This is a genomic window from Chromatocurvus halotolerans (assembly GCF_004340525.1).
Lineage (GTDB): Bacteria > Pseudomonadota > Gammaproteobacteria > Pseudomonadales > Halieaceae > Chromatocurvus > Chromatocurvus halotolerans.
In genome coordinates, this window is record NZ_SLWX01000005.1 from 1 (window position 1) to 230,686 (window position 230,686).

A 230,686-nucleotide genomic window follows, 5' to 3' on the forward strand; every position below is an offset into this window, starting at 1 on the left:
ATTGATGACGTCATGGGTGTTCTCCTGTGGGTGACCAGGAGAACGGTATCGTGATGTCAGGCTACTGAATACGACGCCTCAGAATGAGCGGTTACCTCGGTGAGAGACGTTACGGCTGCACGGCTGCGTCCGCGCCACCCTGGAATCGGTTGACTGGTTCAACAACCGCAGGCTTCTGACTGCGATCGGCGATACCCCCCCGCGGAACACGAAGCAACGTATTATCAAACAGGAAACCGGGTCGCGGAGCCTGACTCAAACCAAAGAGCCTCCGGAATGCCCGGTGCGATTCACCAGCCATTTATTGGATGGATGAGCGCGATAAATGCTAAGCGGGTCGGGCGTGTTCAAATAAGTGAGCGGGCATTGGATGTTCCAGCTCCCAGACCATCGAAATTGGCCTATCACCTTCATAGGACAGCAAATCTCTGACAGGGCCTAAAAACACAAACGGCGACGTTTCCTGGCCTTGACGCTTTTTAAGGCGGGCGAAAAACAATATGACATAACCTCTTTCCTTAAAATGAATATAGCCCTTGCCACCCTGACTAGCTTGAGAGGTCCCCGACTGACTTTGCCAGTGGAGCTTGGTACGACTGATCGGGTAATCCTCATATCGAGTTGTTGGAGAGAAATCTTGTTCTTCCTTTTGAAACGTAACGAGGTTCACATAAAACCTATTCTCTTGAGAGTGGAAGGCTCCGACACCCGTGGGGCCCGAGGCATCTATCGTAGCCAGGTCCAGAAGCGACTTGATTTCCGCTGAGCCGTACTCGGCATGAAGCCGGAGTCGATGTCCCGAAGGCAACTGAATTTCGGGCATGATCGTACTTGCTCTTGAAAGACACCAATTCGCGATTTCGGCCGCATCATTCACGAGCGTGGGATTGGAATTCCATTTTGCAATTGACTCCGCAACAGATGAAACACCAATTGCAGAACCTTTCTTGCCCCAGAGGAGATAGTGCAGCGCTAAGCCGATCCTCGCATCATCAAAACCAGCTCCCGCCTCTCGATGAGGTATTTTTGAAACTGCTTGCAGGAGTAAAGGATCTGTTCGTAGTGCAAGTCTGGATAGCGCCTTTCTACCCTCCGATATATTTGCATCGTCTGGAGGCAATTCGTGGAAAGCTTCTGCTTTCCACTCAGACCAGGTCTTCTTTCTCAAGACATCGGTGGCTTCCAGGCCCGTCTCTTCGATAAACGATCCAAACCGCAAGGACTGTTTTGACTCGTGCTTCCAGGTACGGATCGTTTCCGGTATGAAGTTATTCAAGTCGTTTAGAACAGATTTAATTTTCTTAAGGACTTCGTCCCTTGCCACTCGCTCGAGCTGAATATTGCATCCCGCTGGCAAACTGGGAAACTCCTGCTCCACCTCTTTGTCAAGCCGCATACGGCCGTCAGAAAGCAGCGCAGCGAACTTCCTATCCAGGCGGTATCGCCTATGGGTCTGGCCGACAAAATCGAGCACTGTCAGACATTCCTTTCCCGGTGCATGGCGAAGACCCCGCCCGAGCTGTTGCAAGAAAACTGTCAGGCTCTCTGTTGGCCGAAGGAACATTACAAGATTGATTTCCGGGATATCGACACCCTCGCTCAACACATCGACCGTAAACAGGAAAACTATGGTTCCATCTCTGAAATCGCGCAACCTCTGTTGCCGAGTGTCCGATGGTGTGGTCCCAAGAAGCACTTCAGATGGAATACCGGCGGTCCGAAAACACTCTGCCATGTATTCCGCGTGTTTTACGCCAGCACAAAAACCGACGCCCTTTATCTCCGACAAGTCGGGCTGGTAATTTTTGAGAGCCTGAAGAATCAGATCAATGCGCTGTCGAGCACGAAAATCATCCCCTGTTAAGACGGCTTCAATCTCGCCGGAATCGTACCTTCCGTTGGACCAAAATCGTTCCTCGCTCAAATCTACAGTGTCGGTTACACCAAAATAGTGAAAAGGGCATAACAATCGCTCCTCCAACGCCTCAGGCAAGCGGATCTCCGCTGCGTACCGGCCACCGAAGTCTGACAATATCGAACTTCCATCCATACGCTCCGGCGTAGCCGTCAGACCCAGCAGTAACTCGGGGCGCAAGTTATTGATAATGGGGCGATAGCTACGGGCAGGTAGGTGATGAGCTTCATCGATCACTACGAATTTGAAATGGCGACTGTCGAGAGATTGCCAAGCCATTCTGGCACTTAGACTTTGTACTGACGCAAATACCTGCTGCCACTCAACAGGCACCTGGCCATCTACAAGCAGTTCGCCGAAATTGGCATCACGGAGTACTGTCCGAAAGCAGCTCTGCGCCTGCTGCAGAATCTCTTTCCTGTGCGCAACGAACAACAGAGTTGGTAGCTCCCCTTCCTCCTCAGCGAAGCGACGATAATCTAGCGCAGAGATTACCGTCTTACCTGTCCCTGTCGCCGCAACGACAAGATTTCGCTTTTGTCCATTTTCTCGTGCAGCTGAGAGAGCCTCCAATACTCGTTCCTGGAAGGGTCTGGCGGTGATATCAGCAAAAAAAACCGCCGTACCTGTATCTCGCGCCCGGGCGCGCCCGATGGCCGTTCTAAACCTCGCAAAGTCCTTATCAAGAAACAGTTCAAATTCTGGGCTGTCCCAATAAGCCGAGAACTCTGCAGAAAATCGATCCAGAACATGTTTCATGTCTTGTTCGGTGATCTTGACTGTCCACTCCAGGCCACTGGTCATCGCTGCATGAGACATATTTGCGGAACCAATATAGGCCGTGGAATACCCCGTTTTTCTGATGAACTGGTAGGCTTTCGCGTGTAGCCGCGTGCCACTCGTATCGTAGGATAGACGAACCTCAATATTGGGCTGTGAGGCAAGCCACTCAAGCGCCTCGGGGTCACTGGCACCCATGTAGCTGGTAGAAATTATTCTGATCGGAACACCCGAAGCCGCCAGCGAATCGAAGGCCGGGCGCAATAACCTCAGCCCCGACCATTTGACAAATGAAACGAGTATCTCGACGCGATCAGCGGTCGCCATCTCTGCACGTAGTTCGTGTTCCAGGGGCGGATCCCCGCGCTGGCCGGTGAGCAGCATGCTGGTGGAAAGTGGCGTAGTAGGTCGCACACTCTTCCGCTGGCCGCTCTGAACTTCTAGCAGGAGTTGCTCTTTCTTTGCGAGTATTTTTCGCTTTACCAGGTATTGCAGCCCATCTGTTTCAGATACCAGCTGAATAATCCGATTGACCAGCGCGAGTCTCCCATCGGGCTTCTCGTGCCGCAGTGCTTGCTCCAGAACGTCAAACAGAAACCGGGAATACGTATGGGGCTGTGACTCATCGTCGATCGACCTTAATATCGCTTTTACCTCTGGCTTGAAATCCAAGAGCTCTTGGAGTTCCTCGTCCAGCAAGCGCTCATAGAGGCCAATCGGTAGGTCTGTCGTCATTATCCCGCCATTTGTTGGGCTGCGAACGAATAGGCATTACCGCGAGCGACCATCCAAAAATATTGCCAGTCCTTCAGAACAAGCTGGCAGACGCGGTGTGCTCGGTGCGTCGAATCGGCGGAGCGGACCTTCTATTCAATTGAATGCGTTTTCGTAAAATTTTAGCCTCAGTCTTGTGTGCGATTTATTCTGCCATCGTATTACTATAAATCCTGATACGCGAACACCCGCACTTTCACTCCGCCATCTTCGCGAGTGTCGATAATCTGGAGCACGTCACCAGCAACGGCTTGGCGCAGTTCTGAATCATCCTCCTTCACTCGTAGGCCTTCGCCAACAAAGTTCCATCGCACAACATCATCATAGATTCTGCACCGAAACTGATGCAGTTTATTGTCGCTGGGGCGCTTGTAATAAACGAAAGTCATCCCGGCTGCATGGCCGTAAGTCTCGATGATCGCCGGATCTTTGCCCATCACCGTGGCTATCGCTGCGCGACACATCTTGTCTGTATCAAACGAGGGCTTTACTGGCGCAGATTGTATCGGAGCGACCGGATTGGGCGACTCAGCCGGCGGGCTAGAAGCTTGCTGGGTATTCGACGAGCTACCTTGGAAAAGGATATATAGAAAGCTTAACCAAAAAGGCGCGGTTAATATCCCGAGAGTTACCAATACCTTATCTACAAATCCCATCTTTAATTCCGCACCACAATTCGGGCAGGATTTTGCTGTATCGGAAACTGCTTTCCCGCATTCTTTGCACTTTTTTAAAGCCATGAAACTATCCGAAATCTCTACATGCCGAGGTCCACCCAGCGTTTGCTGGAACTTCAAAGCAGACAATGTGTTGGATTTGTAGTGATCTTCGCTAATGCACGGATGTTTTTCTACAAATATTGGAAGTGTTGACTTCGGTTTCTGAGTGACGAGGAGTAACGTTTCGAGGTTTTCCTAAGCCATGAAGGCATGGAGACCTCGGAGTCCAAGACCCTGACTTCTATGTCGCACCCATCAAGCACATGTTAGCTACCCTGGACCCAGAATTATTGCGGGAAAATCGTAACGCGTCGTCTCCGCGAGTTGAGCGATTTCCAAGGTCACCACGACATTACACGTCAGTGTCTTAATGCTGGCTCACATTAACAAGTCAAGCCAGCCGAAAATTCGGTAACCGACCTCGCTCCCACAGACCTTTCAAAAACGTCGCGACGTGGTGGCAAAATAAGGCGGCGTGCCACCGCGAGACCCTGTTTTTAATTGAAGACTTCTGACTTTATCGCAGTTAATCCAAAATTACTGATCGATGCAGCTCTCCCTCGGTAAGGACACAGGACCGACGGAGACGGCTGTGAAGTGGCGCCGCAGACGGCGTCAGTCAGACCCATTTCAGAATCGCTTCGGCAACCGCACCAGGCTTCTGATGGTGCAGCCAGTGATCCGCGCCTGCGATCTCCACGCGAGTCAGGTCGGGAGCGTATTCCTCCAGCCCCTCGGTCGTTTGCGGCAACAGAGCGGTGTCCTCTTTACCCCAGATAAGCAGGTGCGGACAGCGGATTTGCACCCGCTCGGCGTCGAACGAAAGCCCCTCTGTTGCCTCGTTGGCACCGCCAAGCCGGAGCGGCGAAGCACGGTACCAGTTGACCATACCGCGCAGTCCCGCAGCGTCGCGCCAGGCGGCCTTGTAGCCGGCCAACGTTTCACCCTCCAGCCAGCTCATATCCATATTGGCGGAGAACAGTGCCGTCAGGCGCGCAAAATCATCGGCCGCCAGCGTATCCTCCGACCCTTCGCGCCGCAGAAAGTGAATGTACTGCGAGGCGTTTGTCTGCGCTCCGCCCCTGGCAAGCTCCCTCTGGAACGTGGCCGGGTGCGCGCCATTCAGAATAATCAGCCGATTCACCAGGTCAGGACGCGCAATCGCCAGCGCGTAGGCCACCGACGCGCCCCAATCGTGGCCCAGGAGAATCAAGGGCTCATCCCCAATCAGTGCCAGAACATCGGACACCAAAAGCGCGGTCTTGTACTGCTCAACCTCCCCCGGCCGCCAGCTCTGGCCATATCCGCGCTGATCCGGCGCGATGCAGTGAAAACGCTTGGCGAGGAGTGGCGCGAGGTCGTTCCAGGCGCCGGAATATTCCGGAAAACCGTGCAACATGAGCAATCGGGGCGCGCCGCGTTCCCCCCAGTGCCGCACAAGGAAATCTTCTCCGTCCAGGGTGACCGTTTCCTTCCAATGTGCCGGCATGGTGCTCTCGCTCCTTCAATATCCCTCTGAGGCTAACAGATCAAACCAGCGGTTTTCCCAGTTTTCCGTACAAAACCGTCACTGACGCGTAGACTATGATGATGTTTAATTGGAGTTCGGGAATGATCCAGCCTGCAAGAAACAATGGACAAGGACCGGCGGGACCACCCGACCTGTCTGAGTTAATGAAGAAATTCGCCAGCGGCGGACCCTCGGGCGGTCGTGTTGGCGGCGCTATTATCGGCATCGTCATACTCCTCCTGCTGGCCTGGGGGACGGTGACGTGCTTCTACACGGTACAGCCGGAGGAACGGGCCGTGGTGAAACGGTTCGGTTCCGTGGTCGGCATTACCGACCCCGGCCTGCATTTCAGGCTTCCCTTCGGCATCGACCAGATTCAGCTGGTGGCCACCGAACGCGTGCTCAAGCAGGAGTTCGGCTTTCGCACGCGGGATACCCGTCAGGGCGAGCGCTCGACCTACAGTGCCGCCCAGTTTGAAGACGAGTCTTTGATGCTCACCGGCGATCTCAACATGATTGACGTGGAGTGGGTGGTCCAGTACCGCATTGATGACCCCATCAAGTTCCTGTACCAGATGCGCGAACCTACCCGGACACTGCGCGATATTTCCGAGTCGGTCATGCGCCGTATCGTCGGCAACATGCTGGGTTCCGAAGTGTTGACCATCGGCCGCGTGGAGATCCAGCAGAAGGCCGGTGAAGAGATCCAGGAAATCCTCAACCAGTACGATGCCGGCATTCGCATCAGTACGGTCGAAATGCAGGACGTGGTGCCACCCCCGGCCGTGCAGCCGGCATTCAACGAGGTCAACGAAGCACGCCAGGAGCGGGAACGGATGATCAACGAAGCGCAAAAGCGCGTTAACCAGGAGATTCCCAACGCCGAAGGTACTGCCCTGCGCACCGTGGCCGAAGCCGAGGGCTACGCCACGGAACGGGTGAACCGGGCCGACGGCGAGAGCATACGCTTCAGTGCCGTACTGCGCGAATACCAGCAGGCGCCCACGGTCACTCGCACACGACTCTACCTGGAAACCCTGAACGAGGTGTTGCCAAGGATTGGACAGGTACTGGTCGTTCAGGAGGGGCAGGTGGGACCGCTGCCCCTGCTCGATGTCAACAGGCAGGAAACGCGTGCCACTGGAGGTGACCGATGAAAACCACACTGCTCATGATCGTCGTTGCGCTCGTCGCTATGTTTGGCTACGTGACCCTTTACACAGTAGATGAAGCCGAGCAGGCCATTGTGGTCCAGTTCGGTGAACCGATCGGTGATGTGGTCGATGAGCCGGGCCTGAAGTTCAAGCTGCCCTGGCAGAACGTGCGCTATTTCGACAAGCGCCTGCTGGTCTGGGACGGCGACGTCACGCAGATACCCACGCTTGGCCGCGAGTTCATTCTCGTGGATACCACCGCGCGCTGGCGCATCACCGATCCGCTGCTGTTCCTGACCAGCGTCCGCGATGAAGCCGGTGCACGCACGCGCCTTGATGACATCGTCGACTCCGTAGTGCGCGACATGGTCTCGTCCACCGAGCTGGAAGAGATCGTTCGCTCCAAGGACTGGGAGGTCGATGTCGACGAACTGGAGGATCCCGCGCTGGCCGAGCGCAGTGACGTCAACCTGCAGAAGCAGCCCAAGCTGGGTCGTGAACTGCTGGAAGCCGGCATTCTGGAACGGGCCCGGGATTCCATGCCAGACCTGGGTATTGAGCTTGACGATGTGCGTATCAAGCGCGTCAATTACATTGAATCCGTACGCCGCCAGGTGGAAAGCCGCATGACCGCCGAACGGCAGTCCATCGCCGAACGTTTCCGCTCCGAAGGCCGCGGCCGCAGCCAGGAAATCCTCGGCAACATGGAACGCGATCTTCGGCGCATCCGATCCGAGGCTGCACGTGACGCCGAGAAAATCCGCGGCGAAGCCGATGCCGAAGCGACCCGGATTTACGGTGAGGCTTTCGGTGCGGATGCGGAGTTCTACGCGTTCTTCCGCACACTGGAAAGCTACCGGGCTCTGGGGGAGAACAGCACCCTTATGCTGAAGGCCGACTCCGACTTCTTCCGCTATCTGGAAAAGGCACAGGTTCAGTAGAGGTAGGGGCGACCACTGTGTGCTTTCCAGTCATCCCCGATTTCCCATCACCCGTTTGATACAGGAAGCTCTGATGTCACGATTTTCACTCGCGCTTGTCTCAAGCCTCATCACCCTGACGTCGCTACTGCCCGCGTCGGCAGGCGCCGAACGCGCGGCGCGCGACGTTTCCGAGACCGAAGCCCTGGCGCTGCATGCACGCGTCCTGACCCTCGATACGCATGTGGACATCGGAAATGGCTATGCGACCCATGTGCTTGACCCAGGTGGCTTCACACGGGCACAGGTGGATCTTCCAAAGATGCGGGCGGGCGGTCTCGATGCCGCATTCTTCATCGTTTACGTGGGACAGGGCCCCCTTGACACGGCGGGCCTGACGGCGGCGCGGGCGGCGGCGGAAGAGAAATACCGGGCGATCAGTCGCATGCTTCGCGCTTACCCGGAACAGATCGGCCTTGCGCGCACGGCAGACGAGGTGGAGGCAATCCACGCGGACGGTCGACGGGTCGCACTCATCGGCATGGAAAACGCCTATCCGCTTGGCGAGAGCGTCGCCGAGGTGCCGCTCTGGGCTGAGCGTGGTGTGCGCTACATGAGCCTTACCCATATTGGCCACAATCAGTTCGGGGGCAGCTCCAATCCCCGCGCTGACCTCGGTGATGATCAACGCAATGAGGCGATCACCGGCCCTGGGCGTCAGCTGGTCGCCGCCCTGAACGATCACGGCATCCTGGTCGACGTTTCGCACGTTGGCAAGTCGACTATGCTGGAGGCCATAGCGCTGTCGCGCGCGCCGGTTATCGCCTCGCACTCGGGCGCCAAGGGCGTTTTCGACAATCCACGCAACCTGGATGACGAACAGCTTGAAGCAATTCGCGCGAATGGCGGCGTCGCTCAGATGGTGGCGTTCCGTGGCTACGTGGCTGAAACCGACAGGAGGATTGCTGAAGGTCAGGCAGCGCTGCTTGAGCGCCTTCTTCCGGATGGCTGGACGGACGCAACAGATGAGCAGCGCGAGGCCTACCGCCGTGAACTGGCGGCGTTGCGCCAGACCTACACCGACGTGACGCTGGCGCAGTTCGTCGATCACATTGACTACGCGGTCGATCTCATCGGCGTTGAGCACGTCGGCATCGTTTCAGATTTTGACGGCGGTGGCGGCGTTGAAGGCTGGGACGATGCCAGCGAAACCGCAAACGTCACCCTCGAGCTGATGCGGCGCGGCTACACTGAGGATGAAATTCGCGCGCTCTGGGGCGGGAATGTGCTGCGTATCCTGCGCGCCGCCGAATCCGCTCGCGCATCAGAACAGGACAATGATCCGGAAGCACGACTGGCGGAGCTTGGGATCACACTGCCACCTGCCCCCCAGCCCGTTGCCAACTACGTGAACGGTGTGCAGACCGGCAATCTCATTTTTCTTGCCGGAAAAGGCCCAAAACGCGCCGATGGCAGTGAGGTCACGGGCAAGCTGGGCGCAGGCGTGAGCATCGAGCAGGGCTATGAGGCCGCGCGGCTGACGGCGATCAACCAGCTGGCCGTCCTCAAAGCAATGCTCGGCGATCTCACTCGCGTCAAACGGGTCGTCAAGGTCCTGGGAATGGTGAATTCCGATCCGGATTTCCTGCAACAGCCGGCAGTGATCAACGGCTTTTCGGATCTTATGGTCGAGGTTTTCGGTGAACGCGGTCGTCACGCCCGGGCAGCGGTGGGCATGGCCTCCCTGCCCCGAGGCCAGGCTGTGGAAATCGAGATGATTGTCGAAATCGAGCCCTGGCGGACCACACGGTAAAGAGAGGTTAACGAACGGGCCTCGTCAAGTGCTTTGCCAGCTCACCGCCAAAAACAGGATGGTCTGAGTTAATCGTCCACCAGAAAACTGTCAGCCGTTTGCCCCCGCCTTGACATCTCTTCCGCGATATCGCGCATGATCGCAAACACCTTGAAAATCTCGGCTTTATCCGCATCGGTAATTGATGTCATGTCACAGTTGAAGCCAAACTCGTGATACAGGTAAGGATCACTCGTGCGTAAAGGCCCCATATCCACGCATGCCTGTATCGCGGCGCGCAGTACGGCGCTATCCAGATTTACGGTGTCTTTCATGCTGCTGAGCTCCAGATCTCGTTGCGGTGTCGGGCGCCATTGCCGCATACACCGATAGCAAGCGCAAGTGTGGAGGCGCAATCAATGTTACGGTGAAAGCGTGCCACGAAGTTCAGCTCGTGTATCCTGCGGCAACTTTTCTTCTGAAAATCCGTGATGACCTTCGTCCTTGCACTCCTGCCCGTTATTGCCATCGTCTCCATCGGCCACTTCCTTGCCTACCGGAACACCCTGACGCCCGAGGGCTGGCGCGGCATAGAGCGGCTTTGTTACGTGCTGCTGTTTCCCTGCCTGATCATCCGGGTACTGGCGACCGCCCCGTTCGATGGATCGCCGTGGCGAATCGCCCTGGCGCTGATCACAGCGCAACTGGTGATGGCAGGTATGGGTCACGCAGCACGCTTCTCGCCAGGCATAGCGAGACCCGCGATCGGCTGTATCATCCAGTCGAATGTCCGCTGGAATACCTTTGTGGCGCTGTCTCTTGCGGGGACGCTCTATGGCGACGCCGGTCTGGCACTCACCGCCATCGCAGCAGCAGCCATGATCCCGACTGCGAACGTTATCTCGGTCCTGGGCTTCAGCCGGTACAGCGACAGGACGACCACACCTAATCCTCTGCTTGAGCTGTTCCAGAATCCCCTGGTGATTGCCTGCATTATTGGCGCACTCTTCAACGTCAGCGGCTTCACCATCCCGGCTGTTGCTGACAGGGTCATCGAAACGCTCGCCTCCGCCGCGCTGGCACTTGGGCTACTGGTCGCCGGCGCAGGCCTTGACCTCGACGCACTCAAGCACACCGGTACCAGAACGGTTTTCTGGTCGCTGGTGCGGCTTCTCATGCTGCCGCTCATGGCTGTCAGCCTCGCGCTATGGCTCGGCGTACAGGGCACGGGTCTTGCGGTGGTGGCTATCGCCGCCGCCACACCAACCGCCACAAACGGCTACATACTCGCCCGCCAACTGGGTGGCGATGCGCCTTTCATGGCCAATCTGATTGCTACGCAGACCGTGCTTGCCATCCTGACAATGCCGCTGGTGATGTGGTTGTTTGATCTGGTCTAGTGGGCTATTTGATCAGGAAGAACGCTTCCTGACGGGGACGGAAAAACCGGTAACCCTCCTCTGTCAGGTAGGCCACATCCTCCATCATGATAAAAACTTCCTGACCGTCCCACTCCGGCACCGGCGTCAGGGTGTTCAACTCGATTGAAATCCACGAGTTCGGGCGCAGGGTCCTGACGGCTGCCGCCTCATCGCCACGCTGCGCCGAGCGAAAATCGATACCCGGGCCAAGACCGTGACCGTGATTGCCTACCGGGTGCGAGTAGATCTGCGCCTGGATACCCTGTTCCTCCATTGCCGCCATCGTGCGGGTGTAAACCTCACCTGCTTCCATACCCGGCCGCGCGATCCCCATCATCGTATCCTGCAGCGTGTTGGTGTTGCGCATCGCCGCCTTGAGTCCGGGAGGTGCGTCGGTCTCCCCCTCGCGCAGTATGTAGCCCTTTTTCTGCCAGTCCGTATCAAAGCCCATATAGCTGATGCCGAAGTCGATCACGATAACGTCGCCGCGCTCGAGCAGCACCGACTCATCGGCTACGTGCAGAAAGCCGCGGGACATCCTGTTCGGAACACCGCGTTTCTGCACCCGCAGATCAGGCTGGAACCAGGTGCGCACACCCCATTTCCAGATCTGGTCGTAGAGGAAATTGCGCACATCACCCACGGTGGTCACGCCCGGCGTGATGGCTTCATTGGAGAGCGCCCGACGGACGATATCCTCGGTAACGTGGGTAGCGTGGGTGTAGTGCTCGTGCTCCTGCGGAATACGGGTATCGAGATACTCCTCTATGAGATCGGCAGCGCTGACAAAGCGGGCGGTTGCCTCCTCACCCATGATCTCGCTGATCTCGTTGTAGGTGTCCCAGGTCAGCCCGCGCTGCTGGCCATGCTTGCCGCCAATGTTCAGCGCAATGCGCTGCGGCTGATGCTCTGCATACAGCTCGGGCAGTACCTCTTTCGATGGTCTCGGCTCGATAGGCGATTCGAAATACTGGCGCAGGCGCTCTTCAGCAAAGCCCGTGATTGCCACGGCGCGCAGGCCCGCGTCGCCAGCGTCGATAAAGACAAAGTGATCCCGCCCGCCGGTGTAGGGACGTGGCGGTGCAATGAACTGGGTGACCGGGTCATCATGAAACTCCTCGTTGACCACGATCCACATATCAACCTCATGCTGGCGCATCATGTCCAGCAGCATCTCGTGCCGCTGGAACAGCCATTGCTCACGAATCTGCATCTGCTCGCTGAAGGGCAGCAACGGTGCCGGCAGCTCCGCAAACGTCGCGCGCGCGGGTAACAGACAGATGGCCAGCAACGTCATAACTCGGGAAGACAGCAAGATAAAGCTCCTTTTTCAGCGCGGACGAGTATTAAGGCCTGCATCGACAGAGCATGCCGGTACGTGAATACTATCACCGCGGATGCCCATGCGCTCTTACCGCTACGCTGCGAGGGCCGGACCTGACTGACGGGTTTTGACCCGTCAACAGACGCACGGTAATCTCAAGTCACTTGTCCCGGGGCGCGTCGCCCCTCAGTCGGCCTGCGGAGATTGTCATGTCGTTATGCAGATTGCGCAAAGTTACGTTCATGGTATTTCTTGCTGCATCCCTCATATCTATTGCCTCATTTCGAACAGCGGCACAGACCGAGAGGCAGGCAGACTCCATCCCCTCCCCCGAGGAACACTTCGGCCATGTCATGGGCGCCGACGGCCAACTGGCTGACTGGAACAGGCTGGCAGCGTATTACCGTCTCATTGAAGAGCGCAGTGACCGGGTCGTTGTGCGGGAAATGGGACAGAGCACCCTCGGCAAACCGTTCTACGTTCTTTTTATTTCCAGCCCGGAGAACCTTGCGCGACTGGACGAACTGCAGCGCTATAACGCTATCCTCACCGACCCGAGAGGCTACAGCGATGCCGAAATTGAAGACGCCCTGGAACAGGGGCGCGCCGTAGTCGCCCAGAGCTATGGACTGCATGCTTCTGAGGTAGCCGCCACGCAGGCCAGCGCAGAGCTGGTGTGGTCCATGGCCACGCGCAATGATGAGGACATGCAACAGATTCTCGATGAAACCGTCGCCATCGTGTTTCCCTCAATGAACCCGGATGGCACCACCATGCTGGCGGACTGGGTGGACGAGACCCGGGGCAGCGAACACCAGGGCGCGGGGCAGCCTTCGCTCTATCATCCGTACATCGGGCATGACAACAATCGCGATGCCTATATGCAGAATACGGCGGAGAGCGTCTGGGTCAGCCAGATTCTGTTCCGGGAATGGACGCCTCAGGGCTACATTGATCACCACCAGATGGGAGCGTATGGACCGCGCATCTACGTACCGCCCTACGCCGAGCCGATCCGGCCTGACGCGGACCCGCTGGTCTGGCGCGAGATGGCCTGGTGGGGCAGTCACATGGCCTATGACCTGGAGTCCTCGGGTCGCGACGGCGTCGCCGGCGCCAGCATCTACAGCGGCTGGGGTCATTTCGGGTTCCACTGGATCACCCCATTCCACAACATCGCCGGCATGCTCACCGAGTCCGCCAGTGCAAACCTCGCCTGGCCTCTCTACGTTCATCCGGACCAGCTCGAGGGCCGGCCGGGACGCGGTCTTCCCGAGTACAAAGCCCAGGTGACGTTTCCGAACCCGTGGCCCGGCGGCTGGTGGAGGGTTCGCGACATCGTTGAGCAACAGCTCACCGCATCCATCTCGGCTCTGGATAACGCTGCCAGGAACCGTCGCACGGTGCTGCGCAACCATTACCTGAAGGCAACGCGGCAGATACAGCGCGGAGAGCGGGCGGAACCGGTACACAATGGACCGACCGGAGACCTTGCCGCCTTCGTGATTCCCGCCGAACAGCACGACGCATCGGCCGCTCACGAAATGATCGAGAAGCTGCTCCTTCAGGGAATTGACGTACAGCAGGCCACAGAGGATTTTGTGCATGAAGGCCGGGCTTACGGGGCGGGGTCATGGATTGTCTCGATGGCGCAGCCCAAGCGGGGATTGATTCGCTGGCTGCTTGGACAGACGTATTACCCGGACAACAGCTATACCCGTTACCGCGACGGTTCGCCGATCCGTCCCTATGACCTGTCCAGCCACGTTCTGGCCGAGTTCATGGGCGTGACGGCCTATCCGGTGGCAACGCACGTCACCGCCGCCGCAGGCAGACTGGAGCCTGACTTCAGCGTAGCCGTGAGGGGCGGGTTGCCCTATGTCACCTCTGGCATTGAGCCGACGGGCAGCGTGAAGGCCGGGGACTTTGGCTATCGGCTCGACGGGCGTCAGAATGCCGCGTTCGCAGCGGTGAACCGTCTCTGGGACGATGGGGTGAGCACAATCCGTCGCATCTCGGCGCCAGCACCATCGGAGAACCTCGACCGTGATGCGCCTGGGGCGCGCTCCAGTAACGGCCAGCGAACCGGTGATTTTGTCCTTCCTGCGGTGGTAGATGTCGACCGCTTGCGTCGTGTGGCCAGCGCCACGGGGGTCTCGTTTGAGCCACTGAACGAGGAACCAACGACGACGGTCCCCGTCACGCGTAAGCGGGTCGGCATGTACCAACGCTACTACGGCGGCAACATGGATGAAGGATGGACTCGCCTGGTGCTGGAGCGCTTTGGCTTTCCTTACGAGACGCTGCTGGATGCGCGTATTCGCAGCGGCAGGCTGATTGACGATTACGACGTTATTATTCTGCCCGAAGACAACCCCATCATCATGAAGGGACCCGGAGACGGAGAGCAGCTTGACGGCTACCTGGCCCGCGCAGTCGCGGCCGCACCGCCGGCGTATCAGAGCGGCTTCGGCAAGGAGGGTGTGAAGGCACTGGAGCAGTTCGTGCTTGATGGCGGCACACTGATGACCTTCGGCGAATCCGGCACCCTGGCCATCGACGAATTTGACCTTCCGGTGCGCAACGTTGTCGCTGGCCTGGATTCCATGGAGTACTGGTCGCCGGGTTCCACGTTGAAGGTGCATGTCGACGTCGAGCACCCGCTTGCATGGGGCATGTCCTCAATGGCCTATGCGTTGCTCTGGGGTGGGCAGGCTTACACGGTGGTTCCCACGGCCCGAAATGAAGATGCCGCCCGGGTGATAACATTCCCCGACGCCGGCGAAGACAGGGGAAATCTCCTTCGCAGTGGATGGCTGATCGGCGAAAGCGTGCTGTCGCAACGCGCCGCAATGCTCGATGTTAGCCACGGTGAAGGGCGAGTGGTTCTGATCGGCTTCAGACCCCAGCATCGAGGTCAGACCTGGGGGACTTTCAAGGTTGTGTTCAATGGAATTATGGGTGAGTAGACCTGGGGAGGCCGAGGACGCGCGCCAGCGCCGCGCTTCCTCGGCCCTGGATAGTGGCCGCATTCTTGTAGCTCATTCCCACTATCTGGTATAGACTACGTCCGCGAATTTCTGATGGTCGCCTTATGAAGCCCACCGACCCAGCAGATCAACCCACACCCAGAGACACAAGGATCCTATGCTCACAGCCAATAGACTAGAAGCCATCATGGAACTCGAGAGCCAACTTCGCGCCGAGTACCAGCAAGAACTCGACGCCAAGACCGCCGAGATCGACCGCCTCACAAAGCGCGAGTCAGAACTCCAGGCCACCATCGACAAGCAGCTGGAATCCCTTAGCGAGCTGACCGGCAAGGCGACTGACACCGCCAAGGTCGAACAGCGAAACCGCGAGCTGCACAACCGTTGCGAGAAGCTGCTGGCGGAGATGGCCGAGGTCAAGCAGCGCACCAAGACTCTGCAGAAGGATCTGGCAGCAGTGCGCGAGGAGAACAGGACACTGACGCAGTTCGACCCGGTACGCATGAAGAAGAACCTGGACGCGGGCAAGAAGAAGCTGGCGGAAAAGACCAGGATTGCGGACGACCTGCAGAAGTCGCTCAAAGAAACCAAAAAAGAGAATACCGAACTGCAGCGGAAGGTGGCGGAGTTGGAGGCCAAGGTGGCTGAGACTGCCCCGGCGGATGCGGAGACTGTCGAGGTCAAGGAAGAATCGGCGGCGGCGTGAGGAGTTGCTGCGACCCTATGACGCGAAGTCAAAGGGGCATTGTCTCGTAGTGATTTCGTAACTAACCGTCGGCCCGTCCAGCCGGCATACAACTGGAAACCGTCGCAGTTGCTGCAATAATCTCCGACTGTATCTCCGGTCTGCCTGTCAACATCCCGAGACTCTGAAACGCCAGAGCGGCACCCGCGTGCAAGGGGCCGAAGTGCTCGTGCAGTCCGTGGTGCAAAGGCTCTAGGGCCTCGCCGCGCCAGCCGAGAATTTACAGTTCACCGAGCAATGCACGGATCTGCACACCCCTGGCGAACACACGTCAGACCCATTCCCGTGGTCGATGGAAAGATCTCCGCGGAGACGCGATCAACTGCCAAAAGACTAAAGCGCGTAGCAAGCGTGGGCAACGCTGCTTGGAGCAGACCCCGATGACCACTCTGGTCTACACACTGAAAACCTGTAGCATTCCAGCCTCAAATCCTTCAAGGCCACACATCATATAAAGGAAAAACCCATGTCAGAATCCCGAATCGCTAACGCGTTGTTCGCGCTCAGGCTCAGCGTGTTTGTCGTTATGCTGATGTGGTCTCTGGACAAATTCGTCAATCCGCAGCACAGCGCGCGAGTCTTCGAAAATTTTTACGGGCTGGACGGCCTCGGGGCGGGCGTCTTCATGGGACTCGGCACGCTTCAGCTGATACTCGTATTTGCTTTCATGGCCGGATTCAAGAAGCGTTTTTCTTACGGCGCCGTGTTACTGCTGCACGCAGGATCGACGCTCTCCTCCTGGCAGCAGTACCTCGACGGCTTCAACAACCTGTTGTTCTTCGCCGCCTGGCCGATGCTGGCCGCCTGCTTCGCGCTTTACAGCTTGCGCGATCTGGATACACGTTGGACGGTCGACAAATAGCGGATGTTACTGGCGCTCGTGTTGAGCCTGCCGGGGTGCAGCGCGTCTTCACAGTCGAATAGGTACCGCGCTCTACCCCTCTTCTACGGAAACTTTCAGGGTCACCAGAAATGAGAAAGACCGACAGAAAACTGGAAAATGCGATCAGATTGGCCCTGACGGAGGCTTGCGAGACAGCCCGAGAGCACTACCCGGGATTCGAATGGCTCACGCACTTCGCAGACTACGACAATTTCCCGGGTTCCCTCTCAGTCGTGTGCATCTATGATACGAATGCAAATCTCGCCAATACGGACAGAGACGGCGTGCGTGCGCTCATCAGGGAAACGCTGTCGTCAATCGATATCAAGATAAAGCATGCCCAGCGGCAGGTAAGCTTCGATACGGAAGAAAATTGCCAGAACCACAACGGCGGTCGCTGGCAGCAGCGTTTTAATGGGCCACACTGAAGGAGGCGCTGCCCGTGCTTGTTGTGCCTCGATGCATCTGGTGGCATACCACTCTGCGCGGTTCACTCCTTGTAGTACACCACCTGATGCGTGCTGGCCAGAAGAACCCCTTGGGGTGCCCAGACCTCCGCGCTCTGGTCGAAATAGCCACGACCGAAGTGATTGGCCTGAGCGACGCCCAGAACGTGTTCACTGCCGACCGCGCCCAGGTCTTCGCCGGTGGCGTGAAAATAGGTAGTCATGGACACCGTGCCGATCGGCACGAGCCTGGGACGGCGCACGAATATGCGCGGCAGAAAGACATCACAGAGCGCGGTGAGTGAGAGAAAGTCCAATGGGCGCGGTGGCTCGTCACGCATCCACAGCCGACTGCGGGAGGGATGACCGCCGCTGCCCTCTCCCCAGGGCCCGCCCGTCCCCTCTCCCCAGGGATCGCCGTCCACGAAGCGCATGTCGTAATGGCGTGTCCACGGCGGCCTTTTCGCGGGGCGAGGGGGCGAAAGCTCCCCGGGCGGGGGCACCTGGGGAAAGTCAGCGTCTGTCTCGCCCCACGTTTCTCTGCGCAGTGCCGTGACCGCCGTCGCCGAGGCAACAGTGGCCTCCTCCTGGATCATTTCCACAAACCAGTGCTGCGTGCTGCGGTTCGTGCGCAGGGCACGCGTAACAACACTGAACGGGCCGTCGGCGACCGGCGCCGCAAAATTCACGGTGACGGCGACCGGTTCGCCAAGGACGTCCGCTTCGCCAAGCACGGCGGCCAATAGCGTGGCTGCCGTCGTACCGCCAAAAGGGCCGACCATATTGGCGTAGGCCGCACTGGTCTGGCCCTGCCAATGCCGCAAGTCTACGGGCGAGAGCGCGAGGGCGCCATCCAGCGGATGAACGCCGTTATCGTTTTCCTGCATATCTGGATCTCTGGTGGAATTGCGTGCTGAGAATATCGCCTGCCGCCATCGGGGACAAACGCGGGGAACGCGCCAGGTCCTAAGGATTGAGTGCCGACTGAACCGCTGCGAGCAGCAGGTCCCGGCTGACAGGCTTGGTGAGCGTCATGTCGGATGGTCGGATTCCGTTGCCATGGACATTCGCCTCGTGCGGGTAGCCGGAGGTGTAAACCACAGGAATCAGCGGTGTCTGCTCACGGATGCGTGCGACCATTTCGGGACCCTGCAGACTTCCCGGCATCACAACATCGCTGATGATCAGGTCTATGTCTTCGCCCTCTTTCAGGAAAAGTGCCAGACCGGCATCGCCCGAGTCTGCTACCAAAACCTGATGGCCACCACTCTTGAGACAGGCCTGAGCCACGCGCCGTACCGCCTCATCGTCCTCGACAAGCAGAATTCTTGCCGGTCGTTCGCGGTCTTTTCCGTCCAGACGGGGCACAGCTTCGGTAGCATCAGCCAAGGTACCGGCGGCGGGCAACAGGATCTTGAAAGACGTGCCGTGTCCGGGCTCGGAATACACACGCACCGTACCTCCCGACTGCTTGACAAACCCCTGGACAACCGCAAGGCCCAGCCCCGTGCCTTTGTCTCTCGTTTTCGTGGTGACAAAAGGCTCGAAAATCTTGTCCTGCAGTGCAGATTCGATGCCCTCGCCATCATCTGTCACCGAGAACATCACGTAATTCCCTGGAGGAATATCCTCGAAACGCCCGGCGAGATAGTTCTCTGATACTACCTGCTTCTGCGTTTCCAGGGTGATGTGCCCACGTTCCTTGATTGCATCCCGCGCGTTGATAATCAGGTTGAAGACCGTGCTCTCGAACATGGATCTATCGATGCTGCAGTCCCACAGGTCCCGAGCAAGCACCGTGCGCAGCGAAATGCTCTCTGGCACAGCACTGCGAATGAGGCCTTCCATATCCCTTATTTGCGCGTTGAGATTACACGCTTCGGGGTGCAGGTCCGCCTTACGTACAAAGCTGAGGAGACGCCTGGTAAGACTGGCTCCCATTTCAGCGGCGGCAATGATTTCCCCGACAAGATGGTCCGGTTCTTCCTGTGAGATCTCCTGCTGCAGTTGAAGAAGTTCGGCGTTACCCAGAATGATCGCGAGCAGGTTATTGAAGTCATGCGCCACGCCCCCGGCGATGCGTCCGACGCTCTCGCGCTTCTGGCTCTCGCTGAGGATGCGTTGGCTGGCCTGCAGCTGCTGCTGGGCTTTTGCCTCCACGCTGACATCGAGAATGAGCGAGTTCCACAGCACCCCGCCTCCGGGCATTGCACGTGGCCTGCCGTAGCCCTGCACCCATTTGGTAACGCCCGACTCCGGCTTGATGCGCCAACGGTGTGTCCAGTGACAAAGCAGCTTCGCTGACCGCTCCACGGAAAGTCGCATCTGCTCCAGATCCTCAGGAACAATCATGGACCACAGCTTCGAGGGGTCACCTTTCAGCTCCAATGCGGGAAGTTCCCAGATATCCAGACAGCCATCGGACATGTAAACAATCTCGTCGTGACCGTCCGGGTGTCGAATGTAGCGAAAGATGGCCCCGGGCACATTACTCGCGAGATCCCGGAAGACGCGTGCGGACTCATCCAGTGAATCGGCCAGAGCCTCCGCTGCCAGACGAGACTCCTCCGCTTCGAGGGCAGCCAGACGCGCTCGTGCGATAGCAGACGCCGCGTCGGCAAGAATCTCGAGCATCCGTTGCTCACCGGCTGTCCACTCCCGGGGTTCGCTGTCTATCGCGCAGAGCGCGCCGATAGGCTCTCCATCAGCCAGGGTAATCGGTGCGCCGAGATAAGCGGCGACATCCAGTTCCGTAATCGCGGGATTCTCGCGCACACGAGGATCATTCCGTGCATTGCCAATCACGAGTGGAGCACGTTCCTCGACGACATGCCGGCAGAACGAGTGGCTTAGAGGGGTTTGACGCAGAGCTCTCCAGGGTTCGCCCAACCCGATAGCGCCCTTGAAAAACTGCCGATCGCCCGCTTTGTCCAGGATGGAAACCAGGGCCACCGGTGCCCGGAGCTCGGACGCAACATGATTCAGAAGACGCTCGAAATCGGGCTCCTCCACGCCGTCCAGCAAGCCTGAACGCCTCAGCCTTTCCCTGTTCATGCCACTCCTCGCCCGCATGCCGCTGTCTCAGCAAGGACATAATAGAACCGCGCGGTGTTCATGTCGAAGCCCTACCTGCAGAATCGCCGCCGCGGAATCACGCTCACCGAAGCAGCACGTAAGCCACTCCCACAATCTGCAGCACGCCGAGGACGACAGAAAGACCGTGCAGCCGATTGAACCGAGAACGGTCGCCAGCATCCGAGGCTCTGTTGATGGCAGGCATCAACAGCTGTCGGGCAGGTAGTGTGCTGAGAGCTACGCCAGCAAGAAACATGGCGCTGACCGTGTCCAGGCGGACGTGCAGCAGCGCCGCCGCTGCGGCGACAACGATCACGCCCAGATAGAAGTGGGGAAAAGCCTGGCGCAACAATGTGCCCGCCTGCGCTGCGGGAAGGTGCGTGAACAGAAACGCGGCAAAGGCGAAAGAGAACAGCGCCATACCGCCAAACAGAAACGCCGTTACCAGCAACGCAAGACTTGTCTCGAGGGTCATGACTGCAACTCCGTCCCTAAAACAGTGAATACGCTCCGGTCTCCACAGGGATCAACCCGGACTGCGACGTCATCGCGACAAAGCCATTAAAATAAGCCGATGCTGATGATTCTTTTCATACTGTTATTGCTCGCGGGTATCGCCGTACCCGGCATATGGGTGAAATACATATTGCGCAAATACAGCGAGCCCGCGGATCGCTACCGGGTCAAAGGCAGCGGCGCCGAGCTTGCCCGGCACCTGCTGGACCGCTTCAACCTGCAGGATGTGGGCGTTGAACTGACATCAGCAGGTGACCACTACGATCCCCAGGCAAGGGCCGTACGCCTTGCTGAGGACAGGTATCACGGGCACTCACTTACCGCGATTACCGTGGCTGCCCACGAAGTGGGCCACGCCATTCAGCATGCCCGCGGGGAACGGCTGTTCCGCAACCGCCAGGCGCTCGCCGGGATCGCCGCGCGGGCGCAGCGATTCGGTGGCTTTGTGCTTCTGGCAGCACCGGTGGTCATGCTGACGACGCGAGCCCCGGGTCTGGGCCTGGGGTTTATCGCGATCGCGGTCGGGTCGATGTTACTGGGCACGCTGGTGCAGCTGATCACCCTACCGGTCGAGCTGGATGCCAGCTTCGGCAAGGCCCTGCCGGTGCTGCAGGAGGGGCAATATCTTCACGATGGCGACCTGCCACACGCCCGGCGCATTCTCAAGGCCGCTGCGCTCACCTATGTTGCGGCATCGCTCCTGAGCCTGCTCAATATCGGGCGCTGGCTGGCCGTACTGCGTCGCTAACGGGACTGGTGGGCCCTGCGCCAGTGATCGGGCGCTAGCCCCGTGTGCTTCTTGAATGCCCGGGAAAATCCACTGGCGTTGCGGTAACCCAGCATCCCTGCAAGATCGCTTGCCGCGATCCCCGTTCGTTTCAGATAATGCTCTGCCGCCGACAGCCGCGCCTTGCCCACCAGATCCCGGAAACTGTAGCCGCGCCTGCGCAGCTCCCGCTGAAGACTGCGCGGGCTATGGCCAAACCGCTGCGCGGTTGCTTCGAGGTTGCAGTCGCCTGTGCCGAGGCTCTGCTTAATGTGGACATAGATCCGGTGACTCAGGGAATCGTCCAGCGCCTGCACATCGGAGAGCGTGTCCAGGTAGCTGGAAGCCGCGGCCAGAATCGTCGCATCCGCCGAGGGGAGCGGCAGATCCAGCGCCTGCATCGGGTAAATCAGGGCATTCGCGCTCTGTTCAAATCGCACAGGGCAGCCAAAAAATCCCTGCATCTGCTTCGCATGCGCTGGCTTGCCATGCACGAAATGCACCTCGCGCAGCGGCAGGTGATCGCCGGCAATCGTGCGCGTCAGGGCGTAAACCGTTGTCAGCGCCAGCTCGTGCAGCTGCCGCTGATCCCCGGGGTACTGCACGCGCTCGATGCGCTCAAGAGTGGCGTAATGCGTGTCCTGCGCCAGTGTCCAGAGGGAGACTTCACTGACCAGCAGGTGATGTCGAAAGGCGAGTTCAACAGCTTCACGGGCCGTGGCACACAGCTTCAGCACCTGTAGCGCGGGTCCGTAGCTTTCCGGCGGCTGGTGTCTGCCAACGTGAAAACCAAAGCCCGAAAAGCCATTCCTGGCTGCCACGTCGTTCAGGAATTCAACCACGGTGTGGTAGGCAATGTAGCCCTTCGGTGCCCAGAGCCAGCGCTCTGACCAGCCGAATCGCGCCAGAGATGACTGCAGGTCAAGATTCGATTCACGGGCCGCCTCCAGACTTCCGCGGAGGGTTGCCGCCGCAGTCAGCAGTGGGTTCCTGATGTCGTACTGCATCGCCCTCGCCCGCGATCATTTGTCGCAAAATGATATGCCTGCTGTCGCAAAGTGGCAAGCAGGGCTTCCGGTGCCTGACCTACCCTGATTCCTTCGCTTTACGGAGATCGATCCATGGGACAGCTGCGACAACCACTTTACGCCCTGTGTCTGCTCGGTCTGAGCGCCGGCTGTCTTGCGGCCTCCGACAACATCGACCGTGTTTTACCCGGCGAGGAGTCCATCGCCATGGTCAGGGCTCTGGGGTTCGAGACACCCGACGCCATTCCCGACCGGGGGAACGAATCTGAAGGACCTTACGATCGGCTGGTCATCACCGGCGCGATACTCATTGACGGCACCGGCGCCCCGCCCCGCGGCCCGGTGAATATCGTCATTGAGGACGACCGCATCGTGTCGATTGCCGGGGCGGGTACCGGCTCGGGTCTGCCCGACGCGGTTTCCACCGCGGGAGATACCCGGGTGATCGACGCCGCCGGCCAGTACGTGCTGCCGGGTTTTATCGACGCTCACGTGCATTTCGGGACACCAACGCACGCGGTGGGCGGCGCTCTGACAAACCCCGAGTACGTCAGCAAACTGTTGCTTGGCCACGGCGTCACCACGGTCCGGGATGCAGGCGCGCTGATGGGGCTGCGCTGGACGCTCGCGCAGAAAGCCAGAAGTGACGCGGGGGAGATTGCAGCACCGCGGATGCAGGTGTACGCCATGCTGCCGGAAACCACCGCCTCACCCGAGGCGGCACGCCACTGGATCAGCAGTGTGCACAAGGCCGGTGCTGACGGCATCAAACTGATCGGCGCAGCGCCCGAGGTGATTGAGGCGGCCATAGACCAGGCCGGGGAACTCGGCATGCGAACGGCCTACCACCATTCGCAGATCTCCGTGGCACGTGCCGACGCCCTGGACAGCGCGCGCCTGGGGCTGACCAGCATTGAACACTGGTATGGGCTGCCCGAGGCGATGTTCACCGACCGGACCACGCAGGACTTCCCTGCCGACTACAACTACGGCGACGAGCAGTCGCGCTTTCGCGCTGCCGGCGATCTGTGGCAGCAGACGGCGGCGCCGGGTTCAGCGCGGTGGCTAGACACGATTGACGCCCTGATAGCGCACGACACCAGCCTGGTACCGACCTTCAGCGTGTATGAGGCCAACCGTGACCTGATGCGCGCCCGCAACAAGGACTGGCACGCCGATTACACGATGCCCTACATGCAGCGCGCCTTCAGTCCCAACACCCTCGCCCACGGTTCGTACCACTTTGACTGGGGCACCGAGGACGAGACGGCCTGGAAGCACAACTTTGCCCTGTGGATGCGATTTGTCCGCGACTTCAAGAATGCCGGTGGGCGTGTCGCCGCCGGAGCGGATTCGGGCTTTATCTACTCGGTCTACGGCTTTGGGTATATCCGGGAGCTGGAAATGCTGCGAGAGGCGGGCTTCCTGCCTCTCGAGGTGATTTCCGCCGCCACGCTGAACGGCGCGGAACTGCTGGGTCTTGCCGATGACACGGGCAGCGTCGAGGTCGGCAAGAAGGCCGACCTGATCATCACCCGCGGCAATCCCCTGAAGAACCTCAAGACTCTGTACGGCACGGGGCACTACCGTCTGAACGCGGACACGGCGCGTCCCGAATACGCCACCAGCCTTCGCTACACGGTAAAGGACGGCATCGTATTCGACAGCCAGTCACTGCTGCGCGACGTGCGCGCGCTCGTGGCAGCCGCCAAAGACCGCGAGTCCTGAGGGGCTAGTGGGCCACTAGACGGCTGTCTGTCAAATCGCGCCGGAACACGCCCGGCATCAACCGACTCAATAAGAAAAGGACCTACCATGACTCTGCCAACACGCACCGGAATTGCCGTTGCCCTTCTCTCCACCGCCTCTGTCAGCCTGGCGACACAGGCGCAGCCCATGCTGGAGGAGGTCATTGTCTCAGCGCAAAAGCGCGACCAGAGCGCACAGGATGTGCCGATCGCGCTGTCGGCCTTTACCGCTGACGCGATTGAGCAGATCGGCTCGCCGGATTTCGAGGGCCTGCAGTTCTTTACCCCGGGACTGAGCGTCTCCGGCGCATCGGGCGCCTTCGTTTCCCCCTATATCCGCGGCATCGGGACCAACCAGACCAGCGTCGGTACGGACCCGAGCATCGGCGTGTATCAGGACGGCATCTATCTGGCGCGCAAGAGCGGAGCGCTGAGTGATCTGCTGGATGTCCAGCGGGTCGAGATTCTCAAAGGACCCCAGGGCACCCTGTTCGGCCGCAATGCCGTCGGTGGTGCAATCAGCATCACCACGGCCAGGCCGGTAGACGCCGTTGAAGCCGAGGTAGGCCTCGGGCTGGGTAACTACGGTGCGCAGATGGCGCGGGGCATGCTGAATGCGCCCATCACGGACAACGTCTATGTGCGGGCGACGCTGCAGACGCGCCAGCGCGACGGCTGGCAGGAAAACGTGATCAACGGTATTGATGGCGACAACCGCGACAGGACAACAGGACGAGTCAAGCTGCTCTGGGACGCGTCAGAGACGGTCGCCGTGGAAGTTGGCGGGCAGTGGAACGAGACCGATGAAATCGCGCGCTTTGGTGAAAGCATCGACGCAGGGCTGCCGGTCAGTGAACTGACCCGGGACCGCAGCGACAGGAAAGCGGTGAACGGTAACATCAATGTTCTGGGTGATCCTGCCGGGTCTGCGGAGCCCACTCTCCCCCTGTTTGACCGGAGCATGGAGCTGTACTGGCTGTCCGCAACCTGGGACCTGACCCCATCGCTGACCCTGACCTCGCTCAGTTCCTACCTGGAGTACGAGACCTCTGCCGCACGCGACTACGACGGCACCGAGTTCTATATCGGCAATAATCTCTACAACACCGCCATGAACAAAACCCTCAGCCAGGAATTTCGTCTGAGCGGCACGCACGAAACACTCGACTGGTTTATCGGCGCGAGCTACCTGCAGGAAAGCTACGACATGGACTTTGCCATTGGCTTTGCTGATTTTCTCGGCCTGAACGGCGGACTGCCGTTCGAGGAGGACAGTGCGGTGGCGAGCGACACCGACAGCTACGCCGTCTACGGCGATGCGACCTGGCGCTTCACCGAACGCTGGAGCCTCACCTTCGGCGCGCGCTACTCCTACGACGACAAGACAATTGGCTACAACACGCCGCTGCACGACAACGGCGCGGCAGGACTCAACGGCCTGGGCCTCGTGCTGGCCTCCTCGGCCCAGTTCGTGAACGCGCAAGGCGTGCCCGACCCGGCAGCCGCAGAACGCTCAGAGAGCTGGTCGGACTTTTCACCCCGGGTGGTTGTGGACTACCGCGTCAACGACGATGTCATGCTGTATGCCGGCGTTACCCGGGGCTACAAGTCCGGTGGCTTCAACACCTACCCCACCGCCGACCAGACACCCGGACCCACCTTCCTGCAGGTCGTGCCGGAGGCCACCCGTCCGGTCGACCCCGAAACCACGCTGAACTACGAGGCGGGTATCAAGTCGCAGTTTCTCAACGACCGCCTGCTGCTCAACGCCTCAGTGTATGCGGTGGACTACGAGGACCTTCAGGTACAGGTGATAGAGAATCAGGTGGTGGCCCTGGCCAACGCGGGCGAGGCCTCATCCAACGGCCTTGAGTTCGAAATGAAATTCCGCCTTTCCCAGTACCTGACGCTGTTCGCCAATGGTGCCTGGATGGACACCGAGTACGACAGATTTTTCCGCTCAGGCGTCGATTACTCCGGGACACCGCTGCGCTTCTCGCCGGACTTCTCCGGCACCCTGGGTGCCGATGGAGCCGTGCAGTTCGCCGACGGCAGCGAGCTGCGCGGATTCATAAGCATCGGCTACAAGGATGAACACAACCTGGATGAGAACTTTGCCATCGACAGCTACACCGTCGTCAACGCCCGGCTGACCTACCGGTCCGCCAGCGACGCCTGGCAGGTTGCCCTGTTCGGCACCAATCTCGGCGATGAGGATTTCCTCGTCGACTACACCGAGCAGACCAGCGCCTTCGGCTTCACCAGCGCAATACGCAATGAACCAAGAATGTACGGCGCTGAGCTTACCTACCGTTTCTAAGGGATCACGCGGCGCAGGAGATGCATGGCATGCCGGTCACTTTTCGAATGCGGGCGACACCAATCCTGGGCATAGGGGCTTTCCTGCTGCTGTGGACAGTGAGTCTCTTTTCAGGACTGCCTGCCAATGCAGACGCTGAAGATCCGGTGATCGTCGTTCTGGAGACGGCGCTGGGAACTATCCACATCGAAGTCCTGGTCGACAAGGCCCCGGAGACCGCGACCTATTTCCTGCGACTGGTGGATGGGGGGCACTACGCGGGCGCAACGTTTTATCGCTCCGGAGCGCTGGACGGCAAGGAAACACCGCAGGTTATTCAGGGCGGACTGCTGCATTCCTGGCTTCAGGGGGACGCAGGCCGCGAACCACCTACGGGTGTCCCGACGCTCCCGTTCACTGAAAATACCGCGCTGACGGGCATTCCACACCACACCGGCACTGTCTCGATGGCCAGGGACCTGCTGCAGACTGGCGATGTGATTCCCGAGTTTTTCATCTGCCTGCGAGACGCGCCCAACCTTGACCATGGACAGAGCCAGCGACCGGATGCCAATGGTTTCCCTGCCTTTGGCCGGGTTGTGCACGGCATGGAGACGCTAAGGGATATTGCCGCCGGGGAAACGCGCGGCAGGACGCACATCAGCCTGCTGCAGAACCAGATACTGAGCGCGCCGGTTGGAATCATTCGCGCGTATCGCGCAGACCACCTCCCGTGATGTAATCGCTGGGTCGACTCCCTCCCTCGTCTTACTGGGACAGACACTGTCGGAAGACCGGTGCCCGCTCAGGTAACCGGACCTGAGTCCGATTCAGGCTCACAGACATCCCCGATCGGCGCCACTGGCGCAGAGCAATGCTCTGCGCGGCCCCTTCCATTGCTTTGGGCTTGTCGACTCGGGTTTTGCGGATAAAATCGCTGGCGCGTATGCTGTCAAGATTGCGGCGTGTTGCGGCGACAATATCCAGAAGCGGACAAGAAGAATGCCAGTCTCCGGTAACGCTGACCCTGACAATGTCTTCGCCCTGGCGCTTGATCTTGCGCCGACACCCATTCTCGTGGTGAATCAGGCAGGCCGCATCGTCATCGTGAACCAGCAAAGCGAGACGCTCTTCGGCTACGCCCGCGAGGAACTCCTCGAGCAACCCATAGAAATGCTCGTACCTGAGAGATTTCGTGACTCTCACCCGCAACACCGAAGCCATTTTCTGGGGTCCCCGGAAACCAGACCCATGGGCAGCGGGCGCGATCTGTTTGTCCTTCGCAAGGATGGCAGGGAGGTGCCCGTGGAGATCGGACTCAATCCCGTCCCCACTGCCGATGGCATGCTGATCATCACCTCAATACTGGATCTCAGTGAACGGCGCCACGCCGAGGCTCGCTTCCGGGCGGCAGTGGACTCGTCGCCAAGCGGCATGCTGATGGTAGACACCGAGGGCATGATCGTGATGGCCAACCGGGAGGCCGAAAGGACCTTCGCTTACGCCGACGGTGAAATTGTGGGAAGGTCCATCGATGAGTTTGTCCCTCGGCGGTTTTCGGAGAACCATCACGAACACCGGCAGGATTATCTGCACAGGCCAGAAGCCCGCCCCATGGGCACCGGGCGGGAACTCTACGGCGTGCGCAGCGATGGTGTGGAAATCCCGGTGGAGGTGGGACTCACGCCCATTACCACCGATGAGGGAACTTTCGTCCTTGCATCGGTGGTGGATATTTCCCTGCGCCGCAGGATGGAGGAACAGCTTCGCGAAGCCCAGCGACTGGAAACCGTTGGCGCCGTTGCCAGCGGCGTCGCCCATGACTTCAACAATCTGCTTCTTGCTATTCTGGGGTATTCCGAAATAATCCTGGAGGATACGTCTCTCAGGTCCGAGCATCGCGATGACATCCGCCACATCATCCGAGCGGCAGAGCGAGGCCGTCAGGTAGTGGGCCGGATGCTGACTGTCGCCCGTCAACAACAATTGGAGGCAAGTGCCACCAACCTTCAGGGACCGGTTGGTGAAGCCCTGGAACTCCTGCAGGCCTCCGTGTTGAAATCTGTAGACGTCAGAATTCACCTCGATGACGCCACCCCCGCCGTTTTCTGCGACAGCACGCAGATCCATCAGATCATGATGAACCTCGGTTCCAACGCGGCTCATGCCATGCCTGGCGCGGAGGGTGTGATGGATATCAGTCTTGTTCCCTTTCGCGCCGACGACGACGCTGTCGTCGCACATCCGGGACTGAAGCCCGGGCTATATGCCCGGCTGACGGTTACCGATAACGGTGTCGGCATACCCGCGGACATGCGGGAAGCTGTATTCGATCCCTTCGTCACCACGCGGGCCGTGGGAGGAGGCACCGGCCTGGGGTTGTGGATGATTCGGGCAACGGTCCAGAGTGCCCGCGGCATTATCGAACTCAGGAGTCATGAAGGACATGGCACGACGTTTGACATCTTTCTGCCAGCCGCGGACGTGGCCTGCACAGACAGTGTCGAGCCGCGGGTCGAGGTCAATACGGATAACCGGGGGAAAATCGTCCTGGTGGACGACGAGCCAACGCTGGTTGAACTCGGTAGAAGGCGACTGGAGTCGGCGGGTTTCCAGGTAACGAGCTTCACGTCGAGCGTGAGGGCGCTCGAAGAAATAAAATCAGATCCGGGAAGCATCGACCTGCTGGTGACGGATAACACGATGCCCCGACTTTCCGGTATCGACCTCGCTCAGGAGGTCACACGTTTCCGACCCGACATACCGGTGCTGATGGTTTCCGGACTTGCCAATGTCCGCAAAGACGAGCTGCCACAATGCATTACCCGCGTGCTGCAGAAGCCCCATACCTCGATGGAACTGATTGTCGCCGTCCGTGAGCTGCTGGAGCCTCCTGAACTGCCGGATGGCGAGATGGATGTGTCCTGATGGTGATCGGCCATCACTCCTGATCGGATCTGACGACCAACGGCCCGACCTCCCCGTCCCGCATTGCCTGACGTAGTGACGCGACGTCTTCGCGTTTTACCGTTTCCCAGGTCTGCTGCACCTCACGCCATTCCTGATGCAGCTTGTCGAAGACCTCGACGTACTGATCCGCCGGCCTGAAGTCCGCAATGGCAACGGTCGATGCCAGGTAATCGAGTTTTTCCAGAAGCATGCCGGGAAGGCGAATTGCGTCCTGACCCTTGCCCGTGTGCTTGAGCTGCAGCATCCGGTTCTCGATCTCAGTCACGGCGTCATCCACTGTCTTCACGTCCTCGAGCATGTCATCGCCCACCAGCGGCATCAGGTCGCGCAGCTGCCGGCGCAGGCTTTCCGCTTCGTTGACCGCAACAGAGATCTCTTCAAAGTCAGCCCGGATCCGGTCCAGCAGGGCCTTCTGTTGCTGAATATCCTCAAGGCTGCCTTCTGTATTGGGATCTTTCAGCAGTTCGAACGTTTGCGTCTGCTCGACATCGCCGGCCTTCAGGGTCACGGAATACACCCCGGGGCTCGCCATCAATGACAGGGGCTTCACCAGCGACTCACGCGTGCCATCTTCCTTCATGGGGTACCAGTCGGCGTAGATCGGTTTGGTCCGAAGAATCATTTCCGAAGTCGGATCTTCCTTGAAATCCCACCACACGCGATTCATGCCCGCTTCACCCTTGTGCTCGATAGTGCGCACGGTCTCACCCTGCTCGTTGGTGATGACCAGAGACACACCCTCCTCCCTGTCCTCTGACTGCCAGTAATGCAGCGAGGTGCCCTTTGGCGGGTCATCGCCGAACGACGCCTCCTTGAAGAACTGCATCACCATCGATACCGGCTGCAGACGATAGGCGTCCTTGGGATCGAACAGGTGCAGCGGGGATGAGGCGACGTCGTCGCTGAACTGCTGCAGGGGCGTCAGGTCATCGAGAATCCAGATCCCGCGGCCGTAGGTGCCGACCACCAGGTCGTTGAAGTGCTCCGGAATGTCCATCCAGTACATGGGGCTTGAGGGGAGGTTGGTCATGAGTGACTGCCAGCTTCCGCCCGCATCCAGGGAAAAGTACAGCGCGTTTTCCGTGCCCAGGTAAAGGAGTTCCGGGTTGATCGGGTCTTCCTTGATCATCCGGGCGTAGCTCAGGGGACTGTCCTCGATTCCCGCCGTGATCTTCTGCCACGACTTGCCGTAATTGCGGGTCCGGTAAACGTAGGGAGCGAAGTCGCCCATCTCATGCGCGTCTACGGTGATATAGGCGGTTCCCTCGTCATGCCCGGAGGCCTCGATGTTGCGCACAGCACCGTAGGAAGGCATATCAGGAATATTGTCCGTGAGATTGATCCAGCTGGACCCGTTGTCCTGGCTTATATGGACCAGGCCGTCATTGGTGCCCGCCCACAGCAGGCCCTGTTTCAGTGGCGACTCATCCAGCGCATAGACCACGTTGGCATATTCGACACCAATGTTGTCGCCGGTGAGCCCCCCGGAAAACTGTTGCTTGCTGTCGTCGTCGAGACTCAGGTCAGGGCTGACAATCTCCCAGGACTGACCGCCGTTGGTCGTGCGATGCACATACTGGCTGGCCACATACACCGTGTCGCTGTCGTGCGGGGAAATCAGCAGCGGAAAGGTCCACTGAAAGCGATACTTCACGTCCGCGGCCGGTGTTCCCGCCGTCAGCTCAGGCCAGACCTCGACCTGGCGGAACTGCCCGGTGCGCTCGTCATAGCGCACGACCACGCCGCCCAGCGCGCCATAACCCGAGGCGCTGGACCAGACGATATTGGGGTCCGTCGGGTCCGGTGTGGCAAACCCGCTCTCGCCCCCTCCCACATCATGCCAGAGACCGGTGCCGATAAACGCACCGAAGAAGCTGCTCGAGCGGCTCCTGCTGGGCCCCTTCATCGACGGTCCGTCCTGTCGGTTGGTCAGGACGTTGTACGGCACTTCCGTGTCTGTCGTGACATGATAGAGCTGCGCCACCGGCAGCTGCACGCGATGCCACGACTTTCCCCGATTCTGGCTGATGGCGAGCCCACCGTCACCGACCACGATCTGCCGGTCGCCGTTCGTGGGGTCGATCCACATTTCATGGTGATCCCAGTTTGGCGCCTCGCCAGGTGCGGCATTGGTCGTCGTCCTGCCGCCGTCGATGCTGGTGGTATAGGCCGCAGAAAAGAAGTAGGTCTCGTTGGCGTTGTCCGGAGAGGCCGCGAGGCGCGTGTAGTATGCCCCGCGCCCGGTCAGGTCCCGGTCCGAATTGATCAGGTCGAAGGTGGCGCCACGATCCTCCGAGCGCCACAGTTCACCCGTGTTCGTGGGTTCGCCATTGAGCGGTATGCCGTCGCCCGTCTCTATCAGGGCGTAGAGCCGGCCGCGCTGCGCCGGGGTCATGGCCAGCGCAATCTTTCCGACCTCGCCCTCGGGCAGCCCCTTGCCTTCGAGCTTTGTCCAGGTAGCACCGGCATCCAGCGATTTGTAGATGCCCCCACCCGGACCACCGCTGGTTCTCGTCCAGGGTCGCAGTTCCAGCGACCACATACCGGCGAACAGGATACGGGGATTGAAGGGATCCATGACGAGATCCGAGGCACCGGTCTCCTCGTCGACGTGCAGCACCTGCGTCCAGGTGCTCCCGCCGTCAGTGGTTTTGTAGATACCGCGCTCCTGCTGCGGCGTGTACCCGTGACCCAGAGCCGCCACGTAGGCCGTATCGGGATCGTCTGGATGCACCACAATCCGGCTTATGCGGCCGGTTTTCTCAAGACCGACGTGGGTCCAGTGCGCTCCGCCATCCGTGGATCGCCAGACGCCGTTGCCGATGGACACGTTGGAGCGGATGAAGGACTCACCGGTCCCCGCGTAAACGACCTCAGGATCACTGGGCGCCAGCGCCAGGGCCCCGATGGAATGCACACGCTGTTCATCGAACACCGGTTGCCAGTTCAAACCGCCGTCGGTGGTCTTCCAGACTCCTCCGGACGCGGCACCCACGTAATAGATCATGGGGTCGCCGGGGATGCCGGTCGCGGCGATAAGCCGGTTACCGACCGGGCCGATGTGGCGGAATGTCAGCTGCTCCATCTGTTCGGTGGTCAGCGGCTGGGCGCTCGCGGCACAACAGAAAAACAACGCGAGGACTGAGAAAATACGGGCCAGGGAAGTGCGCATGGGTCGTCCTTGATTGGCGTTAGGCGAGCTACCAAAAAAACATAGCACAGGATGTGCAGGTTCGCCTACATTCAGAACGCAGTGCAACGTCCGGCCATGAGTACGCGGGGATGACACGAACGTCATGATGCGAACCATGTGTGCAGGGCCAGGGTTTCGTGAGACAAGCCAGCAGAGCTGGCGTGTTGTTCACTTCACTTCGACGTGAAAGTAGGCAGGGTCGCGTTCGCGGATCAGCTCAATCTGACTGAAGTAGGAGCGGGATTCTCCCGCACTCAATCCATCATCCGTCCTTTCCAGGGTTATATCGGTACTGGCAAGTCTGGCCATTCCCAGCTGAATGCCCAGAGCGTCAAACAGATAGATGACAACATCCGGCGTGATCCTGCGCTCACCATCATTTTTCAGAACCGCAAGGTACTCGAACTTCTTATCCGTCTCGGTACCTGTCTGCGTGAACCTGATGTTCTTCAGGTAACCCTGGCCAATGGGCATCGTAGCGTCGAATGTCATGGGATTGAGATCGGGAATCCGATTCTTTACCAGGCTCGCCTTTTCTTCCCGCAGGGTCAGCACTTCCTGTTCCAACGCAGCGACCCGGGAACGCAGATGTTCCGCGCTTGCGACCTCGCGCCGATCCGGAATTTGGCGGCTGAAAAACTCTTCCCTGGTTGAGGAGAGTTTGAAGGCGGTCACCATCCATCCTATAGCGGTCACTATCAGCAGAAAGCCGAGCACCAGGGAAACGAGCATATACTTCATCGCCCGCTGATGATTGCGGCTGTAGCGTCGACGCGATTGGTTTTCCACTACGAGCTCCCGGATCAGCTTGCTGCCATTCTTCGAGTAATGGGTTTTGCGAACCTGCGCTCAGTGGGTCGAGCGTTTGTGATTCTGCACCTCAGCCGTTGGCCGGCCATCATAGTTAAATCACCGTCGTTGGTGCAAACCACGTAGCGGCGATACTCAACATCGCCTCGTTTACCCGGTGCTCGACGAGGAACGTCTGGTTAACGTTCTCCGTCTCTGGAGCCATTACGGGTAGCGGGCCATCCCCTAGTGGGCCAGCAGACTCTGCAACGGATCTACAGGTCTACGATCACGCCAATGGCAAAGCCGCTGAATTCGAGCTTTCCGTCAACCCGGTCAAAGTCATCGAGGTCGTTCGTCACGTGCCGATAGCCTGCGCGAAACAGCACGTCCAGCAGTGGCGCGTCGATCTTGAAATCCACGCCTCCCTCGATATCCAGGGTCCTGCTGCCCTCCCAATGAGTGCCGGTGCCCTCTGCGTACAGGCCGAAGCCGGTTCCGCTGCCAGTCACGGGCATGCGGAGCGTGCCGTACGCCTGCGGCAGCCAGCCTGAGAACGTGTCGTCAAATCCGATGCGCCCGTTGCGAAAGTGCGTGGCGGCCACCCCCAGATCCAGATCGATGGCGTCGTTGTCGAAGATCTCGTAGTACAGGATGGCGTCAACCGTGGTGAGGTCGATCCCACCTTCCCGCTCCCCGGAATAGTCCCAGACACGCAGCCTGGCGTTCGGAACGAACGGTACTGGATGTTCAAGAGCGGCAAAGGCACTGAAAACCTGCTCGGAGTCACCGCTGTTGCGCGGACCCTCGGCGCCCGGCCACCAGCTGCTGATGCCTCCTTTCACGGCCAGGGCGTCGGCACTGGTGTTCAGCGATAGCAATAGCATGATGGCTGAGATAGCGAGGCGGCAGTACATACTGTGAAATCCTGATTATCGAGACGGCAGCTTAACTCGCTCAACAGATCGACACCACGCTTCGACTGACCGCTCGCAGTATCGGTCGTGCCTCTGCGCAGGCATCAGGGTATCCTGCGCCATTGACGGTACCGGCTTTACGCGGCTCCTGGATAACTCAGTCAATCCATCTATCGGGCAACCTTATGTGTGGCCGCTTCAACATGACAGACATGCCCGGTCTCCAGAACTTGCTGGACGAACTCGCTATCGATCTTCAGCTGCCGGGACCACGGTACAACATCGCCCCGACGGAAGACGTCCTGCTGCTGCGCGATGGACAGGGAAACCCCGCCCGCTGGTGGCTCGTTCCCTCCTGGGCCAAAGAGGTCAGCACCCGATACAGCATGTTCAACGCGCGGGCGGAGTCACTGACCCGCAGTCCGGCATTCCGCGAACCGTTCCGCACGCAAAGAGGCGTTGTGCCGATGTCCAGCTTCATCGAATGGCGGAAGGAGCGGGGTCAAAAACAACCCTGGCTCATCACCAACGAAGATCGCACACTTACCGTCGCGGCGCTCTGGGATGTCTGGGAGGGCGGCAGTTCGCCGCTGCTGTCCTGCACCCTGGTAACAACGGAGGCGGCGGAGTCCTTCAAGCCCTGGCACAACCGAATGCCGCTCATGCTGACCAGGGAAGAATGCCGTCTCTGGCTGGATAATCGCGAGACCATCGATCCGGAAGACCGCATGCTGGCACCGGTACTCAAAGAAAACTTGCGGCTATACCCAATCAGCCGTGGCGTAGGAAACGCCTCCAATAAGGACCCGGAGCTTTTCGAACCCAGTGGAGAGAGCGTCGTTCTGCCGGCGGGCCGCTAGTACCGGCTGCCAAAGCGTCGTTATCCGATCAGGAGTCGCGACGCCGGGCCGAGAACATAACACGCTCCGGCGCCGCGTCACTATCCACCTCGCGCCAGATAACGCCGGACAGCACCTCGCCCTGCCGGCGCGCGGTGCCACGCAGGTCTCGCCCCTCGACGTCCTTGCCCGTCCAGGTGAACTGGCGGCCGCGAAGCTTACCAAGACCACTCGCCATAACCTTACCATCGCTGCGCAGCGTGACCTCAATCTCCTGAAAACGCTGCTTGATATGCAGCACGTCACCCGACGACTCAAGCTGCCAATGCCCCTCGATCCGGTCCGGAACAATCCACAGCAGGAGGCCACCGCTGCTGCGCCCCGACACGTGCGCATCCGGCGCCCACTCGCCCATGGTGAAGGTGTTGGAGACAATCCGGGTGCCCGGCTCCAGTTCGGACAGAAGACGTGGCCGCAGCTGCAGGTTCACGTCGGGCATCAGGTACAGCGTGACAACGCTCGCTTCCGCAATCGGGGTGGTGAAGACATCATCGACCCGGAAATGCACCCGATCGCCCAGGCCTGCCCCCGAAGCATTGTCCCTTGCCATGCTCACGAGATCAGGATCGATATCAATACCCACGGAAAGCGCGCCCTGCTCAGCGGCGGCAATCGGAATACGGCCATCGCCCGACCCCAGGTCGATGAGAAGGTCGCCCGGCCCGACAGACGCGAGATCAAGCATGCGCTGCACGTCCTCACGGGTGGTGACGACGTAGGGGGCAACGGCCTCTGTTGCAACAGCCGGTTCGACTGGCATCGTCGCCAGCAGCGCGGTGAGTGCGATCAACCGCAGCGTGTTCCGGGGCATTTCCATTATCGAGCATCTCCTGCGTTTTCTCGGTGCATAGCCCGGCAAAGCCTACCTTTTCATAAATACGGCGCTGGAAGCGCACAGCATAACGACCTTGATAAGGTCTGTCCCGCAAACCGGGCATCGATGAAGCAACAGTCTCCGCGCCGCTTCGAATACCGTGTAAGCTATTCGTCCCGCGACAGGTCGCGTGTTCCCCGGTTAACCGCTTAATGAGGTACGGCAATGGATGTAACCGCAGACTCCGGTGACTTTCTGCGTTCCGCTGGAGAAGGCGTAGGCAGTTTTCTCGCCGGGATACCTCCGGCAATAGGCAATTTCTTCGGCGGCGTCGGCACCAGCGCTGGCGTTGACGGTACTCTGGATTGGACGGCGCTGCTGTTTGGAATCGCCCTGCTATTGTCAGCAATCCAGGGACTTACGCGCGGACGCATCGTTGGCAGCGTATTGCGTGGCGTGATTGGTGTTGCCCTGATGGGCTGGGCAATGACGTGAGGTGTACGGAGGCAGGCTCATCAGCGCGTGTGTCCGGTACAACTTTCAATTAGCGGACGTGTCGCGGACAATAGTGATCAGACACCCACACACGTGCTCGCGCGCTATGGCAAGAAACGTCAAAAACCGGGTGCTGTTTCACTCACGACGTCTCAGCATCTACCTCGTCCATTACTCGGAAGGCCACCAGATAGCCCCGCATCTGGACATGGTCTCAGAGGGACGCCTCTACAAGCTCAACGTCGTCCTGGTAAAACCCAGGGCCGGCGGCGAGTTTCTCTGCGAGCGCAGTATTCTCAACGTCCTCGGGCGCGTCATTGTTTTCCGGCCGGACCTGTACAGGCATGAGGTGTCGAGGATCCGGTCCGGCAACCGCTGGCTACTGAGTTTTGCCCTGACACACTATCGCTGAACCCCCACCGCCGACGCGCAAAACGCGATGGGGCCAACGTTGCCCGCCCGCGCTTCAGTCCATCCCTGCCTGAGACCGCACATAGCGGGCGGCCGCCTCGTGGGTGCCGAACCACACATCACCTTTCGCCTGGATATGCGCTATGAGGCCTTCCAGTGCGACGATGCGAGACCGGTGACCGATGACATGCGGGTGCATGGTCAGCAGAAACATCGTTCCCTCCTCCCAGGCCTTGTCGAATTCGTCAATCCACACCTGCATGACATCCCGCGGATTCATGTAGCGGTTGCCGAGGGGATTGAGAAGCGGCGCATCGTCGAGAATCCACTCCACCGGGAGCTCCACCATGCCCGTCGGCTCACCGTCCTGCAGCAGTTCATAGGGACGGTCGTCGTGCATCAGTGAGCTCTCGTACAGGAATCCCATCCTGCGCACGATATCGAGGGTATCAGGGCTGTGATTCCAGGACGGTGCCCGGTAGCCCACCGGCCGACGGCCGCTGATCGCCTCTATCTCATCCATGGCCTGGCGCAGGAGTCTTTCTTCTGTCTCCGCGTCGAGTGCCGTGTTCCGCTCATGAATCCAGCCGTGAACGGCAATTTCATGCTGTCCGGAGGCATTGATCAGATCCGCCTGCTCAGGCGCAATCTTCAGGCTCCAGGCCGGAAAGAAGAACGTTGCGGGAATGTCATTTTCGTCCATCAGCTTGACCACTCGCGGTAGCGCCACGCGGTGGCCGTACTGTCCCTGCGATAGCGCTCCGATGCTGATCTCGCCAGTGCGCAAACCCATCACGGTTTCATTATCCACGTCATAGGAAAGCAGCACCGCCACCTTCGCACCGCCTGGCCAGCTGTCGGGATTGAGGTTTCTACCGGCGCGGACCTGATTCACCTGGCTTTTCACGTACTCGTCAGACCAGTTCCAGGGGGTTTCCGGGTTTTCGGTCTCTGCGATGGTGGCCTGACTCTGCAGAACAGCAGCAAGCAAGGCAGCGGAAAAACACAGGGCCCTGCTGAGGCCGCACTGGCGGAGGAAGGTGATAAAACCGTGAAGTAGAGCTTGCTGCATGACGTCATCCTTACAGGGTCTAAAGCACGGCGCCGGCACCGATAGCATTGTCGCTGTGCATGAGTGGTTGCTGTCCGCAACAGTAAGAATCAGGTGCCGGACAGATGCAAGCCGTTTTCGGCTGTGACCGCCGGGTCAGCCGGTATGATTCGACTCTCTTCGAATACACGGATAGACATCACGCACACGCCGCAGAGGTTCCAGGCGCACCACGGCCAGCACCAGCACCAGCCAGAAGAGACTGGCGGTCCAGGAGGAGTACCAGGCGCCCTGGGTATTCAGGGGATGCGCCAGCGCCAGCGCTGACAGAAGCCAGGGAAGTGCCTGCTCACGCTGCAACCGGGAACAGCGCCGCCAGGCGCCGCCGAGCAGGATCAGCAGCGCCGCGTGCCCGGTCAGCCCGAAGATACCGGTGTCCGCCAGCAATTCGAACAGGAGAAGGTGGGCGTGGGAGGCAAGCGCGGCGCCGTGGGCATCGGTACTGGCGAAGGGATCGCCGTCGACGGCGTAATCGGCATAAGCGTAGCGAAAACCACGCACACCGACACCGTTGACCGGGTGATCCGCCAGCATCGCCAGGGCCCCCTGCCAGATTGGCAGACGCAGACCCGTCGCGACATTGACATGCGCGTAGTCCGGCGCCTGCACCGCCGCAATCAGTGTGCCGCTGCGTTCGATGACCCGGCTGCTGTTCAGCGCCAGAGACAGCACAAGCAGCACGCACAGTCCGCCGATGACGACAACGCCAGTCAGTCGCCTCCGCAATGCCTGTCGATAAAACAGGACAAACAACGCGCACTGCAGGGCAAACGTTACCCAGGCACTGCGCTTGCCGGTCAACAGCAGCACCAGCACGGCAAGCAGGAACAGCAGCAGCGTCAGGCCGGGACTTTTTCGCCGCATGCGTCCGAGCAGGGCCGGCGGACCCAGCACCAGCAGGGCGAGTGACAGCTTCAGATTCTCACCGGCCCCGAACAGGCCGTTGAGATAGCCCCTTTCCGCGGCGTAGCCGAGCAGATTGCTGCCGCTGGCTGCCTGCAGCAGCGCGTCACCCACCCAGAGTGCGAGCACCGCAAACAGCGTCTTTTCCAGCGCATCGAACAGGCGCTGGTGATGGGGATCAGATGGCAGCACGCAAAGCAGACAGAGCACGCCGATACCTGCCAGCAGATATCGCAGACTGCCAAGCGTCGTGGTCAGTGATCGCGCCGGATTGACCGCATCCGGCAGCGACAGCCACATGGGCAGCTGATAACAGACACAGCACAGCAGGAACAGCCGGATCGCTGCGGCTTCGCGCCCGGCGGGCAGGCGGCGCTCGCGCCACACTGCCCAGAGGCCCACCAGCGCCAGCAGTGCCAGCGGTATTTCCATGGTGCGACCAAAGGGCAGCAGAAACAGCGCCGACGCGATCAGCAGCAGGCCCATGGCCTGCGCCGCATGCAGGGCACTTGCTCGCACGGCGGATGACGAGTGCAGCGATACCACGACTGACGCTCCCGGCGTAAAAGCGCGCATGATACGTGCTCTGGCAGCGCGTCCGCGCGGAAAAAATGCGTCTTGACAGCCGCGTGATGCAGCAAGCCCACCCGGGAATCTGTCGACAGACGCCTTTTTTCAAATCACTGACCTGGATCAATACCATCGCTCAGCGCTTCGCATAGTCTGCGCCGTCATCGAAAAGCGACGAAGAAGGTTTCTGCAAAGGGATATGCGATGACCAACAGCATGGAACTGGTAGCACCGGCAGGCAGCTTTCCCGCGCTGCGCAAGGCCATCGACAGCGGCGCCGATGCCGTGTACTTCGGCTTTCGCGATGCCACCAATGCGCGCAACTTCCCCGGCCTGAATTTCGACAACAACGCGGCGGTTGACGCCGTCAATTATGCGCACGCCCGCGGCCGCAAGATCATGCTGGCGCTGAACACCTATCCGCAGCCCGCAACGTGGTCCGTGTGGACGCGGGCCATCGATCAGGCCGCAGAACTCGGCGTCGATGCCCTGATTGTGGCGGACTCCGGTCTGCTGCAGTACGCCCGGGAACGGTATCCCGACCTACGCCTGCACCTGTCAGTGCAGGGCTCGGCGACCACCCATGAGGCCATTGCGTTCTACCGGGAGCAATTCGCCATTGAGCGTGTCGTGCTGCCCCGCGTGCTCTCGCTCAGTCAGGTCAGACGCATTATCGAGAACACCGACGTGGAGATTGAGACCTTCGCCTTCGGCTCGCTGTGCGTCATGGCCGAGGGGCGCTGCTACCTCTCCTCCTACGTTACCGGTGAGTCACCCAATACCTGCGGCGCCTGTTCGCCGGCGAAGGCCGTGCAGTGGCAGGAAACTCCGCAAGGTCGCGAGGTGCGGCTGAATGGCGTACTGATTGATCGCTACCAGCCCGGCGAGAGCGCCGGCTATCCGGTGCTGTGCAAGGGCCGCTTCGAAGTCAACGACGCGCTGGGCTACGCCATCGAGGAACCCACCAGTCTGTCGGTTCTCGACATCCTTCCACAGCTGCTGCGCAGTGGTGTGCGCGCTATCAAGATCGAGGGGCGTCAGCGCAGCCCGGCGTATGTCGCACAGGTCGTTACCGTCCTGCGCCAGGCGCTGGATGCCGCCCAGCGGAGTGCCGCCCAGCGGGATGCCGCCCAGCTGGATGCCGCCCAGCGGGATGCCGACAGCTACCGGGTCCGGGACGACTGGGTCACGCAACTGGATAAACTGGCCGAGGGCAGCACCCATACGCTCGGCGCACTGGATCGGAAATGGCAATGAAACTCGCGCTCGGACCCCTTCTCTATTTCTGGCCCCGGGAACAGGTAGAGGCCTTCTACCAGCAGGTTGCCGGGTGGCCGGTCGACATCGTCTACCTTGGCGAAACCGTCTGCGCAAAACGGCGTGAGCTGCGCCTGGAAGACTGGCTGCGTATTGGGCATCAGCTGCGCGACGCGGGCAAGGAGGTCATCCTCTCCACGCTGGCGCTGATCGAGGCCGACTCGGAGCTGAGTGCGCTGCGACGGATCGCCCACAACGGCGAATTCAGGGTGGAGGCCAACGACATGGCCGCGGTGCAGCAGCTCAAGGGTAGCGACTACATCGCCGGTCCGCACCTGAATATCTATAACCCCGCGTCACTGGCCCTGCATCATGGACTCGGCGCACAGCGCTGGGTGATGCCCGTCGAGCTGTCGCAGGAGACCCTGCGGGACATGCTGGCAGACAGTGCCACTCCGCCGCTCGAAACGGAGGTCATTGCCTTCGGGCGGCTGCCGCTGGCTTTCTCGGCCCGCTGCTTCACGGCCCGGGCCTGCAACCTGCCAAAGGATAACTGCCAGTGGCGCTGCGCCGACTATCCCGACGGACTGGACATGAACACCCGGGAGCGGGATCCCTTCCTGGTGATCAACGGCATCCAGACCCAGTCAGCCACAACCAGCAATCTGGTTGGCGCCCTGCCGGCACTGCGGCAACTGGGGGTTGATGTGCTGCGCCTGTCGCCACAGTCGCAGCACATGCAGGAGATCGTTGCGCTATACCATCAGGCACGAAACCAGGACCTGGATCCCCGCGACGCCGAAAGCCACATCAATGCCCTCACCTGCGGAGCGCCGGCGAATGGCTACTGGCACGGCAGTCCCGGCATGCAGTGGCTGGACCCGGTCAGCGCAGACTCCGCCACAGGCTGACCGGCACCGCACCAAGACGCTCGCCGAGCACGGCCTGGAAATGGCTGTCCCAGTCGTAGTCGAGACTATCCAGCAGGTTCTTGATATAGAGGCCGGTCTCCGTCTCCCCTTCAATTTCCAGCTGGCGGTTGAAAAACAGGGTGTCGGGATCTTCCTGCCGCGATGCCAGCTGCCAGAAATGTTCCAGCCTGCCTCGAATACAGACATCCCGGCATCTCCTGCCGGCGCTGTCGCTGCGATAGAGACGGCCACCCCTGATCGTGAAATCCAGTGCGGTGGCCGTATCGACAATGTCGATAGCCAGTCGCTTGCCGTCCAGCGCATGGAGCTCACCGACAATCGCCTGCCCCCGGAGCAGATGGTTGAACAGGCGTACCAGGACTTCCGTCGACACAGCCACCGGTGCCAGTTGGAATGCCAGTGACAGGGGCTGCAATGGGACCTGCATGACGCATTTTCCTGAAAAGAGGCAAAGCGCTACTGTAGCGCCCAGGGCGCCCGGAAGGATTGATCCCGGTCAAGGAGAGATGTGCAGGCCCGGTCTGCTTAGTGGCTCCGCAGGCCCTCCGTCTCCTCGAACGCCTCGATCGACAACAACCGGCCGCCGGCCCGCTCGAAGGTCTTGGCGTGACAGGACAGCAGCAGAATCTGAACCCGCTCTGCCGCCAGATTGAGAATATCGAACATGCGCTGCAGGCGCTGGTCATCCGAGTGAACCAGTCCGTCGTCGATGATAACCATGGCGGGCCTGCCCTGCTCCGCCATCATCTCGGCGATGGCAATACGGGTCAGGATATTGATCTGCTCCCGGGTGCCCATACTGAGCGCCGCGAAATCGGGGGTTTCCCCCGCTCCTCGATACACTGATTCCACACCCAGTGAATCGGCCAGCTGGATATCGGCTTCAGGAAAAAGCGCCTGCAGGTACGGCCGGACCTTTTCCGTGATCGGTCCCAGGAAGCGGTCCCTGGCTTCCCGTTCGGCGTCTGTCAGAACCGCATTCAGCGTGCCGAGAATGCGGGCCTCCCGGTCGAGTCGATCACGCTCCGCAACGGCCAGTTCGAGTTCGCGCGCCTTCGCCGCCGTCTTCTCGCCGATGCCCGCTGCACCATCGCGCATCAGCGTGGTTTTCAGGCTCATCTTCCGGCTTTGCAGGTCGTTAATGCCGTGCCGATAGGATTCCAGGGACTGCTGCAGCCGCACGAGGCGCGCCCGGGACAGCTCAACGCTGTCTCCCCCTGCCTTTTGCCTGAGCGCCCTGATGACGGCCTTCTGTTGTTCGACCGCGTCGCTGGCTGCCGCCAAGCGTTCCTGCAGCGTGTGTTCTGCCGGCATATTGCCCAGCGCCTCCTGCCGCGCTGCCAGCTGCGCCGCGCCGGCCGAGAGCGCGCTTTCCGGGGCGCGCAGGGTGTCACGATGCTCGTCCAGCGCGGCTCGGCATTGCGTAGCCGCCTGTGTCGCCTGCCCGGCTTCGTGGGCGGCGGCTTCGGCGGCGTTGGCCGCTTCCTCTCGCGCAGCGCGCGCAGCTTCCAGCGTCGGCAATGCAGCCAGATTCAGACCCGCAGCCTCCAGCTGCTCAAGCTCCGCCCGGGCACGCTCCCGTCTTTCCCGCACGCCCGCCAGGCCGCCGTCATTCTCGGGGGCGATGCGCTCGAGGCTGGCCCTGGCCTCGGTGAGATCGCGCTCAGCCGCCTCCCGGTTGCGCAGCAGCTGGCGGGCCGCGGGAATATCCGCCGCATCGATAGCGGCCAGAGCCGCGGAGAGCGCCTGCTCTGCACGCTGCAGGTTCTCCTGCATCACGGCTGCGTCCGCCACCTGAGGGCGGATGCCGATGACGCCAATGCCCTCGATCCTGACCTCGGTGGGATCCATCAGCGCCAGTGTCTCGCCAGGCGGCGGCATGACTCCCTGCGACAGCGTCACGCGCGTCGAGGCGGCGTCCTCCAGGGCAAACTCCACCAGCGTGGCCACGGCGGTCATCGCGGCCTGCGCGGCGCGCACCTCATCCATAAGGTCATCAAGGGCCGCGACCGCCTCCGGCGTTGCCTTGCTGGCATTGACCCGGGCCTCGAGCACCACAATGGCCGCTGTCGCGGACTCTGCGTCTGCGACGGCCCTGCTCAATGTCGCCAGCTCCCCGCTGCGCTGGGCACCAGTCAGCCTATTCGTCGCCTGCCTGAGCGCGCTGTCAGCCTCAGCCCTTGCCCTGTCTGCGCGGCGCTGCGCCGCGCGCGCGTCCTGCCAGAGCGATTCCAGCCGAGCCTCCTCCTCCCGGGCGTTGGCCACAGTCTTCTCGGCCGCTTCAACATCCTTTACCAGCGCATCAATGGCGGCTGCCAGCTGCTCGCGCGCAAGTTTTGCCTGCAGCGCATCCCGGCGTTGTTGTTCAAGACGCTCGGCGTCGGATTCGGCGGCACCGATTTCGGCTTCCAGCGTAAGCAGTTCCTCCACACGATCATTCGCGGCCTGAATGTCGCGCTTGAGCTCCGCCTCGGTGCTGGACCCCTCCTTCTCGTTGAGCGCGGCGCAGACGTCCTCATAGGCCTGCAGATCGCTTTCCGTGCGCGCGAACGCCGCCTTCAGCTCCCCCAGCTCACCGTCAAGCTTACCCACGCGTTCGATGGCTTTTTTGTAGCGATCCTTCGGCTGCCCCTTGGACTCTGTGACCAATTGCTGCAGGTCACCCCGGATCTTGAGGGGCAGTCGCCGTCCCTGCTCACCGCCCAGCAGATTGCCCACGGTGTCCTCAAGCGCCCCCATCACCGTTCGCTGCGCCCCATCCGGCGCCGAGATCGGGTCTGCACCGTCACCCTGGTTGAGCCAGAGCAGTGACCAGAGCCCCATGGTATCTGCAGTGCCCGTGCCGCGGCCCGGAAAGGTAAATCCCAGCAGTTCCGCGACGAAAGCCTCGGCGCCCTCTCCCTGAAGCTCGGCACCGTCGGGCTTTACCAGCTTCACCTGACTGCCCCGCTTGAAGCGCTTGCGCAGTGTGTAGGGCTGCCCGTCGATCTCAAACTCCACCTCGACCACGGGGGAGTTCGGGGCGGCGTGGTTCAACAGGGCATCGACATCCCTGCCGGTGGTGCTGTGCCGGGTGAACAGCGCCAGCTGCAGCGCGCCGACCAGGGTGCTTTTCCCCGCCTCATTCGGCGCCGACAGCACGTTGAGTCCGTCACCCAGCCCCTCGATGCCGGCAGGCTTGGTGAATTTGCGCCACTGGTTGACGCGTATCGCGCGAATCTTCATGCGTCGGTTCCACCCAGGGCGCGATACTCGACATAGAGACGCTGCAGCGCCAGCGCCGCCAGCTCCCGCTCGTCATTCTCCGCATCCCGGGCCATCGCCATCAGCCGGTCCGCGGCGAGCCGTATATAGCCGCCGGGACCGAACTGGGCCAGATCCTCCTCGCTGGGCATGGGAAGAATGCGGTTGTCGATCCGCAGCTGCGCGAGCGCCGCATCCACCGAGCCATGGACCAGCGAGTCGAAGTACTGCGAATCCTCCAGGGACAGCGTCCCCGAAACCCCCAGGCGTACCAGGTGGTTGGACAGTGGCGCGGGGGCCAGCGCGCGCAATCGCTGCGCGAGTGCATCTATGTCGCTGCGGCCGCTCAGCGTGACCTCTTCCCGGTGCCAGTGATAGCTGCCGGTGGGCACCTTTTCCACGGTGGGGATGGCGTCCGGTCGATCAAGGGTGACAATCAGCGCATTGCCGCCGTCGAGGACATCGTAAGCGTCGGTCTCGTGGGTGCCGCTGTACCAGACGCGCTCACTGATCTTCTGCGTGCCGTGCCAGTCTCCCAGCGCCAGATAACCCAGCGCCGCGAGCTGCGGCCGTCCGGGATCAATGAAGTTGGCCGCCTGGCTCTCATCGGAACCGAAACTGCGGATGGAGCCATGCGCCAGCCCGATCCGGTAATAGCCTTCCGGCGTTGCGGCGTCATTCATCCAGGCCGTGAGATCCTCGAGACTGCGGAAGTGCTTGAGGGGCGCCGGCAGGATGGCGAGTCTGTCTGCCTCGTGGAGGTAGGGCCCGGCGTCGGCATGGATCACGATATTGCCGGGAAGCCCGGTGCGCGCCAGACGGTCCCAGATGCCAAAGGGCTGGTCAGGGTCGTGATTGCCCGGCAGTAAGTGCCATATGACGTCGCCAAACGCGCGCATCCGCTCAATGGGCTGCAGCAGCAGGCGCTGGGTGACATCCTGGGTGTCGTAGACATCGCCCGCGACCAGAACATGCCGGACGCCGCGCTCTCCGGCCAGGCTGCCGATGCGATCAATAGCGTCGAGCCGCGCCCGCTGCAGGAGCCCCAGGGTCTGTTCGTCGACAAAGCCGAAAACCTTGCCGATCTGCCAATCCGACGTATGGATGAATGTCAATGCCATCAGGGGTGCCTCCCCCAGGCCGATGCGGGCGACCAGGTCATGTCGAGCGAGAATACCCACTGGTCGTCGCGATCGCCGAAGAAGACCGTGGGCACCTCACCGCCGAAGGGTTTCCCCGGGCCGCTGTAATCATCGCGACGCAGCTCCGCGCGCAGGCGCAGTGAGGGAGCGGGCCACCAGGCGAGGTTTGCCGTCGCACCGCGGTAGATGCCCTCGGGCAGCAAGGCATGAGCCCCCTTTTCGTCGCGGAACCATTCAAGACGCAGCGCCGCTTCAAGCCGCGGACCCAGGCGGTGGTGGAAGTTCGCACTGGCACCGTACCAGGCGCTGTCCTCGGTGATGAGAAACCCTGGCGGATTATTGCTGTCGGCAACAATGTCTCCGCCCTCCTGGTGTCCGTAAACGGCATTCACGGTCCAGCGACGATCACCGTCCAGGCGGTGGCTGAGGGTGATTGCGTGGAAGTTGCGCAGCAGCCTGGCGCCGCTGCTGCTGGCGGCATTGAAGGGACGCGTCTGCTCCGTCACCCCGTTTTCCGACTGCTCATTGCCGATCACGTTCTCGATATCCAGCCAGGACCGGAAATCGCGGCTGCGCCAGCGCAGATCGAACAGCAGGGTCTTGTCGTCGTTGTTGTCCTCAAGATTGTTCCAGCCCTGCACGACTCCCGCCCCGGCCGACCAGAGACCAGACCCGGGGGCGAGCGGCAGCCTTGCCGAGGCATAGACGCCAACGTGCTTCACCGGCTGATAGGCGAAGGCGTAGGAGTGCGTGTAAAAGGCCGTGGGCGGATCCACCGGCGCGCCGATCTCGTGTCCCACCGGCGTAAAGAAACTGCCGGCAATAATCGCCACGCCCTCACCCCAGGGCAGGTAGGCGCTGGCAAACCACTGCGGCAACAGCCAGAGCGTATCTTCGCCATCGTTGATGGGGAGGTCGTCGTCCAGTCCAAAGGTGATGGCGGCATCGGTGCCGTAGCGCAGGTTGACCTCAAAGCCCCAGTCCGCGCTTTCGGGTTTCGGGCCGGGAAAAGGGCCGATCCGCGGCTTCAGGTTAGCACGCGGCACTTTCTCCAGCAGCAGCTCCGCGCGATTCAGGTTGAAGCCTTCGTCAAAGGTGAGAAAGCCGCTGGGAAACACGTTTTGCGAGGCGCTGTCATTGGCGATGAGCCCCGCCTGCACCCGCGGCCGCAGGGTCACCGTGCCCTCACTGACGGCGTCGACCGTGAACAGACTGAGCCCTGCAAGGACCACCCATAACCGCCTTTTCTTCCGTGTGACGCCGCCACCTGCGGTCGAACTCACTGCTTCCCCCCGGATGCATCCTGCCGCGGCTGCGGCGAAGACGCGAGACTATCCGCGAAGCGCCTTGCGGATGCAACCGTCAATGCCGTTCGATTTGCCGCAATGTCGACGGCAAACGGCAGCGGCCGGTTGGCGCGAGGCTTTGCATTGAGGTGGGTTAACGTTGACGTGGGTTGGCGGGGCTGGCGGGACAGGCCGCCGGATGCCAGCAGCCCGAAGTCAGTCTGATCGGGGTCGCCGCGCGGATGCGCCGGGAGGCACACACACGCGGACAGCCCATTTGCCGGCCGTCAGCCCCCGCTGCCCTCGACATACGGGGCACCTGCCGAAACAAGCTCGCCACCGAGTTCATCCAGGGATTTCACGGCTTTTTCCAGTCGAGGCTTGATGGCACTCATTGCCTTCCTGGCAAGTTCGAGCGACGTTCTGCTCGTTTCCGTGGGACCGTACAGGGAACGGGAAATCCCCCTTTCCACCGCGAACAGCCGCTGCCCGATTGTAGTGTGGGTTTTCTCGCCCACCTCAACGCGCGCCGGGTTGCCGTTCACCTCGGCGTTCAGGGCGTGTATCTCGTCCCTGAGCGTGTGCAGCTCAAGATCCAGCCTGCCGGCATCCGCTCTCGACCGCGACAGCGCATGCTCCATGGCCTTGACCCTGGACACGGCCTTGCTCAGCTGCATGTTGATCGCGGAGGCTTCCCTCACGGCATCTTCATAGGATCGCCAGAACGCCACCACGTCCGCCTCGGACGCCCCGGGAAGTGCTCCGTCGTAAAGACGCTCGACCTCGAACTCGATCTCACCGTCCAGAAGGGTTGTCTGCCCGTCAACGCGCTTGTACAGGGACGCCGTGTATTTCCCGGGCGCCGCCATCATGGCCTTCGGGCCGTCGTCGTCGTAGCTGTCGCTCAGGCCGATAGCCTGGGGCGCCGGGTATCTCAGATCCCAGGCAATACGATGGAAGCCCTTCTCTGTCGGACCCTCAACCCGTCGAACCACGTTTCCGTCGGCATCCTTCACCAGCACGAACACACTGGGCTCTGCCTGCACGGCCTCTGCGCCAACCACGTCCCAACCGGGGAAGCCCACATCCTCGCCCGCGTCAATCAGCGGGCGCTCGGCTTCCTGCCGCGCTTCCGCATCGGTCAGCAGATCCTGCTTCAGGTGGTAGGTAAAGGTCGCCCCGAAATCCGGGTTGGGCGCCACGTAGTACGAATCGCCCTGCGAGCCTTTCATCGTGTCGAAGTTGAGGTGCGATCTGGGGATGTACCACAGCGCCTTTCGCGTGGAGTACAGCGAACCCTCTTTTTCCAGGGTCGACTCGGAGACTTCTCTCAGCACGCTGTAGTCATCGAAGATGAAGAAACCGCGACCGAAGGAAGCGCCGACCAGGTCGTTCTCACGGCGTTGAATGGCCAGGTCCCGGAAGCTGATCGTCGGAACGCCACCCTCGAGTTCGGTCCATTTACCGCCGCCATTGATCGAGAAAAAGAGTCCGAACTCGGTGGCTGCAAACAGCAGCTCCGGCTTGACATGGTCCTGCGCAAGCCGCCAGACGAGATGGTTTTCCGGCAGGTCGCCGCTGATGGATTTCCAGCTGCGGCCCCGGTCGGTGCTCTTGACGATGAAGGGCTTGTAGTCACCATACTTGTGGTTGTCCAGCGAGACATACACCGTGTCGGGATCATGCAGGTCGGCCTTGATGTCGTTGATAAAGGCCCTGGCCGGCACACCCATGCGGCTGACTTCGATCCTGCGCCAGTTCTCGCCACCATCCTCGGTAACCTGCAGAAGACCATCATCCGTGCCGGCATAGATGAGTCCCTCGACCAGGGGCGACTCGGACAGTGAGGTGATGGTGTTGTAGTTCGACATGGCCCAGACGTCCCACGGCGAATCCCAGCTCTGCCTGTTGCCCATGATGGCGATATCGAAGCGCTCTTCATCCCGGGTCAGGTCCCCCGAGATGGCCTGCCAGCTGTCACCGCGGTTATCCGACCGCCAGACACGCTGGCTCGCAAAGTACAGCCGTGATGGCTCATGGGGACTCACATGGATCGGCGCGTCCCAGTTGAAGCGTTCGTAATCCTCGCCCTCGCCCGCCTGGGGCTGTATGTCGACCACTTCACCCGTGGTCATGTCGAGCCGGGACAGATTGCCTTCCTGTCGCTCGGCGTAGACGATATCGGGATTGCCCGGCTCTGTCGCCGTGGCGTGACCATCCCAGTTCAGAACCAGTTTCCAGTCGGAATTCTGGATGCCCTGAACATTGTCCGTCCGCGACGGTCCGCCCTGGGTGCCGTTGTCCTGTGTCCCGCTGTAGATGTTGTAGAAGGGCTCGGCGTCATCGACAGAAAGCTTGTAATACTGCGTGACCGGCAGGTTGGCCATGTAGCGCCAGGTTTCCGTCAGGTCAAAGGTTTCGTAGACGCCGCCGTCCGTGCCCAGCAGGATGTAGTTGGGGTCGCTGGGCTTGAAAGCCATCGCATGGTTGTCCCCGTGGCGATACTCGCGATTCACCAGATTCCAGGTCTTGCCCCCGTCCGTGGAGTGCTTCATGGAAGCATCCATCAGGTAGAGATGGTCGAAATGGTGCGGCGAGGCATAAAGCTCCACGTAATAGTGCGGGCCGGTGCCTCCCGAAATCACCTCGGACTGCTGCTCCCAGGACTCACCGCGGTCCAGTGATTTCCACGTCCCCCCGCTTCGACGGTTGAGTTCGATAGCCGCGTAGAGAATGTCGGGATTGTGATGCGACACGGCGAGGCCGATCTTGCCCATTTTGCCTTCCGGCAGGCCATTGGTGAGCTTCGTCCAGCTGTCCCCGCCATCCTCGCTCTTGTAGATGGCGGATTTCGGACCGCCATCCATCAGTGCTGCCACCGTGCGCTGGCGCTGCCAGGTCGCGGCGTAGACTCGCTCAGGGTTTCGCGGATCAATCACGATATCGGTGACCCCGGTGAACTCCTCGTCACCCAGCGTCTTGACCCAGGTCTCGCCGCCATCGGTGGACTTGAAGAAGCCACGCTCGCCGCCGGCACTCCACAGTGGACCCTGGGCTGCCACGTACACCACGTCCGGATTCTCGGGGTGAACAATGATCTTGCCGATATGCTCGGAGCCTTTCAGCCCCATGTTTTTCCAGTTCTTGCCACCATCACTGGACTTGTAGACGCCGTCGCCAAAGCCGAAGTGACGACCGCCGCCGTGCTCTCCGGTGCCGACCCAGACGGTATTCATGTCTTCCGGATCCAGCGCGACAGCCCCGATGGAGTAGGAACCCTCGTCGTCGAAAACGGGCTCGAAGGTGGTGCCGGCATTGACGGTTTTCCAGACACCGCCTGAGCCGACCGCCACATACCACAGGCTCTCGTTCTCGGGGTGAATGGCGAGATCGGCAATGCGCCCGGACATGAACGCCGGTCCGATATTGCGCAGCTCCAGACCCTTGAAGGTCTCCTCGGACATCAGGTCCGTCGAGCCGCCCCTGCTGTTCTGCGCTGCCCCTGTCTGGACAACGCCAATCGCCAGGATCACTGCAAAAATCGTATGTAAGGTTTTTCTCATAACCATGAACCCCAAAGATCCGTTAGGTGAAAGATGGTATCTGTTATTGTAAAAATCCGGCGCCAGCCGGTCACGCAGGCTCCGAAACTCCGGCGCGACCGCAGCGATCCGGAATCTCAGTTATCGCTGATGGCCTCCAGTCCGTTTTCCGTAAGCGCGGTGTTCACCGCCGACAGGTCGCTGCTGATAACCTGCTCCAGCGTGGTCAGCTGCGCGTCCAGTTCCCCCTTGAGCAGGTCATAGACATCCAGCTGCCCCTGGGTGGGCAGGCCATCGCCGCTCTCCGCACTCTTCTGCAGGTAGGCGAGCCGGTTGTTGAGCCTGATCGGGAAATTCAGAGGATCCTGTCCGCTCACGTTCTTCACCTGATAGATGGCCTCTTCCACCGAACTCAGCTTCGCCTTGAAGTCTTCCGTGGCTTCGACCACGGGCTGCGCCGGTGAATCGCCGAGCTGTTCATCGATCTGCCCCTTCAGGTCGCGGATGCGGATGACGGCCCGGTTGGCGGCATCCACGGCATCCCTGACTTTCATTGTGAAGGCGAACTGCTGCTCGATGTGCGCATCCGGGATATCGAAGCGCGGATCGGACTTGAGCATGAAGGTCCGGGTCTGGGTATCGCCATCCACTGTCATTCTGACGGTGTATTCCCCCGGTGGTGCTATCGGACCCAGCTGTGGCCTGCCCGACCAGATGATCATGCCGTCGAAATCCGCGGCACCGGCATAGCGGTTGTTCCAGGACCACACGTTAAGCCCCTGCGCAGTCGTCGGATTGATCGGCAGGGCCCCGTACCACTGTGCGTAGGGATCGTCGATCTCTTCCGGCTCGGGCTCGGTGCCGGTCTTTTCCACGATAATGTTGCCGTCGCTATCCATAATGGCAATGCTGACTTCGTCGGCTTCTTCTGCCAGGTAATACTGAATGGAGGCTTCCTGCACCCTGCGCACGGCATACAGCGGCTCGAAAAGGTGGAACGTCTTCCCGGCCACCTCCGAGGAATACTCGCGCAGCGGCGCGATGTCGTCCAGGACATAAATGGACCGCCCGTGCGTCCCGGCCACCACGTCCTTGTCGGTTACCTGCAGGTCGGCAATCTGTGTGTCGGGCATGTTGAGCTGCAGTGAATGCCAGTTGGCCCCGTCATCGAACGACACATATACCGAGTGCTCACCGCCGGCAAACAACAGCCCCGGCTTGACGGGATCTTCCCGCACCGTGTGGATAAAGTCATCTTCACGGATACCGTCGGTAATTTTCGTCCACGACTGACCGTAGTCCGCAGTTTTCCAGATGTAGGGTTTGCGATCATCCATCTGGTAGCGCTTCACGGCGATGTATGCCGTACCGGGGTTGTGCCGCGACTCGTCGATAATGCTGACCCGCGAATGCTTCGGCAGGTCGGGCGGCGTGATGTTGTCCCAGGATTCGCCGTGATTGCGCGTGATATGCACCATGCCGTCGTCCGAGCCCGCCCAGAGCGTATTCACGTCGTGGTGCGACGGCTGCAGGGCAAAGACGGTGGCGTAGATCTCCGGCCCATTCATGTCCATGGTGATAACCCCGCCGGTCTTGCCCAGGGTTTCGGGCTCGGCGTAGGTCAGATCCGGGCTGATCTTCGACCAGCTCTGGCCCTCGTCCTCACTGACCCAGACGTGCTGCGAACTGGTGTACAGCCGGCTGGAATCCACGGGTGAGAACACGATGGGGAAAGTCCACTGCCATCTTTCCGGCAGCGCGCTCGCGGGTTCACCGGAGAAAAACCGCGGATACACCTGCACGTCGCGCAGATAGCCGGTGGAGCGGTTGAACTTCGTGAGCAGCGCGCCCTGGCTTCCCGCGTAAAACCAGTCGGGCTTGTCGGGATGCTGGGCGATATAGCCGCTCTCGCCGCCACCCACGGGATAATAGTATTCCGAGGAAGGACCCCGCGCCTGCCTGAAATCCCAGCCCTCGCTGGGAATACACATCGTGGAGTTATCCTGCTGCGCCCCGCAGACGTGATAGGGAAAATCGCTGGTGACCATGATGTGATAGAGCTGTGACGTCGGGAAATCCTGGTCCGTCCATGACTCGCCACCGTTGATGGACACGTTGCCACCGCCATCGTTGGCATTGACCATTCTCTGGGGGTTGTTCGGGTCAATCCACAGATCGTGATTGTCGCCGTGGGGAACGGTGATGGTGGTATCGAAGGTCTCACCGCCGTCAGTGGATTTGTAGAACCCGGTGTTCAGGGCGTAGACCGTGTTTTCATCTTTCGGGTCGGCGTAGATCCGCGTGTAGTAGAACGCACGTTGCCGCAGCTTTCTGTCGCTGTTGACGTGGGTCCAGGTAGCGCCGGCGTCATCGGAGCGGAAAACACCGCCGTCGGCGGATTCCACGATGGCCCACAGGCGGTCGGAATTGACCGGGGAGACGGTAATGCCGATCTTGCCCACCGGCTTTTCCGCCAGCCCCGGATTGTCGGTCAGCTCTTCCCAGGTGTCGCCGCCGTCAGTTGACTTCCAGAGGCCACTGTCGCCACCGCCACCCCACATTTTCCAGGGAGTGCGGTAGACCTCCCAGATAGTGGCGTACACCGTATCCGGATTCCTGCGGTCAATGATCAGGTCGGCACCGCCGGCCTTTTCGCTGGCAAAGAGCACCTTGTCCCAGGTTGCTCCCCCGTCCTTGCTGCGGAAAATGCCGCGTTGGTCATTCGGGCCGTAGGGATGGCCAAGCGCCGCCACGAAAACGGTATCGGGATCGGTAGGGTGAACACGGACCCGGGCAATCGCCTGTGTGTCCCGCAGACCCACGTTCTCCCAGGTCTCTCCGGCGTCCGTGGACTTGTAGACCCCGTCGCCCTGCATGATATTGCCGCGCAGCTGGGTTTCGCCGGTACCGATGTAGACGATGTCCGGGTTGGTCTCGGCCACCGCCACCGCGCCTACCGAGGAGCTGGTTATCTGGCCATCGGTTACCGGCTTCCAGTTCAGGCCACCGTCTACCGTCTTCCAGAGACCACCGCCCACGGCACCGAAGTAATACTCATTTTTCCGTCCCGGGCTGCCTGCCACGCCAAGGGAGCGGCCTCCGCGGTCTGGACCGATGTTTCGCCACTCCATGCCCTTGATGACACTCTGATCGAAACTCGCCTCCTGCGCACGGAGGCCCTCAGGCGCCGACGCAAGACAGGCACCCATCAACAGGAACGGAAGTATCTTTTTCATAAGGCGTATTCATTATCATTTTCCGGGATAGGGAACTTAGCATACAGATACGACATTTCGCCACCGGGTAGCGGCGGCGGCAAATGGGATGACCAGAAATGATTGATGGCCCGGAATCCCGGCATCTGGCAAGCTCATTCCGAGACGACCAAAGCGCCAGCTGGCAGTGAAGCGCGACGGCGCCCCGGAAACGCAGGGAGTCCCCATGAATCTCAGACGCAGACACCTCATCGCGGCGCTTGCCGCCGGCGTCGCGGCCGCACCCACACGCGGACGGCTCGCCGCAGAGCGCGTGTCGCTGCCATCCCCGCCCGAGGGCCAGAGCCCTTCCGTACTGGCCAGGAACGAGAACTACTGGCGCGAGGTGGCCAGCCATTACGACCGTAGCGACGGTATCGTGAATCTAGAGCACGGTTACTGGGGCAAGATGGCCAGACCCGTTCAGGAGGCCTATCTGGATGCCACGCGCCGGGTGAATGCCGGCAACTCGGTTTACGGTCGCAGGCACTACCCCAGCGACGTCGGGCGCTCAGTCCGCCATATCGCGCAGGCCCTCGGTGCCCATGACGACGAGATCGTCCTCACCCGCAATGCCTCCGAGGCCATACAGAATCTGATCCGCCAGTACCGGGGACTCGGCGCGGGAGATGCCGTGCTCTACGCGGATGTCGACTACCCCCAGTTCAAGACCACCATGCACTGGCTGGAGTCATCGCGCGGCGTACGCGCCGTGATGCTGGCGCTGCCGGCCCGCGCAACACAGCAGGCGATTCTCGACCGCTATCGACAGGCCTTCGACGCCCACCCGGATCTCCGGCTCATGCTTCTCACCCACGTCAGCAACCAGCACGGACTGGTGATCCCGGTCGCGGCAATTGCGGCAGAAGCAAGGCAGAGAGGCATCGATGTTATCTGCGACAGCGCGCAATCCTGGGGTCTTCTGGATTACCGCATCAGCGATCTCGGCGTGGACTGGGCGGGCTTCAACCTGCACAAGTGGATCGGCAGTCCGGTGGGCGTCGGCGCACTCTACATGCGCCGTGGAACCCTCGAAAAAATCGCCCCCTTCCCGGGCGAGGCGGATCCGGACAACACGCGTGCAGCGACGCGCATCCATATGGGAACCGCGAACTTTGCCGCCATGCTGAGCATTCCCGACGCGCTGGATTTTCATACGCTGATCGGCGGCGCCAACAAGGAGGCCCGACTACGCTACCTGCGCGGATTGTGGACCGATGAGGCAGAGCGCATGCCGCATGTCGAGGTCCTCGGTGGCGCCGACGAGGCGTCGTGGACCGGGATGGGCGCCTTTCGCCTGGCAGGCAAGTCCAGCGCCCATGACGCACAGCAGCTGCAGCAGCGCCTTGAACGGGACTTCGGCATTTTCACCGTGGTCCGCAAAGGCCTCGCCAGCGGACACTGCGTTCGGATAACGCCGCAGGTATTCACCAGCCCCCGGGAAATCATGGCGCTGACAGACGCCATGCAGCGAATTCGCGCCTAGTGCCTTGCGGCTAGGTGCGGATAAACACCTTGTTGATGATCCGCCAGTGTCCGTCCAGCTTCACGAGGGTCAGGAAATCCACGTAGTCACCATCGAAGTTGAACACCACCCGCGCAACCTGCCCCCCGGCCATGTCAATCGACAGAATATCGCCGCGTCGCTCGGTGGCCTGTCCCTGCATCCAGCGCGCCATGGCATCCGCTATCGGCTCCACCACCAGCGCGCCGGACGCATCCACGCTCTTCAGCGTCGCACTGGGGTCGAACGCCCGCTCGAGTCGATCCCGATCTACCTGGTTGATGCCCTCAAAATAATCAAACACCGTGTCGCGGATTGCCGCAAGCTCATCAGCGGCAGAGGCGGAAACGGCGGCGGTCAGACACGCGGCCAGCAGCAGCAAGCGGAGCGAACCGGTAAACGACCGACGCACCGGCCAGCGAGTCGCGGTGTATTGCATGGTAAATCTCTCCCTGCGCTCGATATTCCTGTGTCGTGACTATAGCATCGGATCCCGCCCGCGGGCGTTGACCTCAGACGCCGGCAACGCGAGACTTCATCAGATGCATTTCACCCTGCTGACAAGAGGCCTCCCATGTCCCTGCCGCCCACTGCACGCCGCATGATGCTTTTCTCTCTGGGGGCCATTGCCCTGTGGGCCACTGCCCCGGCCAAGACGGTCGCCGACGAAGACGCACGGCAGGCGAACGCAATGCTCACCAATGAAGCAATTTTCAGCACGGAAGACTACGCGGCAAAGGAGCCCGGGGCCACGCAGTGGTTGACCGCGGATAACGCCTATACCGCGCTCGAGCCCGCCCCCGGTCACGAAGAGCGTGAGGCCGGTGTCGATGAAAACGGCGAGGAGACACCGCCGCCCCAGGAGATCGTGGCCTACGATCTCGCCACCCTGGAGCGTCGCGTGCTGGTCACGACGAAGCAGCTCACGCCGGAAGGCCGGGATAGCCCGCTGGCCGTTGACGACTACGCCTGGTCCGACGACCGGCGCCGCCTGCTGATCTACACCAACAGCGAGCAGGTGTGGCGGGTGAAAAGCCGCGGCGACTACTGGGTGCTGAACCTGGACACCGGTCATCTCAGACAGCTCGGCGGTACGGATGCCGCGCCCTCCTCACTGCAGTTCGCCAAATTCTCCCCCGACGGGCGGGCCGTGGCCTATGTCCGTGACGCCGATATCTTCCTGGAGAGCGACAGCGGCGACATCCACAAACTCACGGAACGTGGCTCCGAGGCCATCATCAACGGCATCATGAGCTGGGCCTACGAGGAGGAATTCAGCATTCGCGACGGCTTCCGCTTCAGCCCCGATGGCGCACGCATCGCCTTCTGGCAGTTTGATACCTCGGGCGTTCGCGACTTTCTCATCATCGACAACACATCGGAGCTCTACCCCACCGTCACGCGCATTCCCTACCCGAAGGTGGGTGAGACGGTTTCCGCCGCGCGCATCGGCATGGTGTCGATCGAGGGTGGCGACCCTGTCTGGGTGGAACCGCCCGGCGACCCCCGGCAACATTACATTCCCCGGATGCAGTGGGCCGGCTCGAGCGATGCGGTGCTGCTGCAGCAGGTCAACCGGCGTCAGAACCGCAACCAGTTCTATTACGCCGATGCCTCAGACGGCTCGCTGACGCCGGTGCTGGTGGACGAGGAAGCCACCCACCTTGACGACTTCCACGACGTCAAGTGGCTGCAGGACGGCAAGTTCTTCACGCTCATCAGCGAGCGCAGCGGCTGGCGTCACATCTACCGGGTATCCCGCGATGGCAGTTCGCTGGTCGATCTCACTCCCGGTGACTACGACGTTGACGAACTGGTCGCCGTCAACGAGGCGGACAACGCGCTGTACTTCACGGCGTCGCCCGATGACAGCGCATCGCGCTATCTGTTCCGGACGACGCTTGATGGCAGCAATGAGGCCGCGCGCATCACGCCGGGGTCGTTCAGCGGTGATAACGTCTACGACATCGCCGACGATGGCCAGCACGCAATTCACCGGCACTCGCGCCTGCTGCAGCCGCCGCAGTACCGTCTCGTGACTCTGCCCGGCCACGCTGAACGCCGGATGCTGGAGGACAACAGCGCGCTGCGCGAACGGCTCTCGACGCTGGCGGGCGGCGATCCGGAATTCTTCAGCGTCAAGGCGCGGGACGGCCTGGTCATGGATGGCTTCATGCTTCGCCCTGCCAACGTTGACCGCAGGCAATCGTATCCCCTGCTGATGTACGTTTACGGAGAGGTTGCCGGCCAGACCGTTCGCGACCGCTGGGTCGGGGATCGCAACCTCTGGCACTGGCTCATGACCCAGCGCGGCTATGCGGTCGCCTCGATCGACAACCGGGGCACGCCCGCACTCAAGGGGCGGGACTGGCGCAAGTCGCTGTATGGCGGCATCGGCATCCTGTCTTCGCGGGATCAATACGACGGCCTGCAGGCCCTGCTTGCCAGACACGACTACCTCGACCCCGAGCGCGTGGGTATCTGGGGGCATTCCGGCGGCGGATCGATGACCCTCAACATGCTGTTCCGCCACCCCGAGGCCTACAGTGTGGGCATTTCCCGGGCGCCAGTGAGTGACCAGCGTCTGTATGACGCAATTTATCAGGAGCGCTATTCCGGGCTGCCCGACGAGCACGCCGAGGGCTATGTTCAGGGTTCACCCATTACCCACGCGGCCGGCCTCGAGGGCAAGCTGCTGCTGATTCACGGCACTGGCGACGACAATGTGCATTACCAGAGCGCCGAGCGACTGATCGACGAACTGGTGCGACTGAACAAGCCCTTTGATTTCCTTCCCTACCCGAACCGCCGGCACGCACTCACGCTGGGTGATGGCACCGAGCTGCACCTCTACTCAACAATGACGCGGTATCTCGAGGAGCACCTGAAATAGCCGTCAATCGCCCTCGCTCACGACGGCAAATGCCGTCGTCCTGCTCAGTGGGGTCGCCGCGGTCGGCGCGCCCCACTGGCAGTTCGCCCGCAGCAGATCGTTGATGATGGCGCCCAGGTCACCGTAGGCAAGCTGTTGCCGCGCTTCCTGCATGGCATCAACCCGGCTGAGGGGTTCGCCGGAATCCCAGGTGACCGACCCGGTGAGCAGAACAAAGGCCTTCTGCGTGAGCACCGCGCCCTCGATACCGATATTGCGTGGCTCTATGCTGCGAAATGTCAGCAGATCATGCGCGGAAAGCCAGATCAGCGTTTCGAAGCAGGCCTGCGACTTGCGATCCGGCAGGCCGGTCATGTCCCACTGTATCGGACCGATCAGGTCCTCCACGAGCAGCAGATGACGAACCGGAAAGACGCTGTAGAGCAGGCACAGCACCTCGGAGGTGACGTAGTGGAATTCATCGATGTTGACGGGTGACATGGATAGATTCTAGCCGTTGCAGCAGGCGATCAGAACGGGCGTGAGCCACTGCAATGAAAAAATCTGATAATTTTCTGCAGATTGCCTGTTTGACCTCACCGCCAGCTCTGCTCATCATTCAGCATTTCAGACAGATCTGCATCTGCCAGATTCGGTGTGCGGCCCATGGGCGCTTACGAAGCCAAACGACTTGCCACATTGCGACAGCTCAATCTCCTGGACACCACGCCCAGTGAGAGCTTTGATCGAATTACGAGAATGGCCAGCCGTATCTTCAATCTGCCGATTGCGGCTATTTCACTGTCTGATGAGGATCGGCAGTGGTTCAAATCCCGGGTCGGGGTAGAACATCAGGAAATACCCAGGTTCCGGGCCTGCTGTGGCGAAGTCGCGGATACCTCGGGAATGGTTGTGGTGGAGGATCTGCTGGCCTCGACCACCTATCAGAACAGCGTTCTGGCTGAATCCGGCATGCGTTTTTACGCCGGTGCACCGTTGACGACACGCGATGGCTACACCCTCGGAGCCATGTGTGTCCTGGGCACCGAGCCCCGCGTGGCAACCGAGGAGGAGCTCGACGCCCTGCGGGATCTTGCGGCAATGGTCATGGCCCAGATTGACCTCCAGCATGCGGTAGGCAGAATTGATCCGACCACCACACTCCCCAATTACCTGCAGTTTGTGGAGGACCTGGAGGATCTGGCCCGGGACCGGGCTGGAAGTACCTACTACACCCTGAGCACTGAGCTGGTGGATCTCAGTGAGGCCAGCACGCTGCAGCGGGTCATGGGGCCCTCCTATCTTGAGGAACTGTCACGCCAGGCCGGTGCACGGCTGCGGGAAAACCTGGGACAGGCGACCCGGCTCTATCACATTGGCCCGTGCCAGTTCGCGCACCTGGAAACCGGAGACGAAACCCGGGTGCTTGAGCGTGCTGAAGCACTGCGCGATGCGCTGCTCGGGCTCAGTATTGGCGAATCGTCGCCGTTCATGCTGCAGCCGGTGATCGGTATCGCCCCCTTCCGGGCCGGGGAGACCACTCCCGGCAGCGTGCTGCGGACCGCTCACAGTGCCTCCAGGGACGCCCGGGACGCAGAAATGCCGGCAGGCATCTATTCCGAGGCATCCGATGCCAGCCACCAGCGTCGTTTTGGCCTCATCACCAACTTTGGCCAGGCGCTGGAGAACGACGATCAGCTCCATATGGTCTATCAACCGCGGATAGCACTGGCCTCCGGCCGCTGCCTGGGTGCGGAGGCCCTGATCCGCTGGCGCCACAGTTCCCTGGGCAATGTTTCCCCCGGCGAATTCATTCCGCTGGTGGAGAAAACCCCCATGGCGCGAGCTCTGACCGACTGGGTACTGCGCAGCGCGATACGCCAGGCCGCCATCTGGCATGAACAGAATCGCGGGTTGCGGATCTCGATCAACATTGCCGCATCAAATCTGGAAGAAAGCGATTTTACGGCACGTGTTATTGACTACCTTGACGCCGAGCAGCTTCCCTGCACGGCGATCGAGCTAGAGCTGACGGAAAGCGGGTTGATAGGCAATGGGCGCGCCGCCAGAGAGCAGCTCAAAGCGCTGATGGAAACCGGCATCAGGATCGCCATCGACGATTTCGGCACTGGCTACAGCAGTCTGGCCTACCTGCAGAAGATTCCGGCACACATCGTCAAGATTGACCGATCCTTCATCGATGGGCTTGAGCACAGGGAGCGCAGCCAGACCCTCGTTCGATCGCTCATTTCCATGGCCCACGATCTCGGCTACGGCGTGGTTGCCGAGGGCGTCGAAACCCGGAAATGTCACGACTTCCTGGCGTCTCTTGGCTGCGACGAAGTGCAGGGATACCTGTTCGCCGCCCCACTCACGCCCGGGGATTTCGAGCGCTGGCTGAAAGATCGTGACGCCCCGGGGTGACCCTGGAATTGGCAGATTCCAGCGCCGCCCCTACCCCGAGGTCCCGGAAGCACGCTTTTTCGTATGCGCCGTGGCGACCGCCTGCAGCGGGTCGTCGGGCCAGGGATGTTTCGGGTAACGGCCCCTCATCTCCTTCCTGACCGCGTCATAGCCGTCGTTCCAGAAGCTGACCAGGTCCTGGGTCACCTGCAGCGGCCTCCCCGCCGGGGAGAGCAGGTGCACCACAAGCGCCAGCCGCCCCTCGGCAAGCGTCGGTGTCTCGCGGGCGCCGAACATTTCCTGCAGCTTCACCGGCAGCACCGGCGGCTGCTGTGAATAGTCGATCTTCACGCGGGATCCCGATGGCACCTCGCAGCGTTCTGGCAACCAGCGATCGAGCTGCTGCTGTTGCGCAAAGCTTAGCCGGGCCTTCAACGCACCGATGAGGTCAATCTTCTTCAGATCGGACAGCTTTTTTACCGGCGCGAGATAGAGCGCCAGCCAGTCGCTTACGGTGTCACACAGCGCTTGCCGGTCAAAGGCAGGCCAGTCGGTAACCAGCGATGCCATCAGCGCGGCGCGGGCGCGGTAATTCTCCGCCTCGCTTGTCCAGGGAAGATTGTCCAGGTCCGCTTCGGCAATCAGCGCCAGCAGGCCGTCGACGCGCTGATCAGCCGTGACCTCGCTCAGCGTTTCGCTCGCCAGCAGCAGTGCGCCAATGCGCCGCTGGCGTTCGGCGACAAACAGGCCACTCTGACGATCCCAGCCCACCCGTGTCTGTTCCCGCAGCAGCGGCGCCAGCTGCGATGAGAACAGCTGAACATCCAGTGGCGCTGCCGCGCGAATCGTGTCGCTGCGTCCACCCGACATACCGCTGACTTCCGCTACCGCGAGCCACTTTTCCCGCTGCAGCGGTGATGCCGACTCAAAACGGGCGCTACGACCATTGCTGAGCTGATATGCCCCGCTATGCCGCCGCCGCGCAATGCGGTCCGGGTAGGCGCAGGCCAGCAGATAGCCGGTGACCTGCGCATCGTCGGGTCGCGCAGGCAGCGCCGGCAGAGAGACCTCGCCGTCCGGCAGCTGCCGGCGCAATTGCGCGGCAACCTCGCGCGTACGTGCCACCCAGGGCTTCAGCCGCCCCGGTGAGGAAGCGTCACCGTCCAGCAGGTCCAGCCAGCCCCGCAGATCCGCTGACTCTCCCTGCCGTGGCAGGCCCTCGGAGAGCGCTGCAGCGATCAGACTGGCGTGTCGCGCCGCCGCAATATCGCGACCTGCGAGCAGCAGGTGCGCCAGGCGCGGATGCACGGCGAGCCCCGCCATGGCGTTACCGTAGGGCGTCATTCGCCGCTTTCCGGGTTCGCCTGCTATCGCCCCCAAAGCTGCCAGAAGATCCACCGCCTGGGCAAAGGCTCCGGCCGGGGGTGGCGTCAGCCAGTCAAGTTCATCCGCACTGTAGATTCCGAAGGCGAACAGCTGCAGCACCAGCGGCGCCAGATCGGCTACCTCAATGCCGGCACTGCGCTCCCGACTCAACTGTGCCTGGCGGGACTCACTCCACAGCCGGTAGCAGAAGCCCGGACGCAGGCGTCCGGCGCGGCCGGCACGCTGCACCGCAGATGCCTGGGAAATGGCCTGCGTGTGCAGGCGGCTCATGCCGCTGCCCGGGTCGAAGCGCGCCTGGCGCTCGAGTCCGGCATCCACCACCACATCCACGCCGTCAATGGTCAGGCTGGTTTCTGCCACATTGGTTGCCAGCACCACCTTTCGGATGCCCGCGGGACAGGGCGCGATAGCGCGACGCTGCGCCGACATGTCCAGATCGCCGTACAGCGGGTGCACCTGGGTACCCGCCGGCAGTGACAGGCCCGCCGCGACACGGTGAATCTCTCCACGCCCGGGAAGAAAGGCCAGCACACTGCTCTGCGGGTGGTCGCGGCAGACCGTCTCCAGCGCTGCGACCATGCTGTCGACCACGGATTCGCGCGGCCTGAGCGCTGCCCCATAGCGCAGCGTGACCGGATACTGGCGACCCTCGCAGCGTATCCTCGGCGCGTCGAGATAGTGCTCCAGCGAGGCATCTCCCAGCGTTGCGGACATGACGATAATGCGAGCTGCGTTGGCGGCCTCGAACGTGGCGCGACCGTGCAGCGCCAGGGCCAGACCGAGATCGGCATCGACCGAGCGCTCATGGAACTCATCGAAGATCAGCAGCCCCACGCTCTCCAGTGCCGGATCCTCCCGCAACATGCGCAGCAGGATGCCCTCGGTAATCACCTCGATACGGGTGCGCGCGCTGACCCTGCTGTCGAGGCGGATACGGTAACCTACGGTTTCGCCAGGCGCTTCGCCGAGGAGCTCCGCCATGCGCGCGGCCGCAGTGCGCGCTGCGAGACGCCGCGGCTGCAGGATGACAATGCGCCGGCCCGCCAGCCAGGGCTCATCCAGCAGCGCCAGCGGTACCACGGTGGTCTTGCCGGCACCCGGCGGCGCCTCGAGCAGCAGGGTATCGTGTCCGATCAGCGCCGCACGGATGTCGCCAATGACGGCCTGAATCGGCAGTGCGTTGTCGACGGCGGAAAGCGTCATGGTCTGGGCATCAGGATCGTGGCACCTGCGATAATGTGCTGTGCGAATCCTCGCCAGCATAGCAAGCGCCTGCCGCCGCGGCATCCCGGTTTTCAGTATCGGGTGCCACGTCGCCAGGGGACCACGCACCGAGCGCTTGTTCGCGCCGGTCATGACCTGGATCAATGTGCAGCATAGGCGCTGATCCCCGCGTTTTGTATGATGAAGAGAGTCTTCGAGACAGCTGCGGCACTGATTGCCGACATTCCAGGAGAACACGCATGGCCACTGATATCGCCAGCAACATCGACCTGTCACCCCACGGCATCCGCAACGTGCAGGAGATCGTGCACAACCCTTCCTATGAGCAGCTGTTTGCGGAAGAAACCCGTGCGGATCTGGAGGGCTACGAAAAAGGGGTCGTCACGCGGTCGGGCGCCGTCGCGGTGCGCACCGGCGTCTTCACCGGACGCTCGCCGAAGGACAAGTTTATCGTCTACGACGACGTGAGCAAAGAGCATCTGTGGTGGACATCCGAGGGAACGCCGAACGACAACAAGCCCTTGACGCCGGAAGTCTGGAAAGCCCTGAAAGCCCGCGTTGCCGAGCAGCTCTCGGGGAAACGGCTGTTCGTCGTCGATACCTTTTGCGGCGCCAATCCGCAGGTACGCATGAAAGTGCGCTTTGTCGTCGAAGTGGCCTGGCAGGCGCATTTTGTGAAGAACATGTTCATCCGCCCAACCGGGGAGGAGCTGGCAAACTACGGGGAACCCGATTTCGTCGTGCTCAACGGCTCCAAGACGAGCAACCCCGACTGGCGGGAGCACGGCATGAATTCCGAGGTCTTCACCGTGTTCAATATGACCGAGAGAATGCAGGTGATCGGCGGCACCTGGTACGGCGGCGAAATGAAGAAAGGCATGTTCGCGATGATGAACTACTACCTGCCGCTGGATCACATGCCTGCCATGCACTGCAGTGCCAACATGGGGGAGTCCGGGGATGTCGCCATTTTCTTCGGACTCTCGGGCACCGGCAAGACGACCCTCTCGACAGACCCCAAGCGCCGCCTCATCGGCGATGACGAGCACGGCTGGGACGACGAGGGCATCTTCAACTTCGAAGGCGGCTGCTACGCGAAGACCATCGACCTGGATCCGGACAGCGAACCCGACATCTACCGCGCCATCCGGCGCGACGCACTGCTTGAGAACGTGGTGATCGATGACCAGGGAAACGTCAATTACTTCGATCACTCGATCACCGAGAACGGTCGCGTCTCCTACCCGATCTACCACATCGAGAATATCGTCAAGCCCGTGTCCCGAGGCGGCCATGCGAAAAAAGTGATCTTCCTGACGGCCGATGCCTTTGGCGTCCTGCCACCTGTATCAAAGCTCACCCGGGATCAGGCCAAGTACCATTTCCTGTCGGGTTTTACGGCAAAACTCGCCGGTACCGAGCGCGGTATCACCGAGCCCGTGCCAACCTTTTCCGCCTGCTTCGGCAAGGCTTTTCTCACACTGCACCCAGTGCGCTACGCCGAGGAACTGGCGTCGAAGATGGATGCCGTCGGGGCCGAGGCCTATCTGGTGAATACCGGCTGGAACGGCTCGGGCAAGCGCATCTCGATCAAGGATACCCGTCGCATTATCGATGTGATCCTGGACGGTTCGATCGAGGACGCCAAAACCACGACAATACCGGTATTCAATCTGGCGGTGCCGACCGCGCTGCCCGGTGTCGACACGGGTATTCTCGATCCCCGTGACACCTACGCCGACGCGGCCCTGTGGGAGAAGAAGGCGCGGGATCTCGCGTCGCGGTTCATCGACAACTTCGCACAGTACACGGATACCGAGGGTGGCGCGGCACTGGTGCCTTCAGGGCCGCAGCTGTAAGAACCGCGGACCCTGACTCTGGCAGGTCACTGATGACCGGCTATCGGCGCGGCGACTTGCCGTAGTCCTCCAGCTGGGCCTCCCCTTCCATGGCCGGGGCGCGGCGGATCCTGTCCAGCGGACCCACCACCGCAATCGTCATGCGGTCGGGATGAATGTATTTCCGCGCCGCGGCCTGAACCTCCTCCGCGGTAACAGCGGCGATACGCGCCGGGTAGCTCGCTGACCTATCATGGCTGCCGTTGCGCAGCCATTCCACCGCATAAGCGTTGGCGGCATCCAGGCCTGTCGCGTAGCGCTCGGCATAGATACCGTCGACCAACGCTCCCTTGGCGACAAACAGCTCGTCCTCAGTCACCCGGGTATCCCGCATCAGCGCGAGCTGCCGGAAGGTCACGTCAACCAGCAGGCGCACCGCCTCCGGACGCCCATAGGTGCGGAAGGTGTAGGACCCGGGGCCACGAACGCCAGGCTGCAGGAAGGAGCTGTTGTCGTTGGTCAGGCCCCGCAGTTCCCGTGAGCTACGGTAAAGGCGGGAATCGAGGTGGTAAGCACCGAGAATGTAGTCCATGACGTGCAGTGCCGCTTCGTCCTCCGGGGGAATCGCCGGCAGTTCGTGTCCGATCACTACCCATCCCTGATCCCGATCGACGTCGGCCAGTAACAGTGAGCGCGAGGTCATCGGGGCGAGCGGCTCGAACACGGACCCGGCGTCTTTGCGGCCGTCGGTAATCCCCGCAAACAATTCGCGGATCTGCCGGCGGGCAGCGGCCGGATCAATATCCCCGGCAACGGCCAGCGTGATATTCCCCCCGCCAGCCATCTCCTCATGGAGGGCTTTTGCCCCTGCGCTGGAACCGTCTGCGCGGCGTCCGAACGCATGCCCCTCAAACAGCCTGCTCTCAAACAGGTCGATGGCGCCCTGCAGTGAGGACGCGTAATCGATGCCGCCAGCGACGCCAGCGGACGCCTCACTGACGGATGGGCCTGCCGCCTGGGGTGCAAAGGCCGGCGCACGAATCACGCTCGCCATCAGCTCCAGCGCTGCGCTGGCATCTTCGGCGAGGACATCCAGGGATAGCTGCGTCTCCTCGTGCCCGAGCGTCACCGTATACTCGGCCTGCATGTCAGCGAGCGCGGCGCGGAACGCCGCCTGCGTCATGCCTGCCGGGCCGCGCCGCAGCGCCGCCGCCATCGCTTCGGCGCTACCGGGCGCCCCGTGGCCACTGCCCGCACCGATGTAGGCATTGATGGTGACCAGCGGCGCACGCCGGTCCTCGGCCACGTAAGCAACGAGACCGTTGTCGAGCACCAGCTGCAGGTCGGCGGCCGCGGGACGCTGGAACGCCGGCGCCGGCAGGGACATCGCCTTTGGATGCGTGTAGTCCTGGGCAGCTGCCGGCGCAGCTGCCAGCCATACAGTCATCTGTGCACAGACCAGCGTCGCGCTGAATAACCCTGCAAACCGTCTCATCGCATTGCCTCCGCGTGGGTCGGATTGCTGCGCGAGCGAGCGATGCCCACGGTCCGATTGTCGTCGATGAAATAGCGCTCACCCAGCCGTGCAATATCTGACGCTGTGGTGGTGTCGCGCGCTTCGAGATAACCCTGCAGCGTCTGCCACCGGTCCATGGTCTGGAAGTGGCCGATTTCAAAGGCCAGAGCGCTGGCATCGCGGGCCGTCCGGTACCAGTCTGCGCGCAGCGCTTTCTGCGCGCGAGCCACCTCTTCCCGCGTCGGCGCCTGCGTGAGTGAGTCGAGCGTTGATGCCAGCAGTGTCTCGGCGTCAGCCAGCTGGGCTTCGTTATCCAGGATCAGTTCAAAGTTGATGGTCGCCGGCACGCCGAATCGATCGGTATGGATCACCCGGGTATTGACGTTCACCCTCGCACCGATGCCCTCCTCGCTGGCAGCCGCAGAGAGCCGCGCAGACGCAATCCTGCCCAGGACATCAAAGGCCGGTCGATCCGGGTGGCCCACACCCGGGATCAGGTAGCGATGCTCCACACGCGGCTCGATATCGTCGTTGCGGTAAACCAGTCGCCGCTCTGCCGCAGGACGCGGTTCCACGGCCGGCGTGCGTGTCGGCTCCGGCGCTGCCTCCATCCAGCCGAAATAATGCTCGACCCGCGGAATCATCGCCTCAAGGGAGACCCCGCCAATCAGCACGATGGTTGAATTGTTGACCACGAAATACTCTTCATACAGATCGCGCTGGGATGTTCGCGTGTACTCGAAAAAGTCGGTCATGTAACCCTCGGGCCAGAACACCGGGTGAATGAGGCCGGTCATTGCGCTCATCTGTTCGTAGTAGGGGGTCGACGGGCTGTTGAGGTCACCGAGGCGCTGCTCTACCAGAATCATGCGCTCCTGCTCGAACTCGCGGAAGACGGTGTTGACCATGCGATCCGCCTCGACGCGAAAGAACAGATCAATGCGCTCCACCGGCAGATTAATGTCAAACTTCATGTACTCCTGCTCGGTGGTGGCCGTCAGGTTGGTGCCGCCGAAGGCCTGATACCAGCGATTGGGTGCGCCGCCGAGTCGGTACTTCGTGCTTTCGGCCTCCAGTGCCGCAAGCTGCGCACGCAGCTCGGCCATGCGCGGCGTCTCTGCCTGATGCTGATAGCTATCGATGGCGCCGCGCTGGCGAATGACGTTGCGCGCCCGGTTCTTCTCCTCGATAAGCGCCGCCTCCACCGCTTTCATGCGTTCACGGATGGGCTGCTCCTGTCCCCAGTCCGTGGTTCCCAGGGTGGGCGTACCCTTGAACATCAGGTGTTCCTGGAAGTGCGCGGCACCGAGACGCCCCGGGGTTTCGTGAATGGCACCCATGTCGGTGAAAATCTTTGCCGCAACACGCGGATCCCCGGGGCGCTCCAGCACCAGCAGCCGCAGGCCATTATCGAAGACATGCTCCCTGATCGGCAGGTCGTAGCGCGAATCGGCGTTTGCAACACCCACGAACAGCGCGGTGGCGCCTGCGACAAGCAGCGCCGGAAACCAGCCACTGAGAAAGCGGGGAATGACGGCGGGTTCGTCAGAGGCAGTCAAATGAGTCACGATAACAATTCACCATGCAGGGAAGAGGCTCGAGCTTATGGAGGGGACACGAGTATTGTCAAGCGAGGCACCGGGCCCCGGAAATCTGCATTGCCGATCACGCGGCAACATCAGCCGCAACGCGCATATCGTGCGTCAGGAGGGCCGATGGCCTAGACTGAGCGCTGAGTTCCCACGTCCCGACGCCAGGTAATCTGCATGGTTTTCGTGAGAGACGGCGCGCACAGCGCCAGCCTGACCCCCGATACCGACACTAGCTGGCACGGCAGGAGTCGCCGGCGTGTCTTCGCGCGCACCACGCTCGCCGTGCTGGCGGCAGGCCTGCTGTTCACCCTGCTCCAGCCGACGCGCTATGAGAGTACGGCTACCGTCCTGATGAGCGCCCCCACCGCCATCGATGAGCAGCTGCTCGAAGCAGACGTCCAGGGCGTGGCCATTCAGCGGCGGACGCTGACGGGGAGCGAGATCACCCGGCGCCTCGCCGACGTTCTCGCCGAGGATTACGGTTTCATGCTGACGCCGCTGGAAGTGCGCGCCATCCTCGACGTACGGCCCGTGCCAGAGACCAATCTGCTGGAGCTGGCGGCGGTCGGCTCAGAGCCGGAGCAACTGCCGGTAATGCTGGAACACTGGATCGAGGTCTACACCGGCATTCGCGCCCGCGAGATCGAGGCGCGCAAGGCGCAGACGCTGACAGAGGTCGACGACGAGCTGACAGGCCTCGCGGGACGACTGGAAGCCGCCCGCGACGCCCTGGAACGTTACCGGCGGGAAAACGACATCATCTCCATGGAGCGGCAGGAAAACGCGGTGCTGTCGCAGCTTGACGGGCTCAATACCGCACTCAACCGCGCCATCGAAGAGGAAGTGCGCAGCAAATCCTATCTCGATACGCTCAGGGCTTCCCTGGCTGCGGGGGAGCAGGTGGTGCCGGAGAACGAGCGCAGTGATGTCAGCGCCATGTCCCAGTCGCTGGCGGAGCTGCGGGCACGACTCGAAGAGCTGCGCGCACGCTACACGGACGACTATATCCGCAAGGCGCCTCAGCTACGGGAAATTCCGCAACAGATTGCCAAACTGGAGGCAGATCTCGCCAACGCCTATTCGCAGGGTAGCCAGGCCGAGCTCGCCAACGCCGAACGCGCCTGGCGAGCCGCGCGGGAGTCAGTGGCGAATCTCGAGAACCGTCTGTCGCAGCACAAGAGCGCCGTCGCCGAATTCAATACCATCTACGCAAAGCACCAGGCACTGGTAGAGGATCTCGCCCGGCTGGAAGAGCTCAACCGGGAAACTCAGGCCAGGCAGGTACAGATCTCCGTCAGTCAGGTAGAGAAATATCCCCAGGTGTCCGTGATCGACTGGCCGGCCCCCGAGGCGGAGAGGACAGGGCCTCCCTACGCCCTGCTCCTGGGGGGATCTGCTCTGGCATCCATCCTGGCGGGCATCTTCGGCGTATGGTTATACAGTTATCTGCATCCCAGGCCTGTGGCGAGTCAGGTGGTCACCCTCTCGGGGGTGACCCTTTACCCTGGGGACAGCGAGCGGGCGCTTGAGCAGGATGCCCGGCAACCGGAAAGACTGACGAGAGACAGAATGTGATTGCAGCAGCCGCACCGCCCCGCGCCGTGATCTTCGATCTCGATGGTACGCTCGCGGACTCCCGTCTCGACTTCGCCGCCATCCGTCGCGAGGCGGACGTGCCCGACGGCATCGGCCTGCTGGAACACATCGACGGACTGGACTGCCCCGACGCGCGTGATCGCGTGGCAGCGATTGTCGACCGGCATGAAATGGCCGGGGCGGAGGCGGCAACCTGGATCCACGGGGCGGAACAGGTACTGCATGGCCTGCACCATCGCGGCCTGCCCACCGCCATTGTGACGCGCAATTCCCGTGCCGCAGCCATGCGCACCATGCAACGCCTGCTGATGCCGCAGATGCCGCTCAAGGCCCGGGAAGACGCGCCGCCCAAGCCGGACCCCAGCGCCCTGCTGGCGCTGGCGAAAGACTGGGAACTGCCACCGGCGGAGATCGCCTTCGTGGGCGACTTTCACTACGACATCGAAGCCGCGCAGCGCGCGGGCATGATACCCATGCTGTTCACCGCAGGCGTGCAGCCCGACACGCCGGCGGTGGGGTACCTCCTGCTGCCGGTATTCGAGAGGCTTCTGGACTGGATCGATCGCGGTCGTGTCGATGCGGGGGCCTGAGGGACCCCGGACCCACAACAACCTGAAAGGAATGGAGACATGCAGATGACTGGAAACCGACACCTGGCTGGCCGTTTTTTTACCCGCGGGCTCTTCCGCAGGATGTCACGGCAAACCGTTCTCGGCCTGCTGTTCGCCGCTGTCATACCGGCGCAGGCGCAGTCTCTCGACGATGAAGCCGTGGCCTGGCTGCAGGAATTCCTGTCCATAGACACCATCAATCCGCCGGGCAATGAATCCCGCGCGGTGGATTTCTATGCCGCCATCTTTGATGCCGAGGGCATCCCCTGGAATGCGGCGGAGAGTGCGCCGGGGCGCGGCAATATCTGGGCACGTCTTGAAGGCGGCGACGAGCCGGCGCTGATTCTCCTGCAGCATACCGATGTCGTCCCGGCAGACCCCAAGTACTGGAGCACCGACCCGCTGTCCGGCGAGATTCGCGAAGGCTATATCTGGGGGCGGGGGGCGCTGGACATGAAGGGACCCGGGATCACCCAGCTGGCGACCTTTCTCAGCCTGCATCGCGCCGGCAAGCCCCTCAACCGCGATGTCGTGTTTGTCGCCACCGCCGACGAGGAAGCCGGCGGGCTGTACGGTGCGGGATGGCTGCTGGAGAACCATCCGGAGGTCTTCGCCGATGCCGGATTGCTGCTGAACGAGGGCGGCAGCGGGCGGCTGACAGACAAGGGAGAAACCCTCTTCTCGGTTGAGCTCACGCAGAAGGTGCCGGTGTGGCTGCGCCTGACCGGGGTCGACGAGCCCGGCCACGGCTCCATGCCCTACCCCACCTCGTCGGTCACGCGCGTGGTTCAGGCGCTGGAACTGGTCCGCACCAACCCGTTGCCGCCGCGCATTATAGGACCGGTCGACGCCATGTTCCGCAGCCTGTCACAAAGTGCCGACGACGAGTGGGCAGCGGCCTACGCGGATATGGCATCCGCCATCGAGGAGCCCGGTTTCATGGCACGCCTGCAGGCGGAGTCCCCCGCGCTGCACGCGCTGACCCGCGATACCTGTTCGATCACCCGCATGTCCGCTTCGAACAAGATCAACGTGGTCCCGCCGGAGTCCTGGGGCGAGATCGACTGCCGCATTCTGCCCGACAAGCCGGTCGATACCTTCGTGGAGGAAATCGAGCAGCTGGTGGCGCCGAGCGGCGTGGCAGTGGAAGTCATCATGGCCTTTTCACCGGCAATCACCGGTACCGGTACCCGGCTTTACAGCGCCATTACGGACATCACGGCAGAGCGCCACCCCGGTTCCCGGGTCATGCCGTCGGTCTCCACCGGGTTCACCGACAGCCACTTCACCCGTGACGCCGGCATTGCGAGCTATGGCTTCACGCCGGCGATCATCCCCGAGTCAGAAATGGTGCGCATCCACGGCAACGATGAGCGCATCAGCGAAGCCGCCTTCCGCCGCGGGGTGGACGATCACCTGGCAATTGTGGAGGCTGTGGTCTACGACTGAGGCTCCATGGATTCTGGCTTCGGCGTGGTATCGGTGCTCGGTGGCAGCAGAGGGTACTGGATGTCCGGCACCTCGCCCGTCAGGGTTTTCAGGAAGGCGACAATGAAGCTGACATCCTCTTCGGACAGTTCAGTACCCAGCTGGCTGGTTCCCATCACCGCCACCGCGGCTTCCAGGCTCCAGACACCACCGGAGTGGAAGTATGGCGCGGTGAGCGCGATGTTCCGCAGCGGCGCTGCGCGGAACACGTACTCGTCAGACGCGGTGCGGGTCACCTCAAAGCGTCCCTTGTCACCGACCGGAAGAATGTCCGCCCCCGGCTTCTTGACCAGGCCGAAGGGGTAGTATCCCTGACCGCCAAGGTTCGTGCCGCCATGGCAGGCGGCGCAGCCCTTGTCGATGAACAGGGCGAGACCCTTTTTCTCGCTGTCGTCGAGTGCATCCTCATCGCCCTGCAGGTACCTGTCGAAGGACGCGCCCGGCGTGATCAGCGTGGCCTCGAAGGCTTCAATGGCCGTCGCCATGTTATCGAAGGTGACGGAATCGCTCTGGCCGGGAAAGACCTCCCGGAACCTTTCAACATAGTCCGGCATGCTGTTCAGTGTGGCGACCACACGCTCGGGCGTGCTGTTCATTTCAACTCCGGCCTGCACCGGGCCCTTTGCCTGCTCTGCAAGATCCGCCGCACGACCATCCCAGAACTGCGCGGCATTGAATACCGCGTTGAACACCGTCGGCGAGTTCCGCGGTCCCTTCTGCCAGCCATGACCAATCGACGTCTGCAGATAGTCGTGGCCGCCCATGCCCACGTTGTGGCAGGTATTGCAGCTGATGAGATGGCTTGAGGAGAGCCGCGGCTCGAAGAACAGCATCTTGCCCAACGCCACTTTTTCCTCGGTGATATCGTTGCCGTCAATGACGGGAGGAGACTGGGGCACTGCCTCGAACAGGCTTCTGGCGCGTTCAGCCAGATCATCCGCCAGCGTCTGTCCGGCGGTGAGGCCAAGCGCCAGCGCCAATGCAATACACAACGTTCCGTCTTTCATACAACTCTCTCTGCGTTTTCTTCGGGCAGCGTTCTGACAGGCTGCAAGTCAGTGGATTTCAATCATCCCACTCAGGCACCATAGCAGCTACGACGACATGGCCATTGATGTTGATCAAGCCAGACCACAGCCCCATGAGCGAGCCCCGCCTGTGAAGCCAGGCATTATCGTCGCACTCCTGTGCGCTACCCTTTGCGGGTGCTCGTCAGAGAGACATCCCCAGCGGTCCACAGCGCTTGAAGTGACCATAGCGCGGCTTGCGACAACCGCGGCGCCCGTGTGGTGGATGGGCAGCGACGATTTCGATCAGGATGGCAGTCAGGACATTCTGATTGCCGGTCACCGCGGTACGCAGGGCGCCCGACTTTTTTTCGGCGATCCCGCTGGCGACGCCGTGGCAGACAGCGGAAAACCCTCTCAGGGACTGCGGGTGCTGGACGTCGGTAACGACAGGCACGGCTGTGCCGTCGCAGACATCACCGGCGACGCGCGCCCCGACGTGTTCTGCGTATCGGGCGCAGGCAGGGGCAAGGGTAGCAACGCCAACGAATTCTGGAGGAATCTCGACGGCTATCGGTTTGAGCAGATTCGGGATCATGGTGCCGAGGACAGCGCGGCGCGTGGCAGGTACGCGCGCTTCTTCAACTTCGACGGACAGCACCCGCCCGAACTGCTGACCACGGTGTGGGGCGACAGAGTCGACGCGCTACCGAATCGCTCCCGCGTGTGGCGCTGGACGGGAACGCGTTTTCAGACCATCGACACCAGGCTGGGCCACCGCCAGGGGGGGCGCTGTATCACGGTGTACGACATCAACCGCAACGGACTCGATGATATCCTGACCTGCGGCGAAACGCTGGGGTTCTCGATCTACATGAATACCGGAACGCTCGACTTCCAGGAGCATTCACTCGGAGGTCCAGCGCTGGCAAACACCTGGTGGTGGGACCTTGCGCTGGCGCCGGGGAAAGCCGGCAAGCCGTCACACATCGCCTTCATCGTCGAGCCCATCGGGCAGCAGAGAATCCATATCGGCACACTCTCTGACACACTGGGCCTGTCCGCCAACGGATACCTTCCCTGTAGCTTCGAAAGTGGCATGGCCGACAGTGATGTCTACTGCGCGCGCGTGCTCTGGCACGATGTCAACGCGGACGGTGCGCCGGACCTCTACGTGGCCCGCCGCTCGGATCGGGAAACGGTTTCACCGCTGGGTGACGTGGACGATCTGATCATTCTGGGGCCGGCATACGATACCTGGCTGCCGGTGACCCGCAGCGAACTCGGCGCGAGCACGGAAGCCGTCAGCGTCGATGGGGCCATTGTCAGGCTAACGGCGGGGGATGACTGGCCCGGGGCTATCGATACGATTCGCGTGATCAGGCGCACCGGCCTATGAAAGTCGCGTCGTCGCACAACGCCTGCAGGGGGGGCCGATGCGCAATGCCATAAGCCGAAGGCTTGCCAGCATCCAGCCGGGCCAGCTGCGTTTCAGGCGCCACCCCTGCCCGCTTTGCAGACAGACGCGCCTGTTCGTCAGGCTGGCCAACGACGAGACCGGCGTCCGCTGCCTGCACTGCCGGGCAACGCCGGTGACCCTGTCGCTGGTGAGCGTGCTGCTCGAGAGTCAGCCGGACCTCGCGCAGAAGTCGGTCTACGAGCTTTCCAGCAGGGGTGCCCTGTTTGCCTTCCTGCAGCGCAACGCCGGCTCTGTCACCGGCTCTGAATACTTCGCGGACCTGGCACCCGGCGCCTGGCAGGGGTCGATTCAATGCCAGGATGTCCAGGCCCTGACCCACCCCAGTGGCAGCTTCGATATCTGCACATCGACCGAAGTGTTTGAACACGTGCCGGACGACCATCGCGGATTTGCCGAGGTCTGTCGCGTGCTGAGGCCCGGGGGGCGCCTTGTCTTCACCGTGCCGATAGACGTGCACGGCCGCACCATCGAGCGCGCCAGACTCTCCGCGGGCGGCGATATCGAGCATCTGCTGACGCCGGAATATCACGGTGATCCCGTCGGCAACGCCGGTCGCATCCTGGCGTTCCGCAACTACGGCGCTGACATTGTCGATCGACTGCTTGCCTCGGGCTTTGACAGTGCCGACCTGCGAATGCCGGATCACCCCGCGCCCTGGAATTACGGACGCGCGGTTGTCGTTGCCTGTAAAGCCGCCCGGACGGGCAAAGCCTGAACGGAACGTCGCCGTCAAGCGCGACAGCAATCCCCTGGTTCTCTACACTCCGCAGTTTTGCCAGAAGAGGCTGAGGAGCTGTTGTCATGCTGTCCATTGCGAAGCCATGCATTGCCGGGTATCTGTTGCTGCTGCTGGCGAGCCCGGCACTGGCCACCGTCGATGAAGATGAAGTCGGCGCGTGGTACATGTACATGTGGAATCACGATCGCAGCGACAGCCGTTTTGGTCTGCAGGGCGATGTCCAGTACCGGAACTGGGATCTGCTCGGCGACATGGAGCAGCTGCTGATCCGCGGTGGACTTACCTGGCGCCCAGAAAACACCCCGGTAAAGCTGACCTTTGGCGCGGCCAACATTACCACGGGTGAGTATGGCAGCCGCAGCAGGAACACCACGGAGAACCGGCTCTATCAGGAGGCCCTGATTCCTCATCGACTCGGATCGCGGCTGCAGGTCACGCACAGGCTGCGCCTGGAGCAGCGTGATGTGGAGGGCCAGAGCACCCGCAACCGCTTCCGGTATTTTCTCGCACTCAACTACCCGCTGAACCAGGACACCCTCGGCCGCGGAGCGATCTATCTCAGTGTCTACAACGAGATTTTCCTGAACCTGGAGAAGGACATCGGCAATGGTCGTCGGGTGGATACCTATGACCGCAACCGGGTCTACGCCGCGATTGGCTATGGAGTGTCCGACAGCATCCGACTGCAGTTCGGTGTCATGCGCCAGGACACCGATCCCTGGGCGAAGAACCAGCTACAGCTGAATCTCTTTCACAACTTCTGAAGGGCTGCCCGCGGGCAGGGCACGTCCGGGGGCCAGCGCTATCGCCGGCTCCCGGGCCGGTTTATCAGTGCTTGCCGAAAGTCTGCCCGAAAAAGCTGTCCGGGAGCCATTGCGGCCGCTCGGGGTCATTGGCAATCAGCGAACCGATGCGGTAATTCACGTAGGCCAGTCGTCCGGCTGCCGGCCAGTACAGCGGCTGATCGAGATCGTCGCTCGGAAGGTGATAGCGCTTCGCGCGGAACGCCTTGACGATGGCCTCACCGTCGCCGCCGTCACGCAGCTTGACGCCACCCTTCAGATAGACCGCAGGTATCCCGGCGCGCACAAAGGGATACTGATCGCTGCGCACGAACACCACCTCTTCCGGCGCCGGATCCGGTGTCAGCACTATATCGGCCTGCGCGACGGCACGCTCCGTGACATCGCCCAGCGTGGAGTGCTCTATGCCGATCGGAATCACGTCGGTGACGTCGCCGATGATTACCGGCATGTCCATGTTCACGTTGGCGACAATGCCGTCGGCGGGAACGGTAGGCGTGTTGGCGTAGTGGTAGGCCCCCAGCAGGCCTTTTTCCTCGGCGGTCAGCGCCACAAACAGGAACGATCGGGCGAAGGATTCCGGGCTGTCGGCGAGAAGTCTCGCCGTTTCCAGCATGGTCGCGGTGCCCATGGCGTTATCCTGGACGCCGTTGTACAGGGTGTCGCCGTTCACCGGGGCGCCGAAGCCAACGTGATCCAGGTGCGCGGTCATCACGATATGCTCCTGCGACAGTGCCGGGTCGCTGCCCGGCAGCCGCGCGACCACGTTGCTGCTTTCCAGCCGGTCCAGCGTGGCACGGGTTGACAGCGTTGCCTCTCCCGCCAGATCGAATGACACGAGTTCACCCGCCTCCAGCATCGCGAACACCTCAGCCGCGGTATACGGCGAGCCGGCAAAGACGCGCTCGGCGATGCCGACACTGGCACTCACGCGCACGCGCAGCCCGGGGAAATCGTCAGCCGGCCGGCCATCGGCGTCGAGACGCCGCATGAAGGGTCGCTTCCAGTTGGGTGCATCGAGCGACCACGGCCGTTTCGCCTCCCGCTCCGGATCCCCCAGCGTGATCATGCCAACCGCGCCACGCTCCTCCAGGGCGCGCCACTTCTCGATGCGGTGTGCATAGTAGGCGCGCTCGGCGTCCGGAAACGACGCCGGGGCACTGTTCAGCACAACCGCGATCTTGCCCGCGACATCGACACCGGCAAAATCGTCGTGATCGTGATGCGGCGCCGCCACAGCCTGACCCACGAACACCATGGGCGCACTGATGGATTCCTCCCCTGTGCTGAAATTCACCGCCGGCAGGTACTCATCCTCAAAGACGAATTCCAGCGCCTCGTCGCCCCGCGTGATCGCAAAGCGGGCGCCTTCTCTGTCGCGCACGCCGCGAATCAGTGGCACGCTCTGGAAATAGCTGCCGTCATCGCCCGCGGGCTCGAGTCCGATCAGCCGGTACTGCGTGGCAACATAGAGTGCAGCGAGATCGAAACCGCGGGTGCCCGCCTCGCGACCCTCGAGCAGGTCATCGCCGAGAAAGCGCACGTCGGCCTCGATGTTGGCGGCAGAGCCGGCCAGCACGGCGTCCGGTATCTGGGCGCCCGCCGGGGGCTGCATAAACAGCGCTGCGCCGGCAAGGACGCCGGCAGTCAGGGTGGATCGAATCATACGGTTCTCCTGTGGGAAGCGGCGGCCAGACGCGCCCGGCGCCGGCCTGAATGTCAGAGTATACCTCTGCTGCCATGGCGTCAGGGCAACGGCGATATCCCCATTGCAAGTTCGGCCGGGTTTGCGCCCGGCGAGGCTAGGGGACACTGCCATTGGTGTTCCTCGCGCTGTTCGGGTAGCGTTACCTTCCACCTCCAAAGACATCAGGACCGAGATCATGAACCCGACTCTGCTACGCCTGCTGCTTCCATTACTGCTACTTGTTCCCGCCCTGTCGGGCGCTGCCGTGGACAATCCGCGCAAGGCTGCGGTCGTCGCCGCCGTGGATGCCCACCGCGATGAACTGACGGCTCTGAGCGATGAGATCTGGCGCCACGCGGAAATTGCCTTCCGCGAAACGCAATCCGCCGATGCGCTGGTTGCGCACGCCGAGGAAAACGGGTTCCGGGTAAGCCGTGGCACGGGCGAGATACCGACCGCCTTTGTCGCCGAGTACGGCAGCGGCAAACCCGTTATCGGCATCATGGGCGAGTTCGACGCCCTGCCCGGCCTGTCCCAGGACACGGTGCCCACCCGGTCGCCGCTGGCCCAGGGAGAACCCGGCCACGGCTGTGGACACAATGTCTTCGGCGCCGCTTCACTGGGTGCCGCAATCGCCATCAAGGAACAGATCGAAGCCGGTGAGCTCAGCGGCACCATCCGTTACTACGGCACACCGGCGGAAGAGAAATTCTTCGGCAAGCTGTGGATGATCCGGGCCGGGGCCTTCGATGACGTCGACGTCATGATGGACTGGCACCCGGCCGACAAGCTGGAAGCGTCGGTGCAGAGCAGCCAGGCCCTGGTGGATTTTCTCGTGGAGTTTGACGGGCAATCGGCACACGCCGCCGCCGACCCCTGGAACGGGCGCTCGGCCGGCGACGCCCTTGAACTGTATGCGCATGGCATCAATGCCTACCGCGAACACATCCGGCCCACCGTGCGGATCCACTACCACATCATGGACGCCGGCAAGGTGGTGAACGTGGTACCCGACTACGCGAAGATCTGGGTACGCGTGCGCGATCGCAGTCGCGAGGGCATGACGCCGGTCTACGAGCGGGTGCAGGCAATGGCCGAGGGCGCTGCCATCCTGGCCAACGTGGAGCACAAGGTATCGCTCATCTCGGGCGTCCACGAGCTGCTGCCGAATCGCACCGGTGGTGCGGCGCTGCAGGCGAACCTCGAGGCGCTGGGCAGCATCAGTTACTCGGAAGAGGAACTCGCCTTCGCCCGCACACTTCAGGCGTCTACCGGGAAGCCGCAGGTGGGCATGGATGCCGAGGTCAACCCGCTGCGCGAGACCGAAGAGGACCCGCCCGGCGGATCCACGGATGTTGGCGACGTCAGCTACGTGGTGCCGACCATCAGCCTGGCGGCGCCGATTGCGCCGAGTGGCGTGCCCTGGCATTCCTGGGCCGTCGTGGCCTCCGGCGGCATGTCGCTGGGACACAAGGGACTGGTGCATGCCGCAAAGGCTCTGGCCATGACCATGGTGGACCTGTTCGAGGATCCCCGGCTGGTTGAGCAGATCAAGACGGAGTTTGCCGAGCGCAAGGGCGACTATACTTACCAGGGCATTCTGCCGCCGGGGCCACCGCCACTGGACTTCGAGCAGTAATCCGGACCAAAACCATCCGTCAGGAGCAATCCCATGTCAGCAACCGATGAGTTTCTCAGCAATAACCAGCGCTATACCGAGCACTTCGACAAGGGCGACAAGCCCATGCCGCCCGGCAAGCAGATCGCCGTGGTCGCCTGCATGGACGCCCGTATCGAAACCGGTCGTCTGCTGGGGCTGGAGGAAGGGGATGCCCACGTCATCCGCAACGCCGGCGGCGTCGTGACCGACGACGTCATTCGCTCCCTGGCAATTTCCCAGCGACTGCTGGGCACGCGGGAAATCATGCTGATTCACCACACCGACTGCGGCATGCTCACCTTCAATGATGATGCCGTGAAGGCGCAGATGGAGGAAGACACCGGCCTGCGCCCTCACTTCGCGCTGGAAGCGTTCAAGGACCCGGCAGAGGATGTCCGACAGTCCATGCGACGCATACAGCACAGCCCTTTCGTGCCGCACAAGGACGCGGTGCGCGGTTTCGTGTATCACGTCGAGAGCGGTGAACTGGAGGAGATCAGAGCCGAGTAGGAAAACTCCCGGGGTCAGGCATCGCCGTGGTCAAGAGCGACCACGCGATTGCGCCCGGCATTCTTGGCCTCGTAGAGCGCCTTGTCCGCTCGCCTTAGGCCGTCGTCGATGCTCTCCCCGGCACGTATTTCCGCCAGACCGATCGATACGGTCAGGGTAATCCGGCTTGACCCCTCGACTACAGGCTCTGCACAGGCGCTCCGGCGCAGACGCTCTGCCACTTTCCCGGCCTCGACCAGCCCCGTGTCCGGAAGCATCACCAGGAATTCCTCACCGCCGTAGCGATACGCCCGGTCACGCGGGCGCAGACAGGCTTCAAATCGCTCCGCCAGCACTTCGAGCACGGTATCTCCGAAAGCGTGGCCATGGTCGTCGTTGACCCGCTTGAAGTGATCCGCGTCCACCATCGCGACGCTTAAGGACCGTCCGGTCCGTCTTGACTGGGCATGCTCTCGCTCAAGATCCCGCTCCATGGCGGAGCGGTTCAGCAATCCGGTAAGTTCGTCAACGTGGGTCAGCGATACCGTGATCGCATTGTCCAGGCGATCCAGAGCCACATCCAGACGCTGCAAGGCTGCCGTCAGGTCAAGGAAGGCCGCCTGATCCAGTCGACCTCTGGCTGCCGCCTCCAGCGCCACCCCGGCCTGCTGCAACACGTCGCCATGTCGCGTCACCATGGCCGCGTACAGGTGGTGGCGGGAAACCACAGAGGTCACTTCGGGCGCAACAACGGGCAGCATATCCAGACCGTGCAGCAGATCACCGACGCTTGCACGGCCATCGCCCTGCTCCGGGAACTGCAGGCGCAGGAACAGCTCGAGGCGACTCGCCCTGTGCTGCGCGAGTGCCTTGCGGAACGCGGAACGCAACACACGCAGAACATCGCCCTCCTCGTCTCGAATAACAGAATCGATCATGGGTGGTGTGTCTCCGGGTATCGTCTTGGCGAGACAGGGGCAGCGCGGCAAAACTCCGGGGAATCCGGAAAAGGGCAATGACACCGAAATGCCATGGCGATGGCATGGGCATCGCCTGCGGGGCTTGAATAGCAACTTGGATACAGCACACCATCATGACATCGATACCCCGGGGTAGAAAGCCACGTTCACGGGCAAAGCGTGCCCCCGTTCACAGTCCGCGGCATCGCCCACGCGCGGCGGGCTACCTGAAACCGTTGCAATGGACCTGTGGCGCGAAGGGTTATTCGCGATAGGATAGCGCCTACCCGGACATGCAAACCTGCGGGCTGACGCAACACCGGAGAGAGAGGATTCAACAACGTGGCTCGGCAGCAACCTTTGAAACCGCGCAGCTCATGCTGGACTACGCCCCGGTTGCCGTCTACTGGACGCGTGCTGACGGGGGTCTCGCCTGGATCAACCGCAGCGCCTGCGACATGCTGGGCTATACCCGGGCCGAACTGCTGGCACTGACTATCTTTACGGTCGACGCTGACATGACCCCACAGTACTGGGTCAGCTACTGGACCGAACTCAATACCCGGGAAAGCGTCTCGCTGGAGCGGCGCCATCGGCGACGCGATGGCTCGTTGTTTCCCGTGGAGGTCAGCATCCGCCATCTTGAACTGCGCGGCGAGCCATTGCACTTCTCCTTTGTCAGGGATCTCACAGAGCAGAAATCCGCGGCGCGCCTGCAAAGGAATCGTGAACAGTACATGACTGCGCTGTTCAGGGAGAGTCCAATGCCGCAGCTGATTGTCGACCCGGACACGCTGCAGATCGTCGATGCCAATCTGTCGGCCGCGGCATTTTACGGCTACGAGCCACTCACCGGTGTCAGCCTGTCGGCGATCAATGCTCTCTCCGGCGACGACACCCGGACCGAACTTGATGCGGCCGGTGACAGTCATTTTTCCCGCTTCCGCCATCGTCTCGCCTGCGGCGAAACGCGGGACGTTCACGTCCACTCGGGTTTCATCGACCACAGTGGTCAGACGCTGCTTCACCTGAGCGTCGAGGACATGACGCCACTCTATGCCTTCCAGCATGAGCTGGAGGTATATCGCGATCAGCTGGAACGTCTGCCGGTGGGCGTTTTCCGCGCAACACCCGGCGCTGACGGCGTCTTCGTCAGCGCCAATGAAGCGCTTTGCGAGATGCTGGAGCTTGCGTCGAAAGCCGCACTGGTGGGCAGGAAACTGCGTGATTTCCACCCGAGCGCGAACGGACACGGCGACCTGAATGACCTGGTCATGAAAAACGGGGATGTCCGCCGGGTCGAGCGTGAAATGCTGACGGCGACAGGACAGCGGATCTGCGTGGAATTGTCCGGGCGCCGAATCAAGACCGCATCGGGCAGTGTCTTTATTGAGGGCGCCATTCGCGACATCAGCGCAAGGAAACGCGCGGAAAGAGAGCGTGAAGCTGCCTTCGCGCGACTGCATGCCGCACTGCAGGCGGCCCCCATCCCAATCATGCTGCACCGGGAAGATGGCACCATTGAGGAGGTCAACACGGTCTGGTGCAACCTGACCGGTTACCGCCGGGAGGAGCTGCAAACCCTTGCCGACTGGACGCGACTGGCCTTCGGGGACCGCAGCGACAAGGTTCTGAACCATATCCGGCGGCTGTACGGCAGGCGCGAGCGCACCGATGAAGGCGACTATGTGGTCCGCTGCCGTGATGGTTCCCTGCGCACCTGGGCGTTTTATTCCGCAACCCTCGATGCACCGGAGCGCGCTGATGGACTGATGATATCCACGGCCATCGACATCACGGAGGAACGTGCGAAACAGCGGGAGGCCCGACAGGCCGAAGCCATTCTGCAAAGCGCCGCCGAGGGCATCACGATCACCGGGCCGGATCGCAGGATCGAGCGCGTGAATCCGTCGTTCACTCGCATAACCGGATACTCGCCGGCGGAGGTTGTCGGCCAGAACCCAAGCATATTGTCATCCGGCCAGCAGGATGCCGCCTTCTACGACGCGATGTGGGCACAGATTGATCGCAGCGGACACTGGCAGGGCGAGATCTGGAACCGGCGCAAGAACGGTGAAGTCTATCCGGAATGGCTTTCCATATCGGCCATCCTCGACCCAAAGGGCAGGCTGGTCAATTATGCGGCCGTCTTCACTGACCTCACCGAGCTCAAGCGCTTTCAGTCCACCCTGCAGCGCCTGCAGCGCTTCGATCCACTTACCGGGCTGGCGAACAAGGAAAGCCTCATCGACAGCATTGAAGACGCCATCGCGTCAGCGAGCGCGGATAACCGGGAAATGGCGCTGCTGGTCTGCGGCCTGGACCGCTTTCACCGGATCAACGAAACCTTCGGTCACCAGACCGGCGACAGTCTCCTGAAAAAAGTTGCCGAAATGATGAAACGCATCGCCGGCGACGACGCCGAAGTTGCCCGACTGGGCGGCGATCACTTCGCCCTGCTCGCCCCGAACAGCATCAACGATACGGCATTGAGCGACCTGCTGCTCAGATTGCGCAGGGTGACGGCACAGGCGTTCGAGATCGACGAGGGCAAACCCGTCAACGTCAGCTTCAGCACTGGCGTCGCGCGCTACCCCGCAGACGCCCTGTCGGCGGTGGATCTGCTGCGCAGCGCGGAAACCGCCATGTTCCAGGCAAAGCGCGAGAATCCGGGATTCCACGCGTTCTTCGATGGCACCACGACCAGGACCGCACAGAAGCGGCTGCTGCTGGAGATCGACCTGCGAAGGGCAATCGACAACGAGCAGCTTGAGGTCTATTTCCAGCCCGTGGTTTCCCTGCGCGACAATCACATCATTGGCGCCGAAGGCCTGGCGCGCTGGCAGCACCCGGAACTGGGTCCGGTGTCTCCGGAAGTCTTCATATCGATTGCCGAGGAATCCGGTCTGATCCGGCCCTTGACGGAGACGCTGCTGGACAAGGCAGCACGGGCGATGAGCGACCTTTCACGGCGCTTCGACACCCCGCTGCGCCTCGCTTTCAATATCTCGGCGACGCAGCTCAATCAGGCGCACTTCGTCGAGGAGACACTGCGGGCGCTGGACGCGGCAGGGCTTGCACCTGAGGCCTTCGAGCTCGAGCTCACAGAGAGCACGCTCATGCAGAGGGTGGGAGAGGCTCCCAGGATTCTGGAAAAACTGCGTGAACGTGGGGTATCGATCTCCATCGACGATTTCGGTACCGGCTTCTCGTCACTGGCCTACCTGCAGGAGATCAGGGCGCAGACGCTGAAGATCGACAAACGGTTCATCACCGACTGCACCAGCAACCAGGCTAGTGCGCAGCTGGTGCGCTCCATCATCGCCATGGGCCACGCGCTGGATATGCAGCTTATTGCCGAGGGTGTAGAGACTGCGGAACAGCGGGACCTGCTTGCCTCCCTCGGCTGTGAGTACTACCAGGGCTATCTTTTCAGCAAGCCACTGCCGATAGCGGCGTTCGAGGCCTTGCTCGTGCACACCCGCATGAGCGACGCTCACTCCCCGAAATAGAAATTTTCATCCAGCGTCTTCATCCACGAAGGGTAGAACACGGCGAGCGCCGACACACACATGCCGTTGACAAAGCCCTCGGAGAACATGATCAGGAACAGAACCGGAAACACCTCCAGCGCACGCGCGGTCCAGGCGCCGAGGCCCACTGCACTGAAAAGACAGAGTGCAAGAACGGCGTCAACAAGCACGACCAGGGCGCCGCCCGCAAACCCGGCACCGAGGATAAAAACAAAGGGATTGCGCAGCTCCGACCGGTACAGACAGCGACCGACGGCCCAGGTAACGGCAGCGGGCGCGCCAACGGTAAAGAACCAGGCGGGTGCAAAACCGGCGAGGGACAGGTCCGAAATAACCAGGTAGACCAGCAGGACAACGGTTCCCGCCAACGTTGCCAGACTCCAGCCCAGCATCAGCGTCAGCGTGGTCATGCCGAGGAGGTGAAACACGAGATCCTCGATACCGCGCACGTTCATCAACCAGAGGAACAGGCAGGCAACGCTGCCCCCGGCCACCAGGTGCACACGGGACGGCGCCTCTTTCAGTGCGACCCAGGGGACGTACCAGGCAGCGCAGGCCAGCCACAGCAGCATGACCAGCAGCGTGAGCAGGGGCAGCCACGAGGGAAGTAACGCAGGATCAATGTACAAGATGTGATCTTCCGGGCTTCTGAAGTCCAGAGTCTAGCGGACTGGTAGCCTGAGCGTCGGCAGCCAGCCCGCAAACCATGGCGCTAAACGTCCACAACCCGATTGACCTGGTGGGCCAGCCGCATCGCCTCGTGCTGCTCGAGCGCCAGCAGCTCCTTGATCAGGTCGCGCAGATCCGGCGTATCCGCGCGACCGAGCAGATAACGGTAGAGACCAATCAGCTGCGTATGCACCGCAAAAATGGTGGCGCTGATTTCCTCGACGTCAGACTCACCGTGTGCGTCTGCGTCGAGATTGTCGATATGCACCGGATTTTCTGTCACGTAATCGTAGACCCACGTTCCCAGTGACCCCTGGTCGGCGCGCCCCTCGTACTCGGCCACCATTTTTTCCAGCGCTGCCTCATGGTCGGCGAGATAACGCATCAACAGCTCGGACCGTGTGCGCGACTGCTGATCGGCACTCTGGCGCAGCCGGCGAGCCAGAAGCCCATGTGTGTCGCGTGTCCAGTTGACCAGATCATCGACCGTTTCCGCTTTCATGCGATAACTCCTCATTTGGCGCAGGGCCGCTCACTGTCGCGAAGACGCCGCGAAAGGTCAAATACCGCGCTGTGTTGTGTATCGCTCCACACATTGGTCGCAATACCCGCGGCCTTGTAGACACATACCGCCTTCTTTATGCTGTTGCATGGACGTTGCAGCGAACACACACCCTTCTCCACCACAGAAAAGGAGCCGTGTATGAAGCGACACTACTTCATTGGCGAAAACCTGGAAGACCTTGAGGCCGTTCAGCGCGAGCTCCAGGAACAGGGAATCACGCTGCCCCAGATACACGTTCTCAGTAACAGTGATGCAGAGCTCGAAAAGCATCATCTGCATCCGGTCGCCGAGGTCATGAAGTCCGACGTTATCAATAGCGGGCTGTGGGGGCTGGGGATCGGCATCGGTGGCGCCCTGCTGGTCATCATCGTGACGCTTGCCATGGGCTGGGCCGAAACGGTTGGCTGGACGCCATTCATGTTTCTGGCCCTTGTAGTGCTGGGCTTCTGCGCCTGGGAAGGTGGCTTTCTCGGGTTTCAGGAAAAGAACCGTCGCTTCAAGCGCTTCGATGAGACCATCCGCAATAACCGGCATGTCCTGCTGGTGGACATCAGCGACGATCAGGAAAGCGCCCTGGACGACGTCATCGGACGTCATCCCCATCTCGCGCCGGCGGGCGAGGGTGAACCGGCCCCGGGCTGGGTGATCGTCGGCGAAAACCAGCTCAGGGAGTTGATTCGCCGGGGCCCCTGACACCGGCCCGCCAGATAACCATGACCAGCAACCAGACCCTCGGCACCGCCGCTGACACCCGCCTTGCCATCGAGGGAATGCACTGTGCGTCCTGTGTCGGCCGTGTGGAAAAGGCACTCCTGTCCGTCCCCGGGACGCGAAACGCCTGGGTCAATCTGGCCACCGGGACAGCAACGGTGGAAGGCCACGCCAGCCCTGGCGATCTGATCGAGGCCCTCGGGAACGCGGGCTATCCGGCGAGTTCCCGGGATCAGGCACGCGGTCAGGACGATGAGCAGCTCAGACAGCGACTGGACAGTGAACGCCAGACTCTTGGCCGCGACACCGCACTGGCGGCCGTATTGACGCTGCCGGTTTTCCTGATCGAGATGACGTCGCACCTGTTGCCCGGGTTTCAGCAAACCGTACAACAGACCGTTGGCCAGCAGTGGAGCTGGTATCTGCAGTTTGTGCTGACCGCCCTGGTGCTCGTGTTTCCCGGCCGCAGGTTCTATCGCATCGGCATACCGGCGCTTGTGCGGCTGGCACCCGATATGAATTCACTGGTGGCGCTGGGAACGCTGGCAGCCTTCGGATACTCAGTCATTGCCACTTTCGTGCCGTCGCTGCTACCCGAAGGTACCATCAACGTGTATTACGAGGCGGCCGCGGTGATCGTGACGCTGATTCTGCTGGGCCGCTATCTCGAGGCGCGCGCGCGGGGGCGCACATCGCAGGCCATCACGCGACTGTTGTCGCTGCAGACGCGCACCGCGCGGGTCCGGCGCAACGGGTCCAGCGAGGATATTCCGATCGAGGCGGTGGCCACGGGCGACCTGATCGAGGTGCGGCCCGGCGAGCGGATTCCGGTGGATGGTGACGTCACCGAGGGCGAAAGCTACGTCGACGAATCCATGATCAGCGGCGAGCCGGTGCCGGTGAGGAAGTCGACAGGCAGCGAGGTGGTCGGCGGGACGGTAAACCAGACCGGCGCGTTCACCTTTCGCGCAACCGCCGTCGGCAGCGATACCGTTCTGGCGCGGATCATCGATATGGTGGAGCAGGCGCAGGGTGCCAAGCTGCCCATCCAGGCACTGGTTGATCGCGTCACCCTCTGGTTTGTCCCCGCCGTCATGGCCGCGGCTGGCATCACGTTTCTGGCCTGGCTGTTCATGGGTCCGGAACCCGCCCTGACCTTTGCGCTGGTAAGTGCGGTATCTGTACTCATTATCGCCTGCCCCTGTGCGATGGGCCTGGCAACACCAACTTCCATCATGGTGGCAAGCGGCAAGGGCGCGGAGCTCGGCATCCTGTTCCGCCGCGGCGATGCCCTGCAGCAACTGCGGAACTGCCGGGTCGTGGCGCTGGACAAGACCGGCACGCTCACAGAGGGCCGGCCTGTGCTGACCGACCTGGTGCTCGCCGCAGGTCATGAGAGAAGCCAGGTGCTGGGAATGGCCGCCGCCGCCGAAGCCCGCTCGGAGCATCCGCTGGCCCGCGCCATCGCAGAGGCCGCCAGTGAGGAAGCGGTGTCGATGCCCGAAAGCCGCGGGTTTTCGGCGCAGGCGGGTCTCGGCGTTGAGGCCAGCGTGGACGGGAAGACCGTGCTGGTCGGCAGCGCCGATTACATGCTGCGCAGTGGCATCGGGATTGACGGCGTCGCCGGGGACGCCCGTCGGCTCGAAAGCCGGGCGCGATCGCCGGTGTATGTGGCGATCGATGGCGTCATCGCAGCACTTCTCGCGGTGGATGACCCGATCCGGGAGACCACTCCCCGGGCAATCAGGGCACTGCGCCACCTGGGTGTGAAGGTGGCAATGATTACCGGCGACAACCGCGTCACGGCCGAGGCCATCGCCCATGAGCTGGGCATCGACGACGTCATTGCCGGCGTCATGCCGGACGGCAAGGTCGACGCCGTTCGCCAGCTCAGGCATGCCCACGGCAGCCTCGCGTTCGTCGGCGACGGTATCAACGATGCGCCCGCACTGGCAGAAGCCGATATCGGCATTGCGATCGGCACCGGCACCGACATCGCCATCGAAGCTGCTGACGTGGTGCTCATGTCCGGAGATCTGAACGGCGTCGCCACTGCGACAGCCCTGTCTCAGGCAACCCTGCGCAACATCCACCAGAACCTGTTCTGGGCCTTCGCCTACAACACCCTGCTGATACCGCTTGCTGCCGGCGCGCTCTACCCCGCCACGGGACTGCTGCTGTCGCCGGTCTTTGCCGCCGGCGCCATGGCGCTTTCCAGCGTGTTTGTTCTCGTCAATGCGCTGCGACTGCGTCGGTTCCAGCCAGTGCATGGCAGCGGATAACGGGATCTCAATACCATGCCATCAATGGCATAATGACGGACGCTCCGACAGGCAAGCCTTCCCGCATGGCCGACACACCTCTGCACCCCAGTGATGCCGCGCGCCTCATGCGACTCGCGACAAATGCGTCTGTGGCGGTCGCCATTACGCTCATTCTGGCGAAAGCGGTCGCCTATGCGCAGACCGGCTCCATGAGCATCCTGGCTTCGCTGATCGACTCGATCATGGATTCCGGCGCCTCACTGCTCAACCTGTTCGCCGTGCGCTACGCGCTGGCGCCGGCCGACCGCAAGCACCGCTTTGGTCACGGCAAGGCCGAGTCCATCTCGGCGCTCGCGCAGAGCACGCTGATCATCGCCTCGGGCATCTACCTGCTGATCGAGGCCGGCAAGCGACTGCGCGCGCCGCAGGAACTGCCGACGCTGGAAATCGGTATCGCGGTCATGCTGTTCACCATTGTTGCCACTCTGGCGCTGCTGGCGCTGCAGCACTACGTCATACGCCGCACACAGTCCGCCGCCATCCGCGCCGACGCACTGCATTACCGCACAGACCTGCTGACCAACAGCGCGGTCATTCTGGCGCTGATACTCGCGCACTGGGGCTGGTCGGGCATGGATCCGCTGTTTGCCTGCGGCATCGCCGTCTACATTCTGCTCACCGCGCGTCACATCATGAGCGATGCCCTCAACGAACTGCTCGATCGCGAGCTGCCCGAGGCCCGGCGCCAGTTGATACGCGACACGGCAAACCGCCACGCCGGTGTGCACGGTATCCACGACCTGCGCACCCGGAGCTCCGGACGGGTGGACTTTATTGAACTGCACCTCGAGCTTGACGGCGACCTGTCGCTGCGTCAGGCACACCGCATCGCCGATGAGGTGATTGCCGCCATCAAGGTCGAGATACCCGGCGCGGACGTCGTGATTCACCAGGATCCTGCCGGGCTGCGCGAGATCCGCCAGGAAGAAACCCTCGCGGACTGACCGCGCGATTCCACCAACGGCAACGAGGACGTCAACAGATGCAATACCGGAAACTGGGCAACACGGATATCGATGTCAGCGTGATCTGCCTCGGAACCATGACCTATGGCCAGCAGAACAGCGCTGAAGACGCGGCAGCGCAGCTGGATTACGCCCTGTCACGCGGCGTGAATTTCATCGACACGGCGGAAATGTATCCGGTGCCCCCGCGCGCCGACACCCAGGGTGAAACCGAGCGCTTTATCGGTCAGTGGCTGGCGCGCAGCGGCAGGCGCAACGACATTGTGCTGGCAACCAAGGTTGCCGGACGGGGTGACGGCAACGCGGGCGTGGATCATCTCCGTGGTGGACCGCGCCTCGACCGCGCGCAGATACACCAGGCCATCGACGACTCCCTCAGCCGACTGCAGACGGACCATGTCGATCTGTATCAGGTGCACTGGCCGGAGCGCGCGACCAATTTTTTCGGGCGCCTGGGCTATCTGCATCGTGACGATGACGGCATCGCTATCGAGGAAACCCTGTCGGCACTGGGCGAACTGGTACAGGCCGGTAAAGTCCGGCATGTCGGGATTTCCAATGAAACACCCTGGGGTGTTCTCGAGTACCTGCGCCTTGCCCGCGAAAAGAATCTGCCGCGCATTGTCAGTATCCAGAACCCCTACAATCTCCTCAACCGCGCGTTTGAAGTGGGTCTGGCGGAAATCGCCATACGGGAGCAGGTCGGCCTGCTGGCCTATTCGCCACTGGCCTTTGGCATGCTCAGCGGCAAGTACCTGGACGGCGCGCTGCCGGCCGACTCGCGGCTGGCGCTGTTCGAGCGCTTCTCACGCTATGGATCGCCGGAGGCAGAAGCCGCCACGGCCGCCTACGTTGCGCTTGCCCGGGAGCATGGGCTGGATCCGGCGCAGATGGCGCTGGCCTTCGTCAACTCCCGGCAGTTCACCACGGCAAACATCATCGGCGCCACCACTGCGGACCAGCTGCGTGCCAATATCGACAGTATTGACCTGACCCTGGAGAAACCGCTGCTGAAAGCGCTGGAGGCGCTGCACCGGCAATACTGCATACCCGCCCCCTGAAGCTGAAGCACCTGCGGGAAGATCGTCAGCGCCGTCAGAAGACCCAGGCGATCAGCAGCCAGAAAATGGCGAAGAACAGGAAAAAGCCGCCAAGCATGAACTGCAGTTCACCGAGCAGTCCATCACCGGCGGCGATGGCAAAGACGATAAAAAGAATCGCCGTGGTGAAAAACGCGATAACGGCGGCATCGCGCAGACCGAGCCCGGGCTCGAGCTGCGTCGCGACGATATCGCCCAGCATGGGCAGCATGAACAGCGCACCCAGACCAACGAGCGCGACCAGCGACACCAGCACCACCGCCAGTCGTCGCGACTCGGCCCTGTCCCTGTTGTCAGATTCACCGACCATGGTCAGGCTCCGTTCTGTCCCATCTTGATCAGCTCGCGGATGCGATTGGGATCCGGCATCCCCTTGGCCACGATCTCGGGATTGTCCCCCGCAGTGTAGATCGACACTGTTCCCACGCCGAAAATGCGATTGAAAAACGACTGCTTGACCCGCACCGTGCGCACAATGCTGATATTGACCTCGGAGCGCTCCTTGCTGAGCAGCCCTTTCTCGAACAGGATCTCGTTTTCGAACACCGTGAGCTTGGATGACTTGGTCTGCAGGTACCACCACAGCAGGATAAGAACGCCAACCGCAACCGGAATCAGCAGAACGGCCAGGATGAAGCCCAGGGGATTGTTCTTGAACATGGCGGGGTGTTCTGCGTACAGCTCTTTCACGCTGCGGTCCTCGTGTTGTGTGTGAAGTTCGTTGCGGTTGAACGCGGGTAGCCGGGCTCAGCCCGAACCATCGAGTACCTTGGCAGTTTCCAGCATTTGCCGCAATGTTTGCAACGCCTCATCGCTGTACACCCGCCCCGGACCGGGACGTCCCCAGACCGGATCGGGCCAGCAGAAATCATCCGGGCGCCTGCCGAGCACATGCAGATGCAACTGCGGCACCACGTTGCCCAGAGCCCCGAGGTTGACCTTGGGATAACCCAGCGGCCCCTTGAGTACCCGGGACAGGCCGGCAGCCGTCTGCAGCAGTGCGTTGCGCGCCGCGGCGGGCATGTCCAACAGATCGCTGCAGTCACTATCCGGCACCAGCAGAAACCAGTGCAGCGCCGCCTCCCGGGACAGCAACAGCCAGGCATCGCCGCTGCGCCCCAGCCTGTGGCAATCCTCGGCAAGGCGCGGATGCAGCGCCACGGCTGCCAGCTCAGGCATCGGCATCCCGGTAGAAAGCGGCGAAGGCATCGACAAAGGCGGGAAGCTGATCCGTCGCCAGATTGTTGATCCCCGCCGCTGCTGCGCGACCGCCGCCCGTTGGATAGCGACGGCAGAACACGTCGGCGCCGACGCGATGGGACAGCGGCGCGCGCACGCTGACCAACAGCCCACCGCCGGGCTTTTCCGTTACCACGGCATGGGCCCGAGCCGGATGCTCGTTCGCCAGCGCATTGCCATAGACGCCGCTGACGCGGCGCGCCCATGGCGCATCAGGCAGCACGTAGACCGCGGCGACGTCATCGGCATGCTCGGCCTGTATCGACCGCGCGGCCGCCAGATCCTCATGATAACCACCCTCAAGTTTCTCGAACGTGTCCCGGTTATCGCGCATGAAGGCCTGCGGATCCGGGTAGGGCAGCAATTCCCGGTAGAGATCGCCGGGATGGAAATGCAGCTCCGCCAGATCCGAGCCGTAGCCATTGTAATTGATGTAGATGCCGAGATTTTCCAGTCGCTTCAGATCCTCCGCCGACAGACCGAGGGGACGGGCCAGCCGCTGTGCGCTCTCGCGCAGGTTATCGCCAAAGGTGCCGACAACAGCCCAGGCGCGCCCGGCGCCCGCCAGGTGGCCATTCACCAGCAGGCTGGTGCAGACAGTGGACTCGGTATTGATGTGAGTTTCCAGGGCAGTGCTGACGGGAATGTCGCCGGCGTAGTGATGGTCGCAGTACCACACCGAGGCACCGGCCTCGAGCAGGCGGCAAAGCGCTTCGCGGTTCTTGTCCAGCGACACGTCAAGAACGCAGACGCGGTCGCCGGCGGCGGCGCTGACACGATCCAGCAGTGCGATGTCGCGCTTGACCCCGGTGACCAGTGTGGCGTCGCGCGGCTCGGCCTGGCGCAGCTGCAGAAGCGCACAGATACCATCCGCATCGCCATTGAACACATCAAAATCGGCCATAAGCCACCTCGTGGAAGATTGCCTGTCCCCACCGCAACGGATAAGCGGAGTCGGCGGGGGTTATCCGGTGAACAGGGGTTTCACATTGGAGTCGCTCAACTCGGGGATGGCAGCGGCGCGGCGGCCGGCGCGTCCCTGCTTGACCCAGAGATGATCGTGGCGGATTTCGTGACGCGCAAACCCGCTGACTGCGGCGGCCAGGATTTCGGTAATACCGCGGCAGTCGAGCCGGTCGCAGCAGGTCATCAGGGTTTTCAGGGCCGACATGACCTCGTCGTAGGTCAGACTCTCTTCCTCAGCCCGCATGATCATGGGGTGACCGGTGCCACTCACCGAGGTGCCCAGCAGCAGTTCCTCATGCAGTTTTTCCCCGGGGCGCAGGCCGATAAACTCAATATCCAGCCCACTGCGGGAGGGTGTGCGGCTGCCGACCTCATGCCCCGAGAGACGGATCATGCGTTTGGCGAGGTCGACAATCTGCACGGGCTCGCCCATATCGAGGACAAACACATCGCCACCGGTGCCCATGGCGCCAGCCTGCAGCACCAGCTGCGCGGCCTCCTGAATACTCATGAAATAGCGCGACACCTCCGGATGCGTCACGGTCACGGGACCCCCGTTCTCAATCTGCTCGCGAAACAGGGGCACCACGGATCCGGAGGAGCCGAGGACGTTGCCGAAGCGCACCATGCAGAAGCGAGTACCGACCTCCTCCTGCGCCAGCCCCTGGAGGATCAATTCCGCGAAGCGCTTGGAGGCACCCATGATGTTGGTCGGGCGTACGGCCTTGTCGGTGGAGATCAGCACAAAGGTCTCTACCCGCGCCTTGCGCGCGGCTTCGGCGGCGTGCCAGGTACCGAAGACGTTGTTGGCGACGCCCTCGGCCACGTTGTACTCCACCATGGGCACATGCTTGTAAGCGGCGGCATGGTAGACCGTCTGCACCGAAAACGTGCGGAAAATGGTTTCCAGGCGGCGCTGGTCGCGAACCGAGCCCAGCAGACAGGCCATTTCGACATAGTGCCCGCCGCGGGCCTGCAGCTCCTTGAGCTCCCGCTCAATGCTGTAGAGTGCGTACTCGGAGCTGTCGAGCAGAATCAGCTCCCGCGGACCCGCGGCAAGAATCTGCCGGCACAGCTCGGCGCCGATCGAGCCACCGGCGCCGGTGACCATGACAACCTTGTCTGTGATGCAGCGATCAATCAGCTCCGGATGTGGCGGCACCGGATCACGACCGAGCAGGTCATCCAGATCGATATCCTGGATCTGGTTGACGCTGGCGACGCCGGACACCAGCTCGCTGATCTTGGGCACGGTGCGCACGTGTACCGGCAGTCCCACCAGGGAGTTGATGATTTCCCGGCGGCGATCGTGGGTGGCGGACGGAATGGCGAGAAGCACCTGGGTAATGCTGTGCTCCTGGATCAGGCGTTCGATATCCCGTGGATTGACCACCTGCAGACCATTGATGACGGAGTGCTGGGACTGCGGGTCGTCGTCAACAAAAGCCACCACGCGGTACTGTTCGCCGTGATGCAGCGCTGTCAGCAGCTGGCGGCCGGACTCTCCCGCCCCGTAGATGAGGACATTCTTCGAGCTTGAACGCAGCTTGGACTGATAATAGGCGCGCACTACCAGTCGCGATCCACCCACGCTGAACATGACCAGCGCCCAGTAGACAAAGGGCAGGGCTCTGGGTACGTCGGCACGGGTGAAAAACACGGCCGCCCCGAGTACCAGCGTCGAATAGCTCGCTGCCGTGATGATGGCCCAGATAGCCTGCTGGCCCATGAAGCGGATGACCGCGCGGTAGAGCCCGAGGCGTAGAAAGATGATGGCGCTGGCAACAAGTGTGAGCACGGCACAGGCAAGTTCCACCACGCCGAGCTGTACGGAGGTGATACCCGAGGGGTAGACAACCGCCACCCACATGGCACCGGCCACGAAGCCCATATCAATGAGCAGGACAACCGCCTGCTTGATATTGCGTGGCAGCTCAACGAGCTTTCCAGTAGCGTCACGCACGCAGTGCCAGACACTGGCACCGGCCTGCAGCAGACGCACGCCTGCTTTTTTGACCAAGTTGTCACTCCGCGCTGGTTGGGGCGCCTGCCGGCCATTGTCTGTTTTGCGGCCGGTCTACGCGCGAATGTTACTGTATTGACCGTAATTTGACCATGGCGATCAACAGCGGCAGGTAAGCAAGACTGCACAGCAGCGCGGCATATTGCGGCTGCACGGTCGCCATCAGGGCCAGGGGCACCAGCCAGAGCCATTGCAGGACGATGAACAGCAGATCCACGCGCCGGTGGGATTGCCAGCGGCGCGCAAGACGCTGGTACAGATGCTGCCGGTGCGCCTGCCACAGTCTCTCCCGCCTGCAGGCGCGAAATACCAGCGTCGTCACCGAGTCGGCGATGAACAGCGCGAGCAGTATCAGCCCCGGGTAGGCGGAAACGCCCTCAAGGCACCAGCCCGCGACCAACAGCGATGCCAGTAGATAACCTCCGGGAATACTGCCGGCGTCGCCCATGAACAGCCGCGCCGGGGGGCCATTGAAAAACAGGAAACCGGCGAACGCACCGGCCGTCGCACTGCAGGAGGCGACATACCAGTCAGCCGCTCCCTGCAGCACGCCGAGCCAACCGAGCATCACAGCGGCTGACAGGGCCTGCAGCGCCGCCAGGCCGTCAATGCCATCCATGAAATTAAAAAGATTGATGAACACAAGAATCCAGAGCGCCGCCAGGCCGATCAGCGCCCAGTCTGACAGGGCCTGTCCGGGGGCACAGAGCCAGGCGGCCGTCAGCGCCGCCGCCAGTGCATAAATTCCGAGGCGCAACCGAACGCCCAGGGGCGCCAGATCATCGATCAGACCCACCCCCGACAGCAGCGCGCTGGTGGCAAGCACGGCCAGGCCGGCAGCGGGCAAGGGCGGGCCCACCGCGAGCAGCGCGAGCAACAGCGCCGCGACCACGGCGACACCGGCGCCGCTGACGGTTGCCACGCGGTGCGAGCTGCGCGCTTCGGGGTGCGCCAGCCAGCCAGCTGCCGTGGCCCGCCATCGATAGACCGCGCACAAGGCCGTGGCACCCGTCATGGCGACGAGGAAAACGACCAGCGTACCGCTCATGCGCGCACCGCGGCAGCGACCATCGCCGGCGCCACATCCTCGAAACGCTGCCGTGGCCGCCAGCCCGTTGCGGCACACACGGCGCTACCATCGTAGAGGTCGGAGCCCAGGAGGGCTGTCGCCGTTGCACCCGTGAATGCGCCGTGTCGCAGGTCGGCACAGGCACCGAGTATCCGCCAGCAGGCAGCGGGCAGCTCCCACTGCGGTGCCGGGCGCCGCATTGCACCGGCAAGAGCCAGCATCAGGCGTTGCGTGCTGTAAGCCTCCCCGTCTGTCACGTTCCACAGAGCGCCCTCCTCCGGCAGCCGCGCGGCATCGCCGGCAACCAGGCTGATGATCAGTCGCACCAGGTCGTCGCGCGACACCATGGAGCGCTGTCCGGCTTCCGGCGCCAGGGGCAGGCCGCGCCTCACCCAGGCTATCAGTGACGCGAGGTTACCGCCGACACCCGCCCCGTAAACGAGGGCGGGGCGCAGCGACACGAGCTGCATTCCCGACTCCCGGGCGAGCTGCGCCAGCGCGATTTCCGCGCGACGCTTGCTGCTCGCGTAGGCGACAGTGGGCCCGGTCAGCTCCTCCTCGGCTCGCGGCGTCGCGCTCGCGGCAGGCCCCATGGCCTTGACGCTGCTCAGAAAGAGGAAGCGGCCGACGCCGTCCCGGACAGCGCGCCGGGCCAGCGCAACGCTTGCTCTTTCGTTGACCGCGACATGTTGCGCGGCGGGCGCCTGCCGGTGGGCGACACCCGCGGTGTGAATAACGACGTCCACGCCCTGCAGCGACAGCGCCGGCGACAAGGGTTTGCCGAGATCCTGAACGACATGCGGCACCGAAGCCGGCAGGCTCCCGGCGCCGCGCACAAGGCAGACAACCTCGTGATCCGCTGCCAGTAGCGCCTCGCGCACCGCGCTGCCAACAAAGCCCGTTGCCCCGGTTACAAGACACTTCAAATGATTGCCGCCCCCGTACCGTAAATTCCGTGAATGACTGCCGCCGGAACGTCCGGCGGCAGCTGCCAGCGGCCATGATACGGATGCCGTGGACTCATTCCAGCGTTATCGCCTCCCGATTGCGCGCCAGAGTCGCCTCGCCCACGCCGCTGACATCCATGAGCTCCTCGATAGACTCAAACGGTCCGTACATCTCCCGGTATTGTACGATGGCCTCGGCACGCGCCCGGCCAACCCCCTGCAGCACCGACGACAGCTCCTCGACATCCGCGGTATTGATATTCACCACGGGCGGTTTGTCGACAGGTGCTTCCTGCGCGTGGACACCGGGCACCCCCGGCCCACCCACTGCCAGCGCGATCAGCAGCAGCACGCCACCGGCGATCACCCGCAGGGGATGCTGGACGGGCATGCCACGGCCATCGGGATGGCCGGGGTCTGCCACGAGACCGGCATCGGTTGGGGAGCAGAGTCCGGCTGAGGCGCCGGCATGCGGTGTAAACAGCGTCAGTGTCTTCATTGCGTCGTCTCCATGACTGTATTGCCATGCCGGCGGAATGCACGGCAGGCTGCAGCCGCCATCCCGGCAGCTGCGGTATCCTGAAGACTAGCAGGCCGCGTGAGAGGTCTGCGAAAAATGGATCGATCTGACGAAAAAGGCGCGCCGTGTCCAGTGTGCCACACGGTAAGTCCGGTAATGCTCCGCCGAGTTTACCGCGTGGCCTACCGGGCGGCGTCGCCAGAGATCTCGGCAAGGATTGCGTTCAGGGCCATGACGGGGTCCGCGGACGCTGTCACGGAGCGGCCGATTACCAGGTAGTCGGCACCCAGAGCCACGGCCTCGGCCGGCGTGACCACGCGCCGCTGGTCCGCGGCGTCATCACCCGCCGTGCGGATTCCCGGTGTGACCAGGGCGAAGGCCTCACCGCAGGCGCGCCGCAGCGCCGGTGCCTCCTGCGCAGAGCACACCACGCCGTCGAGACCGGCGCTCGCGGTCAGCGTCGCCAGTCGCAGGACACGCTCAGCCACCGTTTCCGTGTAGCCCAGTTCGGCGAGATCGGACGCGTCCATGCTGGTGAGCACGGTCACCCCGATCAGCAGCGGCGGACGGCGACAGGCCGTTAACGCCTCCACCGCCGCGTCGAGCATGCGCCTGCCGCCAGCGGCGTGCACGTTGACCATCCAGACACCGAGGTCGGCGGCGGCGCGCAGTGCCTGCGCCACGGTCGTGGGAATATCGTGGAACTTGAGATCGAGAAATACCTCGAAGCCGGCGCGCTGCAGCTGTTCGACCACGGCCGGACCCGCGCGGGTGAACAGCTCCTTGCCCACCTTCACGCGACAGAGCTGCGGGTCCAGTCGAGCGGCCAGCGAGAGCGCCGCACTGGCATCGGCGACATCCAGCGCGACGATGACCGGCGACCCGGGGACCCGCCTGCCCAGGACTTCAGTCACGGGCGACCCGTCCGCGATGGCGCAGGCGATCCGCCTCGCTCTGGGCCCGGGTCAGCTGCCGGTTGAGCAGTCGCATTCGGGTGCGCAGACGCAGGGAGACTGCACTCGCTACCAGCACGCCGCACAGCCCGCCGAGCGCAAAGGCCGCCAGTACCCAGAGCGCCAGGCTGCGGGGTGCGAAGCGGTAGACCAGCAGGTCCAGCGGCACCGCAACATCATTCTGCAGCGCGAACAGCACACCCAGGCCGGCCATGGCGAAGGCCACAATGATGCCGGTGACGCCGCGCAGAAAATTCACAGGCCGGACTGTAAGCCGAGGTTGACGCGCTCACGCAGTTCCTTGCCCGGCTTGAAGTGGGGAACGTACTTGCCGGTGAGCTGCACTGTATCGCCGGTCTTGGGGTTGCGGCCGCGCCGCGGCTCGCGATAGTGCAGTGAAAAGCTGCCGAAACCGCGTATTTCGATGCGTCCGCCAGAGGACAGCGACTGCGACATGTGCTCGAGTATGGTCTTTATCGCCAGCTCAACGTCCTTGGTGGACAGCTGTGTCTGCCGGGCGGCAATTGCCTCGATCAGCTCGCTCTTGGTCATGCGTGATTCGCCCTTGCCGTCAATTGCGGGGCTGTGCCCACCGTGACGGCGTATTTTGTACTTTCCGCAACAGTGATACAAGTGCTTATTTTTTAACAAAAAAAAGGGCCCGAAGGCCCTGTGCGTCGCGCCGCCGTGCCCCCATGGGGGCCGGCGCTGCAGATGCCGCTTACTTCTCGTTCATCTGCTGCTTGATCAGGTCGCCGATGGTGCCGGGCGAGCTCTGGTCCTCTTCCTTGAGCGACTTGACCGCGTCCTTCTCGTCGTCGAAGTCCTTGGCCTTGATGGACAGGGCCAGGCTGCGGTTCTTGCGATCCACCGAGATGATCTTGGCTTCCACGCTATCGCCGACCTTGAACTGGGAGCGCGCATCGTCAACTTTCTCGCGGCTGATGTCGGAGGCTTTCAGAACACCCTCGACTTCCTCTGCCAGCTTGACGGTGACCGACTTGGCGTCGACCTCGGTCACTTCGCCCGTCACGATCGTGCCGCGATCATTGACCGCCACGTAGTTGGAGAAGGGATCATCTTCCAGCTGCTTGATGCCCAGTGAGATGCGCTCGCGCTCCGGATCGATGGACAGGATGACCGTCTCGATCTCGTCGCCCTTCTTGTAGCTGCGCACGGCTTCTTCTCCGACCTCGTTCCAGCTGATGTCGGATAGATGCACCAGGCCGTCGATGTTGCCTTCGAGGCCGATGAAGATACCGAAATCGGTAATCGACTTGATGCTGCCGGAAATGCGGTCACCCTTGCTGTGTTCGGCGGCAAACGCGTCCCAGGGGTTTTGCTGGCATTGCTTGATGCCCAGCGAGATGCGGCGACGCTCCTCGTCGATATCGAGCACCATGACCTCGACCTCGTCACCCACCTGAACAATCTTGGAGGGGTGGACATTCTTGTTGGTCCAGTCCATTTCGGAGACGTGCACCAGACCCTCGACACCCTCTTCGATCTCGGCGAAACAGCCGTAATCGGTAAGATTGGTGACGCGCGCCAGAACGCGGCTGCCTTCCGGGTAGCGCCCGGTGATCTCGACCCACGGATCCTCGCCCAGCTGCTTGAGGCCCAGGGACACACGGTTGCGCTCGCGGTCGAACTTGAGCACCTTGACGTCCATTTCCTGGCCGACTTCCACGATTTCGGAGGGATGCTTGATGCGCTTCCACGCCATGTCGGTAATGTGCAGCAGGCCGTCGACACCGCCGAGATCGACAAAGGCGCCGTAATCGGTGAGGTTCTTGACGATCCCCTTGATGGTCATGCCTTCCTGCAGGCTTTCCAGCAGCGCTTCGCGCTCGACGCTGTTGGCCGCTTCCATGACGGCACGACGCGAGACCACAACGTTGTTGCGCTTCTGGTCAAGCTTGATGACCTTGAATTCGAGTTCCTTGTTCTCCAGATGAGCGGTATCGCGCACCGGGCGGACGTCCACCAGCGAGCCCGGCAGGAACGCCCGGATGGTGTTGATGTCGACCGTAAAGCCGCCCTTGACCTTGCCATTGATGTGGCCCTTGATGACCTCATCTGCCGCATGCGCCGCCTCAAGCTCTTTCCACGACTCGGCGCGTTTCGCCTTCTCGCGTGACAGCTTGGTTTCACCGAAACCGTCCTCGACAGTCTCCAGCGCCACCTGCACCTCGTCACCGATGCTCAGGCTGCACTCGCCCGACGCGTCGATAAACTGGGCACGGGGGATAACGCCCTCGGACTTCAGGCCCGCGTGAACGGTGACCCACTCATTATCAATATCAATGACAACCCCGGTGACAATGGCACCCGGCTGCATATCAACGGTTTTCAGGCTTTCTTCAAAAAGATCGGCGAACGATTCGCTCATTACACATTACCTGTCTGTAAAGATGTGCAGTAGCAACACTGCAACCGACCCTCCAGCCGGGCCGGGACTCATTAAAAAAACCCCCTGAACCGCCCGGACTGGATTGGCGGCGCGATCAGGCGGTACTTGTTGCGTTGTACCCAGTAGCGCGCTTGTAGCCTGTTGCGCGAACTGCCGGAGCGGGACTGACAGCGGTTCAGGCGCTGATGCCTCTCCGGGATGCCTCAAGCAGGACAGCCTCGAATACGGCGTCTGCCGGCGTCGCCGTGCTGTCGATCACTACGGCGTCACGGGCAGGCACCAGAGGTGCGATGGCGCGGCTGCTGTCGCGCGCGTCGCGTTCCTTGATGTCCTCAAGAAGGCGCGGGAGACTAACACTTTCACCCTTGCCCCGCAACTGCTCGTAGCGGCGCCGCGCGCGCTCCTCCGCACTCGCGGTGAGGAAGATTTTCAGCGGCGCGTCGGGAAAGACCACCGTCCCCATGTCGCGGCCGTCTGCGATCAGGCCGGGCGCCTGGCGGAAGTCGCGCTGGCGCTCCAGCAGCGCCTCGCGCACCGAAGGCTGGGCGGCGACTACCGACGCCCCGCGACCGCCCTCCTCCGAGCGAATCACCGCAGTGACGTCGCGTCCGGCATACAGCACGCCGACCTCGCCATCGGCTCCCATCACGAAGCGTGTATCGAGCTGCCGCGCCACCTCTGCCACTGCGGGCTCGTCCGCCCAGTCAACGCCCGCCTGCAGGCAGGCGTAGCCGGTAATCCGGTACAGGGCGCCGCTGTCGAGGAAGTGCCAGCCAAAGTGCTCTGCGAGCATGCGCGACAGCGTTCCCTTGCCCGCACCTCCGGGTCCGTCCACGGTAATCACCGGCCACGACGCCATTATGCCTGCCCCGCCTGCGTGGAAATCTGCAGGCCCAGGCCGCGCGCCATGGCATCAAAGCCGGGGAAGGACGTGGCAACAGTGTCGCAGTCCATGACGTAGATCTCGCGCTCCGCGCGCAGCGCCGCCACCGCGAAGGCCATCGCGATACGGTGATCGTGATGGGTATGAATGACTCCGCCACCGAGAGCCCCCCCTTCGATGACAATGCCATCCGGTCGCGGCTCATTGCGGACACCCAGGGTGGTCAGCCCCTCCGCCATGCTGGCTATGCGATCGCTTTCCTTGACCCGCAGCTCTTCGGCGCCGCTCAGCGTCGTCCGACCCTCGGCGCAGGCGGCGGCAATGAACAGGACCGGAAACTCGTCGATTGCCAGCGGCACCTGATCCTCGGGGATGGCAATGCCGCGCAGCGGCGCGTGGCGCACCAGGATATCGGCCACGGGCTCGCCGCCCACATCGCGCTCGTTCATGAGCGTGATATCGGCACCCATCAGGGTAAGAATGCTGATAATGCCGATGCGCGTGGGGTTGACCCCGACATGCGTCAGCAGCAGTTCGGAACCCGGCGCGATGGTCGCCGCCACGATGAAGAACGCAGCAGAGGAGATATCCGCCGGGATGTCGATATCCGTGCCAACAAGCCGGCCGCCGCCGCGCAGCTGAATGACGTCGTTATCGCGGGTGACCTCGTAGCCGAAACCTCGCAGCATGCGCTCCGTGTGATCGCGGGTCGGCGCCGGTTCGGTCACCGAGGTGCAGCCCTCCGCGTACAGCCCTGCCAGCAGCAGGCAGGATTTGACCTGGGCACTGGCGATGGGCATCGGATAATGAATGCCCTGCAGGCCGCGGCAGGCGTCGATCTGCAGCGGCGGCCGGTCACCGTCGGCGGCGGTGATGCTGGCCCCCATCCGGGCCAGTGGCTGCATGACCCGCGCCATGGGGCGGCGGCACAGGGAGGCATCGCCGGTCAACCGGCTGGCGAAGGGCTGGCCTGCCAACAGGCCACTGAGAAGCCGCATACTGGTGCCGGAGTTTCCCATGTCGAGCTCGGTGGACGGCGCGCGCAAGCCCGCGAGCCCGACGCCACTGACCCGGAGCTCACCCTTGGCGGGACCCGCAATCTCCACGCCCAGGGCACGCAGGGCCGCCAGGGTGGCCAGCGCGTCTTCGCCCTCGAGGAAACCGCGGATGCGCGAATCCCCCTCGGCAATGGACGACAGCATGACCGAACGGTGGGAGATCGACTTGTCGCCGGGCACGCGGACCTCACCGCTGATAGTGCCACCGGGAAACAGCTTGAATTCCATAGCTTTGCTCTTCCTGCGACCCGTCCTGCGATCGGTACGGGTATCGGGTTCTGCGGTCAGGATCGGCCGCGTGTGGCCTGCAGCGCCGAGAAACTGTCCCGCGCGGTCTTCGCCGCCGTGAATGTCTGCAGCAGCGCGTCGCCGTCGCCGGCGTCAATCGCTGCCCGCAGTGTGATGAGATGCTGCGCAAAATCGTCGATAGCTTCCAGCAACGCCCCGCGATTGGCAAGCGCCACATCGCGCCACATGACGGGATCGCTGGAGGCGATGCGGGTAAAGTCACGGAAACCGCCCGCGGCGAAGCGAAAGACATCATCGCCGTGGGGCGACCTCGCCAGGGTATCGACCAGGCAGTAGGCGAGCACGTGCGGCAGGTGACTGGTGGCGGCAAGCACGCGGTCATGCGTGCTGACCGCCATGCAGACTACGCTGGCACCAGCGGCGCGCCAGAGATGGCTGACGTCGGCGAGCGCGTCGGCATCGGTATTTTCCGCCGGGGTAAGAATCGTGAGATGGTCCCGGAACAGCCCGCCCCGGGCCGCACCCACGCCACTGCGCTCGGAGCCCGCGATGGGGTGCCCCAGGACCACCCGCGGCGGCACGCAGCCGTGCTGCGCCAGCATGCGCGCCTCCAGCCCGCCCTTGACGCTGGCGACATCGGTGATGATTGCCGATGAACCGGTCCGTGCCGCCTCCTGGGTGAGGTCCGCCAGCAGGTCGGCGGCCGCCATTGTCGGCACACACAGCACAATGATGTCGGCCTGCGCCAGCGCCTCCCGCGGAGATTGAAGCGCACGATCAATGACCCTGCGCGCGATGCCCTCGGCAACCGCGTCAGCTTGCTTGTCGCAGCCCAGCAGTTCACCGGCCTCACCGGCCTCGCGCAGCGCCAGCGCCAGTGAACCGCCAATCAGGCCCAGCCCGATAATCGCGACTGTCGGTGCCGGCTTCTCAGGCATGACAGCGAGGGGCATTCACAGCACGGCCCGCGGGTAGGAACCGAGGGGCTTGAGAAGAATGGACTGCTCCTCGAGCTCGTCGAGAATCTGGCGGATATTCGGATCCTGCAGATGCCCCTCGAATTCAATAAAGAAGACATACGCCCATTTTTCCGTGCGCGAGGGCCGGGTGTCGATGCGTGTCAGGCTGACACCGCCGCGCCGGAACGGGTCAAGCAGGGCGAACAGTGCTCCGGGCTTGTTGCGGCTGGAAACAATGATCGAGGTCTTGTCGCGCCCGCTGGGCGGCACTTCGGTACGCCCGATAACAATAAAGCGCGTGGTGTTGTCGTCGGAGTCCTCGATGTGTTCGGCCACGGACACGAGGCGATAGACCTCCGCTGCCATATCCCCGGCTACCGCCGCAACGCCAGGGGTGCTGGCGGCCAGGCGTGCGGCCTCACCATTGCTGCTCACCGACTGCCGCTCGACGCCGGGCCAGTGTCGGTCGAGCCAGTTGCGGCACTGTGCGAGGGCCTGCTGGTGGGCACAGATGCGGGTAATATGGGCGACATCGGTGTGCGGCGCCACCAGTAGATGGTGGGCGATGCGCAGCTCGACCTCGCCCGCGATATGCAGCGGTGAGTCGATAAAGCTGTCCAGGGTGTGGCTGACCATGCCCTCGGTGGAGTTCTCCACGGGCACCACACCGTAGTTGCAGTTGCCCGACGTGACTTCGGCAAATACCGCCTCTATCGTGGGCTGCGGGACACACACAGCCCCGTGGCCGAAGTGCTTCAGCGCGGCGGCCTGGGTAAAGGTACCCTCAGGCCCCAGGAAGGCGACCTGGAGCGGCTTTTCCAGCGCCAGGCAGGCCGACATGAGCTCTCGAAAGATGTAGGCCACCGTTGCGCCGTCCAGAGGACCTTCATTGCGCTCGATAATGCGCTGAAGAACCTGCGCCTCGCGCTCGGGACGGTAGTAGGACACCTCGGCGGCGGTATCGACCTCGCCACGCTCTCGCGCCGCCTGCAGCTCGGCCAGCTTGATCTCGGCCACGCGCTGGGCACAGCGCGCCCGCTGGTTGATCAGTGCCTGAATGTCACCATCGATCGCATCAATGGCGGCACGCACTTCCTGCAGATCGCGCTCGTCAGCCATGCTGCATCAACCCTGCCGCATCCACTCTGTCACGTTAATCCGTCCTGTGCACACTGCGTCATTCGATCAGGAACAGCGCTGTTCGAAATCGTGCATGAAGGCCACCAGCGCGTCCACGGAGGCCTGCGGCACCGCGTTGTACAGACTCGCGCGCATGCCGCCGACCGAGCGGTGCCCCTTCAGGTTGAGCAATCCCGCTGCCGAAGCCTCCTCGAGAAATCGTCCGTCGAGGCCGGCATCTGCAAGGACGAAGGGCACGTTCATCAGGGAACGGCACTCTGGCGCCACCGGATTGCTGTAGAAAGCACTGTTATCGATGGCCGTGTACAGCGTGCCGGCCTTGCGACGATTCACCGTCTCCATGGCCGCCAGGCCGCCACCGGCCTCCAGCCAGTCAAACACCAGCGCGGCAAGATACAGGGCAAAGGTCGGCGGCGTGTTGTACATCGAGCCATTATCGCTGGCGATCGTCCAGTCCAGCATTGACGGGCAGGTGTGACGGGCACGGCCCAGCAGTTCGCGGTGAGCGATGACCAGCGTCAGCCCGGCCGGGCCGATGTTCTTCTGTGCCCCCGCATAGATGACACCGAAGCGGGAGACATCCAGCGACCGCGACAGCAGCGTTGACGACATGTCTGCGACCAGCGGCACGTCAACCTCAGGCTCCGCGAAAAACTCGACGCCGCCGATGGTCTCGTTCGGGCAGTAGTGCAGATACCCGGCATTGTCGCGGCAGCGCCAGGTGCTGCGGGCGGGAATGTCCGTGTAGCGTGAAGCGGCGCTGCTCGCCACGACCTGCACATCGGCGAAACGCTGCGCCTCGGCGATTGCCTTGAGCGACCAGTGCCCGGTATCCAGGTAATCCACCGGGGCATGCGGCGGCACCAGATTCAGCGGCACGGCGGCGAACTGGGTACTGGCGCCCCCCTGGAGAAACAGAACGGCATAATCGTCGGGAATGTCGAGCAGGCGACGCAGGCAGGACTCCGCGCCCTCCACGACACCCACCACCTCGGGCGAGCGATGACTCATCTCCATGAAGGACAGGCCGCGACCGTGCCACTCGAGCATGTCGTCGCGGGCCTGCTCGAGCACCGCCGCGGGCAATGCCGCGGGGCCTGCGCAGAAATTGTGCAGGCGAGCCATCAGCCCCGACGCGTGGCGGGCCTGGCCCGACGCAGCCACGGACAATCAGGCATCGTCGTCTTCCGGCGCATCCACGATCTCATCGGGCTCGTCGATAGGCGCGACACGCACCAGCTTTTCATCGTTCTTGGTGCGGACAATGCGCACGCCCTGGGTGTTGCGGCTGAGGACAGAGACCTCATCACCGCGGGTGCGCACCAGCATGCCCAGATTGGAGATCAGCATCAGCTGGTCGCCGTCGAACACCTGGGTGGCCCCGACCATGTTGCCGTTCCTGGCCGACGTGGCCATGGCGATCACGCCCTTGTTGCCACGGCCCTTGGTCGGGAACTCGGTGACGTCGGTGCGCTTGCCGAAGCCGTTCTCACTCACGGTGAGAATGCGGCCACCCTCGCGGGGAATGACCAGCGAGATAAGCTGATGACCCTCGCCGAGGCGGATGCCGCGAACGCCGCGCGCCGTCCGGCCCATCGGGCGAACATCCTCCTCGCGGAAGCGCGCCACCTTGCCCTCGCTGCTGAACAGCATGACCTCACAGTTGCCGTCGGTGATGGCTGTGCCGAGCAACACGTCGCCCTCGTCCAGCTCCAGGGCCCGCAGGCCGACGCTGCGCTGGCGGGCAAAGTTTTCCAGCGGGGTCTTCTTTACGGTGCCGCCGGCGGTGGCCATGAAGATGAAGTGACCGGGCGTGTACTCCTCAACCGGGAGTATCGAGGTGACGCGCTCACCCGGCTCCAGCGGCAGCAGGTTGACCATGGGTCGACCGCGGGACCCGCGCCCGGCCAGGGGAATCTGGTAGACCTTCAGCCAGTAAACCTTGCCCAGGTTGGAAAAACACAGGATGGTGGCATGCGTGCTGGCAATCAGCAGGTGCTCGACAAAGTCCTCGTCCTTCACCGACAGTGCGGCACGGCCCATGCCGCCGCGCTTCTGCGCCTGGTAATCGGACAGCGGCTGCGTCTTGGCATAGCCACCGTTGGAAATGGTCACCACGCGATCTTCTTCGGTAATCAGGTCCTCGACCGTGAGATCGTGCTGGGAGGCGGTGATCTCGGTGCGGCGCTCGTCGCCGAACTCGGTGACCATCTCCGCCAGTTCCTCGCGGATGACCGTGAGCAGGCGATCAAAATCCTCGAGGATATCCAGGTAATCGGCGATCTCCGCCAGCTTTTCCTGGTACTCGTTGAGCAGCTTCTCGTGCTCCAGCCCCGTGAGGCGGTGCAGGCGCAGTTCGAGAATGGCCTGGGCCTGGGCCGGCGACAGCCGGTAGGCATCGTCGTGCAGGCCGTAGTGCGCCTCGAGCTCGTCAGGCCGGCAGGCCTCGGCGCCGGCGCGCTCGAGCATGGTCATGACATCGCCGGGGGGCCAGGTGCGCTCGAGCAGGCGCTCCTTCGCCTCCGCCGAACTCGGCGAGGCCTTGATCAGCTCAATGATCGGGTCGATATTCGCCAGCGCAATCGCCAGCCCTTCGAGGATGTGCCCTCGCTCCCGTGCCTTGCGCAGCAGATACACGGTGCGCCGGGTCACCACCTCGCGACGATGCCGGATAAAGGCCTGCAGGATTTCCTTCAGGTTCAGCAGCTTCGGCTGGCCATCCACGAGGGCCACCATATTGATGCCGAATACCGACTGCAGGTTGGTCTGGGCGTAAAGATTGTTCAGTACCACATCGCCGATTTCACCCCGGCGCAGCTCGATCACGACGCGCAGACCGTCCTTGTCGGACTCGTCGCGCAGCTCGCTGATGCCCTCGATTTTCTTTTCCTTCACCAGTTCGGCAATGCGCTCGATCAGGCGCGCCTTGTTCAGCTGGTAGGGCAGCTCGTGAATGATGATGACGTCGCGGCCGCGCTTCTCCTCGTGGATGACCTCGGCCCGCGCGCGCACGTAGACCCGCCCGCGGCCGGTGCGGTAGGCCTGGATGATGCCGGCGCGGCCGTTGATGATGGCCGCGGTGGGGAAATCCGGCCCGGGAATATGCTCCATCAGTTCGTCGATGGTGATATCGGGGTTCTTCATCAGCGCCAGGCAGCCGCTGATGACCTCGTTGAGGTTATGCGGCGGAATGTTGGTGGCCATGCCGACCGCGATGCCCGAGGAACCATTGATCAGCAGGTTGGGCACGCGCGCCGGCAGCACGGCGGGGATACGCTCGGTGCCGTCGTAATTGTCGACGAAATCCACCGTCTCCTTGTCGAGATCCGACAGCATGGAGTGGGAGATCTTCTGCATGCGGATTTCGGTGTAACGCATGGCCGCCGCGGAATCGCCGTCGATAGAGCCGAAGTTGCCCTGCCCGTCCACCAGCATGTAGCGCATGGAGAACTGCTGGGCCATGCGCACGATGGTGTCGTAGACCGCGGAATCGCCGTGGGGATGGTACTTACCGATAACATCACCGACCACGCGGGCCGACTTCTTGTAGGGCTTGTTCCAGTCGTTGTTGAGTTCGTTCATGGCGAACAGGACGCGCCGGTGCACCGGCTTGAGGCCGTCGCGCACATCGGGCAGGGCACGCCCGACGATGACGCTCATCGCGTAATCGAGGTAGGACTGCTTGAGCTCGTCCTCGATATTGACCGGCGAGATTTCCCTGGCGATATCACCCATAAATCAGACTTTCCCTGTGCACGACTGGCTGAGCAACACCGCGCTGTGACGCGGTGCAGGACACCGGCTCATAGAGCAGGTTGAGGTTGCCGTCACGGCGCGGTTGCAAGCCGCCCAGTATACGGATTGCCGGTGCTTTTCGCCATGTTTATAACCACTTACACGACGGCGACGCCGGAGGTGTGGAATTACCGGTTATACTGCGCTGCGACCGGGTGGCAATGCCGAAGCGGCCTTGGCGCCGGCAGCGCCAGTGAGCCGCCCGACCCGCCTGAAACAGGACGCAGACAGGACCCGATATGCAGGACACGCTCAACCGCGCCGACCTTGTCATCCACCCGCAGTGGGTGATCCCGGTTGAACCCGCCGGGCAGGTACTGGAAAACACGAGCGTGGTGGTGAAGGATGGCCGCATTGCCGCCGTCATGAACCGGCGGGATGCAGCCGGCATCGACGCCGGGGAGGTGCTCGACCTGCCCGGGCGGGTCCTGCTGCCAGGGCTGGTGAATGCGCACGGCCATGGCGCGATGTCGCTGCTGCGCGGCTACGCCGACGACCTGGCATTGATGCCGTGGCTGGAACAGCATATCTGGCCCGCGGAGGGGCGCCATGTGGACGCCGGCTTTGTCCGCGACGGCGTGCGCCTGGCGATGGCCGACATGCTGCGCAGCGGAACCACAACCTGCAGTGATATGTATTTTTTCCCGGAGCAGGCAGCCGCGGAGTACCGCGCCGCCGGCATGCGTGCACAGGTGGCGTTCCCGATTTTCGATTTTCCCTCCGCCTGGGGATCCGGCCCCGACGACTACCTCGCCAGGGGACTGGCGCTGATCGATGAGTATCGCCACACGGATCTACAGCGGATCGTGTTCGGGCCCCACGCCCCCTATACGGTCTCCGAGCCGACGCTGGCGCGCATCGCCACGCTGGCCGCGGAACTCGACGCCGGCATTCACATACACCTCCACGAAACCGCCGGCGAGGTGCTGCAGGCCGTGGAGACCCGTGGCGAGCGACCGATAGACAGCCTCAATCGCATCGGCCTGCTGGGGCCACGCACGCAGTGCGTGCACATGACCGACCTGGGCAGCCAGGATATCGAGCTGCTGGCAGCGACCGGCAGCCACGTCGTGCACTGCCCCCACTCCAACATGAAGCTCGCCTCCGGCGCCTGCCCCGTGGCGCGACTGCTCGACGCCGGCGTCAACGTTGCGCTGGGCACGGACAGCGCCGCCAGCAACAACAGCCTCAACCTGTTCCCCGAGATGCGCAGCGCGGCCCTGCTCAGCAAGCTGGTCAGCGGCGACCCGTCTTCCCTGCCTGCCGCCCGGGTGCTGGCGATGGCGACCCTCGGCGGCGCCCGCGCGCTGGGGCTGGACGACCGTATAGGCAGCCTCACCGCCGGCAAGGACGCTGACATGATTGCCGTAGACCTCTCCGGAAGCGCTACGCAGCCGGTCTACAATCCACTGTCGCAGCTTGTCTACGCCTGCACCGGCCGGGAAGTCACGCACAGCTGGGTCGCAGGAAAGCCGCTGCTGCGGGATAATGCGTTGACAACGCTCGACGAAAACGCCGTACTGCGCCGCGCTGCGCAGTGGCGCGACATCATTTCCGCGAAAGGACAGTAACCACCATGACAGCCCGACAGAACGTGGACGCCAGGGAAATCGCCAAGTTCGAGGCACTTGCCTCGCGCTGGTGGGACGCCGACGGCGAGTTCCGCCCCCTGCATGAGATCAACCCCCTGCGCGCCAACTTCATCGACGAACACTCACCGGTGGCCGGCAAGCGGCTGCTGGACGTCGGCTGCGGTGGCGGCATTCTTGCCGAAGCCATGGCCCAGCGCGGCGCGACGGTCACCGGCATCGACATGGGTGAGGCACCGCTGTCAGTGGCGCGCATCCACCAGCTCGAGTCCGGCGTGGAGGTGGATTACCGCCAGTCCACGGCAGAAGCCCTGGCCGCCGAACATCCCGGACAGTTCGACATCGTGTGCTGCCTCGAAATGCTGGAGCACGTGCCGGATCCCGCCGCCGTGGTCGAGGCCTGCGCGCAGCTGGTGGTGCCCGGTGGCTCGCTCTACTTTTCCACCATCAACCGCAATCCCAAGGCCTTCCTGTTCGCCATTGTCGGCGCGGAGCACATCCTGCGCCTGCTGCCCGCCGGGACCCACGAGTACAGCAAGTTCATCAAGCCCTCGGAACTTGCCGGATGGCTGCGCCGGGCGGACCTGGTGCTGCGGGAAATGACCGGGCTGACCTACAACCCCATCACGAAGCGCTATCGCCTCGACGCGGACGATGTGTCGGTCAACTACATGCTGCGGGCGACACGACCGGCATGAATCACCCCGGCGACACACTGCGCGCCGTGATCCTGGATCTCGACGGTACGCTGATCGATACCGCGGACGACTTTGTCCCCGTGGTCCAGACCCTGCGCGCCGAGAACACGCTGCCACCGCTGCCGGCGGAGGCCATTCGCAACACCGTATCCAACGGCGCCCGCGCCCTGGTCACCCTGGCGCTGGACCTGCGCGAGGGTGACGGCGATTTCCCCCACTGGCTCGATCGCCTGCTGACGCTTTACGGCGGCATTCTTGGCGCACACTCGCGACTGTTTCCCGGCGTGCAGGCATTGCTCGACGCCCTGGCCGCGGCCGGCATTCCCTGGGGCATCGCCACCAACAAGCCGTCGCGCTTCACCCTGCCGCTGCTGCAGCGGCTCGCCCTGCAGCCCGCCCCCGCCAGTATTGTCTGCGCCGACCAGGTGAGCCGCGGCAAGCCGGACCCCGAGTGCCTGCTGCGCAACAGCCGCGAACTGCAGTGCCTGCCGGCGCAGGCCATTTACATCGGCGACCATCGGCGGGACATCGAGGCCGGGCGCAACGCCGGCATGTATACCATCGCCGCCACCTACGGTTACATCGAAGACGGCGACAATCCCGACCTGTGGGGCGCCGACGCCCGCGCGGACAGCGGGCACGATCTCGCCGCACGGGTTTTCAACACACGCCCACAGCACTCTGCCACCGCCTGAACCATGGAGCCATCCGACATGGACGTCCAGACCGTTCCCGAAAACTACACAGCCGCCCCCGACCTGCTGACAGACCGCACCGTGCTGGTGACGGGCGCCGGCGACGGCATCGGCCGCGCCGCGGCGCTGGCCTACGCCGCCCATGGCGCGACGGTCATCCTCAGCGGTCGCACCGTGGAGAAACTCGAAGCCACCTATGACGCCATCGAGGCGGCCGGTGGCGCCCAGCCCGCCATTGTGCCGCTGGACCTGGCAACCGCCGGTGAAGAAGAGGCCGCGCAACTGGCGGCGGCGGTAGGCAGCACCTTCGAGCGTCTCGACGGGCTGCTGCACAACGCCGGCATGCTCGGCGAGAGACGCCCACTGGCCAGCGCCAGCTGGAAGGCCTGGCAGGATGTCATGCAGGTGAATGTGAGCAGCCAGTTCCTGCTGACCCGCGCGCTCCTGCCGCTGCTGGAAGCGTCGCCGAGAGCCAGCATCATTTTCACGTCGTCCGGCGTGGGGCGCAGGGGAAGGGCTTACTGGGGCGCCTACGCCGTGTCCAAGTTCGCCACGGAGGGCCTGATGCAGGTGCTCGCGGATGAGCTCGAGAACACGAGCGACATCCGCGTCAACAGCCTGAATCCGGGCGCGACCAACACCGCGATGCGGCGTGCCGCCTATCCGGGTGAAGTGCCCACGGACAACCCCTCGCCGGAAGCCATCATGCCCGCCTACCTGTACCTCATGGGTGACGACAGCGCGGGCATCACCGGCACGGCGTTCAACGCCCGCTAACGCTTCTTCACCCGGCCGCGGGGCTTCGGTTTCTCGGTGTCGCGCCTGCGAGCAGCGGGCTTGCGCGTCCCGGGCTCGCGCGCCCCGGGCCTGTCGCCTGCAGGTCCTGCCCTGGTCTTTTTGCGCAGCTGGCGCTCCATGCCAAGGCGCTCCCCTACCGTGGCCCGCTGCAGATTCTTGGCCTGCAGCCCGGCCATGCGGTACAGGCTCTTGACCTCCTTGCGCTCTAGCTCGACCCACTGGCCCTGCTTGACCCGGGAGGGGATGAACACGTCACCATAGCGCACGCGCTTGAGCCGCGATACGGTCAGACCCTGCGATTCCCACAGCCGCCGCACTTCGCGGTTACGCCCCTCCATAATGACCACGTAGAACCAGCGATTGACGCCCTCGCCACCGCCGTCCTGAATGTCCGTGAAGCGGGCGACGCCGTCCTCCAGCATCACGCCGTCGAGCATGCGCTGCAGCATGTCCGGGGTCACCTCACCCATTACCCGCACCATGTATTCCCGCTCGATGTTCGCGGAGGGGTGCATGAGGGCATTGGCCAGTTCGCCATCGGTGGTGAACAGCAGAAGGCCCGAGGTGTTGTAGTCGAGTCGACCGATGGAGATCCAGCGACCCGCGGCAACCTTGGGCAGGTTCTCGAACACGGTGCGCCGGCCCTCGGGATCCTTGCGCGAGCTGACCTCGCCCGTGGGCTTGTGGTAGAGAATGCAGCGCGTGTCCTCGGCGGGGGCGGCGTTCAGCGGCTTGCCGTCAACGCTGATCCGTCGGCGGCGATCCACCCGGTCCCCGAGGGTTGCCGGTTTGCCGTCGATGGTGACGCGACCTTCCTCTATCCAGCGCTCCATTTCCCGACGCGAGCCCAGCCCGCTGCGGGCGAGCACCTTCTGCAGCTTCTCGCCGGGCTTGCCGGCGGGCTTCGCTGCAGCGGGATCTGCCTTTTTTTCACCCATGATCCGGTACCTGGCGGCTCTGCTCGTCCGCATCCAGAGTCGTGTTCCCGTCGTCATCGACGGGCGTGTTTTCTGCCGCGGGTTCGGTATCGCCCTGCGCAGCAGCATCGCCCTGCGCCATGTCTGCTTCCGCGCCAGCCGCCGTTTCCTCGCCAGCCGTGGCTTCCACCGCTCCCGTCGCCTCGGCGCCCGACGCCTCCTCAGGCCCGGCCTGCGGCGCCGCGTCGGGCAGGGGCCCGAAACCGAGCTCGGCGTTGAGGGTCTCCAGATCGCGGATCTCCGCCAGCGCGGGCAGCTGATCCAGGTGGCGGAGGTTGAAGTAATCGAGGAAGCCGCGGGTGGTGGCGTACATGGCGGGCCTGCCCGGCACATCGCGGTGCCCGACAACGCGCACCCATTCGCGCTCCTGCAGTGTCTTGATGATGTTCGAGCTGACCGCCACGCCGCGGATCTCCTCGATCTCGCCGCGGGTGATGGGCTGCCGATAGGCGATCAGCGCCAGGGTCTCCAGCAGGGCCCGGGAATACTTCTGCGGGCGCTCATGCCACAGTCGACCGATCCACTGGCTGAGGGATTCGCGCACCTGGAACCGGTAACCGCTGGCCACCTGCTTCAGCTCAAACCCACGCCCCTCGCAGTTGCCGGCAACCGTATCCAGCGCCTCGCGCAGTTCATCCGCCGTCGGCTTCTCATGTTCCTCGAAAAGCTCCCCGAGCTGGGCGACAGTCAATGGCCTGCCGGCAGCCAGCAGGGCACCTTCGATAATCTGTACCAGACCCGACTGCGTCATATCACTCAACCCTTGCCTTGACATGGATGGCACCGAACTGCTCGGTCTGCACGATCTCCACCAGCGATTCCTTGATCAGCTCCATGACGGCGAGAAAGGTCACCACCACACCGAGTCGACCCTCCGAGGCCGAGAACAGCGACACGAAGGGCACGAACTGGCGACCCGCCAGTCGCTCCAGCACCTCGGACATGCGCTCACGGGTTGATAGCGCCTCGCGCTGGATGTGATGGCTCTCGAACATGTCGGCACGGCGCAGCACCTCGCCCAGGGCCAGCACCAGTTCGCGGATATCGACATCCGGATCAACCCGCTCGCGCTCGATTGCCGGCACCTCGGCACTGCCGATCCAGGTATCGCGCTCCACCCGCGGCAGCGCCTCGATATCCTCGGCGGCCTTCTTGAAACGCTCGTATTCCTGCAGACGCCGGATCAGCTGTGCGCGGGGGTCCTCCTCGTCGTCCTCGACCTCTTTCGAGCGCGGCAGCAGCATGCGCGACTTGATCTCCGCCAGCACGGCAGCCATCAGCAGATACTCCGCCGCCAGCTCGAACTGCATGGCGTCCATCAGCTCGACATAGCGCATGTACTGCTCGGTGATGGCAGAGACGTCGATATCGAGAATATCGAGATTCTGACGCCGTATGAGATAGAGAAGAAGATCCAGCGGCCCCTCGAACGCCTCGAGGAATACCTCCAGTGCCCGCGGGGGAATGTACAGGTCCTTCGGCAGCTCGGTCACCGCCTGCCCCATGACGAAGGCAAAGGGCATTTCACCCTGCTCCGGCCCGCCGTGCCGGGACATCGGCCGTGCCGGGGCGGACTCTGCCGAACCCCCGGCTGCCGCGTTATCGACTGTTGTCTCGTCCGTCGTCACACTGTCACCCTGTCGCTCGCACGCGCCCGTCCAGGGCCGTCAGTCTGAAAAAGGCGCGGTGTCACCCTTGCCCGCACGCAGGATGACCGGCACGTCGTCGTACAGATCAATCACCGTGGTTGCTTCCATGCCGCAGTAACCACCATCGATCACGAGATCGACATCGTGCTGCAGGATATCGCGGATATCATAGGGGTCGATCAGCGGCAGATCCTCATCCGGCATTATCAGCGTGACGCTCATGATGGGTTCGCCGAGATCTCCCAGCAGCGCCTGCGCGATGGCGTTCTCCGGCACCCGCAGCCCCACGGTCTTGCGCTTGGGATGCATCAGGCGCCGCGGCACCTCCGACGTGGCGCGGAGGATGAAGGTATAAGGACCCGGGGTATTGTTGCGTATCAGCCGGTACACGGTGTTGTCGACCCGCGCGAAGGTCGCCAGCTCCGACAGGTCGCGACAGACCAGCGTGAAATTGTGGCCGGCATCGAGGCGGCGTATGCGGCGGATGCGGTCGAGTGCAGCCTTGTTGCCGATCTGGCAGCCCAGGGCGTAGGCAGAGTCTGTGGGGTACACCACGACGCCGCCGTTGCGAATGATATCCGTGGCCTGCCGGACGAGCCGGGCCTGGGGATTGTCGGGGTGGATCTGGAAAAACTGGCTCACGTCTGACTCTTTCTCGATTGCCGGGGGCTTGTGCCGCCCGGGCTGCCTGCCCGGGCCTGCAGAAGATCGACGACGTTGGGGACACCCGCCATCAGGCGCGATTCTACACCGAGAGAGGGACGGTAGGGGCCGTCGTGATGAAAATCACTGCCCACCGATGCATAAAGATCGAAGTCTGCCGCCAGCCTTGCCATGGCGGCAGTCTGGGTCGCTTCCTGCCTTCCGCTGAGAATCTCGAGGCCGCGACCGCCGGCCGCCCGGAAATCGGTCAGCAGACGGCGCAGCTTCATGCGGGTGAAGCGGTACTGCAGCGGGTGGGCCAGCACGGCGATGCCTCCCGCATCTGCCAGCCAGCCGGTGACGCTGGCCAGTGAGGGCCAGCCTGCCTTCACATCGCCGATCTTGCCGCGACCGAGGTAGCGGTCAAAGGCAGCACCCATGTCCGGGACATGTCCGGCATCCACCATCCAGCGCGCGAAATGCGGCCGACCTATCTGGGAAGACCCCGCACAGGCGCGGGCGCCGGCGAGAGCGCCCGCAACACCCCGCTTCTCGAGCCGCGCGGCAATTTCCTCGGCGCGGGCCGCGCGGGCCGCCTGCAGGAAGGCAATGCCCTCGACCAGCGCCGGCGCCTCCGGATCGAAGTCGAGACCGACCACGTGCACGCCCGCCCCTGACCATTGACTGGACAGCTCCACGCCGGAGACCAGTGCCACACCGGCATCGGCGGCTGTGTCGCGGATCTGGCGATAACCCTCCAGTGTGTCATGATCGGTGACCGCCAGCATGGCAAGGCCCGCCTCGGCCGCCCTGCCGAGCAGTTCAGCAGGCGTCAGTGCGCCATCCGAGGCCAGCGTGTGGGTATGGAAGTCGACCCGGACAGTCATTACACTGCGCCCGCCCAGGTCGCACAGACCTGCGTCGCAGGCGGCGGTAAAAACGCTATACTCTTTCGCATGTCCACGAGTCTACCACGACAGGAAACCTGCACCCCATGAAGCAACTGCTGGAATTCGTGCCGATCGCCCTGTTTTTCATCGTCTACCAGCTCGACGGGGAGACGCTGGCAATCGGCGGCTGGTCGCATGTTGTCGACGGCATCTATACGGCGACCGCGGTATTGATCGCCGCTACCGCGGTACAGGTGGTGGTGGCATCGTACCTTGCCCGCCGGCTGGACAAGCGCTCGGCGTGGACGCTGCTGGCTGTCGCCGTATTTGGCGGCGCCACGCTGATTCTCCGCGACCAGACGTTTATCCAGTGGAAGCCGACCATCTTCAACTGGGCCCTGGCCCTCGCCTTCACCGCCTTTCACTTTATCGGTGATCGCAACCTGATGGAGCGCACGCTCGGCGCACAGCTGCAGCTGCCGAAGGCGGTGTGGACGCGGCTCAACGTGCTCTGGATCGCCAACTTCGCCATTGTCGGCGCACTCAACCTCTGGGTGGCCTATGGCTTCAGCGAGGCAACCTGGGTGAGCTACAAGCTGTACTCGGCCATTGGCTTCACGCTCCTGTTGACGGTGCTCACCGCCGTACTGGTCAGCCCGCATCTCAAACACGCTGAAACATCCAGCGGCGACAGCCGCTGATCCTGACGGCGCCGGAAGAGGACCGCATGTACTACGCCATTATCGCCGAGGACGGCCCCGACAGCCTGGAAAAACGCCGGCAGACGCGGCCGGCCCACCTGCAGCGCATGCAGACGCTGGTGGATGCCGGTCGTGTTCTGGTGGCGGGCCCGCACCCGGCCATCGACAACCCGGATCCCGGTTCCGCGGGGTTCACCGGGAGCCTGATTGTTGCGGAATTCGACAGCCTCGAGGAGGCAAGGGCCTGGGCGAACGCCGATCCCTACGTGGAGGCCGGAATTTTCAGCCGGGTTACCGTCAAACCCTTTGTTCCCGTTCTGCCCTGAAAGCGGCTCGCCATGCTATCCTTGCGCCGCTTTTCGACCCGCAAAGAGGATACATTACCGATGTCTGCCCTGCGTTATCTGGTGTCTGCCCTGCGTTTGCTGGCCCTGGGCAGCCTGCTGTTCGGCGCCGCCGCCCAGGCCCAGAACACCGCCTATGTGAGCGATGAGGTGTTCATCGTCCTGCACGCCGGTCCCGGCACCAACTTCCGCTGGATCGCCAAGCTGAATCCCGGCACGGCGCTCACCCCCACCGGCACCGCGGAGGATGGTGACTGGACAGAAGTCAGCACCCAGGCCGGAACCACCGGCTGGGTGCAGAGCGAATTTCTCAGTCAGGAAAAGCCGGCGCAGGTGCTGCTGCCGGAGGTGCAGCGCCGGCTGGCAACGCTGGAAGAGCGCAACGCTGAACTTCGCGTGGAGCTGGATGCCGCCTCGCAGGCGCGGGAGAACAACGCAGAGCTGGCAAGCACCACCCAGGCGGAGCTGCAGGCAACCGCCGAGGAGCTGGCGGCACTGAAGAAAACCTCAAGCCGGGCCATTCAGCTTGACACGGACAACCGTCGGCTGGTCGAGGATGTCGAGACGCTGCGCTCGGAGGTCGACATGCTCAAGGCCGACAACCAGCGGCTGTCGGAAAAGCTTCGCAGCGGTGCGTTCCTCGACGGTGCGCTGGCGGTATTGCTCGGTGTCGGCATAACGCTGGTCGTGCCCCGCCTCTGGCCACGCCGGCGCAGCAGTTCAAGCTGGGCCTGATTCACGCCGCCACGTCTCATGCCAAGGAAAAGAGTGTCCATGCGAAAAATCCCGTTTCTGATGTCAACCCTGCTTGCCCTCGCGGTGTTCTGCGCGACGACGGCAAAGGCACAGACACCACTGCCCAATCCGCAGGTGGTGATCGCCACCAACCACGGCAAGATTACCGTGCGCCTGTTTCGCGACAAGGCCCCGGTCACGGTAGAGAACTTTCTCGCCTATGTTGACGACGGCTTCTACGACGGCACGATCTTTCACCGCGTCATCGCGGACTTCATGATCCAGGGCGGGGGGTTCCTGCCGGACATGACGCAAAAGCCCACGCGCGACCCCATCGTGAATGAAAGCCGCAACCGCCTGCACAATGTGCGCGGCTCGATTGCCATGGCCCGCACCGGTGACCCGGATTCCGCCACTGCCCAGTTCTTTATTAACCAGCGCACCAACCTGCGCCTTGACTGGAGTCCCGCGGAACCCGGGTATACGGTCTTCGGCGAGGTCACGGACGGCATGTCCGTGGTCGACTACATCACCACGGCGCCGGTGACGCGGGTCAACGGCATGAGTGACGTGCCGGAAGAGCCCGTGATCATCCAGTCCATACGCCGCAAGAGCCTGCTGTGACAGCGCTCAGCGTCAATCTCAACAAGATTGCCCTGATACGCAACTCCCGGGACACGCGCTCCCCGGATATCCCGGAGCATGCAAGAATCTGCATAGAGGCGGGCGCGGACGGCATCACCGTGCATCCACGGCCGGATCAGCGGCACATCCGCGTTGGGGACTGCCACGATCTTGCCGCCATGCTGACGGTCGAATTCAATATGGAGGGCAACCCCTTCGCGGGGCCACGTCGCAGTGACCGTCCCGGCGTTGGCGATTACCCGGGGTTCATGCCGCTGGTGCGCGAGCTGCGCCCGACCCAGGCCACCCTGGTGCCGGATGGCGACAATCAGCTGACCTCGGACCACGGTTTTGATCTGCGCCGGGATGGCGAGCGGGTCGCCGGGATTGTGGCGGAACTGCGCTCACTGGGCGTGCGCAGCAGCCTGTTCATGGATCCCGATCCCGACCAGATACGCCTCGCGGCTGATACCGGAGCCGACCGCATTGAACTTTATACCGAGGGCTACGCAAAGGCCGTTGCCAGTCACACGGATGCCGCCGGCGTGCTCGAACAATATCGCAAGGCCGCGGCGCTGGCCGTGGAACTCGGTCTCGGCGTCAACGCCGGTCACGATCTCAACCTCCATAACCTGCCTGCCTTTGCCACCATACCGGGCCTGCTGGAAGTCTCCATCGGACACGCGTTCACGGTGGATGCACTGCAGCTGGGGCTGGTGGAAACGGTAAAGGCTTACCAGCGGGCGCTGGGGAAAAGCGCCTGACGGGCAGGCCGCCGACGGATTCAACGGACAGTCCCGGTGGCATGCGTCGCTGCGGACTGATCGGCGATGTACACGCTGACCTGGCGAAACGCCGCGGACTCCTCGAGGTCCGGCCAGGTCGTGGCCTCGGCCTGAAACAGGGTGGTGTAGGGTGGAAAGTCGAAGTCCCTGACCCGCGAGTCTGCAAGCAGCACCCTTGGCGAGCGCTCCAGAAACCGCTCCAGACAGCTCAGGTTGTCGCGATCGTAGAGGACGTCCGCCGCCGTGATCACATCAATGCTCCCCGGCACGTCTTCAAAAGCCGCGGCCAGCGTCAACTCGACCCCATTCAGGGCAGCGTTCTCGGCGCAGGCGCGCAGTGCATGGGCATCGCTGTCACAGGCAATCACCTCGCGCGCACCGGCCAGCGCAGCCGCGATGGCGACCACGCCACTGCCGCTGCCAAAGTCCAGCACCCGACGCCCCGCCACGTGCTGCGGGTTGCGCAGCAGCTCCGCCGCCAGCACCTGGCCGGAGGCCCAGCAGAACACCCAGTACAGGGGGTCGTGCATGAGGTGGCGCACCGCATCGGGATCCAGCAGCTGCTGCGGATAATCGGCATTCAGCAGATACAGCGACAGACGCTCACCCGTGAGCGGCAGCGCTGTGGCCTGCAGGCGGGCACCGGCGAGCACCGTCGGCAACAGCGCTGTCAGCTGGCAGTTGATGTTCCCATTCATCGCGGCATGATACCGCCTTTACCTCCACTGCTCACCGCTGGAAACCCCATGGAAATGCCGCCCTACCTGGTGCCTCACAGCAGCGAACCCATAGAGATTCTGTATGCCGATGCCGACCTGCTGCTGGTGCGCAAACCGGACCTGCTGCTGTCGGTCCCGGGCAGGCACCCGCTCAACCGGGACTGCCTGATCACGCGCCTGCAGGCAGACTACCCGTCGGCGCGCACGGTGCATCGCCTCGACCTCGACACCTCGGGCATAATGATCATCGCGCTGTCGGCACAGAGTCAGTCGGTGCTGGGCCGCCTGTTCCAGGAACGCCGCGTGTGCAAGGAATACGAGGCAGTGGTGTACGGGCAGGTGACGGCGGACAGCGGCGAAATCGACCTGCCGATTGCCCGCGACTGGGAAAACCGGCCACGACAGAAAATCTGCCGCAGGACCGGCAGACACGCGCTTACCCTCTACACGGTCACCGAGCGCCGCGACGACCGCACACGGCTGCTGCTGGAGCCGGTCACCGGACGCTCGCACCAGCTGCGTATCCATATGGCCAGCCTGGGCCACCCGATTCTCGGCTGTGACATGTACGCGCACCCGCAGGCACTGGCCATGGCGTCACGTCTGCTGCTGCATGCCTCGCGCATCGCCTTTCCCCATCCGGTCACCGAGGAGTGGATGGATGTGAGCTGCCCACCCCCGTTCTGACGCATCGGCGCATGGGCGGCCGCGCACAACTGGGCTAGACTAGTGAAAATCGCAGGGATGCTCCTCAGTGATAAGAAGCCATCGTTCCGACAATCGCGTTGTCATCATTGCCAAGCCCAACCACTCGTCCTCGTGGCGGGCCAACAAGCTGGCCCTCATGGCGCTGGCCATTCCGTCGCTCGGGGCGGCGCTGGGCTTCACGGCGCTGGGCGCCTGGCCGGTTCTGCCGTTTGCGGGACTCGAGCTCGCCGCCCTGGGGTCCGCCCTGTACTACGTCAACTGGAAGCTCGAGTACCGCCAGGTCATCACCCTGAGCGAGGACAGCGTGCGCATCGACAAAGGCTATTACGCGCCCCGGCAGACATGGCAGTTCGACCGGCGTGAGGCGTCGCTGGCGGTGACACCGGAGGCCCACCCCTGGGAAGGGCCTGGCATGGCGCTGCACGACACCATCGACGCCGTGCCCGTGGGCGAATTCCTGAACCGCGAGGAGGCCCTGTCGCTGCTCTCCATGCTGCGCAAGGAGGTGCGCGTGGGCACCCACAGTGCGCGCACGCGGCTGTCAGTGTAAGCGCACCCCTGTGCCGGCGCCGCCCTGACACCGGCGGTTGCGCGCCGGGCACCGCGCGGCGGTATAATCCGCGCTCATTTTTTCCGGACTCCCCTCATGTCTAGCAACAAGGTCGGCTTCATCAGCCTGGGCTGCCCCAAGGCGCTGGTAGACTCCGAGCGCATACTCACGCAGCTCAAGCTGGACGGCTACGATATCGTCCCCACCTACGAGGACGCCGATGTGGTGGTGGTAAATACCTGCGGCTTCATCGACAGCGCCAAGCAGGAGTCTCTCGACGCCATCCACGAAGCGGTCAGCGAGAACGGCCGCGTGGTCGTCACCGGCTGCATGGGTACCGGCAGCGATGCCGAGACCATCAGGGAACGCTATCCCGGCGTGCTCAATGTGTCCGGCCCGGCGGCCTACGAGGAGGTGGTCTCCGCGGTGCACACCCACGTTCCCACAACCCGCGAGCACAACCCCTTCACCGATCTTGTCCCCGGCACGGGGCTGCGCCTGACGCCGCGCCACTACGCCTACCTGAAGATCTCCGAGGGCTGCAACCACCGCTGCCGCTTCTGCATTATCCCCTCCATGCGTGGAGATCTCGTCAGCCGGCCCATCGGTGACGTGATGGCCGAGGCGGAGGGGCTGGTGCGCAGCGGCGTGCGCGAACTGCTGGTGATTTCCCAGGACACCAGCGCCTACGGCCTGGACCTGCGCTACCGCACCGGATTCTGGGACGGACGCCCTCTGAAAACCGATTTCCTGTCACTGTGCTCGGCGCTGGGCGAACTCGGCGTCTGGGTCCGTCTGCACTACGTGTATCCCTACCCACACGTGGACAAGGTGCTGCCGCTCATGGCGGAGGGAAAAATACTGCCCTATCTGGACATTCCCTTCCAGCACGGCAGTCCGGCGGTGCTAAGGCGCATGCGCCGTCCCGCCGCTGCGGAAAAGGTCCTCGACCGGATTCATGACTGGCGCCGGCAGTGCCCTGACCTGACCCTGCGCAGCACCTTCATTGTCGGATTCCCGGGTGAAACCGAGGCGGAGTTCCAGGAACTGCTCGACTTTCTGCAGGAGGCACAGCTGGATCGCGTGGGCTGCTTTCAGTACTCGCCGGTGGCCGGCGCCGCCGCCAACAACCTGCCGGACCCGGTGCCCGAGGCCGTCAAGCAGGAACGCTGGGAGCGCTTCATGGAAGTGCAGCAGGGAATATCGGCAACTCGCCAGGCGGCGAAGGTCGGTCGCTGGATCGAGGTATTGATTGACAGCGTTGATGACAGCGGCGCCACTGGCCGCTCCCGGGCCGATGCGCCGGAAATCGATGGCCTTGTGCATCTCGAGGGAGTGACCGGCCTGCAGCCCGGTGACATCGTCGAAGCGCAGGTAACGGCGGCGGATGAGTACGATCTGTGGGCCGGCTGAGCGGACGGTGAACATACTGCTGTTTTCGCCGGAGGAGCGCATCGCGGGCTCCGCCCGAATCCGCCTCAGCGGGACGCGTGCAAGGCACCTTCGCGACGTTTTCGGGGCCACACCGGGCAAGCAGCTGCGGGCCGGGGAAATCGGTGGTGACATCGGTGAGGCCACGCTGGAATCCCTGGACAGCGACAGCGTGACGCTGCACTTCCGCGCGCAGCACGCGCCGCCGGCCAAGCGTCCGCTGACCGTGGTTCTCGCGCTGCCGCGACCGAAAATGCTGCGCCGGATGCTGCGCACGGTCGCCGAAACCGGCGTGCGTGACCTGCATCTGGTGAATGCCCGGCGGGTCGAGAAAAGCTACTGGCAGTCGGGACTGCTCGATACCGCAACCCTCGAACAGTATCTGCTTTCCGGGCTGGAGCAGTCTATCGACAGCGTGCTGCCGGCGCTGCAGGTCCACCGCGGTTTCCGTCCCTTTGCCGAGGATCACCTGCCCGCCCTGGCGCGGGGCCGGCGTGCCCTGCTCGCTCACCCGGCGGCCACCCGTCCCTGCCCCGCTGACGGCGATACGGAGACGCTGCTGATGATCGGCCCCGAGGGCGGCTTTATTGACTACGAGGCAAGTCTCGCCCTGCGCGCCGGGCTGCTCCCGGTCAGCCTCGGAAGTCGCATTCTGCGTGCGGAGACCGCGCTGACCGCGCTGCTCGGGCGCTTCCTCGTGGCGCCCCGGTGAGGGATCAGACCGCCAGGCCCGCCGGGCAGGTAACGCCGGTTCCTCCCAGCCCGCAGTAACCACCGGGGTTTTTCTCCAGGTATTGCTGGTGATAATCCTCAGCGTAGAAAAACGGCCCCGCCGGGGCAATTTCCGTGGTGATGTCGCCATAGCCGGCGGCACTCAGGGACGCCTGGAATGCCTCCCGCGACGCTTCTGCCTCTGCCTGCTGCTGGTCGTTCATGGTGTAGATGGCAGAGCGGTACTGGGTGCCGAGGTCGTTGCCCTGGCGCATGCCCTGGGTCGGGTCATGCCCTTCCCAGAAACTGCGCAGCAGTTCGGTATAGCTGATCTTCGCCGGATCGAACACCACCAGCACCGCCTCGGTGTGTCCGGTCTTGCCGGAACATACCTCTCGGTAGGTGGGGTTGGGCGTGTAGCCGCCGGCGTAACCCGCCGCGGTGGTGTACACACCGGGCAGCTTCCAGAACAGGCGTTCTACGCCCCAGAAGCAGCCCATGCCAAACACCGCTTCCTGCAGCTCCGGTGCAAAGGGGCCGGCAAGGGGTGTGCCGAGCACCGCGTGCCGCTGTGGGACCTGCATGGCCTCGGTTCGACCGGGCAGGGCATCGTCCGGGCCCGGTATCGCGTGCTTGCGCCGGAATTCAAACAGTTTCGACATGCGGGGTAACTCCATCATTGAGCGAACGGTATCTCCTGTCATTGTAATACGGCTGGGCGCGGGAAACAGGCCTGTGGCGGTTGGTATGGCCGCCCCTTCACTATACTATTTCCAACGCATTCACGATCCGGAACCCGCCGGCAGCCGCTGACCATGGCCAGACCACCCAGCAAACATTCACAGGCCGGAGAGGTCGCCCGCTTTCTGCAGAAGCAGCGCGCCATCCGTCAGTTCGTGGATCGCAGCCCGCGCCTCATGTTCGCCGTCGATGCCACTGCCAGTCGCCAGCCCACCTGGGATATGGCCTGTCATCTGCAGAGCGAAATGTTCAGCGCCACCGCTCCGATCGCCGCCCTTTCAGTGCAGCTGTGTTTCTACCGCGGCTTTCGCGACTTTCAGGCCTCCGGCTGGGTCAACAGCACAGCAACGCTACAGGCACTCATGTCCCGGGTGCGCTGTGAAGCCGGGCAGACGCAACTGCAGCGCGTCCTGCGCCACGGCCTGGACGAACATGCCCGGGTGCCCGTGAGGGCACTGATCTTCATCGGTGACGCCATTGAAGAAACCCCCGGCAGTCTGCTTGACCTCGCGGGACAATGCGGACTGCGCAAGCTGCCGCTGTTCCTCTTTCAGGAAGGAGCGGATGCGTCGGTGCGGCAGACCCTGCAGCAGATGGCATCCCTCAGCGGCGGCGCCCACTGCAGTTTCGACCAGAACAGCGCCGGAACCTTGCAGGAACTGCTTGGCGCCGTGGCGCGCTATGCCGCCGGTGGCCGCCACGCGCTGCAGGATGATCGCTCGCGAGGTGCTAGACTGCTCCTTTCGCAAATGAAGGACTGAGGGCGCCCGGTGCCAAAACTCGTACTGCTGCTGGCGGTCATTGCCGTTTTCTATATCCTGTTGAAACGCGTGCAGGGCCTGCCGCCCCACCGGCGGCGCGCGGAGACCACCAAGATCGCCATCGGCGCCGCCGTGGTCGTGGTCGTCATTCTCACCATGATGGGCAAAATGCACTGGGTGGGCGCCGCATTGACCGGTCTGCTGGTGGTGATGCGTCAATCCCTGCCGCTGCTGATGCGCCTGTTTCCGGTGCTCAGCCAGTGGTGGCAGCAGCGGGCACAGGCGGGCAAGGGCAAGCACTCCACGGTCACCACGCGCATTCTGGCCATGTACCTGAACCATGAGAGCGGAGCGCTCTCCGGCGAGGTACTGCATGGCCCCTTCGCCCAGTGGCGGCTCGACGACATGGATCGCGGACAGCTCGACGAGCTGCGTATCTACTGCCTCAACGAGGATCCGGAATCCGTACAGCTGCTCGACCCGTATCTTGAGCAGCGTTTTCCGGGCGCCGGGACAGACAGCAATCACGCAGGGACCGACGCGGCCAGCAGCGGAGCCATGAACCAGCGCGAGGCCATGCAGATTCTCGGCGTCGGCGACGACGCGTCACGCGACGATATTGTCGCCGCCCACCGCAAACTGATGCAGAAACTGCATCCCGACCGGGGCGGCAGCGATTATCTGGCCGCGAAAATCAACCAGGCGAAGGATTTTCTGCTGGCACAACGCTGATCAGGAGGCAGCATGACCGAGGTTTTTGTTATCCGCGACCAGAACGGATGTTACTGGGGAAAGTCGAAGGAGTGGCAGGACGGGCGCGACCCGAGGCAACTGGCGCGCTACCGGCACCGCGACGAGGCGGTGAATACGCTGGTGGAGATCAGCGCCCGGGATGTCGACCTGCGCGGCGAGATCCTCGCTGTGACTCTCAGTGAGCGCGGTGAGCCACAGGTCGCACCCGGGCGCTTGAAGCTGGCGGACGAGACCCCATAACCCTTACTCCATTGCATCAGGATCAATACAGCCATGCCCATGCGCATTGTGTTATTTCTCGCCACCAACCTCGCCGTGCTGGTGCTGGTCGGCACTATTTTCAACCTGCTCGGCTTCCAGGGCCTGCTGGAGGAAAACGGCGTTGACCTGAACCTGCAGGCGCTGCTGGTCTTCTGTGCCCTGTTCGGCTTCGGCGGCTCGTTCATTTCGCTGCTGCTGTCAAAGTGGATGGCGAAACGCAGCACCGGCGCCTACGTGATCACCCAGCCGCGTAACCGCGATGAACAGTGGCTGCTGGAAACCACCCGGGAACTGGCCGGCAAAGCCGGCATCGGGATGCCGGAAGTGGCGATTTTCCCCTCGGAGTCACCCAACGCCTTCGCCACCGGCTGGAACCGCAATGCTGCACTGGTCGCTGTGAGCGCCGGCATGCTCCGACAGTTTCCCCGTGAGGAAGTCCGCGCCGTGATGGGCCACGAGATTGGCCACGTTGCCAACGGAGACATGGTCACGCTGACGCTGATCCAGGGCGTCGTGAACACCTTTGTGATGTTCTTTGCCCGCATCATCGGACACACGGTTGATCGCGTGGTATTCAAGACCGAGCGCGGTTACGGTATCGGCTACTTCGTCGTCACGATCGTTGCGGAAATCGTACTCGGCTTCCTCGCCAGCATGATTGTCTTCAAGTTCTCCCGCTGGCGGGAGTTCCGCGCCGACGCCGCCGCCGCAACCCTTACGGATCGTGCTGCCATGATCGGCGCGCTGGATCGGCTGCGCCAGAAACAGCCGCAGCAGAAGGATCTGCCGGGCGAACTGACGGCGTTCGGCATCAGCGAGCAGCTGAAGCAGGGGCTGGGCCGCCTGTTCAGTTCCCATCCGCCACTCGAAGACCGCATACGCGCACTCAAGGGGAATCCATGAACGCAATTTCGCGCGCCATCCGCTGGCCGGGCTACCTGGCCATCACGCTGCTGCTCCTGATACCGATTGCCATACTCACCGTGCGTTCGGGCAACTGGCAGCAGGGACTGATGCTGTACGCGCTGGCCTGTGCCGCGAGCGCCATCCTGCTGCTGTGGTTCGTTGTGGCACTGGTCCTGCCCTGGTTCCGCGAGCAGCGCGGTGCGGTCCTGGGTTTCGGCGCTGCCACCCTGCCCGGCGCCCTGCTGCTGGCCCTGGTGCTGACCGGCAGCGATGTCCCGCCGATCCACGACATCACCACGGACGTGACCGATCCACCCCGCTTCTCCGAGGCCGTGGTCGAGGCCCGCGGTGAGCGCTCGAATGCACTGGACATCGACAGCGACGTGATCGAGCAACAGATGGCCGCCTACCCGGACCTCGACACGCTGGTATCGGAGACCTCCATCCGCGAGACCTTCGAGCGCAGCGAACAGATCGCCCGCGAGCTCGGCTGGGAGATTGTCAATGCCGATCTTAACCGTGGCAGGATCGAGGCCGTCGACACCACCACCATCATGGGATTCAAGGACGATGTCGTGATTCGCGTGCGCAGCAACGCCGACGGCACCATGGTGGACCTGCGCTCAGTGTCCCGCGTCGGCGTCAGCGATCTCGGCGCCAATGCCGATCGCATCCGGGCATTCCGCGACGCCTTCCGTCAGGGATGAGTACCATGGGTAAAACCCTGCTGACAGCTGGCCGTCTTGCGGCAGGCCTCATGCTCTGTGTTTTTGCAGTGGCCTGCAGCGCCGAGACCGGGAGTCAGGGCACAGCAGCGACCGACGCAGACGGCCGCGCGGTACAGACCGGTTACGCCGATTTCGCCACCGACGACGAGACCAACAGCATGCAGGTGTTCAGCGCTGCCAGTCCCGCGGTGGTCAACGTCACCAGCTCGACGCTGCAGCGCAATCTGTTCAACCTCAATGTGCAGGAGATCCCGCGCGGCTCCGGTACTGGTTTCGTGTGGAACTCGAGCGGACTCGTCGTCACCAACTTCCACGTGATCGCCGGCGCACAGAAGCTGACCGTCAGCCTGCAGGACCGCAGCGAGTACAGCGCCGAAGTCATCGGCGTGGCGCCGGAGAAGGACCTCGCGGTGCTGCGCCTGCTCGACCCGCCCGAGGAGCTGGTAACCCTGCCCCTCGGCGACTCGTCCGAGCTGGCGGTGGGACGCAAGGTACTGGCGATCGGCAATCCCTTCGGACTGGACACCACACTGACCACGGGCGTCGTGAGCGCCCTCGGCCGGGAGATCCGTGCACCCAGCAACCGTCGCATCCGCGGCGTGATACAGACCGACGCAGCAATCAACCCGGGCAACTCCGGCGGCCCGCTGCTCAATTCCCTGGGGCAGCTGGTGGGCGTCAACACCGCCATTTACAGCCCCAGCGGCGCCAGTGCCGGCATCGGCTTTGCCATCCCGGTCAACACCGTCAAGGACGTGGTGCCGCAGCTGATCAGCTACGGCCGCATGCTGCGTCCCATCATGGGCCTGGAGCTCGCCAGCGATGGCTGGATACGCCGTTACGGCATCAAGGGCCTGCCGATCGTGCGCGTGTTCCCCGATCTGCCCGCCGACCGCTCCGGACTCAGTGGCGCCTTCCGCAACGCCCGGGGCGATATCGTGCTTGGCGATGTGATCACCGCCATCGACGGCCAGCCAGTTCGTAGCAATGACGACTACCTGTCGATTCTGGAAAAGCGCAAGGTCGGTCAGAGCATCACGGTGACGGTACGTCGCGGCGAGGACACCCGGGACGTGAAAGTCACGCTGAGCGAGTCGCAGTAGAGCGCCAGGCCTGTTGTGGCCCACTGGAATCCGGAGAAGACGATGCGATGGGCACTATGGAAGTGGATACTCCTGGCGATATTTCTGATCGCCATCGGTGTGGTGCAGTTTATTCCCGCCTGAGCGAACCGTTCACGCGGGGGCGTGTCGGGAGGCCGTGGGCCGCGCCGACACGCACTGAGGTAGTGGTTATTTGAAGGTGATTTCACGGGCCAGCGTGTCGCCCATGATGGTGCGCAGCTCGCCACGATCGATTGCCAGTTCGCGGCTTTTCTCCACGGAACCGACGATATCGTCTGTCAGCTCATCCCAGTAGTCCCAGGGCGTATCCAGCATGTCGGCTGCCGACGTCCATTGCACCATCAGCCACAGGTCCGGCTCATTGTCGCGGGGATGCACGTTGACCATGATGTGATAGCTGACAATCTTGCCATCGTCTTTCATTTTCTCCATCTGGCTGCGCCACAGGCCGCTGATATCGTCGATGTAGGCATCGAACTTTGCCGGCATGGTCTTGACGCCGGAGATCTGCCAGAAATTGCCTGGCTCGTAGCTTCGTTCCTGTGCCTGCGCCATGAGCGGCAGCAACAGCATCAGTACAGCAATAACTTTTTTCATGGTGGTTACCTTTGTTGTTTTCATTGTTGGCGACGGCTTGCCCGCGAGGGGCCTCTGCGAGCGCCGTCGGTCTTAAGACTAGACCCCGGTTTCTCCTTGGCAAGGTTCTTTTTGGTGCAGCGCTGATACGCCATGCGCCGGCCCGGGCGATGCTACACTGGACGCATGCCCGACCTGCCCTATACCGAGTTGATCGCCGTTGTTGTCGTGATGATCTACATCACCGCGATTTTCTCGGCGATCGAGGCCGTGATGACCGTGCGCACCGCACAGGGCGCGATCGCCTGGACCATTTCCCTGCTCACGCTGCCCTACGTCGCGCTGCCGCTCTACCTCATCTTCGGGCGCAACCGCTTCGATGGCTACATCGAACAGCGCGGCGAGATCGAGGCACAGACCGAGGCGCTGTCAGAGGAGACCCTGGAGGCGGTTGCCCGCCACACCCGCCACGGTGATCCCGCCTTTCCCATTTACGGCAGCCTGGCCAGGCTCGCGCGCCTGCCCGCCACCGGCGGCAACGATGTCGAACTGCTGATCAACGGACAGGCCACCTTTGCCAGCATCATGCAGGGACTGGAGAGCGCCGAGAACTACATCCTCGTCCAGTTCTACATTATTCGCGATGACAATCTCGGCGCGCGCATCGGCGAGGTATTGTCGCGCAAGGCCAGGGCCGGGGTGCGCGTCTTCCTGCTGTATGACGAGATCGGCTGCCCACGGTTCAGGCGCACCGCCATGTACCAGCGCATGCAGCGGGCCGGCGTTCAAAGCGCCGCTTTCAACACGACCCAGGGACGACGCAATCGCCTGCAGCTGAATTTCCGCAATCATCGCAAGATTGTGGTGGTCGACGGACGCATGGCCTGGGTGGGGGGACACAATATCGGCGACGAATACCTCGGACTCGGCCGGCGCGGCGCCTGGCGGGACACGCATCTGCGCCTGCGCGGACCTGCGGTCATGAGCACCGAGCTGGCCTTCGCCACCGACTGGCGCTGGGCGACACGGCAGCCGGTAGACGTCAACTGGGAGTTCCACGACGGTCGCGCCGGCGATTGCAACGTCCTGATCTTTCCCTCCGACCCCGCCAGCGAATTCGAGGAGGCCGGCCTGATGTACCACGAGGTCATCATCTCGGCGCGACAGCGGATCTGGATTGCCAGTCCCTACTTCGTGCCCGACCGCGGTATTGTGTCGGCACTGCAGCTGGCCGCGCTGCGCGGGGTGGATGTGCGGGTCATGATTCCCGACCGTCCCGACGGCCCGGTCGTCGGCATGGCCAACTGGGCCTTCACCCGGGAGCTTCTGCCCGCCGGCGTGAATGTCTACCGCTACCGGGAGGGCTTCATGCACCAGAAGGTATTTCTCATGGACGACCGCCTGGCAGGGGTGGGTACCGCCAATTTCGACAACCGTTCCTTCCGACTGAATTTCGAGATTACCGCGCTGGTGGAGAATGCGGATTTCTGCGCCGGGGTGGAGGCCATGCTGAAAGCCGACTTCGAGCAGTCAGACCGTGTGGTCGCACAGGATTTTCGCGACAAGCCCTTCTGGTTTCCCTTCGCCATGGGCGCCGCCCGGCTGCTGTCACCGGTGCTCTAGAACGTCCATGATTCCGGGGACCGCGCAGTAAATCCGGTCCGGTAACACGAGATTACTGCTAACGGCCGGTGTCGCTCGCGGGCCACGCGCGCCGGTCAATGTCGAGATCGGCGAACTCATCCGGATCGAACACGGGGTCATGACCGGCAGCTACCTGCCGGTCATAGTCGCGCAGCAGGCGTATCCCGAGCCGGTACATGCATACCAGCCCGAACAGGTTCACCAGTCCCAGCAGGCCCATCGTGAGGTCGGCAAAGCCGAACACCGTGCCCAGGTCCTGGGCCGAGCCCCAGAACACCAGTCCCAGGACCGCGAAGCGGTAGGGATTGATCAGCCAGGGATTGTTGTCGCTGAAGAAGCTCAGGCTGTTTTCACCCAGATAGTAGTTGTACATGATGGAGCTGAAGGCAAACAGCGCGAGCGCCACGCTGACGAAACTGCCGCCCCAGTCGCCGAAATGGCTGGCCAGCGCTCCCTGGGTCAGGGCCACACCAGACACCGAGGTATCGCCGGGCTGGTACAGGTCGGACAGCAGAATGATCAGCGCCGTGCAGGTGCACATGATGAGTGTGTCGATAAAGACGCTGAAGGCCTGCACCATGCCCTGGTTTGCCGGGTGCGGCACGTGCGCCACCGCAGCGACGTTCGGCGCACTGCCAAGGCCGGCCTCGTTGCTGAACAGGCCGCGCTTCACGCCCTGCATGAGCGCCACACCCAGACCGCCGCCAATCGCCGGCTCCAGTCCGAACGCGCTCTTGACGATCAGCAGCAGCGCGGCCGGCACCTCCGGCAGATTGAGCCCGATAACGGCAATGGCCGCGAGCAGGTAACTGCCGGCCATCACGGGAACAATAACCTCGGAAACGACGGCAATGCGGCGTATGCCGCCGAAAATCGTAAAGCCGAGGAGAACCACCATGGCGACACCGGTCACCCAGGTCGAGACGCCGAAAGACGCCTGCAGCGACGTGGCGACCACGTAGGACTGCAGGGCATTGAAGCCGAGACCGAAGGTGACCAGCAGGAGGATGGAATACACGATGGCCAGCCCGCGCTGGCGAATGCCGTGGGACAGGTAGTACGCGGGGCCACCGCGATAGCTGCCATCCGGCTCGTAGCGCTTGAACAGCTGCGCCAGGGAGCATTCGAAAAAGCTCGTGGCCATGCCCATGAGGCCGATCAGCCACATCCAGAAAATCGCGCCGGGGCCGCCAAGCGTTATCGCCACGGCGACACCGGCAATGTTGCCCGCGCCGACGCGACCGGCAACACTCACCACCAGGGCCTGAAACGAGCTGACATGGCCTTTTTCGTGGTGCATCGCACCGCCCAGCACCGAGAACATGCGCCCGAAATAGCGGAACTGCACAAAGCGGGAGCTGACGGTGAAGAGCAGGCCGACCGCGATAAGCACGATCATCAGCACCTGCCCCCAGAGAAAATCATTGACTGCCGCCAGCATCTGTCCGCCTCCCCTGCGCGTGGCCCCCTAAAGGCCCACTAGCCCCTCACGCCCATGACAAAGATCACCAGCAACACCGGCGGTACCACAAAGCGGATAAGAAAATGCCACAGGCCGAAAGTGGCGGCAGACATCGCCGAGAGCTCATCCCGCGACTCTGGCTTGATCATCACCCAGCCCGCAAACACCGCAATCATCAATCCGCCCAGCGGCAACATGATCTGGTTGGAGAAGAAATCCATGCTGTCGTTGAAGTTGCGCCCGCCAATACGGAAACCGTCGAGGACGTTGTAGGAGAGAATGCTGACGACGCTGAGCACGGCGATGCTGCCCACCACCAGCAGGGCACTGCGATGCCGCGGCACGCCGTATTTTTCCTCGATCCAGGCGTTGACGCACTCGATCAGCCCCACCATCGAGGTGATGCCCGCCACCGCCAGCATGAGGAAGAACAGGATGCTGAAGGCATAGCCACCGGGCATCTGGGCAAAGGCCACGGGCAGCGTCTGGAAGATCAGGCCGGCGCCCGCTGCGGGGTCGAGACCGTGCTTGAATACGGCGGGGAAGATCACCAGTCCGGCAAGCAGCGCGACCGCCGTATCCGCGATGACAATAATGATGACGGATTGCGCGATAGAGATGTTCTTCGGCAGGTAGGAGCCATAGGTCATCATGCCGCCCATGGCCACGCCGATGGAGAAAAATGCCTGGCCGACCGCGGCCAGCACCGTGGCAAAGCCGACCTTGCTGAAGTCCGGCGTGAACAGCCACTCCATGGCCCGGGCAAAGCCACCGGCGAAGTAATTGAAGATGGCCAGCACCACCAGCAGCAGGAACATCAACGGCATCATGAAGGTAACGGCTCGCTCGATACCGTCTTTCACGCCCGCGTAGATAATGAGCCCGGTGATCGCCAGGCCGCTGAGGGTCCAGAACAGCATGCCGTAATTGCTCGCCAGCATGGCGCTGAACTCGAGTTCGGCCACCGTGGTATCCACACCGACAAAGCCCGTGGTGATGGCCTTGTACAGGTACCAGAGCACCCAGCCAACAATCACCGAATAGACGATCTCGATGGTGAATGCTGCCGCCAGGCCCATGCCACCGACCCATTGCCACTGTCTCGAGCGACCACTGGCCTGCGCCACCCGCTCCATGGCAATGGGCGGCGCCGCATCCCCCCGGCGACCGACCATCAGCTCCGCGATGAGAATCGGCACGCCGATAACGAAGGCACAGACGAGATAGATAACGACAAATGCCGCGCCTCCATTCTCGCCGGTGATATACGGAAATCGCCAGATGTTGCCAAGGCCGACGGCAAAACCGACCGAGGCCATGAGAAACGCAAAACGGGAAGACCAGTGGGCGTGGGCGCCGCCAGCTGCCGCCATATTATTCACTCCGCAGAGGGTAATTATTAGCCGGTGAGTCTACACAAAAGGTTTCGGTACTGCAGCTGTTCTACTGCGGCCGAAAAAAATGCCGGCAGCGCTAAGGTCGGGCCGCGCGCAGACGCGGCAGCCGGAATCTCATACCTCGATCATGTCGAAGTCTTCTTTGCCGACACCGCAGTCGGGGCACAACCAGTCATCGGGAATCTCGTCCCAGCGGGTGCCCGGAGGTATGCCCTCGTCGGGCAGGCCAGCTGCCTCGTCGTAGATAAAGCCACATACGATGCACTCATACTTGCGAAAAGCGGGTTCAGACATAGTTACTCGGTTCCTGGTTCGTGGGATGTCGGGTAAAGATTTCCCTGCAGTTGCAGAAGAAAGCCATCAGTCTGCGGCGCCGCCACAAGTGACAGCGCGCGCTCAAGGGGTGGCGCGAGGGCTTCCTCACTGCTGAGGGTCAGGGCGAGGGCAAAACTGCCTTCCGCGCTCAGGGTGGCCTCGCCACCCGCGATAAGCGGCCCCTCAAGGGTAATCACCTCAGCCGTGGTGCCATCATCGCCGCTGCCATCGGGGCCGGCGCGGAATTCTACCGCGTAGCTGCCCAGAGAAAAACGGTTGTCGCCGTCGCGCCAGACGGCGTCGCGCCAGCTGACCTGGCCGCGCAGACGGGAAAGCCGACTGTTGTCGATGAGGATGTCGGACAGCAGCCCACTGAAGCGACCGCTCACAGTCACCGGCAGCAGACCACGCAGGACATCGGCATCCATGGTGAACTCGACATCAGACAGCACCAGCGACTGCCCACCCGGCCAGCGGACGTCGCCCTGCAGTTCCTGCCGGCCCCACTGACTCTGCCAGTGCGCTGTCGGCGACAGACGCAGCAGCGATCCCGGGGCAATACGCCAGCGCACGCTGCCCAGCTGCATCGGGCCCGCGGGCGTGGCGATGGCCAGACTCGCCGCGCGGCCATGCCAGAGTGTGCCGCTGTAGCCGGTGGCGCTGAGCTGGGAGGCGGGGACCAGCCATGCCAGCAGTCGTGCCGGCGCCATGGCAATGGCGAACAGCGATGCCACGAGCAGGAGACTGAGCGCCAACAGCAGCCAGAGACGCCGCATCACCCGCCCCCGGCAACGCGCACGGTCGCGTTCACCCGACCCGGCGTGCCGGACTCGCTCAGCGACAGCTCCGTAACCAGCGCGCCCTCGCCCGACTCCAGCTGATACAGCCAGCGCATCAGCGCGTCGAAGGCGGCAGCCTCGAAACGCACCTGCACCTCGCCCCGGCTGTTCGGCTGCAGGCGCGTGACCGTAAGGCCCTGCTCGAGGCTGGACTGATTGACCAGCGCGGTGATGCTGCGGCCCTGCGCGGGGCTGTCCCCGGACTCCCGGCGCTGGGCGATTTCCGAGACCATGGCGCTGACCCGCTGCAGTGATTCGGCGCTTGCCAGGTTGCGCCGGACCATCTCATCGCGCGCCGCAGCGACCGGCGACCAGATGAGGTGGTAGGCAACAAAGACCGCCAGCGCCGCGGCCAGGGCGAGAAGGCTCACCTGCTCGCGTCCGGTAAAGCGGGAAAACCACTGCCTGATCACGACGCTCCCCCCACGCGCAGCCGCGCACGCACGCCATCGCCCGCCGCGCTGCTGTTTTCCAGCACCGCCTCCAGGCCCGCCTCGGACAGCGCTTCACGGATGCGCTCTACCGTGCCGTAGTCAGGCGCCGTGATACCCAGTCGCATGTCACCGCCACGCTGGTTGTAATTGATGGAGGCGACCCGGGTGCCCGCCTGTGAGGTGATGGCTGCGCCGACGATTTCCAGCAGACGGGTGAAACCGGTCGCCTGCGCCGATCCGGTGAGTGCGTCCAGCTGGCGTCGAAGCTGGGTTTCCGGATCGACCAGCGCCCCCCGCGGATTGACTTCCCGGTAGCGCTCCTCGATCGCCGCGCGCAGCAGGCGATTGTCCTCACTGAGTCGCAGATAGTCGCTCCAGGTGGCGGCAAGCTGCAGCAGCAGCGCTGCCGCCACCGCGGCAGCCGGCCAGCGCCACTGCCGCGCCCAGCGCTCCAGGGGCAGACGCGGTGCATAGGCGCCCTGCAGCAGCGACGGCGGCAGTCTGCTGCTGTCGTAAAGCCACAGCGCTGCGGCAAAGCCACCGCTGCGCCACTGCGCGCTGCCGGCGAGATCCGTCGGCAGAAGGGCCAGCTCGGCGACGCGGTCGTGCCCGTAGACCACGATCACCTCGGGGACGCCATCACGTGCCAGCAGCGACGCCAGCAGCGCCGGCAGCAGGGCGGTTTCCGCCGCCGTACCACTCGCCTCGCCCGTGCGCAGCACGGCGCGGTCACCATCAAACGCCAGGCACCACTCGCCGCTGCGCCAGGGCAGCAGCAGCGGTTCCGGCACCCAGCTCTCAATGCGCGGGAGCCCGGCCAGTTCCTCGTGCCAGCGCTGCATGCACACGTGCGAACAGAGCATGGCGGTGACCTGCTCCGGGCCGCGCATGACGTGCGCCACGTGCACGCCCTCAATATCTTCCGCCACGTCTTCCTCGATCAGGAAGGGCAGCGCGCGATCCAGATGCTTCTTCTCCTCCGGCGACACCCGCAGCGACAGCAGCCTGACCTGCTCCCCCGGGGCGGCGAATACCACCCGCCCGCGCCGGGCAGTGAGCGCGGCACGCAGCGTCTCGCGAACCGCGGGATCCGCGAGCGATCGCGGTGTCGCGTCATCGCCGGCGCTGATCCAGCGCAGTTCTTTGCCGCTGTAGCGCAGCACATTCAGGTTTTCATTCATGCGGTGGGTGGTTTCCCGACGGGTTGTTGTTGGCTGACGCCGCGCAATGCGTGCGCGCTGTGAGCGACGCAATCACAGGCTGCCGCTGGCCCGGACAAGCGTTGTTACCTGACGGTTGTCGCGATGCAGGATACTGTACAAGCGCTGCTCGCGACCGGCAATCTCGACCCGCGCCGAGAGCAGGAACCAGCTCGATGACTCACCGAGCAGGCCCGCGAGCCCGGCGCTGTCGGCGGCTGCCAGCGCCGGCATTGCCAGCAGATCCTCGACACTGGAAAAACCGATGTCCGCCCGCTCCTGTGCCAGGCCCTGTGCCGTGCCCGGCGCGAGCGGCTGCAGGCCGTCGTCACTGCCGAGCGCCTGCAGCAGGGTCACCGGCATGGTGTGGATATTCATCAGGGCCGGTATCTGGGGCCATACCGCAACCAGGGGCCGCAGGCGCTCGAACAGGTCCGGCGTGACGTGGGCGATGGCGCGCAGCTCGCTGACGCTGGCCAGCGGCCGGTTGGCCGCACGGTAGGCCGGCGACTGCACGGCATAGTAATCATCCTCGGCGCCGTTCATGCGCGGCTCGCGGTCGGCATCCAGCCAGTCGCCAATGGCGTCGGTGATACGCATGGCTTCGGCCAGATCTACCTCCAGCGCGACCAGCAACCTGAGGAAAAATCGCTGCTCTGCGGTGTACTCCGGCTGTCCGCCGCTGGTGTCAGCAGGGCCCTGCCCCGCGAGCAGGTTCAGATTGAAACGTCCCTGCAGATCTTCCAGCTCGCCCATCAGCCAGCCGCCCTCGTCCAGGGCGTAGGGCGCTGTCGGCTGCGCCCAGATCTCGCGCAGATCGTCCCTGGGGCTCTCCCGCTGCAGGTCGGTATCGTGATCCAGCCTGAGCGCCATGGCCGCGAGCGCCTCGGCGCCGAGCAGGTAAGCATGTGCCTGCTCGCCCAGCAGCACATTGGCGCCGCGCTGGTAGAACAGATCGAACTCTCGCTGCATCGCCACCAGCAGGGTCGCACACAGGGCGAACACCAGCAGTGCGACAACCAGCGCCACGCCGCCCTGACGACGCGGTGACGGCTCAGTGCGGAGGCAGCGCATACAGTCGCGTCAGCAGCCCGACATCCGCCAGCTCCAGGCGCAGTTCCAGTGCTGCCGGGGGCGCCATCGCCAGGCCCGGCTGACTCACATCCTCTATCCAGGACGTCTCCCAGTCCCGCGTGTCGACCTGGGTTGCATTGCCCGCCCGCAGTGAGTCGATATCCCTGAGGAAGCGCAGCTCGACTCCCTCGACATTCTCGAGCAGGAGGACCCGCGCTGGCTGCACGCCGCCCGCGCGATCGAGAACCGGATAGCGCAATCGCCACAGCGAAGCGTCCTCGAAAACGTAGGCAACCCGCTCCAGCGTGCTGCGCGCCTGACCGGCGCTGTTGTGCCAGCCGGCCCGGGTCAGGGTCAGCGGAAAGCGCGCCAGTCGGCCGCCGCTCAGGCCAGGCTGTTCCTGGCCGAACTCGTCGCGCACGCCGCGGTCGATGAACTGGCGGATATCCCGCGACATCAGCGCCAGCGCGCGGTTGATGGCGGCGGTGCGCTCGGCCACCTCGCGGGTGCGCTCCACCCCGGAAATCACCGCGGAAACCCCGGCGTAGGCCGCCGCGGCCACAAAGGCCGTGACCGCCAGGGCGACCAGCACCTCGACCAGGGTGAAGCCCCTGTGGCGAGCCCTAGGCACCGGGCGCGACCATATTGTCGGAGAAATCCGCAGACAGGTAGGCAACCCGGGAAATCAGCGCGGCCTCCGGCTGTCCCTCGCGCAGGCCGACCCGGACTTCAATGCGAAAGAACTGCGGCACCTGGGTCTGTTCGCTCTCGAGCCACCAGAACCACTCCCGACCCGCCATGTCCGCTGTACCGGTCTCGCTGCCCTGAAGCAGCTGCCGACGCGAGGCGGCGAGCAGACGCACTTCGGCCAGCTTGTTACCGGCGACCAGGCTGGCCATCGATTTGTCGCGCAGATGGCCGGTGCCATCGATGTGCTGGTCGAGGGTGAACAGGAGGGCGGGCACCGACAGCGCCACAATGGCGAGGGCAACCATGACCTCGACCAGCGTGAAGCCGCACGACCGCCTACTGATCATCCAGGGGCCCCTCCGCGTTCTCGAGCGTGAAGCGCCCGAGGAGGTCCCAGCGCAGCCGCCAGAGTACGGCACCGGTCTCGCGGTCACGCAGGGTGAGCTCACCGGGCGCTGTCTCGCCGCTGGCATAGAACACCACCGGCGGTGCATCCGGTTCAGCCTGGTTACCCACAAGGGCAACGTCACGGCCCTCGAGCATCAGTTCGGGCATCACGCCCTCGCCCAGACTGCGCGCTTCCCACACATCCCGCGCGGTTTCGGGGCGCCGCCAGCCGTCGGGCCAGCGCTCCAGCCACTGTGTGCGCCAGCTGTCGGACGCCGCATCGCGCACCAGGCGCATGCCATAATCCCGGCCGCTGAACTGGGCCTCATCCAGTGCGTAACCCGCCACGCCCATGATGCCGCGAACCGCACTCTCGATGTCCCGGTCGCGGCTGCCCAAATTCAGTCCCAGCGTGGCGAGTGAGGTCATGAGCACCACCACAAAAAGCACCACGAGCAGCTCGACCAGGCTGAATGCACGGCTGTATCCCGGCACCACGTGGCCCACGGCTCACTCCTCCGTCGCCCAGTTGCCGATATCCGCATTCTGGTCTTCACCGCCGGAGAGGCCATCGGCACCCAGCGTGTAGATATCCACCTCGCCGTGCTCCCCGGGACTCAGGTACAGGTAGGGACGACCCCAGGGATCCCGCGGCACCTCCGCCAGGTAACCCCCCTGCTTGAAGTTGCGCGGCTCCGGCGCCAGCGTGCTGCGCTCCACCAGCGCCGCCAGACCCTGCTCCGTGGTCGGGTAGGTATAGTTGTCCAGACGGTAGATCTTGAGTGCGGTCTCGATGGCCTTGAAGTCTGCCTGCACTTTCTGCACCCGGGCATCGTCCGCGCGGTTGAGCACGGTGGGCGCCACAACGCTGATCAGCAGACCCATGATGACCAGCACCACCAGGATTTCGACCAGCGAGAAACCGTCGCTGCGACGCGGTGTGACAAATCGCTTTTGCATGTTGTTACCTTACCATTGTGTTGAGATCGAAAATCGGCAGCAGAATGGCCAGCACGATCACCAGCACCATCCCGCCCATGAACACGACCATGAGCGGCTCGAACAGTCCCATCGCCGTGCCCAGGGTCATTTCCAGCTCGCGCTCCTGATTGTTCGCGCTGCGCGACAGCATGCTCTCGAGGGCCCCGCTGGATTCGCCACTGGCTACCATGTGTACCATCATCGGCGGAAACATGCCGCTTTCGCCCAGCGCCCGACTCAGGCTCGCCCCCTCCTGCACACGCTCGGCCACGCGCTGGCTCTCCTCGCGCAGAATCAGGTTGACCAGCACCTGGCCGGCGATGCGCAGCGCATCCAGCAGCGGCACGCCGCTGGCCATGAGAATGCTCAGCGTGGACGCGAAGCGCGCGGTATCCATGGAGATCAGCAGTCGCGACAGTCCCGGCACGCGCAGCAGAACGCCATGCCAGCGGCGCCGGCGCGCCGGCGCCTGCAGCGCACGGCGAACGCCAATAACCAGCGCCGCTGCGCCGATCAGCAGCCAGATAATGGACTCGCGGAAAAAATCGCTGGTGGCGATCAGGCCGCGAGTGAGCAGCGGCAGCTCCCGACTGCTGTGGGCAAAGATGCCGATCAGTTCGGGCACCACGAAGACCATGAGCGCAATGACCACCGCCAGTGCAACACCCAGCAGGATGAAGGGGTAGATCATCGCCATCTTCAGCTTCTGCGCGGTATACCGGCGCTGCTCGGAGTAGTCCGCCAGCTGTTCCAGCACCGGCCCGAGAAAACCGGCGTGCTCCCCGGCGCTGACCATGGCGCGGTACATGTCGTTGAACACCTGGGGGAACTCACCCAGCGCATAGGCCAGCGTATGGCCCTCGGACACGCGGGAGCGCACCTGCAGCAGCAGGCCCTTGGTGGAGGCCTTGCGACTCTGCTCCGCCGCCGCCTGCAGACAGTCGGCCAGCGGCAGGCCCGACTCCACCAGCGTGGCGAGCTGGCGCGTGAGCAGCGCGAGATCCCCGGCGCCGACCCGTGGCCGGAACAGCCTTGTGCGCCAGCCACCGCTCAGGCTGACGCTGCGATTCGCCGTGGCAACCTCGACCGGGCGCAGCTTCTGCTGGCGCAGCTGCGCGCGCACACCGCGCTCGGAATCGCCTTCCAGTACGCCGCGGACCAGGCGACCCTCGGCGTTCAGCGCCTGATACCGGTAGGCCGTCACGGTCGACGACCCGCCGGTCTACACCAGTGACGTGACACGCAGGACCTCTTCCAGGCTGGTCTGACCGCTGAGAACCCGGGCGCGACCATCGTCCTGGATACCGGCGTGCTGCGCGCGGGCTTCCCGCAGCATGTCCTGCTCACTGGCGCCTTCGTGAATCATGGCGCGCAGGCGGTCGCGGATCTCGATAAGCTCATAGATGCCGGCGCGGCCCCGATAGCCCGTATTGTTGCAGGCGTCGCAGCCCTCCGGGTGATATAGTGTGACGTCGCCGCTGCCGTCACCGTGTCTGCCGTGGCTGTCATCGCCGAGACCCAGCAGCTCGCGCTCACCCGCCGTGGCCGGCGCCGCGCGGCGACACTGCGGGCAGAGCACCCGCACCAGCCGCTGCGCCATGACCCCGATCAGACTGGACGACAGCAGAAAGGGCTCGATACCCATGTCCTGCAGACGCGTGACAGCGCCGATGGCGGTATTGGTGTGCAGGGTGGAGAGCACCAGATGCCCGGTCAGGGAGGCCTGCACCGCAATTTCCGCCGTTTCCAGGTCGCGTATCTCGCCCACCATGACCACGTCCGGGTCCTGGCGCAGAATAGCGCGCAGTCCGCGGGCAAAGGTCATGTCGACCTTGGTATTGACCTGGGTCTGGCCGATGCCCGGCAGCATGTATTCCACCGGGTCTTCGATGGTCAGGATATTGCTGGCGCTGTCGTTGATCTCGGACAGGCCAGCATACAGGGTAGTGGTCTTGCCGGAGCCGGTCGGCCCGGTAACCAGAATGATCCCGTGGGGACTGCGCAGCGCCCGGCGGAAGCCGGCGAGCACCGCCTCGGGCATGCCCAGCTGGGCGAGCTCCAGCTGCCCCGCCTGCTTGTCCAGCAGGCGCAGAACCACGCGCTCACCGTAGGCAGAGGGAATGGTCGACATGCGGATATCCACCGCGTGACCGGCAATGCGAATGGAGATTCGCCCATCCTGGGGCACGCGCTTCTCGGCGATATCCAGCCTGGCCATCACCTTGAGCCGCGACACCAGCAGCGGCCCCAGCATGCGCTTGGGCGACAGCACCTCGGTGAGCACCCCGTCCACGCGATAACGCACGCTGAGCCGGTGCTCGAAAGTCTCGATGTGGACATCGGAAGCCTGATCACGCACGGCCTGGGACAGAATGGCATTGATCAGGCGGATGATCGGTGCATCGTCCTCGGCATCCATGAGATCGCCGCCGTCGGGAATCTCGTCCGCCAGCCGGCTCAGATCCACGTCGGCGCTGATGTCCTCGGCCATCTGCACCGCTTCGCTATTGTCCCGCTGATAGGCCTTGCTCAGGCGCCGCTGGAACGCCTCCGGGGCGAGGGACTCGAGGCGGTAACTCCGGTCCAGGACCCGCCGCAGTTCCATCAGCACATCGGCAGACAGGGGCTCGCGATGGTAGACGACCGGACTGCCGCCCGGCACCGCCTCGACCAGAACTCCGTGCTGCTTGGCGTAGGTAAAAGGCAGCCGGCCAACAGCGACGTCTGCCGCGGGCGCTGCCGGCTCGGAAAATGCCTGCAGGGCGTGGCCTGTGCTCATTGTGGCCCCCGCGTCTCTCCGGCGGCATCCTCGCGCAATTCCTCAAGCTCGCGTATCTGCGCTTCCCACTCCGGCAACACCGGTATCTTGCTGTCATCCAGCCGCAGCAGGCCGCGCTCGCGACGCTGCATCTGCTGATCGCGGATGTAGCGGTACTTCTCGCCGGTGGCATCGTTCATGCGTGCGTCGTCGCGGATAATCGTCGGGCGGATGAAAATCAGCAGGTTGGTCTTGATCACCTGGGCCGACTCATTGCGGAACAGACGTCCCAGCAGGGGGATGTCACCCAGCAAGGGCACTTTCTGCATACGGTCCTGCACATCATCCTTGATCAGGCCGCCGAGCACGACGATGCGGCCATCCCGCGCCAGTACCTTGGTCTGTATCTTGCGCTCGTTGGTGATCAGGTCGGTGGCCTCCAGACCCGTCAGGCTGGACACCTCCTGCTCGATATCCAGCACCACGGCATCGCCGTCGTTGACATGCGGCTTGACCGTCAGGGTGATGCCGACATTCTCGCGCTGGATGGTCTGGAAGGGGTTCTGGGCGCCGTCGCCGCCGGCTCCGGTATTGGTGAACGATCCGGTCACGAAGGGCACGTTCTGGCCAACCGTAATGTAGGCCTCCTGATTGTCCAGCGTCAGCAGACTCGGCGTCGACAGGATATTGGCGTTGGTCTGGCTTTCCAGGGCATTCAGGATCACCGTCATGCTCAGCTCGTCGTCGACACTGCCCCAGCCCAGGGACAGCCCCGAGGACTGCGCCAGTGCGGCGGCAAGGTTGCCGACGTTGAAGTCGCCGGTCTGCAGCCCGCCGTCATCGCCGCCGCCGGGAGGCACAATGGCACCGGCAATGCGACGCGCGCGCGGGTCGTTGGTATCGATATTGCTGCCGAAAACGCCATCGTCATTGGCGAACAGCCATTGCAGACCGAGATCGGCGCCGTCGTTGATCTCCATCTCGACGATAATGGCCTCCACCAGCACCTGGGCACGACGGATATCCAGCCGGCGGATCACCGCCTCCATGGCGGCCATCTGGTCCGGCTCGGCGGTGATGATCAGGCTGTTGGTGTCCTCGTCAGCCTCGATACTGCTGCCGCTGCGCCGGCCCGCTGCGGCGCCCCCCTCCCCCGGCGAACTTCGCGAACCCTGGGACAGGTTCTGCATGACGCGGGACAGCACCTCTGCTACCGCCGGGGCATTGGCGTATTCCAGGTAGACGACCCGCACGTTGCCCGTCTGCTCGAGCGGTGTATCGAGGTAGGCAATGAGCACGTTGATGCGCGCCCGCTGCAGTTCGTCGCCCGTGACAAGCACGCTGTTGGTGCGCGTGTCGGGCACCAGCAGCACTTCCGGCTCCGGCCCCTCTGAGCCCTGTTCGGGCCGGTTCAGCTTCTCCAGCATCGAGACCACATCCCCCGCCACCGCGTGTTTCAGCGGCACGACATCCGTCTCCTGGGTGGCCGACGTGTCCATGCGCTGGATGATTTCGGTAATGCGCCGGATATTCGCCGCCGTGTCGGACATAATGATGGCGTTGCTCGGCGCGTAGGCCGCCATGTGCGCCTGCTGCGGCACCAGCGGGCGCAGCACGGGAATCAGCTTGGATGCCGAGATGTTCTCGAGCCGGATCACCTGTGTGACATATTCGTCGGACACCCGCGATGCGTTCTCCCGGTCAACGGGCAGGGACGCCGAGCGGGCATCCTTGCTCTGTATCACTCGCACCACGTTGCCGGAGCGCACGGCGGTAAAGCCGTGGACATCGAGAATCGACAGAAACAGGTCATACAGTTCGGCGCGGGCAATGGGTTTGTTGGAGACGACTCTTACCTTGCCCTTGACGCCAGGGTCGACAACGATGGTGGTGTCGGTCACCTCGGCCACGAACTGGATCAGCTCCTGGATATCCGTGTCTTTCAGATTGACCGTGAAATCCTGCGCCGTTACCGTCCCCGCGCAGAGTGACATCGCCAGTGCCGCCAGGCAGAGGCGAAGTTTTCCTGACCACCGCGGCCGCCGCGCAATGTCACAGTCTGTCAGTTTCATTCACCCTTCCCGTTGTCGGGCAGTTGCACACTCAGCACAAGCTCGCTCCCGTTTCGCTGTAGTTCAAACACCGCTGAGCGCTCGTCGCGCATGGCCTGATAGAGCCGCAGGGTATTGGCCGGATCGCTGAGCGACAGCCCGTTGACGGACGTTACAACATCCCCCGCCTCGAATCCCAGTGCCGTGAAATCGTCGCTGGCGCGCCCCGGCGACAGTCGATACCCGACCAGGTCACCGCCGCTGCGCACCGGGGCAACCTGCACCACCTCGGCCAGCGACTGTGGATCGCTGTACAGGCGGTCGCGGTACTGCGCCGCCAGTGCCGGCCTCTCAACCTGCTGTGTCCGGGGTGACGCCGGTGGCGCAGCCGTGTCGGCGGCTCCCCGGCCCCGGCTGCGATTGTCCGCCTGCCGGGACAATGCACTCTCCTCGAACAACAGCAGCAGTTCGTAGCTGCCCGCATTATCAATCACCGCCCGGGACGGCAGCACCTTTGCCAGCCGCACCCGACCTGGCACCGGGAGGTCGTCACCGACGGCATAAACCGCCTGCTCGCCGCGGTGTTCAATCATGGCGTAGCCCAGCCCGTCGTCGCTGGAGGACACCACGCCGCGCAGCAGCAGCGGCAGACGGGATTCGCGCGCCTCGTCTTCAATGCCTGCACGATCGCCAAGCGCCGCCACGCGCCGCGCCTCCAGCTGCGCCAGCGCCTCCTCGCTGGCGCTGTCGGGGTCACCGAACAGGTGCCAGCCGGCAACGCGATCGATATCGACCGAGGCTGCGGGCGCGGCGCTGACAGACTGACGCAGGGGATTGATGATCGTGCCCAGGGGCGGCACCGACATTTGCGGCGACGGCATCCATGACCAGGCAATGCTGACCAGCGACAGTGTGCACCAGAGCGCGGCAAGCAATACTACAAGACGCTGCAGACGGTGCAGCGCCGGCGCTTGCGAGAGCCTTGCCATGGCGGACTCAAGCAGGCGCGATAGCGCCTCGCCCGACGCGCCCAGCCTGTCACGCCACCCCTGCACCATGCTGTCCTCCGCGCGTCACGTCACCACCGGGAGTCGCCTGCGGCGGTCTGCACCGGGGCGCCCATTTAATGGCAAAATTGTGACACTATTGTGAACCTGCAGCCATCTGCCCGGCCACGTGTTCCTCACCGGGCAGCGCGACAGCGCTGCGGTGATGGCCCTCAGGCTCCGCTGCGCTGCTGGGTGCGCTGATAGTAGGCCATGAGTATCTCGGCCACTTCGGGCCGCGAGAACTCCGGTGGCGGCGCGATGCCCTCACTCAGCATTTCGCGCACCCGGGTACCCGACAGGAGTACGAAATCCTCCTTGTCGTGATCGGGGGCGTCGCGCATCATCACCACGCGGTCGAGCTTGTTGCTGTAGGCCGTGTGGTCAGCGCGGTAGATGTCCAGCTTCAGAGCGCCCTTGGGAACCTCATCGTCGAAGATCTGCTGGGCGTCGAAGCCGCCGTAGTAATCGCCGACACCGGCGTGGTCCCGACCCACAATCAGGTGGGTGCAGCCACAGTTCTGGCGGAATACCGCATGCAGCACGGCTTCGCGCGGGCCGGCGTAGAGCATGTCAAAGCCATAGCCGGTAATCATGACTGTATTGGGCGGGAAATAGACGTCGACCATCTTGCGGATCGCGGCGTCGCGGACATCCGCCGGAATGTCGCCGGGCTTCAGTTTGCCCAGCAGCATGTGAATCAGGATGCCATCGGCGTCCAGATCCTCCATCGCCATGCGACACAGCTCCTCGTGGGCCCGATGCATGGGGTTGCGCGTCTGGAAGGCCACCACCCGCTGCCAGCCGCGTGACGCGATTTCCTCGCGTATCTGTCCTGCCGTGCGGAAGGTGTCGGGAAACTCCGTGACGAAGTAGGAGAAGTTGAGTACCCGGATCGGTCCCGACAGCAGGCGCCGCCCCAGCGAGGTAAAGGTTTTCAGGCCGGGATGCTCCGGGTCGCGGGTGCGGAAAATATTTTCGGCCATGTCCCAGACCTGGGCATCGCTGACCTCGTCCACACCCTCGACGTCCATCACCGCCAGCACCGGGTGTCCCGCAACGTTGGGGTCGCGCAGCGCGATGCGGTCACCGGCGCTGATGCCGGCATCGTCAGTGAAATTGACAATGGGCACCGGCCAGAACAGGCCATCGCTGGTGTGCAGCGTCTCGGCGACCGATTGCGCATCCGCCAGGGACATGTAGCCGGTCAGCGGATTGAAGTAACCGGCGCCGAGCATCACGGCATTGGCCGCGGCGGCGGAGTTCAGCAGCAGGGACGGCAGCGTGTCAGCTTCCCGTGCCAGCGCGTCGCGCTCGCCGGCGTCGTCGACATAGAGGGCATTGAGTTGTTCGGATCCGTGGGGGCTGATCATGGATATCTCCTTTCGATTCGGGGTCCGGCGCAGGCCTGGTGTTGGGCCGCTACGCTGCGGGAATGATGTGTCGCTGGCGCAGCAGCGCCAGAATCTCCGCCACTTCCTCGTCGAGACTCTGGCGTTCGGAGTGCAGATGGACTTCGGGTGCCTGCGGCGCCTCGTAGGGATCATCAATGCCGGTAAAGTTCTTGATCTCGCCCGCCCGGGCCTTTTTGTACAGTCCCTTGGGATCGCGCGCCTCGGCGTCAGCAAGCGGGCAGTCGACGTAGACCTCGATGAAATCCATGCCCGCTTCCTCGTGCAGCGCGCGCACCTGGTCGCGATCTGCCGCGTAGGGGCTGATGAAGCTGCTGAGGGCAATCACGCCGCTGTCGACAAACAGCTTGGCAACCTCGCCAACGCGACGGATGTTTTCCGTGCGATCCTCGGCGCTGAAGCCGAGATTCCTGTTGATGCCGAGACGCACATTGTCCCCATCGAGGCGGTAGGACAGCACACCGAGCTTGTGCAGAACACCCTCCAGCTCTACCGCGACGGTGCTCTTGCCGCTACCGGAAAGGCCGGTGAACCAGATGGTGGCGCCGCGATGCCCGAGCAGACCGGCACGTTCGCCGCGCCCGATATCGCCCTCGTGCCAGTGCACATTGGTTGCCTTCTGCTCCACCATGGTCTTTCCTCTCCTCGTCACAAATTGGCGGCGACAGGCACCGCTTACCGGGTTACGCCCTGACAGGGGCCAGTCTCTGGCGCGGCTAGCGCCAGTAGAAATCGACAATCGACAGCACCAGGGCCGCACCGACCAGCGGTATCAGCCAGCGCCGCAGGCGCGCCATCTGCTCGGGGCTGCCGGGTTTGGCAAAGCGCTCACCCAGAACCACCATGAGGGCGACGGCAGCGAAGATCAGCAGCAACAGCATCAGCAGATTCATAGGCGATTCTTCCTCGGCTTTCCCAACGGGCAATCGAGCGGAGAAACTGGCCCGGGAAGGTGCGAAATGGCGCGTTATACTAGCACGCAGGGGCCCGGGAATCACAGCCTCGGGCCGCCACCGGCGGTCAGATCATGAGGGCGCCCAGCCGGGAAATGCTGACACCGTTACCGCCGCGCCTCACGGTCTTGGTCAGCGCAGAGGATGCTTCGGACTCCAGCATCGCCACCAGCCGCTCGCGGCTGTCAGAAGGCAGGGTTGCGGGATCCCAGCTGACGACCCCGATGCTGAATGTGCTGTACAGTACGCCACCGCGACCGTCATCGATGGCGAAATCCCGGATGTCGCTGCACAGACGCTCGCCGATATCGTGGCCATGCGGCTCGCTGCAGGCCGGCAGAAGCACACCGAATTGATCGTCCTCCACCCGCGACAGATGGTCGGTCTCCCGCAGACAGGAGGCCACGCGCTGTGCCAGGCGCCGCATCAGGAAGCGACAGGCCGCCTCGCCGTAGTGACTGCAGAGGTCATCGAGGTTATCCACTTTGATGCGCAGCACGGACAGGGGCTGTGCCGTGCGCAGGGCGCGTGCAATCTCGCGCTCGAGCACGCGCTGGAAGGCGCGCGAATTGCCGACACCGGTCTCAGCATCCAGCAGCATCAGCCCATCCGCCTTGTCCCGGCGCAATGCGCGCTGCAGCGACAGGGATACACCGTGCATGAGGCTTTGCAGCAGCTTGAGCTCGGCACGGCCGCCACCGGGCGCCTCCTGGGCGAGGCCCAGATGGTAGCTGCCGGCCAGTCGCCCCTCATCCAGCAGGGGGATCAACACGGCCCCGTTCGCCGAGGGAGCCCAGGGAAGCACCCGGAACATGCGCTCATCCGCAAAATCGATAATCTCGATCTGCGGGGTGGAGGCATACAGCGCCTGCAGCGCCAGGGAGTCGTTGCTCAGGGTGAGACCGCGATTCTCAGCCAGGGATGCCGGCAGCGCACGACCGATGTCGCCGTCGGCATCCAGCAGGTGCAGCTCAGCCGCCGGTGCACCCAGGCTGACGGGCAGTTGCGACAGCAGGAACAGCATCAACTCGGGAAGCGCATCATCCGCCTGCAGCCTGTGATGGGCATCGAGGACGCCGGTCAGGAGATCGCTGTTCACGGCAATATCGTCGCCATGGCTCCGGCCTGCGCCGGCGGGTGACGCCGTCACCGGCTTGTCAGACATACCGCACACCCACCCTCATTGCCTGTCTCCTTTCACGCACGCGTCAGCGTGCACGTCGCCCGCCAGTAATCGCAGTATGCCCACTACCCGCGCCCGCGCCAACGCTCTGCGACTGCCGTGTGCCACAGCAAGCGTCATGGCGACAGGTAATGAGACGCTCGTCACAAAAATCGGCAATGCCACGTTATTGCGAGAGCCGCCGCGGCGCACTATACTCGCGCCGCAAACCAAGGGGAGGCCCCAGGCCTGAGACGCTCCACGAGCGGACCCTTCGAACCTGATCCGGATCATACCGGCGTAGGGATGGTGATCGCAGCTCCTGCTCTCCTCCCGCGCCATTCTCAGCTTTGACGGGAGTGAAGCGCATGACCTACCACCGAACCCACAAGACCCTGCCGCTGCTCGCCGGCAGTGCTCTGCTGTGCAGCCTCTGCGCCGCACAGTCGTCGTCCGTTCTGCCGGAGATTGTTGTCACCGCCGAACTGCGCGAGACGTCCCTGCTCGATCAGGCGGCGAGCACCAGCGTCACCGATGCCGACACCATCGCCGCCAGGGCCGCCCAGCATCTGGAGGAGATTCTGGCACTGGCCCCCAACGTCAACCTTTCCGGGGGCAGTTCCCGCGCGCGCTACTACCAGATTCGCGGTGTCGGGGAGCGCAGCCAGTTCGTTGAGCCGCTGAATCCCTCCGTCGGGCTGCTGATCAACGGTATCGACTTCAGCGGTCTCGGCGCCGCGGGCACCCTGTTCGATGCCGAACAGGTCGAGATACTGCGCGGTCCCCAGGGCACGCTGCACGGCGCCAATGCCCTGGCCGGGCTGATCAACATCCGTACGGCGGCTCCACAGGCCGAGCACGCGGCGCGCGTTCGCGCCACGCTGGGGGATTACGGCGAGCGCACCGCCGGGGCGAGTGTCACCGGACCCCTTATCGATGACACGCTGCTGTATCGCGCCTCGATCAACCAGCACCGCAGCGACGGCTACATCGAGAACGCCTTCCTGAACCGCGACGACACCAACAACCTGGATGAGCTGTCGTCACAGGTTCACCTGCGCTGGCTGCCCGGCGCACGCCACGCCGTGGATCTGAACCTGATGCACATCGATATCGACAATGGCTACGACGCCTTCTCCCTCGACAATACCCGCACCACGCTGTCGGACCAGCCGGGACACGACCGGCAGCGCAGCAACGCCCTCGGCCTGTCCTGGAATATTGAGGGTGAGACGATGCTCACCGAGCTCATGCTCACGCTGGCCGATACCGACACCGACTATGCCTTCGATGAAGACTGGAGCTTCGTCGGCATCGCACCCGGACTCGAATATTCTTCCTTCGACCGCTACCTGCGCGAGCGACGGAGCACCAGCGCCCAGCTGCGGCAGTCTTCCCTGCAGCCGCTGCGTATCGGCGAGCTGCAGGCAGACTGGGTTGCCGGGCTGTACTATCTCGACGACGATGAATCGCTGCGCCGCCGCTACACCTACCTGGCAGAGGACTTCACCAGTGACTATCGGACGCAGACCATCGCCGCCTACGCCCAGCTGGATACCGCGCTGACCGAACAGCTCACGCTGAGTACGGGACTGCGCCTCGCCCGGCGCGACATGGATTACACGGACAGCAACAGCGTGCGCGCCAACCCGGAGAATACGCTCTGGGGTGGCAAGCTCGCGCTGGAATATCGCTACGGCGACGGTGGCCTGGTGTACGCCAGCGTTTCCCGGGGGTATCGCGCCAACGGCGTGAACGCCGGCGTCCTGTCCACCGATCCGCAGGCCCTGACCGAGGCCGGCGCCTCCGCGCTTGCCGGCAACGGATTTTACGATGAGGAGCTGTTGTGGAACTATGAACTGGGGCACAAGGCACTGTTCCTCGATGGGCGCCTGTCCAGCCGTGTCGCTCTCTTCTACATGGACCGACGCGACCAGCAGGCGCGCGGTTCGCTGGCACTGCCGCGGCCCGACGGCAGCACCGCGTTTATCGACTACACCGATAACGCCGCGTCAGGACGCAATATCGGGCTGGAGTGGGAGATGGACTGGCAGGTATCGGCACAGCTGCAGGTCTATGCAAGCCTTGGCCTGCTGGACGCCGAGTTCGACGACTACGTCAATGCGGCGGGGGAAGACCTGTCCGGCCGCGAGCAGGCGCACGCGCCCAATTACCAGTTCAGCACCGGTGCCACCTATCAGTTTGCAGACCGGTGGCAGCTGCGCGCGGAGATCGAGGGCAGCGACAACTTCTATTTTTCCGATCGCCATAACGCCACGGCACGCTCGACAACGCTCGGGCACCTGCGTCTGGATTACCGCGCGCCGGCCTGGACGCTCGGTGTGTGGGTGCGCAACATCACCGACAGGGACTACTACGTGCGCGGCTTCGGCGCCTTCGGCAATGACCCGCGCAAGGGCTACGCGGTTGAACCCTATTATCAGTTTGCGGCGCCGCGGCGCGTCGGCGTGACCGGCGAATACCGCTTCTGATGACGACGGCGCCCAAGCCCGCGAGCTCGCGCAGCGCTGTCCGCCTGCAGGCTGCACTGCAGGACAGCCTGAGGCTGGTCAACAAAAGGCGCGGCGACTGGTCTCCGGCGCCGGGTGCGGGCCCGGTGACTCTGGGCGGCCCCCTGTCGCCCGGCGGCACGAGCAACCACAGTTTTCGGGTTCACGCCGGCGACGAGACCCTGGTGCTGCGGATCGACGGCGTGAACCCGGCGCGCAACGCCATTCACCGGGACACGGAATTCCGTCTGCACGCCGCAGCGGCCGCCGCCGGTCTCGCACCGGCGCCGCGCTTCCATGATGCAGATGCCGGCGTGCTGCTGGTGGATTATCTCGAACCGGATAGCCTGCCGCCGCTCAGCCAACCCGCCGACGTCGCACAGCTGCTCAGGGCCATCCATTCCCTGCAGGTTGCCGACGCCCCCCGCCTGTCGCTAACGGCACGCGTGGCGCACTACGAAGCCTTGCTGCGCCCGCGCTGCGGCGCCGCGACCGGGATCCTTATGCAAGTAATTGCACCGCCCCTCAGGCAGGCCTGCCAGGCGCTCGATGCAGACGCCGCTGCCGGCGTGATCTGTCACAACGACCTCACCCCGGCCAACCGCCTGTATCACCGTGGCCGCCTGTACGCGCTGGACTGGGAATACGCGGCCTGCGGCAGTTGCTGGTTCGATCTGGCGGTTGCCAGCGAGGGGCCGTTCGCGGCGACGGCCTTGCTCCAGGCCTATCTGCAGCGACCGGTCAGCGTTGCGGAATCGGCGCTGTTCCGCGACGCCCGGCGCGTGGCGCGCTATCTCGAGCTGCTGTGGTTTGCCTGCAATGCGGCCATTGACGAGCCACAGCTGCAGGACGGCCTGCGCGATCTCAGTGCCCGCCTTGCCGATCCGACGCCGGCGGGAACCTGTCGTGCCATCTGACGCTGCCCTGCGGGACTGGCATATTCTCGGCGCCGGTGCCATCGGCACCCTGTTCGCCCACCGACTTGCGAACGCCGGCTGCAGGGTGGTACTGCTGTCGCGGGGGGACGCTGAGGCGCGGCGAACCCTGACGCTGGACAGCGGTGGCCTCACACGGCAGCACACCTTCCCGATGTCGCCCCCGGGGGATCCCACGCCGATACCGCGACTGCTGGTGAGCACCAAGGCGGCCGCCGTCGACCCGGCCATCCACAGCATCTGTCATCGCCTGCAGGCTCACAGCACCGTGCTCGTTCTGGCCAATGGCATGGGCTTCGCCAGCGACCTTCCCCTCGGCCTCACCGCCTTTCGCGGCACCACCACTGACGGCGCCTGGCGGCATCCGGCAGGACACACAGTACAGGCCGGCAGCGGCACCACCCGCATCGGCCTGCCGGGTGTTGCCATGGCGCCTCCGGACTGGTTCCGCGACAGCTGGGGCAGGCTTCGGGATTGCCAGTGGGACAACGCTGTCGAAACCACCCTGTGGCGCAAGCTGGCCATCAACTGTGTCATCAATCCCCTCACGGCGGCCTACCGCTGCCGCAACGGCGAGCTGGCCAGCGCCACCTATCGCCCCCTGCTCACCACCCTCTGCAGCGAAGTCTCCGCTGCCTGTCGCGCCGCCGGCAGGGACAGCGTCGCATCCTCGCTGCGGGAGGATGTCCTGGCGGTGATCCACAGCACGGCGCAGAACCGCTCCTCAATGCTGCAGGACGTGCTTGGGGGGCGACCCACCGAAATCGACTTCATCAACGGCTACCTTATCGGGCATCCGGCGGTTACCGGACTGGAGCTGCCGCTGAACCGACGGTTGATCAGGGCCATCACGGCGGGGCAACAGCTTGAGGACACGTGGCCGTAATCGTTGCCCTGCGGCGCAACCCGTCACCGGGGAAGCGCAGTGACCACCAGGCTGTGAATGGCACTGCGCCAGGCCTCCAGTGACGCATCGGCATACAGCGGCACCCCGCCTCCGGCGGGAGACGCGTCTTTCTGCAGGGACAGCAGGCACAGACCCCGGCGACAGTCCAGTGCCAGGCGTAGACGGTGATCCGCCGCACAGGCCCTCTTTTGCGGCGTACGGCCGATGACGCGAGGTCCCGTGTCGCCGAGCAACCCCACCGTGCGCACCCGCGTCAGGTGTGTCTCAACGCCCTGGCGAAGCTCTGTCTGCAGCCAGTTGCGGCCGATATCGGCGCTGATGGTGGTGAGGCCATCAACGCGCAGCTGCGGTGCCTCCAGCTCCAGGCACGGTGACGGGCGCAGCCACCACGCGGCAATCCCCAGCGCCAGCGCAGATACGCCACCCAGCGCCGTCAGCAACGGTCGACGTGACGCCAGCGCCTGAATCCTGTCGGCGACGCGGCGGCCGGCGGATTCGCCGCCAAAGGCCGACAGCAGCGCCGGCGGCAGATCGTTACGGGTTTCACTGCGGTAAAACGCCCGGGTTTCCGAGCGCACCGGCGCGGAATCGCCGAGCGGTAGCGCCACCGCGACCGCGCGCAGCACCTGGCGCACAGCGTGCAGACTGTCCGGTCGGTAGCGCGGGTCCGGCGCCAGCAGAGCGCTGACCAGCGCATCCAGCTCCGCCGGAATATCGCCCTCGCCAAGGTGAGAGGACAGTGGCAGGAAGCGCCCTTCGCACATGGCCTGCTCACCGGCCTCACCCTCTGTAAAGGGTCGCACGCCGCTCACCATGTGGTAGATCAGTACGCCGAGGGCGAACATGTCCGAGGCGAAACACAGCGATTCGCCGCGGACATGCTCCGGGGTGAGCGCACCCCTGCTGAAACCGACGGCGGTCGAGCCACCGTCAACCAGAGCAACGCCAAAGTCGGCGAGCATTGCCCGACCGCTGCGGGCGATAAGCACGTTGGCCGGCTTGATGTCGCCGTGTACGGTCTGGGACAGCCGCGCGGCCGCCAGCGCCGCCGCGATATCGGAGGCAATGAACAGCGCCGCCGCCAGCGACAGGCGCGTGTTGCGCAGCACCTCGCGCAGATCACAGCCGGGGACGTATTCCATGATGACTGCGAGATCATCGCCGGCCACCAGTACATCGTACACGCGGGTGATACGGGGACTGTCCAGCCGCGCACTGCGCCGGGCCTCGCGCAGCGCCTGCCGGCGACTCTCGCGCTGGTCCGGCAGCCGATACAGCTTGATGGCCACCCGCCGCTTGAGCCGCGGGTCGTGACCGAGCAGCACGCGTCCCTGCCCGCCTTCTGCAATCTGACGCTGGATGCGGTAGCGGCCGATTTTCAAGGCCAGCTCCCTGCCCGCGGACAGCCGCCCGCGTCAGTCATCGGAGCCCGGTGAGCTGGCCCTCTCGGCCAGTGCCTGTACGTCCTTGAGCCGCGCACGCAGGCCCGTGAACGACACGCGCAAGGCCCTGGCAGCGCGGCGCGAGTCGCCACCGTGAGCGGCAAGCGCATCGCGCAGTTCCTCCAGCGACAGATCACTCGCCAGGCGGTAATCCGGAGACTCGTGCACCCGTCGGTACACCGACTGACGGGACACGCCGAGCTTGCGGGCAACGCGGGCAACCTCGTAATCACCGGCTTCCCACACGGCGGCAAAGTCTGCCTCGCTGATCTCGTTCAGGGGCCGCTCCGGTCGCCTGCCCGCCCCGATGGCCGGCGATTCCCGGGCGTCCTCCGCGCCGGCGCTATCCAGAAGCCGGTCGACCAGCTCGGCGGGTAGCTGCATGTCCCGATCCGCGGAGATCGCTACCTGACGCAGGGTATTGACCAGTTCCCTGACATTGCCCGGCCAGTCGTGGGCCAGCAGCAGGTCGAACAGCGCTGCGCAGCGACCCACCGCCAGGGGACTGTCTGCCAACAGGCACCAGAGGTCTTCGCCGCGGGATTCCTGCAGCGCCAGCGCCAGGTAATGCGCGGCGAGCAGGCCAATGTCCTCCGGGTGCTCGCACAGCGGCAGCAGGCGGATTTCCACGGCGCCCAGGCGATGGCGCAGCGCGGCGCGAAAGTCCGCCCCGTCTTCATCGATCGGGGTATCCGTCGCGGAAATGATGCGCGCATCGAAAGGGCGGATATCGCCGCCCACTACCTGCACCTCGCGCTGCTCCAGCGCGCGCAGCAGCTGCGGCTGCAGCACCAGGGGGGCATCGCCGATTTCATCCAGAAACAGGGTGCCGCCGTCGGCCTGCTCGAAGTAGCCCATCCGACGATCCGTAGCGCCGGTAAACGCGCCGCGCGCGGAGCCGAACAGTGTTGCCGCGGAAAGTTCAGCGGGTATGGCCGCCATATTCACCGCCACCATGGGCGAGGTCGCACGCCGGCTCTGCGCGTGGATGGAGCGGGCCAGCAGGTCCTTGCCGGTTCCGGTGGGTCCGAGCAGCAGCACGTCGCTGTCAATCGCGGCGGCGCGCGCCACCTGCTGCGCCAGCGATCGGGTGTAGGCGCTGCTGCCCAGCATGCCTTCCACCGTGGAGCATTCCGCCGTAACGCTCGAGACCGGCTCGAGGCGCATCAGCAGGACCACGCTGTGGGCGAGCATGAGCCTCACACCGGCGCGCAGGCGTACCGCGTCAATGACCACGTGATCAAAGACATCGCGCCCGTCCACGCACAGCCGACTGCTTCCCTGCAGGCGCGCTACCTGCCACTGCAGCCCGCCACCGGTAATCCGTATGGCGCGGCGACTGACGTGCGGATCGAGGAGCGCGCGAGCGGGGTCACTGCCTGGCAGACTGAAGGTCGGGGCGTCCCGCCCCAGCGTGATGGCGTTGTCGGATCGGCGCAGCGGACATTCAGCGCGCGTGCCGATGAGCTCGCGAACCGGGTGGAAGGCGACGGTGAACGCCAGTCGCTCGTCGCGACTGCCACCGCTCAGCGATATACGCCCCGGCCCGGTGACGGTATCGCTTCCCCCGTGATCCAGCTGTGCATTCATGCCCTGCATGCCCCCACGCAGCCCTGTCCCGGCCAGCCTAGCAGAAGGCGCCGCACCCGGTGGACAAGTGATCGCATCTGATGACGCGGCAGCAGCCGGACCGAGCCCCCGGGCGGCGAGGTCACGATGCAGCCTTGCCCAGTCGAAGGCGGGGCCGGGGTCGGTCTTGCGGCCGGGCGCGATATCGCTGTGACCGACAATGGCCTCCACAGACAGCTGTGGGTATGCCGCAAGCAGCGCCGGTATCAGGGCGGACAGCGCGTGATACTGGGCATCGCTGTAGGGCGTCGTGTCCGTGCCCTCCAGCTCAATGCCGATGCTGAAATCGTTGCAGGCCTCGCGGCCCTGAAAGCACGACACACCCGCGTGCCACGCACGCTGGTCACAGTTGACGAACTGGGTGATCGCTCCCTCGCGGTCCACGAGGAAATGGGCGGACACCTGCACGCCCGCGATATTGGCAAACCAGGGATGCGCCGAGGTCTCCAGCGCATTGCAGAAAAAGGACTCGATGCAGCCGTTGCCGAACTCGCCGGGTGGCAGCGAAATATTGTGCAGCACGAGAAGCTCCGGCACACAGCCCGGGGGCCGAGCATTGCAGTTCGGCGATGGACACCAGCGCGCCTGCGGCACAAGCCCTCCGTCTACCCTGAGCGTCATGCATGACTCCCCGGGGCTTCACATCCCCGCCGTCGCCAGGCCCGCCCTCGCTCACTGACGGCGCCCGCCACCCCTGCTATCATCGCTACCTCGTCCGCCAACCAGCAGCCACACCACACGCATGAAACCACAGTTACCGATAGCGCAACAGGTAATCGACGCCGACGTCGAACGCGCCCTCGCCGAGGACGTTGGCAGCGGCGATATCAGTGCCCGGCTCATTCCCGAAGACAGTACGGCGTCGGCGCGAGTCATTACCCGGGAAGCCGGCGTGCTGTGCGGGCGCCCCTGGGCGACCGCGGTGTTTGCCGCCGTCGATGCCCGCTGCGAGCTCGACTGGCAGGCAGAGGACGGTGACGTGCTGACACCGGGACAGACGCTGTTTACCGTGCACGGCCCGGCACGTGCGCTGCTCACCGCAGAACGCACTGCGCTGAACTTTCTGCAGACGCTGTCCGGCACCGCCACGCGCTGCGACGAGTACCGCCAGCGTATCGCCGACCAGCACACCCGGCTTCTGGATACCCGCAAAACCCTGCCCGGCCTGCGTATGGCGCAGAAGTACGCCGTCAGCTGCGGCGGCTGCGACAATCATCGCCTGGGGCTGTTTGATGCGTTTCTTATCAAGGAGAATCACATTGCGGCCAGCGGTGGCATCGCCGCCGCAGTGAAGGCGGCGCGAGGCGTCGCGCCCGAGCTGCCGGTAGAGGTGGAAGTGGAAACGCTGGCAGAGCTGCGCGAGGCAATTCACGCCGGTGCGGAACGGGTGATGCTCGATAACTTCACGCTCGACGCCATGCGTGAAGCTGTTGCACTCACCGATGGCCGCTGCGAACTGGAGGCCTCCGGCAACGTCACGCTGGACACACTGCCGGCAATCGCGGCGACCGGAGTCGACTTTATTTCCATCGGCGCCCTGACCAAGGACGTGAAGACACTGGACCTCTCGATGCGCTTTTCCTAAGGGCGTTCGGCACTCAATTCACAGGGGCGCCCGGCACTCAAAAAAACTCCGCGGAGTTTTTTTCAGCGCCGGCAAGCGCGTCATCTCGAACACAGGCCAACCGGCGCAGGTCACACGGACAGTGCCATCGCGCTACAGATCACTCCATTGTTGTCCGCATAGATAAACGCGCCCGGCTCAATCAGCACGCCGCCAACCGCAATCGCAATATCCCGCTGCCCTTCCCCGCGCTTTTCGCCGCGTCTGGGACAGCAGCCCAGCGCCTTGATGCCAATGGCCATGACCGCCAGTTCATCCACGTCGCGAACGGCCCCGACAATCACGAAACCCGACCAGCCATTGTCAAGCGCTGTCCCCGCCAGCATGTCGCCCACCACGGCCCGGCGCAGGGAGCCACCGGCGTCAACCACCAGCACCCGGCCCTCTCCTGGCTCTGCCACGGCCGCCTTCAAAAGCGTGTTGTCCTCGTGGCACTTTATCGTAACCGCCGGCCCCGAAAAGCTCGACACCGCGCCAAAGTTGCGCCACTGCAGCTCCAGGGCCTGCGCCTGCGGATACTCATCCGTGAGGTCCGGCGTGCTGATGGTCCCCACGCCAGTCACAGCCAATCCTCGCGGTAGCTCACCAGCGCATCAGCGGCGCCGGCAATGGCCCCCGCCGCAGCGCGACAGCGCGGCAGGATAAACTGCGCGTAGTAACGCGCGGTTGCCACCTTGCGCGCGTAGAACGGATTGTCCACGCCGTCATTCATGCGCGCTGCGGCCACCAGCGCCCCGCGGAACAGCTGCCAGCCGCCGAACAGGTAGCCGGTCTGCATCATATAGTCGAAGGCCAGGCCCTGTGCCGATTCCGGCGAGTCACCGTGCAGCGCCAGCAGGTTCTGCGTACTCTGCACGTGATCCGCCAGGGCCTCGGCCAGCGCCGCGGCCAGCACATCCAGTCCGGCATCGGCGAGTTCCTTCTGCGTCGCGGCAATGGCGTCGTGCACCGACTCCATCGCGCCACCGCCGTCACGCACCAGCTTGCGCCCGAGCAGATCTCCCGCCTGAATGCCGTTGGTGCCTTCATAGATGGAGGTAATGCGCACATCGCGCAGGTACTGCGCCGCACCGGTTTCCTCCACGTAACCCATGCCGCCATGCACCTGCACACCGAGGGAGGTGAGTTCCTGGCCCACCTCGGTCATCCAGCCCTTGATGACCGGGATCATGAGGTCGATCCGCGCCTGCTGCGCCGTGCGCTCCGACTCGGGTCCGTAGCGGGCGATATCCATGGTGACCGCCTCGCTATAGGCCAGCGCGCGCATGGCTTCATTCAGCGAGCGCATGGTCAGCAGCATGCGCTTGACGTCCGCGTGCTGGATGATCGCCACCCCACCCTGCACCCGCTCCCGCGCGTAGGCCACCGCCTTCTGATAGGCGCCTTCCGCCGCACCGAGCCCCTGCAGGCCGACCTTGAGCCGGGCCTCGTTCATCATGGTGAACATGCAGGCCAGCCCCTGATTCTCCTCGCCCAGCAGATAACCTACGGCACCCTCGTTGTCGCCAAAGGCCATCACGCAGGTGGGGCTGCCGTGAATCCCGAGCTTGTGCTCGCAGGACACGGGGTAGACATCGTTACGCTTGCCCGGTGCCCCGTTCTCATCCAGCAGGAACTTGGGCACGATAAACAGGGAAATGCCGCGGCTGCCTTCCGGCGCGTCCGGCAGCTTGGCAAGCACCAGGTGGATGATATTGTCGGTGGCGTCGTGATCGCCCCAGGTGATGTAGATTTTCTGTCCGCGGATGAGGTAGTGGTCGCCCTGGGGCTCGGCGCGGGTCTTCAGCACACCAAGGTCCGAGCCCGCACCGGATTCCGTGAGGTTCATGGTACCGGTCCACTCGCCGGTGTGCAGCTTCTCCAGATACTGCGCTTTCTGCGCCTCGGTACCGTGGCTCTCGATGGCCAGGGCCGCACCGCTGCTCAGGAAGGGCGCCAATGCAAAGGCCATGTCGGCGGCGTTCCACATCTCGCAGGCTGCGGTGCCGTAAAGCTCCGGCAGCCCTTGCCCGCCGTGGTCGGCAGAGGCGGCGATGCCGAACCAGCCGCCCGCGGCAAGCTGGCGCATGGCATCGGCGTAGCCCGGGGAAATGGTGACAGCGCCGTCCGCACAGGTGGCTGGCTGCTGGTCGCCGACCCGGCGCAGGGGCGCCAGCACGTCGCCGGCGAATTTTGCGCCTTCGCCCAGCACCGCGGCGGTCAGTTCCGGACCCACCCCGAGGTCGGCAAAGCGTGGCAGCTGTCCGAGGGTGTCGCCCGCGGCGAGCACCTCGTCGACCAGAAAAGCCATGTCATCCAGGGGGGCGTGGTAGTTGCTCATAGTCGGCAAACCTTCTTTGCAGGCAATCATCAAATGGCAATCCGACACATGATTATAAAGGATGCGATCCGCCGGATCAGGCGCAAACGGCCTGCCCAACGTATTCAGACCGCAATAGGACTGCTATATTTACCATTCACCTGATGAATAACGCCGCCGGAGTGCGCCGGGCATGCAACTGAACCGGATCGACCTGAATCTGCTGGTATACCTGGATGCCCTGCTGCGCGAGCGCAACGTGACCCAGGCCGCGCACACGCTGAACCTGTCGCAACCGGCCATGAGCAATGGCCTGCGCCGCCTGCGCGACCTGTTCGATGATCCGCTGCTGGTGCGCACCTCCGACGGCATGACCCCTACCGAGCGGGCGCTGGAGCTGGAGCCCCTGGTGCGCGACGTGCTCATGCACATTGAGCAGGCGGTTCAGCCGAAGTCCGCCTTCGAGCCCGACCACGCCACGCGGGTGTTCCGCATCATGGCCAGCGACTACGCCGAGTCCACCCTGCTGCCCGAGGTGCTGGGCAAGCTGCGCACCCAGGCGCCCGGCCTTACGCTGGATATCATGACGCCGTCGGACGTGAGCTTTCTCGACGTGGAGCGCGGCAAGGTGGACATGGTGATCAACCGCTTCGACGTCATGCCCCAGTCCTTCCACCAGATTCACCTGTGGAGCGATACCTTCTCCTGCCTGCTGAGTCCGAACAATCCGGTACTGGCCGACTTCACGCTGGACAGCTACCTGCAGGCCAGCCACGTCTGGGTGAGCAAGACCGGCATGGGCGTCGGCGTGGGCGTCGACCCCGATGATGTGCAGCGCCTGGGCTGGGTGGACGCGGCGCTCAACCGGCTGGGCAAAAAGCGCCAGATACGGGTTTTCACCCGCCACTACCAGGCGGCAATGACGCTGGCCGAGCAGAACGACCTGATTGTGACCCTGCCGACCCGGGCGGCGGAGCTGCAGCGCAACAACCCGCGGGTCGCGCTGCGCGCGCCGCCGCTGGAGATTCCGCCGCTGGAACTGAAGATGGCCTGGAGTCCGCTGCTGCAGCATAACCCGGCCAACCGCTGGCTGCGGCGACTGATTGCGGATACGGCGCGGGAGATGGATGGGCAGCCGCCGCTGGTGTGAGCCTGCAGTGCTGTGTACCGCCAACTCATTCACCGCTGTTATGGCCACGATACAATCAATAGCATTGGGGAATCACCCAGCATTCCGTAAGCTAACGGTTTTTTGCGTGAACGGAGTCCGATATGCCTTCGACGACATCGCCCGAGCCTCATGTCCAGCGCGCGGGCCTGCAGGTACACCCACGGCTTGTGGAATTGCTGGAAAACGACATTGCACCGGGTACCTCTATCAGCCCGGATGCATTCTGGGCCACCCTGGCTGACCTGCTGCGGGATTTCACCCCACGAAACCGGGAATTGCTCGAGGTACGGGAAACCCTTCAGCGCCAGATTGATGACTGGCACAGACAGCATCCGGGCAAGGATTACGACCGCAAGGCCTACCGTCGCTTTCTCGAGGACATCGGTTACCTGCTGCCTGCCGGAGAGCCATTTACCATCAGCACAGAGAACGTGGACCCGGAGGTTGCCCACGTAGCCGGGCCGCAGCTCGTCGTACCCGTCATGAATGCCCGCTATGCCCTGAACGCGGCAAACGCCCGCTGGGGCAGCCTCTATGACGCCCTTTATGGCACCGACGTTATCCCTGAAGAAAACGGCGCAGAGCGCGGCAGCCGCTATAACCCGGTGCGGGGTGCACAGGTTATCCGTCTCGCCCGCGAATTCCTCGACGAGCACTTCCCATTGAATGGCGTGAGTCACAAAGCGGTGACAGCCTACCGCGTCAGCGATGGCGAGCTGGTTGCCGAACGGGATAACGGGGCGACCTGCCAACTGCATTTCCCGGCGCAGTTCATCGGCTACCGCGGCAGCCAGGGCGAGCCCAGCAGCATTCTCCTGAAGCACAACGGCCTGCATGCCGACATTCTTATCGACCGCGACAGTGAGATCGGCGCGACCGATGCCGCCGGCGTCAGGGATGTGGTGCTGGAATCTGCGGTCACCACCATCCAGGATTGCGAGGACTCTGTGGCTGCGGTGGACGGGGAAGACAAAGCCGTAGTCTATCGCAATTGGCTGGGGCTGATGCGCGGCGACCTCACCGAATCCGTGGAAAAGGGTGACCGGGTGCTGCAGCGCACCCTGAACCCGGACCGGGAATACAGCGGCGCCGATGGCCAGCGGATCAGACTGCCCGGCCGTAGCCTGATGTTCGTGCGCAACGTCGGCCACCTGATGACCACCGACGCGGTGCTCGACGCCGACGGCAACGAGGTGCCCGAGGGTATTCTCGACGGCCTGTTCACCGCCTGCATCGCCCTGCACGATCTGAACAAGGATGCCGGCGCCGCACGCAATTCCCGCTGCGGCAGCGTGTACATTGTCAAGCCCAAGATGCACGGCCCCGACGAGGTCAGCTTTACCAACGACCTCTTTGACCGCATAGAGGATGCCCTTGGCATGCCCAGAAACACCCTGAAGCTGGGCATCATGGACGAAGAACGACGCACCACCGTGAATCTCATCGAGTGCATCCGCCGCGCCCGCGAGCGGGTGGTGTTCATCAATACCGGCTTCCTCGACCGCACCGGCGACGAGATTCACACCAGCATGGAAGCCGGCGCCATGACGCCCAAGGGCGACATGAAGCAGGAAGCGTGGATAAAAGCCTACGAGGACCGCAACGTGGACGTGGGCCTCGCCTGCGGCCTGCCCGGTCGCGCCCAGATCGGCAAGGGCATGTGGGCGATGCCCGACCTCATGGCGGACATGCTGAAAACCAAGATCAACCACCCCCAGGCCGGCGCCAGTACCGCCTGGGTGCCCTCCCCCACCGCAGCAACATTGCACGCCATTCACTATCATCAGGTGGACGTGCCCGCCCTGCAGGACAGCCTGCGCAAGCGGCCCATGGCCTCGCTGGACGATGTGCTCACGATTCCGCTGCGAGGCGCGGAGGGCCTGACGGACAAGGACATCGAGCGCGAGGTGGAGAACAATGTGCAGGGCATCCTCGGTTATGTAGTGCGCTGGATCGACCAGGGCGTCGGCTGCTCCAAGGTGCCCGATATCCACAACATCGGCCTGATGGAAGACCGCGCTACGCTGCGCATTGCCAGCCAGCACATCGCAAACTGGCTGCACCACGGCGTCTGCAGCGAAGCGCTGGTGCGCGAAACGCTGGAGCGCATGGCGGCGGTTGTGGATAACCAGAATGCCGGCGATCCGGCCTACCGCAACATGGCGCCGGATTTTGAGAGCAGCGTGGCGTTTCAGGCGGCCTGTGATCTGATTTTCAAGGGTCGCGAGCAGCCGAGCGGGTATACGGAGCCGGTCCTGCATGCGCGGCGGCGGGAGGCGAAGGCGCGCTGGGGCTGAGGGTGCTTTCGGTGCAAGTGCGGCACCGTTCGCATGACGTATCTGGTCAGTTATGAGCCCCGGGTGACAAAAAACGTCAGGTGAGTGCCGCGTTTTGTCCACGGGGTGCGGACTCCGGTTTGAGGTTACGCCACGTTTACGCAGGCGGCGCCTTGCCCAGATTCGACTCAAGCAGTAAGCCTCCTACCGAAACCCCTGTTTTTACAGTGTCTGCGATGTGTTAGGGGCTATCGAAAAACGATTTTTCATGAGAATGAGCCAAGTTGGCACGATGGGTGCAGTATCTACACCAACGATGACTATGCCCTGGAATGTTCCTGGTTTTGCACAGCCATCGCTGAGTTGCAGCCACGCGCCGAAACACACAATCGGCAACAGGCTGCAGGCCAACAAGACCCACGGGAGAAAACAATGAAAGCTCAAATGAAGAACGGACAAGGCGGTTTTACCCTGATCGAACTGATGATCGTCATCGCGATCATCGGCATTCTGGCGGCGATTGCGCTGCCGGCGTATCAGGATTATACGGTTAGGGCGCGAATGTCAGAGCCGTTAGCGGTTGCTGCTGAAGCGAAGACTACCATTTCGGAATTTGTGGCAACCAATGGCGCACTCCCCGGAACGGCGGCTGAGGCAGGATTAAACGAATTGACCACGGTCGTCACAGAAGCAGAACCAAACACGCTTGTTGACACAACAACGTGGAACGGTGGCACGGGAACATTTGAGATCACACTGAAGGCTGTTCCACAGGTGCCTGAGGCTCTGCAGGGAGCAGGAAACGGAATTCGGCTGGTAGGTACACCCACAGCTCGTGGCACTGTTACCTGGGCATGTGGTCCGACTAACGTTGCTAATGCCAAATACCTGCCTTCCTCTTGTCGCGACGCTGTATAGAGATTTGGACAAATAATAAGAAATAGTGATAGAACACCGCGTTTTTCGAATGAACTTAGGGCCCGCACTTCGCAGTGTGGGCTTTTTTGTTGGGACGGTAACACTGATTGACGACCCGACATATTGCAGATTAGGTCTAGTAGTCTGGCCTAGGTATACTCGTTTCCTGTCTCGTAGGACATGAGCAGTCGAGGAGTCCAACATCACGTGAACGAGCAAACCAAAACACCCCCCTCAGGCCTTGCCGGCCGGCTCGTTATCGAAGGTCTCATTGACGCCGACGACGCCCGCTTCGCCCAACAGTCAGCGGTTGATCAGCGCATACCCCTGGTCACCTATCTGGTTGAATCGGCGAATGTCGAAAGCAGCCGTATCGCGCAAATCGCCTCGCAGGAATTCGGTGCCCCCCGCTTTGACATCAGCGCTTTCGACAAGGAGCAGCTCCCGGAAGGCCTGGTGGAACCAGAGCTGATCACAAAACATCACGCCCTACCCCTGTTCCACCGCGGCAAGCGCCTGTTTATTGCCGTGTCCGACCCGACCAATCTCGCGGCGCTCGACGAGATCAAGTTCCACACCGGCATCAGTACCGAACCGATCATTGTTGATGAAACCAGTCTGAGCCGCGCCATTGCCGAATGGATTGAGGGACAGGACACGCTCAGCGGCGGGCTGGAAGATCTGGAGGCCGGCGAGCTCGACGGCATTGATGTCGGTGAGCCTGAAAATCCCAACAAGGAAGCGGACGATGCTGCAATTGATGAAACGCCCATCGTGCGCTTCGTCAACAAGGTGCTGCTGGACGCGATACGCCAGGGCGCGTCGGATATCCATTTCGAGCCCTACGAGAAGGATTACCGCGTGCGTTTCCGCACAGATGGCATGCTGCAGGAAGTCGTTCGTCCACCGCGCAATCTCGCACCCCGGCTGTCGGCACGCCTGAAAGTCATGTCGCAGATGGACATCTCCGAGCGCCGCATCCCGCAGGATGGTCGCATCCAGATGAAGCTGACCAAGAACCGCAATATCGATTTCCGGGTCAACACCCTGCCGACCCTCTTCGGTGAGAAGATTGTGCTGCGGATTCTCGATCCCACCAGCGCACAGATGGGCATCGACGCGCTGGGCTACGAGCCGGACCAGAAGAAAATGTACATGCGGGCGCTGGACCAGCCCCAGGGCATGATTCTCGTTACCGGCCCCACCGGCTCGGGCAAGACGGTATCGCTGTACACCGGGCTGAATATTCTCAACGAACCGCACCGCAACATTTCAACCGCGGAAGACCCGGTGGAGATCAACCTGTCGGGGATCAACCAGGTGCACGTGAACCCGCGGGTTGGCCTGGGCTTTGCCGAAGCGCTGCGCTCCTTTCTGCGCCAGGACCCGGACGTGATCATGGTCGGGGAGATCCGTGACCTGGAAACGGCGGAAATCGCCATCAAGGCGGCGCAGACAGGCCACCTGGTGCTGTCGACCCTGCACACCAACAGCGCCGCGGAAACCATCACCCGCCTGCTCAACATGGGCGTGCCCGCGTTCAACCTCGCCACCTCCGTCAGTCTGATTATCGCCCAGCGCCTTGCCCGTCGCCTGTGCAAGGAATGCAAGGTACCGGCGGACCATATTCCCCATGAAGTCCTGCTGGAGCAGGGATTCACGGAAGAGATGCTGCACGGCGCCACCATCATGAAGGCCGTGGGCTGTGACAAGTGCAGCGACGGCTTCAAGGGCCGGGTGGGGGTGTATGAGGTAGTGCGGATCACCCAGAGCATTGCCAACCTGGTCATGACCAATGCCAATTCCATGGAGATTGCCCGGCAGGCGCGCCAGGAAGGTTTCCACGATCTGCGCTCGGCAGCCCTGCTCAAGGCGGCCCAGGGTCTGATCACTTTGGAAGAGGTCAACCGCGTAACAATCGATTAGACTAACGGCCTGTTGATCACACAGAGGCCCTTATCCGGAAACCGCCATGGCTACCAGTGCAAGCAGTGATCTGTTCCTCTGGAACGGAACCGACAAGAACGGCCGCCAGACCAAGGGCGAAATCAATGCCTCATCACAGGCCATGGCGCGGGCACAGCTGCGCCAGCGCGGCATCACGCCGAAATCCGTCAAGCGCAAGCCCAAGCCCCTGTTCGGCGCCCGCAAGAAACCAATCAAGCCTTCGGACATCGCCATCTTCACCCGCCAGCTCGCCACCATGATGAAAGCCGGCGTGCCCCTGGTGCAGAGCTTCGATATCGTGGCGGACGGCCTGGAAAACCCGACCATGCGCAAGCTGGTCACCACCATCAAGAACGACGTCGCCGGCGGTACGGGCCTGGCCGTGTCCCTGAGCAAGTACCCACGGCACTTTGACGAACTGTTCTGCAGCCTTGTCGGTGCCGGTGAGTCGGCGGGTACCCTCGAAGTCATGCTCGATCGCGTGGCGACCTACAAGGAAAAAACCGAGGCGCTGAAGGCCAAGATCAAAAAGGCCATGACCTACCCGATCGCGGTTATCGTGGTGGCTCTGGTGGTCACCGGTATCCTGCTGGTGAAAGTGGTACCCCAGTTCGCCGAAACCTTCCAGAGCTTCGGCTCCGACCTGCCCGCCTTCACGCTCATGGTGCTGCGCCTGTCCGAGTTCGTGCAGTCCTGGTGGCTGATCATCCTCGGCGTCATCGTCGCCATGGTGTATGGCTTTCGCGAGGCCCGGCTGCGCTCGCCAGCCTTCGCCGAGAAGATCGACAAACTGGCCCTGAAGCTGCCCGTCGTCGGCGGCATCGTGCACGACGCGGTGATCGCACGTTTCTCGCGCACGCTGGCAACCACCTTCAATGCCGGTGTGCCGCTGGTGGAAGCGCTGGAATCCACGGCGGGGGCTGCCGGTAATTCGGTCTATGCCAAGGCCATTCTGATCATCCGCGACGACGTCACCACGGGTTCCACGCTGTACCAGTCGGTCAAATCGACCGGACTGTTTCCCAACATGCTGCTGCAGATGATCTCCATCGGCGAGGAATCCGGCGCCCTGGATGACATGCTCGACAAGGTAGCCACCTTCTATGAAGAAGCGGTGGATAACGCCGTCGACAGCCTGAGTTCGCTCATGGAGCCCATGATCATGTCCATTCTCGGCGTGCTTGTGGGCGGCCTGATGGTGGCGATGTACCTGCCCATCTTCATGCTCGGCTCGGTGATCTGATGCGGCCCGATTGCCTCAAGCGGCGTCCCATCCGACCTGCCCGTCGACCTTTCCGTCGTTAAGGTGTTAGCGGCCTGGCTCACAGAGCACACCCTGTGGTTCTACGGTGTGCTGGGAATCCTCGGCCTGCTCCTCGGCAGTTTTCTCAACGTGGTGATTCTGCGCCTGCCGCGGATTCTCGAGCATCGCTGGCATCAGGAATGTACCGAGTTTCTTGGCAGCGCGCCTACGCCGGAGGCTGCTGAAGACACGCCCGGCCCTGCGGCATCCACACCCACGTTTTCACTGGCCTACCCACCATCGCACTGCCCGCACTGCAAGCACCCGATCCGTCCCTGGCACAACGTTCCTGTTATCGGCTGGCTGTGGCTGCGCGGTCGCTGCCCGGACTGCGGCGCAGGCATTTCCGCGCGCTACCCGATTGTCGAGGGGCTCACGGGGATCATCACCGTATACCTCGGTCTGCAGTTCGGCGTTTCCCTCCTGCTGATAGGCGCGCTGCTGCTGAGCTGGGCCCTCATTGCCCTCACCGTTATCGACATCGATACCCAGCTGCTTCCCGACGACGTCACCCTGCCGCTGCTGTGGCTAGGACTCCTGTTCAACCTTGCCACTGACATGGTGCCGCTTGCCGATGCTGTAGTTGGCGCGGTGGCGGGCTACCTGCTGCTGTGGAGTCTGTACTGGGCGTTCAAGCTGCTGACCGGCAAGGAAGGCATGGGCTACGGCGACTTCAAGCTGCTCGCCGCCCTCGGCGCCTGGCTCGGCTGGCAGAGCCTGCCGATGATCATCCTGCTGTCCTCGCTGGTGGGCGCCGTTGTGGGCATCGCGCTGATCGTGCTCACCCGCCGCGGTCGCGATGTGCCCATTCCCTATGGCCCCTACCTCGCCGCTGCCGGATGGATCAGCCTGGTCTGGGGCGATGTCATCAACACGACCTACCTGCGCATCATCGGCGTTTAAGGGCGGTGTTCGTTGTTGGCATCACCGGCGGCATTGGCAGCGGCAAGTCAGCCGTCACATCGCGGCTCGCCGCAAAAGGCATTGATATCGTGGACGCCGATATCGCCGCACGCACTGTGGTCGAACCCGGCACCCCCGGCCTTGCAGCGATCGCCGCGCACTTCGGCGACGCCATTCTCCAGGAAGACGGCAGCCTGAACCGCGCCGCCCTGCGCGAGCGCGTCTTCAGCGACCCCGACCAACGTCACTGGCTGGAACAGCTCACCCACCCCCTGATCGGCGAGGAGATCCACCGACAGCTCAGCACCGCGCAATCCCCCTACGCCGTCCTCAGCTCCCCCCTGCTGCTGGAATCCTCACAACACACCCTAGCGGATTGCATTGTCGTCGTCGACGTCCCCGAAGCGCTACAGATCGCCCGCACCATGGCCAGAGACAACAACAGCGAAGACCTCGTACGCCGCATCATGGCCGCCCAACTCCCCCGCGACAAACGCCTTGAAGGCGCCGACATCATCATCGACAACAGCACCCCCCTCGACACCCTGGACGAACGCGTCAACGCCCTGCACGAAGACCTGCTGAACCGCGCAAGCAGTCGCTGAACGCTCAACGCTTTCAGATATTGGCTGAGTTAATCAGGCGAACGCCCAAGCGGTAAAAGGGTTCGTGGAGAGAAATCCGTCTGGAACGTGCTCAACCCAAGTCGCAGAACACCAGAAAAGCTGCAAAAAACTTTACCTTGGCGATAGCAGGCTCACCCGATTGGCACGACAGTAAAGGTCTTTCTCCCTGTCGGCGATCGTCCGAGACCGTCGGCCGCATGGATGTGACCGGCTAGGTGCGGCCGCCGAGCCCCCACGGATGGGTTCACGGCGTGTCTCGAACGATCGCCGACAGGGAGAAAGACCGCACTACGAAGTCCCACCCAAAGAATCAGCGATCAACACCTCAACAATCACCCCATTCGCCTCAGGAAACTCATATTCCCCCAGCGATGAAACCGCCACCCACCGCACCGGCTGCCCCTCACGCCCCTCGGCCTCACCACTGAAATGATGAACCCGAAAAACCTCAAGCGTCACACAGCGATCCGGATAATCAAACTGCACTTCAAGCAAGGCATCCGTCGCAAGCGCATCAATGCCAACTTCTTCCCTCAGCTCACGCACCAGTGCATCCCGCGCTGTTTCCCCGGCCTCCACCTTGCCACCGGGAAACTCCCATAAGCCGCCCTGATGCCGATGATCCGCCCGCCGCGCAATCAGCACCCGGCCATCGCCGTCCAGCACAACCCCGACCGCCACGCGAAGTCGCTGCATTCAGGTACGGTACTCGGCGTTGATGCGCACGTAATCGTAGGAGAAATCCGAGGTCCAGACCGTCTCCTCGGCATCGCCCCGGGCCAGCGCGATATCGATTGCGATGTCAGCGGCCGCCATGGCGGCAGCGCCCTGTTCCTCGGTGTACGACGCCGCACGACAACCGTTCTCGGCAATCAGCACGCCATTCAGGCGCAGACTCACTGCGTTGACATCGAGGGCGGGCAGGCCGGCACGGCCGATCGCCGCCAGCAGGCGGCCCCAGTTGGGATCGCTGGCGAACAGCGCTGTCTTCACCAGCGGGGAATGGGCGATGGTAAAGGCCACGTCCAGGCACTCAGAGCTGTAGGCGCCCTCCCTGACCGTAATGCTCACAAACTTGCTCGCGCCCTCGCCATCGCGCACCAGCCCCTGGGCCAGTGACACGCAGACGTCGCGAACCGCTTCGGCCAGGGCCTGCGCCTGGGGGCTGTCGAGGCTATCGAGCTCCGGGTTGCCCGCTGCACCGGTCGCCATCAGCACGCAGGCGTCGTTGGTGGAGGTGTCGCCATCCACGCTGATGCGATGGAACGAGGCATCCGTGGCGTTCTGCAGTATTTGCTGCAGCAGCGGCTGGGAGACGGCGGCGTCCGTGGCGATGTAGGCCAGCATGGTGGCCATGTCCGGTCGCAGCATGCCGGCCCCTTTTGCCATACCGGTAACGTGGAAGACCTGACCCTCGCAGGTGACGCTGGCCGAAAACAGCTTGGGGCGGGTGTCGGTGGTCATGATGCCCCGCGCCGCCGCTGCCCAGCCCTCTGCGGACAAGGCTGCCCTGGCCGCCGGTATCGCCCGGGTGATCACGCTTACCGGCAGGTGTTCGCCGATAACCCCGGTGGAGAAAGGCAGCACCGTGGACGCATGAACGTCACAGGCTGCAGCCACGGCCTCGCTGCAGGCCCGGGCATCGGCAAGGCCGCGCGCGCCGGTGCCGGCGTTGGCGTTGCCGGTGTTGATCAGCAGGTAGCGCGGCAGGCTGTCGCAGGCCGCCAGTGATTCCCTTGCGACGGTGACCGGCGCGGCGCAGAAGGCGTTGCGCGTGAACAATGCCGCACAGCGGGTGCCCGGCGCCAGTTCCACCAGCACCAGGTCGTCGCGGCCCGGCTTGCGCACGCCCGCGGCGACCGTGCCGAGGCGAATACCGGCAATCGGCTGCGCAGTCCCGCTGATAGTGCCGCTGAAGTCAGCCACCGCGGCGGCCCCGACCTACAGCGCGCCGTGGCACTGCTTGTATTTCTTGCCGCTGCCGCAGGGGCAGGGGTCGTTGCGGCCCACCTTGGGTGCCTCGCGGGTGAAGGTCTGGGGCGGTTCCGGCTGCACCTGCGCTGCAGACTGCCCGGCCGGGCCCGAGGGTGCCGTCTCTGTTTCCGTGGCCAACGCCGAGGCGGCCGCGTGCTGGAAGGCCAGCTTCTCGCGCTCCGCCGCTTCCCGGCGCTTCTGGTCGATCAGCGCCGACTCATCCTTGTTCTGTACCTGTACGTGGCTCAGGAATTTGATGACCTCGTACTTGAGGTTGTTCAGCAGGGTCTCGAACAGGGCAAACGATTCGCGCTTGTATTCCTGCTTCGGGTTCTTCTGGGCATAGGCGCGCAGGTGGATGCCCTGGCGCAGGTGATCCATGGTCGCCAGGTGCTCCTTCCACAGGGTGTCGAGCACCTGCAGCATGATCTGCTTCTCGATGCGGCGCATGTTCTCGCCCACCAGCTCGCACTTCTCGTCGTAAGCGGCCTGCACCGCGTCGCAGATGCGATCGCGGATCTTCTCCTCGTGCAGCTTGTCGTCTTCCTCCAGCCACTGCTGCAGCGGCAGCGTGATCGCGAACTCCGCCTCCAGCTGCCGCTCAAGGCCAGGGATATCCCACTGCTCTTCCACGCTCATCGGCGGGATATAGCTGTCGATGGCCTCGTTCACCACATCGCGGCGGATGGTGGTGATGGTCTCGGAGACATCCGCCTCGCCCAGCAGTTCGTTGCGCTGGCCGTAGATGATCTGGCGCTGGTCGTTGGCGACGTCGTCGTACTCCAGCAGCTGCTTGCGAATATCGAAGTTGCGTCCTTCCACCTTGCGCTGGGCCTTCTCGATGGCGTTGGACACCATGCGGTGCTCGATGGCCTCGCCCTTCTCCATGCCCAGGGCCTGCATGAAGTTCTTCACCCGCTCCGAGGCAAAGATGCGCATCAGGCTGTCTTCCAGCGAGAGGTAGAAACGGGACAGGCCCGGATCGCCCTGGCGCCCCGCGCGACCGCGCAGCTGGTTGTCGATACGCCGCGACTCGTGGCGCTCGGTGCCCAGAATATGCAGCCCGCCGGCCTCGATCACGCGCCTGTGACGCTCTTCCCAGTCTGCGGTCTGGGCCGCGCGCTGTTCTTCGGAAATGTCGTCGCCCATGGCCGCAAGCTCGGCATCCAGGTTGCCGCCGAGCACGATGTCGGTACCGCGACCGGCCATGTTGGTGGCGATGGTGACCACGCCGGGGCGTCCGGCCTGGGCAATGATCTCGGCTTCCTGCTCGTGGTACTTGGCGTTGAGCACCTTGTGTTCAATTTTCGACTTGCGAAAGCGCGCCGACAGCTCTTCGGAGGTCTCCACGGATGCGGTGCCCACCAGCACCGGCGCGCCCTGCTCCATGCAGGACTGCACGTCGGCCACGATGGCGTCGAACTTCTCTTCCCGGGTCATGTAGACCAGGTCGTTGAGGTCCTTGCGCTGCATGGGCTTGTTGGTGGGGATGGCGATCACCTCCAGGCCGTAGATCTGGCGGAACTCGAAGGCCTCGGTATCGGCCGTGCCGGTCATGCCGGCCAGCTTGTCGTAAAGGCGGAAATAGTTCTGGAAGGTGGTGGAGGCCAGGGTCTGGCTCTCACTCTGGATGCCGACGCCCTCCTTGGCCTCGATCGCCTGGTGCAGGCCCTCCGACAGGCGCCTTCCGGGCATCGTGCGGCCGGTGTGCTCGTCAATCAGGATGACCTGTCCATCCTGCACCATGTACTCCACGTCGCGGTTGAACAGGACGTGAGCGCGCAGGCCGGAATAGACGTGGTGCAGGAGCTGCAGGTTGGTTGCCGCGTACAGGCTCTCGCCCTCCTCGAGCAGGCCCTGGTCAACCAGCAGCTGCTCGACATGCTCGTGCCCTTCCTCGGTAAGCTCAATCTGACGCTGCTTCTCGTCAACGGTGAAGTGGCCTTCCTGACCCTCGTCCTCGCGCTTGAGGCCCGGAATCAGGGCGTTGATCTGCTTGTACAGCTGGGAGCTGTCCTCGGACGCACCGGAGATGATCAGCGGCGTGCGCGACTCGTCGATAAGAATGGAGTCCACCTCGTCGACGATGGCGAAGCTGAGATCGCGTTGCAGCTTGTCCTCCAGCGTGAACGCCATGTTGTCGCGCAGATAGTCAAAGCCGAACTCGTTATTGGTCCCGTAAATCACGTCCGAGGCGTAGGCCGCGCGCTTCTGCTCCGGCAGCTGGCCGGAGCGCACCACGCCCACCGTGAGGCCGAGAAAGGCGTACAGCGGTCCCATCCACTGGGCGTCGCGACTGGCCAGGTAATCGTTCACCGTAATCAGGTGCACACTGCCGCCGCCGAGGGTGTTCAGGTAGGTGGGCAGCGTCGCCACCAGGGTCTTGCCCTCGCCGGTTTTCATTTCGGCAATCTTGCCCTCGTGCAGGGCCATGCCGCCGATCAGCTGCACATCGAAGTGGCGCATGCCGAGCACCCGCTGGCTTGCCTCGCGCACCACCGCGAAGGCTTCCGGCAGCAGGGCATCGAGGCTTTCGCCGGCGGCGTTGCGCTCGCGCAGCGCCGCGGTGCAGGCTGCCAGCTCATCGTCGGACAGCGCCTGCATGGACGCCTCCAGCGCGTTGATGCGCCGCACCGTCTTGCGCATGCGCTTGAGCTCGCGCTCGTTGCGGGTGCCAAAAACTTTCTTCAGTGTCGTGTTGATCATCGTGAACAGGTCATCCAGTCAGTAAGCCACAGCCTTGAGGGCGGTGCCGCAGACCGGTCAGGCCGCCTGGCAAGGACCGGTCGAGCTGCGGATCAGGGAATCCACCGGGGGAAAAGCGCCCAGCATAAAAGGCGCCAAGTGTCGCATAGTGGCGGGGATTTTTCCACGCGACGGCGTGGCGTCAGGCGGCCGGTGCCTGAATCTGGCCGAGGCCGAGGGGTGCCCGGGAGGCATCGGCAAAGGTAACCGTCTCCCAGGCGTCCGTCTGCGCCATGAGTGCCCGCAGAACGCGGTTGTTCAGCGCATGGCCGGACTTGTAGGCACGGTACTCGCCGATCAGGGGACTGCCCAGTAGATAGAGGTCGCCCATGGCATCGAGCACCTTGTGCTTGACGAACTCGTCATCAAAGCGCAGACCATCGCGATTGAGAATGCGGTACTCATCGAGAATGATGGCGTTGTCCTCGCTGCCGCCGCGGGCCAGCCCGCGGGAACGCATGTATTCGAGTTCGTGCATGAAGCCGAAGGTCCGCGCGCTGCTGACCTCATCGGCAAAGGACACCCGCGAGAAGTCCAGCTCGACATGGCCGCGTCGCTGGCGGAATTCCGGGTGGTCGAAATCAATGGTGAAGGTAATCTTGAAGCCGTCAAACGGCAGGAAAGATGCCTGCTTGTCGCCATCGGTCAGCGTGACGGGGTGTTTTATACGCACAAAACGCCGCAGCGCATCCTGCTCGAGAATGCCTGCGGACTGAATAAGAAAGACAAAGGGACGGGCGCTGCCGTCCATGATGGGGACCTCGGCGGCACTGATATCCACGCGGGCGTTGTCAATACCGAGGCCGGCCAGCGCCGACATCAGGTGCTCCACGGTGGATACACGGTGGGCACCCGATATCAGCGTGGTCGACAGCAGGGTGTCGCCGACGTTCCCGGCGGTGGCGGGGATGTCCACCACCGGGTCGAGATCGACGCGCCGGAACACGATACCGCTGTTCACCGGCGCCGGATGCAGACCCAGGTGCACGGTTTCACCCGTGTGCAGGCCAATACCGGTCGCCTTGATGGCGCTGCGCAAGGTCCGCTGTCGGATCATGTCTCCTCCCTACTGCCGTCGGAAACGCCGACGGCGTCAGTCTGCCTGGCGGCGCAGGAAGGTGGGAATATCAAAATACTCACCACCCGCCGCCGTGTCCGTGGGCGCCGCCGGTGCTGCGCCCGCCGCGGCACGACGACGTGCCGGCGGCGTCTCGTAATCGGCGTAATCCGGCTGTGCCGGCACCTCTTCCGCGGCCGGCGTACGGCGCGCAGGTGCCTCGACAACCTGCAGCGGCACACGGGCAGGCTCTGCGCCGAGCCCGGTCGCCACCACGGTCACCCGCAGTTCGTCGGTGATGTTCGGGTCGATCACCGTACCGACGACCACAGTCGCCTCCTCGGAGGCAAATTCCTCGATGGTATCGCCCACCTCGGAAAACTCACCCAGCGACAGATCGAGGCCAGCCGTGATGTTGACCAGGATCCCGCGAGCACCCTGCAGATCGATATCATCCAGCAGCGGACTGTTGATGGCCCGCTCCGCGGCCTCCCGCGCCCGGTTCTCACCGCGTGCACTGCCGGTGCCCATCATGGCCATGCCCATTTCGGACATTACGGTGCGCACATCGGCAAAGTCCACGTTGATCATGCCGGGACGGATAATGAGATCGGCAATGCCCTGAACTGCTCCCAACAGTACATCATTCGCTTCCTTGAAGGCATCGAGGAGGCTGGTATTTTTCCCGAGCACCTCGAGCAGCTTCTCGTTCGGAATGGTGATTAGAGAGTCGACGTGCTGCTGAAGTTCCCTGACGCCGGCTTCGGCGATGCCAAGCCGCTTCTTGCCCTCGAAGGGGAACGGGCGCGTGACCACGGCGACCGTAAGAATACCCAGCTCACGGGCAACCTCGGCCACCACGGGCGCGCCACCGGTGCCGGTGCCGCCGCCCATGCCGGCGGTGATGAACACCATGTCCGCGCCGCGCAGGGCATCGGCAATGCGGTCGCGGTCTTCCATGGCGGCGGCGCGACCGATATCCGGGTTGGCGCCAGCGCCCAGGCCCTTGGTGATGTCACCGCCGAGCTGCAGCACCGTACGCGACTCGATATCCGAGAGCGCCTGCGCGTCGGTATTGGCGCAGATGAAATCCACGCCTTCCACATGGTTTTCGATCATGTGCTTGACGGCGTTGCCACCACCGCCACCGACACCGATCACCTTGATTACCGCGTTCTGAGGTACATTATCGATAAGTTCAAACATGGTCTTTCTCCCCGTTGCTGAAAGTCGCGCAGCGCGCGACGCTTCGACTCAAAATGTCATTCCTAGAAATTACTGCTGACCCAGGCGCGAAAGCGCGCCCACCAGCCTGCACCAGTGCCCGTGGCGGCGCTTCGCGGCGCCTCGCCCGGGTGCTGGAATCCGTAGTGCAGCAAACCCACCGACGTGGCGTAGATGGGATTGCGCACGATGTCTGCCATGCCCTGCACCGTGTGCGGATAACCAATCCGCACCGGCATGTGGAAAATCTCCTCCGCCAGCTCCACCACCCCTTCCATTTTCGAGGTGCCGCCGCAAAGAACGATGCCCGCGGGAATGAGATCCTCGTAGCCGCTGCGGCGCAGCTCCGCCTGCACCAGGGTGAACAGCTCGTCATAGCGCGGCTCGACCACCTCGGCCAGCGACTGCCGTGACAGATCCCGCGGCGGGCGATCGCCCACGCTCGGCACCTTGATGGTCTGGTCGGCACCGGCAAGCTGGGTGAGTGCGCAGGCGTACTTGATCTTGATTTCCTCGGCGTACTGCGAGGGCGTGCGCAGCGCCATCGCGATGTCGTTGGTGACCTGATCGCCGGCGATCGGAATCACCCCGGTGTGGCGGATCGAGCCTTCGGTGAATACCGCGATATCCGAGGTGCCGCCGCCGATGTCCACCAGGCAGACACCGAGCTCGCGCTCATCCTCGGTGAGCACCGCATAGCTGCTGGCGAGCTGCTCGAGGATGACCTCCTCGACTTCCAGGCCGCAGCGGCGGATGCACTTCTCGATGTTCTGCGCCGCGTTCACCGCACAGGTGACCAGGTGCACCTTCGCCTCCAGCCGTACGCCGGACATGCCCAGCGGCTCGCGAATGCCTTCCTGATTGTCGATCACGTATTCCTGCGGCAGGATGTGCAGGACCTTCTGGTCCGCGGGAATGGCGACCGCCCGCGCGGCCTCCAGCACCTGCTCCACGTCGGCCAGCACCACCTCGCGATCGCGGATGGCAACAATGCCGTGGGAATTGAGGCTGCGCACGTGGCTGCCCGCGATGCCGACAAACACCGAGTGTATCTGGCAGCCGGCCATCAGCTCGGCTTCCTCCACCGCGCGCTGTATCGACTGCACCGTGGACTCGATATTGACGACGACGCCTTTCTTCATGCCCTTGGACGGGTGCGAGCCGATGCCGACGATCTCGATACGTCCGTCCGAATCGGTCTCGCCGACGATGGCGACAACCTTGGACGTCCCGATATCCAGGCCTACGATCATTCCCTTGTCTTTCACACTAGCCATGTTGTCGTCGTGTCCTCATTGGCTTAATCCTTTTCCACGGCAGCGAGCTGCGGGGGCTCGTGAAACGTCACCGCCGCGCCCTTGGCGTAGCGTAAGTCGACACTGGCCACCTGCTCTGTGCGCTGCACCAGGTCATTGCGGTACAGATCGAGAAAGCGCTGCACCCGCAGCAGAAAACTGTCGTTGCCCAGATTGATCCGCAGCCCGGACTGCAGCTCGGCGTGCAGCTGACCCAGACTGTCCTGCTCGAGCCTGGCGACAGACAGCTCCGCGGTGGCCAGCAGATCGTGCAGGCGCTGATAGTGCTGCATCAGACGGCGCTCGGAGCCAGCGGGACCATGGATAATGGGCAGCTCCGCCCACGCATCACTGCCACTGGCAGCGAAGATCAGGCCCTCGTGATTCAGAAAGCCACTGTCACCCCAGCGGGCAATGGGCAGCTGCTCGACCACGCGGATCGCCAGGGTATCCGGCCAGCGGCGGCGCACGGAGGCGCTGTACACCCACGGCAGCGCCTCCAGCGCCTCGCGCACCTGCGACAGATCGGCGGCAATGAAACCGCCATCCAGCGCCTGCTGCACCGCGGATTGCAGTGCCTGCTGCCGCGGCGTGTCGAGGGTGCCGGCCACGGCGATGCGGCCCACCGGCATCGACTCGAGCGCTTCCCACGCACGCTGGCCGACCAGCAGGACAATGGCGAGTCCGGTGGCCAGCAGCAGGCGGTTCAGCCAGAGCGCAAGCGCAGCGCTGTCCGGTGCGCGCCGCGTCGGCTGCCGGCGGCTGGCGCTGACGCGACCCCGGCGCGATGCGCGGGCAATCCGCAGCGCGATCATCGGCGACTCCCCCGTGCCAGACTGAGCCCCATGATCTGCGTCACGAGGTCCTCGATACCGATACCGGCCGCCCGTGCCGCCATCGGCACCAGGCTATGGGAGGTCATACCGGGAATGGTGTTGGCCTCCAGCAGCATGAAGTTCCCCGCCGCATCGCGCATGACGTCAATGCGTCCCCAGATCGCGCAGTCGAGCGCGTGGAAGGCACGCAGGGCCAGCGCCCCCAGCGCCTGTTCCTCGTCTTCGGACAGGCCGCAGGGAATGTGATAGCGGGTGTCGTCCGACAGGTACTTGGCCTCGTAGTCGTAGAACTCGCCGGCGGGGACCAGGCGGATCACAGGCAGCGCACGCTCACCGAGAATCGATATCGTGTACTCGGGACCTTTGATGAAACGCTCTGCCAGCACACGCTGCCCATGCCGGGCGGCAATGCCGTAGGCGGCTGCGAGTGCGTCGGCGTCCGCGGCCGGCGTCATGCCGATGCTGGACCCCTCCGCCACCGGTTTCACGAACACTTTCCCGAGCTGGTCGATAACGCCCTGCCAGTGGCTGTCCTCGTGCAGTTCGACAAAGTCGGCGGTGGGCAGGCCCTGGCCACGCCACAGTTGCTTGCTGCGCAACTTGTCCATGGCCAGCGCCGAACCGAGTACCGCCGAACCGCTGTAGGGCACGCCCAGGTGCTCAAGCAGCCCCTGCATGCTGCCGTCTTCGCCGCCGGGACCGTGCAGAATGTTGAACACGAAGTCGGCGCCGGCGAGCTGGTCAATCCAGCCTTTCACGGCCGGATCGACCACGCGGACACGAAAACCCGCCGCGTCGAGCGCCGCCTGCACCGTGGCGCCGCTGTTCAGCGATACCTCGCGCTCCGCAGAGCAGCCGCCCTGGAGCAGCGCCACACAGCCGCCGCGAAGTTCCGCCAGGTTCATTTCTTCCTCCCGGGAATGCCGTTGCTCGCCAGCTCGCGGGCGAGACCGGCGATATCGCCGGCGCCCTGGGTTATCACCACGTCGCCGTCCCGCAGCAGGTCTGCCAGCAGCCCCGGTACCTGCGCCGCATCGGGCGCATAGACCGGCTCCAGCTGCCCGCGCTGGCGGATGCTGCGCGCCAGCGAGCGGCTGTCGGCACCGTTCACCGGCGCTTCACCCGCGGCGTAAACTTCAAGCAGCACCAGGGCATCAAAGCCCGACAGCACGCTGACAAAATCCTCATACAGGTCCCGTGTGCGCGTGTATCGATGAGGCTGGTACACCATGACCAGTCGGCGCTCGGGCCAGGCCTGGCGCGCCGATTCCAGCGTCGCGTTGACCTCGGTGGGATGATGGCCGTAGTCGTCCACCAGGGTGGCACTGCCGTCGGCCAGCGCCAGCTCGCCGAGAACGGAAAAGCGCCGGCCAACGCCGCCGAAGTGCGACAGGCTGTCGGCAATGGCGGCGGCATCCAGCCCCTGGTCCGTGGCGACCGCGACCGCAGCGGCGGCGTTCAGTGCGTTGTGACGGCCCGGCATGGCGAGATCGACCGACACCGGGCTGTCATCCGGTCGCTGCACGGTAAAGCGGGTGCGCAGACCGGCAGGCGCGAGGTCGGTGATACGGAAGTCGGCCTGCGCGGAAAAGCCGTAGGTGAGGGTTGGTCGACCGATCAGCGGCAGCAGCTCGCGGATGACCGGATCATCCACACAGACTACCGCCAGCCCGTAGAACGGCAGATTGTGCAGGAACTCCACAAATACCTGCTTCAGGCGGCTGAAATCGCCGCCGTAGGTGTCCATGTGATCCGCCTCGATATTGGTGATCACCGTGACCATGGGCTGCAGGTGCAGAAACGAGGCATCACTTTCGTCGGCTTCCGCAATCAGGAAGCGGCTGGCGCCGAGCTGGGCATGGCTGCCGGTGCTGTTGACCCGCCCGCCAATCACAAAGGTGGGATCGAGGCCGGCGGCGGCAAAGGTCGCCGCAATCAGGCTGGTGGTGGTGGTCTTGCCGTGGGTGCCCGCCACCGCGATACCGTAGCGATAGCGCATCAGCTCCGCGAGCATTTCCGCCCGCGGCACCACGGGAATGCGGGCTTCCCGCGCCGCCAGCAGTTCCGGGTTGTCGGCGGGCACCGCGCTGGAGGTAACCACGACATCGGCACTGCCGATATTGCCGGCGCGGTGTCCGAGGTGGACGGTGACGCCAAACTCGCGCAGGCGCGCGGTTGCGGCGCTGTCGCGCAGGTCCGAGCCGGAAACACGATAGCCCAGGTTGGCCAGCACCTCGGCGATACCGCTCATGCCGGTGCCACCCACACCAATCATGTGGATATCGCGCACGCGGCGCATCTCCGGCATCGGCTGCGCGCTCATGCCACTCATTTCAGGACTCCTTCACAGCGCTCGACCACCGCATCGGTCGCCATGGGCATGGCGCAGGCAGCGGCCTTGCGCGACATGTCAGCCAGCCGCTGCGGGTTGCGCAGCAGGGCAAGAATCTCGTCGGCCAGACCCTGTGCCGTCAGCGATGCCTGCGGCAGCAGCAGGGCGGCACCGCGATCGGTCAGGTAAAGCGCGTTGCGGCGCTGGTGGTCATCGATCGCGTGCGGCAACGGCACCAGCAGCGACGGGCGCGACATCACCGCCAGTTCGGCCACGGTCAGCGCACCGGCCCGACACAGCACCAGGTCGGCCCAGGCGTAGGCCTCTGCCATATCTTCGATAAACGGCGCGCAGCGCACACCCTCCAGCCCGGCCTGCGCATAGGCGCTGGCCGTGGCGTCGGCGTGGGCGTCGCCACACTGGTGCCACACCACGGGCAGTGGGTCGCAGCCCGCCGCCTGCAGGGCCAGCAGCATCTGGGGCATCAGCTGGTTGATGGGGCGCGCGCCGAGACTGCCGCCCAGTACCAGCAGATGCAGCGGCCGCGAACCATCGTAGAACCACTGCCGTGACCGCGCCGTCGCCAGCAGTTCGGCACGCACGGGATTGCCGACAAAGTCGCCGCCGTGGCGTGCCGGGAAGGCGTCGGGGAATCCGGCCAGGCGGACCGAGGCAAACGGCGCCAGCAGCCGGTTGGTGGTGCCGGCGACGGCGTTCTGTTCGTGCAGCACCAGCGGACGACGCAGCAGGCGGGCGACGAGACCCACCGGCCCCGACGCGTATCCCCCCATGCCGATGACGCAGCCGGGCGCGCTGCGCAGAACCAGCCAGAAGGCCATGACCACCGACACCAGCAGTGCGAGCACCCCGCGCAGCGTATCGACAGCGCCTTTGCCGCGCAGGCCGCGCACCGGCAGGTGATGCAGCGGGAAACCGGCGGCGGGTACCACGCGACCCTCCAGGCCGCGACGGGTGCCCACCCACTCAACCCGGTAACCGCGCGCCAGCAGCGCCTTGGCAACCGCGAGCGCCGGATAGACATGGCCGCCGGTACCGCCGGCAAGAATCAGTATCAGCGGGGCGCTCATGTCCGGCCTCCCGTGCGGCTCTCGCTCTCGATGCGCAGAACAATCGCCAGCAGGCAGAAACACATCACCAGCGCACTGCCGCCGTAGCTGACAAAGGGCAGCGTCAGCCCCTTGGTCGGCAGCAGGCCGGAGCTTGCGCCCATGTTGATAAACGCCTGGCCGGCGAACATCATCGCCACGCCGTAGCAGACGTAGCTGGCGAAGGTATCGCCGGCGCGCGCCGCGGCGCGGCCGATCGCCCCGATGCGCAGCACCAGCAGGAGAACCAGGACCAGCAGGCTGAGGGCGCCGATGAATCCGGTCTCCTCCGCCCAGATGGAAAAGACGAAATCGGTGTGTGCCTCGGGCAGGTAGAACAGCTTCTGCACGCTGTTGCCAAGGCCAACGCCAAACCATTCCCCGCGGCCAAAGGCGATCAGCGACTGCACCAGCTGAAAGCCACTGCCGTAGGGATCCGCCCAGGGATCCGTATACGCCGTCAGGCGCTGCAGACGGTAGGGCGCGGTCACAATCAGTCCGGCCAGACCCAGAATGCTGAGCGCCACGACGATAAAGAAGTGCAGCAGCTTCATTCCCGCCAGGAACAGCAGGCCGAAGGCCGTTCCCAGCACAATGACAGTGGCCCCGAAGTCGGGCTCGAACAGCAGCAGCAGTGCCACCACGCCGAGCACGAACATGGGTCTGAGAAAACCCTGCCACTGCTCGCGGACAGCCGCTTCCTGTCGCACCAGATAGCCCGACAGGAACAGAATACTGCTGGCCTTCACCACCTCGGAGGGCTGCAGCGTGAAGGGCCCCATGGGCAGCCAGCGCTGGCTGCCGTTGACGTCCTTGCCGATGCCAGGCACCAGAACCAGCGCCAGCAGCGCCAGCGACAGCACCAGCCAGAGCCAGGCCGTGTGATACCAGAAGATGGATGGCATGCGGTAAACCAGCACGGCACAGATCAGTGACACCGCGAGATAGAAGCCGTGGCGCTGCGCGTGGTGCCAGGGGTTGGCAAAGTTCTGCTCGGCGTAACCGATGGACGCCGAGGTAATCGCCACCAGCCCGAGCAGGGCCAGGCTGCCGCCAAACAGCAGCAGCAGGGGATCGACGGCGATCGTGTTGCGCCCGGTGCTCATGCGACACCTCCACGCAGGTCGCGCACCGCCGCGGCAAAGGCATCGCCGCGCTCGCCGTAGTTACGGAACATGTCGAAGCTGGCGCAGGCCGGAGACAGCAGCACGCAGTCACCGGCAACCGCCATTGACGCCGCCGCCTGCACCGCCTGCTGCAGGCTGTCGCAGTGCCGCACGGGGACCGCGTCGCCAAGGTCGCGCGCCAGCTGCCCCGCCGTCTCGCCGATCAGCAGCACCCCTTTGCAGTGCGCCGCGACGGGCTGCCTGAGATCGGTAAAATCTCCACCTTTGCCGCGCCCACCGGCGATCAGCACCAGGTTGCGCCCCTGTCCCATGCCCTCGATCGCCGCCCGCGCCGCACCGACGTTGGTTGCCTTGGAATCGTTGACCCAGCGCACGCCCCGGTGCACCGCCACCAGCTGGCAGCGATGCGGCAGGCCCTGGAAATCGCGCAGCGCACTGAGCATGGCCGCCATCGGCAGCCCCGCGCTGTGGCCGATTGCCACCGCGGCCAGGGCATTGGCCAGGTTATGGCGCCCGGCAAGCGCAATCTCCGTGACCGGCATGAGGTCGTCAAAGCCTCGCGCCAGCCACTCCACGCCGTCATCGTCGCGATGAATACCGAAACCGTGCAGGTCCGGCTCGCGCAGACGCCAGGCGCTGACCTGCATGCCGTCGCCGCCAGGAGGAATGGTCAGGGGATCGTCCGAGTTGACTACCGCATGGTGGCAGCCGCGGAATATGCGGTGCTTGGCCTGGTGATAGCGCGGCATGCTGCCGTGGCGATCGAGGTGGTCGGCACTCAGATTGAGCACACAGGCCACAGCCAGGTTGAGAGAATCGCTGCGTTCCAGCTGAAAACTGGAGAGCTCCAGCACATACAGATCACGCTCGTCTGCCAGCAGGTCCAGGGCCGGCGGGCCCAGGTTGCCACCGACACCGGCATTCATGCCCGCGGCCTGCGCCATGGCGCCGACCAGCGCCGTCACCGTGGATTTGGCATTTGAGCCTGTGATGCCGATCACCGGCGCCTGCGCGGCTTCCACAAACAGGTCGGCATCGCCGCGGATGACGGCGCCGGCAGCGACTGCCTCCTGCAGAAACGGCAGATCCGGCGCCAGCCCCGGACTGACGATCAATTCGGCGGCCGCGTTCAGCAGAGACTGGGGAATGCCCCCGGCGAACACACTGACGTCCGGGAATTCATCGCGCAGCTGCGCCAGCCCCGGCGGCTCGTCGCGGGTATCCACCACGGCGAAGCGCTCGCCGCGATGCGCCAGATAGCGCACCACGGACAGGCCGGTATCGCCAAGGCCCACGACAATACGCTGGGCGCTGCTGGCGATAATGCCGTCGCTCGTGGATTGTCCGGCGGCGCTCATCATCTCAGCTTCAACGTGGCCAGCCCGATCAGGACCAGCATGACGGTAATGATCCAGAAACGCACAATGACTCGCGGCTCTGGCCAGCCCTTGAGCTCGTAGTGGTGGTGGATGGGGGCCATGCGGAAAATACGCTTGCCCGTCAGCTTGAAAGACGCCACCTGGAGAATGACCGACACCGTCTCCAGTACGAAGATCCCGCCCATGATGAAGAACACGATTTCATGGCGGGTGATCACGGCGACCGTCCCCAGCGCGGCGCCTAGCGCCAGGGCACCTACGTCGCCCATGAAGACCTGTGCGGGATAGGTATTGAACCAGAGGAAGCCGAGGCCGGCGCCGGCGATGGCACCGCAGAACACGGCCAGCTCGCCGCTGCCGGCAACATAGGGAATATGCAGGTAATCGGCGAAATCGACGTGCCCGGTGAGATAGGCAATCAGCCCCAGTGCAGTACCCACCAGCACCGTGGGCAGAATGGCGAGGCCGTCGAGACCGTCCGTGAGATTCACCGCATTGCTGGCGCCGACAATCACGAAATAGCTCAGCAGGAGGAAGAGCAGGCCCAGCTCGATGATCACGTCCTTGAAGAACGGCACGTACAGCTGTGTGGTAACCGGCACATCCACCACGAAGTAGAGAAACAATGCCGCAGAGAGACCGATAACGGATTGCCAGAGGTATTTCCAGCGCGCCGGCAGTCCCCGGGAATCCCGCGCGACCACCTTGCGATAGTCATCCACCCAGCCGACGGCGCCAAACAGCCCCGTGACCAGCAGCGCCACCCAGACGTACAGGTTAGACAGGTCCGCCCAGAGGAGCGTGCTGACCGCGATGGCAACCAGTATCAGCGCACCGCCCATGGTCGGCGTGCCGGATTTTCCCAGATGGGTCTGCGGGCCATCGCTGCGCACGGCCTGCCCCACCTGGTAATGGTTCAGACGCCGTATCATGACCGGACCGACCATCAGGGAAATCAGCAGCGCCGTTACCGCGGCAAGAATCCCGCGCAGGGTCAGGTACTGGAAAACCGCAAAAAAGGATTCATAGCGCGTCAGGAAATCGGCGAACAGCATCAGCACGACAGTGTCTCCTCGGGCCGCAGTGCCGCGAGCACCTGTTCCATCGCGGCGCCGCGCGACCCCTTCACCAGAATCGTCGCTGCCCCCGCGCTCCAGTCTTCCGCGGCGGCAATCGCCTCGGCGTTGCCGGCAAACCAGCGTGACCCGTCACCGAACGCCGTGGTCGCCGCCTGCACTGCCGCGCCCACACCGACAAAGCGATCAATGCCGCGCTCCTTCGCGTAGCGCCCGACCGCGGCATGCTCCTGCGCGCTCTGATCACCCAGCTCCAGCATGGCGCCGAGAACCAGCACCCGCGGACCGTCACAGCCGGCGAGGACATCGATCGCCGCACGCACAGAAGCGGGGTTGGCGTTATAGGCATCATCAATCAGGCTGATGCCGCCCCGGCCCGGACACCGCTGCAGGCGACCCGCAGTCGGTTGCACGTCGCCCAGTCCGTCAGCGATATCGGCCACGCTCAAGCCACAGGCGATTGCCGCCGCCGCTGTGGCCAGCGCATTGCTGACACTGTGCTCACCGGGCACCGGCAGCAGAACCCGCGCGCTGTCACCCGCATGCTGCAGCAGGAAGCGGCAGTGGTCGGGGCCGAGCTCGATGTCCGACGCACTCACCGAAGCCATCGCCTGCAGGCCGTAGCTGATGATCCGGGCGCCGGTGGCCCGGGCGCGTGCCGTCCAGGCCTGGGCGAACGGCGAGTCGGCGTTGACAATGGCAACGCCCTGGGGCGTAAGCCGATCGTAGATTTCCCCTTTCGCCTCTACCACCGCCTGCAGACTGCCAAAGCCCTCGATGTGAGCGGCAGAGGCGTTCAGCAGCATGGCGATGTCGGGCACGGCGAGTCGACACAGGTAATCGATGTGACCCCTGCCGCGGGCGCCCATTTCCACCACCGCGATACCGTCATCGGGAGACAGTCGCAGCAGCGTCAGCGGCACGCCGATTTCGTTGTTGAGGTTACCGGTCGTGGCCAGCACCCGGTCCCGGCGCGCGAGAACCGTGGACAGCATGCCCTTCACGGATGTCTTGCCGCAGCTCCCGGTCACGGCGATCAGCGGACCGGTAAAGCGGCGGCGATTGCAGGCCGCCAGCTGGCCGAGCGCGGTCAGCGCATCGTCGACCACCAGCTGTGGCAGCGCGATGTCCTGCGCCTGTGTCACCAGCGCCGCGGCGGCGCCCCCGGCAGCGGCATCCGCCAGGAAGGCATGTCCGTCAACCCGCGCCCCCGGCAGCGCCACAAACAGATCCCCCGGCTGTACGCTGCGGCTGTCGATAGCCACGCCGTGCACCACGGCATCCGCGCCCTGGTGCCGGACGCCAGCCGCCAATGCCAGTTCCGACAGTCGGTAGCCTCGCATCATGATGTCGGGATCTCCAATGCGGCCTGCGCTTCGGCCATATCTGAAAACGGGCGCTTGTCGGCGCCAACGACCTGGTAGTTCTCGTGACCCTTGCCGGCAATCAGCACACAGTCGCCCTCTCTGGCCGAGGCAATCGCGCTGTGTATCGCCTCCGCACGGTCCTGAACCAGGCTGTAATTACCGCTGCAGCCCGCCGCCACCTCGTCCATGATTGACGCCGGCTCCTCGTGGCGCGGGTTATCGGAGGTCACATAGACGACATCGGCGAAGGCGCAGGCAATGCAGCCCATGGCAGCCCGCTTGCCGCGATCGCGATCACCGCCGCAGCCAAAGACCACGAGGAGCCGGCCACGCACGTGATCCCGCAGGGCGGACAGGGCCTTCTCCAGCGCGTCCGGCGTGTGGGCGTAGTCGATGACCACCTGCAGGCCACGCGCATTGGGCACGGTCTGCATGCGACCGGGCACTGCAGTGAGCTGCGGAAGCCGGGCAACCACCTGATCGAAATCGCAGCCGGACAGAACGGCAGCGGCAACGGCGCCGGCGACATTGGACAGATTGAAGGCGCCAATCAGTGGGCACTGGATCGGCGCCTCGCCCCAGGGCGTGGCGAGCTGCGCCTGCAGGCCGGAACGGGTGTATTGCGCGCCGGACAGCCGTAGCGTTGCCGCCGGATCGCCTTTCACCGAAACCGTGAGAATATCGCTGCGTCCGGCAATGCGCTCGATCAGGCTCCTCGCCGCCGGATCATCCAGATTGATCACCGCGCTGCGCAGCCCGGGCATGAGGAACAGCCGCAGCTTCGCCTCGGCGTACGCGGCCATGCTGCCGTGGTAGTCGAGATGGTCCCGCGACAGATTGGTGAACACGGCGGTATCGAACTGCACGCCGTTGACCCGTCCCTGCACCAGCGCATGCGAAGACGCTTCCATGACCGTGGCCACGGCGCCGGCCTCGCGCCAGACCGCCAGCTGTCGCTGCAGGCCGATCGCATCCGGCGTGGTATTCAGGGCATCCTGCGGCGTGCCGTCCAGACTGGCACCGAGGGTTCCGATGACGCCACAGGGGTAGCCGCAGGCGCGCAGCAGCTGACCCGTCAACTGGCTGACCGTGGTCTTGCCGTTGGTACCCGTCACGCCGGTCATGCGCAGATAGCGGCTGGGTTCACCGAAGAACCTGGCGGCGATCGGGCCCAGCTGCTGCTGCAGGTCGGCCCGCTCTATCACAGGCACCTCTGTCGGGAAATCCTCGGGCGCCACCGGTGGCTCCGCGACCACGGCACTGGCACCGCGCGCCACGGCCTGGCGGATGAAATGGCGGCCATCGTGCCGGTCCCCCGGCAGGGCAAAAAACAGATCCCCGGGCTGTATCTGCCGGCTGTCACTGTGGATACCGGTCACGGTGATGGCCGGCGCGACGCTGCTCTCCAGAAGATCGGACAGCCGCATGCCGTCAGGGGAACGCGGTCGCGAGGCCATCATGGCGTGACCCTCCCGATGGACGCCACATCCTGCACCGGCGGTATGGCCGGCAGCTGGGTAGGCGCCACATCCAGTAGGCGCAGAACGCCGCTGGCGACCCGCGCGAACACGGGTGCCGCCGCGGCGCCACCGCCGTAGTTGTCGCCCTTGGGTCGGTCCAGCACGACCACCGTGACAAAGCGCGGCTCGTCGATCGGCGCCACGCCGGCGAAGAGTGCGATGTACTGGTCCTGGAGATAGCCGCCGGGCCCGACCTTGTGTACCGTGCCGGTCTTGCCGCCGACCGCGTAGCCCTCGACGCGCGCCTTGCGGGCCGTGCCGTGTTCTCCGGTCACCCGGTGCAGCACGTCAAGAACCTGCCAAGCGGTGTCACTGCTGATGACGCGCTGTCCGGGGCGCTCGCCCTCGTCGACCCGCAGCAGCGACACCTGCGGCAGGATGCCGCCATTGGCAAAGGCACTGTAGGCCCGCGCCAGCTGCAGCGGGGTTGCCGTCAGTCCGTAGCCGAAAGCAAGGGTCACCTGCTCGATCGGGCTCCAGCGCTGACGCGATGGCAGCTGTCCCGCGCTTTCGCCCGGGAAGCCGGTGCCTGTGGTCTCGCCGAGACCAAAGCGGCGAAAGACTTCCCATACCGGTTCGTGCCCCAACGCCAGCGACACCTTGGTGACGCCCACCTGACTGGATTTCTCGATCACCCGCGAGAGGGTGATTTCGCCGTAATTGCTCGGGTCAGGCAGCACCTTGCGACCTACCCGGATACGACCGGGCGAGGTATCGATCAGGGTCTCTGTCGTGAATTCGCCGCTCTCGAGGGCGGCCACCAGGGTCAGCGGCTTCATGGTCGAGCCGGGCTCGAGCACGTCGGTCATGGCACGGTTGCGCGTCGCACCCGGCGTCAGCGCTTCGCGGTCATTCGGGTTGTAGGCGGGATCCGACACCATCCCCAGAACTTCGCCGGTGCGGCTGTCCAGCGTAACAATGGAGCCCGACTCCGATCCGGTGACCTGCATGGCGCGCTGCAGCTCGGTGTGCAGCAGATACTGCAGCCGCAGATCGATGCTCAGCTGCAGCGGACGCCCGGGCTGCGCCTCCTGCAGCACGCCGATATCGCGCACCGCCTCGCCGTGCAGATCCTTGATGTACTGCTTGCGACCGGCCACGCCGCGCAGCCAGTCATCGTAGGCCAGCTCCAGACCGGCAATTCCGGTGCCGTCAACGTTGGTAAAGCCAACCAGCTGGGCCGCCACTTCGCCCGCGGGATAGAAACGCCGGTACTCCCGGGTCCAGTGCACGCCCGGGGTACGAAGATCGAGTATGCGCCGCGCGGAATCCGGCTCGTGGTGACGACTGAGATACATGAAACGCTTGCCGCTGTACTGCGCCAGCCGTGTTCCCAGCTCGTCGACGCCGATATCGAGCGCACTGGCAAGGGGCGCGAGATCCGCCACCGTCGACAGCACCCGCGGATCCGCCCACAGCGATATCACGGGCGTACTGACGGCCAGCGGCTCGCCGCGACGGTCGGTAATCAGGCCGCGATAGGCCGGTATCTCGGCGGTTCGCACCGAGCGCATCGCGCCCTGGCTCTTGAGAAACTCGCGCCCGCCTTCCACTTCCAGCACCTGAAGAAAGAGAATCCGACCGGCGAGGGACACGAACAGCACCACGACCACCCCGAGGATCACGTACAGGCGCCACTCGTAGCTGTCACGCTGTGCGCGCTGGCGACTCATCGCTCGAGCACCCGAAGGTTGTCGACTGTCGGCGCCTGCATGGACATCTCGCCCTCGGCCACCTGCTCGACCCGGTAGTGGGACGCCCAGGCGCTCTGCTCCAGCAACAGCCGGCTGTACTCCTCGTCCAGGTACCAGCGTGCGGCTTCAAGATCCTGCAGCTGTGCGTAGAGCTTGCGGCATTCATGGGTGGCATAGATGGTGGCAAAACTCGACACCAGGCAAAGCGTCATGACGCCTGCGCAACGCCAGACGCTGCGCAGGTCCACGCAGCGCAGGGCCGCACCGGCAGCCGCGGCATCCCGGGTCGCCTGTGAGCGCGAGGCGGCCATCAGGCTACTTTCTCCGCGATGCGCATGATGGCGCTGCGCGCGCGCGGGTTCTGTGCGACCTCGTCTGCGCTGGCACGCACGGCCTTGCCCACCAGACGCAGCGGCCGCACGCGCTCGCTGTCCGGTACCGGCAGGCCACGCGGCAGCGGCGCGCCCCGTGACTGATCACGCATGTAGCGCTTGACGATGCGGTCCTCAAGGGAATGAAAGCTGATCACGACCAGTCGCCCGCCGCCGGCCAGCAGATCCAGCGCCGAGTCCAGTAGCAGGCGCAGGTCGTCGAGCTCGCGGTTGATCCACAGGCGTATCGCCTGAAACGAGCGGGTTGCCGGGTGCTTGTGCTTTTCCCAGCGCGGGTTGGCCTCGCTGACAATCTGCGCCAGCCGGCCGGTGTGCGTGATCGGCGCCAGGGCGCGCTCGCGGACGATAGCGGCGGCAATACGACGCGCGAAACGCTCCTCGCCCAGCTCGCGCAGGACGTGCATGATGTCGGTTTCTTCCGCCCGCGCGAGCCACGCCGCGGCGGTCTCACCGCGACTGTTGTCCATGCGCATATCCAGAGGGCCATCGTGCTGAAAGCTGAAACCACGGTCTCCCTGATCCAGCTGCGGGCTGGAGACCCCGAGATCCAGAAGAATGCCGTCAAGCGGCGGCAGCTCGTTGGCCAGCCGGTAGGCGGGCAGGTCGGCAAAGGAACCGCGATAAAACGACAGCCGGGGCTCCGACGCCATCCATTCCCGCGCCAGGGCTTCTGCCTGGGGATCCTTGTCCACGGCGAGCAGGCGCCCCTGCGGGTCCAGGCTGTCGAGAATACGGCGGGCGTGGCCGCCGCGCCCGAACGTGCCATCCACGTAGAAGCCGCCAGCGGTGGTGACCAGCGCAGTGACAGCCTCCCGCAACAACACCGTTTCATGCATGAACGACACCTACAGGGTCAACGACATGAGTTCTTCCGGCAACTCCGCATCGTTACCGGACTCCAGCAGTGCCTGATCGCGTTCCGCGAACCACAGGGCCTCAGACCACAGCTCCAGCTTGTTGCCCTGCCCCACCACCACGAGCTTCTTGTCGAGCTGCGCGTATTCACGCAGGGACTGCGGCAACAGCATGCGGCCGTTGGCGTCCAGATCGAGGTCGGTGGCATAGCCCAGGGTGAGGCGCTGGAAACGGCGAATGGCGGGCTTCATGGCGGGCAGGGCCTGCACTTCGCCTTCAAAGCGCTCCCACTCCGGCAGGGGGTAGATGACGAGACAGGTCGCCTGGGTGTCGATGGTGACAACGACCTTGCCACCACACAGCTCGGCGAGGGGCTCGCGCTGGCGCGCCGGCATCGCCAGGCGACCCTTCGCATCCATATTGATGTGCTGCACCCCTCGGAACACCCGAAATCTCCCACGTCTCTGGCTGTTTTCCCACAAAACGCCAGAATTTCCCACTTATCACCACTTATCGACACTATAGGTGCGCAGGAAAGCCCCTGTCAAGCAAAGCCGGACATGAAAAACGCTTTAATTTCAGCTAATTAGATACGACTCTGCGAGGAAGCCACCGGCAGACAGGAGCTTCATGGAGACAAATACAACAGCAAAACAGGAAGCTAAATCTGCCTCTTGAGTAATCACTTTAAGTGTCAGTCTTTTTTCTTGTTAGCAGGACGGCCAATTGACGTAAAACCGTCTAAAAACGGCGGGCTTGCCGCCTGCGAGCCCGGGTGGGGACGCAGCGCAGGCAGCCAGGCAGAAGACAGTGAGTCGGTCGATAAGCCGGGTTCTGTCGAGGACGATCATTCATCTGGGGCGGATGTCGCCATCCGCCTCTAGCGACCTACCCGAATCCACCGCGGGCCGCGGCATACGGATTCCTATTTGGTCTTGCTCCAGGTGGGGTTTACCATCGCCGCGCCTGTTACCAGCCGCGCGGTGCGCTCTTACCGCACCTTTTCACCCTTACCGCTGTTCGCCCGGGGGCGCTGCAGAGGCGGTGTCCTTTCTGTTGCACTTTCCGTAGGCTCGCGCCCCCCAGGCGTTACCTGGCACCCTGCCCTGTGGAGCCCGGACTTTCCTCCCCCGGCCCTCAAGGAGTGCCGGGAGCGATCGCCTGACCGACTCGGCGCACAGCCTAACCGTCGCACCCCGGGGGCGCAAGACAAACCCTCAGCTATCGGCGGAAGGCCCCTGGCCTGCCAGCCAGTCGCTGTAGAGACGGTTCTTGCGCACGCCGCTGTACGTGGACAGCAGGCTCGCCGCCTCCCGCGGTGGCAGTCGCGACGCCAGCGCCTGCATCAGTTCAGCCAGCGGGGCATCCACCTCCGGCTCCGGCGCCGTGCAGCCCGCCACGAGCAGTACGATCTCGCCGCGACACTGGTTACTGTCGCCCGCCACGAACGCCACCAGGTTGCCCAGCGTATCGCGGTGCAGGGTTTCAAAGGCCTTGCTCAGCTCCCGCGCAAGGGTCGCCTCGCGCGCTTCACCGAGGCACAGCACCAGATCGTCCAGCGTCTCCTGCAATCTGTGCGGCGCCTCATAGAACACCAGGGTTGCCGACTCCCTCGCCAGCGCTGTGAGCCGGGTACGGCGGGCCGCGGCACGGGCAGGCAGAAAGCCGGCAAACAGAAAACGGTCACTGGGCAGGCCGGAGGCGCTGAGTGCGGCGATGGCGGCGCAGGCACCGGGAACCGGCACGACCCTCACCCCCGCCGCCTGCGCGGCGCGCACCAGTCGATACCCGGGATCAGAGATCATCGGCGTCCCCGCATCCGACACCAGAGCCACCGCCTCGCCGGACACGATGCGCTGGCACAGCCGCGCGGCCTCGGCGTCACTGCTGTGCTCGTGGTAGGCCGTCAGCGGCGTATCAATCTCAAGATGCTGCAGCAGGCGCCGCGTGTGCCGGGTATCCTCCGCCGCAACCAGATTGACTGAGCGCAGCGTCGCAATCGCGCGCAGCGTGATATCCTCGAGATTGCCAATCGGCGTCGCAACGATGTAGAGGGCGGCTTCCACGGTAGACACGATTCCCTGTGATGACGACACTGCACGACAATGCCAGCTGAGAAGGATAGCATGAGACCACCCACGCACAGGGCGAGAGCCGGAGCACGCCTGCTGCTGTTGATCGCAGGCATTGCCCTGACCGTCAGCTGCGGCACATCACCCACACAGTCGCCGCTCCCCGCCGGCACAGTCGACGCCGCGGGCCCCACCGTCGAACGCGACGACAGTGCGCTGGAACAGGACTTTCGCCAGAGCCCCTACGCCGACCTGTTCGCGGACGCAGAGCGCGCCCTGGACGCGGGCGACTGGATGGGCGCGCAGCTCGCACTGCCGCAGGCGGCGGGAACGGCGGATGTCGAATTCACCGCTTACGAGAACTACATCGCCGCGCGAATCGCCTGGCAGCGTGGGCAGCTGGCGCTGATGAGCGACTCCCTGGATGATCGCCTGCTGCCGCTGCTGTCCGACGGACTGGCAGTGAAAATACTGACATTGCAGCGTCAGCAGGCGACGCTGGAATCCCGCCATCTGGCGGCGTTCCGGCTCTCCCTGCGCCTGCTCGAGCATCTGCCCGGGGGCAGCGCCGACGCGGACAGCGCGTCCCTCGACGCCTGGCACGCGCTGCAGCGGCTGACGGCCACGCAGCTCAGGACCGCGGCCACGGACGCCGACAATGAGCGGGAGGCGGGCTGGCTGACCGCCGCCTATCTTTCCCGCTTTGCCGACACGACCGATGACTGGCACGAGCGTTACCCGGAACACCCGGCCGGCCGCTTCCTGGCATCGGACAGCGACGTGGTCACGCCCCGCCGCGTCGCCCTGCTGCTGCCGCTCAGCGGACGGATTGCCGATGCCGCCGCCGCGGTGCGGGACGGCTTTATCAAGCACTATTTCGGCCAGCGCGCAGCGGGCGCCACGGAATGGGATCTGATCGTGCTGGACACGGCCGAGCACGCATCTCCGCGCGCGGCCTACAACGCCGCCATCGACAGTGGTGCCCAGCTGGTGGTGGGACCGCTGACCAAGGCCGCCGTTACCGACCTGCTGACCGCCGCCAAGCTGCCGGTGCCGGTCATTGCCCTGAATCGCGCTGACGGCAAAGCCGCGCCGGACGAGAGCAGCCTGCAGTTCGCGCTGGCACCGGAGGATGAAGCCGCGCAGATCGCCCGCCTGGCCTTCGCCGATGGCCACCGGCACGCCCTGATGGTCCGACCCGCCGGCGAGTGGGGCGACAAGATGGCGCAGGCGCTCACCGACAGCTGGACAGGGCTCGGCGGCACCATTGCCGCGAGGGCAACGCCCGGCAGTCGTGAAGCACATTCATCGAGCCTCGCCGAGGCGCTGGACCTCGAGGCCAGTCGCCAGCGCGGCATTGCACTGCGCCGCCAGCTGGGGCAGCCGATCGAGACCAGCGGCAGACGCCGGCAGGACCTTGACGCGGTCTTTGTTCTGGCTCCCACCGCCGCGGACGGGCGCTCGCTCAAGCCGCTGCTGGCCTACCATTACGCCGGTGACCTGCCTGCCTACGCGACATCCTCAGCCAACAGCGACGAGAGCCGCACCCGGGAAAACGACCTCAACGGCCTCATACTGGTGGAAATGCCACGGGTCCTCGGTCCTGACAGACAGGGCGCGGGCACCGCACTGCGTGGTGATGGCTACCAGCGCCTGAGTGCGCTGGGTGCGGATGCCTGTCGCCTGGCCATGCTGGGCATGCGCCCTGATGCGGGCCGCGGCCCGATACTGCAGGGAGAGACGGGCTTTCTGTCCGTGAATGAGCGGCGACAGGTTGAGCGCGATCTCGAGCCGGCCGTTTTCGACCGAGGCGTCCTCCGCCGCCGCTGACTACACTGCTGACAACACGGTCGGACAGGGCGGCCGCTAGCGGCTGGCAGCGAGGGCAAGGGGGATGAAAACCGACGGCTATCATTACGAACGGGCATCCTGTGCGTGGCTTGCGCGGCAGGGCTGTCGCGTGCTGACCCGCAACTACCGCTGTCGTGTCGGCGAAATCGATGTCATAGCAGCCAGCGCCGAAACATTGCTGTTCGTTGAGGTGCGGGTCCGCACCAATCCCCGCTTCGCCAGCGCCGCGGCCTCCGTCGACCCGCGCAAACAGCGGCGCCTGCTGCGCACGGCGTCGCACTATCTGCAGCGGCATTACCGGTCGGCGCAACCGCCCTGCCGCTTTGACGTGATAGTCTGGGAACCGGCGGCGGACTCCGGTAAGCTGCGTCCGCGCTGGATCAGGAACGCATTCTGGGCCGCCTGAGGCCCGCGCAGGTAACAACAGGACGGCGAGCGGGTGTCAGCGAGCGAGTACTTTCAGCAGGTCATCGACAGCGCGGTCATGTCCGTAGACGTGATCGCGGCCGCACTGGAGGTCGCCGCTGCGAGCGCCACACAATCGCTGCTCGGCGGCGGAACGCTGTACTGCTGCGCGGTTGGCTGCGACCGGTCGCTGGCGCAGTTTGTCGCCGATCGCCTCATGTACCCGGTCGACGTCGACCGGCCGGCACTGCCGGCACTGGCGCTCACCGGCGTTGCGTCTGTGGCACCTGAGGACGCACCGTGGCGGGATGCCCGGGCCCTGGCCCGGGCAGGCGACACGGTACTGTGTATCGACTCCAGCCCGGACGGCCACGTGCTGCAGCACGGCATCGCGGCGATGGCCGGGCGCGACGTGCAGTTTCTCGGCCTGACCCACACCGGCATCAAGGATGTCGACAGCGCGGGAAAATACACTATCATCGCCGTCCCGGGCGACGCTCGCAGCCGTCTTCTGGGCCTGCAGGCACTGACACTCAACTGTCTGTGTCACCTGATTGAACAGCAGCTGTTCGGAGAAACCTAGCTCATGATACAACCGCAATCGCCCCTACGAGCCGGCGCGCCCCTCATCGCCCTGCTTTGCACCCTGCTTCTGTGCAGCGGCTGCAGCCGCCTGCTGGTGGCGGTGGATTCCAATGCCATTAACGATCCCCCCGGAAAACGCACCATGGCGCAACAGCTCGCCGACGAGAGCATCGAGCTCAAGGCCGTAGTGAACATGCATGCGGCGGACAGCAACTTCAAGGGCTCGCATATTGTCGCCGTGAGCTACAACGGTTACGTCCTGCTGGCGGGCCAGGTGGCGAATGAAGCCCTCAAGAAGAAAGCGGCGGATGTCGTCCGCGATATCCGCCACGTGCGGCGCATTTACAATGAGCTCGAAGTCTCCGCCCCCACCGCCTCGCTGGTGCGCACCAGCGACACCTGGATTACCGCAAAAATCAAGAGCAGCCTGCTGGCAGGCAGTGATACACCGGGGCTGCGCACGAAGGTGGTCACAGAGAACGGCGTGGTCTACCTGATGGGAATGGTCACCCGGGAAGAGGGTGAGCGGCTGGCCCGGGCTGCTGCCGATATCTCGGGGGTGCAGCGGGTAGTACGCCTGTTTGAGATTATCGGCGCCTGACCCTACTTGACAACCTTCAGACTGGGTTTGCGGGTTGCTCGCGTCGGCGCCTTTTCCGGACCCGGCGGCGGATTCTCCGGCGATTCCTCGGGATCAAACACCATGCCCTGGCCGTTCTCCCGGGCATAGATACCCAGCACCGCCGACACTGGAAAGCTGACGTCCATCGGACGCCCACCGAACCGGCCATTGAAGCTCACACCGTGATTCGACAGGTGCAGATCGACCACTGCGCCCGGTGAGACGTTCAGTACGATCTGCCCGTCCTTCACGTAATCCCGGGGGACCTCGACATGCGCCTGTGTCGCATCGACAAGCACGTGGGGCGTGCAGTTGTTATCCACGATCCAGTCATACAGCGCGCGCAGCAGATAGGGACGGCTCGACTTCAAGGTGACAGTTTCCCGACAGCGGCAATCACAGCTTACAGGCGCATCTCGCGCTCTTGCTCCGACAGACTCTGCTGAAACGACTCACGGCCGAACAGCGAATCCATGTAGGCGAGCAGTGGCTTGGACTGCTTGCTCGGCCTGATATCGACACCGAGTGACGGCAGGCGCCATAGAATGGGAGCGATGCAGCAGTCGACCAGAGTGAATTCATCATTCATGAAGAAAGGCTTTTCCGCGAAAATCGGGGCAATGCCCAGAATACTTTCCCTGAGCTCCTTGGTCGCTTTCTTCACCACGTTATCACTTCGCGAATTCTGGATGGACTCCATCAGCGTGCACCAGTCGCGCTCGATACGGCGCATGAACAGGCGACTCTCCGCACGCGCAACGGGATACACCGGGAGCAGGGGCGGATGCGGGAAACGCTCGTCAAGGTACTCCATCATCACGTGACTGTCGTAAAGTACCAGTTCGCGATCGACCAGAGTCGGCAGTGAATTGTAGGGGTTGATGTCTGCCAGTTCGGCAGGAGGATGGGCTGAATCAGACTCTACCAGGTCTACGGTCACGCCTTTCTCGGCAAGCACGATGCGTACCCGGTGACTGTAGTGGCTGCTGGGATCAGAAAAAAATACCATTGAGGACCGTTTGGCGACTACGCCCATCACACTTTCCTTAGTGAAACACAGACTGGCTGCTGTTGTGGCTGGTCAGCGCCGGTTCCTTAAGGATACCAGCGCTGACCGGAATTGTCAGTGGATGTCTTTCCAGTACTCGCGATTGAGCAGCCAGGCAAACACAAAGAACACCGCAATAAAGAGGAGGGAGTAGATACCCATACGCTGTCTGTCGACCAGCATGGGTTCGCCGGTGTAGGCGAGAAAGTTGACGAGATCGTAGACGGCACCATCAAATTCTTCGTCATCCATGACGCCGGCCTCCGCGATTTCCAGCGACCCACAGGGATCGGAATCCATGCCTTCGCCGCTCAACGGATCGATGCGGTCGCCGGTGGACGTTGCGGTACACTCGGGAAGCCCCTGCAGGCTCAGCAGGGCATGGGGCATGCCCACGTTCGGGAATACCCGATTATTGACGCCGTAGGGACGCGAGTCGTCACGGTAGAACGTACGCAGGTAGGTGTACAGCCACTCTGGCTGGCGCGCACGGGCGATCAGGGTGAGGTCCGGCGGCGCCGCCCCGAACCACACCTTGGCGCGGTCCCGGGGCATGGCATTGGTCATGAGATCACCGATCTTCTTCTCGGGATCGAACACCAGGTTTTCCATCACCAGGTCCTCGGGAATACCGAGATCGGTCGCCATGCGCGTGTAGCGTGCGTATTCCAGCGAATGGCAGCCCATGCAGTAGTTCATGTACAGCTTGGCGCCATTCTGCAGCGAGGGCTTGTCACGGGGATCCGCGTCGAACTCGTCGCAGGGAATGGTACCGCAGTCATACGCCGACTCGGCCCCCACCACTTTCAGCGGCAGGAACGCGAGCGCGAGAATCAGCACCAGTCCGCCAAGACTGCCCAACGGCCCGATACCGCCATCCATGGTGACGCGCTCGGGCACCGGCTTCGTCTTGTCCATGCTCGACCAGAACGGCATGGTCAGGAAGAAGGCAAAGTAGATGATGGTGCAGATCTGTGCCAGCACATTGCGCTCAGGCGTGGCCGGCTTGACACCGAGTACGCCCAGGATGATGAAGGACGCCACAAACACGACCAGCCACACCCGGGTGATCATGCCCCGGTACCGCCAGGAGCGCACGGGCGACCGATCCAGCCACGGCAGCAGGAAGGGAATGGCCACGGAGGCGGCGAAGGCAATAAAGCCCAGGAACTTGTCCGGCACGGCGCGGAGCACCGTGTAGAACGGCGTGAAGTACCAGACCGGCGCAATGTGATCCGGTGTCTTCAGCGCGTTCGCTTCCTCGAAGTTGGCGTACTCGAGGAAGTAGCCGCCCATCTCCGGCATGAAGAACATGATGCCGCAGAACACGAACAGGAACACGCCGATCGCCTGCAGGTCGTGAACCGTGTAGTACGGGTGAAAAGCCACACCATCGAGGGGAACGCCATCCGGCCCCTTGTTCTTCTTGATGTCGACACCGTCGGGGTTGTTCGAGCCAACCTCGTGCAGTGCCAGCAGGTGGAGAACCACCAGCGCCAGCAGCACGATAGGCAGTGCCACAACGTGCAGTGCGAAGAAGCGGTTCAGCGTGATGCCTGAAATCAGGTAGTCGCCGCGAATCCAGGTCACCAGATCCTCACCGACGACCGGTATGGCCCCGAACAACGAGATGATCACCTGCGCGCCCCAGTAGGACATCTGGCCCCAGGGCAGCACGTAACCCACAAAGGCCTCTGCCATGAGTACGACAAAGATGAGCATGCCGAAAATCCAGATCAGCTCCCGGGGCTTCTTGTAGGAGCCGTAGATCAGGGCGCGGAACATGTGCAGGTAGACCACGACAAAAAACAGCGAGGCACCGGTGGAATGCATGTAGCGCAGGATCCAGCCGTAATCGACATCACGCATGATGTATTCGACGGACGCAAAGGCGCGTTCGGCGCTGGGTGTGTAGTTCATGGTCAGCCAGATACCCGTCAACAGCTGATTGACCAGCACGAGCAGGGACAGGACGCCGAAGTAGTACCAGAGATTGAAATTCTTGGGCGCATAATACTGGCCCATATGCGTGTTCCACGCGCGCATGATGGGCAGACGATCGTCCACCCAGTCGCGCAAACCGATCAACATGTTGCCCATTACGCTGCCTCCGTATCGACGCCGACTACCAGGATGTTGTCACCCTCAAAGGAGTGTGGGGGCACCACCAGGTTGGTGGGGGCCGGGACGCCGGAGAACACACGTCCGGCAAGGTCAAATCTGGAACCGTGGCAGGGGCAGAAGAAGCCCCCCACCCATTTGTCGCCACCCAGATCGGCTGCACCGACTTCCGGGCGGAACGTCGGCGCGCAACCCAGGTGAGTACACAGGCCCTCGATCACCAGCAGATCGGGGCGCAGCGAGCGGCCCTTGCTGGTAACGTACTCGGGCTGCTGGGAAACCACCTCGGAATTGGGGTCGCGCAGGAACTCATCCACTGTGTCGAGGAGCTCGAGTTGATCCTCGGTCCGGCGTACGACATAGACCGGCTTGCCGCGCCACTCCACGACGATCATCGCGCCCGGCTCGATCTTGCTGATGTCCGCCTTCACGGGCGCGCCCGCCGCCTTCGCCTTCGCTGACGGGTTCCAGGAGCCCAGAAAAGGCACGGCAATCGCAACCGCCCCTGCCACCCCGACGGCACTGGTGGCGGCTACCAGAAACCGCCGCCTTCCGTCGTTAACACCTTCAGTTGTCATGATTTTCTCCCATAGTGTCCCGCTGGAGATGGACGTATCACACAAACGAATATCGGTCTTAAAAAGCGCTGAATACTAATGACTTTGCTGTATTGATACAAGGAAAGTGCCCGCGAATCAGTGACTTTGTCACCCGGCGCCCATGGAAACAGATACACAACCCGGACACGAAAACGCCCGCCTGATAACAGAGCGGGCGCATGATGTATCCACCGTCGCGGGGCAGTGCCCCAAGACGCGCTAGCGCTTGGAAAACTGCGGACGCTTGCGCGCCTTGCGCAGGCCGACTTTCTTTCGCTCCACCGCACGCGCATCCCGGGTGACGAAACCGGCGCCGCGCAGGGTACCGCGCAGGGACTCGTCGTAATCCATCAGCGCACGGGTGATGCCGTGGCGGATGGCGCCGGCCTGACCAAAGCTGCCGCCGCCCTCCACCGTCACGTTGATGTCGAACTTGTCTGTCAGGTCAACGACCTCAAGCGGCTGACGCACGATCATGCGTGCCACCTCACGACCGAAATACTGGTCGAGCGGACGCTTGTTGACGGTAATTGCGCCGCCGCCATTGCTGATGAAGACGCGCGCTGTCGAGGTCTTGCGACGTCCGGTACCGTAATACTGGGTTGCTGCCATTGGAGGGACCTTTATAGGTTGAGCGGTTGCGGCTGCTGGGCGGCGTGAGGATGCTCTCCGCCAGCATACACTTTCAGTTTGCTGAACATGGCGCGGCCCAGAGGGTTACGCGGCAGCATGCCCTTGACGGCGCGCTGAATGACACGCTCGGGCGCCTTGTCGATCAGCTTCTCGAAAGACATGGAGCGGATACCACCCGGGTAACCGGTGTGGTGGTAATACATCTTGTCAGTCGACTTGGCACCGGTAACGCGAATCTTCTCCGCGTTCACCACCACAATATAGTCGCCGGTGTCGACGTGAGGCGTGTATTCCGCCTTGTGCTTGCCGCGCAGCCGGTGCGCGATCTCGGACGCCAGCCGTCCCAGCGTCTTGCCATCGGCGTCGACCACGAACCAGTCGTGGCTGACAGACTCGGCTTTTGCGCTAAACGTTTTCATAACTGTGCTCGCCTTTGGGGGCAGTAATTAAAGAGCGCGAATACTACTGAAAGCGCCAGGCCTTGACAAGCCCCTTTTGGTCTCGGATCGGCTCGGCGGACTTTCGCGCTCTGTAGCTGGGGGCATTGGGCTCTTTGGCCCGACAGAGGTCGAACTCTGTAGCCCGGCCGGTGCCCCGGAGCCGGGCGTTCGGGGCACGCCGTGAACTCATCCGTGAGGGCTCGGCGACGGCATCCATGCCGTCGACGGCCCCGAACGCCCGGCTCCGGGGCACCGGCCTGCATCGAGCGGGGCCCGGATCCGGAGGACAGGACGTCGGGGGCGCAGTGTAGAGGCAATCAGGCAGGCGCGGGGCGGTCGAGACCGTCGGCGGCCAGGACGGCCGCCGCCGAGCCGCCATGGATGGCGAACTGGCGTGTCTCGACCGCCCCGCGCCTGCCTGATTGCCGGCCTACGGAGCTCCTAGGCCAAAGCACAGGGGCCAGACCACGATCAGGGCAGGTGCTCCAGCGCGAGGTAGTCATGGGTCTGCATCTCGCGCAGGCGCGAGCGGGTGCGCTCGAACTCGAAACCGAGGGTACCGCCGGCGTACAGGTCCTCGATCGGGCACTCGGCCTCGATCACCAGCTTGACGTGCCGGTCATAGAATTCATCCACCAGGTTGATAAAGCGCCGCGCGGCGTCGTCGCAACCACCGCCCATCCTGCGCACACCGGACAGCAGCACCGCGTGGAACAGCCGCGCCAGCTCGATGTAATCGTTCTGAGAGCGCGGTCCCTCGCACAGCTCGTCGAAGGCGAACCAGGCGACATCGTCGGCGAGACGCAGGCTCTGCAGCTGGCGATCGTTGATCTCGACGGCAACGTTGGCCCGTCCCGCTTCAGGCGCGAGGTCATCGAAGCTGCGCCGCAGCCCCGCCTGCGCCTCCTCGCCACAGGGGTAATAGTAAAGCTGCGCCTGTTCCAGCGTGCGCAGCCGGTAATCGACCCCGCCATCCAAATTGACAATTTGCGTGTACGTTTCTATCTGCCGTATGGCGGGAAGGAAGCGATCGCGCTGCAGCCCATTCTCATACAGCCGATGCGGCGGAATATTGGAGGTCGCCACCAGCGTGATCCCGCGCTTGAACAGCGCCTGCATCAGATTCCCGAGTATCATGGCATCGGCGATATCACTGACGAAAAACTCGTCAAAGCACAGCACGCGCGCCCTCGCGGCCATGTCGTCTGCCACCCGGTCCAGCGGGTTCTTCTCGCCCGCCAGCGCCCGAAGGTCCCGGTGCACCCGCTGCATGAAGCGGTGGAAGTGAACGCGCTCCCGATCGACAAACGGGAGGCAGTCGAAAAACGTATCCATGAGATAGGTCTTGCCGCGTCCCACGCCGCCCCAGAGATACAGGCCGGTCACCGGCGTCGGCGTCACGCCTCGCAGGCGTCGCCACCGGGCCACCACACCCTGCCCCGCGGGACGCGGCCCCGATGCCACCAGCCGCGCATGAAGGTCATCCAGCAGTTCCACCACCCGCGCCTGCCCGGCGTCCGCCACAAAATCCGCCCGGGCCAGATCCTCGCGATAGCGCTGCAATGGGGTTCGGCTCATGTTTTCCACCTGGGGCTGTCTGCGACCGCGCGAACTCTAGCCGCGCCATTGGGAATTGGCAATGCGCCGCCTGTCATGCCCGAGCCGGTATCTGTATACTACGCGCCTATTCACCAGCGCACGGAGACACGCGATCATGTACAGCCTCGATATTGTCATAGGCACCGCCATTTGCGTCCTGATCATAGCGGGCGCCATAGGATTCCTCATGGGGCGCCGGACAACGGCCGGCAGCCAGCAGGCCCGCGAGTTGGAGAAGCGTCTGGATCAGGTAACCCGGGACAAGCAGCTGTTTGAGGACCGCGTTACCGATCATTTTGCCGAGACAGCCACGCGACTGAATGCGCTCACGGAGAATTACCGCGCCGTTCACGAGCACCTTGCCGAGGGCGCGAACACGCTGTGCTCCGGCAACCTCGCGGTAACGGTAGGACGACTCGGCGGCGACAGCGATCTCGATGCGAGCCTGCTCAACGCGGAGCCACCGCGGGATTACGCACCGAAGTCCTCACCAACGGAAAAAGGCATGCTGAACGAAGGTTTCGGTCTGGATAAGGATGACGTCGCACCGGCAGAGAAAACCAGTCGCGTGCGTCACGAAGAGCCCGTCAGAGCGCATGTAGGGGCGACTCAGCAAGCCGCAGCAGTCAACGACGACGCCCGACCCGACGACGAGCCGACAGAAGAGCCGACAGAAGAGCCGGAAAAGGAAGAGTCGCCCGCTGCGAGCGCGACATCGGGGGCGGAAGCGACGCAGACCGCCGGGGATGTGTCATCCGACGAGGCCGCGGAGAAGAACGCCGGGGACGCGCCGCGCAACTAGTGCAGGATACGCTGAACGTCCGGACCTGACCCGAGCAGCGTCAGCATGGGACACCTGTTGCGACTTGCGCTGTGGCCGACCATTGCCGGTATTCTTGCCGGCATTCTGATACTGGATCGCTGGATACTGTCGGACAACACGCCGGAGCCAGCGCCGCCGGCGGTTACCAGCTATGCCCGCGCGGTGCAGTCGGCCACACCCTCGGTCGTGAATATCTACACCCGGAAAGTGGTTCCGACACGCGCCGCAGCCCTTCTTAACGATCCCTTCTGGCGCCAGTTCGTCCCCAGAAACCAGCCGCGACAGCGGGTGGAACAGTCTCTTGGCTCGGGCGTCATTCTGTCTACCGAGGGACACATCGTCACCAATAACCACGTGATTGACGGTGCCGACGCCATACAGGTGCTGCTCAGTGATGGCCGTAACGCCGCGGCGCAGATCATCGGCACGGATCCTGCCACCGACCTCGCGCTGCTGCAGATCGACCTGCCGGACCTGACGCCAATCGAGATGGGCTCCTCCAGCGACGCCCGGGTCGGCGATATTGTGCTGGCCATCGGCAACCCCCTGGGATTCGGCCAGTCAGTCACCCAGGGGATTATCTCCGGCCTGGAGCGCTATGGCCTGCAGACCGGGCTGTACGAGAGCTACATCCAGACCGACGCGATCATTCACCAGGGCAACTCCGGCGGTGCGCTGATCGACACCAGCGGTCGCCTGCTGGGTATCAATGCCCTGATCTATACCTCAGACAATCAGGCAAGCAGCGGACGCATGGGGATCGGTATCGGACTGGCGATACCCGTCGACCTCGCCCGCTTTGTCATGGCCGATCTGATTGAGTACGGTCAGGTCATCCGCGGCTGGCTGGGGGTGCAGGTAGAGCCGCGACTGCTGCGGGGAGGCGACGCTCCCGACGGCCAGTCACTGGTGGTTACCGGGGTTGCGGAGGGAGGACCGGCGGACAAGGCCGGCCTGCGAACCGGCGACGTCATCACGCACTTCAACAACGAGGCCGTGGAGGACGTGCGCCGGACGATGTATGACATCGCGATGCTGAGACCCGGCGACAGACTGCAGATTACCGCCATCCGCGACGGGCAGACCCTGGATCTGCGCGCAGTGGTAGGTGCACAGACCCAGTCCCCCGGTCCCGCGCCGCAGTAGTGGCGGCCTAGTCGCCGGCCCTGCTCCTCTTTGCAAGACGCATTTCCGCACTGCGAGCGTGCGCCGTCAGGGACTCGCCCCGGGCAAGTATCGACGCCACCGCGCCAAGCTCACGCACGCCCTCGGCGCTGCACATGATCAGTGAGCTGCGCTTCTGAAAGTCATACACGCCCAGCGGCGAGAAGAATCGCGCGGTACCGGAGGTCGGCAGCACGTGATTCGGACCGGCGCAGTAATCTCCCAGCGCCTCGGCACTGTAGCGCCCCATGAAGATTGCCCCTGCCGCCTGTATGCCCTCAACCAGCGTCAGCGGATCCTCCACCGAGAGCTCCAGGTGCTCCGGCGCCAGCGCGTTGCTCAGCTGCACCGCCTCATCCAGATCGCGCGTTCTGATCAGGGCTCCCCGCGCCGCCAGCGACTTGCCGATAATGTCGCGACGCTCCATCTCCGGCAGCAGCCGGTGAATGGCGGCCTCGACACGATCCAGGTAGTCCGCATCCGGACACAGCAGCAGGGACTGCGCATTTTCGTCGTGCTCGGCCTGGGAGAACAGATCCATGGCAATCCAGTCGGGATCGGTGCCGCCGTCGCAGATGATAAGAATCTCCGAGGGTCCGGCAACCATGTCGATGCCGACGCGCCCGAACACCTGCCGCTTGGCTTCGGCAACATAGGCGTTGCCGGGGCCGACGATCTTGTCCACCGCCACAATGGTTTCGGTGCCATAGGCGAGCGCGGCCACCGCCTGGGCACCACCAATCGTCAGAACACGGCTGACGCCGGCGAGACAGGCAGCGGCAAGCACCAGCTCGTTCAGCTGACCCTCGGGCGTCGGCACCACCATGGTGATATCGGCTACCCCGGCCACGCTGGCCGGCAGCGCGTTCATCAGTACCGACGACGGATAGCTGGCCTTGCCGCCGGGAACATAGACACCCACGCGCCCCAGCGGCGTGACCCGCTGGCCGAGCAGGTTGCCCTGCGCATCGTGGTACTGCCAGCCCTCCTGACGCTGCCGCTCGTGATAGTCGCGGATGCGCTGCGCCGCGGTTTCAAGCGCCCCGCGCTGCTCCGCCGGCAGCCCGTCGAGGGCCTCCTGCAGGCGCGTCAGCGGCACCTCGATATCACTCCGCTGATGCACCGGCGCGCGATCGAGCTCCCGGGTGTAGTCGAGCAGTGCGGCATCGCCGCGCTCCCGCACATCGGCAATAATCGCGGCGACACGTGCCGCCACGGCCGAGGCAGACGATTCTCCCGCAGGCGCCAGTGCCGCCAGCTGCGTCGCGAAAGCAGGGTCCTGACTGTCGAGACGACGGATCATGCCGCTGCCTCCCTGCGCTCGACCGCAGCGGCCACCTCATCGATGATCGCCGCGATCGGCCCATGTGAGGCACGCAGGGATGCCTTGTTGACAATCAGTCGGGAGCTGACCGCGGCAACCTCCTCAAGCGGCTGCATACCGTTGGCACGCAGCGTGTTGCCGGTGTCCACAATATCCACAATGATGTCGGAAAGCCCCATCATCGGCGCAAGCTCCATGGCGCCGTAAAGCTTGATCAGATCGGCCTGGACGCCGCGACGGGCAAAGAAATCGCGTGCGATATTCACGAACTTGGTGGCCACGCGGATCCGTGCCGCCCCCGCCTGCCACCCCAGCGGGGCCGCCGTCATGAGACGGCAGCGTGCAATCCCGAGATCGAGGGGCTCATAGACACCCTCCGCGCCCTGCTCCAGCAGAATGTCCTTGCCAACCACACCGAGGTCGGCGGCCCCGTGGCGCACATAGGTCGGCACGTCGGTCCCGCGCAACACCACCAGCTGCAGGCCATCCCGGGTGGTATCGAAAACCAGTTTGCGGCTGCTCTCGATGTCCTCGCAGGGCTCGATGCCGGCGCGCGCCAGCAGCGGCAGTGTTTCCTTGAGAATACGGCCCTTGGTCAGGGCCAGGGTCAGGGGCTTGCTCACGAATGACTCCGGAAAACGGAACAGAGGGAATGTCGGATGCGAGGGACGGCTATGCCTGATCAGGCGTGAGCGTGCGGATATTCACCGCATGGATTTCACCGGCAGCGATGCGCTCGTTCAGTGCCGCATACACCATCTGCTGACGCTGCACCGGACGTTTGCCGGCGAAGACATCGCCGATCACGGTGATGTCATAGTTGCTGCCGGCACCTTCCACACTGACGTCGCAGCCGTCGAGCTGCGCCTTGATCAGGGCTTCCACTGTTTTTGCGTCCATTGCCTGTTGCCTCCCTGCGAAATGGCTGTACTGAACTGAATCAACTAGCGGCCGGGCGATCAGGCCGTGGTTTCTCCCTCGATCTCTTCCACCGGCTCGATTTCCCAGTCATCGATCACCTTGTCGAGGTCGCCGTCGAACTTTCTCGCCGCGGCCTCGAACTGGCTGCGGTAGATCTGACCCAGATTGACGTTCTCGACAATGAGGTTACGCATCAGCCACTGGCCGTCACGGTCCTTCGCCATCTGGTAAACCACCACGTAGGGCTCGCTGCCGTCGCTGTAGATCAGCTGCCTGAGCGTCGCGCGGCTGGCGTCGGGATCATCACTGCCCGAGCTGCGCTCGCGATCAAGCTCCACCCGGGAGCCGCCGAAGGCCAGCAGGCCCCGGCTGTAGGTGCGCACCAGACCGTCACGCATGGCCTCGGTGAAGCGGTCCAGCTGCTTGCGCAGCTTTTCACGGCCTGCCTCGTCCAGGGTCCGGTAGCGCTCGCTGCTGGCATAGTCGCCCATCACGCCGCGGGCAAAGCCGCGAAAGTCCACCGCGCCGTCGAGCACCTCATTGACGCGACGGTAATAGCGGTCGGGGTCCTCCTTGACATAGTCGGAGGCCTCCTCGATCACCGAGAGCACCTCATCGGTGGTCTTCTTCAGCGCCTCCTCGGCTGTCGGTGCCTGTGCCGACGCCAGAGACGTTGCCAGCAACCCGAGGACCATGGCCAGCACTGTCAGCCCGCGCCTGTGAATACGATTACGCATACTGTTTCCCTGTATTTCCTGCTTGAGACACTGAGTGCTAGCGCGCTCGCCCTGCCGCAGCCCTGCCAGAGGGCTGTCGAAATATCGCCGTCACTGTAGAATGTGAAAAAGACGACGCTGGCGACGCAATGCACGTGACGACAGTTTACTACGTTTGCCGGCACAAGTCGTATGACATCGCCCGTTACGACACCATAAGGGCGCCCGGGTTCCGGGCGCAATGACGCGACACATCCACAGGAAACGCCTCAACCATGCTGCTTGCCGCCGCCGCCGTGATCATCGGTCTGTTCATCCTCGTCTGGAGTGCCGACCTGTTTGTCGCCGGTGCGGCGTCGATTGCACGCAACCTCGGCATGTCTCCGGTGCTGATCGGTCTTACCATTGTGTCACTGGGCACGTCCGCACCGGAAATCCTGGTGTCAGTCAATGCCACCCTCTCCGGCGCCGGCGAGCTGGCGGTGGGCAATGCACTGGGCTCGAACATCGCCAATATCGGCCTGGTGCTGGGCGTCACCGTACTCGTGGTGCCGATGCTGATACGACCGGGCTGTGTGCGCATCGAGCTGCCCACACTGCTGCTGGTCACGGCGGGCACAGGGCTTCTGCTGCTGGACCGGCAGCTGTCGCGCATCGACGGGATGCTGATGATAGGCGGGCTGTGCCTGATCCTGCTGCAGATGATCCGCGCCCAGTCCACGGACGCTGGCATCCTGTCTGAAGCCGAAGAAGAGACGCTGCCGGACATGAGCAACCTCCGCGCCTGGCTGGCGTTCAGCGCTGGCCTGGCACTGCTGATCGGCAGTTCACGCCTGCTGGTCTGGGGCGCAACGGACATTGCCGCGCGGGTGGGCGTGTCCGAACTGGTCATCGGCCTCACCGTGGTTGCGGTCGGTACGAGCCTGCCTGAACTCGCCGCCACCATGGCCAGCGCCCTCAAGCGCCATACTGACATTGCCATCGGCAATATCATCGGCTCCAACCTGTTCAACCTGCTCGCGGTCATGCCGATACCCGGACTGCTTGATCCCCTGGTCATCTCGGAAAACGTGATTTATCGCGACTACCCCGTAATGACGGGGGCCACCGTGCTGCTGGCCCTTGCCATTTATACCGGCTCGCGCCGCCGCGACGCCGTCGATGGCGGCTCTTACGTCGGTCGCAGCGTGGGCATGTTGTTAACCGGTCTCTACGGCGTGTACTATTACTGGCTTTTCCAGACCGTTTAGGCGCACACCGTACATGTCGGGGCCGCACGTTTCCTTTACCGAATCCGCCCGCCGCACCGTTCGCATGGAAGCCGAGGCCGTCATGGCCCTGGAGCCGCGCATTGGTGAGGCGTTCTCGCGTGCCTGCGAGATTTTCCTGCACACGCAGGGCAGAGTCATCGTCACGGGCATGGGCAAATCGGGGCACGTTGCGACCAAGATCGCCGCCACGCTGGCCAGCACGGGCACACCCTCGTTTTTCGTGCACCCCGGGGAGGCGAGCCACGGCGACATGGGCATGATCACCGCGCAGGACAGCGTGCTCGCATTGTCGAACAGCGGCACCACGGCGGAGCTGGTCATGCTCATCCCGCTACTGAAGCGGCTCGGCGTACCCCTCGTCAGCATGACCGGCAACCCCGAATCGACGCTGGCCCGCGCGGCGGATGCACACATCGACTCCGGCGTTGCCACCGAGGCCTGTCCGCTCGATCTGGCGCCGACCTCCAGCACGACCACGTCACTGGTGCTCGGCGACGCACTGGCCATTGCCCTGCTGGAAGCGCGCGGTTTCACCGCGGAGGATTTCGCCTTTTCCCACCCCGGCGGCGCACTCGGCAGAAAGCTTCTGCTCAAGGTCGAGGACGTCATGCGCAGCGGCAGTGCTGTACCCAGGGTCAGCATTGACACCCCGCTAGCCAGCGCACTGCTGGAAATCAGCAACAAGGGGCTCGGCATGACCACGGTGCTTGACGGCGACAGGCTTGCTGGCGTATTCACCGACGGCGACCTGCGCCGCGCCCTCGATGCGCGCATCGACATCAACGCCACGGCCATCGGCAACATCATGACCCGGCATGCACTCACCGTGGACACCGGGACGCTCGCCGCAGAAGCCATGCGTATCATGGACGACAACCGCGTCAGTGCACTCGTGGTCCTCGACGACAGCGGCGAGATTGCCGGCGTCGTGCACCTGCTGGGGCTGCTGCATGCCGGAATCGCCTGAGCAGACTGCAGGCATCATCAGCCCGGCCAGTGCCGCCCGCTTGCGCCTGCTGGTGCTGGATGTCGACGGCGTCCTGACCGACGGGCGCCTTCTCTACGGCAATAACGGCGAAGAGCTCAAGGCGTTCAACATCCGGGACGGCCTTGGCATCAAGCTGCTGATGGGGGCCGGTATCGACGTTGCCATCATCACCGGGCGCCGGTCCGACATCGTGCAGCGCCGCGCGCGGGAGCTCGGTATTCAGCGTGTGGTGCAGGGTCGCGAGGACAAGCGCGAGGCGCTCGAGGAACTCTGCGCACAACTCGATCTGCCGCTGGCGGCCTGCGCCTACATGGGCGACGACCTCCCGGACGTTGCGGCCATTCGCGCCGCCGGCTGCGGATTGACCGTTGCCGACGCCTGCGCAGCCGCAGCGCGCGCCGCCGACTGGCAGAGCCGCCGACGCGGCGGCGAGGGCGCTGTCCGCGAGGCCTGCGAGGCGCTTCTGATGGCCCGCGGTGCGTGGACCGCGATCGAGGACGGTTTTCTATGACCCGGCTCTGCCGCCTTCTGATCGTGCTGACGCTGGTGCCGCATGCGGCCTGGAGCCTCGAGGGCGACCGCGACCAGCCGATCGAAGTCATTGCGGACCGGGCCCTGCGCGATGATATCCGCGGCTATACCGTCTACAACGGTGATGTCCGACTGACCCAGGGCTCGTTGATCATCGAAGCCGACAGGGTCACCATCTTTCACCAGACCCGGTCGGCGGATCGCGTTGTCGCCGAGGGGCAGCCCGCCAGAATGCAGCAGATACAGAACCCGGGAGAAGCGCCGATGAAAGCCCAGGCCCTGCGCATCATCTACATGGTGGAGGCGGAGCGCGTGCAGCTGCGCAGCGAAGCGCGGGTTGAGCAGGACGGCGCCGTGGTCAGCGGCGACACGATAGACTACCTGATTCCCGAGCAGGTTGTCCGTGCCGATACCGAGGGCGACAGCGGCAGTCGCGTGCAGGTGGTGATACCCGCCGAACGCATCAACCGGGACGATACGGAAACCGAGACCGAGACAGAGACAGAAAGCGGCACCGGGGCCATGACCCGGATCGAGGACAGGAAAGTCAGAGAGGATGCCAGTGGCAATACTGAAAGCGAGTAATCTCGCCAAGGCATTCCGCGGCCGGCCAGTGGTGCGGGATGTGTCGCTCGAGGTCCACAGCGCCCAGGTCGTGGGACTGCTCGGTCCGAACGGCGCCGGCAAGACCACCTGCTTCTACATGATCGTTGGCATCATCCGCGCCGATCAGGGCCATATCACCATTGATGGTGAGGACATCATTCACCTGCCGATGCACGAGCGCGCCCGCCGCGGTATCGGCTACCTGCCCCAGGAAGCCTCGGTGTTCCGCCGGCTCAGCGTGCGCGATAACCTCATGGCCATTCTGGAGACCCGGCGGGATCTCTCGCGCAGCGAGCGACAGCAGCGCTGCGACGAACTGCTCGCCGAATTCCACGTCTCCCATCTTCGCGACAGCCCCGGCCAGGCGCTGTCGGGGGGCGAGCGCCGCCGTGTGGAAATTGCCCGGGCGCTGGCCACGGAACCGGCGTTCATTCTCCTCGACGAACCCTTCGCCGGCGTGGATCCGATCTCTGTCTCCGACATCAAGCAGATTATCCTGCAGCTGCAGGCGCGGGGCATCGGCGTTCTCATTACCGATCACAACGTGCGCGAGACACTGGACATCTGCGAGATTGCCTACATCGTCGGCGAGGGTGAAATCATTGCCTCGGGCAGCCCCCAGGATGTGCTCGACAACCCGCATGTGCGCAAGGTCTACCTCGGCGAGACCTTCCGCCTCTGACTGCGGGGCCGGCGGGTCCTGAATCGGCAAAGCAATTTCCGCGCCAAGCGTTGCCAGCGCATCACTGGCGGGTCTACACTGGGCGCTCCGATCCAGAGACCGTGTCCGGACGCCCATGAAGCAAGCCTTGCAGTTAAAGCTCGGCCAGCAGCTGACCATGACGCCGCAGCTGCAGCAGGCCATAAAGCTGCTCCAGCTCAGCACGCTGGATCTGCAAATGGAAATCCAGCAGGTGCTGCAGAGCAATCCTCTCCTGGAGGTCGATGAGGGCGACGATGCCCCCGGGCCGGAGGGCGAGCAGGATGACCGGGAAACCGTTGCGGAGGCCAGCGACGGGCCGATGGAGCATCTCGAGCGCAGCGCCGGCGACGATAGCGGCAGCCCGCAGGATTACGAACCCTCCATGCCGGAGGATCTGCCGGTGGACACCCAGTGGGAGGACCTGCTGCCCTCGTCCGCACCGCCCACCGGCAGCGCCAACGAAGCGAACGAACTCGATTACGACAGCCGCACCGGCAGCGTCCCCGACCTGCACGAACACCTGCTCTGGCAGCTCAACCTGACGCGCCTGTCAGACCTCGACCGCGCCATCGACGTCGACGAGGTCACCGCGGTTCTGCACGCCCTGCAGCAGTTCGAGCCGACCGGTGTTTTCGCCGCCGACCTGCAGGAGTGCCTGCTGCTGCAGCTCCGTCAGCTGCCTGACGACACGCCCTACATCGAGCAGGCTCGCGTGCTGATCACCCGGCATATCGCCCAGCTCGGCAACGGCGACTACGCCCAGATCATGCGGCGCATGAAGCTGGACGAGGAAGCACTGCGGAGAGTGCTGGCCGTCGTACAGACACTGGACCCCTTTCCCGGCAAGCGCATCGGCGAGGATGACACCGAATACGTCATCCCCGATGTTTTCGTGCGCAAGCGCGAGGGTCGCTGGGTGGTGGAGCTCAATCCGGACATCGCGCCGCGACTGCGCATCAACGATGCCTACGCCGGCATGATACGGCGCGCCGACAACAGCGCGGACAATACCTATCTGCGGGACAACCTGCAGGAGGCGCGCTGGTTTCTGAAGAGCCTGCAGAGCCGCAACGAAACCCTGATGAAAGTGGCTTCGGAAATCGTCGCGCACCAGCGCAACTTCCTCGACTACGGTGAGGAGGCCATGAAGCCGCTGGTGCTGCATGACATTGCGGACGCCGTCGACATGCACGAGTCCACCATCTCCCGGGTCACCACGCGAAAGTTCATGCACACGCCGCGCGGCATTTTCGAGTTGAAGTATTTTTTCTCCAGTCACGTTGCCACCGCGGAAGGCGGTGCCTGCTCGTCCACGGCAATCCGCGCCCTGCTGAAAAAGCTGATCGCGGGCGAGAACGCGCGCAAACCGCTGAGCGACAGTCGCCTGGCGCAGCTTCTGTCGGAGCAGGGAATACAGGTCGCGCGCCGGACCATTGCCAAATACCGCGACAGTCTGGGCATTCCACCGTCGAATGAACGCAAGCGACTGATCTGAATCCAAACCTGAGGGCGTCACACGACCCACAGCCAACCCCAGTACAGCTGTACATAAGGAGCACCCTATGCAACTCAATATCAGCGGCCACCACGTAGACCTGACCGAGCCACTCAAGGAGTACGTGGAAAGCAAACTCGAGCGACTGCAGCGACACAGCAGCGAGATCACCACAACGGAAGTCACCCTGGTGGTGGAGAAGCTGGTACAGAAGGCCGAGGCCAAGATGCACGTGGCCGGCGGCGACCTTTTCGCCGCTGCGGAATCCGAGGATATGTACGCGGCGATCGACGCCATGGCAGACAAGCTTGATCGCCAGCTGATCAAGCACAAGGAAAAGCACCGGCCTCACTAGGAAGCGCAAATCATGACCGATCTCAAAGCGATTCTGACCCCGGCACGCAGCCGCAGCCAGGTGCCGGGGAACAGCAAGAAGCGCATTTTCGAGGAGGTGGCAGATCTGCTGGTGGCCGACCAGCCCGGGCTGGATGCCGCCGACATCATCACCAGCCTGCTTGCCCGGGAAAAGCTCGGCAGCACCGGGCTGGGTCGCGGCATCGCCATTCCGCACTGCCGTCTCGAGGGCTGTGAGCAGCCCCTCGGCGTGCTCATGAGCCTGGCGACTCCCACCGACTTCGACGCACCGGACGATGAGCCGGTGGATCTGCTGTGCGTGCTGGTCGTGCCCGGCGAGGCGCACCAGGAGCACCTGGAGATTCTGGCTACCCTGGCGGGCCTGTTCCGCCAGGAGGCGCTGTGCGACGCCCTGCGCGCCTGTGACAGCGGCGACGAGCTGTTCAACGTGATTGCCGACTGGGAAAGCTGACCGACCATGGAGTTGATTATCATCAGCGGCCGGTCCGGCTCCGGCAAGAGTACCGCCCTGCATCAGCTGGAGGACGAGGGCTATTACGCCATCGATAACCTGCCGGCATCCCTGCTGCCGGCACTCGTCGCCGAGACGCCCTCGCTATCGCGTCGCGACAGCGCCGGTATCGCCGTGTGCATTGATGCCCGCAACGCGGCCACGGAACTCGGCAACCTGGAACAGATTCTCGGTTCACTCCCGGCCTCGGTACGCCTGCGCGTGCTCTATCTGGACGCCGACGAGAACACCCTGATACAGCGCTTCAGCGAAACCCGTCGGCGCCATCCCCTGTCCAGCGACAGCATCCCCCTGGCCGAGGCCATACGCCTCGAGCGGGAGATCCTCGAGCCGCTTGCGGCCAGTGCAACGCTGACGCTGGACACCAGCCAGATGAGCATTCATGAACTGCGGGACGCCATTCGGCAGCGCCTCGTGGGTGCCGTCGGTGAACTGTCCACGCTGATACAGTCTTTCGGCTTCAAGCGCGGCGTCCCCGCCGACGCCGATCTGGTGTTCGACCTGCGCATGCTGCCCAACCCGCACTGGAGCAAGGAACTGCGGCTGCTTACGGGGCGCGACCCGGCGGTGTGCGAATTCCTTGAGTCCCACGCGGTAACCCATCAGCTGTTCGGCGACATCAGCGGCTTTCTCGATCGCTGGCTGCCGCACTACGCCAGCAGCAACCGCAGCTATATCACGATTGCCCTGGGCTGCACCGGCGGCCAGCATCGCTCCGTCTACATGGCGGAGCGGCTGCACCGGCACTGCGCATCCGGAGACGGCCCGGTCCATCTGCGCCACCGCGAGCTGCAGTAGCCGTCGTCTGACATGATCCGCTGCGACATCATCATCATCAACAAGCTGGGCCTGCATGCCCGGGCAGCGGCCAAGTTTGTCAGCTGTGCCTCCGCGTTCAGAAGCCGCATCCGCGCCGGGCGCGACGGTCAGATGGTGGATGGGAAAAGCATCATGTCCATCATGATGCTCGCCGCGGCCAGAGGCACCCGGCTGGAGCTCGAGATAGATGGCGACGACGAGGAAGCCGCGCTCGCGGCGCTCATTGCACTGATTGAAAACCGCTTCGACGAGGCCGAATAAGTTGCGACGTTGTTGTCGCGCCCCCTTTACCGGATAATTGCCAGCTAACCCATTCTCAGGCCAGCGCGCCCAGCCTATGTCCAGCAGCGATACACAGCAGCACAGAGCCAGGGCCCAGGACCGGCTTTCCGAGGCGCTCGCACAGGGCTCCCTGGCCGATGTGCGCCGCATTCTGCTGAAAATGGAGCCGGCGGACGTCGCGCACCTGCTGGCATCGACACCGCCGCGCCACCGCCAGGTGCTGTGGCAGATGATCGAGGGGGAACTCGAGAGCGAGGTCCTCAACGAGCTCAACCCCGAGCTGCGGCTCGAGTTTCTCAGCGGCATGGAGCCCAGCGATCTCGCCCAGCTCGCCGCCACCCTCGACGACGATGACGTCGCCGACATACTGCAGCAGCTGCCGGACCGGGTGACCTTCGAGGTCCTCGACGCCATGGACCAGCAGGACCGCTCGCGTCTCGAGCAGGTCATGTTCTACGCCGACGACACCGCCGGCGGCCTGATGAACACGGATACCATCACCATCCGTGCCGACCTGACGCTGGACGTGGTGCTGCGCTACCTGCGCCGCCATGAAGAAATTCCCGAAATGACCGACAATCTGATTGTGGTCAGTCGCGACGACCGCTACGTGGGGCTGCTGCCCCTGCGCACCCTGCTGGTGTCCGATCCCTCGCACTCGGTCCGCGAGATGATGGAGACGCGCCAGGCACCAATACCGGTGGAAATGCCCGATGACGAGGTCGCCCGCCAGTTCGAGCGCAACGACTGGGTGAGCGCGCCGGTCGTGGATGAGAACGGGCGTCTGGTCGGACGCATCACGATTGACGACGTGGTCGACGTCATCCGCGAGGATGCCGACCACTCGCTGATGTCGATGGCCGGCATGAGCGAGGAGGAAGATACCTTTGCGCCCATCCTGAAGACCGCGCGCCGCCGCACCGTCTGGCTGGCGATCAACCTGGTGACGGCGATTACCGCGGCCTCCGTGATCAACGCCTTCCAGGGCACGATCGAGAAGGTGGTCGCGCTCGCCGTGCTCATGCCCATCGTTGCCTCCATGGGCGGCATTGCCGGCACGCAGACGCTGACCGTGCTGGTGCGCGCCATTGCCCTCGGCCACATTCACCAGAAAAACCAGCTCTGGCTGGTACAGCGCGAGGCCATGGTCGGCCTGATCAACGGGGTCATCTGGGCCGCCGTGGTCGCCGTCGCGGCGTCACTGGTGTTTGATGACTGGATGCTCGGCGGGGTGCTCGCTGCCGCCATGGTCATCAACCTGATTACTGCCGGCGTCTCGGGAGCACTGCTGCCACTGGCGCTGGAGCGGCTGCGTATCGACCCCGCCCTGGCCGGCGGCGTGATCCTGACCACGGTCACCGATGTCGTCGGCTTCCTTGCATTCCTTGGCCTGGCGACGGCGGTTTATGGCACATAGGCACGATGAACAGGGTGCACTGGACGACGGCGGCGATGGCCGACCCAGCAAAAGTGCGCTGAAGCGGGAAATGACCGCGCGGCAGGCGCTGGGCGAGCGACTGTGCACGCTGACGTCCCGCGAGCTGGAACAGATTCCCCTGCAGCCCGACAGTGCGCTGCATGTGGCTGTCCTGCAGTCCCGGAGCATCAGCTCCAACAGCGCGCGACGCCGCCACATGCAGTACATCGGCAAACTCATGCGCGACGTCGACCCCGAGCCCCTGACGGCAGCGCTGGAACAGCTGCATGCGGCGCACGCTGCGGAAAGTGCGGCGCTGCATACCCTGGAGGCGCTGCGGGATGATCTGGTTCAACGCGGCGACACGGCCATCAATGAGGTGGTGGCGCGCTGGCCACAGGCGGACCGTCAGCTGCTGCGTCAGCTGCTGCGCCAGCATGGCCGGGAACAGGCCACGGGCAAGCCACCGGCAGCGGCCAGACGACTGTTCCGCTACCTGCGGGAGTTGTCCGGATCGTCCGGTGTGGAATCCGCTGACTGAGGATCCTGGGACGGCCCGGTCACGGGCGACTTTTCCGCCAGCGGGTCAGCCTCGACCGGTTCCGGCAGCGCCTCGGACCGGTTGTCGAAAATACGCTTGAGACGCACCTGGGGTGAGTCTACCGGCCCGGACACGCTGTAGACGCCGCTGGACATTCGCTCTACCTGTTTCTCGAAGACCTTGCTCACGACGAATACCCCGGCGGCAACCGGCAGGCCGGCAGCAAGGGCGGCTACCCAGGGCAGGTTGTTGGCCACCGGCAGCGTGACCACCAGCTCCCCGTCAACGGCCTCCAGATTGGTGGTGCCACTGAAGCGAAAGGCACTGGCCGACCCATCGAGGGTGAGTGAGGGAATGCGCAGCTGGCCGCGGTTGAACACCAGGTCACCGCTGGCGCGCTCGAAAGGAATACCCGATTCAAACATGGACGACAGGCTGAGTCCCTGCAGCAGCTCTGCCAGGTTGAGCAGCGTCACGACCTTCAGCGCGCCGGAGGCGCCGCCGGGTGACTGCAGCAGGCGCCCGGCGCGGGCCTGCACCTGCAGCGTGCCCTGCAGATTGTCAAATGCCGGTGCGGCAGGGACCCCGGTCCAGCGCAGGCTGCCAACCGCGGCACCGCTGCGGGATTCCAGGGCCGGCGCGAACCCCAGGCCCTCAAACACCGCGCCGAGATTGTCGAAAGTGAGATCGATATCCAGCGCCGTTGCGAAGCCACCATCACCGGCGGCGGACCAGCGCATCTCCGTGCCACCCGCACTGCCGCCTTCGCTGCGCAGCCCGAGAATGTCACCGCGAATATCGCGGGCATAGAGGGCGCTGCCATCGCTCTCGAAGCGAAAGGCCAGATGGCCACCGAGACTGCCTTCGCGGCGCAGATCCAGTATCTGCACCTCGGTGGCGGGACTGGCACTGAGAAAGCGGTAGATACCGCTGCCGGGCTCGTCCCTGGCGAACTGAGAGTCGGACTCAGAGCCGGACTCAGTGGCAGCGCCGGGCGCATCCCCGGCACTGTCGGCGCCCGCGGCAAGCGCATCGCGCATCCCGTCGAGATCGAGCCAGTCGACCAGAACCTGTGGCGAGGCGGTCGGCGAATACACCGCCTGCAGCCATTCCGACTCCAGCGCCAGATTGCCGCCCACCACCTGGCGCCCTTCCAGCTGCAGAGCCGCGGACAGCGTGTCATCCAGCGACACGTCGATGCCGGCGCTCCCGGCGCCAAGGCGCAGCTGCAGGGCCAGTTCCCGGGTGTCCGCCGGGGCTTTGCCCCAGGGCGCGGGGAGTGCGAGGGCGACACCCTCAAGACCGCTGTTCAGCGACAGGCGCGGCGGGCGACCTCGCACGATGCGCAGTTCGCCGCTCACGGCAGTCTTTCCACGAATGATGCCGACATCCTTACCGAGCCAGTCCAGCAGGGCGGGGGCCGTGACAGTCGCCTCGAGATTGATCCGCGTGTCAGTCGCGTCAGCGGTGTCCGGATGACTCGCCGTCAGGCTCTCCCCCCACAGCGTACCGGCGACCTCGCTGCCGGCAAACCCGCGACCGGTCTGAAAACGCAGCGCCCCCTGCAGGTCCCGCAGGGGAAGACGGCCCGGGCGAATATCCAGATCGACGCCATCCAGTGAGGCCTCGAGGTCAATGCGGGGTCCCGCAGCGAGGTTCGACACGGGAATCTGCAGGCGCAGGTCAGCGCGCATCTCGCCCTTCGCCTGCCAGTCTGCCAGGGCGCCGTCGGTCAGCGCATTGAGCGGCGAATTACGGACAATACCCAGCCCGGCACCGGCATCACCGGCCACGCGCGCGGCGACCGCCATCTCGCTGACACCCGGCGCCGTGCCGGCCATCTCTGCGGACAGGTGCTGCAGCGGCAGTCCCCCGATGTGGCCATCGTCCGCCCAGATACTGACGCGCCGGTCATCGATAAGCACCGGACCGGAAAAGTCGCGCAGCGCAGGCCACTGCGGATCGAAACGGATATCCGTGTCTTGCAGCTGGAAGAACAGCTGTACGGTCATGTGCTCGAAATTGCGGCGGCGCAGGCTGCCGCGCCAGACAAAACCGCCCTGCTCGACGCGCCCGCCGTCCAGGCTGTCCTGCAGCCAGCGGCTGACACCGTCCGGCAGGGTGAACGGCAGATACTTGGCGCGATGCCGTGGCTCGCTGTCGCGCAGGCCGACCAGCAGATTCATGGCAGGTCCCACCACGTCCTCCCGGCGCGGGAAATCCAGGCTGAACACGGCCTTTGCCGTTCCCTCGTCGCCGCGAGCCGTAATGAGATTGCTGCTGACGCGCACCGCTTCATCGTCCCAGGCCAGCGCCAGCTCGCCATACAGTTCCCGGTAGCTCAGAGGCTCGCGATAAAAGGCGGGGAAGCTCAGCGCCGTCTCGCGGCCGTCCAGCAGAATGCGGCCGCTACTGGGCGTCAGCTGCACCAGCGCATCCAGGCCATCGACCCCCGGGGCGCCGCGCCAGGAGTCCACCGCCGTATCATCGATGCGGGCAGAAAAACTCCAGCCACTGCCCGGTGCTCGGATATCGTCCAGCGTCAGATCCGCCGCCGACAGCAGGCCGCGGGGACGCAGTTCGGCCAGCGCACTGGCCAGTGCCTCCGGCATGGCGGGTGCGGCGGCCAGCAGCGTCTCAATGCCGTCCAGCCGCATACCGGCAACCCGCGCCGACAGCGAGTCACCCAGCAACTGGAAGCGGGCACGCGGCATGTCCCAGCGCTGGCCGTCGTGCGCCACCGACAGATCACTGGCCTGAAGGCGCCAGCCGCCGGTCACCTGCGACAGCGAGGCATTCATGGCCAGCGTCTGCAGAGGCAGCGCCCAGCCACCCCCGGACTCGGCAATCACCAGGTTCTCGGTCCGCGCGCGCAGGGCAATGTCGCTGCGACCGCCGGCACGCGACAGCCACGCCTCGACCGAGCCACCACCGCTCACGGCAATCGGCAGCGTGTCCGTCGGCGCCCAGGCGAGCAGCCGCTCGACGCTGTTGCCCTCCAGCTGCAGGTAGACGTCGCCACGCCAGCTCGCTCCCGTGAACGGGTCGCCGACGCCGTTGGCATGTATGCGAAGCTCGTTACCCGGGACAAACAGCCGTGCATCCAGCATCCGCAAGCTGCCGCTGCGACTCAGGTCAAGCTGGATTCCCGCGGTGCTGAGCAGTTCGCCCTCCGCATCGCGCAGCAGCACCTGACTCTGATCGATGTGCAGCACATCCACCCGCGAGAGAAATCCCGTCAACCAGTCGCGCAGGCGACCGACACCCGCCTCGAAGCCCACCAGACGCAGAACGCCGTCGGCAGAGCGTGCAACCTCGAGGTTCAGGCCCTCCAGACGCAGGTCGCTGATCTGCGGCGTCAGCGTCAGCAGGGAGTTGAGCGGATTCAGGCGCACCTGCCCCGATGTCAGCATCACCGGCGCCTGCCCCGGCGCATCGAAGTGAATGGCCAGGTCGCGAAGAACAATCTGCGGGCTGAAGCCCTGCAGGCTTCCCTCGAGTGCCGAGGCCTGCAGGGTAAACGGCAGCCGGGTATTGACCTCAGTCAGCAGGTCCTGTTTCCAGACGCTGACTCCCCCCAGGAACAGACGCAGAGCCAGCACATAACCCGCGAGCAGGAGCAGGGCCGCTACCAGCAGCCGCCACAGGACGCCGGCCAGGCGGTGGAACGCGGAATCCCGCGGCGGGTAGCCGGGCTCCAGGTGAATCGATGTCGGCGCGCTGTCGCCGGGGTCGCGAGGCCTCATGCACCGCCTGCGGGGTCATCAAGCGCCGAGGGAATGCCTGCCCCGCGCAGCAGGGCCAGTGTTTCGCACAGCGGCAGGCCCACCACGTTGCTGTAGCTGCCATCGATACGTTCGACAAAGGCGCCACCGAGCCCCTGTATGGCGTAGGCCCCCGCCTTGTCCCAGGGTTCGTCCGACGCCAGGTAACGCTCACACTCGGCATCCTCCAGTGCCCGGAATGCCACCCGGGTCTCCCTGCAGATAACGCGGAGGTCGCGCGGCGAGCGCAGTGCCACTGCCGTGAATACCTGGTGTACCCGCCCCGACAGACGACGCAGCATCCGTCGCCCCGCATCGAGACTCTCGGGTTTGCCGAGAATGTCACCGTCCACAACCACGGCGGTATCCGCCGCCAGCACACAGGCGTCGGCCGCCGGCTGGACTGCCGCGGCTTTCTCCCGAGCAATGCGCTCGACATAGTCCCGCGGCGTCTCTCCGGGCGCCGGGGTCTCGTCGATATCGGCGGGCACGACCGACACCTCGACACCGAGCTGCGCCAGCAGTTCGCGCCGCCGCGGACTGCGTGAGGCGAGGATCAGAGATGGGCGATTCAACAGCATCAATACACCTCGAAATGCCTGCGCGCGCGACGCAGTGTCACCAGGACCAGCGGCCAGAATACGGCGCTGGTGATGGCCGGCAGCATGAACCACAGGGAGCGCGCCCCGGCACCCTCCACCGTCTGTATCCACTGGCAGACCAGCTGATGGACCCCGGCGAGAAAAAAGACGGTCAGCGCCTGCTGGCCAATGCTGAACACCCGCAGGCGCTGGTACAGAAGCCGCGACAGCAGCACCACGAGGGCCAGCGCCAGCATGTTCTGGCCAATGACCGCGCCCTCCAGCACGTCCATGCCCAGACCGGCGAGCATCGCCGTGGCCAGCCCGACACGATACGGCAGTGCGATCGCCCAGTAGATCAGCACCAACGCCAGCCATTCCGGGCGCAGCCAGGCTGCCAGGCCCGTCAGCGGCACTATGGCGAGCACGTAGGCGAGGAGAAAACTCGACAGGATGACCCAGTAACCGCGCGCCTGCTGCTCTACCATCAGCCGCCCGCCCCCGCCTCCGCATTCACCTCGGCAACATCACCGCGGGCAAACACCAGCAGCACATGGCGGGCGCGATCCAGTGCCGCAGCCGGGCGCGCCTCGATGCGCGCAAAAGCCTGGCCCGGATCGCGCTCGACCCGGGTCACGGTTGCCACAGGATAACCAATGGGAAAGCGCTGACCCAGCCCCGAGGTCACCAGCAGATCCCCCTCCGCGATGTCAGTGGTGGCGGCGACGTGATGCACTTCGAGGAGATCCAGTGACCCCGTGCCCTCTGCGACAGCGCGCACGCCATTGCGATTCACCTGCACGGGCACGGAGTGGGTCGCATCGGTAATCAGCAGCACGCGTGAGGTGAATTCACTCACCTCGATGACCTGCCCCATGAGACCGTCGGCATCGATCAGCGGCTGACCGGCGTAAACGTCATCGCTGCCGCCCTTGTCGAGCAGGAGCTGGTGGCGCACGGGATCCGGAGCCACGCCGATCACCTCGGCCACCAGCACATCGTCGCGCAGCAGTGCGGAGGAATTGAGCAGCGCCCGCAGGCGCGCATTGTTCGCCTGCAGGGACGCCATCTGCTGCAGACGTCCCTTGAGCACGAGGTTTTCCCGGGACAGGTGATCGTTGTCTTCCATCAGTGACGACCGGGAACGCAGATGCCGCTCCTGCCAGCGTCCGATGGCCGCGGGGATATCAGCCACCGTATGGACGGGAATCAGCAGGGTATCGAGAAAGGCGCGGGCGGTCCCGAGCTGGCTGTAGCGCAGGTCGGCGACCAGCAGACCCACGACCACCAGCGCGACAAGACCCACCTTGAGTCCAAGATTCGACTCTTTGACAAATAACGGCTTGATAGAGGACCCCGGAACCGGCCGGTTGTCCGGCCATCAGTTACTCAGTGGACAGTAAGTCTATCGTATGGCGATCCATGCGTTCCATAGCCAGCCCGCCGCCGCGGGCCACGCAGGTCAGCGGGTCATCCGCGACCACCACCGGCAGCCCCGTCTCCTCGGCAATCAGCCGGTCGAGATCGCGCAGCAGCGCGCCGCCGCCGGTAAGCACTATGCCGCTCTCGGCAATGTCCGCCGCCAGCTCCGGCGGTGCCTGCTCGAGGGCGGATTTCACGGACTGCACAATAGACGCCAGGGGGTCCTGCAGCGCATCGAGAATCTCGTCGCTGTTAAGCGTGAAGCTGCGGGGAACGCCCTCGGCGAGATTGCGTCCGCGCACATCGATCTCGCGGACCTCGCTACCGGCAAAGGCAGAACCGATTTCTTCCTTGATGCGCTCTGCCGTGGCATCGCCGATCAGTGTGCCGTAGCGGCGGCGCACATAGGCGACGATGGCCTCGTCGAAGCGATCGCCCCCGAGACGCAACGAATCGCGGTAGACAACGCCGTTGAGTGAAATAATGGCGATTTCTGTCGTGCCGCCACCCACGTCGACCACCATGCAGCCGGAGGCCTCATCGACATCAAGGCCGGCGCCGATCGCCGCGGCCATGGGCTCCTCGATCAGGCGCACTTCGCGCGCGCCAGCACTGAGTGCCGACTCGCGAATGGCGCGCCGCTCGACCTGCGTCGACATGCAGGGCACACAGATCAGAACCCGCGGACTGGGCCGGATGTAGCGCGTCTCGTGCACCTTGGCGATAAAGTGCTGCAGCATTTTCTCCGTGACCTGGAAATCGGCGATCACGCCATCCTTCAGCGGCCGGATCGCGGTGATGTTGCCCGGCGTGCGACCCAGCATGCGCTTGGCCTCGGTACCCACAGCCTCGATGGTCTTCTGACCGTTGTGTATGCGTATCGCCACCACCGAGGGCTCATTCAGGATGATGCCCTGCCCGCGCACGTATATAAGGGTATTGGCTGTGCCCAGATCGATCGACAGATCGTTGGAGAACATGCCCCGCAATTTCTTCAACATGGAAATGGTTTACCTTGTAGGGTCCGCATGATGCCCCGTTGATGCCGGGAGGCATCCGGACACATGCCGCCGCAATCCGACTGGACGCCGGGCCGCGAAAATAGCCTGCAAGAGTATCAACCGCAAGGATGTTGGGCAAGACGAGAATATGCTAGATTGCTGCGCATCAGGGGTGGACAGCAGCGCGTCAACGCAACGGCGGGAGCGTGTGCCGCGCATACCCGCACCACCACGGCAGAAACAACAACGGATGCACCTGCGGCCATGAGCATTGGAAGTGACGAACTCTCGCGCATCGCGGAACTGGCCCGGCTGCGCGTCGACAGTGACGAACTACCCGCGCTGACCCGCCGCCTCGACGACATTCTGGGCATGGTGGAGACGCTGCAGACGGTGGACACAGAGGGTGTGGAGCCGCTGTCAAACCCGCTGGATGCGCATCAGCCCCTGCGCGCCGATGTCGTCACCGAGGGCAATCGCCGCAGCGAGTTCCAGTCCATTGCGCCAGCCGTGGAAAACGGCCTGTACCTCGTCCCGAAAGTCATCGAATAGCCCCGGAATCCCCGCATGATTACTATGACCGTGGCGCAGCTGATACAGGCCCTGCGTGACCGAGAATTCTCCAGCGTCGAACTCACCCGGAGCTATCTCGACAGAATCGCGCAGCGGGATGGCGAGCTCAACAGCTATATCAGCGTGGCACCAGAGACGGCTCTCGCCGAGGCCGAGGCCGCTGACAGGCTGCTGGCCGGCGACAGCGCACCGCCCCTTGCGGGCATACCGATCGCACACAAGGATATTTTCTGTACCCGCGGGCTGCGCACCAGCTGCGCCTCGCGCATGCTGGACAACTTCGTGCCGCCCTACGATGCCACCGTGGTGGAGCGGCTGCGCCACGCGGGCTGCGTTACGCTCGGCAAGACCAACATGGACGAGTTCGCCATGGGCTCGTCCTCGGAAAGCAGCTACTACGGCGCCTGTCGCAATCCCTGGGACAGCCGCTGCGTTCCCGGCGGCTCCTCCGGTGGATCCGCAGCGGCGGTGGCGGCGGACCTGGCCGCCGCTGCTACCGGCACCGATACCGGGGGCTCCATCCGCCAGCCCGCAGCCCTGTGCGGCATCACCGGCATCAAGCCCACCTACGGCCGGGTGTCGCGCCTGGGCATGATCGCGTTTGCCTCCAGCCTCGACCAGGGCGGCCCGATGGCGCGCACGGCAGAGGACTGCGCCATTCTGCTCGGCGCCATGGCCGGACACGATGCCCGGGACTCCACCAGCATGGACCGGCCGGTGCCGGACTACCGGGCAGCGCTGTCGCTGTCACTGCAGGGCCTGCGCATCGGACTGCCCCGGGAGTGGTTCGGCGAGCAGCTGCAGTCCGCGGTGGCAGACCGTATCCGCGCCGCGCTCCGCGAACTCGAGGCCCTCGGTGCCACCCTGGTCGATATCGATCTTGCCCACAGCGAGCTGAGCATCCCCGCCTACTACATCATTGCGCCGGCGGAGGCGTCCACCAACCTGGCGCGCTACGACGGCGTGCGCTACGGCCACCGCTGCGACAGCCCCCGGGACCTGCACGACCTGTACACGCGCAGTCGCGAGGAGGGCTTCGGCGACGAAGTGCAGCGGCGTATTCTCATCGGCACTTACGCGCTGTCTTCCGGCTACTACGACGCCTTCTACAAGAAGGCACAGCAGGCCCGTCGGCTGATCCGCCAGGATTATCTCGACGCCTTCGGGCAGGTGGACATCATCGCCGGGCCGACCACACCGGGCCCGGCGTTTCGCCTTGGGGAAAAGACCGACGATCCCGTTGCCATGTACCTGGAGGACATCTACACGCTGGGCGTCAACCTCGCCGGCCTGCCCGCCCTCAGCATGCCCGCCGGGCAGGTGGATGGCCTGCCCGTGGGCCTGCAGCTGGTGGGTCCGCATTTCGGCGAGGCGCAGCTGCTGGCCGCGGCCCACCAGCTGCAGCTGGCGACCGACTGGCATCAGCAGAGGCCGCCCGCAACGGCATCGACGGGAGATGCCGCATGAGCTGGGAAACAGTGATCGGCCTCGAGGTGCACCTGCAGCTGGCCACGCAGTCGAAGATATTTTCCGGCAGCAGCACGCGCTTCGGCGCCGAGCCCAACACCCAGGCCAGCGCCGTTGATCTGGCCATGCCCGGCATGCTGCCCGTGCTCAACGAACAGGCGGTGCGCTTCGCCGTCATGTTCGGCCTCGGTATCGATGCCGAGATCGGCCGCCGCTCGGTGTTCGACCGCAAGAACTACTTCTACCCGGACCTGCCCAAGGGCTACCAGATCAGCCAGTTCGCCGAGCCCATCGTCGGTCGCGGCGAGTTCGAGATAACGCTGGAGGACGGCAGCACCCGCTCTATCGGCATCACCCGCGCCCACCTCGAGGAGGACGCCGGCAAATCCCTGCACGAGGACTTCCACGGACAGACCGGCATCGACCTGAATCGCGCCGGCACACCGCTGCTGGAGATCGTCAGCGAACCCGACCTGCGCAGTGCTACAGAAGCGGTCGCCTATCTCAAGGCCCTGCACAGCCTGGTGCTGTATCTGGGGATCTCCGACGGCAATATGGCCGAGGGCTCCATGCGCTGCGATATCAACCTCTCGCTGCGGCCCGCCGGCAGCGACACACTCGGCACCCGCGCGGAGATCAAGAACGTCAACTCCTTCCGCTTTGTCGAGAAAGCCATCCAGTTCGAGACCCTGCGCCAGGCCGATATTCTGGAATCCGGCGGGCGCGTGGTGCAGGAAACGCGCCTGTACGACGCCGAGCGCGACGAGACCCGCCCCATGCGCAGCAAGGAGGTCGCCAACGATTACCGCTACTTCCCCGAACCCGACCTGCTGCCCGTGGTGCTGGAGGAAAGCTGGATAGCACAGCTGCGCAGCGAACTGCCGGAACTGCCCCCGGCCAAGCGGGCGCGCTTCGTTTCCGACTACGGCCTCAGCACCTACGACGCCGGCGTTCTGGTCGACAGTCGCGCCCTGGCGGACTACTTCGAGGCCGTGGCCCGGGACTGCGGCGATGCCAAGATCGCCGCCAACTGGGTGCAGGTGGAGCTGCTCGGGCAGCTCAACCGCGAGGATCTCGACATTACCCGCTCACCCGTCCCGCCGACGCAGCTCGCCGGGCTGATCCGGCGCATTCTCGATGACAGCATCTCCGGCAAGATCGCCAAGCAGGTGTTCGAAGCCATGTGGCAGGGTGAAGGCGATGCCGACCAGATCATCGAAAGCCGCGGCCTGAAGCAGGTCAGCGACAGCGGCAAACTCGAGGCCATGGTCGACGCGGTGATCAAAGACAGCCCGGACCAGGTCGCCCAGTACCGCGCCGCCGATGCCGGCAAACAGAAAAAACTGATCGGCTATTTTGTCGGCCAGGTCATGAAAGCCTCCCGCGGTCAGGCGAACCCGGGCATGGTCAACCAGCTGCTCGCCCGCAAACTCGGAGACAACCAGCAGGATGCGTAAGGACAAGGAGAAGGTACTCGACGAGGTCTGGGACGATGCACGCGTGCGCAGCTTTCTCGATGTGCGCTCGCACTCGGGTGATTCGGACGACTTTCACTGCCTGCTGCGGGCTTACCAGAGCATGCGTGAGGGGGATTTCCGGCGTTTTCTGGTGTTCTTTACCGCGGACGGCCGGGATGTGAATGCGACCAGTGCCGCCGGCGAGACGGTTCTTTCTATCGTAAAGGAACATCGACTTGGCGGTGGGTTCGCGGCTGCGCTTGTCGAGTTTGGTGCTTCGTAGTTCGGTTGGCCGCCGGCGGGAGGGATTTCGAGACTCGCCGTGAAGCCATCCATGGCGGCTCGGCGGCGACATCCATGTCGCCGACGGTCTCGAAATCCCTCCCGCCGGCAGCCAACCTTACGATGCTGCCAACTGCTGAGTTCGGCAGACGACCTTCGGTAGCAGGCCTCAGACGGGGTGGGCAGACGGAACGGTATCGGGTAGCCGGCGATGACTGGCTTTGCGCGTGGCAGAACAGCGACTTTCCTAGCGTCCGGAGAGAATGCCGCACCGACGCATCAAACCTCCGCGCAAATGCCAACCTGCTGGACTGACGTGCCCCCTGTATCCAGCCGGCAAGCAGCCGTTCCAGCCACCTCAACGCTAGGGCAGTGAAGTCACAGCTACGAACCGCGTCGTTAACTCCGACAGTCAGGTCGAGCGCCGGAAAGCGGCTTTTCGAGACCGTCGGCGACATGGATGTCGCCGCCGAGCCGCCACGGATGGCTTTATGGCGTGTCTCGAAAAGCCGCTTTCCGGCGCTCGACCGGGCTACGAAGTGCACCAAAAACGTCCCCGGAAACTCAGCGCTTCTCCGGCTCATAAGGCACCCGCCCCCGCATGAATCGCTCCCGGTTCTCACGCTTCTTCTCCGCACTCTTGCGCAACAGAACGTAAACCGCCCCGGTCCCACCATGCTGCGGCTGGGCGCTGTGAAAGGCCTGCACCGAATCCATTTCCCGCAGCCAGTGATCCACGCCGCCCTTGAGGATGGAGACGCGCTCCTTCTCCGGCTTGCGATCACCCTTGCCGTGCACCAGCATCACGCTGCGCAGGCCGAGGGAGTGACAGTCGCGCAT

204 protein-coding genes, 1 other RNA gene, 1 pseudogene and 1 riboswitch (1 of these 207 cut by a window edge) are annotated in these 230,686 nt (G+C 63.7%); of the genes and pseudogenes, 88 read left to right on the forward strand and 118 right to left on the reverse strand.

Annotated features, from left to right (window positions below):
* Nucleotides 1-328: 328 nt before the first annotated feature.
* The 3 genes from EV688_RS07085 to EV688_RS07095 all read right to left on the reverse strand — a co-directional run bounded on the left by EV688_RS07085 (nucleotide 329) and on the right by EV688_RS07095 (nucleotide 5,677).
* The gene (locus EV688_RS07085) at nucleotides 329-3,430 is read right to left on the reverse strand and encodes a DEAD/DEAH box helicase (RefSeq protein ID WP_117315710.1); all 3,102 of its coding nucleotides are present in this window, start codon (nucleotides 3,428-3,430) and stop codon (nucleotides 329-331) included.
* 203 nt (nucleotides 3,431-3,633) lie between these two features.
* Nucleotides 3,634-4,209, reverse strand: a complete 576-nt coding sequence (locus tag EV688_RS07090; protein ID WP_117315708.1) for a zinc ribbon domain-containing protein — start codon at nucleotides 4,207-4,209, stop codon at nucleotides 3,634-3,636.
* A gap of 598 nt (nucleotides 4,210-4,807) precedes the next feature.
* Nucleotides 4,808-5,677 (reverse strand): alpha/beta fold hydrolase, encoded by an 870-nt coding sequence (locus EV688_RS07095; RefSeq protein ID WP_117315706.1) that lies wholly within the window; start codon nucleotides 5,675-5,677, stop codon nucleotides 4,808-4,810.
* Nucleotides 5,678-5,862: 185 nt separating this feature from the next.
* Here EV688_RS07095 and hflK point away from each other — a divergent pair, with 185 nt between their 5' ends.
* The 3 genes from hflK to EV688_RS17670 all read left to right on the forward strand — a co-directional run bounded on the left by hflK (nucleotide 5,863) and on the right by EV688_RS17670 (nucleotide 9,585).
* A complete protein-coding gene (gene hflK / locus EV688_RS07100) occupies nucleotides 5,863-6,855 on the forward strand; it encodes an FtsH protease activity modulator HflK (protein WP_205686522.1) in 993 nt (330 codons plus the stop codon).
* On the forward strand, nucleotides 6,852-7,793 hold the full coding sequence (hflC, locus tag EV688_RS07105) for a protease modulator HflC (protein WP_117315702.1): 942 nt from the start codon (nucleotides 6,852-6,854) through the stop codon (nucleotides 7,791-7,793). Before hflK ends, hflC begins: the two co-directional genes overlap by 4 nt.
* A gap of 73 nt (nucleotides 7,794-7,866) precedes the next feature.
* Nucleotides 7,867-9,585, forward strand: a complete 1,719-nt coding sequence (locus EV688_RS17670; protein WP_117315700.1) for an Atu1372/SO_1960 family protein — start codon at nucleotides 7,867-7,869, stop codon at nucleotides 9,583-9,585.
* A 68-nt stretch (nucleotides 9,586-9,653) separates the two neighbouring features.
* Here the strand turns inward: EV688_RS17670 and EV688_RS07115 are convergent, their stop codons facing one another.
* On the reverse strand, nucleotides 9,654-9,899 hold the full coding sequence (locus EV688_RS07115) for a hypothetical protein (RefSeq protein WP_117315698.1): 246 nt from the start codon (nucleotides 9,897-9,899) through the stop codon (nucleotides 9,654-9,656).
* Nucleotides 9,900-10,055: 156 nt separating this feature from the next.
* On the opposite strand from EV688_RS07115, the gene EV688_RS07120 reads away from it, so the two are divergent.
* The gene (locus tag EV688_RS07120) at nucleotides 10,056-10,964 is read left to right on the forward strand and encodes an AEC family transporter (protein WP_240624260.1); all 909 of its coding nucleotides are present in this window, start codon (nucleotides 10,056-10,058) and stop codon (nucleotides 10,962-10,964) included.
* Nucleotides 10,965-10,968: 4 nt separating this feature from the next.
* On the opposite strand, the gene EV688_RS07125 is transcribed toward EV688_RS07120, so the two are convergent.
* Nucleotides 10,969-12,300, reverse strand: a complete 1,332-nt coding sequence (locus EV688_RS07125; protein WP_205686520.1) for a M24 family metallopeptidase — start codon at nucleotides 12,298-12,300, stop codon at nucleotides 10,969-10,971.
* A 251-nt stretch (nucleotides 12,301-12,551) separates the two neighbouring features.
* Between EV688_RS07125 and EV688_RS07130 the strand changes: the two genes are divergently transcribed.
* From EV688_RS07130 to EV688_RS07145, 4 genes are all read left to right on the forward strand, one after another.
* Complete coding sequence (locus EV688_RS07130; protein ID WP_162883821.1) at nucleotides 12,552-15,278, forward strand: M14 family zinc carboxypeptidase; 2,727 nt, start codon at nucleotides 12,552-12,554, stop codon at nucleotides 15,276-15,278.
* 208 nt (nucleotides 15,279-15,486) lie between these two features.
* On the forward strand, nucleotides 15,487-16,005 hold the full coding sequence (locus EV688_RS07135; protein WP_240624254.1) for a hypothetical protein: 519 nt from the start codon (nucleotides 15,487-15,489) through the stop codon (nucleotides 16,003-16,005).
* Nucleotides 16,006-16,510: 505 nt separating this feature from the next.
* The gene (locus EV688_RS07140; RefSeq protein WP_117315688.1) at nucleotides 16,511-16,906 is read left to right on the forward strand and encodes a hypothetical protein; all 396 of its coding nucleotides are present in this window, start codon (nucleotides 16,511-16,513) and stop codon (nucleotides 16,904-16,906) included.
* A 110-nt stretch (nucleotides 16,907-17,016) separates the two neighbouring features.
* Nucleotides 17,017-17,355, forward strand: a complete 339-nt coding sequence (locus EV688_RS07145) for a hypothetical protein (RefSeq protein ID WP_117315686.1) — start codon at nucleotides 17,017-17,019, stop codon at nucleotides 17,353-17,355.
* 62 nt (nucleotides 17,356-17,417) lie between these two features.
* Here the strand turns inward: EV688_RS07145 and EV688_RS07150 are convergent, their stop codons facing one another.
* From EV688_RS07150 to EV688_RS07160, 3 genes are all read right to left on the reverse strand, one after another.
* Nucleotides 17,418-18,260, reverse strand: a complete 843-nt coding sequence (locus EV688_RS07150) for an acyl-CoA thioesterase (protein ID WP_117315684.1) — start codon at nucleotides 18,258-18,260, stop codon at nucleotides 17,418-17,420.
* A gap of 79 nt (nucleotides 18,261-18,339) precedes the next feature.
* Nucleotides 18,340-20,427, reverse strand: coding sequence for an ATP-binding protein (locus tag EV688_RS07155; protein ID WP_162883820.1), 2,088 nt, complete (start codon nucleotides 20,425-20,427; stop codon nucleotides 18,340-18,342).
* 103 nt (nucleotides 20,428-20,530) lie between these two features.
* Nucleotides 20,531-20,923: a DUF4149 domain-containing protein gene (locus tag EV688_RS07160; RefSeq protein WP_117315680.1), complete on the reverse strand. Its 393-nt coding sequence runs from the start codon at nucleotides 20,921-20,923 to the stop codon at nucleotides 20,531-20,533.
* Nucleotides 20,924-21,028: 105 nt separating this feature from the next.
* Here EV688_RS07160 and EV688_RS07165 point away from each other — a divergent pair, with 105 nt between their 5' ends.
* Nucleotides 21,029-21,712, forward strand: coding sequence for a zinc metallopeptidase (locus EV688_RS07165; RefSeq protein ID WP_240624253.1), 684 nt, complete (start codon nucleotides 21,029-21,031; stop codon nucleotides 21,710-21,712).
* Here EV688_RS07165 and EV688_RS07170 read toward each other — a convergent pair.
* Nucleotides 21,709-22,737 carry an AraC family transcriptional regulator gene (locus EV688_RS07170; RefSeq protein ID WP_117315676.1) on the reverse strand — a complete coding sequence of 343 codons (1,029 nt, stop codon included), beginning with the start codon at nucleotides 22,735-22,737 and terminating at the stop codon, nucleotides 21,709-21,711. The two genes, EV688_RS07165 and EV688_RS07170, sit on opposite strands and share 4 nt — an antisense overlap.
* 114 nt (nucleotides 22,738-22,851) lie before the next feature.
* Between EV688_RS07170 and EV688_RS07175 the strand changes: the two genes are divergently transcribed.
* From EV688_RS07175 to EV688_RS07190, 4 genes are all read left to right on the forward strand, one after another.
* Nucleotides 22,852-24,486, forward strand: a complete 1,635-nt coding sequence (locus tag EV688_RS07175) for an amidohydrolase family protein (RefSeq protein WP_117315674.1) — start codon at nucleotides 22,852-22,854, stop codon at nucleotides 24,484-24,486.
* An 87-nt stretch (nucleotides 24,487-24,573) separates the two neighbouring features.
* Nucleotides 24,574-26,826 carry a TonB-dependent receptor gene (locus EV688_RS07180; protein ID WP_117315672.1) on the forward strand — a complete coding sequence of 751 codons (2,253 nt, stop codon included), beginning with the start codon at nucleotides 24,574-24,576 and terminating at the stop codon, nucleotides 26,824-26,826.
* A 29-nt stretch (nucleotides 26,827-26,855) separates the two neighbouring features.
* Nucleotides 26,856-27,542 carry a peptidylprolyl isomerase gene (locus EV688_RS07185; protein ID WP_162883819.1) on the forward strand — a complete coding sequence of 229 codons (687 nt, stop codon included), beginning with the start codon at nucleotides 26,856-26,858 and terminating at the stop codon, nucleotides 27,540-27,542.
* 265 nt (nucleotides 27,543-27,807) lie between these two features.
* Nucleotides 27,808-29,733, forward strand: a complete 1,926-nt coding sequence (locus tag EV688_RS07190; protein ID WP_117315668.1) for a hybrid sensor histidine kinase/response regulator — start codon at nucleotides 27,808-27,810, stop codon at nucleotides 29,731-29,733.
* Nucleotides 29,734-29,746: 13 nt separating this feature from the next.
* Here EV688_RS07190 and EV688_RS07195 read toward each other — a convergent pair whose 3' ends face one another.
* The 3 genes from EV688_RS07195 to EV688_RS07210 form a co-directional block, all read right to left on the reverse strand.
* Nucleotides 29,747-32,947 carry a WD40/YVTN/BNR-like repeat-containing protein gene (locus tag EV688_RS07195; protein ID WP_162883818.1) on the reverse strand — a complete coding sequence of 1,067 codons (3,201 nt, stop codon included), beginning with the start codon at nucleotides 32,945-32,947 and terminating at the stop codon, nucleotides 29,747-29,749.
* Nucleotides 32,948-33,136: 189 nt separating this feature from the next.
* Nucleotides 33,137-33,757 carry a hypothetical protein gene (locus tag EV688_RS07200; RefSeq protein WP_117315664.1) on the reverse strand — a complete coding sequence of 207 codons (621 nt, stop codon included), beginning with the start codon at nucleotides 33,755-33,757 and terminating at the stop codon, nucleotides 33,137-33,139.
* A 275-nt stretch (nucleotides 33,758-34,032) separates the two neighbouring features.
* Nucleotides 34,033-34,674, reverse strand: coding sequence for a TIGR04219 family outer membrane beta-barrel protein (locus EV688_RS07210; RefSeq protein ID WP_117315662.1), 642 nt, complete (start codon nucleotides 34,672-34,674; stop codon nucleotides 34,033-34,035).
* 185 nt (nucleotides 34,675-34,859) lie between these two features.
* Between EV688_RS07210 and EV688_RS07215 the strand changes: the two genes are divergently transcribed.
* A complete protein-coding gene (locus EV688_RS07215) occupies nucleotides 34,860-35,534 on the forward strand; it encodes an SOS response-associated peptidase (RefSeq protein WP_117315660.1) in 675 nt (224 codons plus the stop codon).
* Between the two features lie 28 nt (nucleotides 35,535-35,562).
* Here the strand turns inward: EV688_RS07215 and EV688_RS07220 are convergent, their stop codons facing one another.
* Complete coding sequence (locus tag EV688_RS07220; RefSeq protein ID WP_117315658.1) at nucleotides 35,563-36,390, reverse strand: class I SAM-dependent methyltransferase; 828 nt, start codon at nucleotides 36,388-36,390, stop codon at nucleotides 35,563-35,565.
* 222 nt (nucleotides 36,391-36,612) lie between these two features.
* Here EV688_RS07220 and EV688_RS07225 point away from each other — a divergent pair, with 222 nt between their 5' ends.
* Complete coding sequence (locus tag EV688_RS07225) at nucleotides 36,613-36,882, forward strand: hypothetical protein (RefSeq protein ID WP_117315656.1); 270 nt, start codon at nucleotides 36,613-36,615, stop codon at nucleotides 36,880-36,882.
* Nucleotides 36,883-36,988: 106 nt separating this feature from the next.
* Entirely contained in the window at nucleotides 36,989-37,294 is a 306-nt protein-coding gene (locus EV688_RS07230) for a 2OG-Fe(II) oxygenase (RefSeq protein ID WP_117315654.1), read from the forward strand.
* A 54-nt stretch (nucleotides 37,295-37,348) separates the two neighbouring features.
* Here the strand turns inward: EV688_RS07230 and EV688_RS07235 are convergent, their stop codons facing one another.
* Together EV688_RS07235 and EV688_RS07240 are read right to left on the reverse strand one after the other, a co-directional pair.
* Nucleotides 37,349-38,365, reverse strand: coding sequence for a polysaccharide deacetylase family protein (locus EV688_RS07235; protein ID WP_117315652.1), 1,017 nt, complete (start codon nucleotides 38,363-38,365; stop codon nucleotides 37,349-37,351).
* Between the two features lie 135 nt (nucleotides 38,366-38,500).
* Nucleotides 38,501-39,883, reverse strand: a complete 1,383-nt coding sequence (locus EV688_RS07240; RefSeq protein ID WP_117315650.1) for an O-antigen ligase family protein — start codon at nucleotides 39,881-39,883, stop codon at nucleotides 38,501-38,503.
* Nucleotides 39,884-40,093: 210 nt separating this feature from the next.
* Here EV688_RS07240 and ubiU point away from each other — a divergent pair, with 210 nt between their 5' ends.
* Together ubiU and ubiV are read left to right on the forward strand one after the other, a co-directional pair.
* Nucleotides 40,094-41,134 carry a ubiquinone anaerobic biosynthesis protein UbiU gene (ubiU, locus tag EV688_RS07245; RefSeq protein ID WP_205686532.1) on the forward strand — a complete coding sequence of 347 codons (1,041 nt, stop codon included), beginning with the start codon at nucleotides 40,094-40,096 and terminating at the stop codon, nucleotides 41,132-41,134.
* Nucleotides 41,131-42,045 (forward strand): ubiquinone anaerobic biosynthesis protein UbiV, encoded by a 915-nt coding sequence (gene ubiV, locus EV688_RS07250; RefSeq protein ID WP_117315646.1) that lies wholly within the window; start codon nucleotides 41,131-41,133, stop codon nucleotides 42,043-42,045. Before ubiU ends, ubiV begins: the two co-directional genes overlap by 4 nt.
* On the opposite strand, the gene ubiT is transcribed toward ubiV, so the two are convergent.
* The 6 genes from ubiT to EV688_RS07280 form a co-directional block, all read right to left on the reverse strand.
* Nucleotides 42,020-42,493 (reverse strand): ubiquinone anaerobic biosynthesis accessory factor UbiT, encoded by a 474-nt coding sequence (ubiT, locus tag EV688_RS07255; RefSeq protein ID WP_117315644.1) that lies wholly within the window; start codon nucleotides 42,491-42,493, stop codon nucleotides 42,020-42,022. The genes ubiV and ubiT overlap by 26 nt on opposite strands.
* 98 nt (nucleotides 42,494-42,591) lie before the next feature.
* Nucleotides 42,592-45,291, reverse strand: coding sequence for an AAA family ATPase (locus EV688_RS07260; protein WP_117315642.1), 2,700 nt, complete (start codon nucleotides 45,289-45,291; stop codon nucleotides 42,592-42,594).
* Nucleotides 45,288-46,430: a metallophosphoesterase family protein gene (locus EV688_RS07265; protein ID WP_205686518.1), complete on the reverse strand. Its 1,143-nt coding sequence runs from the start codon at nucleotides 46,428-46,430 to the stop codon at nucleotides 45,288-45,290. The genes EV688_RS07260 and EV688_RS07265 overlap by 4 nt, the downstream gene beginning before the upstream one ends.
* A complete protein-coding gene (locus EV688_RS07270) occupies nucleotides 46,430-47,734 on the reverse strand; it encodes an outer membrane beta-barrel protein (protein ID WP_162883817.1) in 1,305 nt (434 codons plus the stop codon). The genes EV688_RS07265 and EV688_RS07270 overlap by 1 nt, the downstream gene beginning before the upstream one ends.
* 290 nt (nucleotides 47,735-48,024) lie before the next feature.
* Nucleotides 48,025-51,300, reverse strand: a complete 3,276-nt coding sequence (locus tag EV688_RS07275) for a VPS10 domain-containing protein (protein ID WP_117315638.1) — start codon at nucleotides 51,298-51,300, stop codon at nucleotides 48,025-48,027.
* Between the two features lie 116 nt (nucleotides 51,301-51,416).
* Entirely contained in the window at nucleotides 51,417-54,515 is a 3,099-nt protein-coding gene (locus EV688_RS07280) for a WD40/YVTN/BNR-like repeat-containing protein (protein ID WP_117315636.1), read from the reverse strand.
* A gap of 205 nt (nucleotides 54,516-54,720) precedes the next feature.
* On the opposite strand from EV688_RS07280, the gene EV688_RS07285 reads away from it, so the two are divergent.
* The gene (locus EV688_RS07285) at nucleotides 54,721-56,019 is read left to right on the forward strand and encodes an aminotransferase class V-fold PLP-dependent enzyme (RefSeq protein ID WP_117315634.1); all 1,299 of its coding nucleotides are present in this window, start codon (nucleotides 54,721-54,723) and stop codon (nucleotides 56,017-56,019) included.
* Between the two features lie 10 nt (nucleotides 56,020-56,029).
* Here EV688_RS07285 and EV688_RS07290 read toward each other — a convergent pair whose 3' ends face one another.
* Nucleotides 56,030-56,476 (reverse strand): nuclear transport factor 2 family protein, encoded by a 447-nt coding sequence (locus EV688_RS07290; protein ID WP_117315632.1) that lies wholly within the window; start codon nucleotides 56,474-56,476, stop codon nucleotides 56,030-56,032.
* Nucleotides 56,477-56,611: 135 nt separating this feature from the next.
* On the opposite strand from EV688_RS07290, the gene EV688_RS07295 reads away from it, so the two are divergent.
* A complete protein-coding gene (locus EV688_RS07295) occupies nucleotides 56,612-58,930 on the forward strand; it encodes a S9 family peptidase (RefSeq protein ID WP_240624251.1) in 2,319 nt (772 codons plus the stop codon).
* A 3-nt stretch (nucleotides 58,931-58,933) separates the two neighbouring features.
* Here the strand turns inward: EV688_RS07295 and EV688_RS07300 are convergent, their stop codons facing one another.
* On the reverse strand, nucleotides 58,934-59,410 hold the full coding sequence (locus EV688_RS07300; RefSeq protein ID WP_117315630.1) for a hypothetical protein: 477 nt from the start codon (nucleotides 59,408-59,410) through the stop codon (nucleotides 58,934-58,936).
* A 165-nt stretch (nucleotides 59,411-59,575) separates the two neighbouring features.
* Here EV688_RS07300 and EV688_RS07305 point away from each other — a divergent pair, with 165 nt between their 5' ends.
* Nucleotides 59,576-61,333 (forward strand): sensor domain-containing phosphodiesterase, encoded by a 1,758-nt coding sequence (locus tag EV688_RS07305; RefSeq protein ID WP_117315628.1) that lies wholly within the window; start codon nucleotides 59,576-59,578, stop codon nucleotides 61,331-61,333.
* A gap of 30 nt (nucleotides 61,334-61,363) precedes the next feature.
* On the opposite strand, the gene hrpB is transcribed toward EV688_RS07305, so the two are convergent.
* Nucleotides 61,364-64,054, reverse strand: a complete 2,691-nt coding sequence (gene hrpB / locus EV688_RS07310; RefSeq protein ID WP_240624250.1) for an ATP-dependent helicase HrpB — start codon at nucleotides 64,052-64,054, stop codon at nucleotides 61,364-61,366.
* Between the two features lie 107 nt (nucleotides 64,055-64,161).
* Here hrpB and pckA point away from each other — a divergent pair, with 107 nt between their 5' ends.
* The gene (gene pckA, locus EV688_RS07315; RefSeq protein WP_162883816.1) at nucleotides 64,162-65,781 is read left to right on the forward strand and encodes a phosphoenolpyruvate carboxykinase (ATP); all 1,620 of its coding nucleotides are present in this window, start codon (nucleotides 64,162-64,164) and stop codon (nucleotides 65,779-65,781) included.
* A 40-nt stretch (nucleotides 65,782-65,821) separates the two neighbouring features.
* On the opposite strand, the gene EV688_RS07320 is transcribed toward pckA, so the two are convergent.
* Nucleotides 65,822-67,255 (reverse strand): M16 family metallopeptidase, encoded by a 1,434-nt coding sequence (locus tag EV688_RS07320; protein ID WP_240624249.1) that lies wholly within the window; start codon nucleotides 67,253-67,255, stop codon nucleotides 65,822-65,824.
* On the reverse strand, nucleotides 67,252-68,844 hold the full coding sequence (locus tag EV688_RS07325; protein WP_240624248.1) for a M16 family metallopeptidase: 1,593 nt from the start codon (nucleotides 68,842-68,844) through the stop codon (nucleotides 67,252-67,254). The genes EV688_RS07320 and EV688_RS07325 overlap by 4 nt, the downstream gene beginning before the upstream one ends.
* Before the next feature lie 198 nt (nucleotides 68,845-69,042).
* On the opposite strand from EV688_RS07325, the gene EV688_RS07330 reads away from it, so the two are divergent.
* From EV688_RS07330 to EV688_RS07340, 3 genes are read left to right on the forward strand one after another with little or no spacing between them, the layout of a single operon-like run.
* Nucleotides 69,043-70,443 carry a GumC family protein gene (locus EV688_RS07330; protein WP_205686517.1) on the forward strand — a complete coding sequence of 467 codons (1,401 nt, stop codon included), beginning with the start codon at nucleotides 69,043-69,045 and terminating at the stop codon, nucleotides 70,441-70,443.
* A complete protein-coding gene (locus EV688_RS07335; RefSeq protein ID WP_205686516.1) occupies nucleotides 70,440-71,054 on the forward strand; it encodes an HAD family hydrolase in 615 nt (204 codons plus the stop codon). The genes EV688_RS07330 and EV688_RS07335 overlap by 4 nt, the downstream gene beginning before the upstream one ends.
* Nucleotides 71,055-71,099: 45 nt before the next feature.
* On the forward strand, nucleotides 71,100-72,524 hold the full coding sequence (locus EV688_RS07340) for a M20/M25/M40 family metallo-hydrolase (protein WP_240624247.1): 1,425 nt from the start codon (nucleotides 71,100-71,102) through the stop codon (nucleotides 72,522-72,524).
* Here the strand turns inward: EV688_RS07340 and EV688_RS07345 are convergent.
* Nucleotides 72,515-73,570 (reverse strand): cytochrome-c peroxidase, encoded by a 1,056-nt coding sequence (locus EV688_RS07345; RefSeq protein WP_117315626.1) that lies wholly within the window; start codon nucleotides 73,568-73,570, stop codon nucleotides 72,515-72,517. The two genes, EV688_RS07340 and EV688_RS07345, sit on opposite strands and share 10 nt — an antisense overlap.
* Nucleotides 73,571-73,811: 241 nt before the next feature.
* Between EV688_RS07345 and EV688_RS07350 the strand changes: the two genes are divergently transcribed.
* The 3 genes from EV688_RS07350 to EV688_RS07360 all read left to right on the forward strand — a co-directional run bounded on the left by EV688_RS07350 (nucleotide 73,812) and on the right by EV688_RS07360 (nucleotide 76,553).
* Entirely contained in the window at nucleotides 73,812-74,969 is a 1,158-nt protein-coding gene (locus tag EV688_RS07350) for an FG-GAP repeat domain-containing protein (protein ID WP_162883815.1), read from the forward strand.
* A 37-nt stretch (nucleotides 74,970-75,006) separates the two neighbouring features.
* Nucleotides 75,007-75,765 (forward strand): class I SAM-dependent methyltransferase, encoded by a 759-nt coding sequence (locus EV688_RS07355; protein ID WP_117315623.1) that lies wholly within the window; start codon nucleotides 75,007-75,009, stop codon nucleotides 75,763-75,765.
* Nucleotides 75,766-75,851: 86 nt separating this feature from the next.
* Entirely contained in the window at nucleotides 75,852-76,553 is a 702-nt protein-coding gene (locus EV688_RS07360) for a DUF2490 domain-containing protein (protein WP_117315621.1), read from the forward strand.
* Between the two features lie 64 nt (nucleotides 76,554-76,617).
* On the opposite strand, the gene EV688_RS07365 is transcribed toward EV688_RS07360, so the two are convergent.
* Complete coding sequence (locus tag EV688_RS07365) at nucleotides 76,618-78,258, reverse strand: M28 family metallopeptidase (RefSeq protein WP_162883814.1); 1,641 nt, start codon at nucleotides 78,256-78,258, stop codon at nucleotides 76,618-76,620.
* 217 nt (nucleotides 78,259-78,475) lie between these two features.
* Here EV688_RS07365 and EV688_RS07370 point away from each other — a divergent pair, with 217 nt between their 5' ends.
* Both EV688_RS07370 and EV688_RS07375 read left to right on the forward strand, forming a co-directional pair.
* Nucleotides 78,476-79,918 carry an amidohydrolase gene (locus EV688_RS07370; protein WP_117315617.1) on the forward strand — a complete coding sequence of 481 codons (1,443 nt, stop codon included), beginning with the start codon at nucleotides 78,476-78,478 and terminating at the stop codon, nucleotides 79,916-79,918.
* 33 nt (nucleotides 79,919-79,951) lie between these two features.
* Complete coding sequence (locus EV688_RS07375) at nucleotides 79,952-80,449, forward strand: beta-class carbonic anhydrase (protein WP_117315615.1); 498 nt, start codon at nucleotides 79,952-79,954, stop codon at nucleotides 80,447-80,449.
* Between the two features lie 14 nt (nucleotides 80,450-80,463).
* On the opposite strand, the gene EV688_RS07380 is transcribed toward EV688_RS07375, so the two are convergent.
* On the reverse strand, nucleotides 80,464-81,366 hold the full coding sequence (locus EV688_RS07380) for a GGDEF domain-containing protein (RefSeq protein ID WP_117315613.1): 903 nt from the start codon (nucleotides 81,364-81,366) through the stop codon (nucleotides 80,464-80,466).
* Between the two features lie 314 nt (nucleotides 81,367-81,680).
* Here EV688_RS07380 and EV688_RS07385 point away from each other — a divergent pair, with 314 nt between their 5' ends.
* Nucleotides 81,681-84,899, forward strand: a complete 3,219-nt coding sequence (locus tag EV688_RS07385; RefSeq protein ID WP_117315611.1) for a sensor domain-containing protein — start codon at nucleotides 81,681-81,683, stop codon at nucleotides 84,897-84,899.
* Here the strand turns inward: EV688_RS07385 and EV688_RS07390 are convergent.
* Nucleotides 84,884-85,549 (reverse strand): energy-coupling factor ABC transporter permease, encoded by a 666-nt coding sequence (locus EV688_RS07390; protein WP_117315609.1) that lies wholly within the window; start codon nucleotides 85,547-85,549, stop codon nucleotides 84,884-84,886. The two genes, EV688_RS07385 and EV688_RS07390, sit on opposite strands and share 16 nt — an antisense overlap.
* 83 nt (nucleotides 85,550-85,632) lie before the next feature.
* On the reverse strand, nucleotides 85,633-86,091 hold the full coding sequence (locus EV688_RS07395) for a hypothetical protein (protein WP_117315607.1): 459 nt from the start codon (nucleotides 86,089-86,091) through the stop codon (nucleotides 85,633-85,635).
* 201 nt (nucleotides 86,092-86,292) lie between these two features.
* Between EV688_RS07395 and EV688_RS07400 the strand changes: the two genes are divergently transcribed.
* From EV688_RS07400 to EV688_RS07415, 4 genes are all read left to right on the forward strand, one after another.
* A complete protein-coding gene (locus EV688_RS07400) occupies nucleotides 86,293-86,847 on the forward strand; it encodes an NAD/FAD-utilizing enzyme (protein WP_117315605.1) in 555 nt (184 codons plus the stop codon).
* 20 nt (nucleotides 86,848-86,867) lie between these two features.
* Entirely contained in the window at nucleotides 86,868-89,147 is a 2,280-nt protein-coding gene (locus EV688_RS07405) for a heavy metal translocating P-type ATPase (protein ID WP_117315603.1), read from the forward strand.
* A gap of 65 nt (nucleotides 89,148-89,212) precedes the next feature.
* Complete coding sequence (locus EV688_RS07410; protein WP_162883813.1) at nucleotides 89,213-90,133, forward strand: cation diffusion facilitator family transporter; 921 nt, start codon at nucleotides 89,213-89,215, stop codon at nucleotides 90,131-90,133.
* Nucleotides 90,134-90,171: 38 nt separating this feature from the next.
* The gene (locus tag EV688_RS07415) at nucleotides 90,172-91,215 is read left to right on the forward strand and encodes an NADP(H)-dependent aldo-keto reductase (RefSeq protein WP_117315601.1); all 1,044 of its coding nucleotides are present in this window, start codon (nucleotides 90,172-90,174) and stop codon (nucleotides 91,213-91,215) included.
* Between the two features lie 34 nt (nucleotides 91,216-91,249).
* On the opposite strand, the gene EV688_RS07420 is transcribed toward EV688_RS07415, so the two are convergent.
* The 18 genes from EV688_RS07420 to gyrA form a co-directional block, all read right to left on the reverse strand.
* Complete coding sequence (locus EV688_RS07420; RefSeq protein ID WP_117315599.1) at nucleotides 91,250-91,564, reverse strand: hypothetical protein; 315 nt, start codon at nucleotides 91,562-91,564, stop codon at nucleotides 91,250-91,252.
* A gap of 2 nt (nucleotides 91,565-91,566) precedes the next feature.
* The gene (locus tag EV688_RS07425) at nucleotides 91,567-91,944 is read right to left on the reverse strand and encodes a PH domain-containing protein (protein WP_205686514.1); all 378 of its coding nucleotides are present in this window, start codon (nucleotides 91,942-91,944) and stop codon (nucleotides 91,567-91,569) included.
* A 57-nt stretch (nucleotides 91,945-92,001) separates the two neighbouring features.
* Nucleotides 92,002-92,433: an HIT family protein gene (locus EV688_RS07430; RefSeq protein ID WP_240624246.1), complete on the reverse strand. Its 432-nt coding sequence runs from the start codon at nucleotides 92,431-92,433 to the stop codon at nucleotides 92,002-92,004.
* Nucleotides 92,426-93,397, reverse strand: coding sequence for a DHH family phosphoesterase (locus tag EV688_RS07435; RefSeq protein ID WP_117315596.1), 972 nt, complete (start codon nucleotides 93,395-93,397; stop codon nucleotides 92,426-92,428). The genes EV688_RS07430 and EV688_RS07435 overlap by 8 nt, the downstream gene beginning before the upstream one ends.
* A 60-nt stretch (nucleotides 93,398-93,457) precedes the next feature.
* Nucleotides 93,458-95,479, reverse strand: coding sequence for a nucleoside-diphosphate sugar epimerase/dehydratase (locus tag EV688_RS07440; protein ID WP_240624245.1), 2,022 nt, complete (start codon nucleotides 95,477-95,479; stop codon nucleotides 93,458-93,460).
* Nucleotides 95,480-95,549: 70 nt separating this feature from the next.
* Nucleotides 95,550-96,530, reverse strand: coding sequence for an MraY family glycosyltransferase (locus EV688_RS07445; protein ID WP_117315594.1), 981 nt, complete (start codon nucleotides 96,528-96,530; stop codon nucleotides 95,550-95,552).
* Nucleotides 96,527-97,477, reverse strand: coding sequence for an NAD-dependent epimerase/dehydratase family protein (locus EV688_RS07450; protein ID WP_162883812.1), 951 nt, complete (start codon nucleotides 97,475-97,477; stop codon nucleotides 96,527-96,529). Before EV688_RS07450 ends, EV688_RS07445 begins: the two co-directional genes overlap by 4 nt.
* Before the next feature lie 94 nt (nucleotides 97,478-97,571).
* On the reverse strand, nucleotides 97,572-97,997 hold the full coding sequence (locus EV688_RS07455) for a ComEA family DNA-binding protein (RefSeq protein ID WP_240624244.1): 426 nt from the start codon (nucleotides 97,995-97,997) through the stop codon (nucleotides 97,572-97,574).
* 203 nt (nucleotides 97,998-98,200) lie between these two features.
* Nucleotides 98,201-98,932, reverse strand: a complete 732-nt coding sequence (gene pyrF / locus EV688_RS07460) for an orotidine-5'-phosphate decarboxylase (protein ID WP_240624243.1) — start codon at nucleotides 98,930-98,932, stop codon at nucleotides 98,201-98,203.
* Nucleotides 98,925-99,230 (reverse strand): lipopolysaccharide assembly protein LapA domain-containing protein, encoded by a 306-nt coding sequence (locus EV688_RS07465; protein WP_240624242.1) that lies wholly within the window; start codon nucleotides 99,228-99,230, stop codon nucleotides 98,925-98,927. The genes pyrF and EV688_RS07465 overlap by 8 nt, the downstream gene beginning before the upstream one ends.
* Nucleotides 99,227-99,523 (reverse strand): integration host factor subunit beta, encoded by a 297-nt coding sequence (locus EV688_RS07470; RefSeq protein ID WP_117315590.1) that lies wholly within the window; start codon nucleotides 99,521-99,523, stop codon nucleotides 99,227-99,229. The genes EV688_RS07465 and EV688_RS07470 overlap by 4 nt, the downstream gene beginning before the upstream one ends.
* A 169-nt stretch (nucleotides 99,524-99,692) precedes the next feature.
* Complete coding sequence (gene rpsA, locus EV688_RS07475; protein WP_117315588.1) at nucleotides 99,693-101,363, reverse strand: 30S ribosomal protein S1; 1,671 nt, start codon at nucleotides 101,361-101,363, stop codon at nucleotides 99,693-99,695.
* A 196-nt stretch (nucleotides 101,364-101,559) separates the two neighbouring features.
* Nucleotides 101,560-102,243, reverse strand: a complete 684-nt coding sequence (gene cmk / locus EV688_RS07480) for a (d)CMP kinase (RefSeq protein ID WP_117315586.1) — start codon at nucleotides 102,241-102,243, stop codon at nucleotides 101,560-101,562.
* On the reverse strand, nucleotides 102,243-103,553 hold the full coding sequence (gene aroA / locus EV688_RS07485; protein ID WP_117315585.1) for a 3-phosphoshikimate 1-carboxyvinyltransferase: 1,311 nt from the start codon (nucleotides 103,551-103,553) through the stop codon (nucleotides 102,243-102,245). The genes cmk and aroA overlap by 1 nt, the downstream gene beginning before the upstream one ends.
* A gap of 56 nt (nucleotides 103,554-103,609) precedes the next feature.
* A complete protein-coding gene (locus EV688_RS07490) occupies nucleotides 103,610-104,527 on the reverse strand; it encodes a prephenate dehydrogenase (RefSeq protein ID WP_243650297.1) in 918 nt (305 codons plus the stop codon).
* A complete protein-coding gene (gene pheA, locus EV688_RS07495) occupies nucleotides 104,528-105,652 on the reverse strand; it encodes a prephenate dehydratase (protein WP_117315583.1) in 1,125 nt (374 codons plus the stop codon).
* Between the two features lie 66 nt (nucleotides 105,653-105,718).
* Nucleotides 105,719-106,798 (reverse strand): 3-phosphoserine/phosphohydroxythreonine transaminase, encoded by a 1,080-nt coding sequence (gene serC, locus EV688_RS07500; protein WP_117315762.1) that lies wholly within the window; start codon nucleotides 106,796-106,798, stop codon nucleotides 105,719-105,721.
* 45 nt (nucleotides 106,799-106,843) lie between these two features.
* On the reverse strand, nucleotides 106,844-109,408 hold the full coding sequence (gene gyrA, locus EV688_RS07505; protein WP_117315581.1) for a DNA gyrase subunit A: 2,565 nt from the start codon (nucleotides 109,406-109,408) through the stop codon (nucleotides 106,844-106,846).
* Between the two features lie 299 nt (nucleotides 109,409-109,707).
* On the opposite strand from gyrA, the gene EV688_RS07510 reads away from it, so the two are divergent.
* The 4 genes from EV688_RS07510 to EV688_RS07525 are packed head-to-tail and all read left to right on the forward strand — an operon-like array spanning nucleotide 109,708 to nucleotide 113,227.
* Nucleotides 109,708-111,039 (forward strand): TRZ/ATZ family hydrolase, encoded by a 1,332-nt coding sequence (locus EV688_RS07510; RefSeq protein ID WP_117315579.1) that lies wholly within the window; start codon nucleotides 109,708-109,710, stop codon nucleotides 111,037-111,039.
* A 5-nt stretch (nucleotides 111,040-111,044) separates the two neighbouring features.
* On the forward strand, nucleotides 111,045-111,755 hold the full coding sequence (gene ubiG / locus EV688_RS07515) for a bifunctional 2-polyprenyl-6-hydroxyphenol methylase/3-demethylubiquinol 3-O-methyltransferase UbiG (RefSeq protein WP_117315577.1): 711 nt from the start codon (nucleotides 111,045-111,047) through the stop codon (nucleotides 111,753-111,755).
* A complete protein-coding gene (locus EV688_RS07520) occupies nucleotides 111,752-112,450 on the forward strand; it encodes an HAD family hydrolase (protein ID WP_117315575.1) in 699 nt (232 codons plus the stop codon). Before ubiG ends, EV688_RS07520 begins: the two co-directional genes overlap by 4 nt.
* An 18-nt stretch (nucleotides 112,451-112,468) precedes the next feature.
* Nucleotides 112,469-113,227 (forward strand): YciK family oxidoreductase, encoded by a 759-nt coding sequence (locus tag EV688_RS07525; protein ID WP_117315573.1) that lies wholly within the window; start codon nucleotides 112,469-112,471, stop codon nucleotides 113,225-113,227.
* On the opposite strand, the gene rluB is transcribed toward EV688_RS07525, so the two are convergent.
* From rluB to EV688_RS07550, 5 genes are all read right to left on the reverse strand, one after another.
* Nucleotides 113,224-114,186, reverse strand: coding sequence for a 23S rRNA pseudouridine(2605) synthase RluB (rluB, locus tag EV688_RS07530; protein WP_117315571.1), 963 nt, complete (start codon nucleotides 114,184-114,186; stop codon nucleotides 113,224-113,226). The two genes, EV688_RS07525 and rluB, sit on opposite strands and share 4 nt — an antisense overlap.
* Nucleotides 114,179-114,976 (reverse strand): SMC-Scp complex subunit ScpB, encoded by a 798-nt coding sequence (gene scpB, locus EV688_RS07535; protein ID WP_117315569.1) that lies wholly within the window; start codon nucleotides 114,974-114,976, stop codon nucleotides 114,179-114,181. The genes rluB and scpB overlap by 8 nt, the downstream gene beginning before the upstream one ends.
* Nucleotide 114,977: 1 nt before the next feature.
* Nucleotides 114,978-115,781 carry a segregation and condensation protein A gene (locus tag EV688_RS07540; RefSeq protein ID WP_117315567.1) on the reverse strand — a complete coding sequence of 268 codons (804 nt, stop codon included), beginning with the start codon at nucleotides 115,779-115,781 and terminating at the stop codon, nucleotides 114,978-114,980.
* A gap of 111 nt (nucleotides 115,782-115,892) precedes the next feature.
* Nucleotides 115,893-116,516 (reverse strand): L-threonylcarbamoyladenylate synthase, encoded by a 624-nt coding sequence (locus EV688_RS07545; protein ID WP_117315565.1) that lies wholly within the window; start codon nucleotides 116,514-116,516, stop codon nucleotides 115,893-115,895.
* A complete protein-coding gene (locus tag EV688_RS07550) occupies nucleotides 116,513-117,403 on the reverse strand; it encodes a PHP domain-containing protein (RefSeq protein ID WP_117315563.1) in 891 nt (296 codons plus the stop codon). The genes EV688_RS07545 and EV688_RS07550 overlap by 4 nt, the downstream gene beginning before the upstream one ends.
* Nucleotides 117,404-117,510: 107 nt before the next feature.
* Between EV688_RS07550 and EV688_RS07555 the strand changes: the two genes are divergently transcribed.
* The 5 genes from EV688_RS07555 to EV688_RS07575 are packed head-to-tail and all read left to right on the forward strand — an operon-like array spanning nucleotide 117,511 to nucleotide 120,574.
* Entirely contained in the window at nucleotides 117,511-118,107 is a 597-nt protein-coding gene (locus EV688_RS07555) for a septation protein A (protein ID WP_117315562.1), read from the forward strand.
* 26 nt (nucleotides 118,108-118,133) lie between these two features.
* Nucleotides 118,134-118,433, forward strand: a complete 300-nt coding sequence (locus EV688_RS07560) for a YciI family protein (RefSeq protein ID WP_117315560.1) — start codon at nucleotides 118,134-118,136, stop codon at nucleotides 118,431-118,433.
* Nucleotides 118,434-118,493: 60 nt separating this feature from the next.
* Nucleotides 118,494-119,186 carry a TIGR04211 family SH3 domain-containing protein gene (locus EV688_RS07565; protein WP_117315558.1) on the forward strand — a complete coding sequence of 231 codons (693 nt, stop codon included), beginning with the start codon at nucleotides 118,494-118,496 and terminating at the stop codon, nucleotides 119,184-119,186.
* A gap of 39 nt (nucleotides 119,187-119,225) precedes the next feature.
* Nucleotides 119,226-119,810 (forward strand): peptidylprolyl isomerase, encoded by a 585-nt coding sequence (locus tag EV688_RS07570; protein WP_117315556.1) that lies wholly within the window; start codon nucleotides 119,226-119,228, stop codon nucleotides 119,808-119,810.
* A complete protein-coding gene (locus tag EV688_RS07575; RefSeq protein ID WP_117315554.1) occupies nucleotides 119,807-120,574 on the forward strand; it encodes a pyridoxine 5'-phosphate synthase in 768 nt (255 codons plus the stop codon). The genes EV688_RS07570 and EV688_RS07575 overlap by 4 nt, the downstream gene beginning before the upstream one ends.
* A gap of 20 nt (nucleotides 120,575-120,594) precedes the next feature.
* Here EV688_RS07575 and EV688_RS07580 read toward each other — a convergent pair whose 3' ends face one another.
* A complete protein-coding gene (locus EV688_RS07580) occupies nucleotides 120,595-121,293 on the reverse strand; it encodes a class I SAM-dependent methyltransferase (protein WP_117315552.1) in 699 nt (232 codons plus the stop codon).
* 48 nt (nucleotides 121,294-121,341) lie between these two features.
* On the opposite strand from EV688_RS07580, the gene EV688_RS07585 reads away from it, so the two are divergent.
* The 4 genes from EV688_RS07585 (at nucleotide 121,342) to EV688_RS07600 (ending at nucleotide 124,715) form a co-directional block, all read left to right on the forward strand.
* The gene (locus EV688_RS07585) at nucleotides 121,342-122,001 is read left to right on the forward strand and encodes an RluA family pseudouridine synthase (protein ID WP_240624241.1); all 660 of its coding nucleotides are present in this window, start codon (nucleotides 121,342-121,344) and stop codon (nucleotides 121,999-122,001) included.
* 67 nt (nucleotides 122,002-122,068) lie between these two features.
* Nucleotides 122,069-122,572, forward strand: coding sequence for a DUF2244 domain-containing protein (locus EV688_RS07590; protein WP_117315551.1), 504 nt, complete (start codon nucleotides 122,069-122,071; stop codon nucleotides 122,570-122,572).
* A 96-nt stretch (nucleotides 122,573-122,668) separates the two neighbouring features.
* Nucleotides 122,669-123,985, forward strand: a complete 1,317-nt coding sequence (rimO, locus tag EV688_RS07595) for a 30S ribosomal protein S12 methylthiotransferase RimO (RefSeq protein WP_117315549.1) — start codon at nucleotides 122,669-122,671, stop codon at nucleotides 123,983-123,985.
* Nucleotides 123,960-124,715, forward strand: a complete 756-nt coding sequence (locus tag EV688_RS07600; protein ID WP_240624240.1) for a 16S rRNA (uracil(1498)-N(3))-methyltransferase — start codon at nucleotides 123,960-123,962, stop codon at nucleotides 124,713-124,715. The genes rimO and EV688_RS07600 overlap by 26 nt, the downstream gene beginning before the upstream one ends.
* A gap of 4 nt (nucleotides 124,716-124,719) precedes the next feature.
* On the opposite strand, the gene msrA is transcribed toward EV688_RS07600, so the two are convergent.
* Nucleotides 124,720-125,376 (reverse strand): peptide-methionine (S)-S-oxide reductase MsrA, encoded by a 657-nt coding sequence (gene msrA / locus EV688_RS07605; RefSeq protein ID WP_117315545.1) that lies wholly within the window; start codon nucleotides 125,374-125,376, stop codon nucleotides 124,720-124,722.
* A 153-nt stretch (nucleotides 125,377-125,529) separates the two neighbouring features.
* Between msrA and EV688_RS07610 the strand changes: the two genes are divergently transcribed.
* Genes EV688_RS07610 through EV688_RS07635 form a run of 6 tightly spaced genes read left to right on the forward strand, consistent with a single transcriptional unit; the run spans nucleotide 125,530 to nucleotide 129,967 of the window.
* Nucleotides 125,530-126,216: a VWA domain-containing protein gene (locus EV688_RS07610; protein WP_117315543.1), complete on the forward strand. Its 687-nt coding sequence runs from the start codon at nucleotides 125,530-125,532 to the stop codon at nucleotides 126,214-126,216.
* A gap of 9 nt (nucleotides 126,217-126,225) precedes the next feature.
* Nucleotides 126,226-126,948, forward strand: coding sequence for a DnaJ domain-containing protein (locus EV688_RS07615; protein WP_117315541.1), 723 nt, complete (start codon nucleotides 126,226-126,228; stop codon nucleotides 126,946-126,948).
* 12 nt (nucleotides 126,949-126,960) lie between these two features.
* On the forward strand, nucleotides 126,961-127,209 hold the full coding sequence (locus EV688_RS07620; protein WP_117315539.1) for a hypothetical protein: 249 nt from the start codon (nucleotides 126,961-126,963) through the stop codon (nucleotides 127,207-127,209).
* A 39-nt stretch (nucleotides 127,210-127,248) separates the two neighbouring features.
* Complete coding sequence (gene htpX, locus EV688_RS07625; protein ID WP_117315759.1) at nucleotides 127,249-128,133, forward strand: protease HtpX; 885 nt, start codon at nucleotides 127,249-127,251, stop codon at nucleotides 128,131-128,133.
* Nucleotides 128,130-128,843, forward strand: a complete 714-nt coding sequence (locus tag EV688_RS07630; RefSeq protein ID WP_117315537.1) for a DUF1499 domain-containing protein — start codon at nucleotides 128,130-128,132, stop codon at nucleotides 128,841-128,843. The genes htpX and EV688_RS07630 overlap by 4 nt, the downstream gene beginning before the upstream one ends.
* 5 nt (nucleotides 128,844-128,848) lie before the next feature.
* A complete protein-coding gene (locus EV688_RS07635; RefSeq protein ID WP_240624239.1) occupies nucleotides 128,849-129,967 on the forward strand; it encodes a S1C family serine protease in 1,119 nt (372 codons plus the stop codon).
* A gap of 189 nt (nucleotides 129,968-130,156) precedes the next feature.
* On the opposite strand, the gene EV688_RS07640 is transcribed toward EV688_RS07635, so the two are convergent.
* Nucleotides 130,157-130,585 carry a hypothetical protein gene (locus EV688_RS07640; RefSeq protein ID WP_117315535.1) on the reverse strand — a complete coding sequence of 143 codons (429 nt, stop codon included), beginning with the start codon at nucleotides 130,583-130,585 and terminating at the stop codon, nucleotides 130,157-130,159.
* Nucleotides 130,586-130,750: 165 nt separating this feature from the next.
* On the opposite strand from EV688_RS07640, the gene cls reads away from it, so the two are divergent.
* Entirely contained in the window at nucleotides 130,751-132,187 is a 1,437-nt protein-coding gene (gene cls, locus EV688_RS07645; RefSeq protein WP_117315533.1) for a cardiolipin synthase, read from the forward strand.
* A gap of 58 nt (nucleotides 132,188-132,245) precedes the next feature.
* Here cls and EV688_RS07650 read toward each other — a convergent pair whose 3' ends face one another.
* From EV688_RS07650 to EV688_RS07735, 19 genes and pseudogenes are all read right to left on the reverse strand, one after another.
* Nucleotides 132,246-133,649 (reverse strand): alanine/glycine:cation symporter family protein, encoded by a 1,404-nt coding sequence (locus EV688_RS07650; RefSeq protein WP_117315531.1) that lies wholly within the window; start codon nucleotides 133,647-133,649, stop codon nucleotides 132,246-132,248.
* Nucleotides 133,650-133,687: 38 nt separating this feature from the next.
* Nucleotides 133,688-135,043 (reverse strand): sodium-dependent transporter, encoded by a 1,356-nt coding sequence (locus EV688_RS07655; protein ID WP_117315529.1) that lies wholly within the window; start codon nucleotides 135,041-135,043, stop codon nucleotides 133,688-133,690.
* Between the two features lie 144 nt (nucleotides 135,044-135,187).
* Nucleotides 135,188-135,361, reverse strand: a pseudogene (locus EV688_RS07660) (rubredoxin); the annotation flags it as partial.
* 2 nt (nucleotides 135,362-135,363) lie between these two features.
* Entirely contained in the window at nucleotides 135,364-136,158 is a 795-nt protein-coding gene (locus EV688_RS07665; protein ID WP_117315526.1) for a type II secretion system protein N, read from the reverse strand.
* A complete protein-coding gene (gene gspM / locus EV688_RS07670) occupies nucleotides 136,158-136,634 on the reverse strand; it encodes a type II secretion system protein GspM (protein ID WP_117315524.1) in 477 nt (158 codons plus the stop codon). The genes EV688_RS07665 and gspM overlap by 1 nt, the downstream gene beginning before the upstream one ends.
* Nucleotides 136,631-137,836: a type II secretion system protein GspL gene (gspL, locus tag EV688_RS07675; protein WP_117315522.1), complete on the reverse strand. Its 1,206-nt coding sequence runs from the start codon at nucleotides 137,834-137,836 to the stop codon at nucleotides 136,631-136,633. Before gspL ends, gspM begins: the two co-directional genes overlap by 4 nt.
* 72 nt (nucleotides 137,837-137,908) lie before the next feature.
* Nucleotides 137,909-138,928, reverse strand: coding sequence for a type II secretion system minor pseudopilin GspK (gene gspK, locus EV688_RS07680; RefSeq protein WP_117315520.1), 1,020 nt, complete (start codon nucleotides 138,926-138,928; stop codon nucleotides 137,909-137,911).
* A complete protein-coding gene (gene gspJ / locus EV688_RS07685; RefSeq protein ID WP_117315518.1) occupies nucleotides 138,909-139,559 on the reverse strand; it encodes a type II secretion system minor pseudopilin GspJ in 651 nt (216 codons plus the stop codon). Before gspJ ends, gspK begins: the two co-directional genes overlap by 20 nt.
* Complete coding sequence (gene gspI / locus EV688_RS07690; RefSeq protein WP_117315516.1) at nucleotides 139,552-139,965, reverse strand: type II secretion system minor pseudopilin GspI; 414 nt, start codon at nucleotides 139,963-139,965, stop codon at nucleotides 139,552-139,554. The genes gspJ and gspI overlap by 8 nt, the downstream gene beginning before the upstream one ends.
* Nucleotides 139,955-140,512, reverse strand: coding sequence for a GspH/FimT family pseudopilin (locus EV688_RS07695; protein ID WP_117315515.1), 558 nt, complete (start codon nucleotides 140,510-140,512; stop codon nucleotides 139,955-139,957). Before EV688_RS07695 ends, gspI begins: the two co-directional genes overlap by 11 nt.
* A gap of 3 nt (nucleotides 140,513-140,515) precedes the next feature.
* Complete coding sequence (gene gspG, locus EV688_RS07700) at nucleotides 140,516-140,965, reverse strand: type II secretion system major pseudopilin GspG (protein WP_117315513.1); 450 nt, start codon at nucleotides 140,963-140,965, stop codon at nucleotides 140,516-140,518.
* Between the two features lie 4 nt (nucleotides 140,966-140,969).
* The gene (gspF, locus tag EV688_RS07705; protein WP_117315512.1) at nucleotides 140,970-142,190 is read right to left on the reverse strand and encodes a type II secretion system inner membrane protein GspF; all 1,221 of its coding nucleotides are present in this window, start codon (nucleotides 142,188-142,190) and stop codon (nucleotides 140,970-140,972) included.
* Nucleotides 142,191-142,208: 18 nt separating this feature from the next.
* Nucleotides 142,209-143,765, reverse strand: a complete 1,557-nt coding sequence (gene gspE, locus EV688_RS07710; protein ID WP_117315510.1) for a type II secretion system ATPase GspE — start codon at nucleotides 143,763-143,765, stop codon at nucleotides 142,209-142,211.
* Nucleotides 143,762-145,816 (reverse strand): type II secretion system secretin GspD, encoded by a 2,055-nt coding sequence (gene gspD / locus EV688_RS07715; protein WP_117315508.1) that lies wholly within the window; start codon nucleotides 145,814-145,816, stop codon nucleotides 143,762-143,764. The genes gspE and gspD overlap by 4 nt, the downstream gene beginning before the upstream one ends.
* On the reverse strand, nucleotides 145,813-146,853 hold the full coding sequence (gspC, locus tag EV688_RS07720; protein WP_240624238.1) for a type II secretion system protein GspC: 1,041 nt from the start codon (nucleotides 146,851-146,853) through the stop codon (nucleotides 145,813-145,815). Before gspC ends, gspD begins: the two co-directional genes overlap by 4 nt.
* A 161-nt stretch (nucleotides 146,854-147,014) precedes the next feature.
* The gene (gene sat, locus EV688_RS07725) at nucleotides 147,015-148,214 is read right to left on the reverse strand and encodes a sulfate adenylyltransferase (RefSeq protein WP_117315506.1); all 1,200 of its coding nucleotides are present in this window, start codon (nucleotides 148,212-148,214) and stop codon (nucleotides 147,015-147,017) included.
* Between the two features lie 49 nt (nucleotides 148,215-148,263).
* Nucleotides 148,264-148,884 carry an adenylyl-sulfate kinase gene (gene cysC, locus EV688_RS07730; protein WP_117315504.1) on the reverse strand — a complete coding sequence of 207 codons (621 nt, stop codon included), beginning with the start codon at nucleotides 148,882-148,884 and terminating at the stop codon, nucleotides 148,264-148,266.
* Nucleotides 148,885-148,969: 85 nt separating this feature from the next.
* The gene (locus EV688_RS17400; protein ID WP_162883811.1) at nucleotides 148,970-149,146 is read right to left on the reverse strand and encodes a hypothetical protein; all 177 of its coding nucleotides are present in this window, start codon (nucleotides 149,144-149,146) and stop codon (nucleotides 148,970-148,972) included.
* Nucleotides 149,147-149,273: 127 nt separating this feature from the next.
* Entirely contained in the window at nucleotides 149,274-150,371 is a 1,098-nt protein-coding gene (locus EV688_RS07735; protein ID WP_117315502.1) for a GGDEF domain-containing protein, read from the reverse strand.
* Nucleotides 150,372-150,591: 220 nt separating this feature from the next.
* A riboswitch (TPP riboswitch) is annotated at nucleotides 150,592-150,692 on the forward strand.
* 44 nt (nucleotides 150,693-150,736) lie between these two features.
* Here EV688_RS07735 and EV688_RS07740 point away from each other — a divergent pair.
* The 3 genes from EV688_RS07740 to EV688_RS07750 are packed head-to-tail and all read left to right on the forward strand — an operon-like array spanning nucleotide 150,737 to nucleotide 154,699.
* Nucleotides 150,737-152,860 (forward strand): TonB-dependent receptor, encoded by a 2,124-nt coding sequence (locus EV688_RS07740; RefSeq protein ID WP_117315500.1) that lies wholly within the window; start codon nucleotides 150,737-150,739, stop codon nucleotides 152,858-152,860.
* The gene (locus EV688_RS07745; RefSeq protein ID WP_117315499.1) at nucleotides 152,860-153,795 is read left to right on the forward strand and encodes a phosphotransferase; all 936 of its coding nucleotides are present in this window, start codon (nucleotides 152,860-152,862) and stop codon (nucleotides 153,793-153,795) included. The genes EV688_RS07740 and EV688_RS07745 overlap by 1 nt, the downstream gene beginning before the upstream one ends.
* Nucleotides 153,785-154,699 (forward strand): ketopantoate reductase family protein, encoded by a 915-nt coding sequence (locus tag EV688_RS07750; RefSeq protein WP_162883810.1) that lies wholly within the window; start codon nucleotides 153,785-153,787, stop codon nucleotides 154,697-154,699. The genes EV688_RS07745 and EV688_RS07750 overlap by 11 nt, the downstream gene beginning before the upstream one ends.
* 23 nt (nucleotides 154,700-154,722) lie before the next feature.
* Here the strand turns inward: EV688_RS07750 and EV688_RS07755 are convergent, their stop codons facing one another.
* Both EV688_RS07755 and ampD read right to left on the reverse strand, forming a co-directional pair.
* The gene (locus EV688_RS07755) at nucleotides 154,723-156,102 is read right to left on the reverse strand and encodes a serine/threonine-protein kinase (RefSeq protein WP_162883809.1); all 1,380 of its coding nucleotides are present in this window, start codon (nucleotides 156,100-156,102) and stop codon (nucleotides 154,723-154,725) included.
* Between the two features lie 33 nt (nucleotides 156,103-156,135).
* The gene (gene ampD / locus EV688_RS17675; protein ID WP_117315494.1) at nucleotides 156,136-158,412 is read right to left on the reverse strand and encodes a 1,6-anhydro-N-acetylmuramyl-L-alanine amidase AmpD; all 2,277 of its coding nucleotides are present in this window, start codon (nucleotides 158,410-158,412) and stop codon (nucleotides 156,136-156,138) included.
* Nucleotides 158,413-158,533: 121 nt separating this feature from the next.
* Between ampD and nadC the strand changes: the two genes are divergently transcribed.
* Entirely contained in the window at nucleotides 158,534-159,376 is an 843-nt protein-coding gene (nadC, locus tag EV688_RS07765) for a carboxylating nicotinate-nucleotide diphosphorylase (RefSeq protein WP_117315492.1), read from the forward strand.
* Between the two features lie 110 nt (nucleotides 159,377-159,486).
* Here the strand turns inward: nadC and rraA are convergent, their stop codons facing one another.
* Nucleotides 159,487-159,978, reverse strand: a complete 492-nt coding sequence (rraA, locus tag EV688_RS07770) for a ribonuclease E activity regulator RraA (RefSeq protein ID WP_240624237.1) — start codon at nucleotides 159,976-159,978, stop codon at nucleotides 159,487-159,489.
* Complete coding sequence (locus EV688_RS07775) at nucleotides 159,975-161,735, reverse strand: acyl-CoA dehydrogenase (protein ID WP_117315490.1); 1,761 nt, start codon at nucleotides 161,733-161,735, stop codon at nucleotides 159,975-159,977. Before EV688_RS07775 ends, rraA begins: the two co-directional genes overlap by 4 nt.
* A gap of 172 nt (nucleotides 161,736-161,907) precedes the next feature.
* Between EV688_RS07775 and EV688_RS07780 the strand changes: the two genes are divergently transcribed.
* The 7 genes from EV688_RS07780 to coaE all read left to right on the forward strand — a co-directional run bounded on the left by EV688_RS07780 (nucleotide 161,908) and on the right by coaE (nucleotide 170,837).
* On the forward strand, nucleotides 161,908-162,864 hold the full coding sequence (locus EV688_RS07780; RefSeq protein ID WP_117315488.1) for a LysR family transcriptional regulator: 957 nt from the start codon (nucleotides 161,908-161,910) through the stop codon (nucleotides 162,862-162,864).
* A gap of 122 nt (nucleotides 162,865-162,986) precedes the next feature.
* Entirely contained in the window at nucleotides 162,987-165,182 is a 2,196-nt protein-coding gene (locus EV688_RS07785) for a malate synthase G (RefSeq protein WP_117315487.1), read from the forward strand.
* Between the two features lie 411 nt (nucleotides 165,183-165,593).
* Nucleotides 165,594-166,079, forward strand: coding sequence for a pilin (locus tag EV688_RS07790; protein WP_338065921.1), 486 nt, complete (start codon nucleotides 165,594-165,596; stop codon nucleotides 166,077-166,079).
* Nucleotides 166,080-166,259: 180 nt separating this feature from the next.
* Entirely contained in the window at nucleotides 166,260-168,005 is a 1,746-nt protein-coding gene (gene pilB, locus EV688_RS07795) for a type IV-A pilus assembly ATPase PilB (protein WP_205686513.1), read from the forward strand.
* A 46-nt stretch (nucleotides 168,006-168,051) separates the two neighbouring features.
* Nucleotides 168,052-169,269 (forward strand): type II secretion system F family protein, encoded by a 1,218-nt coding sequence (locus EV688_RS07800; RefSeq protein WP_117315482.1) that lies wholly within the window; start codon nucleotides 168,052-168,054, stop codon nucleotides 169,267-169,269.
* Nucleotides 169,270-169,332: 63 nt separating this feature from the next.
* Nucleotides 169,333-170,232 (forward strand): prepilin peptidase, encoded by a 900-nt coding sequence (locus EV688_RS07805; RefSeq protein WP_117315480.1) that lies wholly within the window; start codon nucleotides 169,333-169,335, stop codon nucleotides 170,230-170,232.
* Between the two features lie 5 nt (nucleotides 170,233-170,237).
* On the forward strand, nucleotides 170,238-170,837 hold the full coding sequence (coaE, locus tag EV688_RS07810; protein ID WP_240624236.1) for a dephospho-CoA kinase: 600 nt from the start codon (nucleotides 170,238-170,240) through the stop codon (nucleotides 170,835-170,837).
* A gap of 309 nt (nucleotides 170,838-171,146) precedes the next feature.
* On the opposite strand, the gene mutT is transcribed toward coaE, so the two are convergent.
* The 21 genes from mutT to rsmI all read right to left on the reverse strand — a co-directional run bounded on the left by mutT (nucleotide 171,147) and on the right by rsmI (nucleotide 194,903).
* The gene (mutT, locus tag EV688_RS07815) at nucleotides 171,147-171,554 is read right to left on the reverse strand and encodes an 8-oxo-dGTP diphosphatase MutT (protein WP_117315477.1); all 408 of its coding nucleotides are present in this window, start codon (nucleotides 171,552-171,554) and stop codon (nucleotides 171,147-171,149) included.
* On the reverse strand, nucleotides 171,555-172,784 hold the full coding sequence (gene argJ / locus EV688_RS07820) for a bifunctional glutamate N-acetyltransferase/amino-acid acetyltransferase ArgJ (protein WP_117315475.1): 1,230 nt from the start codon (nucleotides 172,782-172,784) through the stop codon (nucleotides 171,555-171,557).
* A 15-nt stretch (nucleotides 172,785-172,799) separates the two neighbouring features.
* Nucleotides 172,800-175,538 carry a preprotein translocase subunit SecA gene (gene secA, locus EV688_RS07825; RefSeq protein WP_117315473.1) on the reverse strand — a complete coding sequence of 913 codons (2,739 nt, stop codon included), beginning with the start codon at nucleotides 175,536-175,538 and terminating at the stop codon, nucleotides 172,800-172,802.
* Nucleotides 175,539-175,719: 181 nt separating this feature from the next.
* On the reverse strand, nucleotides 175,720-176,634 hold the full coding sequence (lpxC, locus tag EV688_RS07830; protein ID WP_117315471.1) for a UDP-3-O-acyl-N-acetylglucosamine deacetylase: 915 nt from the start codon (nucleotides 176,632-176,634) through the stop codon (nucleotides 175,720-175,722).
* A 36-nt stretch (nucleotides 176,635-176,670) separates the two neighbouring features.
* On the reverse strand, nucleotides 176,671-177,840 hold the full coding sequence (gene ftsZ, locus EV688_RS07835; RefSeq protein ID WP_117315469.1) for a cell division protein FtsZ: 1,170 nt from the start codon (nucleotides 177,838-177,840) through the stop codon (nucleotides 176,671-176,673).
* A 62-nt stretch (nucleotides 177,841-177,902) separates the two neighbouring features.
* Nucleotides 177,903-179,135, reverse strand: coding sequence for a cell division protein FtsA (ftsA, locus tag EV688_RS07840; protein ID WP_117315467.1), 1,233 nt, complete (start codon nucleotides 179,133-179,135; stop codon nucleotides 177,903-177,905).
* 23 nt (nucleotides 179,136-179,158) lie between these two features.
* Nucleotides 179,159-179,968, reverse strand: coding sequence for a cell division protein FtsQ/DivIB (locus tag EV688_RS07845; RefSeq protein ID WP_117315465.1), 810 nt, complete (start codon nucleotides 179,966-179,968; stop codon nucleotides 179,159-179,161).
* Nucleotides 179,965-180,894, reverse strand: coding sequence for a D-alanine--D-alanine ligase (locus EV688_RS07850; RefSeq protein WP_117315463.1), 930 nt, complete (start codon nucleotides 180,892-180,894; stop codon nucleotides 179,965-179,967). Before EV688_RS07850 ends, EV688_RS07845 begins: the two co-directional genes overlap by 4 nt.
* The gene (gene murC, locus EV688_RS07855; protein WP_117315461.1) at nucleotides 180,891-182,321 is read right to left on the reverse strand and encodes a UDP-N-acetylmuramate--L-alanine ligase; all 1,431 of its coding nucleotides are present in this window, start codon (nucleotides 182,319-182,321) and stop codon (nucleotides 180,891-180,893) included. Before murC ends, EV688_RS07850 begins: the two co-directional genes overlap by 4 nt.
* Complete coding sequence (gene murG, locus EV688_RS07860) at nucleotides 182,318-183,409, reverse strand: undecaprenyldiphospho-muramoylpentapeptide beta-N-acetylglucosaminyltransferase (RefSeq protein WP_117315459.1); 1,092 nt, start codon at nucleotides 183,407-183,409, stop codon at nucleotides 182,318-182,320. The genes murC and murG overlap by 4 nt, the downstream gene beginning before the upstream one ends.
* A complete protein-coding gene (gene ftsW, locus EV688_RS07865) occupies nucleotides 183,406-184,533 on the reverse strand; it encodes a putative lipid II flippase FtsW (RefSeq protein WP_117315457.1) in 1,128 nt (375 codons plus the stop codon). The genes murG and ftsW overlap by 4 nt, the downstream gene beginning before the upstream one ends.
* Nucleotides 184,530-185,915, reverse strand: coding sequence for a UDP-N-acetylmuramoyl-L-alanine--D-glutamate ligase (gene murD, locus EV688_RS07870; RefSeq protein WP_240624235.1), 1,386 nt, complete (start codon nucleotides 185,913-185,915; stop codon nucleotides 184,530-184,532). Before murD ends, ftsW begins: the two co-directional genes overlap by 4 nt.
* The gene (gene mraY, locus EV688_RS07875) at nucleotides 185,912-186,994 is read right to left on the reverse strand and encodes a phospho-N-acetylmuramoyl-pentapeptide-transferase (RefSeq protein ID WP_117315455.1); all 1,083 of its coding nucleotides are present in this window, start codon (nucleotides 186,992-186,994) and stop codon (nucleotides 185,912-185,914) included. The genes murD and mraY overlap by 4 nt, the downstream gene beginning before the upstream one ends.
* Nucleotides 186,988-188,355 (reverse strand): UDP-N-acetylmuramoyl-tripeptide--D-alanyl-D-alanine ligase, encoded by a 1,368-nt coding sequence (locus tag EV688_RS07880; protein ID WP_117315453.1) that lies wholly within the window; start codon nucleotides 188,353-188,355, stop codon nucleotides 186,988-186,990. Before EV688_RS07880 ends, mraY begins: the two co-directional genes overlap by 7 nt.
* Nucleotides 188,352-189,836, reverse strand: a complete 1,485-nt coding sequence (locus EV688_RS07885; RefSeq protein ID WP_205686512.1) for a UDP-N-acetylmuramoyl-L-alanyl-D-glutamate--2,6-diaminopimelate ligase — start codon at nucleotides 189,834-189,836, stop codon at nucleotides 188,352-188,354. Before EV688_RS07885 ends, EV688_RS07880 begins: the two co-directional genes overlap by 4 nt.
* Nucleotides 189,833-191,569, reverse strand: a complete 1,737-nt coding sequence (locus EV688_RS07890) for a peptidoglycan D,D-transpeptidase FtsI family protein (RefSeq protein ID WP_117315451.1) — start codon at nucleotides 191,567-191,569, stop codon at nucleotides 189,833-189,835. Before EV688_RS07890 ends, EV688_RS07885 begins: the two co-directional genes overlap by 4 nt.
* Nucleotides 191,566-191,901 (reverse strand): cell division protein FtsL, encoded by a 336-nt coding sequence (gene ftsL / locus EV688_RS07895; protein WP_205686510.1) that lies wholly within the window; start codon nucleotides 191,899-191,901, stop codon nucleotides 191,566-191,568. The genes EV688_RS07890 and ftsL overlap by 4 nt, the downstream gene beginning before the upstream one ends.
* Nucleotides 191,901-192,818, reverse strand: coding sequence for a 16S rRNA (cytosine(1402)-N(4))-methyltransferase RsmH (gene rsmH / locus EV688_RS07900; protein ID WP_117315744.1), 918 nt, complete (start codon nucleotides 192,816-192,818; stop codon nucleotides 191,901-191,903). Before rsmH ends, ftsL begins: the two co-directional genes overlap by 1 nt.
* Nucleotides 192,819-192,827: 9 nt before the next feature.
* On the reverse strand, nucleotides 192,828-193,283 hold the full coding sequence (gene mraZ / locus EV688_RS07905; RefSeq protein WP_117315449.1) for a division/cell wall cluster transcriptional repressor MraZ: 456 nt from the start codon (nucleotides 193,281-193,283) through the stop codon (nucleotides 192,828-192,830).
* 361 nt (nucleotides 193,284-193,644) lie between these two features.
* Nucleotides 193,645-194,010, reverse strand: an RNA gene (rnpB, locus tag EV688_RS07910) — RNase P RNA component class A.
* 44 nt (nucleotides 194,011-194,054) lie between these two features.
* Nucleotides 194,055-194,903, reverse strand: a complete 849-nt coding sequence (gene rsmI / locus EV688_RS07915; protein ID WP_205686509.1) for a 16S rRNA (cytidine(1402)-2'-O)-methyltransferase — start codon at nucleotides 194,901-194,903, stop codon at nucleotides 194,055-194,057.
* A gap of 60 nt (nucleotides 194,904-194,963) precedes the next feature.
* On the opposite strand from rsmI, the gene EV688_RS07920 reads away from it, so the two are divergent.
* From EV688_RS07920 to EV688_RS07935, 4 genes are all read left to right on the forward strand, one after another.
* Nucleotides 194,964-196,739: a penicillin-binding protein activator gene (locus EV688_RS07920; RefSeq protein WP_162883808.1), complete on the forward strand. Its 1,776-nt coding sequence runs from the start codon at nucleotides 194,964-194,966 to the stop codon at nucleotides 196,737-196,739.
* 64 nt (nucleotides 196,740-196,803) lie between these two features.
* A complete protein-coding gene (locus EV688_RS07925; RefSeq protein WP_117315443.1) occupies nucleotides 196,804-197,166 on the forward strand; it encodes a YraN family protein in 363 nt (120 codons plus the stop codon).
* A 33-nt stretch (nucleotides 197,167-197,199) separates the two neighbouring features.
* Nucleotides 197,200-197,748: a phosphoheptose isomerase family protein gene (locus EV688_RS07930; RefSeq protein ID WP_117315441.1), complete on the forward strand. Its 549-nt coding sequence runs from the start codon at nucleotides 197,200-197,202 to the stop codon at nucleotides 197,746-197,748.
* 3 nt (nucleotides 197,749-197,751) lie between these two features.
* On the forward strand, nucleotides 197,752-198,351 hold the full coding sequence (locus tag EV688_RS07935) for a BON domain-containing protein (RefSeq protein WP_117315439.1): 600 nt from the start codon (nucleotides 197,752-197,754) through the stop codon (nucleotides 198,349-198,351).
* A gap of 2 nt (nucleotides 198,352-198,353) precedes the next feature.
* Here the strand turns inward: EV688_RS07935 and EV688_RS07940 are convergent, their stop codons facing one another.
* The 7 genes from EV688_RS07940 to zapE form a co-directional block, all read right to left on the reverse strand.
* Nucleotides 198,354-198,743 (reverse strand): ClpXP protease specificity-enhancing factor, encoded by a 390-nt coding sequence (locus EV688_RS07940; protein ID WP_117315437.1) that lies wholly within the window; start codon nucleotides 198,741-198,743, stop codon nucleotides 198,354-198,356.
* 32 nt (nucleotides 198,744-198,775) lie between these two features.
* Nucleotides 198,776-199,408, reverse strand: a complete 633-nt coding sequence (locus tag EV688_RS07945; protein ID WP_162883807.1) for a glutathione S-transferase N-terminal domain-containing protein — start codon at nucleotides 199,406-199,408, stop codon at nucleotides 198,776-198,778.
* An 87-nt stretch (nucleotides 199,409-199,495) separates the two neighbouring features.
* On the reverse strand, nucleotides 199,496-201,520 hold the full coding sequence (locus EV688_RS07950; RefSeq protein ID WP_117315435.1) for a ubiquinol-cytochrome c reductase: 2,025 nt from the start codon (nucleotides 201,518-201,520) through the stop codon (nucleotides 199,496-199,498).
* Nucleotides 201,520-202,119, reverse strand: coding sequence for a ubiquinol-cytochrome c reductase iron-sulfur subunit (gene petA / locus EV688_RS07955; RefSeq protein WP_117315433.1), 600 nt, complete (start codon nucleotides 202,117-202,119; stop codon nucleotides 201,520-201,522). The genes EV688_RS07950 and petA overlap by 1 nt, the downstream gene beginning before the upstream one ends.
* A gap of 240 nt (nucleotides 202,120-202,359) precedes the next feature.
* Complete coding sequence (gene rpsI, locus EV688_RS07960; protein ID WP_117315432.1) at nucleotides 202,360-202,752, reverse strand: 30S ribosomal protein S9; 393 nt, start codon at nucleotides 202,750-202,752, stop codon at nucleotides 202,360-202,362.
* Nucleotides 202,753-202,763: 11 nt separating this feature from the next.
* Complete coding sequence (gene rplM / locus EV688_RS07965; protein WP_117315430.1) at nucleotides 202,764-203,192, reverse strand: 50S ribosomal protein L13; 429 nt, start codon at nucleotides 203,190-203,192, stop codon at nucleotides 202,764-202,766.
* A gap of 492 nt (nucleotides 203,193-203,684) precedes the next feature.
* On the reverse strand, nucleotides 203,685-204,791 hold the full coding sequence (gene zapE / locus EV688_RS07970) for a cell division protein ZapE (protein WP_117315428.1): 1,107 nt from the start codon (nucleotides 204,789-204,791) through the stop codon (nucleotides 203,685-203,687).
* Nucleotides 204,792-204,927: 136 nt separating this feature from the next.
* Between zapE and EV688_RS07975 the strand changes: the two genes are divergently transcribed.
* Both EV688_RS07975 and EV688_RS07980 read left to right on the forward strand, forming a co-directional pair.
* The gene (locus tag EV688_RS07975) at nucleotides 204,928-205,614 is read left to right on the forward strand and encodes a Z-ring associated ZapG family protein (protein WP_162883806.1); all 687 of its coding nucleotides are present in this window, start codon (nucleotides 204,928-204,930) and stop codon (nucleotides 205,612-205,614) included.
* Nucleotides 205,615-205,659: 45 nt separating this feature from the next.
* Complete coding sequence (locus EV688_RS07980; RefSeq protein ID WP_117315424.1) at nucleotides 205,660-206,781, forward strand: S1C family serine protease; 1,122 nt, start codon at nucleotides 205,660-205,662, stop codon at nucleotides 206,779-206,781.
* A 7-nt stretch (nucleotides 206,782-206,788) separates the two neighbouring features.
* Here the strand turns inward: EV688_RS07980 and hisD are convergent, their stop codons facing one another.
* From hisD to EV688_RS08000, 4 genes are read right to left on the reverse strand one after another with little or no spacing between them, the layout of a single operon-like run.
* Entirely contained in the window at nucleotides 206,789-208,102 is a 1,314-nt protein-coding gene (gene hisD, locus EV688_RS07985; RefSeq protein ID WP_117315422.1) for a histidinol dehydrogenase, read from the reverse strand.
* A complete protein-coding gene (gene hisG / locus EV688_RS07990) occupies nucleotides 208,099-208,746 on the reverse strand; it encodes an ATP phosphoribosyltransferase (protein WP_117315421.1) in 648 nt (215 codons plus the stop codon). The genes hisD and hisG overlap by 4 nt, the downstream gene beginning before the upstream one ends.
* A 49-nt stretch (nucleotides 208,747-208,795) precedes the next feature.
* A complete protein-coding gene (locus tag EV688_RS07995) occupies nucleotides 208,796-209,023 on the reverse strand; it encodes a BolA family protein (protein ID WP_117315419.1) in 228 nt (75 codons plus the stop codon).
* A gap of 59 nt (nucleotides 209,024-209,082) precedes the next feature.
* Nucleotides 209,083-209,781, reverse strand: a complete 699-nt coding sequence (locus EV688_RS08000) for an MlaC/ttg2D family ABC transporter substrate-binding protein (RefSeq protein WP_117315417.1) — start codon at nucleotides 209,779-209,781, stop codon at nucleotides 209,083-209,085.
* 254 nt (nucleotides 209,782-210,035) lie between these two features.
* On the opposite strand from EV688_RS08000, the gene EV688_RS08005 reads away from it, so the two are divergent.
* The 12 genes from EV688_RS08005 to yjgA all read left to right on the forward strand — a co-directional run bounded on the left by EV688_RS08005 (nucleotide 210,036) and on the right by yjgA (nucleotide 219,299).
* Nucleotides 210,036-211,010 carry a calcium/sodium antiporter gene (locus EV688_RS08005; RefSeq protein WP_117315415.1) on the forward strand — a complete coding sequence of 325 codons (975 nt, stop codon included), beginning with the start codon at nucleotides 210,036-210,038 and terminating at the stop codon, nucleotides 211,008-211,010.
* A 13-nt stretch (nucleotides 211,011-211,023) separates the two neighbouring features.
* Entirely contained in the window at nucleotides 211,024-211,998 is a 975-nt protein-coding gene (locus EV688_RS08010; protein WP_117315413.1) for a KpsF/GutQ family sugar-phosphate isomerase, read from the forward strand.
* Complete coding sequence (locus EV688_RS08015) at nucleotides 211,982-212,530, forward strand: KdsC family phosphatase (protein WP_117315411.1); 549 nt, start codon at nucleotides 211,982-211,984, stop codon at nucleotides 212,528-212,530. Before EV688_RS08010 ends, EV688_RS08015 begins: the two co-directional genes overlap by 17 nt.
* Entirely contained in the window at nucleotides 212,527-213,135 is a 609-nt protein-coding gene (gene lptA / locus EV688_RS08020) for a lipopolysaccharide transport periplasmic protein LptA (protein WP_117315410.1), read from the forward strand. The genes EV688_RS08015 and lptA overlap by 4 nt, the downstream gene beginning before the upstream one ends.
* Nucleotides 213,107-213,838, forward strand: a complete 732-nt coding sequence (gene lptB / locus EV688_RS08025; protein ID WP_420867048.1) for an LPS export ABC transporter ATP-binding protein — start codon at nucleotides 213,107-213,109, stop codon at nucleotides 213,836-213,838. The genes lptA and lptB overlap by 29 nt, the downstream gene beginning before the upstream one ends.
* A gap of 115 nt (nucleotides 213,839-213,953) precedes the next feature.
* On the forward strand, nucleotides 213,954-215,354 hold the full coding sequence (locus tag EV688_RS08030; protein WP_117315408.1) for an RNA polymerase factor sigma-54: 1,401 nt from the start codon (nucleotides 213,954-213,956) through the stop codon (nucleotides 215,352-215,354).
* 67 nt (nucleotides 215,355-215,421) lie between these two features.
* A complete protein-coding gene (hpf, locus tag EV688_RS08035) occupies nucleotides 215,422-215,709 on the forward strand; it encodes a ribosome hibernation-promoting factor, HPF/YfiA family (RefSeq protein ID WP_117315406.1) in 288 nt (95 codons plus the stop codon).
* A 12-nt stretch (nucleotides 215,710-215,721) separates the two neighbouring features.
* Nucleotides 215,722-216,180 carry a PTS IIA-like nitrogen regulatory protein PtsN gene (gene ptsN, locus EV688_RS08040; protein WP_117315404.1) on the forward strand — a complete coding sequence of 153 codons (459 nt, stop codon included), beginning with the start codon at nucleotides 215,722-215,724 and terminating at the stop codon, nucleotides 216,178-216,180.
* Between the two features lie 6 nt (nucleotides 216,181-216,186).
* Nucleotides 216,187-217,038 (forward strand): RNase adapter RapZ, encoded by an 852-nt coding sequence (gene rapZ, locus EV688_RS08045; protein ID WP_117315402.1) that lies wholly within the window; start codon nucleotides 216,187-216,189, stop codon nucleotides 217,036-217,038.
* A gap of 12 nt (nucleotides 217,039-217,050) precedes the next feature.
* Complete coding sequence (locus EV688_RS08050) at nucleotides 217,051-217,320, forward strand: HPr family phosphocarrier protein (RefSeq protein WP_117315401.1); 270 nt, start codon at nucleotides 217,051-217,053, stop codon at nucleotides 217,318-217,320.
* A gap of 76 nt (nucleotides 217,321-217,396) precedes the next feature.
* Nucleotides 217,397-218,758, forward strand: a complete 1,362-nt coding sequence (gene mgtE, locus EV688_RS08055) for a magnesium transporter (protein WP_117315399.1) — start codon at nucleotides 217,397-217,399, stop codon at nucleotides 218,756-218,758.
* Nucleotides 218,748-219,299: a ribosome biogenesis factor YjgA gene (gene yjgA / locus EV688_RS08060; RefSeq protein WP_117315397.1), complete on the forward strand. Its 552-nt coding sequence runs from the start codon at nucleotides 218,748-218,750 to the stop codon at nucleotides 219,297-219,299. The genes mgtE and yjgA overlap by 11 nt, the downstream gene beginning before the upstream one ends.
* On the opposite strand, the gene EV688_RS08065 is transcribed toward yjgA, so the two are convergent.
* The 5 genes from EV688_RS08065 to EV688_RS08085 are packed head-to-tail and all read right to left on the reverse strand — an operon-like array spanning nucleotide 219,251 to nucleotide 226,067.
* Nucleotides 219,251-223,045 (reverse strand): YhdP family phospholipid transporter, encoded by a 3,795-nt coding sequence (locus EV688_RS08065; RefSeq protein WP_117315395.1) that lies wholly within the window; start codon nucleotides 223,043-223,045, stop codon nucleotides 219,251-219,253. The two genes, yjgA and EV688_RS08065, sit on opposite strands and share 49 nt — an antisense overlap.
* Nucleotides 223,042-223,644, reverse strand: coding sequence for a Maf family protein (locus EV688_RS08070; RefSeq protein WP_117315393.1), 603 nt, complete (start codon nucleotides 223,642-223,644; stop codon nucleotides 223,042-223,044). The genes EV688_RS08065 and EV688_RS08070 overlap by 4 nt, the downstream gene beginning before the upstream one ends.
* A complete protein-coding gene (mreD, locus tag EV688_RS08075) occupies nucleotides 223,644-224,132 on the reverse strand; it encodes a rod shape-determining protein MreD (protein WP_117315391.1) in 489 nt (162 codons plus the stop codon). The genes EV688_RS08070 and mreD overlap by 1 nt, the downstream gene beginning before the upstream one ends.
* On the reverse strand, nucleotides 224,132-224,992 hold the full coding sequence (gene mreC / locus EV688_RS08080; protein WP_117315389.1) for a rod shape-determining protein MreC: 861 nt from the start codon (nucleotides 224,990-224,992) through the stop codon (nucleotides 224,132-224,134). Before mreC ends, mreD begins: the two co-directional genes overlap by 1 nt.
* A 37-nt stretch (nucleotides 224,993-225,029) precedes the next feature.
* Nucleotides 225,030-226,067 carry a rod shape-determining protein gene (locus tag EV688_RS08085; RefSeq protein ID WP_117315387.1) on the reverse strand — a complete coding sequence of 346 codons (1,038 nt, stop codon included), beginning with the start codon at nucleotides 226,065-226,067 and terminating at the stop codon, nucleotides 225,030-225,032.
* 264 nt (nucleotides 226,068-226,331) lie between these two features.
* Here EV688_RS08085 and gatC point away from each other — a divergent pair, with 264 nt between their 5' ends.
* The 4 genes from gatC to EV688_RS08105 are packed head-to-tail and all read left to right on the forward strand — an operon-like array spanning nucleotide 226,332 to nucleotide 229,847.
* Nucleotides 226,332-226,619, forward strand: coding sequence for an Asp-tRNA(Asn)/Glu-tRNA(Gln) amidotransferase subunit GatC (gatC, locus tag EV688_RS08090; protein WP_117315737.1), 288 nt, complete (start codon nucleotides 226,332-226,334; stop codon nucleotides 226,617-226,619).
* 15 nt (nucleotides 226,620-226,634) lie between these two features.
* A complete protein-coding gene (gene gatA / locus EV688_RS08095) occupies nucleotides 226,635-228,107 on the forward strand; it encodes an Asp-tRNA(Asn)/Glu-tRNA(Gln) amidotransferase subunit GatA (RefSeq protein WP_117315385.1) in 1,473 nt (490 codons plus the stop codon).
* Nucleotides 228,104-229,564, forward strand: coding sequence for an Asp-tRNA(Asn)/Glu-tRNA(Gln) amidotransferase subunit GatB (gene gatB / locus EV688_RS08100; RefSeq protein WP_117315384.1), 1,461 nt, complete (start codon nucleotides 228,104-228,106; stop codon nucleotides 229,562-229,564). Before gatA ends, gatB begins: the two co-directional genes overlap by 4 nt.
* A complete protein-coding gene (locus tag EV688_RS08105; protein WP_117315382.1) occupies nucleotides 229,557-229,847 on the forward strand; it encodes a PA4642 family protein in 291 nt (96 codons plus the stop codon). Before gatB ends, EV688_RS08105 begins: the two co-directional genes overlap by 8 nt.
* Nucleotides 229,848-230,410: 563 nt before the next feature.
* Here EV688_RS08105 and smrA read toward each other — a convergent pair.
* On the reverse strand, nucleotides 230,411-230,686 hold the 3' portion of the coding sequence (gene smrA / locus EV688_RS08110; RefSeq protein ID WP_117315380.1) for a DNA endonuclease SmrA. The gene runs 336 nt beyond the window's last position; 276 of the gene's 612 nt are visible here — the last part of the coding sequence; the start codon falls outside the window, past its right edge — the gene reads right to left on this strand; the stop codon is at nucleotides 230,411-230,413.

Coding starts and splice junctions, on each gene's coding strand:
- EV688_RS07085 (WP_117315710.1), bottom strand. CDS start 3,430: ATGACGACAGACCTACCGATTGGCCTCTATGAGCGCTTGCTGGACGAG.
- EV688_RS07090 (WP_117315708.1), bottom strand. CDS start 4,209: ATGGCTTTAAAAAAGTGCAAAGAATGCGGGAAAGCAGTTTCCGATACA.
- EV688_RS07095 (WP_117315706.1), bottom strand. CDS start 5,677: ATGCCGGCACATTGGAAGGAAACGGTCACCCTGGACGGAGAAGATTTC.
- hflK (WP_205686522.1), top strand. CDS start 5,863: ATGAAGAAATTCGCCAGCGGCGGACCCTCGGGCGGTCGTGTTGGCGGC.
- hflC (WP_117315702.1), top strand. CDS start 6,852: ATGAAAACCACACTGCTCATGATCGTCGTTGCGCTCGTCGCTATGTTT.
- EV688_RS17670 (WP_117315700.1), top strand. CDS start 7,867: ATGTCACGATTTTCACTCGCGCTTGTCTCAAGCCTCATCACCCTGACG.
- EV688_RS07115 (WP_117315698.1), bottom strand. CDS start 9,899: ATGAAAGACACCGTAAATCTGGATAGCGCCGTACTGCGCGCCGCGATA.
- EV688_RS07120 (WP_240624260.1), top strand. CDS start 10,056: ATGACCTTCGTCCTTGCACTCCTGCCCGTTATTGCCATCGTCTCCATC.
- EV688_RS07130 (WP_162883821.1), top strand. CDS start 12,552: ATGGTATTTCTTGCTGCATCCCTCATATCTATTGCCTCATTTCGAACA.
- EV688_RS07135 (WP_240624254.1), top strand. CDS start 15,487: ATGGAACTCGAGAGCCAACTTCGCGCCGAGTACCAGCAAGAACTCGAC.
- EV688_RS07140 (WP_117315688.1), top strand. CDS start 16,511: ATGTCAGAATCCCGAATCGCTAACGCGTTGTTCGCGCTCAGGCTCAGC.
- EV688_RS07145 (WP_117315686.1), top strand. CDS start 17,017: ATGAGAAAGACCGACAGAAAACTGGAAAATGCGATCAGATTGGCCCTG.
- EV688_RS07150 (WP_117315684.1), bottom strand. CDS start 18,260: ATGCAGGAAAACGATAACGGCGTTCATCCGCTGGATGGCGCCCTCGCG.
- EV688_RS07155 (WP_162883820.1), bottom strand. CDS start 20,427: ATGAACAGGGAAAGGCTGAGGCGTTCAGGCTTGCTGGACGGCGTGGAG.
- EV688_RS07160 (WP_117315680.1), bottom strand. CDS start 20,923: ATGACCCTCGAGACAAGTCTTGCGTTGCTGGTAACGGCGTTTCTGTTT.
- EV688_RS07165 (WP_240624253.1), top strand. CDS start 21,029: ATGATTCTTTTCATACTGTTATTGCTCGCGGGTATCGCCGTACCCGGC.
- EV688_RS07170 (WP_117315676.1), bottom strand. CDS start 22,737: ATGCAGTACGACATCAGGAACCCACTGCTGACTGCGGCGGCAACCCTC.
- EV688_RS07175 (WP_117315674.1), top strand. CDS start 22,852: ATGGGACAGCTGCGACAACCACTTTACGCCCTGTGTCTGCTCGGTCTG.
- EV688_RS07180 (WP_117315672.1), top strand. CDS start 24,574: ATGACTCTGCCAACACGCACCGGAATTGCCGTTGCCCTTCTCTCCACC.
- EV688_RS07185 (WP_162883819.1), top strand. CDS start 26,856: ATGCCGGTCACTTTTCGAATGCGGGCGACACCAATCCTGGGCATAGGG.
- EV688_RS07190 (WP_117315668.1), top strand. CDS start 27,808: ATGCCAGTCTCCGGTAACGCTGACCCTGACAATGTCTTCGCCCTGGCG.
- EV688_RS07195 (WP_162883818.1), bottom strand. CDS start 32,947: ATGCGCACTTCCCTGGCCCGTATTTTCTCAGTCCTCGCGTTGTTTTTC.
- EV688_RS07210 (WP_117315662.1), bottom strand. CDS start 34,674: ATGTACTGCCGCCTCGCTATCTCAGCCATCATGCTATTGCTATCGCTG.
- EV688_RS07215 (WP_117315660.1), top strand. CDS start 34,860: ATGTGTGGCCGCTTCAACATGACAGACATGCCCGGTCTCCAGAACTTG.
- EV688_RS07220 (WP_117315658.1), bottom strand. CDS start 36,390: ATGGAAATGCCCCGGAACACGCTGCGGTTGATCGCACTCACCGCGCTG.
- EV688_RS07225 (WP_117315656.1), top strand. CDS start 36,613: ATGGATGTAACCGCAGACTCCGGTGACTTTCTGCGTTCCGCTGGAGAA.
- EV688_RS07230 (WP_117315654.1), top strand. CDS start 36,989: ATGGCAAGAAACGTCAAAAACCGGGTGCTGTTTCACTCACGACGTCTC.
- EV688_RS07235 (WP_117315652.1), bottom strand. CDS start 38,365: ATGCAGCAAGCTCTACTTCACGGTTTTATCACCTTCCTCCGCCAGTGC.
- EV688_RS07240 (WP_117315650.1), bottom strand. CDS start 39,883: ATGCGCGCTTTTACGCCGGGAGCGTCAGTCGTGGTATCGCTGCACTCG.
- ubiU (WP_205686532.1), top strand. CDS start 40,094: ATGGAACTGGTAGCACCGGCAGGCAGCTTTCCCGCGCTGCGCAAGGCC.
- ubiV (WP_117315646.1), top strand. CDS start 41,131: ATGAAACTCGCGCTCGGACCCCTTCTCTATTTCTGGCCCCGGGAACAG.
- ubiT (WP_117315644.1), bottom strand. CDS start 42,493: ATGCAGGTCCCATTGCAGCCCCTGTCACTGGCATTCCAACTGGCACCG.
- EV688_RS07260 (WP_117315642.1), bottom strand. CDS start 45,291: ATGAAGATTCGCGCGATACGCGTCAACCAGTGGCGCAAATTCACCAAG.
- EV688_RS07265 (WP_205686518.1), bottom strand. CDS start 46,430: ATGGCATTGACATTCATCCATACGTCGGATTGGCAGATCGGCAAGGTT.
- EV688_RS07275 (WP_117315638.1), bottom strand. CDS start 51,300: ATGAGAAAAACCTTACATACGATTTTTGCAGTGATCCTGGCGATTGGC.
- EV688_RS07280 (WP_117315636.1), bottom strand. CDS start 54,515: ATGAAAAAGATACTTCCGTTCCTGTTGATGGGTGCCTGTCTTGCGTCG.
- EV688_RS07285 (WP_117315634.1), top strand. CDS start 54,721: ATGAATCTCAGACGCAGACACCTCATCGCGGCGCTTGCCGCCGGCGTC.
- EV688_RS07290 (WP_117315632.1), bottom strand. CDS start 56,476: ATGCAATACACCGCGACTCGCTGGCCGGTGCGTCGGTCGTTTACCGGT.
- EV688_RS07295 (WP_240624251.1), top strand. CDS start 56,612: ATGTCCCTGCCGCCCACTGCACGCCGCATGATGCTTTTCTCTCTGGGG.
- EV688_RS07300 (WP_117315630.1), bottom strand. CDS start 59,410: ATGTCACCCGTCAACATCGATGAATTCCACTACGTCACCTCCGAGGTG.
- EV688_RS07305 (WP_117315628.1), top strand. CDS start 59,576: ATGGGCGCTTACGAAGCCAAACGACTTGCCACATTGCGACAGCTCAAT.
- hrpB (WP_240624250.1), bottom strand. CDS start 64,054: ATGACCGGCGCGAACAAGCGCTCGGTGCGTGGTCCCCTGGCGACGTGG.
- pckA (WP_162883816.1), top strand. CDS start 64,162: ATGGCCACTGATATCGCCAGCAACATCGACCTGTCACCCCACGGCATC.
- EV688_RS07320 (WP_240624249.1), bottom strand. CDS start 67,255: ATGAGACGGTTTGCAGGGTTATTCAGCGCGACGCTGGTCTGTGCACAG.
- EV688_RS07330 (WP_205686517.1), top strand. CDS start 69,043: ATGGTTTTCGTGAGAGACGGCGCGCACAGCGCCAGCCTGACCCCCGAT.
- EV688_RS07340 (WP_240624247.1), top strand. CDS start 71,100: ATGACTGGAAACCGACACCTGGCTGGCCGTTTTTTTACCCGCGGGCTC.
- EV688_RS07345 (WP_117315626.1), bottom strand. CDS start 73,570: ATGAAAGACGGAACGTTGTGTATTGCATTGGCGCTGGCGCTTGGCCTC.
- EV688_RS07355 (WP_117315623.1), top strand. CDS start 75,007: ATGCGCAATGCCATAAGCCGAAGGCTTGCCAGCATCCAGCCGGGCCAG.
- EV688_RS07360 (WP_117315621.1), top strand. CDS start 75,852: ATGCTGTCCATTGCGAAGCCATGCATTGCCGGGTATCTGTTGCTGCTG.
- EV688_RS07365 (WP_162883814.1), bottom strand. CDS start 78,258: ATGATTCGATCCACCCTGACTGCCGGCGTCCTTGCCGGCGCAGCGCTG.
- EV688_RS07370 (WP_117315617.1), top strand. CDS start 78,476: ATGAACCCGACTCTGCTACGCCTGCTGCTTCCATTACTGCTACTTGTT.
- EV688_RS07375 (WP_117315615.1), top strand. CDS start 79,952: ATGTCAGCAACCGATGAGTTTCTCAGCAATAACCAGCGCTATACCGAG.
- EV688_RS07380 (WP_117315613.1), bottom strand. CDS start 81,366: ATGATCGATTCTGTTATTCGAGACGAGGAGGGCGATGTTCTGCGTGTG.
- EV688_RS07385 (WP_117315611.1), top strand. CDS start 81,681: ATGCAAACCTGCGGGCTGACGCAACACCGGAGAGAGAGGATTCAACAA.
- EV688_RS07395 (WP_117315607.1), bottom strand. CDS start 86,091: ATGAAAGCGGAAACGGTCGATGATCTGGTCAACTGGACACGCGACACA.
- EV688_RS07400 (WP_117315605.1), top strand. CDS start 86,293: ATGAAGCGACACTACTTCATTGGCGAAAACCTGGAAGACCTTGAGGCC.
- EV688_RS07405 (WP_117315603.1), top strand. CDS start 86,868: ATGACCAGCAACCAGACCCTCGGCACCGCCGCTGACACCCGCCTTGCC.
- EV688_RS07410 (WP_162883813.1), top strand. CDS start 89,213: ATGGCCGACACACCTCTGCACCCCAGTGATGCCGCGCGCCTCATGCGA.
- EV688_RS07415 (WP_117315601.1), top strand. CDS start 90,172: ATGCAATACCGGAAACTGGGCAACACGGATATCGATGTCAGCGTGATC.
- EV688_RS07420 (WP_117315599.1), bottom strand. CDS start 91,564: ATGGTCGGTGAATCTGACAACAGGGACAGGGCCGAGTCGCGACGACTG.
- EV688_RS07430 (WP_240624246.1), bottom strand. CDS start 92,433: ATGCCTGAGCTGGCAGCCGTGGCGCTGCATCCGCGCCTTGCCGAGGAT.
- EV688_RS07435 (WP_117315596.1), bottom strand. CDS start 93,397: ATGGCCGATTTTGATGTGTTCAATGGCGATGCGGATGGTATCTGTGCG.
- EV688_RS07445 (WP_117315594.1), bottom strand. CDS start 96,530: ATGAGCGGTACGCTGGTCGTTTTCCTCGTCGCCATGACGGGTGCCACG.
- EV688_RS07455 (WP_240624244.1), bottom strand. CDS start 97,997: ATGAAGACACTGACGCTGTTTACACCGCATGCCGGCGCCTCAGCCGGA.
- EV688_RS07470 (WP_117315590.1), bottom strand. CDS start 99,523: ATGACCAAGAGCGAGCTGATCGAGGCAATTGCCGCCCGGCAGACACAG.
- rpsA (WP_117315588.1), bottom strand. CDS start 101,363: ATGAGCGAATCGTTCGCCGATCTTTTTGAAGAAAGCCTGAAAACCGTT.
- cmk (WP_117315586.1), bottom strand. CDS start 102,243: ATGGCGTCGTGGCCGGTGATTACCGTGGACGGACCCGGAGGTGCGGGC.
- aroA (WP_117315585.1), bottom strand. CDS start 103,553: ATGGAATTCAAGCTGTTTCCCGGTGGCACTATCAGCGGTGAGGTCCGC.
- EV688_RS07490 (WP_243650297.1), bottom strand. CDS start 104,527: ATGCCCCTCGCTGTCATGCCTGAGAAGCCGGCACCGACAGTCGCGATT.
- pheA (WP_117315583.1), bottom strand. CDS start 105,652: ATGGCTGACGAGCGCGATCTGCAGGAAGTGCGTGCCGCCATTGATGCG.
- serC (WP_117315762.1), bottom strand. CDS start 106,798: ATGGCTCGCCTGCACAATTTCTGCGCAGGCCCCGCGGCATTGCCCGCG.
- gyrA (WP_117315581.1), bottom strand. CDS start 109,408: ATGGGTGATATCGCCAGGGAAATCTCGCCGGTCAATATCGAGGACGAG.
- EV688_RS07510 (WP_117315579.1), top strand. CDS start 109,708: ATGCAGGACACGCTCAACCGCGCCGACCTTGTCATCCACCCGCAGTGG.
- ubiG (WP_117315577.1), top strand. CDS start 111,045: ATGACAGCCCGACAGAACGTGGACGCCAGGGAAATCGCCAAGTTCGAG.
- EV688_RS07520 (WP_117315575.1), top strand. CDS start 111,752: ATGAATCACCCCGGCGACACACTGCGCGCCGTGATCCTGGATCTCGAC.
- EV688_RS07525 (WP_117315573.1), top strand. CDS start 112,469: ATGGACGTCCAGACCGTTCCCGAAAACTACACAGCCGCCCCCGACCTG.
- rluB (WP_117315571.1), bottom strand. CDS start 114,186: ATGGGTGAAAAAAAGGCAGATCCCGCTGCAGCGAAGCCCGCCGGCAAG.
- scpB (WP_117315569.1), bottom strand. CDS start 114,976: ATGACGCAGTCGGGTCTGGTACAGATTATCGAAGGTGCCCTGCTGGCT.
- EV688_RS07540 (WP_117315567.1), bottom strand. CDS start 115,781: ATGTCCCGGCACGGCGGGCCGGAGCAGGGTGAAATGCCCTTTGCCTTC.
- EV688_RS07550 (WP_117315563.1), bottom strand. CDS start 117,403: ATGACTGTCCGGGTCGACTTCCATACCCACACGCTGGCCTCGGATGGC.
- EV688_RS07555 (WP_117315562.1), top strand. CDS start 117,511: ATGAAGCAACTGCTGGAATTCGTGCCGATCGCCCTGTTTTTCATCGTC.
- EV688_RS07560 (WP_117315560.1), top strand. CDS start 118,134: ATGTACTACGCCATTATCGCCGAGGACGGCCCCGACAGCCTGGAAAAA.
- EV688_RS07565 (WP_117315558.1), top strand. CDS start 118,494: ATGTCTGCCCTGCGTTATCTGGTGTCTGCCCTGCGTTTGCTGGCCCTG.
- EV688_RS07570 (WP_117315556.1), top strand. CDS start 119,226: ATGCGAAAAATCCCGTTTCTGATGTCAACCCTGCTTGCCCTCGCGGTG.
- EV688_RS07580 (WP_117315552.1), bottom strand. CDS start 121,293: ATGAATGGGAACATCAACTGCCAGCTGACAGCGCTGTTGCCGACGGTG.
- EV688_RS07585 (WP_240624241.1), top strand. CDS start 121,342: ATGGAAATGCCGCCCTACCTGGTGCCTCACAGCAGCGAACCCATAGAG.
- rimO (WP_117315549.1), top strand. CDS start 122,669: ATGTCTAGCAACAAGGTCGGCTTCATCAGCCTGGGCTGCCCCAAGGCG.
- EV688_RS07600 (WP_240624240.1), top strand. CDS start 123,960: ATGAGTACGATCTGTGGGCCGGCTGAGCGGACGGTGAACATACTGCTG.
- msrA (WP_117315545.1), bottom strand. CDS start 125,376: ATGTCGAAACTGTTTGAATTCCGGCGCAAGCACGCGATACCGGGCCCG.
- EV688_RS07610 (WP_117315543.1), top strand. CDS start 125,530: ATGGCCAGACCACCCAGCAAACATTCACAGGCCGGAGAGGTCGCCCGC.
- EV688_RS07620 (WP_117315539.1), top strand. CDS start 126,961: ATGACCGAGGTTTTTGTTATCCGCGACCAGAACGGATGTTACTGGGGA.
- htpX (WP_117315759.1), top strand. CDS start 127,249: ATGCGCATTGTGTTATTTCTCGCCACCAACCTCGCCGTGCTGGTGCTG.
- EV688_RS07630 (WP_117315537.1), top strand. CDS start 128,130: ATGAACGCAATTTCGCGCGCCATCCGCTGGCCGGGCTACCTGGCCATC.
- EV688_RS07635 (WP_240624239.1), top strand. CDS start 128,849: ATGGGTAAAACCCTGCTGACAGCTGGCCGTCTTGCGGCAGGCCTCATG.
- EV688_RS07640 (WP_117315535.1), bottom strand. CDS start 130,585: ATGAAAAAAGTTATTGCTGTACTGATGCTGTTGCTGCCGCTCATGGCG.
- cls (WP_117315533.1), top strand. CDS start 130,751: ATGCCCGACCTGCCCTATACCGAGTTGATCGCCGTTGTTGTCGTGATG.
- EV688_RS07650 (WP_117315531.1), bottom strand. CDS start 133,649: ATGCTGGCGGCAGTCAATGATTTTCTCTGGGGGCAGGTGCTGATGATC.
- EV688_RS07655 (WP_117315529.1), bottom strand. CDS start 135,043: ATGGCGGCAGCTGGCGGCGCCCACGCCCACTGGTCTTCCCGTTTTGCG.
- EV688_RS07665 (WP_117315526.1), bottom strand. CDS start 136,158: ATGCGGCGTCTCTGGCTGCTGTTGGCGCTCAGTCTCCTGCTCGTGGCA.
- gspL (WP_117315522.1), bottom strand. CDS start 137,836: ATGAATGAAAACCTGAATGTGCTGCGCTACAGCGGCAAAGAACTGCGC.
- gspK (WP_117315520.1), bottom strand. CDS start 138,928: ATGCGCTGCCTCCGCACTGAGCCGTCACCGCGTCGTCAGGGCGGCGTG.
- gspI (WP_117315516.1), bottom strand. CDS start 139,965: ATGATCAGTAGGCGGTCGTGCGGCTTCACGCTGGTCGAGGTCATGGTT.
- gspG (WP_117315513.1), bottom strand. CDS start 140,965: ATGCAAAAGCGATTTGTCACACCGCGTCGCAGCGACGGTTTCTCGCTG.
- gspE (WP_117315510.1), bottom strand. CDS start 143,765: ATGAGCACAGGCCACGCCCTGCAGGCATTTTCCGAGCCGGCAGCGCCC.
- gspD (WP_117315508.1), bottom strand. CDS start 145,816: ATGAAACTGACAGACTGTGACATTGCGCGGCGGCCGCGGTGGTCAGGA.
- gspC (WP_240624238.1), bottom strand. CDS start 146,853: ATGGTGCAGGGGTGGCGTGACAGGCTGGGCGCGTCGGGCGAGGCGCTA.
- sat (WP_117315506.1), bottom strand. CDS start 148,214: ATGATCAGCCCCCACGGATCCGAACAACTCAATGCCCTCTATGTCGAC.
- cysC (WP_117315504.1), bottom strand. CDS start 148,884: ATGGTGGAGCAGAAGGCAACCAATGTGCACTGGCACGAGGGCGATATC.
- EV688_RS17400 (WP_162883811.1), bottom strand. CDS start 149,146: ATGAATCTGCTGATGCTGTTGCTGCTGATCTTCGCTGCCGTCGCCCTC.
- EV688_RS07735 (WP_117315502.1), bottom strand. CDS start 150,371: ATGTCTGACAAGCCGGTGACGGCGTCACCCGCCGGCGCAGGCCGGAGC.
- EV688_RS07740 (WP_117315500.1), top strand. CDS start 150,737: ATGACCTACCACCGAACCCACAAGACCCTGCCGCTGCTCGCCGGCAGT.
- EV688_RS07745 (WP_117315499.1), top strand. CDS start 152,860: ATGACGACGGCGCCCAAGCCCGCGAGCTCGCGCAGCGCTGTCCGCCTG.
- ampD (WP_117315494.1), bottom strand. CDS start 158,412: ATGACGCTCAGGGTAGACGGAGGGCTTGTGCCGCAGGCGCGCTGGTGT.
- nadC (WP_117315492.1), top strand. CDS start 158,534: ATGAAACCACAGTTACCGATAGCGCAACAGGTAATCGACGCCGACGTC.
- EV688_RS07775 (WP_117315490.1), bottom strand. CDS start 161,735: ATGAGCAACTACCACGCCCCCCTGGATGACATGGCTTTTCTGGTCGAC.
- EV688_RS07780 (WP_117315488.1), top strand. CDS start 161,908: ATGCAACTGAACCGGATCGACCTGAATCTGCTGGTATACCTGGATGCC.
- EV688_RS07785 (WP_117315487.1), top strand. CDS start 162,987: ATGCCTTCGACGACATCGCCCGAGCCTCATGTCCAGCGCGCGGGCCTG.
- EV688_RS07790 (WP_338065921.1), top strand. CDS start 165,594: ATGAAAGCTCAAATGAAGAACGGACAAGGCGGTTTTACCCTGATCGAA.
- pilB (WP_205686513.1), top strand. CDS start 166,260: ATGAGCAGTCGAGGAGTCCAACATCACGTGAACGAGCAAACCAAAACA.
- EV688_RS07800 (WP_117315482.1), top strand. CDS start 168,052: ATGGCTACCAGTGCAAGCAGTGATCTGTTCCTCTGGAACGGAACCGAC.
- mutT (WP_117315477.1), bottom strand. CDS start 171,554: ATGCAGCGACTTCGCGTGGCGGTCGGGGTTGTGCTGGACGGCGATGGC.
- secA (WP_117315473.1), bottom strand. CDS start 175,538: ATGATCAACACGACACTGAAGAAAGTTTTTGGCACCCGCAACGAGCGC.
- lpxC (WP_117315471.1), bottom strand. CDS start 176,634: ATGATCCGACAGCGGACCTTGCGCAGCGCCATCAAGGCGACCGGTATT.
- ftsZ (WP_117315469.1), bottom strand. CDS start 177,840: ATGTTTGAACTTATCGATAATGTACCTCAGAACGCGGTAATCAAGGTG.
- ftsA (WP_117315467.1), bottom strand. CDS start 179,135: ATGGCTAGTGTGAAAGACAAGGGAATGATCGTAGGCCTGGATATCGGG.
- EV688_RS07845 (WP_117315465.1), bottom strand. CDS start 179,968: ATGATCGCGCTGCGGATTGCCCGCGCATCGCGCCGGGGTCGCGTCAGC.
- EV688_RS07850 (WP_117315463.1), bottom strand. CDS start 180,894: ATGAACCTGGCGGAACTTCGCGGCGGCTGTGTGGCGCTGCTCCAGGGC.
- murC (WP_117315461.1), bottom strand. CDS start 182,321: ATGAGTGGCATGAGCGCGCAGCCGATGCCGGAGATGCGCCGCGTGCGC.
- murG (WP_117315459.1), bottom strand. CDS start 183,409: ATGAGCGCCCCGCTGATACTGATTCTTGCCGGCGGTACCGGCGGCCAT.
- ftsW (WP_117315457.1), bottom strand. CDS start 184,533: ATGAGCACCGGGCGCAACACGATCGCCGTCGATCCCCTGCTGCTGCTG.
- murD (WP_240624235.1), bottom strand. CDS start 185,915: ATGATGAGCGCCGCCGGACAATCCACGAGCGACGGCATTATCGCCAGC.
- EV688_RS07880 (WP_117315453.1), bottom strand. CDS start 188,355: ATGATGCGAGGCTACCGACTGTCGGAACTGGCATTGGCGGCTGGCGTC.
- EV688_RS07885 (WP_205686512.1), bottom strand. CDS start 189,836: ATGATGGCCTCGCGACCGCGTTCCCCTGACGGCATGCGGCTGTCCGAT.
- EV688_RS07890 (WP_117315451.1), bottom strand. CDS start 191,569: ATGAGTCGCCAGCGCGCACAGCGTGACAGCTACGAGTGGCGCCTGTAC.
- ftsL (WP_205686510.1), bottom strand. CDS start 191,901: ATGGCCGCCTCGCGCTCACAGGCGACCCGGGATGCCGCGGCTGCCGGT.
- rsmH (WP_117315744.1), bottom strand. CDS start 192,818: ATGCATGAAACGGTGTTGTTGCGGGAGGCTGTCACTGCGCTGGTCACC.
- EV688_RS07920 (WP_162883808.1), top strand. CDS start 194,964: ATGAGACCACCCACGCACAGGGCGAGAGCCGGAGCACGCCTGCTGCTG.
- EV688_RS07925 (WP_117315443.1), top strand. CDS start 196,804: ATGAAAACCGACGGCTATCATTACGAACGGGCATCCTGTGCGTGGCTT.
- EV688_RS07935 (WP_117315439.1), top strand. CDS start 197,752: ATGATACAACCGCAATCGCCCCTACGAGCCGGCGCGCCCCTCATCGCC.
- EV688_RS07945 (WP_162883807.1), bottom strand. CDS start 199,408: ATGGGCGTAGTCGCCAAACGGTCCTCAATGGTATTTTTTTCTGATCCC.
- EV688_RS07950 (WP_117315435.1), bottom strand. CDS start 201,520: ATGGGCAACATGTTGATCGGTTTGCGCGACTGGGTGGACGATCGTCTG.
- petA (WP_117315433.1), bottom strand. CDS start 202,119: ATGACAACTGAAGGTGTTAACGACGGAAGGCGGCGGTTTCTGGTAGCC.
- rpsI (WP_117315432.1), bottom strand. CDS start 202,752: ATGGCAGCAACCCAGTATTACGGTACCGGACGTCGCAAGACCTCGACA.
- rplM (WP_117315430.1), bottom strand. CDS start 203,192: ATGAAAACGTTTAGCGCAAAAGCCGAGTCTGTCAGCCACGACTGGTTC.
- zapE (WP_117315428.1), bottom strand. CDS start 204,791: ATGAGCCGAACCCCATTGCAGCGCTATCGCGAGGATCTGGCCCGGGCG.
- EV688_RS07975 (WP_162883806.1), top strand. CDS start 204,928: ATGTACAGCCTCGATATTGTCATAGGCACCGCCATTTGCGTCCTGATC.
- EV688_RS07980 (WP_117315424.1), top strand. CDS start 205,660: ATGGGACACCTGTTGCGACTTGCGCTGTGGCCGACCATTGCCGGTATT.
- hisD (WP_117315422.1), bottom strand. CDS start 208,102: ATGATCCGTCGTCTCGACAGTCAGGACCCTGCTTTCGCGACGCAGCTG.
- EV688_RS07995 (WP_117315419.1), bottom strand. CDS start 209,023: ATGGACGCAAAAACAGTGGAAGCCCTGATCAAGGCGCAGCTCGACGGC.
- EV688_RS08000 (WP_117315417.1), bottom strand. CDS start 209,781: ATGCGTAATCGTATTCACAGGCGCGGGCTGACAGTGCTGGCCATGGTC.
- EV688_RS08005 (WP_117315415.1), top strand. CDS start 210,036: ATGCTGCTTGCCGCCGCCGCCGTGATCATCGGTCTGTTCATCCTCGTC.
- EV688_RS08010 (WP_117315413.1), top strand. CDS start 211,024: ATGTCGGGGCCGCACGTTTCCTTTACCGAATCCGCCCGCCGCACCGTT.
- EV688_RS08015 (WP_117315411.1), top strand. CDS start 211,982: ATGCCGGAATCGCCTGAGCAGACTGCAGGCATCATCAGCCCGGCCAGT.
- lptA (WP_117315410.1), top strand. CDS start 212,527: ATGACCCGGCTCTGCCGCCTTCTGATCGTGCTGACGCTGGTGCCGCAT.
- lptB (WP_420867048.1), top strand. CDS start 213,107: ATGCCAGTGGCAATACTGAAAGCGAGTAATCTCGCCAAGGCATTCCGC.
- EV688_RS08030 (WP_117315408.1), top strand. CDS start 213,954: ATGAAGCAAGCCTTGCAGTTAAAGCTCGGCCAGCAGCTGACCATGACG.
- hpf (WP_117315406.1), top strand. CDS start 215,422: ATGCAACTCAATATCAGCGGCCACCACGTAGACCTGACCGAGCCACTC.
- ptsN (WP_117315404.1), top strand. CDS start 215,722: ATGACCGATCTCAAAGCGATTCTGACCCCGGCACGCAGCCGCAGCCAG.
- rapZ (WP_117315402.1), top strand. CDS start 216,187: ATGGAGTTGATTATCATCAGCGGCCGGTCCGGCTCCGGCAAGAGTACC.
- EV688_RS08050 (WP_117315401.1), top strand. CDS start 217,051: ATGATCCGCTGCGACATCATCATCATCAACAAGCTGGGCCTGCATGCC.
- mgtE (WP_117315399.1), top strand. CDS start 217,397: ATGTCCAGCAGCGATACACAGCAGCACAGAGCCAGGGCCCAGGACCGG.
- yjgA (WP_117315397.1), top strand. CDS start 218,748: ATGGCACATAGGCACGATGAACAGGGTGCACTGGACGACGGCGGCGAT.
- EV688_RS08065 (WP_117315395.1), bottom strand. CDS start 223,045: ATGAGGCCTCGCGACCCCGGCGACAGCGCGCCGACATCGATTCACCTG.
- EV688_RS08070 (WP_117315393.1), bottom strand. CDS start 223,644: ATGCTGTTGAATCGCCCATCTCTGATCCTCGCCTCACGCAGTCCGCGG.
- mreD (WP_117315391.1), bottom strand. CDS start 224,132: ATGGTAGAGCAGCAGGCGCGCGGTTACTGGGTCATCCTGTCGAGTTTT.
- EV688_RS08085 (WP_117315387.1), bottom strand. CDS start 226,067: ATGTTGAAGAAATTGCGGGGCATGTTCTCCAACGATCTGTCGATCGAT.
- gatC (WP_117315737.1), top strand. CDS start 226,332: ATGAGCATTGGAAGTGACGAACTCTCGCGCATCGCGGAACTGGCCCGG.
- gatA (WP_117315385.1), top strand. CDS start 226,635: ATGATTACTATGACCGTGGCGCAGCTGATACAGGCCCTGCGTGACCGA.
- gatB (WP_117315384.1), top strand. CDS start 228,104: ATGAGCTGGGAAACAGTGATCGGCCTCGAGGTGCACCTGCAGCTGGCC.
- EV688_RS08105 (WP_117315382.1), top strand. CDS start 229,557: ATGCGTAAGGACAAGGAGAAGGTACTCGACGAGGTCTGGGACGATGCA.